The sequence below is a fragment of the Streptomyces blattellae genome (assembly GCF_009709555.1).
GTDB classification, from domain to species: Bacteria; Actinomycetota; Actinomycetes; order Streptomycetales; family Streptomycetaceae; genus Streptomyces; species Streptomyces blattellae.
In genome coordinates this window covers 1-163945 of record NZ_WJBG01000197.1, presented here as the reverse complement: position 1 = coordinate 163945, position 163945 = coordinate 1, and the positions used below count along the sequence as shown (strand labels likewise).

General features: G+C 69.5%; 152 protein-coding genes, 4 tRNA genes, 3 pseudogenes and 1 riboswitch. Of the genes and pseudogenes, 120 read left to right on the top strand and 39 right to left on the bottom strand.

What is annotated here, in order from left to right:
* Window positions 1-102: 102 nt before the first annotated feature.
* The 8 genes from GFH49_RS27100 (at window position 103) to GFH49_RS27065 (ending at window position 8494) form a co-directional block, all read left to right on the top strand.
* Complete coding sequence (locus GFH49_RS27100; protein WP_230396514.1) at window positions 103-831, top strand: NADH-quinone oxidoreductase subunit J family protein; 729 nt, start codon at window positions 103-105, stop codon at window positions 829-831.
* On the top strand, window positions 831-1220 hold the full coding sequence (nuoK, locus tag GFH49_RS27095) for an NADH-quinone oxidoreductase subunit NuoK (protein WP_155058682.1): 390 nt from the start codon (window positions 831-833) through the stop codon (window positions 1218-1220). The genes GFH49_RS27100 and nuoK overlap by 1 nt, the downstream gene beginning before the upstream one ends.
* The gene (locus tag GFH49_RS27090; protein ID WP_155058681.1) at window positions 1217-3211 is read left to right on the top strand and encodes an NADH-quinone oxidoreductase subunit 5 family protein; all 1995 of its coding nucleotides are present in this window, start codon (window positions 1217-1219) and stop codon (window positions 3209-3211) included. The genes nuoK and GFH49_RS27090 overlap by 4 nt, the downstream gene beginning before the upstream one ends.
* A gap of 6 nt (window positions 3212-3217) precedes the next feature.
* Window positions 3218-4846 carry a complex I subunit 4 family protein gene (locus tag GFH49_RS27085; protein ID WP_155058680.1) on the top strand — a complete coding sequence of 543 codons (1629 nt, stop codon included), beginning with the start codon at window positions 3218-3220 and terminating at the stop codon, window positions 4844-4846.
* Complete coding sequence (locus tag GFH49_RS27080) at window positions 4843-6366, top strand: NADH-quinone oxidoreductase subunit N (RefSeq protein WP_155058679.1); 1524 nt, start codon at window positions 4843-4845, stop codon at window positions 6364-6366. The genes GFH49_RS27085 and GFH49_RS27080 overlap by 4 nt, the downstream gene beginning before the upstream one ends.
* A gap of 194 nt (window positions 6367-6560) precedes the next feature.
* Window positions 6561-7424: a zinc metalloprotease HtpX gene (htpX, locus tag GFH49_RS27075; RefSeq protein WP_155058678.1), complete on the top strand. Its 864-nt coding sequence runs from the start codon at window positions 6561-6563 to the stop codon at window positions 7422-7424.
* Window positions 7421-7816: a YccF domain-containing protein gene (locus GFH49_RS27070; protein WP_155058677.1), complete on the top strand. Its 396-nt coding sequence runs from the start codon at window positions 7421-7423 to the stop codon at window positions 7814-7816. The genes htpX and GFH49_RS27070 overlap by 4 nt, the downstream gene beginning before the upstream one ends.
* Before the next feature lie 117 nt (window positions 7817-7933).
* Window positions 7934-8494 (top strand): SMI1/KNR4 family protein, encoded by a 561-nt coding sequence (locus tag GFH49_RS27065; RefSeq protein ID WP_155058676.1) that lies wholly within the window; start codon window positions 7934-7936, stop codon window positions 8492-8494.
* A gap of 154 nt (window positions 8495-8648) precedes the next feature.
* Here GFH49_RS27065 and GFH49_RS27060 read toward each other — a convergent pair whose 3' ends face one another.
* On the bottom strand, window positions 8649-9899 hold the full coding sequence (locus GFH49_RS27060) for an APC family permease (RefSeq protein ID WP_155058675.1): 1251 nt from the start codon (window positions 9897-9899) through the stop codon (window positions 8649-8651).
* Between the two features lie 159 nt (window positions 9900-10058).
* Between GFH49_RS27060 and GFH49_RS27055 the strand changes: the two genes are divergently transcribed.
* The gene (locus GFH49_RS27055; RefSeq protein ID WP_155058674.1) at window positions 10059-10325 is read left to right on the top strand and encodes a GlsB/YeaQ/YmgE family stress response membrane protein; all 267 of its coding nucleotides are present in this window, start codon (window positions 10059-10061) and stop codon (window positions 10323-10325) included.
* 83 nt (window positions 10326-10408) lie between these two features.
* On the opposite strand, the gene GFH49_RS27050 is transcribed toward GFH49_RS27055, so the two are convergent.
* Window positions 10409-10897, bottom strand: a complete 489-nt coding sequence (locus GFH49_RS27050) for a YajQ family cyclic di-GMP-binding protein (RefSeq protein WP_155058673.1) — start codon at window positions 10895-10897, stop codon at window positions 10409-10411.
* Between the two features lie 231 nt (window positions 10898-11128).
* Between GFH49_RS27050 and GFH49_RS27045 the strand changes: the two genes are divergently transcribed.
* Both GFH49_RS27045 and GFH49_RS40445 read left to right on the top strand, forming a co-directional pair.
* Window positions 11129-11210 (top strand) — tRNA-Tyr (locus GFH49_RS27045).
* A gap of 88 nt (window positions 11211-11298) precedes the next feature.
* Window positions 11299-11511 carry a hypothetical protein gene (locus tag GFH49_RS40445; RefSeq protein ID WP_155058672.1) on the top strand — a complete coding sequence of 71 codons (213 nt, stop codon included), beginning with the start codon at window positions 11299-11301 and terminating at the stop codon, window positions 11509-11511.
* Window positions 11512-11546: 35 nt separating this feature from the next.
* Here the strand turns inward: GFH49_RS40445 and GFH49_RS27035 are convergent, their stop codons facing one another.
* Both GFH49_RS27035 and GFH49_RS27030 read right to left on the bottom strand, forming a co-directional pair.
* A complete protein-coding gene (locus GFH49_RS27035) occupies window positions 11547-12203 on the bottom strand; it encodes an NAD(P)H-binding protein (protein WP_155058671.1) in 657 nt (218 codons plus the stop codon).
* 413 nt (window positions 12204-12616) lie between these two features.
* Entirely contained in the window at window positions 12617-13930 is a 1314-nt protein-coding gene (locus GFH49_RS27030) for an amidohydrolase family protein (RefSeq protein WP_155058670.1), read from the bottom strand.
* Between the two features lie 243 nt (window positions 13931-14173).
* On the opposite strand from GFH49_RS27030, the gene GFH49_RS27025 reads away from it, so the two are divergent.
* The 8 genes from GFH49_RS27025 to GFH49_RS26990 all read left to right on the top strand — a co-directional run bounded on the left by GFH49_RS27025 (window position 14174) and on the right by GFH49_RS26990 (window position 19695).
* Window positions 14174-14246: transfer RNA gene (locus tag GFH49_RS27025), tRNA-Thr, on the top strand.
* 46 nt (window positions 14247-14292) lie between these two features.
* Window positions 14293-14365, top strand: a tRNA-Met gene (locus GFH49_RS27020).
* Between the two features lie 88 nt (window positions 14366-14453).
* A complete protein-coding gene (gene rpmG, locus GFH49_RS27015; RefSeq protein WP_003948671.1) occupies window positions 14454-14618 on the top strand; it encodes a 50S ribosomal protein L33 in 165 nt (54 codons plus the stop codon).
* A 253-nt stretch (window positions 14619-14871) separates the two neighbouring features.
* Window positions 14872-15324 (top strand): MaoC family dehydratase N-terminal domain-containing protein, encoded by a 453-nt coding sequence (locus tag GFH49_RS27010; RefSeq protein ID WP_155058669.1) that lies wholly within the window; start codon window positions 14872-14874, stop codon window positions 15322-15324.
* A 4-nt stretch (window positions 15325-15328) separates the two neighbouring features.
* On the top strand, window positions 15329-15757 hold the full coding sequence (locus GFH49_RS27005; protein WP_155058668.1) for a MaoC family dehydratase: 429 nt from the start codon (window positions 15329-15331) through the stop codon (window positions 15755-15757).
* Between the two features lie 120 nt (window positions 15758-15877).
* Window positions 15878-16453 (top strand): TetR/AcrR family transcriptional regulator, encoded by a 576-nt coding sequence (locus GFH49_RS27000; RefSeq protein WP_155058667.1) that lies wholly within the window; start codon window positions 15878-15880, stop codon window positions 16451-16453.
* Window positions 16454-16549: 96 nt separating this feature from the next.
* Window positions 16550-17995 carry an MFS transporter gene (locus tag GFH49_RS26995; protein WP_155058666.1) on the top strand — a complete coding sequence of 482 codons (1446 nt, stop codon included), beginning with the start codon at window positions 16550-16552 and terminating at the stop codon, window positions 17993-17995.
* A gap of 644 nt (window positions 17996-18639) precedes the next feature.
* Window positions 18640-19695 carry a UDP-N-acetylmuramate dehydrogenase gene (locus tag GFH49_RS26990; protein ID WP_155058665.1) on the top strand — a complete coding sequence of 352 codons (1056 nt, stop codon included), beginning with the start codon at window positions 18640-18642 and terminating at the stop codon, window positions 19693-19695.
* 178 nt (window positions 19696-19873) lie between these two features.
* Here the strand turns inward: GFH49_RS26990 and GFH49_RS26985 are convergent, their stop codons facing one another.
* Both GFH49_RS26985 and GFH49_RS26980 read right to left on the bottom strand, forming a co-directional pair.
* Entirely contained in the window at window positions 19874-20938 is a 1065-nt protein-coding gene (locus GFH49_RS26985) for an adenosine deaminase (protein ID WP_155058664.1), read from the bottom strand.
* A 150-nt stretch (window positions 20939-21088) separates the two neighbouring features.
* A complete protein-coding gene (locus GFH49_RS26980; RefSeq protein WP_155058663.1) occupies window positions 21089-22315 on the bottom strand; it encodes a pyridoxal phosphate-dependent aminotransferase in 1227 nt (408 codons plus the stop codon).
* Window positions 22316-22585: 270 nt separating this feature from the next.
* Between GFH49_RS26980 and GFH49_RS26975 the strand changes: the two genes are divergently transcribed.
* The 47 genes from GFH49_RS26975 to truA all read left to right on the top strand — a co-directional run bounded on the left by GFH49_RS26975 (window position 22586) and on the right by truA (window position 60749).
* Window positions 22586-22658, top strand: a tRNA-Trp gene (locus GFH49_RS26975).
* Window positions 22659-22766: 108 nt separating this feature from the next.
* Window positions 22767-23048, top strand: a complete 282-nt coding sequence (gene secE, locus GFH49_RS26970) for a preprotein translocase subunit SecE (protein ID WP_155058662.1) — start codon at window positions 22767-22769, stop codon at window positions 23046-23048.
* 77 nt (window positions 23049-23125) lie between these two features.
* Entirely contained in the window at window positions 23126-23932 is an 807-nt protein-coding gene (gene nusG, locus GFH49_RS26965) for a transcription termination/antitermination protein NusG (protein ID WP_155058661.1), read from the top strand.
* Between the two features lie 153 nt (window positions 23933-24085).
* Complete coding sequence (gene rplK, locus GFH49_RS26960; RefSeq protein ID WP_155058660.1) at window positions 24086-24520, top strand: 50S ribosomal protein L11; 435 nt, start codon at window positions 24086-24088, stop codon at window positions 24518-24520.
* A gap of 78 nt (window positions 24521-24598) precedes the next feature.
* Complete coding sequence (gene rplA / locus GFH49_RS26955; protein WP_155058659.1) at window positions 24599-25324, top strand: 50S ribosomal protein L1; 726 nt, start codon at window positions 24599-24601, stop codon at window positions 25322-25324.
* Between the two features lie 230 nt (window positions 25325-25554).
* Window positions 25555-26409 (top strand): SCO4651 family lipoprotein, encoded by an 855-nt coding sequence (locus GFH49_RS26950; RefSeq protein WP_155058658.1) that lies wholly within the window; start codon window positions 25555-25557, stop codon window positions 26407-26409.
* 303 nt (window positions 26410-26712) lie between these two features.
* A complete protein-coding gene (gene rplJ / locus GFH49_RS26945; RefSeq protein ID WP_132890220.1) occupies window positions 26713-27243 on the top strand; it encodes a 50S ribosomal protein L10 in 531 nt (176 codons plus the stop codon).
* 122 nt (window positions 27244-27365) lie between these two features.
* The gene (gene rplL, locus GFH49_RS26940) at window positions 27366-27752 is read left to right on the top strand and encodes a 50S ribosomal protein L7/L12 (protein ID WP_155058657.1); all 387 of its coding nucleotides are present in this window, start codon (window positions 27366-27368) and stop codon (window positions 27750-27752) included.
* 608 nt (window positions 27753-28360) lie between these two features.
* Window positions 28361-31846: a DNA-directed RNA polymerase subunit beta gene (rpoB, locus tag GFH49_RS26935; RefSeq protein WP_155058656.1), complete on the top strand. Its 3486-nt coding sequence runs from the start codon at window positions 28361-28363 to the stop codon at window positions 31844-31846.
* 94 nt (window positions 31847-31940) lie between these two features.
* Entirely contained in the window at window positions 31941-35840 is a 3900-nt protein-coding gene (locus GFH49_RS26930; protein ID WP_155058655.1) for a DNA-directed RNA polymerase subunit beta', read from the top strand.
* Between the two features lie 162 nt (window positions 35841-36002).
* Window positions 36003-36620: a DUF1707 and DUF4190 domain-containing protein gene (locus GFH49_RS26925; protein ID WP_196218140.1), complete on the top strand. Its 618-nt coding sequence runs from the start codon at window positions 36003-36005 to the stop codon at window positions 36618-36620.
* A gap of 352 nt (window positions 36621-36972) precedes the next feature.
* A complete protein-coding gene (rpsL, locus tag GFH49_RS26920; protein ID WP_003948652.1) occupies window positions 36973-37344 on the top strand; it encodes a 30S ribosomal protein S12 in 372 nt (123 codons plus the stop codon).
* A gap of 2 nt (window positions 37345-37346) precedes the next feature.
* Window positions 37347-37817, top strand: coding sequence for a 30S ribosomal protein S7 (gene rpsG / locus GFH49_RS26915; RefSeq protein WP_003974303.1), 471 nt, complete (start codon window positions 37347-37349; stop codon window positions 37815-37817).
* A gap of 39 nt (window positions 37818-37856) precedes the next feature.
* The gene (gene fusA, locus GFH49_RS26910; RefSeq protein WP_155058654.1) at window positions 37857-39983 is read left to right on the top strand and encodes an elongation factor G; all 2127 of its coding nucleotides are present in this window, start codon (window positions 37857-37859) and stop codon (window positions 39981-39983) included.
* Window positions 39984-40138: 155 nt separating this feature from the next.
* Window positions 40139-41332: an elongation factor Tu gene (gene tuf, locus GFH49_RS26905; protein ID WP_155058653.1), complete on the top strand. Its 1194-nt coding sequence runs from the start codon at window positions 40139-40141 to the stop codon at window positions 41330-41332.
* A 268-nt stretch (window positions 41333-41600) separates the two neighbouring features.
* Window positions 41601-42779: an acyltransferase family protein gene (locus GFH49_RS26900; RefSeq protein WP_155058688.1), complete on the top strand. Its 1179-nt coding sequence runs from the start codon at window positions 41601-41603 to the stop codon at window positions 42777-42779.
* A 390-nt stretch (window positions 42780-43169) separates the two neighbouring features.
* Complete coding sequence (rpsJ, locus tag GFH49_RS26895) at window positions 43170-43478, top strand: 30S ribosomal protein S10 (RefSeq protein ID WP_003948644.1); 309 nt, start codon at window positions 43170-43172, stop codon at window positions 43476-43478.
* A 17-nt stretch (window positions 43479-43495) separates the two neighbouring features.
* Window positions 43496-44140: a 50S ribosomal protein L3 gene (gene rplC / locus GFH49_RS26890; RefSeq protein WP_155058652.1), complete on the top strand. Its 645-nt coding sequence runs from the start codon at window positions 43496-43498 to the stop codon at window positions 44138-44140.
* Between the two features lie 7 nt (window positions 44141-44147).
* Complete coding sequence (gene rplD / locus GFH49_RS26885) at window positions 44148-44804, top strand: 50S ribosomal protein L4 (protein WP_155058651.1); 657 nt, start codon at window positions 44148-44150, stop codon at window positions 44802-44804.
* Window positions 44804-45223, top strand: a complete 420-nt coding sequence (gene rplW / locus GFH49_RS26880) for a 50S ribosomal protein L23 (RefSeq protein ID WP_155058650.1) — start codon at window positions 44804-44806, stop codon at window positions 45221-45223. Before rplD ends, rplW begins: the two co-directional genes overlap by 1 nt.
* A 49-nt stretch (window positions 45224-45272) precedes the next feature.
* Entirely contained in the window at window positions 45273-46109 is an 837-nt protein-coding gene (gene rplB, locus GFH49_RS26875) for a 50S ribosomal protein L2 (RefSeq protein ID WP_055614926.1), read from the top strand.
* 12 nt (window positions 46110-46121) lie between these two features.
* Entirely contained in the window at window positions 46122-46403 is a 282-nt protein-coding gene (rpsS, locus tag GFH49_RS26870) for a 30S ribosomal protein S19 (RefSeq protein ID WP_003992359.1), read from the top strand.
* Between the two features lie 41 nt (window positions 46404-46444).
* Window positions 46445-46792 carry a 50S ribosomal protein L22 gene (gene rplV, locus GFH49_RS26865; RefSeq protein ID WP_155058649.1) on the top strand — a complete coding sequence of 116 codons (348 nt, stop codon included), beginning with the start codon at window positions 46445-46447 and terminating at the stop codon, window positions 46790-46792.
* On the top strand, window positions 46792-47634 hold the full coding sequence (rpsC, locus tag GFH49_RS26860) for a 30S ribosomal protein S3 (protein ID WP_155058648.1): 843 nt from the start codon (window positions 46792-46794) through the stop codon (window positions 47632-47634). Before rplV ends, rpsC begins: the two co-directional genes overlap by 1 nt.
* A gap of 5 nt (window positions 47635-47639) precedes the next feature.
* Window positions 47640-48059 carry a 50S ribosomal protein L16 gene (rplP, locus tag GFH49_RS26855; RefSeq protein ID WP_155058647.1) on the top strand — a complete coding sequence of 140 codons (420 nt, stop codon included), beginning with the start codon at window positions 47640-47642 and terminating at the stop codon, window positions 48057-48059.
* Entirely contained in the window at window positions 48059-48283 is a 225-nt protein-coding gene (rpmC, locus tag GFH49_RS26850) for a 50S ribosomal protein L29 (protein ID WP_059079052.1), read from the top strand. Before rplP ends, rpmC begins: the two co-directional genes overlap by 1 nt.
* On the top strand, window positions 48283-48570 hold the full coding sequence (gene rpsQ, locus GFH49_RS26845; RefSeq protein ID WP_003992363.1) for a 30S ribosomal protein S17: 288 nt from the start codon (window positions 48283-48285) through the stop codon (window positions 48568-48570). Before rpmC ends, rpsQ begins: the two co-directional genes overlap by 1 nt.
* Before the next feature lie 183 nt (window positions 48571-48753).
* A complete protein-coding gene (gene rplN, locus GFH49_RS26840) occupies window positions 48754-49122 on the top strand; it encodes a 50S ribosomal protein L14 (protein WP_003998823.1) in 369 nt (122 codons plus the stop codon).
* Window positions 49123-49124: 2 nt separating this feature from the next.
* On the top strand, window positions 49125-49448 hold the full coding sequence (gene rplX / locus GFH49_RS26835) for a 50S ribosomal protein L24 (RefSeq protein ID WP_155058646.1): 324 nt from the start codon (window positions 49125-49127) through the stop codon (window positions 49446-49448).
* Window positions 49448-50005, top strand: coding sequence for a 50S ribosomal protein L5 (rplE, locus tag GFH49_RS26830; RefSeq protein WP_007494758.1), 558 nt, complete (start codon window positions 49448-49450; stop codon window positions 50003-50005). The genes rplX and rplE overlap by 1 nt, the downstream gene beginning before the upstream one ends.
* A gap of 5 nt (window positions 50006-50010) precedes the next feature.
* Complete coding sequence (locus tag GFH49_RS26825; RefSeq protein WP_003948630.1) at window positions 50011-50196, top strand: type Z 30S ribosomal protein S14; 186 nt, start codon at window positions 50011-50013, stop codon at window positions 50194-50196.
* 237 nt (window positions 50197-50433) lie between these two features.
* Entirely contained in the window at window positions 50434-50832 is a 399-nt protein-coding gene (gene rpsH / locus GFH49_RS26820) for a 30S ribosomal protein S8 (protein ID WP_015658459.1), read from the top strand.
* A 24-nt stretch (window positions 50833-50856) separates the two neighbouring features.
* Window positions 50857-51396: a 50S ribosomal protein L6 gene (rplF, locus tag GFH49_RS26815; protein ID WP_155058645.1), complete on the top strand. Its 540-nt coding sequence runs from the start codon at window positions 50857-50859 to the stop codon at window positions 51394-51396.
* Window positions 51397-51399: 3 nt separating this feature from the next.
* Entirely contained in the window at window positions 51400-51783 is a 384-nt protein-coding gene (rplR, locus tag GFH49_RS26810) for a 50S ribosomal protein L18 (protein ID WP_155058644.1), read from the top strand.
* A gap of 40 nt (window positions 51784-51823) precedes the next feature.
* Window positions 51824-52432 (top strand): 30S ribosomal protein S5, encoded by a 609-nt coding sequence (gene rpsE, locus GFH49_RS26805; protein WP_030671799.1) that lies wholly within the window; start codon window positions 51824-51826, stop codon window positions 52430-52432.
* Entirely contained in the window at window positions 52432-52614 is a 183-nt protein-coding gene (rpmD, locus tag GFH49_RS26800; protein WP_119102573.1) for a 50S ribosomal protein L30, read from the top strand. The genes rpsE and rpmD overlap by 1 nt, the downstream gene beginning before the upstream one ends.
* Window positions 52615-52616: 2 nt before the next feature.
* A complete protein-coding gene (gene rplO, locus GFH49_RS26795; RefSeq protein WP_014674382.1) occupies window positions 52617-53072 on the top strand; it encodes a 50S ribosomal protein L15 in 456 nt (151 codons plus the stop codon).
* 242 nt (window positions 53073-53314) lie between these two features.
* Window positions 53315-54628, top strand: a complete 1314-nt coding sequence (gene secY, locus GFH49_RS26790; protein ID WP_155058643.1) for a preprotein translocase subunit SecY — start codon at window positions 53315-53317, stop codon at window positions 54626-54628.
* The gene (locus GFH49_RS26785; RefSeq protein ID WP_155058642.1) at window positions 54628-55290 is read left to right on the top strand and encodes an adenylate kinase; all 663 of its coding nucleotides are present in this window, start codon (window positions 54628-54630) and stop codon (window positions 55288-55290) included. Before secY ends, GFH49_RS26785 begins: the two co-directional genes overlap by 1 nt.
* 132 nt (window positions 55291-55422) lie before the next feature.
* Window positions 55423-56259 carry a type I methionyl aminopeptidase gene (map, locus tag GFH49_RS26780; RefSeq protein WP_155058641.1) on the top strand — a complete coding sequence of 279 codons (837 nt, stop codon included), beginning with the start codon at window positions 55423-55425 and terminating at the stop codon, window positions 56257-56259.
* A gap of 165 nt (window positions 56260-56424) precedes the next feature.
* Window positions 56425-56646: a translation initiation factor IF-1 gene (infA, locus tag GFH49_RS26775; protein WP_003948620.1), complete on the top strand. Its 222-nt coding sequence runs from the start codon at window positions 56425-56427 to the stop codon at window positions 56644-56646.
* 29 nt (window positions 56647-56675) lie between these two features.
* Window positions 56676-56789 (top strand): 50S ribosomal protein L36, encoded by a 114-nt coding sequence (gene rpmJ, locus GFH49_RS26770; protein ID WP_003998809.1) that lies wholly within the window; start codon window positions 56676-56678, stop codon window positions 56787-56789.
* A 207-nt stretch (window positions 56790-56996) separates the two neighbouring features.
* A complete protein-coding gene (gene rpsM / locus GFH49_RS26765) occupies window positions 56997-57377 on the top strand; it encodes a 30S ribosomal protein S13 (protein WP_155058640.1) in 381 nt (126 codons plus the stop codon).
* A 69-nt stretch (window positions 57378-57446) separates the two neighbouring features.
* Window positions 57447-57851, top strand: coding sequence for a 30S ribosomal protein S11 (gene rpsK / locus GFH49_RS26760; RefSeq protein ID WP_003956432.1), 405 nt, complete (start codon window positions 57447-57449; stop codon window positions 57849-57851).
* A gap of 157 nt (window positions 57852-58008) precedes the next feature.
* Window positions 58009-59031: a DNA-directed RNA polymerase subunit alpha gene (locus GFH49_RS26755; RefSeq protein WP_003966937.1), complete on the top strand. Its 1023-nt coding sequence runs from the start codon at window positions 58009-58011 to the stop codon at window positions 59029-59031.
* Between the two features lie 189 nt (window positions 59032-59220).
* The gene (rplQ, locus tag GFH49_RS26750) at window positions 59221-59745 is read left to right on the top strand and encodes a 50S ribosomal protein L17 (RefSeq protein WP_155058639.1); all 525 of its coding nucleotides are present in this window, start codon (window positions 59221-59223) and stop codon (window positions 59743-59745) included.
* A gap of 143 nt (window positions 59746-59888) precedes the next feature.
* Window positions 59889-60749: a tRNA pseudouridine(38-40) synthase TruA gene (truA, locus tag GFH49_RS26745; protein WP_155058638.1), complete on the top strand. Its 861-nt coding sequence runs from the start codon at window positions 59889-59891 to the stop codon at window positions 60747-60749.
* A 5-nt stretch (window positions 60750-60754) separates the two neighbouring features.
* Here the strand turns inward: truA and GFH49_RS26740 are convergent, their stop codons facing one another.
* The 6 genes from GFH49_RS26740 to GFH49_RS26715 form a co-directional block, all read right to left on the bottom strand.
* The gene (locus tag GFH49_RS26740) at window positions 60755-62779 is read right to left on the bottom strand and encodes an acyltransferase family protein (RefSeq protein WP_230396511.1); all 2025 of its coding nucleotides are present in this window, start codon (window positions 62777-62779) and stop codon (window positions 60755-60757) included.
* A gap of 35 nt (window positions 62780-62814) precedes the next feature.
* Window positions 62815-63912 carry a mannose-1-phosphate guanylyltransferase gene (gene manB, locus GFH49_RS26735; protein WP_155058636.1) on the bottom strand — a complete coding sequence of 366 codons (1098 nt, stop codon included), beginning with the start codon at window positions 63910-63912 and terminating at the stop codon, window positions 62815-62817.
* A 15-nt stretch (window positions 63913-63927) separates the two neighbouring features.
* Window positions 63928-65151: a glycoside hydrolase family 113 gene (locus GFH49_RS26730; RefSeq protein ID WP_155058635.1), complete on the bottom strand. Its 1224-nt coding sequence runs from the start codon at window positions 65149-65151 to the stop codon at window positions 63928-63930.
* 21 nt (window positions 65152-65172) lie between these two features.
* Window positions 65173-66624, bottom strand: coding sequence for a glycosyltransferase family 2 protein (locus GFH49_RS26725; protein WP_230396510.1), 1452 nt, complete (start codon window positions 66622-66624; stop codon window positions 65173-65175).
* 250 nt (window positions 66625-66874) lie between these two features.
* Window positions 66875-68218, bottom strand: coding sequence for a glycoside hydrolase family 26 protein (locus GFH49_RS26720; protein ID WP_230396515.1), 1344 nt, complete (start codon window positions 68216-68218; stop codon window positions 66875-66877).
* 98 nt (window positions 68219-68316) lie between these two features.
* A complete protein-coding gene (locus tag GFH49_RS26715) occupies window positions 68317-69207 on the bottom strand; it encodes a hypothetical protein (RefSeq protein ID WP_155058633.1) in 891 nt (296 codons plus the stop codon).
* 291 nt (window positions 69208-69498) lie between these two features.
* Here GFH49_RS26715 and rplM point away from each other — a divergent pair, with 291 nt between their 5' ends.
* The 3 genes from rplM to glmM all read left to right on the top strand — a co-directional run bounded on the left by rplM (window position 69499) and on the right by glmM (window position 72088).
* Window positions 69499-69942 (top strand): 50S ribosomal protein L13, encoded by a 444-nt coding sequence (gene rplM / locus GFH49_RS26710; RefSeq protein ID WP_155058632.1) that lies wholly within the window; start codon window positions 69499-69501, stop codon window positions 69940-69942.
* 41 nt (window positions 69943-69983) lie between these two features.
* On the top strand, window positions 69984-70505 hold the full coding sequence (gene rpsI, locus GFH49_RS26705; protein ID WP_155058631.1) for a 30S ribosomal protein S9: 522 nt from the start codon (window positions 69984-69986) through the stop codon (window positions 70503-70505).
* A 224-nt stretch (window positions 70506-70729) separates the two neighbouring features.
* Window positions 70730-72088, top strand: coding sequence for a phosphoglucosamine mutase (gene glmM, locus GFH49_RS26700; RefSeq protein ID WP_155058630.1), 1359 nt, complete (start codon window positions 70730-70732; stop codon window positions 72086-72088).
* Between the two features lie 32 nt (window positions 72089-72120).
* Here glmM and GFH49_RS26695 read toward each other — a convergent pair whose 3' ends face one another.
* Window positions 72121-73071, bottom strand: coding sequence for a TIGR00271 membrane domain-containing protein (locus GFH49_RS26695; RefSeq protein ID WP_155058629.1), 951 nt, complete (start codon window positions 73069-73071; stop codon window positions 72121-72123).
* Between the two features lie 16 nt (window positions 73072-73087).
* The gene (gene coaA / locus GFH49_RS26690; protein WP_196218139.1) at window positions 73088-74065 is read right to left on the bottom strand and encodes a type I pantothenate kinase; all 978 of its coding nucleotides are present in this window, start codon (window positions 74063-74065) and stop codon (window positions 73088-73090) included.
* Between the two features lie 205 nt (window positions 74066-74270).
* Here coaA and GFH49_RS26685 point away from each other — a divergent pair, with 205 nt between their 5' ends.
* The 3 genes from GFH49_RS26685 (at window position 74271) to glmS (ending at window position 78040) form a co-directional block, all read left to right on the top strand.
* Window positions 74271-75299, top strand: a complete 1029-nt coding sequence (locus tag GFH49_RS26685) for an efflux ABC transporter ATPase subunit, DrrA-related (protein WP_155058627.1) — start codon at window positions 74271-74273, stop codon at window positions 75297-75299.
* A complete protein-coding gene (locus tag GFH49_RS26680) occupies window positions 75296-76105 on the top strand; it encodes an ABC transporter permease (protein ID WP_155058626.1) in 810 nt (269 codons plus the stop codon). The genes GFH49_RS26685 and GFH49_RS26680 overlap by 4 nt, the downstream gene beginning before the upstream one ends.
* Window positions 76106-76192: 87 nt before the next feature.
* Entirely contained in the window at window positions 76193-78040 is a 1848-nt protein-coding gene (gene glmS / locus GFH49_RS26675; protein ID WP_155058625.1) for a glutamine--fructose-6-phosphate transaminase (isomerizing), read from the top strand.
* On the opposite strand, the gene GFH49_RS26670 is transcribed toward glmS, so the two are convergent.
* Together GFH49_RS26670 and GFH49_RS26665 are read right to left on the bottom strand one after the other, a co-directional pair.
* Window positions 78001-78222: a DUF397 domain-containing protein gene (locus tag GFH49_RS26670; RefSeq protein WP_155058624.1), complete on the bottom strand. Its 222-nt coding sequence runs from the start codon at window positions 78220-78222 to the stop codon at window positions 78001-78003. The genes glmS and GFH49_RS26670 overlap by 40 nt on opposite strands.
* 7 nt (window positions 78223-78229) lie before the next feature.
* Window positions 78230-78940 (bottom strand): DUF5753 domain-containing protein, encoded by a 711-nt coding sequence (locus GFH49_RS26665; protein WP_155058686.1) that lies wholly within the window; start codon window positions 78938-78940, stop codon window positions 78230-78232.
* Between the two features lie 66 nt (window positions 78941-79006).
* Between GFH49_RS26665 and GFH49_RS41050 the strand changes: the two genes are divergently transcribed.
* The 9 genes from GFH49_RS41050 to GFH49_RS26620 all read left to right on the top strand — a co-directional run bounded on the left by GFH49_RS41050 (window position 79007) and on the right by GFH49_RS26620 (window position 86669).
* Window positions 79007-79141 carry a hypothetical protein gene (locus GFH49_RS41050; RefSeq protein WP_268867526.1) on the top strand — a complete coding sequence of 45 codons (135 nt, stop codon included), beginning with the start codon at window positions 79007-79009 and terminating at the stop codon, window positions 79139-79141.
* Between the two features lie 21 nt (window positions 79142-79162).
* The gene (locus GFH49_RS26655) at window positions 79163-79534 is read left to right on the top strand and encodes a holo-ACP synthase (protein ID WP_155058623.1); all 372 of its coding nucleotides are present in this window, start codon (window positions 79163-79165) and stop codon (window positions 79532-79534) included.
* Between the two features lie 99 nt (window positions 79535-79633).
* Window positions 79634-81064, top strand: coding sequence for an NAD(P)H-hydrate dehydratase (locus GFH49_RS26650; protein ID WP_155058622.1), 1431 nt, complete (start codon window positions 79634-79636; stop codon window positions 81062-81064).
* A gap of 146 nt (window positions 81065-81210) precedes the next feature.
* Window positions 81211-82035, top strand: a complete 825-nt coding sequence (locus GFH49_RS26645; protein ID WP_155058621.1) for a L,D-transpeptidase family protein — start codon at window positions 81211-81213, stop codon at window positions 82033-82035.
* Between the two features lie 166 nt (window positions 82036-82201).
* Window positions 82202-82849, top strand: coding sequence for a M23 family metallopeptidase (locus tag GFH49_RS26640; protein WP_155058620.1), 648 nt, complete (start codon window positions 82202-82204; stop codon window positions 82847-82849).
* A gap of 479 nt (window positions 82850-83328) precedes the next feature.
* On the top strand, window positions 83329-84504 hold the full coding sequence (gene alr / locus GFH49_RS26635) for an alanine racemase (protein ID WP_155058619.1): 1176 nt from the start codon (window positions 83329-83331) through the stop codon (window positions 84502-84504).
* A gap of 130 nt (window positions 84505-84634) precedes the next feature.
* A complete protein-coding gene (locus GFH49_RS26630; RefSeq protein WP_155058618.1) occupies window positions 84635-85879 on the top strand; it encodes an alpha/beta fold hydrolase in 1245 nt (414 codons plus the stop codon).
* Window positions 85851-86357, top strand: a complete 507-nt coding sequence (gene tsaE / locus GFH49_RS26625; RefSeq protein ID WP_155058617.1) for a tRNA (adenosine(37)-N6)-threonylcarbamoyltransferase complex ATPase subunit type 1 TsaE — start codon at window positions 85851-85853, stop codon at window positions 86355-86357. The genes GFH49_RS26630 and tsaE overlap by 29 nt, the downstream gene beginning before the upstream one ends.
* A 129-nt stretch (window positions 86358-86486) precedes the next feature.
* Window positions 86487-86669, top strand: a complete 183-nt coding sequence (locus GFH49_RS26620; protein WP_155058616.1) for a hypothetical protein — start codon at window positions 86487-86489, stop codon at window positions 86667-86669.
* Window positions 86670-86721: 52 nt separating this feature from the next.
* Here GFH49_RS26620 and GFH49_RS26615 read toward each other — a convergent pair whose 3' ends face one another.
* Window positions 86722-87276, bottom strand: coding sequence for a hypothetical protein (locus tag GFH49_RS26615; protein WP_155058615.1), 555 nt, complete (start codon window positions 87274-87276; stop codon window positions 86722-86724).
* 822 nt (window positions 87277-88098) lie between these two features.
* Between GFH49_RS26615 and tsaB the strand changes: the two genes are divergently transcribed.
* From tsaB to GFH49_RS26595, 4 genes are read left to right on the top strand one after another with little or no spacing between them, the layout of a single operon-like run.
* Window positions 88099-88752 (top strand): tRNA (adenosine(37)-N6)-threonylcarbamoyltransferase complex dimerization subunit type 1 TsaB, encoded by a 654-nt coding sequence (tsaB, locus tag GFH49_RS26610; protein WP_155058614.1) that lies wholly within the window; start codon window positions 88099-88101, stop codon window positions 88750-88752.
* Window positions 88753-88769: 17 nt separating this feature from the next.
* On the top strand, window positions 88770-89279 hold the full coding sequence (gene rimI, locus GFH49_RS26605; protein ID WP_155058684.1) for a ribosomal protein S18-alanine N-acetyltransferase: 510 nt from the start codon (window positions 88770-88772) through the stop codon (window positions 89277-89279).
* A complete protein-coding gene (gene tsaD, locus GFH49_RS26600; protein ID WP_155058613.1) occupies window positions 89272-90357 on the top strand; it encodes a tRNA (adenosine(37)-N6)-threonylcarbamoyltransferase complex transferase subunit TsaD in 1086 nt (361 codons plus the stop codon). Before rimI ends, tsaD begins: the two co-directional genes overlap by 8 nt.
* A complete protein-coding gene (locus GFH49_RS26595; protein WP_155058612.1) occupies window positions 90354-90617 on the top strand; it encodes a hypothetical protein in 264 nt (87 codons plus the stop codon). Before tsaD ends, GFH49_RS26595 begins: the two co-directional genes overlap by 4 nt.
* 49 nt (window positions 90618-90666) lie before the next feature.
* On the opposite strand, the gene GFH49_RS26585 is transcribed toward GFH49_RS26595, so the two are convergent.
* Window positions 90667-93099: a glycoside hydrolase family 3 N-terminal domain-containing protein gene (locus GFH49_RS26585; RefSeq protein WP_230396509.1), complete on the bottom strand. Its 2433-nt coding sequence runs from the start codon at window positions 93097-93099 to the stop codon at window positions 90667-90669.
* A 147-nt stretch (window positions 93100-93246) separates the two neighbouring features.
* Here GFH49_RS26585 and GFH49_RS26580 point away from each other — a divergent pair, with 147 nt between their 5' ends.
* Window positions 93247-94314: a LacI family DNA-binding transcriptional regulator gene (locus GFH49_RS26580; RefSeq protein WP_155058611.1), complete on the top strand. Its 1068-nt coding sequence runs from the start codon at window positions 93247-93249 to the stop codon at window positions 94312-94314.
* 162 nt (window positions 94315-94476) lie between these two features.
* The gene (locus GFH49_RS26575) at window positions 94477-95568 is read left to right on the top strand and encodes an LCP family protein (protein ID WP_196218138.1); all 1092 of its coding nucleotides are present in this window, start codon (window positions 94477-94479) and stop codon (window positions 95566-95568) included.
* Between the two features lie 66 nt (window positions 95569-95634).
* Here GFH49_RS26575 and GFH49_RS26570 read toward each other — a convergent pair whose 3' ends face one another.
* Window positions 95635-96825 carry a THUMP-like domain-containing protein gene (locus GFH49_RS26570; RefSeq protein WP_230396508.1) on the bottom strand — a complete coding sequence of 397 codons (1191 nt, stop codon included), beginning with the start codon at window positions 96823-96825 and terminating at the stop codon, window positions 95635-95637.
* 90 nt (window positions 96826-96915) lie between these two features.
* Between GFH49_RS26570 and GFH49_RS26565 the strand changes: the two genes are divergently transcribed.
* From GFH49_RS26565 to groL, 4 genes are all read left to right on the top strand, one after another.
* Window positions 96916-97827 (top strand): polysaccharide deacetylase family protein, encoded by a 912-nt coding sequence (locus tag GFH49_RS26565; protein WP_155058609.1) that lies wholly within the window; start codon window positions 96916-96918, stop codon window positions 97825-97827.
* Window positions 97824-98531, top strand: coding sequence for a polysaccharide deacetylase family protein (locus tag GFH49_RS26560; RefSeq protein ID WP_155058608.1), 708 nt, complete (start codon window positions 97824-97826; stop codon window positions 98529-98531). The genes GFH49_RS26565 and GFH49_RS26560 overlap by 4 nt, the downstream gene beginning before the upstream one ends.
* 359 nt (window positions 98532-98890) lie before the next feature.
* Window positions 98891-99199, top strand: coding sequence for a co-chaperone GroES (gene groES / locus GFH49_RS26555; protein WP_055493212.1), 309 nt, complete (start codon window positions 98891-98893; stop codon window positions 99197-99199).
* A 112-nt stretch (window positions 99200-99311) separates the two neighbouring features.
* The gene (gene groL / locus GFH49_RS26550) at window positions 99312-100943 is read left to right on the top strand and encodes a chaperonin GroEL (RefSeq protein ID WP_155058607.1); all 1632 of its coding nucleotides are present in this window, start codon (window positions 99312-99314) and stop codon (window positions 100941-100943) included.
* Between the two features lie 70 nt (window positions 100944-101013).
* Here the strand turns inward: groL and GFH49_RS26545 are convergent, their stop codons facing one another.
* From GFH49_RS26545 to GFH49_RS26535, 3 genes are all read right to left on the bottom strand, one after another.
* On the bottom strand, window positions 101014-101721 hold the full coding sequence (locus GFH49_RS26545; RefSeq protein WP_155058606.1) for an ester cyclase: 708 nt from the start codon (window positions 101719-101721) through the stop codon (window positions 101014-101016).
* Window positions 101722-102025: 304 nt separating this feature from the next.
* Window positions 102026-102799, bottom strand: coding sequence for an SDR family NAD(P)-dependent oxidoreductase (locus GFH49_RS26540; protein WP_155058605.1), 774 nt, complete (start codon window positions 102797-102799; stop codon window positions 102026-102028).
* Between the two features lie 97 nt (window positions 102800-102896).
* Entirely contained in the window at window positions 102897-103583 is a 687-nt protein-coding gene (locus tag GFH49_RS26535; protein ID WP_155058604.1) for an MOSC domain-containing protein, read from the bottom strand.
* Between the two features lie 81 nt (window positions 103584-103664).
* On the opposite strand from GFH49_RS26535, the gene GFH49_RS26530 reads away from it, so the two are divergent.
* On the top strand, window positions 103665-104561 hold the full coding sequence (locus GFH49_RS26530; protein WP_155058603.1) for a LysR family transcriptional regulator: 897 nt from the start codon (window positions 103665-103667) through the stop codon (window positions 104559-104561).
* A 106-nt stretch (window positions 104562-104667) separates the two neighbouring features.
* Here the strand turns inward: GFH49_RS26530 and GFH49_RS26525 are convergent, their stop codons facing one another.
* Window positions 104668-104997, bottom strand: coding sequence for a WhiB family transcriptional regulator (locus GFH49_RS26525; RefSeq protein WP_155058602.1), 330 nt, complete (start codon window positions 104995-104997; stop codon window positions 104668-104670).
* Between the two features lie 379 nt (window positions 104998-105376).
* On the opposite strand from GFH49_RS26525, the gene GFH49_RS26520 reads away from it, so the two are divergent.
* The 4 genes from GFH49_RS26520 (at window position 105377) to GFH49_RS26505 (ending at window position 109808) form a co-directional block, all read left to right on the top strand.
* Window positions 105377-105988, top strand: a complete 612-nt coding sequence (locus GFH49_RS26520; RefSeq protein ID WP_003948568.1) for a response regulator transcription factor — start codon at window positions 105377-105379, stop codon at window positions 105986-105988.
* Window positions 105989-106312: 324 nt separating this feature from the next.
* Window positions 106313-106900 (top strand): sigma-70 family RNA polymerase sigma factor, encoded by a 588-nt coding sequence (locus GFH49_RS26515; RefSeq protein ID WP_155058601.1) that lies wholly within the window; start codon window positions 106313-106315, stop codon window positions 106898-106900.
* Between the two features lie 163 nt (window positions 106901-107063).
* Complete coding sequence (gene guaB, locus GFH49_RS26510; protein ID WP_155058600.1) at window positions 107064-108566, top strand: IMP dehydrogenase; 1503 nt, start codon at window positions 107064-107066, stop codon at window positions 108564-108566.
* Between the two features lie 117 nt (window positions 108567-108683).
* Window positions 108684-109808, top strand: a complete 1125-nt coding sequence (locus GFH49_RS26505; RefSeq protein WP_155058599.1) for a GuaB3 family IMP dehydrogenase-related protein — start codon at window positions 108684-108686, stop codon at window positions 109806-109808.
* Between the two features lie 626 nt (window positions 109809-110434).
* On the opposite strand, the gene GFH49_RS26500 is transcribed toward GFH49_RS26505, so the two are convergent.
* Entirely contained in the window at window positions 110435-111643 is a 1209-nt protein-coding gene (locus GFH49_RS26500) for a nucleotide sugar dehydrogenase (RefSeq protein WP_155058598.1), read from the bottom strand.
* 281 nt (window positions 111644-111924) lie between these two features.
* Here GFH49_RS26500 and GFH49_RS26495 point away from each other — a divergent pair, with 281 nt between their 5' ends.
* Complete coding sequence (locus tag GFH49_RS26495) at window positions 111925-113628, top strand: glycerol-3-phosphate dehydrogenase/oxidase (RefSeq protein ID WP_155058597.1); 1704 nt, start codon at window positions 111925-111927, stop codon at window positions 113626-113628.
* Between the two features lie 67 nt (window positions 113629-113695).
* Here GFH49_RS26495 and GFH49_RS26490 read toward each other — a convergent pair whose 3' ends face one another.
* The gene (locus GFH49_RS26490; protein ID WP_155058596.1) at window positions 113696-114739 is read right to left on the bottom strand and encodes a serine hydrolase domain-containing protein; all 1044 of its coding nucleotides are present in this window, start codon (window positions 114737-114739) and stop codon (window positions 113696-113698) included.
* 170 nt (window positions 114740-114909) lie between these two features.
* On the opposite strand from GFH49_RS26490, the gene GFH49_RS26485 reads away from it, so the two are divergent.
* The 9 genes and pseudogenes from GFH49_RS26485 to GFH49_RS26445 all read left to right on the top strand — a co-directional run bounded on the left by GFH49_RS26485 (window position 114910) and on the right by GFH49_RS26445 (window position 128144).
* On the top strand, window positions 114910-117060 hold the full coding sequence (locus tag GFH49_RS26485) for a serine/threonine-protein kinase (protein ID WP_155058595.1): 2151 nt from the start codon (window positions 114910-114912) through the stop codon (window positions 117058-117060).
* A gap of 153 nt (window positions 117061-117213) precedes the next feature.
* Window positions 117214-120279, top strand: coding sequence for a serine/threonine kinase C-terminal domain-containing protein (locus tag GFH49_RS26480; protein ID WP_155058594.1), 3066 nt, complete (start codon window positions 117214-117216; stop codon window positions 120277-120279).
* Window positions 120280-120457: 178 nt separating this feature from the next.
* Window positions 120458-122212 carry a serine/threonine-protein kinase gene (locus GFH49_RS26475; protein ID WP_155058593.1) on the top strand — a complete coding sequence of 585 codons (1755 nt, stop codon included), beginning with the start codon at window positions 120458-120460 and terminating at the stop codon, window positions 122210-122212.
* Window positions 122213-122320: 108 nt separating this feature from the next.
* Entirely contained in the window at window positions 122321-123748 is a 1428-nt protein-coding gene (locus GFH49_RS26470) for a serine/threonine-protein kinase (protein WP_230396507.1), read from the top strand.
* Between the two features lie 124 nt (window positions 123749-123872).
* Window positions 123873-124052 (top strand): annotated as a pseudogene (locus GFH49_RS41045) (helix-turn-helix domain-containing protein); the annotation flags it as partial.
* Window positions 123998-124342, top strand: a pseudogene (locus GFH49_RS26460) (RNA-guided endonuclease InsQ/TnpB family protein); the annotation flags it as partial. The pseudogenes GFH49_RS41045 and GFH49_RS26460, both read left to right, overlap by 55 nt.
* Window positions 124343-124406: 64 nt before the next feature.
* The gene (locus tag GFH49_RS26455; RefSeq protein WP_155058591.1) at window positions 124407-124553 is read left to right on the top strand and encodes a hypothetical protein; all 147 of its coding nucleotides are present in this window, start codon (window positions 124407-124409) and stop codon (window positions 124551-124553) included.
* 137 nt (window positions 124554-124690) lie between these two features.
* Entirely contained in the window at window positions 124691-126304 is a 1614-nt protein-coding gene (locus GFH49_RS26450; RefSeq protein ID WP_155058590.1) for a succinic semialdehyde dehydrogenase, read from the top strand.
* A 55-nt stretch (window positions 126305-126359) separates the two neighbouring features.
* A complete protein-coding gene (locus GFH49_RS26445; RefSeq protein WP_155058589.1) occupies window positions 126360-128144 on the top strand; it encodes a GMC oxidoreductase in 1785 nt (594 codons plus the stop codon).
* A gap of 133 nt (window positions 128145-128277) precedes the next feature.
* On the opposite strand, the gene GFH49_RS26440 is transcribed toward GFH49_RS26445, so the two are convergent.
* Together GFH49_RS26440 and GFH49_RS26435 are read right to left on the bottom strand one after the other, a co-directional pair.
* Window positions 128278-129303, bottom strand: a complete 1026-nt coding sequence (locus GFH49_RS26440) for a cell wall protein (protein WP_155058588.1) — start codon at window positions 129301-129303, stop codon at window positions 128278-128280.
* 819 nt (window positions 129304-130122) lie between these two features.
* A complete protein-coding gene (locus GFH49_RS26435) occupies window positions 130123-130410 on the bottom strand; it encodes a chorismate mutase (RefSeq protein ID WP_155058587.1) in 288 nt (95 codons plus the stop codon).
* Window positions 130411-130726: 316 nt separating this feature from the next.
* Here GFH49_RS26435 and guaA point away from each other — a divergent pair, with 316 nt between their 5' ends.
* Window positions 130727-132307, top strand: coding sequence for a glutamine-hydrolyzing GMP synthase (guaA, locus tag GFH49_RS26430; protein WP_155058586.1), 1581 nt, complete (start codon window positions 130727-130729; stop codon window positions 132305-132307).
* A gap of 148 nt (window positions 132308-132455) precedes the next feature.
* Here guaA and GFH49_RS26425 read toward each other — a convergent pair whose 3' ends face one another.
* Window positions 132456-132929, bottom strand: coding sequence for a pyridoxamine 5'-phosphate oxidase family protein (locus GFH49_RS26425; protein ID WP_155058585.1), 474 nt, complete (start codon window positions 132927-132929; stop codon window positions 132456-132458).
* Window positions 132930-133083: 154 nt separating this feature from the next.
* On the opposite strand from GFH49_RS26425, the gene GFH49_RS26420 reads away from it, so the two are divergent.
* Window positions 133084-133878, top strand: coding sequence for a class II aldolase/adducin family protein (locus GFH49_RS26420; protein ID WP_155058584.1), 795 nt, complete (start codon window positions 133084-133086; stop codon window positions 133876-133878).
* A 34-nt stretch (window positions 133879-133912) separates the two neighbouring features.
* Here the strand turns inward: GFH49_RS26420 and GFH49_RS26415 are convergent, their stop codons facing one another.
* On the bottom strand, window positions 133913-134797 hold the full coding sequence (locus GFH49_RS26415) for a DUF4429 domain-containing protein (RefSeq protein WP_155058583.1): 885 nt from the start codon (window positions 134795-134797) through the stop codon (window positions 133913-133915).
* A 311-nt stretch (window positions 134798-135108) separates the two neighbouring features.
* Between GFH49_RS26415 and GFH49_RS26410 the strand changes: the two genes are divergently transcribed.
* Both GFH49_RS26410 and GFH49_RS26405 read left to right on the top strand, forming a co-directional pair.
* On the top strand, window positions 135109-136404 hold the full coding sequence (locus GFH49_RS26410; protein WP_155058582.1) for a hypothetical protein: 1296 nt from the start codon (window positions 135109-135111) through the stop codon (window positions 136402-136404).
* A gap of 118 nt (window positions 136405-136522) precedes the next feature.
* Entirely contained in the window at window positions 136523-137053 is a 531-nt protein-coding gene (locus GFH49_RS26405; protein WP_155058581.1) for a DoxX family protein, read from the top strand.
* A gap of 4 nt (window positions 137054-137057) precedes the next feature.
* Here GFH49_RS26405 and GFH49_RS26400 read toward each other — a convergent pair whose 3' ends face one another.
* Window positions 137058-137330, bottom strand: a complete 273-nt coding sequence (locus GFH49_RS26400) for a hypothetical protein (protein WP_230396506.1) — start codon at window positions 137328-137330, stop codon at window positions 137058-137060.
* A pseudogene (locus GFH49_RS26395) lies at window positions 137317-138822 on the bottom strand (PspC domain-containing protein); the annotation flags it as partial. The gene GFH49_RS26400 and the pseudogene GFH49_RS26395, both read right to left, overlap by 14 nt.
* Window positions 138823-139355: 533 nt before the next feature.
* Here GFH49_RS26395 and GFH49_RS26390 point away from each other — a divergent pair.
* Both GFH49_RS26390 and GFH49_RS26385 read left to right on the top strand, forming a co-directional pair.
* On the top strand, window positions 139356-140648 hold the full coding sequence (locus GFH49_RS26390; RefSeq protein ID WP_155058579.1) for an ATP-binding protein: 1293 nt from the start codon (window positions 139356-139358) through the stop codon (window positions 140646-140648).
* Window positions 140645-141382, top strand: coding sequence for a LuxR C-terminal-related transcriptional regulator (locus tag GFH49_RS26385; protein WP_155058578.1), 738 nt, complete (start codon window positions 140645-140647; stop codon window positions 141380-141382). Before GFH49_RS26390 ends, GFH49_RS26385 begins: the two co-directional genes overlap by 4 nt.
* Window positions 141383-141459: 77 nt before the next feature.
* Here GFH49_RS26385 and GFH49_RS26380 read toward each other — a convergent pair whose 3' ends face one another.
* The 4 genes from GFH49_RS26380 to GFH49_RS26365 all read right to left on the bottom strand — a co-directional run bounded on the left by GFH49_RS26380 (window position 141460) and on the right by GFH49_RS26365 (window position 146009).
* On the bottom strand, window positions 141460-142092 hold the full coding sequence (locus tag GFH49_RS26380) for a hypothetical protein (RefSeq protein ID WP_155058577.1): 633 nt from the start codon (window positions 142090-142092) through the stop codon (window positions 141460-141462).
* A 103-nt stretch (window positions 142093-142195) separates the two neighbouring features.
* Window positions 142196-143248 carry a C40 family peptidase gene (locus tag GFH49_RS26375; protein ID WP_155058576.1) on the bottom strand — a complete coding sequence of 351 codons (1053 nt, stop codon included), beginning with the start codon at window positions 143246-143248 and terminating at the stop codon, window positions 142196-142198.
* Between the two features lie 442 nt (window positions 143249-143690).
* Window positions 143691-144692 (bottom strand): tellurite resistance/C4-dicarboxylate transporter family protein, encoded by a 1002-nt coding sequence (locus GFH49_RS26370; protein WP_155058575.1) that lies wholly within the window; start codon window positions 144690-144692, stop codon window positions 143691-143693.
* A gap of 156 nt (window positions 144693-144848) precedes the next feature.
* On the bottom strand, window positions 144849-146009 hold the full coding sequence (locus GFH49_RS26365) for a C40 family peptidase (protein WP_155058574.1): 1161 nt from the start codon (window positions 146007-146009) through the stop codon (window positions 144849-144851).
* Window positions 146010-146017: 8 nt separating this feature from the next.
* Window positions 146018-146188, bottom strand: a riboswitch (cyclic di-AMP (ydaO/yuaA leader).
* 600 nt (window positions 146189-146788) lie between these two features.
* Here GFH49_RS26365 and GFH49_RS26360 point away from each other — a divergent pair.
* Window positions 146789-147250 (top strand): hypothetical protein, encoded by a 462-nt coding sequence (locus GFH49_RS26360; RefSeq protein ID WP_155058573.1) that lies wholly within the window; start codon window positions 146789-146791, stop codon window positions 147248-147250.
* Entirely contained in the window at window positions 147234-149750 is a 2517-nt protein-coding gene (gene pcrA, locus GFH49_RS26355) for a DNA helicase PcrA (protein ID WP_155058572.1), read from the top strand. Before GFH49_RS26360 ends, pcrA begins: the two co-directional genes overlap by 17 nt.
* A gap of 84 nt (window positions 149751-149834) precedes the next feature.
* Here the strand turns inward: pcrA and GFH49_RS26350 are convergent, their stop codons facing one another.
* Both GFH49_RS26350 and GFH49_RS26345 read right to left on the bottom strand, forming a co-directional pair.
* On the bottom strand, window positions 149835-151364 hold the full coding sequence (locus GFH49_RS26350) for a M23 family metallopeptidase (protein WP_230396505.1): 1530 nt from the start codon (window positions 151362-151364) through the stop codon (window positions 149835-149837).
* Window positions 151365-151561: 197 nt separating this feature from the next.
* Entirely contained in the window at window positions 151562-152425 is an 864-nt protein-coding gene (locus GFH49_RS26345) for an esterase/lipase family protein (protein WP_155058570.1), read from the bottom strand.
* Between the two features lie 650 nt (window positions 152426-153075).
* On the opposite strand from GFH49_RS26345, the gene icmB reads away from it, so the two are divergent.
* Complete coding sequence (gene icmB, locus GFH49_RS26340) at window positions 153076-153492, top strand: coenzyme B12-dependent isobutyryl CoA mutase small subunit (protein ID WP_155058569.1); 417 nt, start codon at window positions 153076-153078, stop codon at window positions 153490-153492.
* A 187-nt stretch (window positions 153493-153679) separates the two neighbouring features.
* Here icmB and GFH49_RS26335 read toward each other — a convergent pair whose 3' ends face one another.
* Together GFH49_RS26335 and GFH49_RS26330 are read right to left on the bottom strand one after the other, a co-directional pair.
* Window positions 153680-155335, bottom strand: coding sequence for a DUF5691 domain-containing protein (locus GFH49_RS26335; protein ID WP_155058568.1), 1656 nt, complete (start codon window positions 155333-155335; stop codon window positions 153680-153682).
* 91 nt (window positions 155336-155426) lie between these two features.
* Complete coding sequence (locus GFH49_RS26330; RefSeq protein WP_155058567.1) at window positions 155427-156782, bottom strand: SWIM zinc finger family protein; 1356 nt, start codon at window positions 156780-156782, stop codon at window positions 155427-155429.
* Window positions 156783-156915: 133 nt separating this feature from the next.
* On the opposite strand from GFH49_RS26330, the gene GFH49_RS26325 reads away from it, so the two are divergent.
* The 5 genes from GFH49_RS26325 to GFH49_RS26305 all read left to right on the top strand — a co-directional run.
* On the top strand, window positions 156916-158079 hold the full coding sequence (locus tag GFH49_RS26325) for an ATP-binding protein (protein ID WP_155058566.1): 1164 nt from the start codon (window positions 156916-156918) through the stop codon (window positions 158077-158079).
* Window positions 158058-160472, top strand: a complete 2415-nt coding sequence (locus GFH49_RS26320) for a DUF5682 family protein (protein WP_155058565.1) — start codon at window positions 158058-158060, stop codon at window positions 160470-160472. The genes GFH49_RS26325 and GFH49_RS26320 overlap by 22 nt, the downstream gene beginning before the upstream one ends.
* 448 nt (window positions 160473-160920) lie before the next feature.
* Complete coding sequence (locus GFH49_RS26315) at window positions 160921-162084, top strand: VWA domain-containing protein (RefSeq protein WP_155058564.1); 1164 nt, start codon at window positions 160921-160923, stop codon at window positions 162082-162084.
* A gap of 711 nt (window positions 162085-162795) precedes the next feature.
* Window positions 162796-163443, top strand: coding sequence for a hypothetical protein (locus tag GFH49_RS26310; protein ID WP_155058563.1), 648 nt, complete (start codon window positions 162796-162798; stop codon window positions 163441-163443).
* A gap of 168 nt (window positions 163444-163611) precedes the next feature.
* A partial coding sequence (locus tag GFH49_RS26305) for a hypothetical protein (RefSeq protein WP_155058562.1) occupies window positions 163612-163945 on the top strand: 334 nt, incomplete at its 3' end.

The following is a 163945-nucleotide window of genomic DNA, read 5'->3' as shown; positions in this document are numbered from 1 at the left end:
CACCGACCCGCAGGTCAGGCCATCGGATCCGCAGGCTAAGCCCACCGACCCGGGGGCCGCCGACCCGCAGACCAAGCCCACCGACCCACAAGGAGGCGAGTCGTGATCCTCGCCTCAGCTGCCGCGTCGGCGCACACCACGAACACCGTCGCCGCCGACACGCACGGCTTCCTCTCCCCGACCGGCGTCGAGATCGCCTTCCTCCTCGTCGGTGTGGTCACCTTCGGCGCCGCTCTGGTCACCGTCACCACCCGGCAACTGGTGCACGCCGCCCTGTGGCTGGTGGTGACCCTCGGTGGCCTCGCCGTCGAATACCTCCTGCTCACCGCCGAGTTCATCGCCTGGGTCCAGGTCCTCATCTACGTCGGCTCCGTCGTCGTCCTCCTTCTGTTCGGTCTGATGCTCACCAGGGCCCCCATCGGCCGCTCCCCGGACGCCGACTCCGGCAACCGCTGGGCCGCCCTCACCGTCGCCGTCGCCGCGGCGGCCGCCCTGGTCTGGGTCGTGGTCGACGCCTTCCGCACGACCTGGATCGACCTGGACGGCCCGGCCGCCGGCTCCACGGAGGCCACCGGAGCGAGCCTCTTCCAGAACTGGGTCCTCCCCTTCGAGGCCCTCTCCGTCCTCCTCCTCGCCGCCCTGGTCGGCGCGATCGTCCTCTCCCGCAAGGCCAAGGCGGACGCGGTGACCGGCGCGAAGACCCCGAACGCCTCGAAGACCCCGAGCGCCAAGGGAGCCGACCCAAGCGGGGGGACCCACAGCGGCACCGGTGCCGCCGGCGGCAGTGGAGCCGGCAACACGGACGGCTCCGACAAGGAAGGTGTCAGCTGATGCACCTCGCCTACCCCGCCGTACTCTCCGCTCTCCTCTTCTGCACCGGCCTGTACGGCGTCCTCGCCCGCCGCAACGCGATCCTGGTCCTGATGTCCGTCGAGCTGATGCTCAACGCCGTCAACCTCAATCTCGTCGCCTTCGACGTCTGGCTCAGCAGGACCGCCGAGGAGACCCTGCACTCCGGCCAGGCGCTGACCCTGTTCACCATCGCCATCGCCGCCGCCGAGATCGGCATCGGCCTGGCGATCGTCCTCGCCGTCCACCGCAACCGCGGCACCGCGGACATCGACAAGCTCCGCGACACCGCCGAGGGCCACGAGCCCGAGGGCCCCGAGACCGGTGGCCCGGCAGCTGGCGCGGCCGAGAAGGCTGAGGCCACCGCGTGACCACGACCACCCTCGCCGTCCTCGTCCCTCTCCTTCCCTTCCTGGGCGCGGCCGCCGGCCTGCTCCTCGGCCGCACCGCCCCCGGCTTCGTCCGCCCGCTCGCCGTCCTGCCGGCCCTCACCTCCCTCGTCCTGGCTGTGCTGGTCGCCGTGCGCCAGGGCGGTGACGAGGCCGTGAACGCGGCCACCGAACTCACCCCCACGGGCTCGATCCCGATCGAACTCGCCCTGCACATCGACGGCTTCGCCGCCCTCGTCGCCGTGCTGGTCGCCTTTGTCGCCTCCTGCGTGCAGATCTACTCGACGGGTTACCTGCGCGACGACCCGCGCTACCCCTCGTACGCCGCCCTCGTCTCCCTCTTCACCTCCGCGATGCTCCTCGTCGTCTACTCCGGCGACCTGATGGTGTTGCTGGTCGGCTGGGAGATCATGGGCATCTGCTCGTACTTCCTGGTCGGCCACTACTGGGAGACCCCGGAGGCCCGCGCCGCCTCCCTCAAGGCCTTCCTGGTGACCAAGCTCGGTGACGTCCCCTTCCTGATCGGCCTGTTCGCTCTGGCCACCGACGCCGGGTCGTTCCGGATCACCAAGGTCCTCGGTGCCGTGTCGACCGGCGCGCTCGACCATCCGACCCTGATCGCCCTGCTGCTCCTCGCCGGCGTCGCGGGCAAGTCGGCGCAGTTCCCACTGCACACCTGGCTCCCTGACGCGATGGCCGGCCCGACACCCGTCTCCGCGCTGATCCACGCCGCGACGATGGTCGCCGCCGGTGTCTACTTCATCGCCCGTCTCCTCCCTGTCTTCGAGGCCTCGCAGGCCGCGATGGTCGTCCTCGCCGTCATGGCCGCCGTCACGATGGCCGGCTCGGCGCTCGCCGCGCTCGCCCAGGACGACATCAAGCGCGTTTTCGCCTACTCGACGATCGGTCAGCTCGGCTACATGACCGGCGCCCTCGCCGTCGGCGACCGCGGAGCCGCCGTCTTCCACCTCCTCACGCACGGCGCCTTCAAGGCGCTGCTGTTCCTCGCGGCCGGCGTGATCATCCACGCCGCCGGTACCAACTCGCTCGCCGCCATGTCCCGTATGCGAGACCTGCGCGACCGCGTCCCGGACGCCTACTGGACGATGACCGTGGCCCTCCTCGCGCTCGCCGCGATCCCGCCCTTCAGCGGCTTCTTCTCCAAGGAGTCCGTCCTCGGCGCCGCGGAGCACATCACGACCGGCCACGCCGAGGGCGTCCCCGCCGCCGCGGGCTGGATCATCCTCGTCGCCGGCCTGCTGACGGCCCTGCTCACCGCCGCGTACGCGACGCGCCTGTGGCTGCTCGCCTTCCGCGGCCGGGGCGCCGAGGCCCCGGACCACGGCAGGCAGCCGCTCACCATGACCGTGGTGCTGTGGGTGCTCGCCGCCCCGTCACTCGCCATCGGCGGGCTGGCGTACCAGTCGCTGCCCGGCTGGTTCGGCGGCGACGACCTGACGCCGACCCTCACCACGTCCATCCTCGGCACGGGCCTCGCCGTCGTCGGCGGACTTGCCACCTACGGAGCCTGGCAGCGCACCACCGCACTGGCGGCGCGCGCCCCGCTCGGCGCGGTCGCGGCCCACCCCGAAGGCGACGCAGGACTGGTCGAGGCCGAGGCCATCGCAAGCCACGAGCCCGCCTACGGAGACGTGGCCTACGCGCCCGACCCCGCCGACCCCGGCCGCCTCCTGCTCGGGCCGCTCCACCGCCACGCGGCCGTCGGCTTCCACCTCGACGCCGTGTACTCGGCACTCTTCGTCCGCCCGGTCCGAGCCGGAGCCACCCTTGTCCGGTTCCTGGACCGTGAGGTCGTCGAGACCTACGTACGCGGTGCCGGCATCCTGCCCCGCTGGCTCGGTGCCGCCGTGCGACGGGCCCAGACCGGCAATGTGCAGACCTATGTGAGCGCGCTGCTCGCCGGCACCGTCGTCCTCGCGGTCGCCGCCGTCCTCGTCGCCACGGGAGCGTGAGCAGGCGTGATCGATATCAACGAGTCCGTGATGCAGTTCCTTCTGGCATTCGTCGTCGTCGGCCCGCTCCTCGGCGCGGCCGCCGCTCTCCTGCCCGCCCGCCCGTCACCCGACCACCACCCCTCAACGAGCCGCTTCGCGGCGCCCCTTCTCGTCACCGGGCTGAAGGGGAAGTCACCCGAGCAGGCCGTGCTGCGGCACGGTGTCACCGTGACCGGCGCCGTCCTCATCGCCGCGATCGTCCTCGCGCTCGGCTTCGACCACGACCAGCCGTCGAAGATGCAGGCGACGACCGACATCAGCTGGATCCCCGCACTCGACGTACGGATCCACCTCGGCATCGACGGCATTTCCCTCCCCCTTCTGGTTCTGACCGCGCTACTGACCTTCCTCTGCGCGCTCTACTCCTACTTCAAGATGCCTTCCGGGCCGACCCCGAAGGCGTTCGTCGCACTGCTGCTCGTCCTTGAGTCCGGCACCCTCGCGACCTTCGCCGTCCTCGATCTGCTGCTGTTCTTCCTCGCGTTCGAGATGGTGCTCATCCCGATGTACTTCCTCATCGCCCGCTGGGGCGGAGAGGGCCGGACCCAGGCGGCCTGGCGGTTCATCCTGTACACGCTGCTCGGATCCGTGGTCATGCTGCTCGGCCTGCTCCTGATCGGAATCGAAGCGGGCACATTCGACATGATGGCACTCGCCACTGACAACGGCCGGTCGCTGACCACATCCGTGCAGGTCATCGCCGTTTTGTCGATCGGGATCGGGCTCGCGGTCAAGACACCGATGTGGCCGCTGCACAGCTGGCTGCCGGACGCCCACACCGCCGCCCCGACCGTCGGCTCGGTCCTGCTGGCAGGCGTCCTACTGAAGATGGGTACGTACGGGTTCGTTCGAATTCTTCTGCCGATCACCCCTGACGGCTTCCGCACGTTCGCGCCGTACCTCGCCGCGTTCGCCGTCGTCGGGATCATCTACGGATCCCTGGCCTGCCTCGCCCTCGCCAAGCAGGGCGCGAAGGGCGATCTGAAACGCCTCATCGCCTACTCCTCCGTCGGCCACATGGGCTTCGTCCTGCTCGGCATCGCCACGATGACCCCGACCGGCGTGAACGGCGCCCTGTTCGCCAACATCGCCCACGGCCTGATCACCGGCCTCCTCTTCTTCCTGGTCGGCGCGCTGAAGGACCGCACGGGCACGACCGACCTCGACACCCTCGCCGAGAAGACCGGCGCCGCCCTCTACGCCAAGACGCCCCGCCTCGGCGGCCTGCTCGCCTTCGGCGCGGTCGCCTCGCTCGGGCTGCCGGGCCTCGCCGGATTCTGGGGCGAGATGCTCGCGCTGTTCGGCGCGTTCGACCCCGCCGACGACCTCAGCCGCCCCGCCTTCCTCACCTTCATGTCGATCGCCGCGTTCGGCACCCTGCTGACGGCCGCCTACCTGCTCGTCGTGGTCCGCCGCGTCTGCATGGGCGCGGTCCCGCAGGCGGCGCCGAAGCTCGCCGACGTCCAGAGCTATGAGTTCGCGGCCTGGACCCCGCTCGTCGCCCTCACCGTCGTCGCCGGGCTGTGGCCGAAGGCCCTCCTCGGCCTCACCGACCCGGCCGTGCAGCAGCTCCTCGCAGGAGGCACCCGATGAGCTCCCCGGCCCAGTCGTCGGCCGAGTCCCTCGTCCAGTCCGTCGACTGGCTCGCCATCGCGCCGCCCACCATCGCGGCAGTCGTCGGACTCGTCGTCCTCGTAGCCGACTTGTTCCTGGCCGATTCCCGCAAGGCACTGCTCGGGTGGGCGTCGGTCGCGGGCCTCGCCGCCTCGACCGCCCTGCTGCTGCCCCTCCTGGACGGCGACCGCAGCACCTTCTGCCTGACCGGTGCCCCGGACGTCTGCAGCTATACGGCCGACCGCTTCACCCTCGTCATCCAGTTCCTGGTCCTCGGCGGCGCCCTCCTGGCCGCCCTGCTGTCGGTGACCGCCCTGAAAGACGCCAACAAGGGACTCCCCGAAGGGGAGTTCTGGTTCCTGCTTCTCTCCTCCGCCGCCGGTGCCGCCCTGCTTCCCGCCTCCCGCGACCTGGCCACCCTCATCGTCGCCCTGGAAGTCGCCTCGCTGCCCGCCTTCGCCCTCGTCGGCCTCCGCCACGGCGACCGGAAGTCCTCCGAGGCGGCCCTGAAGTTCTTCCTGTCCTCGGTGACCGCGACCGCGGTCAGCCTCATGGGCATCAGCTTCGTGTACGCCTCAACCGGCACCCTCTACCTCACTCAGATCGCCGACCGCATCCAGGACGTCGACGGACAGTTCCACACCCTCGCCCAGACCGGCGTCGTCCTCACCCTCGTCGGCTTCGCCTTCAAGACCGCCGCCGTGCCCTTCCACTTCTGGGTGCCCGACACCTACATCGGAGCGCCCCTGCCGGTCGCCGCCTATCTGTCGGTCGTCGGCAAGGCCGTGGGCTTCTCGGGCCTGATCCTCGTCACGGTCATCGCACTGCCGTCGTACGCCGATGTCTGGGGTCCGGCCCTCGCCGCACTGGCCGCCCTGACCATGACCGTCGGCAACGTCGGCGCCCTGCGCCAGCAAGGCACGCGCGCGTACAGCGCCGTACGACTGCTCGCCTGGTCGTCCGTCGGCCAGGCCGGCTATCTGCTGGTGCCGATCGCCGCCGCCGCGTACTCCGACGACGCCGAGAAATCCATCGGCTCCACCGTCGCCTACGCCCTCATGTACGCCGCCGTGAACCTCGGAGCCTTCGCGGTGGCCGCACTGGTGGGCCGTACAAGATCCCTCAACCGCATCACCGACTACCGCGGCCTGTACGCGAAGAACCCCCTCTCCGCCCTCCTTCTGGCCTTCTTCCTGCTCTGCCTCGCCGGACTGCCCCCGGGCATCATCGGCCTCTTCGCCAAGGTCACCGTCTTCTCCGCGGCCGTCGACGCGGGCCTCGGCTGGCTCGCCGTGGTGATGGCCGTCAACGTCGTGATCGCGCTGTTCTACTACCTCCAGTGGACGACCCTGCTCTTCCGCGCTCCAGAGGGTGAGGCCGTCGAGCACCGGGTGCCGGCCCCCGTCACCGCAGCGATCACCATCACCGCGGTACTCGGCATCGCCCTCTCCGGGGCGCCCCAGCTGGTCCTGCGCTTCAGTGACACCGGCCTCTTCTGAGCGCAGGGAACTCACAGCGCAGGGCACCTCACCCGGACGGCCCACGCCCGCCGCCGCACGCACAAGGGAACTAGTCACCCTCGCCTGGCGTTGACCAGTACGGGAGGGTCCACTGGACGTGACACCACGGCACCAGTGGCATCGGATATCGACAAGCAAAGGGTTCCCCTGCCGCACCACTTGGAGGGCGTACCGTGCACCGCCGGCACAACGGGCTCAGAACCGCAGTACTCCTCGGGGGACTGTCGGCAATCATCATCGTCATCGGCAGCTTCTTCGGCCGTATGGGGCTCGTCGTCGCTGTCCTGATCGCTCTGGGAACCAACGCGTACGCGTACTGGAACAGCGACAAGCTCGCGCTACGCGCGATGCGCGCCCGCCCGGTGAGCGAGTTCGAAGCCCCCGCCCTGTACCGCATGGTCCGCGACCTCTCCACCCGGGCCCGCCAGCCCATGCCCCGGCTGTACATCTCCCCGACGGAGGCGCCCAACGCCTTCGCGACCGGCCGCAACCCGCGCAACGCGGCAGTGTGCTGCACCGAAGGCATCCTGCGCATCCTCGACGAGCGCGAACTGCGCGGCGTCATCGGCCACGAACTGAGCCATGTCTACAACCGCGACATCCTGATCTCGTCGGTCGCCGGCGCACTCGCCTCGGTGATCATGTTTCTGGTCAACTTCGCCTGGCTCATCCCGATCGGCCGCTCCGACGATGACGACGGCCCCGGCATCCTCGGCATGCTGCTGATCATGATCCTGGGGCCACTCGCCGCCACCCTCATCCAACTGGCCATCAGCCGCTCCAGGGAGTACGAGGCGGATGCGTCCGGCGCTCAGCTCGCCGGCGATCCCCTGGCCCTCGCCAGCGCCCTGCGCAAGCTTGAGACGGGCACCAAGCAGCTCCCGCTTCCGCCCGAGCCCAGGATCGAGACGGCGAGCCATATGATGATCGCGAACCCCTTCCGCCCCGGTCAGGGATTCTCCAAGATGTTCTCGACACATCCGCCGATGGCGGAACGCATCGCCCGGCTCGAAAAGATGGCAGGTCGATCGCAGTGAAGACAATCCTCAACGTCATCTGGCTCGTCCTGAGCGGTCTCTGGCTGTTCCTCGGCTACCTGCTCGCTGGCGTGCTGCTGTGCATCACGATCATCGGCATCCCGTTCGGCATCGCCGCGTTCCGTATCGGTGTCTACGCCCTGTGGCCCTTCGGGTACACCACGGTCGAGCGTCGCGACGCCGGTGCCCCCTCTTGCGTCGGCAACGTCCTGTGGCTGGTCCTCGCGGGCTGGTGGCTCGCCCTGGCCCACATCGTCACCGGCCTCGCCCTGTGCATCACGATCATCGGCATCCCGTTCGGCATCGCCAACTTCAAGCTCATCCCGGTGTCGCTGCTCCCGCTGGGCCGCGAGATCGTGCCGACGGACCAGCCGTTCTCGTCGCGTTGGTAGAGCACAGGCGGCAGTTGCCGGCTGCCATCCGGACCGCGGCCGACCGCCTGTTTTCCACAACCCTGCGGTTGTCCACAGCCTGGCCCGATTGTCAGTGGCGGCTTGCATCATGAACCCATGACCGAGATCGAGCAGTTGCTGACACGGGTGGCGGCCAAGGCACGCAACACCCGCCCGTGGGGCTGGATTTCACTCCCAGAGCCCGTGGACACGGCCACCCTTTCCCGCGCCGAGGCCGCCCTGGGCTTCTCCCTGCCCCCGCTGCTCGCCGAGCTCTACCTGCGGATAGGAGACGGCGGATTCGGCCCGGAGTACGGCCTGTTACCCCTCCTCGACCACCCTCCCGCCGGTGAGCCCGCCGCCGTCGAGCAGTACCTCGCCAACCGTGCTGCCGGCCGCAAGGATCTCAACTGGCCGTGGCCCGAAGGCGTCCTGCCGATATCCCACTGGGGCTGTGCGATGTACGCGTGCGTGGACTGCCGCGCCCCGGAAGCCACCGTCCTGCTCTTCGAGCCGAACGCCGACGACTGCGACCACGCCTGGTACGTGGACGCCCCCAGCCTCACGGGCTGGCTGCACGCCTGGGTGGAGGGCACGGGTTGGTACGCCGATATGCACGAAGAGCTGGAACTCGCTCCTTGGACCGACTTCCACATACGCACGGCACCTATGCCGTAACCCGACTGGCAAGACCGGGGTAGCGCCGCGCACGTACCTCCGGCCACCTGAAACCGCGCATGTACCCCTGGTCACCCAGGACCGCGCATGTACCCCAGTCACCCTGGACCGCGTAGGAACCGCGTAGGAACCTCCGTTCATCGAGACCGCGCACCTACCGCCCGGTCACCACCCACCGCCGCCGCACGCCATACGCCGCCACACCCACCGCCAGCACACCCGCACCCGCGACCACCGAAGCCACAGGCAACGCGAACGCCAGCACCACACACCCGAGCAGCCCGACCGCCGGTACCACCCGGGCCAAGGGAGCCGATGCAAGCGTCCAGGCCGAGGCGTTGGCCACCGCGTAGTAGACCAGCACACCGAAGGAGGAGAACCCGATAGCGCCGCGTACGTCCACCGTGGCGGCCAGGACCGCGACCACCGCGCCCACAGCAAGCTCCGCCCGGTGCGGTACATGGAAGCGTGGATGGACGGCTGCCAGCGCGCCGGGCAGATGCCGGTCCCGTGCCATCGCGAGCGTCGTACGCGAGACACCGAGGATCAGGGCGAGCAGCGAACCCAGCGCAGCCACGGCCGCACCCACCCGCACCAATGGCACCAGCCCTGAAACCCCCGCCGCCCGCACCGCGTCGGCCAGCGGCGCGTCGGCGTCGCCCAGACCGCCCGCTCCCAACACGGAAAGGACAGCCACCGCCACGCACACGTACACCACCAGCGCGATGCCCAGAGCCAGCGGGATGGCACGGGGGATGGTGCGCGCGGGATCCCGTACCTCCTCACCGAGGGTCGCGATCCGTGCGTACCCGGCGAACGCGAAGAACAGCAGACCGGCCGCCTGAAGCACCCCGCCCAGGCCACCGGAGGCCCCGATGTCCAGCCGCCCGGCGTCGGAGTCCCCGGACCCCAGGCACACGACCACCACGGAAGCGAGGACAGCCAGCACGACGGCCACGATCACCCGGGTCAGCCAGGCGGACTTCTGGACGCCGCCATAGTTCACCGCGGTCAGCGCGACCACGGCCGCGACCGCCACGGCGTGTGCCTGCTCCGGCCAGGCGTACGCGCCTACGGTGAGTGCCATCGCCGCACAGGACGCCGTCTTCCCGACCACGAACGACCAGCCCGCGAGATAACCCCAGAACTCCCCGAGCCGCTCGCGCCCGTACACATACGTGCCGCCCGAGGCGGGATACAGCGCGGCGAGCCGCGCCGACGACATGGCATTGCAGTAGGCGACCACGGCGGCGACGGCGAGCCCGAGCAGCAGCCCGGACCCGGCGGCGCGAGCGGCGGGCGCCAAGGCGGCGAAGATCCCGGCCCCGACCATCGAGCCCAGGCCGATGATCACGGCGTCTCCGACACCCAAGGTGCGCCGCAGTTCAGAGCCGGAAGGTGTCATGCACCGCACCCTACTGATCAGTGCAACCGCCGGGTGCCGTGGTGACGTCCTCCCAACCAACAAGGCGCGAACACACGCGCGAGCACAGCCGGCCCGTCGGGACCGAAGTCACAGTGCAGAGACAGTGCGGGCACAGGATGAAGGGGCAGGTTCACGGTTATGACCATCGTTGGCTGGATCATCCTGGGACTGCTGGCCGGAGCCGTCGCCAAGGTCCTGCTGCCGGGCCGTGACCCGGGCGGCTTCATCGGTACGACCGTGATCGGCATCGCGGGCGCGTTCCTCGGCGGCTGGATATCGGGCCGCTGGCTGGACCACCCCATCACCAAGGAGTTCTATGACAGCGCCACCTGGGCCGCCGCCATCGGCGGCTCCCTGGTCCTGCTGATCGCCTACCGGCTCCTGTTCGGCCACTCGCGCGACTGAGCGCATCCCACCGCAGCCAGCAGGTGAGAAGGGTGGGCACCGTTCGGTGCCCACCCTTCCTCGTGTCGCGTCGCAGGCGCCGCTTACCGGTAGTTCACGAACTGCAGCGCGAAGTCGAAGTCCTTGCCCTTCAGCAGAGCGATGACGGTCTGCAGGTCATCACGGCTCTTCGAGCTGACCCGCAGTTCCTCGCCCTGCACCTGGGCCTTCACGCCCTTCGGGCCCTCGTCGCGAATGATCTTCGCCACCTTCTTCGCGTTCTCCTGGGAGATGCCCTCCTGGATCGACGCGAACAGCTTGTACTCCTTGCCGGACAGCTGAGGCTCGCCTGCGTCCAGGGCCTTCAGTGAGATCCCACGCTTGATCAGCTTGGACTGGAAGACGTCGAGGACAGCCTTCACCCGGTCCTCGGAGTTCGCCTCCATCAAGATCTTGTCACCGGACCACGAGATCGAGGCACCCACGCCCTTGAAGTCGTAGCGCTGCGAGATCTCCTTGGAGGCCTGGTTGAGGGCGTTGTCGACCTCCTGCCGCTCGACCTTCGAGACGATGTCGAAACTGGAGTCGGCCATGTCCTGTGGCTCCTTGTATCGGGGTGCGTATGGTGCGTATCGGGTGCGTATCGGCGCATGTGAGGCGGCCGCCGAGCCCGGCGTAGTCCCGGGCGCATCCGCATAAGCCTAGCCACCCTCCGTCCCCCGAGCGCCGATCAATCGGGTGGCGAAGCACCCCTGTCCATCGGGTATTGTTTACGTCGTTGCCAGCGAGCACCGCCGAAAAGCGGTTCGATCGGCAGCGACCCCGGCGGTGTGCCCGAGCGGCCAAAGGGAGCAGACTGTAAATCTGCCGGCTCAGCCTTCCCAGGTTCGAATCCTGGCGCCGCCACACTTGAAGAGACCCCCTCCGAACTGCGGAAACGTAGACGGAGGGGTCTCTTCGTTGTCGGGGGCCGTTCCCAGGGCACATTGGCCCCATGTCCACTCCTCGCAGGCGCTGTCCCGAATGCCGGCGTGAGATCGCTGTCGTTGCGGGGCGGTTCGGGCGGCATGATCCGCCGGGGGCGCGGGAGAGCGGGGAGTTGGTGTCCTGTGCCGGCTCACGCAGATACGCGGAACTCGGGGCGACCCAGCCGTCGTTGGATGGGTACGTCGTCCCCGAGTTTCCCGGGCAACTGCCGCTCTTCTGAAGGGAGCGGGCCCACACCGAGCCCGCATCCGCCCCCTAGTTCCCCGCCACCGACTTCACCGCGACGGCCACCGGCGCCGACCCGCTGACCAGTTCCAGGGTCAGGCCCGACGTCGCCGGAGTGTCCACGAGTTCCGCCAGTACGGCGGCCACGTCGTCGCGCGGGATCGAGCCGCGGCCCGTGTGGGCCTCCAGGCGCACGCGACCGGTACCGGCGTCGTTCGTGAGCATGCCAGGGCGGAGGATCGTCCAGTCGAGGGCATCGAGGCTCTGGACGTGCGCGTCGGCCTCGCCCTTCGCGCGCAGATACACGTCGAAGACCTCGCTCCCTTCATGCGCAGGGTTCGCGCCCATCGACGACACGACCACATGGCGTCGTACGCCCGCCCGGACCGCCGCGTCCGCGAACAGGATCGCCGCGTCCCGGTCCACCGTGTCTTTGCGCGCCGCCCCGCTGCCAGGCCCCGCGCCGGCCGCGAAGACCGCCGCATCCGCGCCCTGGAGATGCGCCGCGACCTCCTCGACCGAGGCCGACTCCAAATCCAGCAGGATCGGTTCGGCGCCGGCTTCCCTCAGATCGTCGCCGTGTTCGGCGTGGCGGATGATCCCCGCCGTCTCGTCTCCGCGCGTGGCAAGCAGTCGCTCCAGCCGCACCGCGATCTGACCATGACCCCCAGCGATGACAATGCGCATGCTTCCGACCGTACGCCCGGCCAGCCGCCCCCGCCGCACGACTTCAGCCACGCCCGCCCCACGGCACGCGCTCCAGCATTGTGCGCCGTGCGATCCCGCACTCCCGCACTCCCGTACCCGTACCCCTCGCACCCGTACCCCCCGCACCCGTACCCACGGCGCTCGCAACACGATCACGCGCCCCGCAACAGAGCGCACGCACCACCCGCGCACGCCCAATCCCGACCCAATCCCGACCTCGACTCCGCCCCGCACACGCCAAGTCTCATCACCCCGAAAGTCCCATCACCTCGGCCCCAGACGCTGGCACCCCCACCCCACACGCCAGTCCCACAGCCACACCCGCGCCCCACCACCTCAAGCCCACACCGGCGCCAGCATCCGCATCCGCATCCGCCCCCACCACCCAACCCTCACGACAACTCCCCGCGCCCCTGGCGAGGCAACCCCAGCTCCACCGCCACCGCCGAGTTGCAGTACTCCCGTACCGCGCTCGTCCGTGCGACCACGCGCCCCCGGTGCACCACGATCCGGCTGTACGCCAGCGACAGCGCCGCCGCCAGTCCGTCGCCGCGCACCGCGAGCAGTTCGGCGGGGAATCCCGCCTCCACGCGGACCTCGGGCAGACCGAGGACCGCGCGTGCGGTCGTGCTCACCGCGTCGTAGGCGTCCTCAGGCCGCAGCCCGTAGCGAGAGGCCAGCAGATACGCGGCCTCCAGGGGGTCGCCGCGGCCGACCGGGTTGGAAATGTCACGGAGTGAGCCGCTGCCCGCGGACACCCGCACGCCGGCCGAGCGCAGCAGTCGTACCGGAGCGGTGCCGCGGCGGTCCACGCCCCCGCAGCTGCCCTGGGGCAAACACACCACCGTCACCCCGGCCGCGGCGAGCTGGTCGGCGGTACGGGAGGCCACCTCGGAGGGCAGTCGGCCGAGGCCCCCGCACGGGCCGAGCGTGACGCCGGGGCGCAGCCCGCCGGCCATGGTCGCGAGGCGGGCCAGACGGGCCGGGTCGGTAGCGTCCGTGTGCAGGTCGACGGGGCAGCCGTGTTCGGAGGCGACCTCCAGGACGGCCTCGACGTAGCCCGTCGGATCGGGGTCCAGATCCGGACAGCCGCCCACCACGGAGGCGCCCATCTTCGCCGCGTCCCGGAGTATCGCGAGGCCGTCCGCCCCGGCCCGCCCGGTCAGCACACGCGGCATGGCCACCGTCATCAACTCGGTGAGCCCGCGCAGCGAACGCCGGGCCTGCAGTACGGCGGCCAGCGCGCCCAGCCCTTGGACGTCACCCACGCGCACGTGCGCGCGCAGTGCGGTCGCGCCGTGGCCGAGCTGCAGCAGGGCGGCCTCGGTCGCCCGGCGCTGGACGTCCTGGGGGTCGTATGAGACCGGACCGCCGTCGTCCGCCGACAGTGCGGTGTCGGCGTGGGCGTGGGGCTCGGCCGGAGCAGGCAGCAGCAGATAGCCACCGAGGTCCACACGGGCGCCCGGGCCGGGCGATCCGTCCGCCGTAAGGCTCCCGGCGGTACCGACCGCCTCGATGCGCTCGCCGCCCAGCCGTACGTCCACGGTCCTGCCGTCGGTGAGTCGCGCTCCGCACAGCAGCAGGGAGGCCGGTTCGGTCTGCCCAGATGAGCCCGGGGAGGACGAGAAGCCCGACGAGCCCGAAGAGGACGACGAGCCCGAAGAGGACGACGACGAAGGGGGCGGCTGCGGCTGACTGTCGGGCATCGCGCTCCAGTGGCTCGGGGACTGCGCGGAGGACGCAAGATCACACAGAGTGAGTCGAGCCTAGGGTGGCGATCCGTGCACGACGTGCAGGAGCGCAATAGTCGTACCGGCGTGGTTCGCCGAACGGGAGAGGCGCGCGGGGATGCTTCCCGCGCGCGTGGCGGACCTGCGTTCGGGGCGGGACGGGAGCCGCGAAACGGATTTGGGTGAACGGCGGCCGAGCGTGTAATGTCTTCATCGCTCGCCCCAATAGCTCAGTCGGTAGAGCGTCTCCATGGTAAGGAGAAGGTCTACGGTTCGATTCCGTATTGGGGCTCTGGTGTGGGAGGTTCCCGCCTCAAGGTGGGAACCGATCGCATCACAGCGGTGTAGCTCAGTCGGTAGAGCAAGCGGCTCATAATCGCTGTGTCACCGGTTCAAGTCCGGTCACCGCTACTGACAGTAGCCGATTGTGGGGTCGGTCCTTCGATCGGCTACTCTTCTATGCGTTAATCATCCCATCCGTTCGTCAAGGAGCACTCACGTGGCTGCCACCGACGTCCGCCCGAAGATCACGCTGGCCTGCGTGGAGTGCAAGGAGCGGAACTACATCACCAAGAAGAACCGGCGTAACAACCCGGACCGTCTTGAGATGAAGAAGCACTGCCCGCGTTGCAACGCGCACACCGCGCACCGCGAGACGCGATAAATCAGGCTCGTACGACGAGGCCGTCCCCACACCGGGGGCGGCCTCGCGTCGTTCCACCAACCGGAACCGACCGGTAACCGTTCGGACCGGTAACCGTTCGGACCGGTAACCGTTCGGACCCGTAACTGTTCGGAGCGGTAACCGCTCGGACCAGCGGCCGCTCGGACCGGTAACCGTTGAGGCCGACGGCCGCTCGGGCCGGCAGCAACGGCAGGCAGCAGGACCAGCTGAACTATCAGGAGGTGCCTAGTCCATGGCGCTCGACCAGTCCTTCGTGGGGCGGACCTACCCGCCCACCGACCGCTATGAGGTGGGCCGGGAGAAGATCCGCGAGTTCGCGGAGGCCGTGGGGGACACCAACCCGGCGTACACGGACCCGGAGGCCGCCAAGGCACTCGGTCACCCCGATGTGATCGCCCCGCCGACCTTCGTCTTCTCGATCACCTTCAAGGCCGCGGGACAGGTCACTGCCGACCCCCAACTGGGCCTGGACTACAGCCGGGTGGTGCACGGCGACCAGAAGTTCTCCTACGTCCGCCCGGTGCGCGCCGGTGACCGGCTCACGGTCACCTCCACCATCGAGGCGATCAAGTCCATGGCCGGCAACGACATCCTGGACATCCGCGGCGAGGTCCACGACGAGGCGGGCGAGCACGTCGTCACCGCCTGGACCAAGCTCGTGGCGCGTGCCGCAGAGGAGGGCTGAGGGGATGTCCGCGAAGATCTCGTACGACGACGTCGAGGTCGGCACCGAGTTGCCGGCCCAGTCCTTTCCCGTGACCCGCGCCACCCTCGTTCGGTACGCGGGCGCCTCCGGGGACTTCAACCCGATCCACTGGAACGAGAAGTTCGCCAAGGAGGTCGGACTGCCGGATGTCATCGCGCACGGCATGTTCACCATGGCCGAGGCGATCCGCGTGGTCACCGACTGGACCGGCGACCCGTCCGCGGTCGTCGAGTACGGCGTCCGCTTCACCCGGCCCGTAGTCGTCCCGAACGACGACCAGGGCGCCATGATCGAGGTCGCCGGCAAGGTCGCGGCCAAGCTCGACGACAACACGGTCCGCGTCGACCTGACGGTCACGAGCGCGGGGCAGAAGGTGCTGGGGATGTCACGAGCGGTCGTGCGGCTGGCCTGAGAATGTTCAGCGAGGGTCATCGGGTAAGGGGCGTTCGCCATGGCGGGCGCCCCTTACTCATCTGCCCGTACCGGTCGGCCCTGCTTGACTTAGTTAGTGATTGAGTACTAACTTAGCCACATGGTCAGGATGAGCGCGGAAGAGAGGCGTGAGAGCGTCATCAGGGCAGCGATCGCCGAGTTCGCGCAGCGCGGCTACTACGGCACTTCCACCGAGGCGATCGCCAAGCGGGTCGGTGTCTCACAGCCGTATCTCTTCCGGCTCTTCCCGGGCAAGAAGGCGATCTTCCTCGCCGCGGCGGAGCGTTGTATGCAGGACATGCGCCGCTTCTTCGAGGAGACCTCCAAAGGGCTGGAGGGTGAGGAGGCCCTGCATGCCATGGGGGACGCCTACGTGCGACTGATCGCCGAGCAGCCCGAGCGACTGCTGATGCAGTTGCAGGTCTATGTCGCGGTCGCCGCCGCCGAGGATGCCGGGGATCACGAGTTCGGCGAGATGGTGCGCAAGGGCTGGCTGGAACTCTGGGACGCCGTGCATCTGCCACTGGGTGCCGACGTCAACGAGACGACAACCTTCATGGCGTACGGAATGCTCATCAACACCCTGTCGGCCATGGGGTTCCCCGCCGGCCACCGGATCTGGGACGGCCTGTACCCCTCGGCGCAGCAGCCCTCGTCGGATGCGGAAGACGGGTAAGCGGCCGGTCGCATTCCATCGACGTGCCCTGACCCCTGGCCGCAGAAATTAGTAATCAATAACTAATCATCAGCCGTCATCACCTCTGGGGGAGCGATGTCACAGCAGACCGCACAGCACGCACCGCGCGGGGGAGCAGTCTGGGCCCTCGTCATCACCAGCGTCGCCGGATTCATGGCGTCCCTGGACAACCTCGTCGTCACCACCGCGCTGCCCTCCATCCGCGAGGATCTCGGCGGAGCGCTGGACGACCTGGAATGGACCGTGAGCGCCTACACGCTCACCTTCGCCGTGCTGCTGATGTTCGGGGCGGCACTCGGCGACCGCTTCGGCCGTCGACGGCTCTTCATAGTCGGCCTCGCGATCTTCACCGGCGCGTCCGCAGCCGCGGCCGTCGCCCCCGGCATCGACAGCCTCATCGCCGCCCGCGCGGTACAGGGTGTCGGCGCGGCGATCATGATGCCGCTGACGCTGACCCTGCTGACGGCGGCCGTGCCGGCGGCCAGGCGCGGTATGGCGTACGGCATCTGGGGCGCCGTCAACGGACTCGCCGTCGCCTCCGGGCCGCTGATCGGCGGCAGCCTCACCGAGCACATCTCCTGGCAGTGGATCTTCTGGCTGAACGTTCCGCTCGGCCTGGCCCTGCTGCCGCTCGCCCGCCTCCGCCTCGCCGAGTCCCACGGCACCGGCTCCCCGCTCGACGTCCCCGGCACCCTGCTCGCCAGCGGCGGCCTCTTCGGGATCGTCTACGGCCTGGTCCGCGGCCCCGCCGACGGCTGGACCGCCCCCCTGGTCCTGACCGGCCTGTTCGCCGGATCCGCCCTGCTGATCGGCTTCATCCTCTACAGCGCCCGCGCCAAGAACCCCATGCTCCCCATGCGGTTGTTCCGCTCCCGGGCCTTCTCCGGGATCAACGCCGCGAGCCTGCTGATGTTCCTGGGCATGTTCGGTTCGATCTTCCTGCTCAGCCAGTACATGCAGGGCGTGCTCGGCTACTCGCCCACCGAGGCCGGCCTGCGCATGCTGCCCTGGACCGGCATGCCGATGCTCGTCGCGCCGGTCGCCGGCATCCTCTCCGACCGTATCGGCGGCCGCCCTGTCGTAGCCACCGGCCTCTTCCTCCAGGCGATCGGCCTCGGCTACATGGCCTCCGTGGTCACCGCCGACGCCTCATACGGCGTCCAGCTGCCCGCACTGATCATCAGCGGCGTGGGGATGGGCCTGTACTTCGCCCCCGCCGCCAACCTCGTGATGTCCAGCGTCCGGCACAGCGAGCAGGGCATCGCCTCCGGCGCCAACAACGCCCTGCGCGAGGTCGGCGGCGCGCTGGGCATCGCCATCATGGCGTCGATCTTCTCGGCCCAGGGTGGCTACGAGACCGCCCAGACCTTCGTCGACGGTCTGCGGCCCGCCCTGGTCACCGGCTCCGCGGTGGTCGCTCTGGCCGGAGTCGCGGCCCTGCTGATCCCGACAAGGCACGCCGCGCGGGCCGAGGAGGAGGAGCAGGAATCGGCGCCGGTCCTGGAACCGGCCGCGGGCTGACTCCAGGGCGTACGGCTCCGCCCACCAGGGTGGGGCCGTACGCGCCGTCGCCCACGGGCGGCCGGACGTACGCCCCGTGGGCGACGGCGCGGTGGCTGGGGCGGGGTGGGTCGCGCAGCCCGGCGCTGACGGGGCGCCGCCTGCGCCCACCCGTGCCACCCCAGGCGGCACGACTGCCCGCAACTGGGCGGATACGGCTGGACGGGGTGCCACGCACCGACGCACCCGCAGCCGCCCGAGCGCCCGAGCGCCCGAGCGCCCGAACGGCCGACCCTACGTGCCGTGTAGGCGCCCACACACCCGCGGTCGCTACGCGGGCAGTCGGTCGGCCCGGCGTGCCTGTAGGCGCCACCGCGCACCCGTGGTCGCGAACGGCGGGACGAGGGCGTGGTGGGGGTGTCCGCCCGCAGCGTTTGTCGCGTCAACGCGGGCAGGACGCAACCGACCGAGCCGCGACGTTCCGAGGACGGACACCCTCGCCGCGGCCCCGCCCTCGCTGCGGCCCCGCCCTTGCCGCGGCCCCGCCCCCACCACGAACCCAAGGCGCTACGCGCACCCCCGCCAACCTCACCCCCGCCAACCTCACCCCCGCCGGGAGGCATCGCCACCGAAACCCCCACCCACCGTCTCGTACTCTTGAGCCCGTGCAGGAACTCCACGACGCCCCCCTCGCCCCCCTGACCACCTTCCGGCTGGGCGGCCCCGCCACCCGCCTGGTCACCGCGACGACCGACGCCGAGGTCGTCGCCGTCGTACGGGAAGCCGACGACAAGGGAACCCCCCTCCTGCTCATCGGCGGCGGATCGAACCTGGTCATCGGCGACAAGGGCTTCGACGGCACGGCCCTGCGCATCGCCACACAAGGCTTCGAACTGACCGGCACCACACTCGAACTGGCCGCCGGCGAGGTATGGACCGACGCCGTCACCCGCACCGTAGAAGCCGGACTGGCCGGCATCGAGTGCCTGGTCGGCATCCCCGGCTCGGCAGGCGCGACCCCGATCCAGAACGTCGGCGCGTACGGCCAGGAGGTCTCCTCGACGATCACCGAGGTCGTCGCCTACGACAGGCAGACCCGCGAGACGGTCACCCTCACCAACCCCGACTGCGCATTCTCGTACCGCCACAGCCGCTTCAAGGCCGACCCCGAGCGCCATGTCGTCCTGCGCGTCCGCTACCGGCTGGAGGACGCCGAGGGCCGCTCCGCCCCCATCAGGTACGCCGAGACCGCCCGCGCCCTCGGCGTCGCCCCCGGCGACCGCGTGCCCCTCGACGCCGCCCGCGAGACCGTACTCAAGCTCCGCACCGGCAAGGGCATGGTCCTGGACCCCGACGACCACGACACCTGGTCGGCCGGCTCCTTCTTCACCAACCCGATCCTCACCGACGCGGACTTCGCCGAGTTCCACGCGCGCGTGCACGACCGGCTCGGCGACGGAGTGGAGCCCCCCGCGTACCCCGCAGGCGAGGGCCACACCAAAACCTCCGCCGCCTGGCTGATCGACCAGGCCGGCTTCACCAAGGGCTACGGCACCGGCCCCGCCCGCATCTCCACGAAGCACACCCTCGCCCTCACCAACCGGGGCGAGGCGACCACGGAGGACCTCCTCGCGCTGGCCCGCGAGGTCGTCGCAGGCGTCCGCGAGACGTTCGGCATCACGCTGGTCAACGAACCGGTGACGGTGGGCGTCAGCGTGTAGCCAGCCCTGACCAGCAGGCCGGCCCCTGGCTGGCGCCCAGCGCGCCTTCGCCTACGACGCGACGCCGGAAGGCGTACGGTCACCCTGGCCACGTCGGTCACCCTGGCCACGTCGGTCACCCTGGCCACCTCCGCCCGGCAGCTCGCCCACACGCTCCTGGCCGCCGTCACCGCACGAGCTACGCCGTCAGCCAGTCGTCCACGCCCGACAGCAGCTTGCGCCGCACGTCCTCCGGTGCCGCCGACGCCCGTACCGACTGGCGGGCCAGTTCCGCCAACTCGGTGTCCGTGAAGGCGTGGTGGCGGCGGGCCAGCTCGTACTGGGCGGCCAGCCTGGAGCCGAAGAGGAGCGGGTCGTCGGCGCCCAGCGCCATCGGGACACCCGCCTCGAACAGCGTCCGCAGCGGGACGTCCTCCGGCTGCTCGTAGACGCCGAGAGCCACGTTCGACGCCGGGCACACCTCGCAGGTCACCCCCCGGTCGGCCAGCCGCTTCAGCAGCCGCGGGTCCTCCGCCGCCCGTACGCCGTGCCCGATCCGGTTCGCGTGCAGGTCGTCCAGGCAGTCACGCACCGACGCCGGGCCGGTCAGCTCGCCGCCGTGCGGAGCCGACAGCAGGCCACCCTCGCGCGCGATGTAGAAGGCGCGGTCGAAGTCCCGCGCCATGCCCCGCCGTTCGTCGTTCGACAACCCGAAGCCGACCACCCCGCGGTCCGCGTACCGCACCGCCAGCCGGGCCAGCGTGCGGGCGTCCAGCGGATGCTTCATCCGGTTCGCGGCGACCAGCACCCGGATCCCGAGGCCGGTCTCCCGCATCGCCGACTCCACCGCGTCCAGGATGATCTCCAGCGCCGGGATGAGACCGCCCAGCCGAGGGGCGTACGACGTCGGGTCGACCTGTATCTCCAGCCACCCCGAGCCGTCCTTGACGTCCTCCTCCGCGGCCTCCCGCACCAGCCGCTGGATGTCCTCCGGCTGCTGCAGACACGAGCGGGCGGCGTCGTACAGCCGCTGGAAACGGAACCAGCCCCGCTCGTCCGTCGCCCGAAGTCTCGGAGGCTCTCCGCTCGTCAGCGCCTCGGTCAGCGCCTCGGGCAGCCGCACGCCGTACTTGTCGGCCAGCTCCAGCAGGGTGGTGGGCCGCATCGAGCCGGTGAAGTGCAGATGCAGATGTGCTTTCGGCAGCTCAGAGACATCACGTACACACGGGGGGTTCGGGGGGTGTCCCCCTGAAGAGCTCAGCATCTGAGGATCCTGCCGTACGTTCGTGCCGTCCCGGTAGCGCTTTCCCCGTTAGTGGTCTTGCTCGCACAAACGAGCTGGCACAAACGAGCTGGCACAAACGAATGGGGCACACACCGAACTCGGTGCGTGCCCCAGCCCCACGAGGAACCGTCAGCCGCGGGCCTCCGCCAGCAGCTTCTGGATCCGCGAGACGCCCTCGACGAGATCCTCGTCACCCAGGGCGTACGACAGCCGCAGATAGCCCGGAGTGCCGAACGCCTCGCCGGGTACGACCGCGACCTCGGCCTCTTCCAGGATCAGCGCGGCCAGCTCGACCGAGTCCTTCGGGCGCTTGCCGCGGATCTCCTTGCCGAGCAGAGCCTTCACCGACGGGTACGCGTAGAAGGCGCCCTCCGGCTCAGGGCACACCACGCCGTCGATCTCGTTGAGCATCCGTACGATCGTCCTGCGGCGCCGGTCGAAGGCCTCGCGCATCTTCGCGACCGCGTCCAGGTCGCCGGAGACCGCGGCCAGCGCCGCCACCTGGGCGACGTTCGACACGTTCGACGTGGCGTGCGACTGGAGGTTCGTCGCGGCCTTCACCACGTCCTTCGGGCCGATGATCCAGCCGACCCGCCAGCCGGTCATGGCGTACGTCTTGGCGACCCCGTTGACCACGATGCACTTGTCGCGCAGCTCGGGCAGCAGCGCGGGCAGGGACACGGACGCCGCGTCGCCGTACACCAGGTGCTCGTAGATCTCGTCCGTCATCACCCACAGGCCGTGCTCCGCGGCCCAGCGGCCGATCGCCTCGGTGTCCTGCTCGCTGTAGACCGCGCCGGTCGGGTTCGACGGGGAGACGAAGAGGACGACCTTCGTCTTCTCGGTGCGTGCCGCCTCCAGCTGCTCCACGCTCACCCGGTAGCCGGTCGTCTCGTCCGCGACGACGTCCACCGGCACACCGCCGGCCAGCCGGATCGACTCCGGGTACGTGGTCCAGTACGGCGCCGGGACGATGACCTCGTCACCCGGGTCGAGGATCGCGGCGAAGGCCTCGTAGATCGCCTGCTTGCCGCCGTTGGTGACGAGGATCTGCGACGGGTCGACCTCGTAGCCCGAGTCGCGCAGCGTCTTCGCGGCGATCGCGGCCTTCAGCTCGGGCAGACCGCCCGCCGGTGTGTAGCGGTGGTACTTCGGGTTCTTGCAGGCCTCGATCGCGGCTTCGACGATGTAGTCCGGGGTCGGGAAGTCGGGCTCGCCCGCGCCGAAGCCGATCACCGGTCGCCCGGCGGCCTTGAGGGCCTTGGCCTTGGCGTCCACGGCGAGGGTGGCGGACTCGGAGATCGCGCCGACTCGGGCGGAGACCCGGCGCTCGGTGGGAGGGGTTGCAGGGCTCATGGGCCCATCGTTTCAGACCGGAAACCTGCCCGGCACGCGGGTTTCACGGACTGAACAACACCGGGCCAGTCGCTGAACAAGCGTCCGGTGACGGCCCGCGGCCAGGGTGATCTCCCGCCGGCCGTCACCGACAAAGGCCCTACGGGCGCTTTCTGTTCGACGCCTGGCCGCAGAACACGTACACTCTCACCTCGTTGGCCTCACACGGGCCGCACTCATCCGGTGCACACCGAGCATCCGGGCGGATGCGGTACGTTTGGGGAGAACCAAAGGGTCGTAGCTCAATTGGTAGAGCACTGGTCTCCAAAACCAGCGGTTGGGGGTTCAAGTCCCTCCGGCCCTGCTACACACTCCTTCGCCAGGAAGTGTGCGCATGTACGTACAGCAGCAATGCGCCGTGCGGCTCAGACCGGGCGCGGCACGGCCACGACCCGGAATCAGGTGAGGACGAATGACGGACGCCGTGGGCTCCATCGACACGCCTGATGCCCAGGACGAGGCGCCGAAGGAGCAGGGCCGCAAGGGCGGCAAGCGCGCCAAGAAGGGCCCGCTGAAGCGGCTCGCGCTCTTCTACCGCCAGATCGTCGCGGAACTCCGCAAGGTCGTCTGGCCCTCGCGCAACCAGCTGACGACGTACACGACCGTTGTGATCATCTTCGTCGTCATCATGATCGGTCTGGTGACTGTGATTGACTTCGGACTCGACAGGGCCGCCAAGTACGTCTTCGGCTGAGCCGAATGCGAAGGGCGCCGTACCCGGCGCCCCTATTCGCGTGTTCCACCCCATGTATCCAGGAAGAAGCAGCCACCGTGTCTGACCCGAACGTGAACGACGCCATCGAGCCGGTCGAGTCCGTGGAAGACGAGCTCGAGATCGTCGAGGGTGCCGACGACGACCTGGACGAGGTCGAGGCTGCCGACGCCGCCGTACACGTCGACGACGAGCCGGAGGCCGAGGCCGAGGCTGAGGCGACCGAGGAAGAGGAGCCGGCCGAACCGGTCGACCCCGTCGCCGCCCTGCGCGAGGAACTGCGCACGCTGCCCGGCGAGTGGTACGTCATCCACACCTACGCCGGCTACGAGAACCGCGTGAAGACCAACCTGGAGCAGCGCGCCGTCTCGCTGAACGTCGAGGACTACATCTTCCAGGCCGAGGTGCCGCAGGAAGAGGTCGTCCAGATCAAGAACGGCGACCGCAAGACGATCAAGCAGAACAAGCTTCCGGGCTACGTCCTCGTCCGCATGGACCTGACGAACGAGTCCTGGGGTGTCGTCCGCAACACCCCCGGCGTCACCGGCTTCGTGGGCAACGCCTACGACCCGTACCCGCTGACCCTGGACGAGATCGTCAAGATGCTCGCCCCGGAGGCCGAGGAGAAGGCCGCCCGCGAGGCCGCCGAGGCCGAGGGCAAGCCGGCTCCGGCCCGCAAGGTCGAGGTCCAGGTGCTGGACTTCGAGGTCGGCGACTCGGTCACCGTCACCGACGGCCCGTTCGCCACACTGCAGGCCACCATCAACGAGATCAACGCCGACTCGAAGAAGGTCAAGGGTCTGGTGGAGATCTTCGGCCGCGAGACGCCGGTTGAGCTGTCCTTCGACCAGATCCAGAAGAACTGACGCCTTCGGCGACACAAGCCACCGGCCGGGTCAGGCGGGCTGTTCCAGCCTGTCTGACCTGCCCGGTTTTTGGCCGCGCAATGCTACCCGTTAAGGTTGTGCGGTTGCCTTCGGGCACTAGGAAATCGACAAGGAAGCGGGAGAGGACCCGGAATGCCTCCCAAGAAGAAGAAGGTCACGGGGCTTATCAAGCTCCAGATCCAGGCCGGTGCCGCCAACCCGGCGCCGCCGGTCGGCCCCGCGCTGGGTCAGCACGGCGTGAACATCATGGAGTTCTGCAAGGCCTACAACGCCGCGACCGAGTCGCAGCGTGGCTGGGTCATCCCGGTGGAGATCACGGTCTACGAGGACCGCTCCTTCACCTTCGTGACCAAGACCCCGCCGGCCGCCAAGATGATCCTCAAGGCCGCGGGCGTGGAGAAGGGCTCCGGCGAGCCGCACAAGACCAAGGTCGCCAAGATCACCGAGGCGCAGGTCCGCGAGATCGCCACCACGAAGATGCCCGACCTCAACGCCAACGACATCGACGCCGCCGCGAAGATCATCGCCGGTACCGCCCGTTCCATGGGCATCACGGTCGAGGGCTGAGCCCCAACCCCATGAGCAACCCGTGGTAGGGCCTGCTCGGCCCGGACCACGACTCCTAAGAACACCCCAGGAGCAGTAGTGAGCAAGCGCAGCAAGTCTCTCCGCGCTGCGGACGCCAAGATCGACCGGGAGAAGCTGTACGCCCCGCTTGAGGCCGTCCGTCTCGCCAAGGAGACCTCCACGACCAAGTTCGACGGCACCGTCGAGGTCGCCTTCCGTCTGGGTGTCGACCCGCGCAAGGCCGACCAGATGGTCCGTGGCACCGTGAACCTCCCGCACGGCACAGGTAAGACCGCCCGGGTCCTGGTCTTCGCGACCGGTGACCGTGCCGAGGCCGCGCGTGCCGCGGGCGCCGACATCGTCGGCGCCGACGAGCTGATCGACGAGGTGTCGAAGGGCCGTCTGGACTTCGACGCCGTCGTCGCCACCCCCGACCTCATGGGCAAGGTCGGCCGCCTCGGCCGGGTCCTCGGCCCGCGTGGTCTGATGCCGAACCCGAAGACCGGCACCGTGACCCCGGACGTGACCAAGGCCGTGACCGAGATCAAGGGCGGCAAGATCGAGTTCCGCGTCGACAAGCACTCGAACCTGCACTTCATCATCGGCAAGGCGTCCTTCGACGACACCAAGCTGGTGGAGAACTACGGCGCCGCGCTGGAGGAGATCCTCCGTCTGAAGCCGTCCGCCGCCAAGGGCCGCTACATCAAGAAGGCCGCCATCACCACCACGATGGGCCCCGGCATCCCGGTCGACCCGAACCGCACCCGCAACCTCCTCGTCGAGGAGGACCCGGCCGCGGTCTGAGACACCGGCAGGTCCACGGGCCCCGCACCTTCCGAGGTGCGGGGCCCGTCCCTTTTCTGCCGCCCCTTGGGTCAGCGTGCGAGCAGGCTGTGAGCAGTGCCAGGTAACTGCTGAAGACACAGGGCGCCAGCGTCTCCTGAACCCCAGGGAAATCATCGGCCTCCTCCGGCTCGCTGGGATACCCTCGCCAGGTTGCTGTGAATCGGCCATGTGTTCCTTGGGGGGAATCAATGAAGACTGCAGTACGCCGTTCCGTACGACACCGGGCCACGGGCGCCGGACTTGCCGCACTGCTGCTCGCGGGAGGTGCCGTCGGTTGCGGTACCGAGCAGTCGCCGGCCATGACACCCGCGGCGGCCGTCGCCAAGGCCGCCGACAAGACGGACGAGATCACCTCCCTGAGCTACCGGATGCGCGGCGAGATGCCGGGCGACGGCCGCATCGAGGCCGAGGCCGCGATGCGGATGGAGCCGATGGCGATGAGCATGAAGATTCGGATGCCCGACGACCCCGAGATCGACGGCGCGGTCGAGATGCGCCTCATCGGCAAGTCGCTGTACCTCGGCGGCGAGGCGACCGCCGCGGAGATGGACGGCAAGAGCTGGATGAAGCTCGACGCCTCCGAGCTGGGCGGCGCCGAACAGGACCTGGGAGCCGACACGGCCGGTATCGCCCAGGCCGACCGGAACCCGGCCGCCGAGTCCGCCTTCCTCACGGGCGCCGACGACGTCACCGAGCTCGGCACCGAGACGATCGACGGCGTGAAGACCACCCACTACAAGGGCACGATCACCCTCGACGGCATGCGGGACAGCCTCAAGGACGAGGACAAGGAGACCCGCGAACGGCGTGAGAAGAGCCTTGAGCAGTACGAGGACATGGGCGTCGACAAGCTCACCATGGACATGTGGGTCGACGGCGAGGACCACACCAAGCAGTTCCGTATGCGCGGTGACGCCGACAAGGGCACCCTCGACATGACCGTCACCTTCTCCGACCTCAACGAGCCGGTCACCGTCCAGGCCCCGCCCGCCGAGGACACCATGGACCTCGCCGAGATGATGAAGGAACTCGGCGAGGCCTGAGCGCCGTAGGACCGACGAGCCCTGAGCGTTGTACGACCGGATTTGCCTGGCAGCGATCCGGTCCCGTACTCTCCTACAGAAGCCAAAGACCGCTGGTCGTTGCCGTGCGCTCGCGAGAGGGTGCGGTGGCCGAAGGATCCGCTGAACGCGGACGACCCGCGCAGGTGACTGTGGAAGTGCTCCCGACCACGTGCATTGCGTATGTGATCGGTCGAGCTACGCCCCGTGCGCCTGCGCCGGGGCGTTTCGTTTCCCCAGCCCCTTCCGAGCGGTCCTCATCACCCGGAAGGAGGCCGACGCTCTATGGCAAGGCCCGACAAGGCTGCCGCGGTGGCCGAGCTGACGGAGCAGTTCCGCAGCTCGAACGCCGCCGTGCTGACCGAGTACCGGGGTCTCACCGTGGCGCAGCTCAAGAACCTGCGCCGTTCGCTCGGTGAGAACGCCCAGTACGCCGTGGTGAAGAACACGCTGACCAAGATTGCGGCCAACGAGGCCGGGATCACGACGCTCGACGACCTGTTCAACGGTCCGACGGCGGTCGCCTTCGTCACCGGTGACCCGGTGGAGTCGGCGAAGGGTCTTCGTGACTTCGCCAAGGACAACCCGAACCTCGTCATCAAGGGCGGTGTCCTTGACGGCAAGGCGTTGTCCGCCGACGAGATCAAGAAGCTTGCGGACCTTGAGTCCCGCGAGGTTCTGCTCGCCAAGCTGGCGGGCGCCCTGAAGGGCAAGCAGACGCAGGCTGCTCAGGTCTTCCAGGCGCTCCCGTCGAAGCTCGTCCGCACCGTGGACGCGCTGCGCGCCAAGCAGGACGAGCAGGGCGGTGCCGAGTAATTCGGCTCGCGAAATGACCGCCGCCTGAGGCTTCCGGTCTTCAGGCAGAGGTCGTAGCGGGCCGAACGTACGCCCGCCAGACATGTACATCCGGCACCAGCCGAATTAGTGGAAGGAAAGCCATCGTGGCTCTCACCCAGGACGAACTGCTCGCCGAGTTCGAGAACATGACCCTGATCCAGCTCTCCGAGTTCGTGAAGGCGTTCGAGGAGAAGTTCGACGTCACCGCTGCCGCCGCCGCGGTCGCCGTGGCCGCTCCGGGTGCCCCGGGCGCCGCTGCCCCGCAGGAGGAGGAGAAGGACGAGTTCGACGTCATCCTCACCGGCGCCGGCGACAAGAAGATCCAGGTCATCAAGGTCGTGCGTGAGCTGACCTCGCTCGGCCTGAAGGAGGCCAAGGACCTGGTGGACGGCGCCCCGAAGCCCGTCCTCGAGAAGGTTGCCAAGGACGCCGCCGAGAAGGCCGCCGAGTCCCTCAAGGGCGCCGGCGCCTCCGTCGAGGTCAAGTAAGACCTTCAAGGGTCCCTGCACGGACTCTTGCGAGCTGATACAGCCGTAGGGCTGTAACGCGAGCGCACCGAAGAGCGATCATCCATCCGGGTGGTCGCTCTTCGGCGTTCTGGGCGCCTGGTGGTGGCGGCCTTGCACGGGCGGGTGCGCGGAGTATGGTGATCTTCGTCGTGTCTCCGGGCACCTCCGAAGCCGGCTGCAAGTGACGATGGCAGCACCCGGTTTGGGCAAGGGGGGCCTTGACGAACCGCACGCAGCGCGCAATTCTCAGGACGCGTCGTCACAACGATCCGTATCCGAGGCATGGATCGTCGACGAAGAGGGCAGTATCAACGTGCATTGAGGGCATGGGCTTGCGCAGGTGTCGAGAACAACGAGGGTCTCGAAAAACCCGCACTGGACATCAGTGTGCCAACTGGCTACACTGACCCTTTGCGCTGCCTGTTAGCTGTCCCCTGCCCGTCACCAGGGGCATGCCCTCGCTTGAGCACCGACGATCAGAACGTCCCTGACCTGGCCTTTTGGTCCAACCAGGGAGTCCTGTCTCTGTGTGCAGGAGGGGGACCGGTACGCGCGTAGTGAGTCCGAGCCCTCGGAAGGACCCCCTCTTGGCCGCCTCGCGCACTGCCTCGACCGCGAATACGAACAACGGCGCCAGCACCGCCCCGCTGCGCATCTCCTTTGCAAAGATCAAGGAGCCCCTCGAGGTTCCCAACCTGCTCGCGCTGCAGACCGAGAGCTTCGACTGGCTGCTCGGCAACACCGCCTGGCAGAGTCGGGTCGAGGCGGCTCTGGAGTCCGGTCAGGACGTCCCCACCAAGTCCGGTCTGGAGGAGATCTTCGAGGAGATCTCCCCGATCGAGGACTTCTCCGGGTCGATGTCGCTGACCTTCCGCGACCACCGTTTCGAGCCCCCGAAGAACTCCATCGACGAGTGCAAGGAGCGCGACTTCACGTACGCCGCTCCCCTCTTCGTCACGGCTGAGTTCACCAACAACGAGACCGGCGAGATCAAGTCCCAGACCGTCTTCATGGGCGACTTCCCGCTCATGACGAACAAGGGCACCTTCGTCATCAACGGCACCGAACGTGTCGTGGTGTCCCAGCTGGTCCGCTCGCCCGGTGTCTACTTCGACTCCTCCATCGACAAGACGTCCGACAAGGACATCTTCTCGGCCAAGATCATCCCGTCCCGGGGTGCCTGGCTGGAGATGGAGATCGACAAGCGCGACATGGTCGGTGTCCGCATCGACCGCAAGCGCAAGCAGTCCGTCACCGTGCTCCTGAAGGCTCTCGGCTGGACCACCGAGCAGATCCTGGAGGAGTTCGGCGAGTACGAGTCCATGCGTGCCACCCTGGAGAAGGACCACACCCAGGGCCAGGACGACGCGCTGCTGGACATCTACCGCAAGCTGCGCCCGGGCGAGCCCCCCACGCGTGAGGCCGCCCAGACGCTTCTGGAGAACCTCTACTTCAACCCGAAGCGCTACGACCTCGCCAAGGTCGGCCGCTACAAGGTCAACAAGAAGCTCGGTGCGGACGAGCCGCTGGACGCCGGTGTGCTCACCACCGACGACGTCATCGCCACCATCAAGTACCTGGTGCGGCTGCACGCCGGCGAGACCGAGACGGTCAGCGAGTCGGGCCGCGAGATCATCGTCGAGACCGACGACATCGACCACTTCGGCAACCGTCGTATCCGCAGCGTCGGCGAGCTGATCCAGAACCAGGTCCGTACGGGTCTCGCCCGTATGGAGCGCGTCGTGCGTGAGCGCATGACCACTCAGGACGTCGAGGCGATCACGCCGCAGACCCTGATCAACATCCGGCCGGTCGTCGCCTCCATCAAGGAGTTCTTCGGCACCAGCCAGCTGTCGCAGTTCATGGACCAGAACAACCCGCTGTCGGGGCTGACGCACAAGCGTCGTCTCAACGCCCTCGGCCCGGGTGGTCTCTCCCGTGAGCGGGCCGGCTTCGAGGTCCGTGACGTGCACCCCTCGCACTACGGCCGTATGTGCCCGATCGAGACGCCGGAAGGCCCGAACATCGGTCTGATCGGCTCGCTGGCCTCCTACGGCCGGGTCAACGCGTTCGGGTTCATCGAGACGCCGTACCGCAAGGTGGTCGACGGTGTCGTCACCGACGAGGTCGACTACCTGACCGCCGACGAGGAGGACAGGTTCGTCATCGCGCAGGCCAACGCGCCGCTGAATGACGAGTTCCAGTTCGTTGAGGCCCGCGTGCTGGTCCGCCGCCGTGGCGGCGAGGTCGACTACGTGGCCGGTGACGACGTCGACTACATGGATGTCTCGCCGCGCCAGATGGTGTCGGTCGCGACCGCCATGATCCCGTTCCTTGAGCACGACGACGCCAACCGTGCCCTCATGGGCGCGAACATGATGCGCCAGGCCGTGCCGCTGATCAAGTCCGAGGCCCCGCTCGTCGGCACCGGCATGGAGTACCGCTCCGCCGTCGACGCCGGCGACGTGGTCAAGGCCGAGAAGGAGGGTGTGGTCCAGGAAGTCTCCGCGGACTACATCACCACCGCCAACGACGACGGCACGTACATCACCTACCGGCTGGCCAAGTTCTCCCGCTCCAACCAGGGCACCTCGGTCAACCAGAAGGTCATCGTCGCCGAGGGCGACCGCGTCATCACGGGCCAGGTGCTCGCCGACGGCCCGGCCACCCAGCACGGTGAGATGGCGCTCGGCAAGAACCTGCTCGTCGCGTTCATGCCGTGGGAGGGTCACAACTACGAGGACGCGATCATCCTGTCGCAGCGCCTCGTGCAGGACGACGTCCTCTCCTCGATCCACATCGAGGAGCACGAGGTCGACGCCCGTGACACCAAGCTCGGCCCCGAGGAGATCACCCGGGACATCCCGAACGTCTCCGAAGAGGTCCTCGCCGACCTCGACGAGCGCGGCATCATCCGGATCGGTGCCGAGGTCATCGCCGGTGACATCCTCGTCGGCAAGGTGACCCCGAAGGGTGAGACCGAGCTGACGCCGGAGGAGCGCCTGCTGCGCGCGATCTTCGGTGAGAAGGCCCGTGAGGTCCGTGACACCTCGCTGAAGGTGCCGCACGGCGAGACCGGCAAGGTCATCGGCGTCCGCGTCTTCGACCGCGAGGAGGGCGACGAGCTTCCCCCCGGTGTGAACCAGCTGGTGCGCGTGTACGTGGCGCAGAAGCGCAAGATCACCGACGGTGACAAGCTCGCCGGGCGCCACGGCAACAAGGGCGTCATCTCCAAGATCCTGCCGATCGAGGACATGCCGTTCCTGGAGGACGGCACCCCGGTCGACATCATCCTCAACCCGCTGGGTGTGCCGTCCCGAATGAACCCGGGACAGGTCCTGGAGATCCACCTCGGCTGGCTCGCCAGCCGCGGCTGGGACGTCTCCGGCCTCGCGGACGAGTGGGCGCAGCGCCTCCAGGCGATCGGCGCCGACCAGGTCGACCCGGGCACGAACGTCGCGACCCCCGTCTTCGACGGTGCGCGCGAGGACGAGCTCGCGGGTCTGCTGCAGCACACCATCCCGAACCGCGACGGCGAGCGCATGGTGCTCCCGACCGGTAAGGCGCGGCTGTTCGACGGCCGTAGCGGTGAGCCGTTCCCGGACCCGATCTCGGTCGGCTACATGTACATCCTGAAGCTGCACCACCTGGTCGACGACAAGCTGCACGCCCGCTCGACCGGCCCGTACTCGATGATCACCCAGCAGCCGCTGGGTGGTAAGGCCCAGTTCGGTGGCCAGCGCTTCGGCGAGATGGAGGTGTGGGCGCTGGAGGCATACGGCGCCGCGTACGCCCTCCAGGAGCTGCTGACCATCAAGTCCGACGACGTCACCGGCCGCGTGAAGGTCTACGAGGCCATCGTCAAGGGCGAGAACATCCCTGAGCCCGGCATCCCCGAGTCCTTCAAGGTGCTCATCAAGGAGATGCAGTCTCTCTGCCTGAATGTGGAGGTGCTGTCCAGCGACGGTATGTCCATCGAGATGCGTGACACCGACGAGGATGTCTTCCGCGCTGCGGAGGAGCTCGGCATCGACCTGTCCCGGCGTGAGCCGAGCAGCGTCGAAGAGGTCTGACGGGAGTCCGGAGACCTGCAGCCCGCAGGTCTCCGGCCCCTGGACCCCCGTATCAGACCCCAAGACTTACGACCCTGAGAGGGATTGACGCATAGTGCTCGACGTCAACTTCTTCGACGAGCTCCGGATCGGCCTGGCCACCGCTGACGACATCCGTCAGTGGAGCCACGGCGAGGTCAAGAAGCCCGAGACCATCAACTACCGCACCCTCAAGCCCGAAAAGGACGGACTCTTCTGCGAGAAGATCTTCGGTCCGACCCGGGACTGGGAGTGCTACTGCGGCAAGTACAAGCGTGTCCGCTTCAAGGGCATCATCTGTGAGCGCTGTGGCGTCGAGGTGACTCGCGCCAAGGTGCGCCGTGAGCGGATGGGCCACATCGAGCTGGCCGCTCCCGTCACCCACATCTGGTACTTCAAGGGTGTCCCGAGCCGTCTGGGCTACCTGCTGGACCTGGCGCCCAAGGACCTTGAGAAGGTCATCTACTTCGCGGCGTACATGATCACGTACGTCGACGAGGAGCGCCGTACCCGCGACCTGCCCTCCCTGGAGGCGCATGTCTCCGTCGAGCGGCAGCAGGTCGAGAACCGCCGGGACGCCGACCTGGAGGCCCGCGCCAAGAAGCTTGAGGCCGACCTGGCCGAGCTGGAGGCCGAGGGTGCCAAGGCCGACGTGCGCCGCAAGGTGCGCGAGGGTGCCGAGCGGGAGATGAAGCAGCTGCGCGACCGTGCGCAGCGCGAGATCGACCGGCTCGACGAGGTGTGGACCCGGTTCAAGAACCTCAAGGTCCAGGACCTGGAGGGCGACGAACTGCTCTACCGCGAGCTGCGGGACCGCTTCGGTACGTACTTCGACGGTTCGATGGGTGCCGCGGCGCTGCAGAAGCGCCTGGAGTCCTTCGACCTCGACGAGGAGGCCGAGCGTCTCCGCGAGATCATCCGCACCGGCAAGGGCCAGAAGAAGACCCGTGCGCTCAAGCGGCTGAAGGTCGTGTCCGCGTTCCTGCAGACCTCCAACAGCCCCAAGGGCATGGTCCTCGACTGCGTCCCGGTCATCCCGCCGGACCTCCGCCCGATGGTGCAGCTGGACGGTGGCCGCTTCGCGACCTCCGACCTGAACGACCTGTACCGCCGTGTGATCAACCGGAACAATCGGCTGAAGAGGCTCCTGGACCTCGGTGCCCCGGAGATCATCGTCAACAACGAGAAGCGCATGCTTCAGGAGGCTGTTGACGCCCTCTTCGACAACGGCCGCCGTGGCCGTCCGGTCACCGGCCCGGGCAACCGCCCGCTGAAGTCCCTCAGCGACATGCTGAAGGGCAAGCAGGGCCGCTTCCGCCAGAACCTGCTCGGCAAGCGTGTGGACTACTCCGCGCGTTCCGTGATCGTCGTCGGTCCGCAGCTGAAGCTGCACCAGTGCGGTCTGCCGAAGGCGATGGCGCTGGAGCTGTTCAAGCCGTTCGTGATGAAGCGGCTCGTGGACCTCAACCACGCGCAGAACATCAAGAGCGCCAAGCGCATGGTGGAGCGCGGCCGCACGGTCGTGTACGACGTCCTCGAAGAGGTCATCGCCGAGCACCCGGTGCTGCTGAACCGTGCGCCCACCCTGCACCGCCTCGGCATCCAGGCCTTCGAGCCGCAGCTGGTCGAGGGCAAGGCCATCCAGATCCACCCGCTCGTCTGCACCGCGTTCAATGCGGACTTCGACGGTGACCAGATGGCCGTGCACCTTCCGTTGTCCGCGGAGGCGCAGGCCGAGGCCCGCATCCTGATGCTGTCCTCGAACAACATCCTCAAGCCCGCGGACGGCCGTCCGGTGACGATGCCGACCCAGGACATGGTCCTCGGTCTGTTCTTCCTCACCACGGACAGCGAGATGCGGGACGTCAAGGGCGAGGGCCGGTCCTTCGGTTCGGCGGCCGAGGCGATCATGGCGTTCGACGCGGGCGAGCTGTCGCTCCAGTCGAAGGTCGACATCCGCTTCCCCGTCGGCACCATCCCGCCGCGCGGCTGGACCCCGCCGGTGAGGGAAGAGGGCGAGCCGGAGTGGCAGCAGGGTGACAGCTTCCGTCTGAAGACCACGCTCGGCCGTGCGCTCTTCAACGAGCTGCTGCCCGAGGACTACCCGTTCGTCGACTACGAGGTCGGCAAGAAGCAGCTCTCCGAGATCGTCAACGACCTCGCCGAGCGCTACCCCAAGGTCATCGTGGCGGCGACGCTCGACAACCTGAAGGCGGCCGGCTTCTACTGGGCGACCCGCTCCGGCGTCACCGTGGCCATCTCCGACGTCGTCGTTCCCGAGGCGAAGAAGGAGATCGTCCGCGGTTACGAGGCGCAGGACGAGAAGGTCCAGAAGCAGTACGAGCGCGGTCTGATCACCAAGGACGAGCGCACCCAGGAACTCATCGCGATCTGGACCAAGGCGACCAACGAGGTCGCCGAGGCCATGAACGAGAACTTCCCGAAGACCAACCCGATCTTCATGATGGTGAACTCGGGTGCACGAGGCAACATGATGCAGATGCGTCAGATCGCCGGTATGCGTGGTCTGGTGTCGAACGCCAAGAACGAGACGATTCCGCGTCCGATCAAGGCCTCGTTCCGTGAGGGCCTGTCCGTGCTGGAGTACTTCATCTCCACGCACGGTGCCCGTAAGGGTCTGGCCGACACCGCCCTGCGTACCGCCGACTCGGGCTACCTGACCCGTCGTCTGGTGGACGTCTCGCAGGACGTGATCATCCGCGAGGAGGACTGCGGTACCGAGCGCGGTCTGAAGCTGAAGATCGCCGACCGGGGCGCGGACGGCGTGCTGCGCAAGGCGGACGACGTCGAGACCAGCGTCTACGCCCGCATGCTCGCCGAGGACGTCGTCGTCGACGGCAAGGTGATCGCGCCGGCCAACGTGGACCTCGGCGATGTGCTCATCGACCAGCTGGTGCACCACGGCATTGAGCAGGTGAAGACCCGTTCGATCCTGACCTGCGAGTCCCAGGTCGGCACCTGCGCCATGTGCTACGGCCGTTCGCTGGCCACCGGCAAGCTGGTCGACATCGGTGAGGCGGTCGGCATCATCGCCGCCCAGTCCATCGGTGAGCCCGGTACCCAGCTGACGATGCGTACCTTCCACACCGGTGGTGTGGCCGGTGACGACATCACCCAGGGTCTGCCCCGTGTCGTCGAGCTCTTCGAGGCCCGTACGCCCAAGGGTGTCGCCCCGATCTCCGAGGCGAGCGGCCGCGTTCGCATCGAGGAGACGGAGAAGACCAAGAAGCTCGTCATCACCCCGGACGACGGCAGCGACGAGACGGCGTACCCGATCTCGAAGCGTGCCCGTCTCCTGGTCAGCGAGGGCGAGCACGTCGAGGTGGGCCAGAAGCTCACCGTGGGTGCCACCAACCCGCACGACGTGCTGCGCATCCTGGGCCAGCGTGCCGTCCAGGTCCACCTGGTCGGCGAGGTCCAGAAGGTCTACAACTCGCAGGGTGTGTCGATCCACGACAAGCACATCGAGATCATCATCCGGCAGATGCTCCGCCGCGTGACGATCATCGAGTCCGGTGACGCCGAGCTGCTGCCCGGTGAGCTGGTCGAGCGCTCGAAGTTCGAGACCGAGAACCGTCGTGTGGTCCAGGAGGGCGGCCACCCGGCCTCCGGTCGTCCGCAGCTGATGGGTATCACCAAGGCCTCGCTGGCGACGGAATCCTGGCTGTCGGCCGCCTCCTTCCAGGAGACGACCCGAGTTCTGACGGACGCGGCGATCAACGCCAAGTCCGACAGCCTCATCGGCCTCAAGGAGAACGTCATCATCGGTAAGCTCATCCCGGCCGGTACGGGCCTGTCCCGCTACCGCAACATCCGGGTCGAGCCGACCGAGGAGGCCAAGGCCGCGATGTACTCGGCCGTCGGCTACGACGACATCGACTACTCGCCGTTCGGCACCGGCTCCGGCCAGGCCGTTCCGCTGGAGGACTACGACTACGGTCCGTACAACCAGTAAGCGGGTCGCTTGAACTGAGCGAGTCGCTTGAACTGAAGGGCGGTCACCTCTCGGGGTGGCCGCCCTTCGGTAATTCAGGAACTTCTCAGGGTCGTCCCTAGTGCCGGAGATGCCGGTTTCGGCGCATGATGGAGGCACCCGACCGTACGGGGGAGGTACTCCATGACGCACCCGTCGTGGCAGCCGTGGCAGGGGAACGGCACGCCGCAGCCGTGGCAGGGGCAGGGGGGCCCTGCCCACCAGCAGGGCGTTCCGCCGGTGTGGGCGGGTGGTGGCGTGCCGCAGCCGTGGGGCGGGCAGGGCGGTCCGTCCATGCTCGCGTCGCACGCCGACCGGGAGCGGACCGTGGATGTGCTCAGAGCGGGGTATGGGGAAGGGCGGCTGGAGCACCCCGAGTTCGAGAAGCGGGTCGAGCGGGCCTACGCGGCCCGTACGGTGGGTGAGCTGGCGCTGCTCGTCGCCGACCTGCCGCAGGGGCCGGTCCCGCAGCAGGCGCCCGTCATGAACGTGCCGTGGACGTTTCAGCCGGCCCGGCGGCAGACGAACGGCAAGGCGGTGGGCTCCGCGGTGTGCGGTGCCATGTGTCTGATGACGTTCGGGCTGACCGGCGTCCCCGCCGTGGTCCTGGGCCACGCCGCCCGTGCCGAGATCCGCCGGACCGGGGAGGCGGGCGACGCGTTCGCGCTCACGGGGCTGGTGATCGGCTGGCTGTCCACGGCGGGATGGGCGCTCATGCTGATGGCGATGATCGTGGCCGCGGCCGCGTCCGGGTCCGGGTGACACGCGCGGACCCGCGGCTCGAAGATCATGTGATGCGGCTCTGACGTGCCCGGATCGTCGATTCGAAGATCGTCAGCCGCATAGGGGCTTGACATGCTCCGTGCGGCGATCTGGCCCAGGCCCATTTGTTTTGACCGCAGCGTATGAGGTAGGTACGCTCAGACCTTGTGCCTGGGGTGTGCCCTGGCTCTTGTGCGTGCCTTCAACCGCGCTGGAGTCCGAGACGGCCACCGTAATCTGCGCCTCTTTCTGCCTTGCGGCGGGAGTCCGCGGGATTCGACACACCCGACCGCGTGGGTCGGCGACGTTCCAGGTTAGCTGTACCCATCGGCACACAGAAACCGGAGAAGTAGTGCCTACGATCCAGCAGCTGGTCCGTAAGGGCCGGCAGGACAAGGTCGAGAAGAACAAGACGCCCGCACTGGAGGGTTCCCCTCAGCGTCGCGGTGTCTGCACGCGTGTGTTCACGACCACCCCGAAGAAGCCGAACTCGGCCCTGCGTAAGGTCGCGCGTGTGCGTCTGACCAGCGGGATCGAGGTCACCGCTTACATTCCGGGTGAGGGACACAACCTGCAGGAGCACTCCATCGTGCTCGTGCGTGGTGGCCGTGTGAAGGACCTGCCGGGTGTTCGCTACAAGATCATCCGCGGTTCCCTTGACACCCAGGGTGTGAAGAACCGCAAGCAGGCCCGCAGCCGCTACGGCGCCAAGAAGGAGAAGTAAGAATGCCTCGTAAGGGCCCCGCCCCGAAGCGCCCGGTCATCATCGACCCGGTCTACGGTTCTCCTCTTGTCACCTCCCTGATCAACAAGGTGCTGCTGAACGGCAAGCGCTCCACTGCTGAGCGCATCGTTTACGGCGCCATGGAGGGCCTGCGCGAGAAGACCGGCAACGACCCGGTCATCACCCTCAAGCGCGCCCTTGAGAACATCAAGCCGACCCTTGAGGTCAAGTCCCGCCGTGTCGGTGGTGCGACGTACCAGGTTCCGATCGAGGTCAAGCCCGGTCGTGCCAACACGCTCGCGCTGCGCTGGCTGGTCGGTTACTCCCGCGCCCGTCGCGAGAAGACCATGACCGAGCGTCTGCTCAACGAGCTTCTCGACGCCTCCAACGGCCTGGGTGCCGCTGTGAAGAAGCGCGAGGACACGCACAAGATGGCCGAGTCCAACAAGGCCTTCGCGCACTACCGCTGGTAGTCGCAGACCCCATCGAGACCGAGAGAAGACTGAAGCCTTATGGCTACCACTTCGCTTGACCTGGCCAGGGTCCGCAACATCGGGATCATGGCCCACATCGACGCGGGCAAGACGACCACCACCGAGCGGATCCTGTTCTACACCGGCGTTTCGTACAAGATCGGTGAGGTCCACGACGGCGCTGCCACCATGGACTGGATGGAGCAGGAGCAGGAGCGTGGCATCACGATCACCTCTGCTGCCACCACCTGTCACTGGCCGCTGGAAGACGTCGACCACACCATCAACATCATCGACACCCCGGGCCACGTCGACTTCACCGTCGAGGTGGAGCGCTCCCTGCGCGTGCTCGACGGTGCCGTGACGGTGTTCGACGGCGTCGCCGGCGTTGAGCCCCAGTCCGAGACGGTGTGGCGTCAGGCGGACCGCTACGGCGTTCCGCGCATCTGCTTCGTCAACAAGCTCGACCGCACGGGCGCCGAGTTCCACCGCTGCGTGGACATGATCTCGGACCGCCTGGGCGCGCAGCCGATCGTCATGCAGCTCCCGATCGGTGCCGAGGCCGACTTCAAGGGCGTCGTGGACCTGGTCCAGATGAAGGCGTTCGTGTGGTCCGCCGAGGCGACCAAGGGCGAGATGTACGACGTCGTCGACATCCCGGACACGCACGCCGAGGCTGCCGAGGAGTACCGCGGCAAGCTGCTTGAGGCCGTGGCCGAGAACGACGAAGAGATCATGGAGCTGTACCTGGAGGGCCAGGAGCCGTCCGTGGAGCAGCTGTACGCCGCGATCCGCCGTATCACCATCGCGTCCGGCAAGTCTCAGGACACCACGGTCACCCCGGTGTTCTGCGGCACCGCGTTCAAGAACAAGGGTGTCCAGCCCCTGCTCGACGCGGTCGTGCGTTACCTCCCCTCCCCCCTGGACGTCGAGGCCATCGAGGGCCACGACGTGAAGGACCCGGAGACGGTCGTCAAGCGCAAGCCGACCGACGAGGAGCCGCTGTCCGCGCTGGCGTTCAAGATCATGAGCGACCCGCACCTCGGCAAGCTCACCTTCGTCCGGGTCTACTCGGGCCGCCTGGAGTCCGGCACCTCGGTGCTGAACTCCGTCAAGGGCAAGAAGGAGCGCATCGGCAAGATCTACCGCATGCACGCGAACAAGCGTGAGGAGATCGACTCGGTGGGCGCCGGCGACATCATCGCCGTCATGGGTCTGAAGCAGACCACGACCGGTGAGACGCTGTGCGACGACAAGCAGCCGGTGATCCTGGAGTCCATGGACTTCCCGGCGCCGGTCATCCAGGTCGCCATCGAGCCCAAGTCGAAGGGCGACCAGGAGAAGCTGGGCGTCGCGATCCAGCGCCTGGCCGAGGAGGACCCGTCCTTCCAGGTCCACTCGGACGAGGAGACCGGCCAGACCATCATCGGCGGTATGGGCGAACTGCACCTGGAGGTGCTGGTCGACCGTATGCGCCGTGAGTTCAAGGTCGAGGCCAACGTCGGCAAGCCGCAGGTCGCGTACCGCGAGACGATCCGCAAGGCCGTCGAGCGCGTGGACTACACGCACAAGAAGCAGACCGGTGGTACCGGTCAGTTCGCCAAGGTGCAGATCGCGATCGAGCCCATCGAGGGCGGCGACGCGTCGTACGAGTTCGTGAACAAGGTGACCGGTGGTCGTATCCCGAAGGAGTACATCCCTTCGGTCGACGCCGGTGCGCAGGAGGCCATGCAGTTCGGCATCCTCGCCGGGTACGAGATGACGGGCGTCCGCGTCACGCTCATCGACGGCGCCTACCACGAGGTCGACTCCTCCGAACTCGCCTTCAAGATCGCCGGTTCGCAGGCCTTCAAGGAGGCCGCGCGCAAGGCCAGCCCCGTGCTGCTTGAGCCGATGATGGCCGTCGAGGTCACCACGCCCGAGGACTACATGGGTGAGGTCATCGGCGACATCAACTCCCGCCGTGGCCAGATCCAGGCCATGGAGGAGCGGGCCGGTGCCCGCGTCGTGAAGGGTCTCGTGCCCCTCTCGGAGATGTTCGGCTACGTCGGAGACCTCCGCAGCAAGACGTCGGGTCGCGCAAGCTACTCGATGCAGTTCGACTCCTACGCCGAGGTTCCGCGGAACGTCGCCGAGGAGATCATCGCGAAGGCCAAGGGCGAGTAACGCACCGCGTTCACACGCTCTAGGCTTGACTCCGGAGCCTTAGGGGGCATTCCGCCGCAATCGTGGTGAGAATGCCCCGGGCCCGGGCTTTCCAGCAAAGATCACCTGGCGCCGATGAAGCAAGGCGTTCAGAACCACTCCACAGGAGGACCCCAGTGGCGAAGGCGAAGTTCGAGCGGACTAAGCCGCACGTCAACATCGGCACCATCGGTCACATCGACCACGGTAAGACGACCCTCACGGCCGCCATTACCAAGGTGCTGCACGACGCGTACCCGGACCTGAACGAGGCCTCGGCCTTCGACCAGATCGACAAGGCTCCTGAGGAGCGCCAGCGCGGTATCACCATCTCCATCGCGCACGTCGAGTACCAGACGGAGACGCGTCACTACGCCCACGTCGACTGCCCCGGTCACGCGGACTACATCAAGAACATGATCACCGGTGCTGCCCAGATGGACGGCGCCATCCTCGTGGTCGCCGCCACCGACGGCCCGATGCCGCAGACCAAGGAGCACGTGCTCCTGGCCCGCCAGGTCGGCGTTCCGTACATCGTCGTCGCCCTGAACAAGGCCGACATGGTGGACGACGAGGAGATCCTTGAGCTCGTCGAGCTTGAGGTCCGTGAGCTGCTCTCCGAGTACGAGTTCCCGGGCGACGACCTGCCGGTCGTCAAGGTCTCGGCGCTCAAGGCCCTTGAGGGCGACAAGGAGTGGGGCCAGTCGGTCCTCAACCTGATGCAGGCCGTGGACGAGAACATCCCGCAGCCCGAGCGTGACGTCGACAAGCCGTTCCTCATGCCGATCGAGGACGTCTTCACGATCACCGGTCGCGGTACGGTCGTCACCGGCCGTATCGAGCGTGGTGTCCTGAAGGTCAACGAGACCGTCGACATCGTGGGCATCAAGCAGGAGAAGACCACCACCACGGTCACCGGCATCGAGATGTTCCGCAAGCTGCTCGACGAGGGCCAGGCCGGTGAGAACGTCGGTCTGCTGCTCCGCGGCATCAAGCGCGAGGACGTCGAGCGCGGCCAGGTCATCATCAAGCCGGGCTCGGTCACCCCGCACACCGAGTTCGAGGCGCAGGCCTACATCCTGTCCAAGGACGAGGGTGGCCGCCACACGCCGTTCTTCAACAACTACCGCCCGCAGTTCTACTTCCGTACGACGGACGTGACCGGCGTGGTGACCCTCCCCGAGGGCACCGAGATGGTCATGCCGGGTGACAACACCGAGATGAAGGTGGAGCTCATCCAGCCCGTCGCCATGGAGGAGGGCCTGAAGTTCGCCATCCGTGAGGGTGGCCGGACCGTGGGCGCCGGCCAGGTCACCAAGATCAACAAGTGATCTGACCCGGTAGGCCTCTGAAGGGGCCCGCACGACTTCGGTCGTGCGGGCCCCTTTTGCATTCGAACAATTCCGATGGCTGTGCTGTTGCCAGATGAAACCTGGTCGAACGTTGTGAGGTGGATTGGCGAGAGTTCCGGCAATTTTGAAACGCCTGGGCGAGCAATGTCCTTTTCTGCTTCGGTGGGGCGGAACGTAGAGCCGTAGCGTGAATGGTCGTCCGTGGCCGACGGGCCCCGAGCAACTACCCAGGATGGCTAGGTCTTTGATGCAGGGTGTGCGCAGCCGATTGTCGGTACCGATGCCGGCCGTGGTGGCCGAGCGCCCACCACCAGCGACCACCGTGCCGAACCCGGCCCGGACCACCCGCGCCGTGCGGCAGCGCCCTCGGCTCTACGTCCTCGACGGCATCCGCCTGCTCGCCGCCCTGATGGTGGTGGTGCACCACTTCGTCGGCACGAGCCGGGTCGACCGGCCGGACAACGTGATCTGGGACCGCCCGGTGTCGGAGATCATGCCGACGGTGTTCCGCGTCGCGTCCTTCGGCTGGATCGGCGTCGAGATCTTCTTCGTGATCAGCGGCTTCGTGATCTGCATGTCGTGCTGGGGCCGTACCCCGAAGGACTTCTTCGTGTCCCGGGTGATCCGTCTCTACCCGGCCTACTGGTTCGCGGTCCTCTTCACGACCGCCGTGCTGGTGCTCATGCCCGGGGTGTGGGAGCGGCTGTCGATGCGGAAGGTGCTGTTCAACCTGACGATGCTGCAAGCGGGTTCGGGCGTGCCGCACGTCGACGGCGTGTACTGGACCCTCTGGTCGGAGCTGCGGTTCTATCTGCTGTTCCTCATCGTCGTCGCCATGGGACTGACGTACCGCCGGGTCGTCATCTTCTGCTGCGTCTGGGGCGCGGCCGCGATGCTCGCCCCCATCTCCCAGTTCCCGCTCCTCGTCCTGGTCGCAGATCCGAGCGCCGCCTGGTACTTCATCGCCGGCCTCGCCCTCTACCTCATGCACCGCTTCGGCCAGGACCTGCTCCTGTGGGGCATCCTCGCGATGGCCTGGCTCATGGGCCAGCTGGAGCTGGGGGAGCGCGTGGGGCACGAGGGCGTGAGCAGCTGGCGCGGCGCGGTGGTCGTCTTCACCGCCTTCATGCTGTTCATGGTCGCCCTCGCCCTCGGCCACACCGACCGCATCCAGTGGAAGTGGCTGGCGACGGCGGGCTGCCTGACCTATCCGCTCTACCTCGTGCACTACGTCGCCGGTACGGTCCTCATCAGCCGCCTGCACGACACGATGGACCCCCGGCTGCTGGTGGCCTGCCTCATCGCCGGGTTCATGGTGCTGAGCTGGCTGGTGCACCGGTTCGTGGAACGCCCGGCGGCACGGGCCCTGAAGAAGGGCCTTGACTCGTCCTTCGTACGGCTGCGGGGCTTCCAGCGCGCGGCCTGACGCGGCGTCGGTGTTTGACCTGCGCCACGCTCGGGGTATTCTCTCCGGCTCGATTGGCCAGCGCCCTGCCCCATATGGCAGACTGTCCGAGTTGCTCGGTCGAGTGTTGATGCTGCGCGCCTCCCGCCGGGAGGACCGGAAGCGAGTCCCACAGTACTCGTCGCCCTAACTGCCGTAAGGCAGCGCTGGGGCGGACGTACGGGAATCTTTCGGGAAGCAAGGTGCGGCACCGACCAGGCACCCGGTGATTCTCTTTCTCAGGCAAGGGATGTTCGAACAAGGGACATCTGTGTCAGCGAAAGCGCGACACGCCCGACCGCGTGGGTCGGAGCGGGACGTCAGGAACACCGGGTTCCAGAGCGTTACGAGACAAAGGACTACTGAGTAGCCATGGCGGGACAGAAGATCCGCATCCGGCTCAAGGCCTACGACCACGAGGTCATCGACTCCTCGGCGAAGAAGATCGTCGAGACGGTGACCCGCACTGGTGCGTCGGTCGCGGGCCCGGTGCCGCTGCCCACTGAGAAGAACGTGTACTGCGTCATCAAGTCGCCGCACAAGTACAAGGACTCGCGCGAGCACTTCGAGATGCGCACGCACAAGCGCCTGATCGACATTCTCGACCCCACCCCCAAGACCGTTGACTCTCTGATGCGACTCGACCTCCCGGCCGGTGTCGACATCGAGATCAAGCTCTGAGGGTCGGTGAGCTGAGAATGACCAAGCAGATCAAGGGCATCCTGGGCGAGAAGCTCGGCATGACGCAGGTGTGGGACGAGAACAACCGTGTTGTTCCGGTCACCGTCGTCAAGGCCGGCCCGAACGTCGTGACCCAGGTCCGTACGAACGACAGTGACGGCTACGAGTCGGTCCAGATCGCCTTCGGCGAGATCGACCCGCGCAAGGTGAACAAGCCCCTCAAGGGCCACTTCGCCAAGGCCGACGTCACCCCGCGCCGCCACCTCGTCGAGATCCGCACCGCGGACGCCGCCGAGTACACCCTGGGCCAGGAGATCACCGCCGAGGTGTTCGAGGCCGGCGTGAAGGTCGACGTCACCGGCAAGAGCAAGGGCAAGGGCTTCGCCGGTGTCATGAAGCGTCACAACTTCAAGGGCCTCGGCGCCGGACACGGCACCCAGCGCAAGCACCGCTCTCCCGGTTCCATCGGTGGCTGCGCCACCCCGGGCCGTGTGTTCAAGGGCCTCCGCATGGCGGGTCGCATGGGCAACGAGCGGGTCACCACCCAGAACCTGACCGTCCACGCCGTTGACGCGGAGAAGGGTCTGCTGCTCATCAAGGGCGCTGTCCCCGGTCCGAACGGCGGCCTCGTCCTGGTCCGCACCGCGGCCAAGGGGGCCTGAGGTACCGATGAGCACTGTTGACATCCTTTCGCCTGCCGGCGAGAAGACCGGAAGCGTCGAACTCCCCGCGGAGATCTTCGGCGTGGAGAAGGTCAGCATCCCGCTGATCCACCAGGTCGTCGTCGCGCAGAACGCGGCTGCCCGTCAGGGCACGCACAAGACCAAGACCCGTGGCGAAGTCCGTGGTGGTGGCAAGAAGCCTTACCGCCAGAAGGGCACCGGCCGCGCCCGTCAGGGCTCGACCCGCGCGCCGCAGTTCGCCGGTGGTGGCGTCGTGCACGGTCCCGTGCCGCGTGACTACTCGCAGCGGACCCCGAAGAAGATGAAGGCCGCGGCCCTGCGCCACGCCCTCACCGACCGGGCCCGCAACAACCGCATCCACGTCGTCTCCGGCGTCATCGAGGGCGAGAGCCCGTCGACGAAGGCCGCGAAGACGCTCCTCGGCAAGATCAGCGAGCGCAAGAACCTGCTGCTCGTCATCGAGCGCGCCGACGAGGCCGCGTGGCTGTCCGCCCGCAACCTGCCCCAGGTGCACATCCTGGAGCCGGGCCAGCTGAACACGTACGACGTGATCGTCTCGGACGACGTGGTCTTCACCCAGGCCGCTCTCGAGTCCTTCGTCGCCGGCCCGAAGGCCAACGACACCGAAGGGACTGAGGTCTGATGGCCGTCCGTCACCCGAGCATTGCCTCCAAGGCGGCCAAGGCCGCCAAGGCCGCGCGCGTCGCCAAGGCGCGTCGCCACGCCACCGAGGGCAAGAACACCGTCGTCACCCCGGCGAGCAAGGCGTACACGGACCCCCGTGACATCCTGCTGAAGCCGGTCGTGTCCGAGAAGAGCTACGCGCTCATCGACGAGAACAAGTACACGTTCCTGGTCGACCCGAGTGCCAACAAGACCCAGATCAAGCAGGCCGTCCAGGCGGTCTTCGACGTCAAGGTCACCGGGGTCAACACGCTCAACCGCGCCGGCAAGCGCAAGCGGACCCGCACCGGCTTCGGCCAGCGTGCGGCCACCAAGCGCGCGATCGTGACCCTCGCTGAGGGCGACCGTATCGACATCTTCGGCGGTCCGACCGCGTAAGCGGTCGGAGCGTCCAGATAATCGGGAAACTTCCGAGGACTGAGAGACAATGGGAATCCGCAAGTACAAGCCGACTACGCCGGGCCGTCGTGGTTCCAGCGTTGCCGACTTCGTCGAGGTCACGCGGTCCACGCCGGAGAAGTCGTTGGTCCGCCCCCTGCACAGCAAGGGTGGCCGTAACAACTCCGGTCGTGTGACCGTCCGCCACCAGGGTGGTGGCCACAAGCGCGCCTACCGCGTGATCGACTTCCGTCGTCACGACAAGGACGGCGTGCCGGCGAAGGTCGCGCACATCGAGTACGACCCCAACCGCACCGCGCGCATCGCGCTGCTGCACTACGCGGACGGCGAGAAGCGCTACATCCTCGCCCCGCGCAACCTGTCGCAGGGCGACCGGGTCGAGAACGGCCCCGGTGCCGACATCAAGCCGGGCAACAACCTGGCGCTGCGCAACATCCCGGTCGGTACCACGATCCACGCGATCGAGCTCCGTCCGGGCGGCGGCGCCAAGTTCGCCCGCTCCGCCGGTGCCTCCGTGCAGCTGCTCGCGAAGGAGGGCCAGATGGCCCACCTCCGTATGCCGTCCGGTGAGATCCGCCTGGTCGACGTGCGCTGCCGCGCCACCGTCGGCGAGGTCGGCAACGCCGAGCAGTCCAACATCAACTGGGGCAAGGCCGGCCGCAAGCGCTGGCTGGGCGTCCGCCCGACCGTTCGCGGTGTGGCGATGAACCCGGTTGACCACCCGCACGGTGGTGGTGAGGGCAAGACCTCCGGTGGTCGCCACCCGGTCAGCCCCTGGGGTCAGAAGGAAGGACGTACTCGTTCGCCCAAGAAGGCGTCGAACAAGTACATCGTCCGCCGCCGCAAGACGAACAAGAAGCGCTAGGAGCGGGTTTAGATGCCGCGCAGTCTTAAGAAGGGGCCCTTCGTCGACGACCACCTGATCAAGAAGGTGGACGCCCAGAACGAAGCCGGCACCAAGAACGTCATCAAGACCTGGTCCCGTCGCTCCATGATCGTGCCGGCCATGCTCGGCCACACGCTCGCGGTGCACAACGGCAAGACCCACATCCCGGTGTTCGTCACCGAGTCGATGGTCGGCCACAAGCTCGGCGAGTTCTCGCCGACGCGTACCTTCCGGGGTCACGTCAAGGACGACCGGAAGTCGAAGCGCCGCTAACGCGGATCGCATTCAGACAAAGAAACCTGAAAGGGACAACCATGGAAGCCAGGGCCCAGGCGCGGTACATCCGCGTCACGCCCATGAAGGCCCGCCGTGTGGTGGACCTCATCCGTGGCATGGACGCCACGGAGGCCCAGGCGGTCCTGCGATTCGCTCCGCAGGCCGCCTCCGAGCCGGTCGGCAAGGTGCTCGACAGCGCCATTGCCAACGCCGCGCACAACTACGACCACACCGACGCCGACAGCCTCTTCATCTCCGAGGCGTACGTCGACGAGGGCCCGACCCTGAAGCGGTTCCGTCCGCGCGCCCAGGGCCGTGCCTACCGGATCCGCAAGCGGACCAGCCACATCACCGTGGTCGTCAGCAGCAAGGAAGGAACCCGGTAATGGGCCAGAAGGTAAACCCGCACGGGTTCCGGCTCGGCGTTACGACCGACTTCAAGTCGCGCTGGTACGCCGACAAGCTGTACAAGGACTACGTCAAGGAAGACGTCGCCATCCGTCGGATGATGACGTCCGGCATGGAGCGTGCCGGCATCTCGAAGGTGGAGATCGAGCGCACCCGTGACCGCGTGCGGGTGGACATCCACACCGCTCGCCCGGGCATTGTCATCGGCCGCCGCGGCGCCGAGGCCGACCGTATCCGCGGCGACCTGGAGAAGCTGACCGGCAAGCAGGTCCAGCTGAACATCCTTGAGGTCAAGAACCCGGAGACGGACGCTCAGCTCGTGGCCCAGGCCGTCGCCGAGCAGCTGTCCTCCCGTGTCTCCTTCCGCCGTGCCATGCGCAAGAGCATGCAGTCGGCGATGAAGGCGGGCGCCAAGGGCATCAAGATCCAGTGCGGTGGCCGCCTCGGCGGCGCCGAGATGTCCCGCTCGGAGTTCTACCGCGAGGGCCGTGTGCCCCTGCACACGCTCCGCGCGAACGTGGACTACGGCTTCTTCGAGGCCAAGACGACCTTCGGCCGTATCGGTGTGAAGGTCTGGATCTACAAGGGTGACGTCAAGAACATCGCCGAGGTCCGCGCTGAGAACGCTGCCGCCCGTGCGGGTAACCGCCCGGCCCGCGGTGGCGGCTCCGACCGCCCGGCCCGTGGTGGCCGCGGTGGCGAGCGGCGCGGTCGCAAGCCGCAGCAGGCTGCCGGCGCCGAGGCCCCCAAGGCCGAGGCTCCCGCTGCCGCCGCTCCGGCTGAGGCTGCGTCCTCTTCTACCGGCGGAACGGAGGCCTGACCGACATGCTGATCCCCCGTAGGGTCAAGCACCGCAAGCAGCACCACCCGAAGCGCTCTGGTATGTCCAAGGGTGGAACGCAGGTTGCGTTCGGCGAATACGGCATCCAGGCGATGACCCCGGCGTACGTCACGAACCGTCAGATCGAAGCGGCTCGTATCGCCATGACCCGTCACATCAAGCGTGGCGGCAAGGTCTGGATCAACATTTACCCGGACCGCCCCCTGACGAAGAAGCCCGCCGAGACCCGCATGGGTTCGGGTAAGGGCTCTCCCGAGTGGTGGGTGGCCAACGTCAAGCCCGGACGTGTGATGTTCGAGCTGTCGTACCCCAACGAGAAGATCGCGCGTGAGGCCCTGACCCGTGCGGCTCACAAGCTGCCGATGAAGTGCAAGATCGTCAAGCGCGAGGCAGGTGAAGCGTGATGTCGGCCGGTACCAAGGCGTCCGAGCTGCGCGAGCTGGGCAACGAGGAGCTCCTCAACAAGCTCCGCGAGGCCAAGGAAGAGCTGTTCAACCTCCGCTTCCAGGCGGCGACCGGGCAGCTCGAGAACCACGGCCGTCTCAAGGCGGTCCGCAAGGACATCGCGCGGATCTACACCCTGATGCGCGAGCGTGAGCTGGGCATCGAAACGGTGGAGAACGCCTGATGAGTGAGAGCAACGTGACTGAGCAGACCGCAGAGGCGCGCGGCTTCCGCAAGACCCGCGAGGGTCTCGTCGTCAGCGACAAGATGGACAAGACCGTCGTCGTCGCCGTCGAGGACCGCGTGAAGCACGCGCTGTACGGCAAGGTCATCCGCCGTACGAACAAGCTCAAGGCGCACGACGAGCAGAACGCCGCGGGCGTCGGCGACCGAGTCCTCCTCATGGAGACCCGGCCGCTGTCCGCGACGAAGCGCTGGCGCGTCGTCGAGATCCTCGAGAAGGCGAAGTAACAAGCGGGGGCTTCAGGCCCCCGCTGACCCCCGCCGGGGCTCCGCCCCGGACCCCGGCGTGGGTTTCCGCCTGAAGAGGCGCAAGTAATTCCTGCGGGAGCTACCCGCAGGACGGTTCCGCCAGGCTCGCAGGTTCGTCCCGTAGGGGCCCTGCGGGAACCGGCAGACAAACAGGAGATAGACGTGATCCAGCAGGAGTCGCGACTGCGTGTCGCCGACAACACTGGTGCGAAGGAGATCCTTTGCATCCGTGTGCTCGGTGGCTCCGGTCGCCGCTACGCGGGCATCGGTGACGTCATCGTCGCCACCGTCAAGGACGCGATCCCCGGTGGCAACGTGAAGAAGGGTGACGTCGTCAAGGCGGTCATCGTTCGCACCGTCAAGGAGCGCCGCCGTCCGGACGGCTCGTACATCCGCTTCGACGAGAACGCCGCCGTCATTCTGAAGAACGACGGCGACCCTCGCGGCACCCGTATCTTCGGCCCGGTCGGCCGTGAGCTGCGCGAGAAGAAGTTCATGAAGATCATCTCCCTCGCGCCGGAGGTGCTGTAAGCATGAAGATCAAGAAGGGCGACCTGGTCCAGGTCATCACCGGCAAGGACAAGGGCAAGCAGGGCAAGGTCATCGCGGCCTACCCCCGCGAGGACCGTGTCCTGGTCGAGGGTGTCAACCGGGTCAAGAAGCACACCAAGGCCGGTCCGACCGCTCGCGGTTCGCAGGCCGGCGGCATCGTCACGACCGAGGCGCCGATCCACGTCTCCAACGTCCAGCTGGTCGTTGAGCAGGACGGTCAGAAGGTCGTCACGCGTGTCGGTTACCGCTTCGACGACGAAGGCAACAAGATCCGCGTTGCCAAGCGGACGGGTGAGGACATCTGATGGCTACCACCACCACTCCGCGTCTGAAGACGAAGTACCGCGAGGAGATCGCGGGCAAGCTGCGTGACGAGTTCAAGTACGAGAACGTCATGCAGATCCCCGGCCTCGTCAAGATCGTGGTCAACATGGGTGTGGGCGACGCCGCCCGCGACTCCAAGCTGATCGAGGGCGCCATCCGCGACCTCACCACGATCACCGGTCAGAAGCCGGCCGTCACCAAGGCCCGCAAGTCCATCGCGCAGTTCAAGCTGCGTGAGGGTCAGCCGATCGGTGCCCACGTCACGCTCCGTGGCGACCGCATGTGGGAGTTCCTGGACCGCACCCTGTCGCTCGCGCTGCCGCGCATCCGCGACTTCCGTGGTCTGTCCCCCAAGCAGTTCGACGGCCGTGGCAATTACACCTTCGGTCTCACCGAGCAGGTCATGTTCCACGAGATCGACCAGGACAAGATCGACCGCGTCCGGGGTATGGACATCACCGTGGTGACCACGGCGACCAACGACGCTGAGGGCCGCGCGCTCCTTCGTCACCTCGGCTTCCCCTTCAAGGAGGCGTGAGCGAGATGGCGAAGAAGGCTCTGATTGCCAAGGCTGCTCGCAAGCCCAAGTTCGGTGTGCGTGGCTACACCCGCTGCCAGCGCTGCGGCCGTCCGCACTCCGTGTACCGCAAGTTCGGCCTGTGCCGCGTGTGCCTTCGTGAGATGGCTCACCGTGGCGAGCTGCCGGGCGTGACCAAGAGCTCCTGGTAATCCCGTATTTCGGGATTCCAGAGGCTCTCGGTAAGTAAAGGGCAGTGTCAGGGGCCCACCTCTCCATGGCTTAGGCTTGGAGGGTTGGGCGCCTGACGCCCGTACGCCCGCGGGCAGCTGCCCGCTAACGTTTGCTTACTACGCCGTAGGTCCACCGCGCCGCACCCGTCCCGTCTCGGATCGGGGAGAGGGATGGCGCACCAGGAAACCCCGGCGAGAGAGGCCGAAGGCCAATTCATGACCATGACTGATCCGATCGCAGACATGCTTACGCGTCTGCGGAACGCGAACTCGGCGTACCACGACACCGTGGCGATGCCGCACTCGAAGATCAAGTCGCACATCGCGGAGATCCTCCAGCAGGAGGGCTTCATCACGGGCTGGAAGGTCGAGGACGCCGAGGTCGGCAAGAACCTCGTCCTGGAGCTGAAGTTCGGCCCCAACCGTGAGCGCTCCATCGCGGGCATCAAGCGGATCTCCAAGCCCGGTCTCCGGGTTTACGCGAAGTCCACCAACCTGCCGAAGGTGCTCGGCGGCCTCGGCGTGGCGATCATCTCCACGTCCCACGGGCTCCTCACCGACAAGCAGGCCGGCAAGAAGGGCGTAGGCGGAGAAGTCCTCGCCTACGTCTGGTAACGGAAGGGAACGGAGGAAACAGCTATGTCGCGCATCGGCAAGCTCCCCATCGCGGTTCCCGCCGGCGTGGACGTCACCATCGACGGCCGCACGGTGTCGGTCAAGGGCCCCAAGGGTTCGCTGTCCCACACCATCGCGGCGCCGATCGAGATCGCCAAGGGTGAGGACGGCGTCCTGAGCGTCACCCGCCCCAACGACGAGCGTCAGAACAAGGCCCTGCACGGCCTGTCCCGCACGCTGGTGGCGAACATGATCACCGGCGTGACCCAGGGTTACGTGAAGAAGCTCGAAATCAGCGGTGTCGGTTACCGAGTGACCGCCAAGGGTTCGAACCTGGAGTTCGCTCTGGGCTACAGCCACCCGATCACCGTCGAGGCCCCCGAGGGCATCACCTTCAAGGTGGAGAACCCGACCCGCTTCTCGGTCGAGGGCATCGACAAGCAGAAGGTCGGCGAGGTTGCGGCCAACATCCGCAAGCTGCGCAAGCCCGACCCGTACAAGGCCAAGGGCGTCAAGTACGAGGGCGAAGTCATCCGCCGCAAGGTCGGAAAGGCGGGTAAGTAAGCCATGGCATACGGGCAGAAGATCCTCAAGGGCGACGCCTACAAGCGCGCCGCGATCAAGCGCCGTCACATCCGGATCCGCAAGAAGGTCTCGGGTACCGCGGAGCGTCCCCGTCTGGTCGTGACCCGCTCCAACCGCCACATCGTGGCGCAGGTGATCGACGACCTGAAGGGCCACACCCTGGCGTCGGCGTCCACCCTGGACACCTCGATCCGTGGCGCCGAGGGCGACAAGTCGGCGCAGGCCAAGCAGGTCGGCGCCCTGGTCGCCGAGCGCGCCAGGGCCGCCGGTGTCGAGGCCGTCGTATTCGACCGTGGTGGTAACCAGTACGCCGGGCGCATCGCCGCTCTGGCGGACGCCGCCCGCGAGGCCGGGCTCAAGTTCTGAGCCGGTTCCGACCAAGCGGAAACAGAGAGAGGTAATTCCAATGGCTGGACCCCAGCGCCGCGGTGGCGGTGCCGGTGGCGGCGAGCGGCGGGACCGGAAGGGCCGTGACGGCGGTGCGGCTGCCGCCGAGAAGACCGCGTACGTTGAGCGCGTCGTCGCGATCAACCGCGTCGCCAAGGTTGTGAAGGGTGGTCGTCGCTTCAGCTTCACCGCGCTGGTCGTGGTGGGCGACGGTGACGGCACCGTGGGTGTCGGTTACGGCAAGGCCAAGGAGGTGCCGGCCGCCATCGCCAAGGGCGTTGAGGAGGCCAAGAAGCACTTCTTCAAGGTCCCCCGGATCCAGGGCACCATCCCGCACCCGATCACGGGTGAGAAGGCTGCCGGCGTCGTGCTGCTCAAGCCCGCGTCGCCCGGTACCGGCGTTATCGCCGGTGGTCCGGTGCGTGCCGTGCTTGAGTGCGCCGGTATCCACGACGTGCTGTCGAAGTCGCTCGGCTCGTCCAACGCGATCAACATCGTGCACGCGACCGTGGAGGCCCTGAAGGGTCTGCAGCGTCCCGAGGAGATCGCGGCCCGCCGTGGTCTGCCGCTTGAGGACGTCGCTCCCGCGGCTCTGCTGCGTGCGCGTGCCGGGGCTGGTGCTGCGTAATGGCTCAGCTCAAGATCACGCAGACGAAGTCGTACATCGGCAGCAAGCAGAACCACCGTGACACCCTGCGTTCGCTTGGCCTGAAGCGGGTCAACGACGTGGTCGTCAAGGAGGACCGCCCCGAGTTCCGCGGCATGGTGCACACCGTCCGCCACCTCGTGACGGTCGAGGAGGTCGACTGATCATGGCGGAGCAGAACCCGCTGAAGATCCACAACCTCCGTCCCGCCCCGGGCGCCAAGACCGCCAAGACCCGTGTGGGTCGTGGTGAGGCGTCGAAGGGTAAGACGGCCGGTCGTGGTACCAAGGGCACCAAGGCCCGCTACCAGGTTCCGGAGCGCTTCGAGGGCGGGCAGATGCCCCTCCACATGCGTCTGCCGAAGCTGAAGGGCTTCAAGAACCCGTTCAAGACCGAGTACCAGGTCGTGAACCTCGACAAGCTGGCCGCGCTCTATCCCGAGGGTGGCGAGGTCACCGTCGAGGGTCTGGTGGCCAAGGGTGCCGTTCGCAAGAACAGCCTCGTCAAGGTCCTCGGCCAGGGCGAGATCTCCGTGGCGCTGCAGGTGACGGTCGACGCCGTCTCCGGCTCCGCCAAGGAGAAGATCACCGCCGCCGGCGGTACCGTCACCGAGCTCGTCTGAACATCTCAGGCGTCTTGATGACTTGAGCGATCCCGACCGGGGATACCCACAAATGGGGTATCCCCGGTTGGTCGTTCCAAGGGCGGCGGTCCCGCGGGTAAGGTGGCCTGCACTGCCAACTTTTACTGAGCGCGCCACGTGGGGCACTCAGCGCGGCAGTTGACCGTTACGTATGTCGTTATCCATCGGATTCTCACAATCGTCACCCTTGACGCAGAAGCGCGGGGGTCGCAGGAGGCACCGTGCTCACCGCGTTCGCCCGGGCGTTCAGGACGCCCGACCTGCGCAAGAAGCTGCTCTTCACGCTCGGCATCATCGTGATCTACCGGATCGGTACGCACATCCCGATCCCGGGTGTCGACTACCGCAACGTCCAGACCTGTCTCGACCAGGCCTCCGCCAACCAAGGGCTGTTCGGTCTGGTCAACATGTTCAGCGGCGGCGCGCTGCTGCAGATCACGATCTTCGCGCTCGGCATCATGCCGTACATCACCGCGAGCATCATCCTGCAGCTGCTGACGGTGGTGATCCCGCGGCTTGAGGCCCTGAAGAAGGAGGGCTCGGCCGGCACAGCGAAGATCACGCAGTACACCCGCTACCTGACCGTGGCGCTGGCCATCCTGCAGGGGACCGGCCTGGTGGCCACCGCCCGCACCGGCGCGCTCTTCCAGGGCTGTTCCGTGGCTTCCGACATCGTTCCGGACCAGTCGATCTTCGTGACCGTCACCATGGTCGTCACCATGACCGCCGGTACGGCCGTCGTGATGTGGCTCGGTGAGCTGGTCACCGACCGCGGCATCGGCAACGGCATGTCGATCCTGATGTTCATCTCGATCGCCGCGACCTTCCCGTCCGCGCTGTGGACCATCAAGACGCAGGGCACGCTGGCCGACGGCTGGATCGAGTTCGGCACCGTCGTCCTCGTCGGCCTGTTCATGGTCGGCCTGGTGGTCTTCGTCGAGCAGGCGCAGCGTCGTATCCCCGTGCAGTACGCGAAGCGGATGATCGGCCGCCGGTCCTACGGCGGTACCTCCACGTACATTCCACTCAAGGTGAACCAGGCGGGTGTGATTCCCGTCATCTTCGCCTCGTCGCTGCTCTACATCCCGGCACTGATCGCACAGTTCTCAGGCGGTAATTCCAGCTGGAAAACGTGGATCGAGTCACACCTGGTCCGGGGTGACCACCCGATTTACATCACTCTGTACTTCTTGCTCATCGTGTTCTTCGCGTTCTTCTACGTGGCCATCTCCTTCAACCCCGAAGAAGTAGCCGACAACATGAAGAAGTATGGTGGCTTCATCCCGGGCATCCGGGCTGGCCGACCGACCGCTGAGTACCTGTCGTACGTGCTCAACCGAATCACCTGGCCGGGTTCGCTGTACCTGGGTCTGATCGCTCTCGTTCCGACAATGGCGTTGGCTGGTTTCGGGGCAAACCAGAACTTCCCCTTCGGCGGCACCAGCATCCTGATCATCGTGGGTGTCGGTCTTGAGACGGTGAAGCAGATCGAGAGCCAGCTCCAGCAGCGCAATTACGAAGGGTTCCTCCGCTGATGCGAATCGTCCTCGTCGGGCCGCCGGGCGCCGGTAAGGGTACGCAGGCCACGCGCCTAGCCGAGAAGCTGCGCATCCCGCACATCTCCACGGGCGACCTGTTCCGCGCGAACATCAGCCAGCAGACGGAACTCGGCAAACTCGCGAAGTCCTACATGGACGCCGGCAACCTGGTCCCGGACGAGGTCACCATCGCGATGGCCAAGGACCGCATGGAGCAGCCCGACGCGGAGAACGGCTTCCTGCTCGACGGCTTCCCGCGCAATGTCTCGCAGGCCGAGGCGCTGGACGAGGTGCTGGAGACCGAGGACGTCAAGCTGGACGCGGTCCTCGATCTTGAGGCCCCCGAGGAAGAGGTCGTCAAGCGGATCGCCGGCCGACGGGTCTGCCGCAAGGACTCTTCGCACGTCTTCCACGTGACGAACAGCTCGCCGAAGAAGGAGGGCGTCTGCGACGTCTGCGGCGGTGAGCTGTACCAGCGCGACGACGACTCCGAGGAGACCGTCCGCAAGCGGCTGGAGGTCTACCACACGCAGACCGAGCCGATCATCGACTACTACAAGACGCAGGGCCTGGTCGTGACGATCAACGCGATGGGCCCGGTGGACGAGGTCACGGGTCGCGCGTTGGAGGCGCTGAAGCGCGAGAGCGCCGAGAAGTAGTCCTTCGTACGGTGACGTAGCCGCGGTTCCCTGTCAGGGGGCCGCGGCTACTGCGTGAGAGCGGACACAGGCCGCGCACGTATGGTTGTGGAAGCAGCCCCCTCCCTCCGTTCCAGAAAGGCCCCCGCCGCCATGGTCCAGATCAAGTCCCCTGAGCAGATCGCCAGGATGCGTGAGGCGGGGCTGGTCGTTGCCGCCATCCACGCGGCGACGCGCGAGGCGGCCGTGCCGGGTGCCTCCACCAAGGACCTGGACGAGGTCGCGCGGAAGGTGATCGCCGAGCACGGGGCCAAGTCGAACTTCCTCGGGTACGGCGGCTTCCCGGCCACCATCTGCACGTCCGTGAACGAGGTCGTGGTCCATGGCATCCCGTCCGACGAGGTCGTCCTCAAGGACGGCGACGTCATCTCCGTCGACGCCGGTGCGATCATCGACGGCTGGCACGGGGACGCGGCCTACACCGCCTTCGTGGGCTCCGGTCATGCTCCGGAGCTGATCGAGCTCTCCCGGGTGACGGAGGAGTCGATGTGGGCGGGCATCGCGGCGATGAAGCAGGGGCATCGCCTCGTGGACGTCTCCCGTGCCATCGAGACGTACATCCGCCGCCAGCCGAAGCCCGGCGGCGGGCGCTACGGGATCATCGAGGACTACGGCGGCCACGGCATCGGCACGGAGATGCACATGGATCCCCATCTGCTGAACTACGTCGAGAAGCGGCGCGGCAAGGGGCCGAAGCTGGTGCCCGGGTTCTGCCTCGCCATCGAGCCGATGGTGTCGCTGGGTACGCCGAAGACCGAGGTGCTCTCGGACGACTGGACGGTCGTCACCACGGACGGCACGTGGTCGTCGCACTGGGAGCACTCCGTCGCGCTGACCGAGCAGGGGCCGCTGGTGCTCACGTCTCCCGACGGGGGTCGGGCGAAGCTGGCGGAGCTCGGGATCGTTGCCGCGCCGGATCCGCTGGCCTGAGCGCGTACCTCCCCGGTGCTTATTGATCTGCCTGTTGGGGCAGACTCTCTCGATTCGTCTTTCCGGGTGCGCTGACGTAGACTGACTCGTCGGCTCTTGTGTACCCGCATGTCTGCATGCGCTCGCACAGGGGTCGATCAAGGTAGTCGATTCGAAGGGCGAAGCGTGGCCAAGAAGCAAGGTGCCATCGAGATCGAGGGCACTGTCGTCGAGTCTCTGCCGAACGCGATGTTCAAGGTCGAGCTCCAGAACGGCCACCAGGTCCTGGCACACATCAGCGGCAAGATGCGTATGCACTACATCCGTATCCTCCCTGACGACCGGGTCGTGGTGGAGCTGTCTCCGTACGACCTGACGCGTGGCCGGATCGTCTACCGCTACAAGTAGATCCCTCTGACTCGGAGAACCTCAGTCCCATGAAGGTCAAGCCGAGCGTCAAGAAGATCTGCGACAAGTGCAGGGTGATCCGCCGTCACGGTCGGGTCATGGTCATCTGCGAGAACCCGCGCCACAAGCAGCGCCAGGGCTAGTCGCAAACAGGCCTCACCCTCTGCCTTCGCAGAGACTTCGCGCGACGCGAGCTGATTATGTAAATACGCGGAACCCGGACACCTCGTGTCCGACACCCTCGGTTCGGAGGCCGGGGACCCAGTTCGTACCTACTCTTTGAAGAGAAGAGGCCGGCGGCTGGGAGTCGGTTCTGCGGAAGACCTCCGAACGACAACTGGAGCCATTGAATGGCACGCGTTTCCGGTGTTGACATCCCGCGCGACAAGCGCGTGGAGGTCGCCCTCACCTACGTGTTCGGCATCGGCCGGACCCTTTCCCAGCAGACGCTGGCGGAGACGGGCATCGACCCGAACGTCCGTGTTCGCGACCTCTCCGAGGAGCAGCTCGTCGCGATCCGCGAGTACGTGGACAACAACATCAAGACCGAGGGTGACCTCCGTCGTGAGATCCAGGCCGACATTCGCCGCAAGGTGGAGATCGGCTGCTACCAGGGTCTCCGTCACCGTCGTGGCCTGCCCGTCCGCGGTCAGCGCACCAGCACGAACGCTCGTACCCGCAAGGGCCCGCGTCGCGCCATCGCCGGTAAGAAGAAGCCGGGCAAGAAGTAGTCCGCAGCGGACCACGCTTCATCAGCGGTCTTCGCTGTAGGACCGACCACCTCCCCGTAGGAGTAACAGATGCCCCCCAAGGGTCGTCAGGGCGCTGCCAAGAAGGTGCGCCGCAAGGAAAAGAAGAACGTCGCTCACGGCCACGCGCACATCAAGAGCACGTTCAACAACACGATCGTCTCCATCACGGACCCGTCCGGCAACGTGATCTCCTGGGCCTCCGCCGGCCACGTCGGCTTCAAGGGCTCCCGGAAGTCCACGCCGTTCGCCGCGCAGATGGCCGCCGAGTCGGCTGCCCGCCGCGCCCAGGAGCACGGCATGCGCAAGGTCGACGTGTTCGTCAAGGGCCCGGGTTCCGGTCGTGAGACCGCCATCCGCTCGCTCCAGGCGACCGGTCTTGAGGTCGGCTCCATCCAGGACGTCACCCCGACCCCGCACAACGGCTGCCGTCCGCCGAAGCGCCGTCGCGTCTGACGTACGGCGGCTGCTTCGAGCAGGCTCGGGTTCGGGCGGTACGGCTCTCCAAGGGCCGTATCGCCCTTACCCTTGCAGTACCCGCACTTTTCACCGGGTGCGGTTTCCGTCGGACGTCAAATAGCGGGCGTCCACGAAAGAAGGATCTGATCCACACATGCTGATCGCTCAGCGTCCCTCGTTGACCGAAGAGGTCGTCGACGAATTCCGCTCCCGGTTCGTGATCGAGCCGCTGGAGCCGGGCTTCGGCTACACCCTCGGCAACTCTCTCCGCCGTACCCTCCTGTCCTCGATCCCCGGCGCGGCTGTCACGTCGATCCGGATCGACGGCGTGCTGCACGAGTTCACCACCGTGCCGGGCGTCAAGGAGGACGTCACCGACCTGATCCTCAACATCAAGCAGCTGGTCGTGAGCAGTGAGCACGACGAGCCTGTGGTGATGTACCTGCGCAAGCAGGGTCCGGGTCTGGTCACCGCCGCCGACATCGCGCCGCCGGCCGGTGTCGAGGTGCACAACCCCGACCTCGTCCTCGCCACGCTCAACGGCAAGGGCAAGCTGGAGATGGAGCTGACGGTCGAGCGTGGCCGCGGTTACGTCTCCGCCGTGCAGAACAAGCAGGTGGGCCAGGAGATCGGCCGTATTCCGGTCGACTCCATCTACTCGCCGGTTCTGAAGGTCACGTACAAGGTCGAGGCCACGCGTGTCGAGCAGCGCACCGACTTCGACAAGCTGATCGTCGACGTCGAGACCAAGCAGGCGATGCGTCCGCGTGACGCGATGGCTTCCGCCGGTAAGACGCTGGTCGAGCTGTTCGGTCTCGCCCGCGAGCTGAACATCGACGCCGAGGGCATCGACATGGGTCCGTCCCCGACGGACGCCGCCCTTGCCGCCGATCTGGCGCTGCCGATCGAGGAGCTTGAGCTCACCGTTCGGTCGTACAACTGCCTCAAGCGTGAGGGCATCCACTCCGTGGGTGAGCTGGTCGCGCGCTCCGAGGCGGACCTCCTCGACATTCGTAACTTCGGTGCGAAGTCGATCGACGAGGTCAAGGCGAAGCTGGCCGGCATGGGGCTCGCGCTCAAGGACAGCCCGCCTGGATTCGACCCGACGGCTGCGGCTGACGCCTTCGGGGCCGATGACGACGCCGACGCCGGGTTCGTCGAGACCGAGCAGTACTGATCGGTACTGATCGGTTTCGTCTGCGGGTGCGCTGTGACTTGTCGCGCCCGCGCGGCGGAGCCGCATGATGTAGTGGCCCCGCGCCCCTTCCAGGCCCCTTCGGGGCCTGGATCTCCGACAGGCGACCGCCTGCTCGGATACTGACCCCGGTACCTGACACGGCCGGGGCAGACACACAGGAGAAGAACAATGCCGAAGCCCGCCAAGGGTGCCCGTCTGGGCGGCAGCGCCGCGCACGAGAAGCTGCTTCTCGCGAACCTCGCGAAGTCGCTGTTCGAGCACGGCCGTATCACCACCACCGAGGCGAAGGCCCGCCGCCTGCGGCCGTACGCCGAGCGTCTGGTCACCAAGGCGAAGAAGGGCGACCTTCACAACCGCCGTCAGGTGCTCCAGGTCATCACGGACAAGAGCGTCGTCCACACGCTCTTCACCGAGATCGGCCCGCGGTACGAGAACCGTCCGGGTGGCTACACCCGTATCACCAAGATCGGTAACCGCCGTGGCGACAACGCGCCCATGGCTGTCATCGAGCTGGTCGAGGCGCTGACGGTCGCGCAGGAGGCCACCGGTGAGGCCGAGGCCGCCACCAAGCGTGCGGTCAAGGAGGCCGAGGAGGCCAAGGCGGAGGAGACCAAGGTCGACGTGACCAAGGCCGAGGACGCCGAGGTCGAGGACGCCGCTGAGGCTCCCGCCGAGGAGGCCAAGGACGCGTAAGCGTCTGCGGGGACTGTGCGTCCGGCGTCTGCGGGTTCGTCATGGCTGGTCGCGCAGTTCCCCGCGCCCCTTTGGGGGCGCGTCAGTGGGCCCGTTCCTTTCGAGGAGCGGGCCCGCTCTTGTGTTCCTGAGAGGATCTCCACGTGAGTGATGAAGTGGCACCCGGTTACGTCCGTGTCCGTCTGGACCTTTCCTACGACGGCACCGAGTTCTCCGGCTGGGCCAAGCAGGCCGCGGGGCGGCGGACCGTGCAGGCGGAGATCGAGGACGCCCTGCGGACGGTGACGCGCTCGAAGGGGGACCTGTACGAGCTGACCGTGGCCGGGCGGACCGATGCCGGGGTGCATGCGCGGGGGCAGGTCGCGCATGTGGACCTGCCGCGGGAGGTGTGGGGCGAGCACCACGGGAAGCTGCTCAAGCGGCTGGCCGGGAGGCTGCCGAAGGACGTGCGGGTGTGGGCGCTCAGGGAGGCGCCCACGGGGTTCAACGCGCGGTTCGCGGCTGTGTGGCGGCGGTACGCCTACCGGGTCACCGACAATCCCGGCGGTGTCGATCCGCTGCTGCGGAACCATGTGCTGTGGCACGACTGGCCCCTTGACGTCGACGCCATGAACGAGGCGGCTCGGCGGCTGCTCGGGGAGCACGACTTCGCCGCCTACTGCAAGAAGCATGAGGGCGCCACGACCATTCGTACGCTGCAGGAGCTGAGCCTCGTCCGGGGTGATGACGGGATCATCACGGCCACCGTGCGCGCGGACGCCTTCTGCCACAACATGGTGCGGTCGCTCATCGGCGCCCTGCTGTTCGTGGGGGACGGGCACCGGGCGCCCGACTGGCCGGGGAAGGTCCTCGCCGCCGGGGTGCGTGACTCCGCCGTGCATGTCGTACGGCCGCATGGGCTGACGCTGGAGGAAGTCGGTTACCCCGCCGACGAGTTGCTGGCCGCGCGGAACAAGGAGGCGCGGAACAGGCGGACGTTGCCGTCGGCGGGGTGCTGCGGGTAGCGGGGTCAGCCGGCCAGGATCTCCTCGAAGGCCGGCTGGAGGAACGACGTCAGTGATCGTGCGTAGCTGCCCGTCATATGGCTGTAGTCCCAATAGACCACGTGTCCGCCGATCACGGCCGGGCAGTAGCCGTCCGCACAGAACGCGGGGATCGTGTCGATGACCTTGAAGCCGTTGTCCTCGGCCACCTCGCGTTCCATCAGCCGGAATTCGGCGCGGTCGACGACGTTCTCGGCCTTCGGGCTGCAGTTGGAGAGCTTGTCCGAGTTCTCCGCCAGGCAGTCCGGGACGTTGAAGTTCGGATACGGCGTGTCCGTGAGATAGACCAGCTCCGCGCCCGTCGCCTTCAGCGTCTTGAAGGTCTCACTGGCGCCTTCGCGTGTGGTGGTCTCCTGGACGCGGTTGGTCACGACGATCACGTCCGGGTCGATCTCGCCGATCTTGTCGAGGGCGGTCTTCCGCCAGCTCGTGCACTCGGTGTACTCGCGCCCGAGGTCCTCACGGGTGATCTTGTAGACCTCGGGGCTGCAGCCGCTCTTGATCACCGTGATGACCTTGACGTGCAGCTTGAGGCCGAGTTCGTTGAAGGCGTTGCCCCACTGATAGGCGTGCGAGTCGCCCATCAGCACCATGGTCCGGTCGGCCTCCTTGTCGCCCATGACGCACTCGTCGCGCAGGGAGTAGCCGGTGATCAACAGGTCGTCGATGCAGCCGTAGTCGCCCCGGTCGTCCGGCGCGCTCAGCAGTGCCTTCTCGCTGATTTCAGGGCTGCTCATCGTGCTCACGGCCTGCTTCACCGACTCGGTGCCGCCGAAGCCCGCGGCGGCGGCGCTGCCGGAGGTCGCGAGCGAGAGGTTGAGCGGCACCTGCAGGGCAAGCGTCGTGGCGACGGCGGCGGTGGCCGTCAGCGTGCCGCCGGTGAGGATGCCACGCCAGGGGCTGAGGACGAGCTTCACGTTGTCCCTGAAGCGCTTCTCGACGATGTAGTGCATGGCGATCGCCAGGAAGAAGGAGAGGAACGCCACCCGGAACCGGTCCGAGTACGTGAATTCCCGGTCGAGGACGTGCGGCCAGAGGATCAGGACGGGCCAGTGCCACAGGTACCAGCCGTAGCTGACGTTTCCGATGAAGTTGAAGACGGGGTTGTCCAGGATTTTCTCGGCACCCAGCCGGGGGTTGGCGCATCCGCCGGCGATGATCATCGTGGCGCCGAGCACCGGACCGGCCACCGCGTACCCCGGCAGTGGGGTCTCGTCCGTGATGAGCATCGAGGTGACGAGGAGGGTGCCGAGGCCGAGCCAGGAAACGACGCCGGCCAGCCCCCTGGGCATGCGGGAAACGAACCTCGCGCTGAGGGCGAGCAAAACGCCGAAGGTGATTTCCCAGATGCGGGTGTGGGTGCTGAAGTAGGCGAGGGGCTGGTTGGTCTCGGTCAGCGTGTAGCCCAGGTAGAACGATCCGCCCACCACGGCCATCAGGAACACGGCCACCAGGAAGCGGTTGCGGAAGATGAGGCGGCTGATCCAGGCCACCGCGACGAGGGCGACCGGGGCGACGACGTAGAACTGCTCCTCGATGCCCAGCGACCAGAAGTGCTGGTACGGGGACTGGCTGCCGTCGTTCGCGAAGTAGTCGGTGCCGTTCTCGGCGAGGCGCCAGTTGATGACGCTCAGCGAGGCGGCGAACCCGTCGGACATGTAGTCACGGAAGACGAACGGGCTTGCGTAGATCCATGACAGGACGGCGGTGGCGATGATGGTGATCGCGGCGCCCGGGGCGAGCCTGCGGAAGCGGCGGGCCCAGAACTTGCTCAGGGACACCTTGCCGGTCTTGTCGATCTCGGCGAGGAGCTGGCTGCCGATGAGGAAGCCGCTGAGCACGAAGCTGACGTCCACGCCGCCGTGGATGTCGAGGATGCCGACGTGCATGCTGACCACCATCATGATGGCCACGGCGCGCAGTCCCTGAATGTCCGGCCGGTACTTGCGAAGACGCTCCGTCTGCGCGGCCGTTGAACGATGGCGGGTCACGGTTCTCCAGTAACTGTCCGGGCTGGCCGGCGACTTCAGTGGACCGTCGGGCAGGCGACAGCTGTACCGCTGACGCGCACCCCTTGGGCGGGAATGCGGATGCCGCACGACAGCCGCAGCTGGGCGGGCAGCTCGTTCTGGGCGCCGACGTGCGCGTGGCAGCCGACGACGGCCTCGCGGAGGAACGATTCGCTGCCGATGGAGGAGTCGTGGTCCACCACGGACTCATGGATCTGGGCGCCCTCGGCGACGCGGACGTTTCCGCCGATGATGGAGCGGTCGACGATCACGCGCGGGCCGATGACGGCGTGCGGACCGATCGTCGAGCCGCCCGTGACGCGGGCGGTCGGGTCGACGGCGGCCGTGGGATGGATCAGGGCCTCGCCCGACCGCGCCACGAGCGGAGAGGTCGCCCGGCCGGTGACCAGGTCGGCCGAGCCGTGGACGAAGGCCAGCGGAGTGCCGAGGTCCCGCCAGTAGTCGTCGGTGGTGTGGCCGTACACGCGCCGCCCCTCGGCGACGAGTCCGGGGAAGGTCTCCTGCTCGACCGAGACCTCTCGGCCGGTAGGGATGGAGTCCAGCACCGACCGGCGGAAGACATAGCAGCCGGCGTTGATCTGGTCGGTGACGCACTCCTCCTGGGTCTTGGGCTTCTCAAGGAAGGACAGGACCCGTCCGGACTCGTCGGTGGGCACCAGGCCGAAGGCGCGCGGGTCCGAGACACGGGTGAGATGCAGCGTCACGTCCGCTTCCCGCGCCGTGTGCCGCTCCAGGACGTCCCGCAGGTCGAGGCCGGACAGGATGTCGCCGTTGAGGATCAGGACAGGGGCGTCCACCGGACCGCGCAGCAGGCGGGCCGCGTTGCGGATGGCGCCACCCGTGCCGAGCGGGACGGTCTCGACGGCGTAGGAGATCTTCAGTTCCTGGGAGAAATCCTTGAACTCCTCCTCGAAGAGGCTGGCGAGATACGAGGTGGCGAACACCACGTGCTCGACGCCCGCGTCCATCAGCTTGGCGATCTGGTGCCGGATGAAGGACGAGCCCGCGACGTTGAGCAGCGGCTTCGGGGTGTGGTTCGTCAGGGGGCGCAGGCGGGTTCCCTTGCCGCCCACCAAAATGATGGCTTCTTGCATGATGGCCTCGCTCGGTCAGCTGGCGGTGTCGATACCGGGGCCTGCGTAGTCAGAGGTGAAGCAGGACTTGATGGCCTTCTCGGTGAGGGGGCGTCCGGCGAAGTCGAGCCGGGAGGCGACCTTGTCGTCGGGCTTGGAGTTGGGGTCGTCGTCGAAGTAGATCGACCACCAATAGACGCCGCTCATCTGCCGTTCCTGGACGACCTGGCAGACGGCCTCGTACCAGTTGGCCTGCACCTGGGGGTTGACGGCGCGCTTGGTGTAGAAGTCGCCGGGCGCTTGGTAGGCGCCGTTCATCGCGCCGATGCCGGCCTCGGCGATGGTGATGTTGGGCAGCGGACCGGTGGCCTTCTTGTCCAGCCAGTCGTTCCAGCCGTCCACCAGCGTCTCGACGGGCGCGGTGTCCGCCACTTCCACGGGGAAGTAGGCGTCGATGCCGAGATGGCTGACCGGCATGTTGATGCGGCCGGAGACGTAGTTGTCCCAGTTGGCGTCGTAGGCGACCTCGCCGGAGAAGGTCTGCTCGGCGGAGGCGACCAGGTCGTCCCAGCGAGTGTCGCCCTCCATGGAGTTCAGCTCGGTGCCGATGACGAAGGTCGCGGCCTGCTCGCCGTCCGCCGCCTTCAGATACGGCGTCAGGAACTTCTCGTACGAGGCGAACCAGGCGTCGCGGTCGGTGGGGTCGATGTTTCCGCGCCAGTCGCCGTTGTCCACATCGAGGGACGTCTCGTCCATCAGCGGCCGTACGGTCGTGCGCAGCCCGGCCTCGTGGAAGATCCGCAGGACCCGGGCGAGCCGCTCGGGGGTGGGCGTCTTGCCGCCCCCGCTGATCTCCGTGGAGTCGCGGTCGCCGGTGAAGAAGGGGAAGCTCACGCTGACGGAGTTGGCGTGCAGGCCGACGAGATAGTCGGAGTGCAGTCTGGCCTGCTTCTCGACGTAGTCGAGTGAATGGTCGGGGTTGTCCTCCCAGTAGAGCTGGACGCCCCACTGCGGCATGCCCTCCTTCCACTCCTTGTCCACCTTGGCGACTTCCGTCGTGGCCGGGGCCGACGCACCCGCGGCGGTGCCGTTCGAGGACTTCGGCTTTCCGGTGTCCTCGCCATTCAGCACCACCTCGGGCAGGACTGAGCCGGACTCCCAGCGCAGCGGGTGGTCACCGGCGACGAAGGGGACCGCGACCACGAACGAGATGACGGTTACGGGCAGCACGGCAAGCAAAGGCAAGCGGGCGCGCTTCATGAGGTGTCGGTCTCTTCCGGGTCAGGCGGGCTTGGCGATGACGACGAACTTGTTCTCCTCGCGGCGGATGAACTTCCACAGGCCCTTGATGCCGCCGATCCCCTCGATGAGGGAGAACATCGGCAGCATGAGGATCACCGCGAAGGGCTCCCACCACTTGCGCCTGCCGTTCGCGGAGGCGATCGCGTTGAGCCGCAGCCCTTCCCAGTACGCCCAGATCACATAGGCGAAGCTGATCGACCACAGCACGACGACCGACTGGGTCACGGGCGAGGTGTTCATGTCGCCGATGAACCAGCCCAGGAAGAGCACCGTGCCGACATGCTGCAGCGGGCCGAGGATCCAGCTCGTCACGCAGATGGTCAGGAACCAGCGGTAGCGCAGCGGCACCTTGCGGTTGAAGCAGAGGGCGACCAGGCCCCAGGCCCAGCGCTCGCGCTGCTTGATGAAGTCCTTGGAGTTGGCCGGTGAGGCGCCGTAGCAGCGGCCGTTGAACCAGTCGCTGCGGCCCGGGTAGATACGGCAGAAGGTCAGGGCCAGCCGGGCGTCCTCGACGATCTCCTTGGGCCCGAAGTCCCAGCCGATCTCGGCCTCGATGGAGGCACGGAGGACGAGGAGCTCGCCGTGCACGCCGGCAGCCGGTGTGCCGAGTCCCGTGAAGGCGCGGAACCGCGCGATGTCGTCCGCCGGGCGGATGGCGTCGGCGAACCACGTGAACATGCTGACCGCGTTCTCGCGCGGGTAGGTCAGGATGCCCTGCGCCATGTGCTTGACCTCTTCCGGGGTCGCGCGCCGCTGGCGGTTGATGAACTGGGCGAGGGACGCGGCGGTGTCGGGACCCACGCCGGTGTCGTCGTCCATGTGCAGCACCCAGACGTTCTCCAGCGCCTCGCCCTCCTCGATGCGCAGCTCGTGGGCATAGTTGTTGGCGCGGGCCTTGAACCGGGTGCCGTTCTTGGTCTGGTAGGCCTTCGGGACGGTGACCACCCGGATCAGGGGGTTGCTCGCCGCCAGTGCGTCGATCCGTTCCGCGGCTTCGCAGCCCTCCTCGGTGAGGACGTCCACCCGCATGTACGGGAACCACTCGGGGAGGTGTTCCACATAGGACAGGACGGAACGTTCCAGCGCCGGGTAGGTGTCATGCCGGCCGATGGTGGGCACGAGCGTGATCAGGAAATCCTGCTCCACGAGGGCCGGCGGGGTCATCAGATGGGCCTTGCGGAGCCGGCGGCGGATCAGGACGAAGCCCTGGATGGACACGAGTACACCCGGGACGGGCAGGGCCCAGGCGACTGTTATCAGCCAGGCCAACGGTGAGTCGGAGGGTGTGTACGACCAGAGACTGAACAGCAGCAGTCCCACCAGCGGTATGAGGAACGGCAGGATCCCCGGCCGCCACGCCGCGGTGCGCTTGGCCAGTTTCTGATTGTGCCGCGAATGCGGCACACCCCCGTCGACCAGTGTCGATGCCATGACGACTGCGGAACTCCCGTGAGATCGGTATGCGTTGAGGCAGCGACAGATCTCAGCCATGGCACGCCCATGCGCACCACGACGCCTTCACTCTGGGATCCCCACCCTCAACGCCCTCTTTGGCGTATTCCGGCCGATCGTCGCTCGGATGCCCCCCAGGCGCCCAAACCACCGGCCGAACAGGAGAACGATACTTGCACACGTGGCTGGTTTTTGGCGCCGTTGTGAGGAAGATGTGTTTAAAAGTTAATCAAGCCAAGTCTTGCGCCGTGATCACACGCGAGGAGAGGTACGTCCGTTTCACGTCGTCTGTGGTGTTCTTCTCCCGCGGCTCGGAAACGTTGTCGTACGACAGCGCCTGCCCCCACACCGTCCACAGCACCCACGGCGTTCTGACCAGGGTCTTGGGCTGTGCGGCGTTGAGCGGGACATGGAAGGACTCGGAGACGATCCGGGGCCTTTGGTACTCCTCCAGGCCGCGGTACCACACCTCGGTCCAGGGTTCGCCGCCGAACGGCTCGACCGGGGTGTCGCTGTAGTCGTCGACTCCGACGACGTCGACATAGCGTCCGCCCGGGTAGTACGCCCCGGGCTCTTGGCCGTAGGAGCCGTCCCAGGAGTTCGGTGCCCATACGAAGATCAGGTTGTGCAGGCCGCGGCGGTGCACGAGGTAGTCGTATGTGACATGCCACAGTTTCCGGAAGGCCGCCGGATCCTGTCCCGCCCACCAGAAACCACGGCCCGGCGCGGTGTTCATCTCGTGGTACGGCCGCAGCAGCACGGGTACGCCCTGGTCGGCGAGGTAGCCCAGGTGGTCCGCGAGATAGGCGAGGTCCCGCAGCAGGGCCCGGTGCTCGGCGGTGCCCCGGCTCACCACCCGGGCGAACCAGCGCGGGTCCCGCGCGCCGGGTGAGTTGCGGTGCAGGGTCTGCGGGAAGCCCTTGACGGGGCTGCCCGGGTACGGCTGGTGGAAGGAGAACCCGACCAGGCCCGCCGGGGCGCCGCCGTTGTGCGGCAGGGACACCTCGGCCCCGGACACGCACTCCCGGTGCGTGCCCGAGGGGCGGTACGAGCCGTCGGCCGCCCTGGGCAGCCCCGCCCACACGCCGACGGCGAGGTCCACGGCGTCCTCGACATACCCCCAGTGGCGGCGGCAGCCCGGCCAGTCGCCGGAGTAGGAACGGGACTGGCCCACCGCCCAGCCGGGCTGGCCGTAGCCGGGACCCAGGTCCAGTTCCACGAAGCCGGGCAGCCGGCCGGTGATGTCGCGGGCCTTGCCGTAGTAGTAGCCCGGCGGTTTGGTGCCCTCGTAGTCGCCGTACCGGGCGTTGTACCGCTCGTTGTGCAGCTCCACGTGCTGGCCGATCACCGTGCGGCTCGGGCGGCCGCGGCGGGCGGCGTTCTCCAGGTTCGCGAGCATCGCGTACACCCGGCGTGCCTCGGGCGTCGCCTCCGTGTCACGGTCCCGCAGATCGGTCGGCACCGCCCGCGGCCCGGCCGCGTCCTCCTCCTGGTCGGGCCAGGCCCACACCCCCAGCGGGGCCAGCACCGCGGCACCCGCCGCGGCCCCGGCCAGCCGGATCCGGCCTCGCATCCGCACGGCCCCCCGCCCCCTCCCCACACGACGTGCGGTGATTGTCCCCCGGCGCGGGGTGCGCCGACGGGGCGGGGTGCCGGGCCAGCCGTCAGCCGTTACTCGTTCGCCGCCGCCGACGCCTGGGCCTCGCCGCGCCGGCGGATCTGCCGGAACGTGAACTCCTGGAGGTCGTCGCCCGTGCTGAAGACCTCGGTGCTCTTGTCCGTGACGTCCTCGCCGTTGGTGAAGCCGGCGACGGTGAAGTAGGCGTAACGGCCATAGGAGTTGGTGGTCGTGCGGCAGGTGGCGGCGTTGCAGAAGGCATTGACGCCGCCGCCGGACAGGGATGCGACGATGCTCCTGCTGTCGGCCTGTCCCTTGGCCTTCGTCGCCTGTGCCTCGGTGTCGAAGACGGCCACGCCGACCGTCACGGCGACGCCGCCCCTGGTGTAGGTGACGCGCAGAAGGCGGGTGCAGTCGTTGTCGGTGAGGACCTTGCCGAGGGTGCCCTCCGCGTTGGCGGCCGAAGCGCAGTTCTTCGTGTCGGCCGTCGGTCCCTTCTTGTACAAGGTCTCGCCCATGGTCAGCTGCGTGCCCGGGAAGAGGATCTCCGGGCTGAGCGGAGCCTTGTCCTTCTCCGCGCTGGCCACGAAGTCCTTCGGGTCCAGCGGTGGCGGCGCGCTGGTCGGCGCGAAGGACGGGTCCGCCCTGCCGGACGCACTCGGGATGTCGGCGGTCGACGGCAGCTGGGAGGACGGGTTGCCGGACGCCTCGCTGTCGCCGTTCGCCGACACCACGGCCACGGCGACGGCGGCGCCGATCGCGACGGTGGCCAGCGCGCCGCCGCCGACGAACAGCAGTCGGCGGCGTTTGTTTCGGGCCTCCGACGCTTCGGCGAGGGCGGCCCAGTCCGGGGTCTGGCCGTCGCCGCTGCTCCACGGCTGCTGCTGCGAATTCGGTTTCCAGGGGTCCCACTGGGACTGAGGCCCCCCCTGCCCAAAGCTCATGGGCCGCATCTTAGACGGGGCACCTAGCCGTGTGTCGTCCCGTCTCACAGGTCACGGTGGCATCGGCGACCCGAGGCTGTTTTGACCCGTCCAGGGCGCCGCAGGTAGGCTTGCGGTTCGTTATGTGTATTGGCTTGCTCATTCTCACGTGAGGGGCCCTTACACCGGTCCACCGGGCCGATGACCAGCGACCAGCACGCGGTTTGCGTCACCGCAGTGCGGTCAGGGCTGTCGTGATCGTCTTCGGTGACCTGTCAGGACCACTCACTGAAGAAGCGAAGGCTACGAACCGTGCGTACGTACAGCCCCAAGCCCGGCGATGTCACCCGCCAGTGGCACGTCATCGACGCTCAGGACGTCGTCCTGGGCCGTCTGGCCTCCACTGCGGCGTCCATCCTGCGCGGCAAGCACAAGCCGATCTACGCGCCCCACGTCGACACCGGTGACTTCGTCATCATCATCAACGCCGACAAGGTGCACCTGTCCGGCAACAAGCGGACCCAGAAGATGGCGTACCGCCACTCCGGCTACCCGGGTGGTCTGCGCTCCGTCCGTTACGACGAGCTCCTCGACAAGAACCCCGAGAAGGCCATCGAGAAGGCCGTCAAGGGCATGCTCCCCAAGAACACCCTGGGCCGTCAGATGCTCACGAAGCTGAAGGTCTACTCGGGCGAGAACCACCCGCACGCTGCCCAGCAGCCGGTTCCGTTCGAGATCACCCAGGTCGCGCAGTAAGTCCGGCCACCCCTAAGACTGAAGAGAATCTGAGGAGAATCGTGGCCGAGACCACCGTCGAGACGCCCGTCGAGGGCGAAGAGATCGTCGACATCGAGAGCTACACCACCGAGTCCGAGGTCCCCGTCGAGGGCGAGTACACCTCGGAGTCGCTGGCGTCCCGCTTCGGCGACCCCCAGCCGGCCGCCGGCCTGGGCCGCCGCAAGAACGCCATCGCCCGCGTCCGGATCGTCCCGGGCACCGGCAAGTGGAAGATCAACGGTCGCACCCTTGAGGACTACTTCCCGAACAAGGTGCACCAGCAGGAAGTGAACGAGCCGTTCAAGGTCCTCGAACTTGAGGGCCGCTACGACGTCATCGCCCGCATCGCGGGTGGCGGCGTCTCCGGTCAGGCCGGCGCCCTGCGCCTCGGCGTGGCCCGTGCGCTGAACGAGGCCGACGTGGACAACAACCGCGGCGCCCTCAAGAAGGCCGGCTTCCTCCGCCGCGACGACCGTGCGGTGGAGCGCAAGAAGGCCGGTCTGAAGAAGGCCCGCAAGGCTCCGCAGTACAGCAAGCGCTAATCACAGCGGCGCCTGTTCGTACCCCGAACGCCCCGGCGGCACGCCACAGTGCCGTCGGGGCGTTCGTTTATCACAGCCAGAGGCGTATAACGGCACAAGACGCTCAAAGGCTGGCGTGATCGGATGCTTTCCAAACAGAGCTTTCATCAGATTCTTGGAGGGCTGCAAGATTCGGGTTTCAGGATGCGAGCCCCTTCCGGGATCTGTGAACGTATGGAGGACAAGTGGGACGACTCTTCGGCACGGACGGCGTGCGCGGCGTCGCCAACGCGGATCTGACGGCCGAGATGGCGCTCGGCCTCTCCGTCGCCGCGGCGCACGTACTGGCCGAGGCGGGCACGTTCGAGGGGCACCGGCCGACCGCCGTGGTCGGCCGTGACCCGCGCGCGTCCGGGGAGTTCCTGGAGGCCGCCGTGGTCGCGGGCCTGGCCAGCGCGGGTGTGGACGTCCTGCGCGTCGGGGTGCTGCCGACGCCCGCGGTCGCCCATCTCACCGGCGCGCTCGGCGCGGACCTCGGCGTGATGCTCTCCGCCAGCCACAACGCCATGCCCGACAACGGCATCAAGTTCTTCGCCCGCGGCGGCCACAAGCTCGCCGACGACCTGGAGGACCGTATCGAGGCGGTCTACGAGGAGCACCGGACGGGGGCTCCGTGGGACCGGCCCACGGGTGCGGGCGTCGGGCGGGTGAAGTCGTACGACGAGGGCTTCGACCAGTACGTCGCCCACCTGCTCTCCGTACTCCCGAACCGCCTCGACGGGCTGAAGATCGTCCTCGACGAGGCGCACGGCGCTGCGGCGCGGGTCTCGCCCGAGGCGTTCTCGCGGGCGGGCGCCGAGGTCGTCACGATCGGTGCCGAGCCGGACGGGCTCAACATCAACGCCGGTTGCGGCTCCACACATCTGGACCTGCTGAAGGCCGCCGTCGTCGAGCACGGCGCCCATCTCGGTATCGCCCACGACGGTGACGCCGACCGCTGCCTCGCCGTCGACCACACCGGTGCGGAGGTGGACGGCGACCAGATCCTGGCCGTACTCGCGCTGGCGATGCGGGAGCGTTCCGCGCTGCGTGCGGAGACGGTCGTGGCGACCGTGATGTCCAATCTCGGGTTCAAACTGGCCCTGGAGCGTGCGGGGCTGACGCTCATTCAGACCGCCGTCGGTGACCGGTACGTCCTGGAGGAGATGAAGGAGCACGACTACGCCCTCGGTGGCGAGCAGTCCGGGCACGTCATCATCCTCGACCACGCGACGACCGGTGACGGCACGCTGACCGGGCTGCTGCTGGCGGCGAGGGTCGCGGAGACCGGCCGTACGCTGCGGGATCTCGCCTCTGTGATGGAGCGGTTGCCTCAGGTGCTCATCAATGTGCCGGATGTCGACAGGTCCCGGGTCGGGAACTCGGCCGAGCTTGCCGTTGCCGTCGCTGAGGCCGAGCGGGAACTCGGGTCCACCGGGCGGGTGTTGCTGCGGCCGTCGGGGACCGAGCCGTTGGTCCGGGTGATGGTGGAGGCGGCGGACATCGAGCAGGCTCGGTCCGTTGCCGGCCGGCTTGCGGACGCTGTGAAGTCGGCGCTCGGGTAGGGCCTGCGCAAGCAGCAAGTACGGCTGCTCCGTCAGACCGGCTTCTCCGCTTTGGCGGTACGTTCGCGCTGCGTGGCCCAGAGCCACTTCTGGGCCAGGAGTGTGAGCGTGCCGGCCAGGAGGATGCCGAGCAGGTTCAGGAGGAGTTGTTCGGTGGAACCCCACGTCTGCTCGGTGTCGCCGTAGCTCAGGGCCACCGCCGCGTTGGCCGCCGCGGGGACCGTCGTCACGGAGATGGCGACACCGACCAGGGCGCCCGACTTCGCGGAGGTCAGTGACAGGGTGCCCGCCATACCGGCGAGCACCGCCACGACGAACGAGAACCAGTCGGGGGCGTAGACGAAGCCCGTGTTGGGCCGGTCGGCGTCCAGCTTCTCCTGGGTGAACAGGCCCACCGAGTCCATGAACAGGCTGAAGCCGACGGTCACCGCCATCGCCACGGCGAAACCGGCGACCAGTGCGATCAGCGAGCGCAGCGCGAGGCGCGGATGCCGCTGGACGAGCGCCGTACTCAACCCGGCCAGCGGCCCGAACTCCGGGCCGACGGCCATCGCGCCCACGATCAGGATCGCGTTGTCGAGGACCACACCGCAGGCCGCGATCATCGTGGCGAGCGTGATGAAGGCGACGTACGTGATCGACAGGGTCGACTCCTCGTGCGTCGCTTCGGCGAGGTGCTCCCACAGCACCGCGTCCGCGGCCTCGCCGGGCGCCTCCTCCTCGGCCTTGTCGGCCCGTTCGGACAGGGACAGGTCGATGTTCTCGACGGCGATGGACCCGTGCTTGTCGAGATCCAACTCCTGCAGTCTGCTCAGGAGTTCGTCGCCCGCCTCGCGTGCGACGTCGCACAGCACCACGTCGCCCGCCGGGTTGCGGGCCGCGCCCGGCAGCACCACGAGGTGGGTGGTGCCGACCGTCGTCTCGATCAGGTGGACCACGGCGTCGGTCTGGTCGGACGGTGTGATCAGGCGGAGGTGCAGCATGGCGGCAGGGTAGCGGTCACAGCTTGCGCAGGCTGAGCCGCTGCACCTTGTGGTCGGGGCCCTTGCGGATGATCAGGGTGGCGCGGCCCCGGGTGGGGGCGACGTTCTCGACGAGGTTCGGCCGGTTGATCGTGCGCCAGGTGGTGCGGGCGTAGTCGAGGGCCGCCTCCTCGGAGACCTGGGTGTACTTGCGGAAGTACGAGGACGGGTCCTGGAAGGCGGTGTCGCGGAGTTTGCGGAACCGGTTCAGATACCAGCGCTCGATGTCCTCGGGGCGGGCGTCGACGTACACGCTGAAGTCGAAGTAGTCGGCGAGGCCGACGCGCGTGCGGCCGTCCTTGCCGGGGAGGGCGGGCTGGAGCACGTTCAGGCCCTCGACGATCAGGATGTCCGGGCGGCGGACCGTGAGCTTCCGGCCCGGGACGATGTCGTAGATGAGGTGGGAGTAGACGGGGGCCGTGACCTCGTCCTTGCCTGCCTTGATGTCGGCGACGAAGCGGGTGAGCGCGCGGCGGTCGTACGACTCGGGGAAACCTTTCCGCGACATCAGGCCGCGGGCCTGCAACTCCTTGGTGGGCAGGAGGAAGCCGTCCGTGGTGACCAGCTCCACGCGCGGGTGCTCGGGCCAGCGGGAGAGCAGGGCCTGGAGGAGACGGGCGACGGTGGACTTTCCTACGGCGACCGAGCCGGCGACGCCTATGACGAACGGGGTGCCGGACTGGGAGCCCCTCTCGCCGGTGTCACCGAGGAAGGTGTTCAGGGCGCCGCGGAGGCCGTCGGTGGCGCCGACGTAGAGGTTGAGGAGCCGGGACAGCGGGAGGTAGATGTCCCGCACCTCGTCGAGGTCGATGACATCGCCGAGGCCGCGCAGCTTCTCGACCTCCTCGGCGGTGAGGGGGAGCGGCGTCTTGTCGCGCAGCGCGCTCCACTCCGTGCGGCTGAGGTCGACGTAGGGAGTCGCCTCCGGCCTGTGCCGGTGGGCGCTCCGGGGCATCGGGGAGACCGGAGAGATCACAGTCCATTGTTACGGGCCTACGAACGGGCGGTGGGGTGGGATCCGTCACCCGCGTCCCGTTTCCGGGCGAACTCGGGCGAATCTGGACAAGGTGGGGGAATGTCAGTGGCGTGCGTCACAGTTGTGGGAAGGGTGGGCCCAGCCGGGGTCCACCAGGGCAGGCCCTGACTCCGAGGGGTGACGCATGACGTATGCGATTGAGGCGGAAGGCCTGGTCAAGCGGTTCAAGGAGACCGAGGCGCTGGCCGGGGTCGATCTGGGAGCCCGCAAGGGCTCGGTGCTCGGGCTGCTGGGTCCCAACGGCGCGGGGAAGACGACCGCGGTGCGGATCTTCGCGACGCTGCTTCGGCCCGACGGAGGCAGGGCGCACGTGGCCGGTCACGACGTGGTCCGGGACGCCGGGGTCGTCCGTGCCCTCGTCGGGCTGACCGGGCAGTACGCGGCGGTGGACGAGAACCTGACGGGCACGGAGAATCTGCTGCTCATCGGCCGGCTGCTCGGTCTGCCGCGGCGCGAGGCCAAGGCGAGGGCGGGTGAGCTGCTGGAACGCTTTCAGCTGACGGACGCGGCCGGGCGGGCCGCGAAGACCTTCTCGGGCGGCATGCGCAGGCGTCTGGACCTCGCGGCCAGCCTGGTGGGCCGGCCCAGCATCCTCTTCCTCGACGAACCGACCACCGGCCTCGATCCGCACAGCCGCGGTGAACTCTGGAACCTGCTGCGGGGCCTGGTCGCGGACGGCGCGACCGCCCTGCTGACCACGCAGTATCTGAACGAGGCCGACGTGCTCGCCGACGACATCGTGGTGATCGACAAGGGCCGGGTGATCGCCGAGGGCACACCGGATCAGCTGAAGTCGCAGGTCGGCGGGCAGGTGCTGCAACTGAGGCCGGTGCTGGCGCGGGACCTCGCGCGGGCGCATCTCCTGGTCGCCCAGGCGGCCGGGCCGCAGACCCAGATCGAGGGGGAGACGGTCACGGCCCCCGTGAAGGACCCCCAGCTCATGCCGACCGTGGTGCGCACGCTCGACCGCGAGGGGATCGCGGTGGGCGAGCTGGCGCTGCGCCGCTCCTCGCTGGACGAGGTGTTCCTGGCCCTGACGGGCCACCGTGCTGAGCCGGGTGAGCCGGGTGAGCCGGAGAGCGACGGTGGTGCGGCCGTACGGGATTCCGACGGCTCCGACGCCGAGATGGAGAAGGCGGTGAGCCGCTCATGACCGCGACCACCGTCACCGCTCCGATCACGGCGTCGGGCCGCGTGCGCCCCCTGGCAGGACTGCGGCAGACCTTCACGATGGCCTGGCGCAGCCTGGTCGCGGTCAAGCACAACCCGCTCGAACTGGTCGACTACAGCATCACGCCGATCATGTTCGTGTTCCTCTTCACCTATGTGCTGGGCGGGCAGATGGCCGGATCGCCCGAGGCGTATCTGAAGTACGCGCTGCCCGGGATCATCGTGCAGAACACCCTGTTCATGACGATGTACACGGCGATGGCGCTCAACACGGACCTCACGAAGGGCGTCTTCGACCGCCTGCGCAGTCTGCCGATAGCCCGCTCCGCCCCGCTCATCGGGCGGATCACCGCGGACCTCGCCAAGCATGTCTGGGCGATGCTGCTGATGATCGGCCTCGGCCTGCTGCTCGGGTTCCGGGTCACCGGCGGATTCGACGGGTTCCTGCTCGGCATCGTGCTGGTGGTGGTGTTCGCCGCGGCCGTGTCCTGGAGCGCCGTGCTGATCGGGATGCTGGCCGGCGACGCGGAGAAGGTACAGGCGTTCGCCTTCACCCTGATCTTCCCGATCACCTTCACCAGCAGCGCGTTCGTCGTCGTCGACACCATGCCCGGCTGGCTCCAGGCCGTCAGCGACGTCAACCCGGTCACCCACCTCTCCGATGCGTTCCGGGGGCTGCTGCTGGGCGGGGCTGTGGCGGAGCCGGTGCTGTGGTCGCTGGTGTGGGCGGCGGGGATCGCGCTGGTGTTCTATCCGTTGGCCATGCGGGCCTATCGGGCGAAGACGTGAGAGGGCGGGGCGCAGGGGGGTGGGAATTTCCGAAATCGGGCACGCGGAGACCGTTTCGGGCGCGGAATCGGTCGTAGGCTGCCGCGTATGTGCGGAATCGTGGGATACGTGGGGTCGCAGTCGGCGCTTGATGTGGTGATGGCCGGGCTGAAGCGACTGGAGTACCGGGGATACGACTCGGCGGGCGTCGCGGTGCTCGCGGACGGCGGGATGGCCGCTGCGAAGAAGTCCGGGAAGCTGGTCAATCTGGAGAAGGAGCTGCAGGAGCGGCCGTTGCCGACCGGTTCGACGGGGATCGGGCATACGCGATGGGCCACGCACGGGGGGCCGACCGACGCGAACGCTCATCCACATCTCGACAACGCGGGCCGTGTCGCTGTCGTGCACAACGGGATCATCGAGAACTTCGCCCTGCTGCGCGCCGAGTTGGCCGAGCGCGGGCACGACCTCGCCTCCGAGACCGACACCGAGGTCGTGGCGCATCTGCTCGCCGAGGAGTTCTCCTCCTGCGCCGATCTCGCGGAGGCGATGCGGCTGGTGTGCCGGCGGCTGGAGGGGGCGTTCACGCTGGTCGCCGTGCATGCCGATGCGCCCGATGTGGTGGTGGGGGCGCGGCGGAACTCGCCGCTCGTGGTGGGCGTCGGGGAGGGTGAGGCCTTTCTCGCCTCGGACGTCGCCGCGTTCATCGCGCACACACGGTCGGCGATCGAGCTGGGGCAGGACCAGGTCGTCGAGCTGCGGCGGGACGGGGTGACGGTGACCGGCTTCGACGGTCGTCCGGCCGACGTGCGCTCGTACCACATCGACTGGGACGCCTCCGCCGCGGAAAAGGGCGGCTACGACTACTTCATGCTCAAGGAGATCGCCGAGCAGCCGAAGGCCGTCGCCGACACGCTGCTCGGGCGCATCGACGCCGCCGGCTCGCTGACGCTGGACGAGGTGCGGATCGCTCCGCAGGTGCTGCGGGAAGTCGACAAGGTCGTCATCGTGGCCTGCGGTACGGCCTTTCACGCCGGGCTCATCGCCAAGTACGCCATCGAGCACTGGACGCGGATTCCGTGCGAGGTGGAGCTGGCGAGCGAGTTCCGGTACCGGGATCCGATTCTCGACCCGCAGTCGCTCGTCATCGCGATCTCGCAGTCCGGCGAGACCATGGACACGCTGATGGCCCTGCGGCACGCCCGCGAGCAGGGGTCCAAAGTGCTGGCCATCTGCAACACGAACGGCTCCACCATTCCCCGTGAGTCCGACGCCGTGCTCTACACGCATGCCGGGCCGGAGGTCGCGGTCGCCTCGACCAAGGCGTTTCTGACGCAGCTGGTGGCCTGCTATCTCGTCGCCCTCTATCTGGGGCAGGTACGAGGGACCAAGTGGGGCGACGAGATCCGGGATGTGATCCTGGACCTGTCCGAGATCTCCGGTGCGGTGGAGCGGGTCCTGGAGACCATGGAGCCCGTACGGCAACTCGCGCGCACCCTCGCCGAGAAGGACACCGTGTTGTTCCTGGGGCGGCACGTGGGCTATCCGGTCGCCCTGGAAGGGGCGCTGAAGCTCAAGGAGCTTGCCTACATGCACGCCGAGGGCTTTGCGGCGGGGGAGTTGAAGCACGGGCCCATCGCCCTGATCGAGGCCGATGTGCCGGTGGTCGTCGTCGTGCCCTCGCCTCGGGGCCGGTCGGTCCTCCACGACAAGATCGTGTCCAACATCCAGGAGATCCGGGCGAGGGGGGCGCGGACCATCGTGATCGCGGAGGAGGGGGACGAGGCGGTGGTGCCGTACGCGGATCACCTGATCCGGATTCCGGCGACTCCGACCCTGCTTCAGCCGCTGGTGGCCACGGTCCCCCTTCAGGTGTTCGCGTGTGAGCTGGCCACCGCCCGGGGGAACGAGGTGGATCAGCCTCGGAACCTGGCGAAGTCGGTCACTGTGGAGTGAGCCGACTTCAGGGCGTCGAGGAAGGGGGCGAAGGCTCCGGCCGGGAAGGTGAGGGTGGCCATGGCCGGGGCCTTTGAGTCGCGGATCGCTATGTAAGTAGGGGAGTTGGCGATCTCTACGCACTCGTTGCCGTCGCCCTCACCCGAGTAGGACGACTTCCGCCAGTTGTTGGAGGTGGTCATGGATGCCTCATAGCTCTTTCGCCAGCTTGTGGATGAAGCCACGCGACGGTTCAGGTTTGAGTGATACAGCCTCTACCTTACGGAAACGCGTTCGATAAACGTTGAGCTGAGCCTCGGGGTCGATAAGGACTGAGCCATGGGGTGCGTCGCGCACCACGGTGTCCAGCTTGGGTAGAGGGCCGCCCACGTAAGTCATCGTGCTGGAGGCTGTCGCGAAGCCGTCCAGGTCGAAGGGGATGACACGCACGGTGATGTGGTCTGCTTCGGAGAGTTCGAGGAGTCGGGTGAGTTGGGCCCTTGCGGCGGCCCGGTCGCTGACTCGGATCCGAAGTGCCGCCTCGTGGATCACCGCTTCGTACAGTGTGGTGAACTCCTGACGCGCCTTTCGGTGTTGGATGCGCAACTCGACTTCGTCACTGGTCAGTTCTGGCAACCTGGACGAGAAGACGGCACGCGAGTAGTCCTCCGTTTGCAGCAGGCCAGGCACGTACAGGATTGCCACGTGGCGCAGGAAGCGGGCGTGGTGCTCCAGCTCGGACAGGTCCAGGAAGGGTGTGGGCAGCAGACCCCGGTACTTCTCCCACCAGCCGCGTGTCCGGTCGGTGGCCATCGTGACCAGGGCTTCGATGAAGTCCTTGTCTGTGCAGGCGTAGTTGGAGGCGAGCCGACGCAGGCGCTTCTCGCTCACTCCGGTCAGGGCTGACTCGATCTGATTGATCTGCGTCGCGGGTACACCGAAGGCCTGGCCCGCGGGAGGGCCAAGGGGACCCTGGCGGTCCTGGAGATGCGAGGGCTCCCTGTCTCCGACGACGTCCGCGAGCGCATCACCGGCTGTACCGACCTCGACCGCCTCAATGACTGGCTCGACCGGGCCCGTACGGTCCCGCACACGGACGAGCTGTTCGAAGGCCTGGGTTGATCCGCCCCGTAGAGTGCCCGGATGAGCATCATCGGGGTCGGTATCGATGTCGCCGAGATCGATCGGTTCGAGGTTTCGCTCAAGCGGACGCCGGGGCTGGCTGAACGGCTGTTTCTGGAGAGTGAGTTGCTGCTGCCCAGTGGGGAACGCCGGGGGGTCGCCTCGCTGGCGGCGCGGTTCGCGGCGAAGGAGGCGGTGGCCAAGGCGTTGGGGGCGCCGGCGGGGCTGCTGTGGACCGATGCCGAGGTCTTCGTCGAGGACAGCGGGCAGCCGCGGCTGCGGGTGACGGGGACGGTCGCGGCGCGGGCGGAGGAGCTGGGGGTGCGGTCCTGGCATGTGTCGCTGAGCCATGACGCGGGGGTGGCCTCCGCGGTGGTCGTGGCTGAGGCGTAGCCGGCGAAGGTGGAGCGGGCGAAGGTGTGGCGGGCGAAGGTGTGGCGGCGAAGGCGTAGCGACCTGAAGTAGGGGCCGTTTCGAGAGAGACTCGGTTCCATGCGTACTGCGTACAGCGTGGAGACGGTCAGGGGCGCCGAGCGGGAGCTGATGGCACGGCTGCCGGAGGGCGCGTTGATGCAGCGGGCCGCGGCCGGACTGGCCGCCGCCTGCGGGCAGTTGATGGGGCGGGTGTACGGCAGCCGGGTGGTGCTGCTGGTCGGCAGCGGGGACAACGGCGGCGACGCGCTGTACGCGGGGGCGCGGCTGGCACGGCGTGGCGCGGGGGTCGCGGCGGTGCTGCTGTCGCCCGAGCGGGCGCACGCCGGGGGGCTCGCGGCACTGCGCCGCGCGGGTGGCCGGGCCGTGCGCCCGGGTGACGCCGAGGAGTTGATCGCGGCGGCCGATCTCGTCGTCGACGGCATCGTCGGGATCGGTGGGAAGGGCGGTCTGCGGGAAGCGGCGGTGGCGTTGGCTTCGGTGGTCGCGGATGCGCGGGCTGCCGTCGTCGCCGTCGATCTGCCCAGTGGCGTCGACGCCGACACCGGTGAGGTGCGGGGCGCGGCCATCCGCGCCGATCTGACCGTGACGTTCGGGACGCACAAGCCGGGGTTGCTGATCGATCCGGCGCGGGAGTACGCCGGGTCGGTGCGGCTGGTCGACATCGGTCTGGAACTGCCGGTCGAGGCCGAGTTGGAGGCCTTGCAGCACGCCGATGTGGCGGCGCTGCTGCCGGTGCCGGCGGGGGGGAGCGACAAGTACCGGCGGGGTGTCGTCGGGATCGCCGCCGGGTCCGCGCGGTATCCGGGGGCGGCGGTGCTGGCGGTGGCGGGGGCGTTGCGGGGCGGCGCCGGGGCGGTGCGGTACGTCGGTCCTGCCGCGGATGCCGTGATCTCCCGTTTCCCCGAGACGCTGGTGTCCGACAAGGGGCCCAGGCGGGCGGGGCGGGTGCAGTCGTGGGTCGTGGGACCCGGCGCGGGCGACGACGCGTCGGCTGTGGGGGAGGTGCTGGGGGCGGATGTGCCGGTGCTGGTGGACGCGGACGGGTTGCGGCTCGCGGACCCGGATGCCGTACGCCGTCGTACCGCGCCGACGCTGATGACTCCCCATGCCGGGGAAGCCGCCGCGCTGCTGGGGGTTTCGCGGGAGGAGGTCGAGGGGGCCCGGCTGTTCTTCGCACGGGAGCTGGCGGGGCGGTATGCGGCGACGGTGCTGCTGAAGGGGTCGACGACGCTGGTTGCGGATGCCGGGGGTGGAGCGGTGCGGGTGAATCCGACGGGGACGGCCTGGCTGGCCACGGCCGGGAGCGGGGACGTGTTGTCGGGGCTGGCGGGGTCCTTGCTGGCGGCGGGGCTTTCAGCCGTCGACGCGGGGAGTGCGGCGGCGTATCTGCATGGGCTGGCGGGGCGGTTCGCGGCGGACGGGGCGCCGGTGGGGGCGCATGACGTCGCCGAGGCGATTCCGGGGGCGTGGAGGGATGTACGGGGGTGAGGGGGCGTGGGCTGTTTGACGCCCGGCGTCGGGGCGGGGGCGGGTGCGCACTGCCCGCAGCCTGAGCTGAGCTTGCAGGATGCGTACGGGTGATGTCGTCCGCGCGGCTCCCCGGGGTGGTTGGGGCGGCGCGCTTATCTGAGCGCATGATCAGTGGACGATTTGTGCGTCGGAGTGTCGCGGTTCTGCTGGCCGTTGTCACCGTGATTCCTGTGGGGAGCGCAGCTGCCGAACCCGGGCCCCCTGGTGCCGGCGTGGAAGGGGAGTTGCTGCCGGGGGAGAGGGCGACCGGCGAGGAATTGGAAGCCGTCGAGCGGGAACTCAGGGACGCGGCCGACAGGACGTTCGCGTTCCTTGAGGATATTCCGGTCGACGACGACCTCGCGCCGGACAGCTGCCCCGACAACACCGGGCCTTATCAGCGGCAGGTCGAGCGGTCGCTGAAGTTGAAGGTGGACGGGAAGCCGTCGGAGAAGGACTGCGAGGCGATCCGGGCGTTCCAGGAGAAGCAGGGGATCGAGGTCGACGGATACGCCGGTCCCCTTACATGGGCGTGGACGCAGGTCGCCGCCGCGAAGCAGAACCCCAATGCCGCGAAGAAGTGCCCGGTAAGGGCGTATCGCGTCGCCTGTGTCGATCTCAGTCGGCAGCTGACCTGGGTGCAGAAGGGGAAGAAGGTGGTGTTCGGGCCGGTGCCGATGCGCAGTGGACGGGCCGGGCACCGGACCCGCGCCGGGTGGCACGCGATCTACTGGCGGCACAAGAACCACTACTCGTCGCTCTACAAGTCCCCTATGCCGTACGCCCAGTTCTTCAGTGGCGGACAGGCGTTCCACGCCGTCCACGGCACCATCTTCACCACCGTCGGCTCCAGGGGCTGCGTCAGCATGCGCCACGGCGACGCCCGCAAGCTGTGGGGCCTGCTGAAGAAGGGCGACCGGGTGTACGTGTGGGGACGCAGGCCGATCTGAGCGCGCAGCGACGGCCGTAACTCGTGTGCGCGCGTTGTGATTGCGGCCGTCGCCCGCAAACGGTAGGGCGGGATATTGGCGCTTCCTAGGTGAAGAAACCACCGAAGGGAGCAATCCCGGTCGGCCGAGTGTGCGGAGCAGAAAAGGGGGGTGGTTCGCTGGCGGCATGAGTGAATCAGACATACGTGATGCTACTCGGCGTGAAGTGCTGGGAGGGGCGGCCGTAGTTCTGGGGGGCGCCGTCCTCGGGAAGCGTGCGAGCGATGCTGATTCGGGCGACTGGGGTGAGGAACCGGCCGGGAGTTGTGGCATCGAGTACGACGAGGAATTCGAGGCCCTGCTCGCGGCCGTGGAGGAACCCGAGGACTGGGCGGACCCGGACGACGACGACATGTACCGCGCCCCCAAGAAGTGGCGCCGTCCGATACGGCGGCGGGTCACGGTCACGGCGCGTTACGGGATGCGGGGGAATTGGCAGGTCGGGTACCACACCGGAATCGACCTCGCCGTACCGAAGGGAACCCCGGTCTATTCGGTTGGCCCCGGCGTCGTGGTGCTGGCCCGGTGGTCGGGGTCGTACGGCAAGGCCGTGACGGTGAAGATGAGCGACTCCCGGTACGTCGTCTACGCCCATCTCTCCCGTATCTCCGTGGCGCGGGGCGCCAGGGTCCGGCCCGGCACGCGGCTGGGCAGCAGCGGCAGCACCGGCCGTGCCACCGGCCCGCACCTGCATTTCGAGGTGCGCGCCCTCCGCAAGTACGGCTCCGACATCGACCCGGTGAAGTATCTGGCCCGGCACGGACTGCGCCTCTGAACCCGCGCACCGCCGCGGCGGCGACACGCGGCCGGGCGACACGGCGCCGGGTCCCGTCGGCGCGGCAAGGCGGATGACGGTCGGCGTGGATGGCGGATGGCCGCCGGACGGCGCGGGGCAGGCGATGGTCGGTGTGGATGGCTGCGGGGTGCGGGCCCCTCCGGACCAGCGCGCCTCATGCGGACCGGCGCGGTCGGGGTTCCCGCGCACCCCTCGGCGGATGCTGTCGGCGAAGTCGGTCGGTGCTGAGTCGGTGCCCGCCACCTGGTGTCTGAACCTGGTGTCTGAGTCTCAGCGACGCGCCCAGCTGTCCGGCGTGCGCGGCGTGTCGCGGTGTGATCGCGGTGTGATCGCGGCGTGTCGCTGAGACTGAGCACACACGCTCGGTTCCCGCTTCGTCCGAGCGGGACGCCGATCGTCGTGGCCACCGGCGGGCGCAGAACGGGACGCTCAGACCCCTCTGAGACACTGGGGGCGCCATGACTGAGAACGCACCACCGCCGACCGCCCCGCTGCGTGCCCGCGCCGAGATCGACCTGGCCGCGCTGCGGGCCAATGTGCGGGCCCTGCGCGCCCTCGCACCGGGTGCGGAACTGATGGCCGTGGTGAAGTCCGACGCCTACGGGCATGGCGCGCTGCCGTGCGCCCGCGCCGCGGTCGAGGCGGGGGCGACCTGGCTGGGAACCGCCACTCCCGAGGAGGCCCTCGCGCTGCGGGCCGCCGGTCTCCCGGGGCGGATCATGTGCTGGCTGTGGACCCCCGGCGGACCCTGGCGCGAGGCCATCGAAGCCGACCTCGACGTGTCCGTCAGCGGTATGTGGGCTCTGGACGAGGTGACCTCGGCCGCCCGGCAGACGAGAACCGGGACGCCCGCCCGTGTCCAGCTCAAAGCCGACACCGGCCTCGGGCGAGGCGGCTGCCAGCCCGGCGACGACTGGGCCGAGCTGGTCGACGCCGCCCTGCGCGCCGAGTGGGAGGGGCTGATCCGGATCACCGGGCTCTGGTCGCACTTCGCCTGCGCCGACGAGCCCGGACATCCCTCCATCGAGGCCCAGCTCACCCGCTTCCGGGAGATGCTGTCGTACGCCGAAAACCTGGGCGTACGGCCCGAGGTGCGGCACATCGCCAACTCTCCGGCCACCCTCACGCTGCCCGAGAGCCACTTCGACCTGGTCCGCGCCGGGATCGCCGTCTACGGCATCTCGCCCAGCCCGGAGATCGGCGGCCCCGCCGACTTCGGGCTGCGGCCGGTGATGACGCTGTCGGCGTCGGTCGCGCTGGTGAAGCACGTTCCGGGAGGGCACGGCGTCAGTTACGGGCACCACTACACCACCCCCGGTGAAACGACCCTCGGCCTGGTGCCCGTGGGGTACGCGGACGGCATCCCGCGGCACGCCTCCGGGACCGGGCCGGTCATGATCGGCGGCAAATGGCGTACGGTCGCGGGGCGGGTCGCGATGGACCAGTTCGTCGTGGACCTGGGCGGAGACGAGCCCGCAACCGGGACCGAGGCGGTCCTGTTCGGGCCCGGCGACCGCGGCGAGCCCACCGCCGAGGACTGGGCGCAGGCCGCGGGCACCATCGCCTACGAAATCGTCACCCGCATCGGAACGCGGGTTCCCCGCGTCTATGTGAATGAGGGCCAAGCGGGGTAGGCGCCAGGAGGCGTTCACCACTGTCAGCTGTCAGCTGTCAGCTGTCAGCTGTCAGCTGTCAGGAGTCAGGAGTCAGCTGTCAGCAACAGCCCGTCCGGCGACCAAGTAGTACGGCGAAGAGGAGCGATTCGTGAGCGAGAGCAGTGCGGAGGCCGTAGCGAACGCCGCCTCGGCGGCCGTCGCCTCCGCCACGGGGGCGGCCGGAAACTGGCGCCGGGTGACCGGTATCGCGGGCGCCGCGATCGGCGTGGTCGCGGCGGGTGCGGCGGCCGGCGTCGCCATAGAACGCATGACGGTCGGGCGCGGGATGCGGCAGAAGGCCCGCCTCGCACTGGACTCGGCGGGACCGTACGGCGCGCTGCGCGGCACGCCCGGCAAGGCGTACGCCGACGACGGCACCGAGCTGTACTACGAGGTCGACGACGTCGAACCCGAGGAAGGGCTCACTCCGCGGCGCCGGCGGCTGTTCGGCCGTAAGGCCCCCGCCCCCGTCACCGTCGTCTTCAGCCACGGCTACTGCCTCAGCCAGGACTCCTGGCACTTCCAGCGCGCGGCGCTGCGGGGCGTCGTACGGACGGTGCACTGGGACCAGCGCAGCCATGGCCGGTCCGCGCGCGGGGCGTCCCAGGTGGAGGACGGCATTCCGGTCACCATCGACCAGCTGGGCCGCGATCTGCGGGCCGTGATCGACGCGGCCGTGCCCGAGGGGCCGATCGTGCTGGTCGGGCACTCCATGGGCGGGATGACCGTCATGGCGCTCGCCGCCCAGTTCCCGGAACTGGTCCGCGAGCGGGTCACCGCGGTCGCGCTGGTCGGTACGTCGTCGGGGAAGCTCGGCGAGGTCAACTTCGGGCTGCCGGTCGCGGGCGTCAACGCCGTACGCCGGGTGCTCCCCGGAGTGCTGAAGGCGCTGGGGCAGCAGGCCGCGCTGGTGGAGCGGGGACGGCGGGCCACCGCCGATCTGTTCACCGGGGTCATCAAGCGGTACTCGTTCGCGTCCCGGGACATCGATCCGGCGGTCGCGCGGTTCGCGGAACGGATGATCGAGGGCACGCCGATCGACGTGGTCGCCGAGTTCTACCCGGCCTTCGGGGACCACGACAAGACCGAGGCGCTCGCGCTCTTCGCGGATCTGCCGGTGCTGGTGCTGGCCGGGGTCAAGGACCTCGTCACGCCCAGCGAGCACAGCGAGGCCATCGCCGACCTGTTGCCCGGCGCCGAATTGGTTCTCGTCCCGGACGCCGGGCACCTGGTGATGCTGGAGCACCCGGAAGTGGTCACGGACCGTCTCGCCGACCTGCTCACCCGCGCGGGTGCCGTGCCGGCAGGCGCTACCGTGAGTGGCTATGGAAGCAGCACCGCACAACCCGGCTGAGACCGAGCTGATCGTCCAGTCCACCGACCAGATGAAGGAACTCGGCCGCCGCCTCGCCAAGCTGCTGCGCGCCGGTGACCTCGTGATGCTCAGCGGGGAACTCGGCGCGGGCAAGACGACGCTGACCCGGGGGCTGGGCGAGGGGCTCGGGGTCCGGGGTGCCGTCGCCTCGCCGACCTTTGTGATCGCCCGGGTGCACCCCTCGCTGGGGGGAGGGCCGCCGCTGGTCCACGTCGACGCGTACCGCCTCGGTGGCGGCCTCGACGAGATGGAGGACCTCGACCTGGATGTCTCGCTGCCCGAGTCGGTGATCGTCGTGGAGTGGGGCGAGGGCAAGGTCGAGGAACTGACTGACGACCGGCTCCAGGTCGTCATCCACCGGGCCGTCGGCGACACGACCGACGAGGTGCGGCATGTGACGCTGACCGGGCTGGGGGAGCGCTGGGCGAACGCGGACCTCGGCGTGCTGTCCGCGTGAGCGTCGGTGAACGTTCCGACAAGACGTCGGCAAGATATTGCTTTCGAGGTCTTGCGCGTGGTCACATGGTACCCAGTCCGTAGTTAGGTCTACCTAACTAACTCCGCCCCCGTCCCTCAGGAGGCGTCCATGCCGGCTTCGGAACACAGCGCGGAGAACGACCGCCACGAGGCTCGTCCGCAGCAGCCGTACGATGCGGTGCCCGGGCTGTCCATGCGTGATCTGCTGGCGTCGTGTGCCGCCGCGAACGTGATTTCCACGCCGCCGCGGGCGCCGGAGCGGTATGAGACGGAAGGCCGTAGGGCCGCCTAGTCATCTCCGGCCGTTGGCGGCCTCATGGGGGCGCTCCACCGCCCAGCCGTCTCTAGCGGATCACGACCACCTTCTGGCCGATCGTCGCGAACTGCCACATCGCGTCGCCGTCGGCGCGGGACTCGCGGATGCCGCCCGTCTTCACCGTCGGATCGAGGACCGGGGCCGAGCCGTCCACGGCCGCGCTGAAGCCGATGGCGACGCCGTCGATGCTGGTGAAGCGGACGACGTGTTCGATGGTGGCGCCGTCGGAACCGGTGGCGGTGTTGGAGCGGGATGTGACGAAGTAGGTGCCCGGCGGTGGGTCGACCGTGCTCGGGTTGACCTTGAAGGTGCGCTGGACCTTGTTGCCCGGGATGACGAGCCACACGCGGTCGTCGTCCACCGAGTACACGACCCGTTCACCTGTGCCGGAGCCGGTGGGCAGCGCGCCGGGGTGCCGCTTGTCCCGCGGCGCCTTCGAGGGGGCCGCCGCGGACGGCCCGCCCGCCTGGGGCCGGGCCAGGTCGGCCGGGACGGTCGCGGACGCCTGGTAGGCGAGGAAGCCGACGGTCGCGACCGCCGCGGCGGTCAGCACGGCCACGAATCCGGCGCTGCTGCTTGGCACGGTCGCCCACCTCTTCGTCGTACGTCACGCTTCGTTGCGACGACCACGGTTCTTGTTTCACAGGCCGCTGCCGACCGGTGAGGATCGGTCTTCGTCGGACAAAGCGATGTTAACCACGCCGCTGCGCCCCTCCGGGCCGCTAGCGGCGGGACGCCTTGCACCTCCACCCTGAAGGGTGAGCATCGGTCAAGTGTTCGACAGTAGCGGGTGAGTGCACGACCGGGGCGCTTGTGCCGTGCCCGTGCCCGTGCCCGTGCCGTGCCCGTGCCCGTGCCCGTGCCGTGCCCGTGCCCGTGCCGTGCCCGTGCCCGTGCCGTGCCCGGGGCTGGTGTCGGACGTTCCGTCTGCCGCGCGACGCCAAGCCCGCACGTCGGCGGCGTCGCCGAACCGCCCGCGCCCGCATGGCTCCTCCCGCCCTGCGTGCGGATTCCCGCCTTGCGCGCGGACTCCTGCCTTGCGTGCGGACTCCTGCCTTGCGCGCGAACTCCCGCCCTGCGAGCGGACTCCCTCGCCCGTGCGAACCGGCTTCGCCCGGCTCGCGCGGGCGCGCAGTTGTCGAGCGTCGAGGGCCGCTCCGGCGTCTTGTGATCGCGTGCACCAGAACGCCGGACAGACCGCGCGGATGGGGGGATGGGGGGATGGGGGGATGGCCGGTATTGGTCCGGTCCGGGGGGGCGCCGGTGCCGTATGGGCCCGGTGGCTCCGGCGTGGGCGCGTGCACGCGCTGGCGCGCACGTCTCGCCGTCGGGACGCGTGCGGCCCGCCCTCCGGGCGGACGGCGGGACGTCCGACACCGGCGCCGGAGAGCCGTAGGCTGTTTGCGTGCTCTTGCTCGCTCTGGATACCGCCACCCCCGCCGTCACCGTCGCGCTGCACGACGGGACGGACGTCGTCGCCTCGTCGAGTCAGATTGACGCGCGCCGGCACGGAGAGTTGTTGCTGCCGGCTGTCGACCGTGTGCTGACCGAGGCGGGGCTGAGGCTCGATGCCGTCACGGGGATCGTCGTAGGGATCGGTCCGGGTCCGTACACCGGGCTGCGGGTCGGTCTGATGACCGCGGACACGTTCGGGCTCGCGCTCGGCGTCCCCGTGCACGGGCTGTGCACGCTCGACGGCCTCGCGTACGCGTCCGACATGGGGAGTCCCTTCGTCGTCGCCACCGACGCCCGGCGCAAAGAGGTCTACTGGGCGCGGTACGCCGACTCGCGTACGCGTGTCACCGAGCCCGCCGTGGACCGGCCCGCCGACATCGCCGACCGGGTGGCCGGGCTGCCCGCCGTCGGCGCGGGCGCGCTGCTGTACCCGGACACCTTCCCCAGCGTGCACGAGCCCGAGCACGTGTCGGCCGCGGCGCTCGCGAGCCTCGCCGCCGAGAGGCTGGCGGCCGGCGAGGAGCTCCCCGCGCCGCGGCCGCTGTACCTGCGCCGTCCGGACGCCCAGGTCCCCAAGAACTACAAGGTGGTCACCCCCAAGTGACAGCGGTGCTGCGCGAGATGCGCTGGTGGGACATCGATCCGGTGCTTGAGCTGGAGAAGGACCTCTTCCCCGAGGACGCCTGGTCGCGGGGCATGTTCTGGTCCGAGCTGGCTCACGCGCGCGGTCCTGAGGCGACCCGGCGGTATGTCGTCGCCGTCGACGGGGACCGGCTCGTCGGGTACGCGGGCCTCGCCGCGTCCGGAGACATCGCCGACATCCAGACCGTCGCCGTGGCCCGAGGCCAGTGGGGCACCGGCCTCGGCGGGCGGTTGCTCACGGAGCTGCTGCGGGCGGCCACCGCCTTCGAGTGCGGCGAAGTGATGCTGGAGTGCCGGATCGACAACGTCCGCGCCCAGAAGCTGTACGAGCGCTACGGCTTCGAGGCCATCGGCTTCCGGCGCGGCTACTACCAGCCGGGGAACGTGGACGCCCTCGTGATGCGACTGACCATGGAATCCGACAGCGGCTCCGCCGCGGGTTCCGCCCCCGAACAAGGAACCGAACAAGGAACCGAGATCAATGGCTGACGAACCTCTGGTCCTGGGGATCGAGACCTCCTGCGACGAGACCGGCGTCGGCATCGTCCGCGGCTCGACCCTGCTGGCGGACGCCGTCGCGTCCAGCGTCGACGAGCACGCCCGTTTCGGCGGGGTGGTGCCGGAGGTCGCGTCCCGGGCGCATCTGGAGGCGATGGTCCCGACCATCGACCGTGCGCTGAAGGAAGCGGGGGTGAGCGCCGGGGACCTGGACGGGATCGCCGTGACCGCCGGTCCAGGACTCGCGGGCGCCCTGCTGGTCGGCGTCTCGGCGGCGAAGGCGTACGCCTACGCGCTGGGCAAGCCGCTGTACGGCGTGAACCACCTCGCCTCGCACATCTGCGTCGACCAGCTGGAGCACGGCGCGCTGCCCGAGCCGACGATGGCGCTGCTGGTGTCCGGCGGGCACTCGTCCCTGCTGCTGTCCTCCGACATCACCTCCGACGTACGGCCGCTTGGCGCGACCATCGACGACGCGGCCGGCGAGGCCTTCGACAAGATCGCGCGGGTGCTGAACCTCGGCTTCCCGGGCGGTCCGGTCATCGACCGGTACGCGAAGGAGGGCGACCCGCGGGCCATCGCCTTCCCGCGCGGTCTGACCGGGCCCCGCGATCCGGCGTACGACTTCTCCTTCTCCGGACTGAAGACGGCCGTGGCCCGCTGGATCGAGGCCAAGCGGGCGGCGGGGGAGGAGGTGCCGGTACGCGATGTGGCGGCGTCCTTCCAGGAGGCGGTCGTGGACGTGCTGACCCGCAAGGCCGTACGCGCCTGCAAGGACGAGGGCGTCGGGCATCTGATGATCGGCGGTGGCGTGGCGGCCAACTCCCGTCTGCGGCACCTCGCCCAGCATCGGTGCGAGGCGGCCGGGATCGAACTCCGGGTGCCCCGGCCCAAGTTGTGCACCGACAACGGCGCGATGGTCGCGGCGCTCGGTGCGGAGATGGTGGCGCGGGGGCGGGCGGCGTCCAGTTGGGACCTGTCGGCGGACTCCTCGCTGCCGGTGACCGACCCGCATGTGCCGGGGCACGACCACGTCCACGAGGTCAGCAAGGACAACCTCTACTCATGAGGGTGGCGTTGATGTGGGAGGCGCGGGCGGCCGAAGGGCGGGGTGAGGAGTTGCTGGCCTGGGTGCGCGGGCAGCGGCTCGCTGCGGAGCCCCTGCGCCGGGAGACCCTCCGCGCGCCGCAGGACCGGGTGCTGGTCGTCACGTGGTGGGAGGGCGCGTACGACGAAGAGGTACCCGAACTGCCGGAGCCGCCCGGTGAGTTGGTCACCCGGGCGGTGCATCGGTGGCGGTTCGAGTCCCTCGACGTCCGGACCGGCTGACCCAGAGACCGAGCACCAGTACGGTGACGACCCTCGGGAGGGGTCCCGGTCACCCCGGTGTCGACACCTCCGTCTCGCAGCGCAGCCGCCGGTCCGGCCCCAGCTCCCTCACGGGTCCGGTGAGTTCCACCCGCGCGGTGTGCCGTACGTCCGTGCTGGACGCCGCCAGCCGCAGTTCCAGGGCGCCCGGTTCGACCACCCTTCGGCCCAAGCGGTCGGTGAAGGCGGACAGGTCCGCGTGGAAGCGGAACGTCACGCGCGCCGTGTCTCCCGGCTCCAGCTCCACCCGCCGGTAACCGATCAGCCGGACGTCCGGGCGGGTCACCGACGCCACCGGGTCGTGCAGGTACAGCTGGACCACCTCGGCGCCCGCGCGGTCGCCCGTGTTGCGGACGACGAGCGAGATGTCGTACGAACCGTCCGTGTCGATCGAATCATCCGTGCCGTACGAACCGTCCGTGCCGTACGAACCGTCCGTGCCGTACGAACCGTCCGTGCCGTACGAACCGTCCGTGCCGATCGAACCGTCCGTGCCGATCGAACCGTCCGTGTCGATGGCCGGTCGCGTGCCCTCGAAGGACTCCCAGGCGAACGTGGTGTACGAGTGGCCGTGTCCGAAGGCGTACAGCGGGGTCGGATCCAGGTTGCTGACCCGGCCCGCCAGGCCCAGCGGCGGCTGGAGGTAGGTCCAGGGCTGTCCGCCGGGCAAGCGCGGGACGCTCACCGGGAGGCGGCCGGAGGGGTTGACGCGGCCCGACAGTACTCCCGCCACCGCCGGGCCGCCCTCCTCCCCCGGGAAGAACGCCTGGACCGTGGCGCCCAGCCGCCCGTGCCAGCGGCCGAGCGCGTACGGCCGTCCGGTCAGGAGCACGAGCACGACCGGGACGCCGGTCGCGATCAGCCGGTCCAGCAACTCGCCCTGCACGCCCGGGAGTCGCAGGTCAGTGACATCGCAGCCCTCGCCCGACGTGCCCCGCCCGAACAGGCCCGCCCGGTCGCCCAGCACCGCCACGCACACATCCGCCTCGGACGCCCGTGCCACCGCCTCCTCGAAGCCCGAGGTGTCCGGGTCCGAGGTGTCGCAGCCCTCGGCGAACGTCACCTTGGCGTCGGGGAGTTCGTCGCGCAGGGCTTGCAGGAGCGGTGAGACCTCGATGCCCATGGGGACTTCGGGGTGGTGGGTGAGGACGTGGGACGGGAAGGAGTAGCAGCCGAGCATCGCCAGCGCGTCCGCCGCCCGCGGGCCCACGACCGCGATCCGGGCGTCCGGGGCCAGCGGCAGCACGCCGTCCGGGTTGTCCAGCAGGACCACGGACTCCTCGGCCAGCCGGCGGGCGAGGGCGCGGTTGGCCGTCGAGTCGAGGTCGATGGGGCCCTTCGGCTTCGGGTCCCAGTCGGCGTCCAGGAGGCCGAGTTCACACTTCTGGAGCAGGACCCGGCGGGCGGCCCGTTCCACCAGTTCCTCCGGGACGCGGCCCTCCCGCACCGCCTCAAGGAGCGGGCGGCCGTAGCACTTCACCGTCGGCAGTTCCACGTCGATGCCCGCGGCGAGCGCCGTGTGCGCCGCCTCGGCGGGGGAGCCGGCGACGCGGTGCAGGTTCTGCAGGAAGCCGATGCCGAAGTAGTCGGAGACGACCGTGCCGGTGAACCCCCAGTCCCGGCGCAGGAGTTCGGTCAGCAGGGCCGGGTCGGCGGAGGCCGGGACGCCGTCCGTCTCGTTGTAGGCCGCCATCACCGAGCGGGCCCCGCCCTCGCGCAGCGCCAGCTCGAAGGGCGGCAGGATGATGTCCGAGACCTCCCGGACGCCCGCCCGCACGGGGGCCTGGTTCCGGGCGCCCGCGGAGGACGCGTACCCGGCGAAGTGCTTGAGCGTGGCGATGACCCCGGCCGACTCCAGGCCCCGTACGTAGGCGGCGCCGACCGTGCCGACCAGGTAGGGGTCCTCGCCGATCGTCTCCTCGACCCGGCCCCAGCGTGGATCCCGTACGACGTCCAGGACGGGCGCGAGGCCCTGGTGGACGCCGGCCGCGCGCAGGTCGCGGCCGATATGGCGGGCCATCTCCTCGACCAGGGGCGGGTCGAAGGCGGCGCCCCAGGCGAGGGGGACCGGATAGGCCGTGGCGCCCCAGGCCGTGAAGCCGGCGAGGCACTCCTCGTGGGCCACGGCCGGGATGCCGAAGCGGCCCGAGGCGGCGATACGGCGCTGGGCGCGGGCCAGCGCCTGCGCGCCCAGCGCCGGGTCCACGGGGGCGGTGCCGTAGGAGCGGGTGAGCTGGCCCAGGCCGTGGGTGATCAGCTCGTCCCACGCGTAGTCGACGGTCATGTCGTGCTGGTGCGGGGCGACTCCGTCGCCGTCCGTGGCGGCGCCCACCCACACGCCGTACAGCTGGGCGGTCTTCTCCTCCAGGGTCATCCGGGCGAGGAGGTCGTCGACGCGGGCGGCGGCGGGCAGGGCGGGGTCACGCCAGGGGGCGGTGGTCATGAAACTCCTGTCGGGTGATCCAGTCGGATGTTCCAGGGGTGGGCTGGGCTCGCTGGCGAATGTTTCGATATCTGATTCGAATGTTCCGGGACGCTATGGCGCTCGGAAGGGTTCGTCAAGAGGGGGTGCAGGGATACGATCGCCGCCATGACACCCTCCGAGCCCGCTCAAACCCGGACGGCAGGACGCTCGACGCAGACCGCGACGCTCGCCGAGATCGCCCGCGAGGCCGGCGTCTCCGCGCCGACTGTTTCGAAGGTCCTCAACGGCCGCGCCGATGTCGCCCCGGCGACCCGGACCCGTGTCGAGGAGCTGCTGCGCGCCCACGGCTACCGGCGCCGCCGCGCCGAGGCGAGCCGCTCCCCCCTGATCGACCTCGTCTTCCACGAGCTGGAGAGCGCGTGGGCGATGGAGGTCATCCGGGGCGTGGAGAACGTGGCGCGGGACGCCGGGCTGAGCGTGGTGCTGAGCGAGAGCGCCGGCCGGCTCACCCCCGGCCGCACCTGGGCCGACCAGGTCGCCGCCCGTCGCCCGCACGGCGTGATCCTCGTGCTGTCCGGGCTCGACGAGTCCCAGCGTGCCCTGCTGACCAGCCGTTCCATCCCGTTCGTGGTGATGGACCCGGCGGGTGACCCGGGCGCCGACGTGCCGTCCATCGGTGCCACCAACTGGCAGGGCGGGCTCGCCGCGACGCGCCACCTCGTCGAGCTGGGGCACACCCGGATCGGCGCGATCACCGGGCCGTCCCGGATGATGTGCAGCCGCGCCCGGGTGGACGGCTACCGGGCGGCGCTGGAGACCGCCGGGCTGCCGGTCGACCCCGAGCTGATCAAGAACGGCGACTTCCACCACGAGACGGGCTACCGGCGCGGACTGGAACTGCTGCGCGCCCCCGGCCGGCCCACCGCGGTCTTCGCCGGCAACGACCTGCAGGCGCTCGGCCTGTACGAGGCGGCGCGCGAGCTGGGGCTGCGCATCCCGGAGGACCTGAGCGTCGTCGGCTTCGACGATCTGCCGGTCGCCCGCTGGGTGGGGCCGCCGCTGACGACCGTACGGCAGCCGCTGACCGAGATGGCCGAGGCGGCGGCCAAGCTCGTCCTCGATCTCGCGCGCGAGGATGGGACACCGACGGCGACGCGGGTGGAGCTGGCGACGAGCCTGGTGGTGCGCAGCAGTACGAGCGCTCCGCAGCCCCTTCCGAAGCCAGTCGGCTGATCAGCCGAAACTTTCGGAGTCGTTACCCTGCGCTGAAGCAGAGCTGAGAAGTCTTAGATCAGGGCGGAGAAGTCTGAGATCAGGGCTGAGAAGTCTTAGATTTTGCGCAGAAACCCCGTACAGGGCTGTCCGCTCGTAACAATTCGGACTTACGTTCCTGCTGTGACTGCTGAAGACGAGCACGGGGACGACAACGGGGGAGAGGGCGAGCACGGGGACGGCAAAGGGGGAACCGACGGCCACATACGCCGGCGGCCCGGTGTCCTGAAGGTCGTGGGCTTCACCCTGGCCGGTCTGCTGACGCTGGGCGTCGCGGGGGCGGGCTGGGTCTACTGGCATCTCAACGCCAACATCACGAGCGTCGACATCAACAGCGCGCTCGGCGACGACCGCCCGGCCAAGTCCATGACCACGCCCTCGGGTTCGCCGTCCGCGTCCCCGGTGCCCACCGAGGCCCTGAACATCCTCGTCCTGGGCTCGGACTCGCGTGAGGGGAAGGAGAACCAGAAGCTCGGTGGCGGTGACAGCGGCGGCGCCCGCTCCGACACCGCGATGGTCGTCCACCTCGACGCCGGCCGTACCGAGGCCACCGTGGTCAGCATCCCGCGCGACACACTCGTCACCCGGCCGTCCTGCCCGCTGGCGGACGGGGAGTCGACGGAGGTGGCGTACAACGTGATGTTCAACAGCGCCTACTCGGTGGGCGGCCCGGCCTGCGCCGTCAAGACCGTCGAGACGATGACGAACGTCCGCATGGACCACTACATCGAGATCGACTTCTCCGGCTTCGCCGACCTGGTGGACGCGCTCGGCGGGGTCACCGTCACCACGGACGAGGACATCGACGACGAGGACAGCCATCTGACGCTTGAGGCCGGCACCCACCACCTCGACGGCGAGCAGGCGCTGGCCCTCGCCCGCACCCGGCACGGCATCGGCGACGGCAGCGACCTGGGGCGCATAGAACTCCAGCACGAACTCGTGCGGGGCCTACTGGAACAGGTCTCCTCCACGAACCTGCTGACCAACCCCGCCCGGCTCTACTCGGTCGCCGACACGCTGACCGGCAGCCTCACCACGGACACCGGTCTGGACTCCCTGAGCGAGCTGATAGGCCTGGGCCAGAGCCTGCAGGGCCTCTCGGTGGACGACATGACGACGCTGACCATGCCCGTGGTCCCCGCGCCGTGGGACCGCAACCGGGTGGTGGCCGACGAGCCGGAGGCGAGGGAGCTGTGGGCGTCGCTGCGGTGAGGGGAATTCCCTCTCGCCACCGTGGCCCGGACCGGTCCGCCGGCGCCGACCCGCACCCGGAGCCGCTCAAGACGGTCCACCGGCAGTAGCCGACCGCTGCGCGGGGGCGCCGACGAGCATGGTCGGCGCTCCCGCGACCCGGGTGAGGAACACCGTCGCCGAGTAGGGCCCCTGCGGCTTGACCTTCCTGCGCAACTCCTCCGGCTCCACCGCCGACCCCCGCTTCTTCACGGTCAGTGTCCCGATCTCCCGCTCCCGGAGCAGCGCCTTCAACTTCTTGACATTGAAGGGGAGTTGATCGGTGATCTCGTACGACGACGCATACGGCGTCGGCCGCAGCTCGTCCGCGGTGATGTACGCGATGGTCTCGTCGATCAGCCCGCCGTCGACCGACTCGGCCACCTCGGCGACCAGATGGGCCCGGATGACGGCGCCGTCGGGCTCGTACAAGTACCGCCCCACAGGCCGGACTCGGGGATCTGGCAGTCCTCTTCCCAGGAGGGTCCGCGGCCCGGGCAGCAGGGTCGCACGCACCGCTCCCGGCTCGGTGCCGAACCACAGCACCGCCTCCTTCACCTCCCCGCCGTCGGAGATCCACTCGGCCTCGGCCTCGGAGGGGACGGCTTCGTGGGGGATTCCGGGCGCGATCTTCAGGGCGGCGCGGGGGGCGTGCAGGGCCGCCCGCACCGCCCATGACAGGGGCGGTGAGTAGGCCTCGGGATCGAAGATCCGGCCCCGCCCACCGCGCCGTGCGGGATCGACGAACACGGCGTCATACGGAGCCGTATCCACCTCCGTCACATCCGCTTCCCGCACCTCGATCAGCCCGGCGAGCCCCAGCGCATCCGCGTTCGCGCGCGCCGCCGCCGCCGTCAGCGGGTCCCGGTCCACGGCGAGGACGCGGATCCCCGCCCGCGCGAGCGCGATGGCGTCCCCGCCGATGCCGCAGCACAGGTCGGCGACGGAGGTCACGCCCAGCTCCGTCATCCTCGCCGCCCGGTACGCCGCCACGCTCGCCCGGGTCGACTGCTCGACCCCGTTCGGCGTGAAGAACATCCGCTCGGCGTCCGCGGCCCCGAACTTCGCCACCGCCCGCTGCCGCAGCCGCGCCTGCCCGAGCGCCGCCGACACCAGCTCGGCGGGGTGCTCGCGGCGCAGCCGGGTGGCGACGGCGAGTTCCTGCGCGGGGTCGGTACCGCGGACCTCGTCGAGGAGGGCGCGGCCTTCGGGGGTGAGGAGGGGGGCGAGGTCGGTCACCGGTTCATTGTGGGCCAGTCGGTGGATGGTGCATGTGCGGCGGCGGTGTCGGCCGGGGTTCGGGACGGGCGCCTGCGAGGATCCGGCCCCATGCGAGTAGTCGTACAAAATGATAAATACGGCGCATATCGGAAGCAGCGGATCCGTACCGCGATCGCCGTGCTCGCCGCCGCGGCCATCGCCTCGGGCTGCGCGGAAGGCGTCCCCCTGGCACGGCCCGCGGCGGACCGGCCGCTGCGCGACGCGCCCGGCGCCAAGGCCCCTGACAAGCAGGCCGCGCAGCAGGCCCGCCTCGCGGTGGCGAAGCGCTGGGGCCTGTCGAAGGTCCCCCTGACGGCTCCGCCGCCCCCGGCCGTGAAACCGGAGATCAAGACCCGCGCGGGTTTCGAGGTGGACGGCCATGAGGACGAAGGTCTCCCGCCGGTCTTCACCACGATCCCCACCCGGCAGAAGATCGTCTTCCTCACCATCGACGACGGCGCCGAGAAGGACCCGGCCTTCCTGCGCATGATGCGCGAACTGCGGGTCCCGTACACCGCGTTCCTCAGCGACTACCTGGTGAAGGAGGACTACGGCTACTTCGAGCGCATGCAGCGGGCGGGCGTGACCCTGAACAACCACACCCTCCACCACCCCTACCTGCCGGGCCTGTCGTACTACCGCCAGAAGCACGAGATCTGCGGCATGCAGAACGTGATCGAGAAGCGCTACGGCACCCGCCCGACCCTCTTCCGCCCGCCCTTCGGCAACTACAACGCGGATACCCTGCACGCCGCGAAGGCCTGCGGCATCAAGTACGCGCCCCTGTGGAACGAGGAGGTCTTCGCCGACCACTGGGAGTACCGCGAGTGGGACCGTGACCTCCACCCCGGCGACATCGTTCTCAGCCACTTCCGCGGTAAGGACGACTGGAAGGGCACGATGCCGGACATGGTCCGACGGTTCCTGGAGAAGGTCACGGCGAAGGGGTACGCCGTGGCGCGGCTGGAGGACTACCTGTGAGGCTGCGCGCGGCCGGGGCGCTGGCACTGACCGCCGCGCTGCTCACCGGCTGCGCCCAGTCCGTCGACCCCGCCGACCCCGCCGAAGGGCCCGGCAAGAGGGCGGCCGGACGGGTGAGCCCGCACGGCCCGGAGACGGACCAGGGGCTGGTGCCCGTGGTGGACCGGGTCCGTACCGAGGACAAGGTCGTCTTCCTGACCTACGACGACGGCGCGGAGAAGGACCCCCGCTTCGTCGGCATGGTCCGCGAACGGCGGCTCCCCGTCAGCATGTTCCTCACGGACAGCGTCGTGGGCCCGGGCTACGGCCACTTCGCGCGCCTGCAGTCGGTCGGCGCGAGCATCCAGAACCACACCCTCGACCACACCGCCCTGCCCGGCCTGCCCTACGCCGGCCAGCGCGCCGAGATCTGCGGCCAGCAGGACAAACTCAAGTCCCGCTTCGGCATCCGCCCCCGCCTCTTCCGCCCACCCCACGGCCGCTACGACACGACGACCCGGCGCGCGGCAGCCGACTGCGGCCTCTCGGCGATCGTCCTGTGGACCTCCGCCGACACCGACGACACCCCCCTCCAACCCGGCGACATCATCCTCATCGGCCCGGACGACCCGACCGGCCCACCCCTGTGGGAACGAACGGAACGGGTACTGCGGCGGGTGGAGGGGGCGGGGCTGAGGGTGGGGCGGCTGGAGGATTACGTGTAGGGATTACCTCTCCCGGGGGCGTGCGCTTCTCGATGCGATGCCGGGCCAGGCAATCTCAGTCCGTCCGGTGTTTGAGGACGAGGCCGTTCAGGCCGACAGCGGGGTCTGGGGGCGCAGCCCTCAGGGAGCCCAGCCCCGGGTTCCAGGCAACGAACGTCCACAGAAACCCGGCGCCACGCCGGAGGCATTGGCACTCCGCTTGACCGAGTGCTAACCCCGGTCATAGTCTCAGGTCTGGCACTCGGCAGACGAGAGTGCCAACAAGCGACGGGCAGGTCCGGCACCCGCGACGACGGATCGACCTGGTCGCCACCTCAGACAGTTAACCCCGTGAGATCTCCGAAGGGGGAGGTCGGATCGTGACGACCGCCAGCTCCAAGGTTGCCATCAAGCCGCTCGAGGACCGCATCGTGGTCCAGCCGCTGGACGCCGAGCAGACCACGGCCTCTGGCCTGGTCATTCCGGACACTGCCAAGGAGAAGCCCCAGGAGGGCGTCGTCCTGGCCGTGGGCCCGGGCCGCTTCGAGAACGGCGAGCGCCTGCCGCTCGACGTCAAGACCGGCGACATCGTGCTGTACAGCAAGTACGGCGGCACCGAGGTGAAGTACAACGGCGAGGAGTACCTCGTCCTCTCGGCTCGCGACGTGCTCGCGATCATCGAGAAGTAAGTCACCCGAAGCATTTCCAGCTGCGCCCCTGGCCCCCGCGACCAATCAAGAAGCCGGGCGCCCGGGGCGCAGTCTGCATTCACCCGAGATTTCCGAGAGGGCTCCCGCTGCCATGGCGAAGATCCTGAAGTTCGACGAGGACGCCCGTCGCGCCCTCGAGCGCGGCGTCAACAAGCTTGCCGACACGGTCAAGGTGACGATCGGCCCCAAGGGCCGCAACGTCGTCATCGACAAGAAGTTCGGCGCCCCCACCATCACCAACGACGGTGTCACGATCGCCCGCGAGGTCGAGATCGAGGACCCGTACGAGAACCTCGGCGCGCAGCTGGTGAAGGAGGTGGCGACCAAGACCAACGACATCGCTGGTGACGGCACCACCACCGCCACCGTGCTGGCCCAGGCGCTGGTCCGCGAGGGCCTGAAGAACGTCGCCGCCGGTGCCTCCCCGGCCGCTCTGAAGAAGGGCATCGACGCCGCCGTCGCCGCGGTCTCCGAGGAACTCCTCGCGACCGCCCGCCCGATCGACGAGAAGTCCGACATCGCCGCCGTCGCCGCGCTGTCCGCCCAGGACCAGCAGGTCGGCGAGCTGATCGCCGAGGCGATGGACAAGGTCGGCAAGGACGGTGTCATCACCGTCGAGGAGTCCAACACCTTCGGTCTGGAGCTGGACTTCACCGAGGGCATGGCTTTCGACAAGGGTTACCTGTCGCCGTACATGGTGTCCGACCAGGAGCGTATGGAGGCCGTCCTCGACGACCCGTACATCCTGATCCACCAGGGCAAGATCTCGTCCATCCAGGACCTGCTGCCGCTGCTGGAGAAGGTCATCCAGTCCAACTCCTCCAAGCCGCTGCTGATCATCGCCGAGGACGTGGAGGGCGAGGCCCTCTCCACCCTCGTCGTGAACAAGATCCGCGGCACCTTCAACGCGGTGGCCGTCAAGGCCCCCGGCTTCGGCGACCGCCGCAAGGCGATGCTCCAGGACATGGCCGTCCTCACCGGCGCCACCGTCATCTCCGAGGAGGTCGGCCTCAAGCTCGACCAGGTCGGTCTGGACATCCTCGGCACCGCCCGCCGGGTCACCGTCACCAAGGACGACACCACGCTCGTCGACGGCGCCGGCAAGAAGGAAGACGTCCAGGGCCGCGTCGCGCAGATCAAGGCCGAGATCGAGTCCACCGACTCCGACTGGGACCGCGAGAAGCTCCAGGAGCGCCTCGCGAAGCTGGCCGGCGGCGTGTGCGTGATCAAGGTCGGCGCCGCCACCGAGGTGGAGCTGAAGGAGAAGAAGCACCGTCTGGAGGACGCCATCTCCGCGACCCGCGCCGCGGTCGAGGAGGGCATCGTCTCCGGTGGTGGCTCCGCGCTCGTCCACGCCGCCAAGGTCCTTGAGGGCAACCTCGACAAGGCCGGCGACGAGGCCACCGGTGTCGCCGTCGTCCGCCGCGCGGTCGTCGAGCCGCTGCGCTGGATCGCCGAGAACGCCGGCCTGGAGGGCTACGTCATCACCTCCAAGGTCGCCGAGCTGGACAAGGGCCAGGGCTTCAACGCCGCCACCGGCGAGTACGGCGACCTGGTCAAGGCCGGCGTCATCGACCCGGTGAAGGTCACCCGCTCCGCCCTGGAGAACGCCGCCTCCATCGCCTCCCTGCTCCTCACGACCGAGACCCTGGTCGTCGAGAAGAAGGAAGAGGAGGAGCCGGCCGCCGCCGCGGGCGGTCACGGCCACGGCCACGCCCACTGACGTACGTCAGCACCGAGGCCCGGCACCCCCTGGGGGTGCCGGGCCTTCGCGTTGCCCTACTTGGCTTGGGTCACTGCTCCAGCGCGTCCAGCGCGCCCAGCTGCTCCATCAGCCCCAGCCGGTCGTACTGCCACCAGCCCTCGGCGATCTTCCCGTCCCCAGTGCACCGGTGGATGGTCGTCCCGGTCATGGACACCCGCTTCCCGGTGGCCGCGATCCCGAGGAACTCGCCCTTGTGCAGGGCGTTCCAGGTCCAGCGGGTGCACACCCGGTCGCCCTGGGCCAGCTGGTCCTCGACCGTGAACGAGAAGTCGAAGCCGCCCCGCCACACCTCGACCTCGCGCCGGAAGGCGTCGAGCCCGATGGCGTCCTGCGGGTTGCCGGGATCGTGGTCGTGATAGTCCTCGATGAGTACATCGTTGAACGTGGGCGCATCGCCCGTCCCCGGCAGCGCGGCGAAGAACCGCCGCGCGGTCGCCTCGTACAACTGCTCGTCCCGCACCACGTCCAGATCCGTGAACGTGGGCATCTCGTCGCAGAGGGCCACCATGTCCCGGAAGATCTTGTCGGTCTCCGGCAGATTCGAGTTCCGCATCGCCTCCTCGTACGACGGGAACTCCACGATCTCGATGAAGTGCGACGCGTCGGACCGATCCTTGCCGATCACATTGTGCGTCGCGGTCCGCTTCCCCTTGGTCTGCTCGACCCATGTGTCCATCAGCCGGTTCATCTCGTCGAACCGGCTCGTCCTGCAGTCGATGAGCTGTACGAACGTCATGTCGCCGCCTCCGTCCCCCGAGGGTCCGGTCGAACAGCTCCATTCTCCTCCCACAGCCCGGACCCGCGACCCGCGCCCGCGGCGCCCTACGACCGCGGCCCTGTGACCCGCGGCGCCCTGTGACTCTGCGGTCCTGCGACCGTGAGCCTGTGGCTCCGAGGTCCTGTGACTCTGCGGTCCTGCGACCGCGAGCCTGTGGCTCCGAGATCCTGCGGCCCCGCGGCCCCGCGGCCCCGCGGCCCCGCGGCCCCGCGGCCCCGCGGCCCCGCGGCCCCGTGACCCTGCGACCGCGACCCCGCGCGCCCTACTGCGGCCCGTACTTGCGCCCCGTCGTCGAGGTGAACCTGCCGAGCATCCCGCGCGGCACCACCTTCGCCATGCCCATCATCACCTTGTACCGGGGGTCCGGAATCGACAGGGTCTTGCCGCGCGTCAGGTCCGCAAGGGCCGCCGCGACCAGCTTGTCGGCGTCCAGCCACATCCAGCCGGGGATGTTGTCCGTGCCCATCCCGGCCCGCTGGTGGAACTCCGTCCGGACGAAGCCGGGAGCCAGCGCCATCAGCCGCACCCCGCTGCCCGCCAGATCACGCGCCGCGCCCTGCGTGAACTGCACGACCCACGCCTTGGACGCCCCGTACGTACCGCGCGGCACGAAGGCGGCGACCGAGGCGACGTTGATGACGCCGCCCCGCCCGCGCTCCCGCATCGCCTCCGTCGCGGCGGAGGTCAGCCGCAGCACGGCCTCGCAGTGGACCTTGAGCATCCTCAGCTCGTCGGCCATGGGCACGTCGAGATAGCGGCCCTTGTTGGCGAAGCCCGCGTTGTTGATCAGCAGGTCGACGGGGTTTCTGCGGTCGGCGACGCGGGCGGCCACCGCCTCGATGCCGGTGTCCTCGGCGAGATCGGCCGCCAGCACCTCCGCCTCGATGCCGTGCCGGTCGTGCAGTTCGGTCGCCTGCTCCGCGAGCCGCTTGGTGTCCCGCGCGACCAGGACGAGGTTGTGCCCGTCGGCCGCCAGCCGCCGCGCGAACGCGGCACCGATGCCCGAGGTGGATCCGGTGATGAGAGCCGTTGTCATGGCGCAAGGTTAAACACCCGGAGGCTGTCCGTCCGCTCTCTGCACATGCCCTCCCCGTGGGTGAAGCCCAGGGGCATGACCGGCCCGTGAGAGCACGTCAGGCCCCTTGCTCCTCTTGCTTCTCCTGCTCCTCCGCGTACTTCCGCGCCGCCGCCAGCGCCTCCGGGTGCAGTGCTTCACCGGCCGCGAGCAGCCGGGGCAGCAGCGCCCGCTGGGTGGTCACCGCACGGAACTGCAGGGCGACGGTCACCCCGTGACCGGGCCGGTGCACGACCTCGATCGGATCGCCCGCGCGGATCTCGCCGGGCTCGATCACACGCAGATACGCGCCGGGCGCCCCCTTCGCCGTGAAGCGCTTCACCCACCGCTCCTCACCCACATGGGCCTGGAAGGTGCTGCACGGTATCCGCCCACTGGTGATCTCCAGCACCACCCCGGACCCGATGCGCCAGCGCTCGCCGATCAGCGCCCCGGACACGTCCAGACCCGCCGTCGTGAGGTTCTCGCCGAACATGCCGTTCGCCAGCGGTCGCCCCAACTCCCGTTCCCAGTCGTCGAGATCCTCGCGCGCCATCGCGTACACCGCCTGGTCGTCGCCGCCGTGGTGCCGCGTGTGGCACACCGCGTCCCCGGCCACCCCGCTCGCCCCGACACCCTTGGGCCCGGGCGCCGCCACCCGCACCGGCCCGACCACCGGCCGCTTGTCGATGCCGGTCACACCGTCCGGCTGGTCCGTGTACGGCACGGACTTCGGGCGGCCCAGATTGACAGACAGAAGCTTCATGAGCGGCACGCTAGGCGACCGGGCCCCAAAGTGTCGACGGGGTATTCGGCGCCGTATCCAAGGAGCGCTTATGCTCAAGGGATGATCGAGGCCCGTCATCTCCGCGTTCTGCGCGCCGTGGCCGCCACCGGTTCCTTCTCCGCGGCAGGCCGTGAACTGGGCTGCACCCAGCCCGCCGTCAGCCAGCAGATGAAGGCCCTGGAGGCGTCGGTCGGCACCCCCCTGCTGATCCGCACCGGCCGCGAGATGCGGCTGACCCAGGCCGGCGAGGCCCTGGTCCGGCACGCCTCCGGCATCCTCGCCGGGCTCACCGCCGCCGAGGAGGAGGTCGCCGCGATCGCGGGCCTGCGCGCGGGCCGCGTCCGCCTGGTCTCCTTCCCCAGCGGCAGCTCCACCCTCGTCCCCACGGCCCTCGCCGCCCTGCGTGCCGCCCACCCCGGCACCCGCGTCTCCCTGGAGGAGGCCGAGCCGCCGCGCTCCGTCGAGATGCTGCGCGAGGGCGACTGCGACGTGGCCCTCGCCTTCCGTTACGGGGGAGCGGCGGGCGCCGAGGAGTGGCACGACCTCGTCGTACGGCCGCTGCTGCGCGACCGGCTCGTCGCGCTGGTGCCGGAGCGCCACCGGCTCGGGCGCGCGGACTCCGTCGCCCTCGGCGAACTCGCCGCCGAGCCCTGGATCGCGGGCTGCCCGCGCTGCCGCGGCCAGTTGGTCGAGGTATGCGCGGACGCGGGCTTCACGCCCCGCATCGACTTCGCCACCGACGACTATCCGGCGGTCGTCGGCCTGGTGGGCGCGGGCCTGGGCGTCGCCGTCCTGCCCCAGCTCGCCATCGAGTCCGTACGGCCCCGAGGCGCGCGCACGGTGACGCTGGAACCGGCGGTGCGGCGGGAGATCGTCGCGCTCACACTGCCCGACCTGGCGCAGGTGCCGGCGGTGGCGGCGACGCTGGAGCAGCTGGCGCGGGCGGCCGAAAGGTAGGGGCACGCGCGCGCGTGCCCCTTTGTGCGGGCTGTGTCTGTGCAGACTGCGTCTGTGCAGGCTGTTTCTGTGTGGAAAGTGTGCAGAAACGTTCCTTCAGGTGTGGTCAGTTGCTCGACGCGACGTGCTCGCCGGCCGGTGATGCCGATACCAGCCGATTGCGCGCCCGCCCCATGAGCTCTTCGCGCTCGTCCTCGGTCAGGCCGCCCCAGACGCCGTACGGCTCGCGCACCGCCAGTGCGTGCGCCGCGCACTGCGCGCGGACCGGGCACCTCATGCAGACCTCCTTGGCCGAGTTCTCGCGAGCACTCCGCGCCGCACCGCGCTCGCCCTCCGGATGAAAGAAGAGCGAGCTGTCCACCCCGCGGCAGGCAGCCAGCAGCTGCCAGTCCCACAGGTCCGCGTTCGGTCCGGGAAGGCGGGAGAAATCTGCCATTACGTGACCCCTTGTAGCCGTTCTGAGCGGATACGGTGTTCACGACCGTACATCTACGATCTAAGGAGATGAAAATATGACTCATTGCGAATCTAGCCTCAGAATCCACTTGATGGGAAGAAATGGGTCTAAATGGGTCATGGTTGTGATGAAACGTTGAGGGTCTGTCGCGCCTGTCTGCACCGTGTCCGCCCCCTCACGTAGAGTGCCGAAGACGACGCACGGCCCCGTAACTCTTTCGAGTGACCGTCGTTGAGAGTGCGGAGGCGGTTGAACCAACAGCGCTCGGGCAGGCGTCCGAGACGGTCGACCGCACAGGTGACGATTTCGTACCAGCCTGGAGGCTCAAGGTGACGTGCATCAGCTGCGGAGGACGGCCATGACATCCGTCCTCGTCTGCGACGACTCCCCGCTTGCCCGAGAGGCGCTCCGCCGCGCGGTCGCGACCGTGCCCGGCGTCGAGCGCGTGACGACCGCGGCCAACGGCGAGGAAGTCCTCCGCCGCTGGGGCGCCGACCGCTCGGACCTGATTCTGATGGACGTACGCATGCCCGGTCTGGGCGGCGTCGAGACCGTCCGGCGGCTGCTGTCCGCCGACCCCGGTGCGCGCATCATCATGCTCACCGTCGCCGAGGACCTGGACGGCGTGGCCCTCGCGGTCGCCGCCGGTGCCCGGGGGTATCTCCACAAGGACGCCTCCCGTGCCGAGCTGCGCGCGACGGTCACGCAGGCGCTCGCCGACCCGACCTGGCGGCTGGCTCCCCGCCGCCTGCGCTCGGCCGAGATGGGAGCGGCGCCGACGCTCACAGCGCGTGAGATCCAGGTGCTGGAAGGTATGAGCCATGGTCGTTCCAACGCCGAGATCGGCCGCGAGCTGTTCCTCTCCGAGGACACCGTGAAGACACACGCCCGGCGGCTGTTCAAGAAGCTCGGTGCTTCGGACCGCGCGCACGCGGTGGCGCTCGGGTTCCGCTGGGGCCTGGTTCGTTAAAGAGCTCGGTCACACAGGCTGTCGCTCGGGTGCGGGTCGTTTTGCAGCTGATCGCTCCCACGCGACGGTAGTCGCATATGGATGCAGCCCCGCGCCCCTTTGGGGCGCGGCTGCGATGCCTGTTCAAGCGGTCCTGTCGGTGGCCGCTGCTTGTTTCGCCGCGGATGCCGCATCCTTGGAGGTGTGGAGTCTCTCGGGGACGAGTCGGTCGAGCGGAAGGGGAGGGCGCAGGGGATGAGTTCCGGCGCACCTGCTCATAACGCTTCGGTGCACAACAACGGACGCGGTGCCACGGACCGGACGGCCGCAAGGCACCATGGACCGATGCGCGATGACGAGGCATCCCGTGCTCATGGGGCGATCGGAGCGCTCGTTCATCGCGCGGTCGACGGGGACGAGCAGGCGACGCACGACCTGCTCGCCCATGTCCACCCACTGGCGCTGCGGTACTGCCGCACCCGTCTGTCCCGGCTGCCGGGGGACGCGCGGCACTTCGTGGAGGACCTGGCCCAGGAGGTCTGCGTCGCCGTCCTCCTCGCCCTCCCGCGCTACAAGGACACCGGCCGCCCCTTCGAGGCCTTCGTCTTCGCGATCGCCGCGCACAAGGTCGCGGACCTGCAGCGGGCGGCCATGCGGCACCCCGGATCGACGGCGGTCCCGTCGGACGAGATGCCGGAGCGGCCCGACGACTCACTGGGCCCTGAGGAGCGGGCGCTGCTGAGCAGCGACGCCGAATGGGCGAAGAAACTGCTGGCCAACCTCCCGGAGAACCAGCGGGAGCTGCTGCTGCTGCGCATCGCCGTGGGCTTGACCGCGGAGGAGACGGGTCAGATGTTGGGAATGTCACCCGGTGCGGTCCGCGTGGCGCAGCACCGGGCGCTGAGCAGGCTGAGGGCGCTCGCCGAGCAGTAGGGGCCCTTCTTGCCCTTCTGGCTCGGCCTTCGGTGAGCAGGCGGGCCTGTCTCTCCGTACGAACATACGAAGCCGGTGGTCATCCAGAACCGTGGAATTGAGGACCTTCGCTTCCCGTTAGCATGGACATCCGCACCGATCAAGGCCATTTGGGGAAGGTGTCATGACTGCAAACGTCGACGGAGTGCCCGGTAAATTCGCGACACTCGGGCTGACCTACGACGACGTGCTGCTGCTGCCGGGCGCATCCGAGGTGCTGCCGGGCGCGGTCGACACCTCGTCCCGCATCTCCCGCAACGTCCGGGTCAACATCCCGCTGCTCTCGGCTGCGATGGACAAGGTGACCGAGTCCCGCATGGCGATCGCCATGGCCCGGCTGGGCGGCGTCGGCGTGCTGCACCGCAACCTCTCCGTCGAGGACCAGGTCAACCAGGTCGACCTCGTCAAGCGGTCCGAGTCCGGCATGGTCACCGATCCGATCACGGTGCACCCGGAGGCGACGCTCGCCGACGCGGACGCCCTGTGCGCCAAGTTCCGCATCAGCGGTGTGCCCGTCACCGACCCGGCCGGCAAGCTGCTCGGCATCGTGACCAACCGCGACATGGCCTTCGAGTCCGACCGCAGCCGTCAGGTGCGCGAGGTCATGACGCCGATGCCGCTGGTCACCGGCAAGGTCGGCATCTCCGGCGTGGACGCCATGGAGCTGCTGCGCCGCCACAAGATCGAGAAGCTTCCGCTGGTCGACGACGCGGGTGTGCTCAAGGGCCTCATCACGGTCAAGGACTTCGTCAAGGCCGAGAAGTACCCGAACGCCGCCAAGGACGCCGAGGGCCGGCTGCTCGTCGGTGCCGCCGTGGGCGCCAGCCCCGAGGCCCTGGAGCGCGCCCAGGCGCTCGCCGAGGCCGGGGTGGACTTCCTGGTCGTCGACACCTCGCACGGCCACAACAGCAACGCCCTCAGCTGGATGTCGAAGATCAAGTCGAGTGTCTCCGTGGACGTGATCGGCGGCAACGTCGCCACCCGTGACGGCGCCCAGGCGCTGATCGACGCTGGTGTCGACGGGATCAAGGTAGGTGTGGGCCCCGGTTCGATCTGCACCACGCGCGTGGTCGCCGGTATCGGTGTCCCGCAGGTCACCGCCATCTACGAGGCCTCCCTCGCCGCCCGCCCGGCCGGTATCCCGCTGATCGGCGACGGCGGCCTGCAGTACTCCGGCGACATCGGCAAGGCGCTGGCCGCCGGTGCCGACACGGTGATGCTGGGCAGCCTCCTCGCCGGTTGTGAGGAGTCCCCGGGCGAGCTGCTCTTCATCAACGGCAAGCAGTTCAAGTCGTACCGCGGCATGGGCTCGCTCGGCGCCATGCAGTCCCGCGGCCAGGCGAGGTCGTACTCGAAGGACCGCTACTTCCAGGCCGAGGTCGCCTCCGACGACAAGCTCGTGCCCGAGGGCGTCGAGGGCCAGGTGCCCTACCGCGGCCCGCTGGCCAACGTGCTGCACCAGCTCGTCGGCGGTCTGCGCCAGACCATGGGCTATGTGGGCGCGGCCACCATCGAGGAGATGGAGTCCAAGGGCCGCTTCGTGCGGATCACCTCCGCGGGCCTCAAGGAGAGCCACCCGCACGACATCCAGATGACGGTCGAGGCGCCGAACTACAGCACCAAGTGACGGGCACGCGCGCGTAGAGCACGTCGAAGGGCGGCCCCGGGACCTCCGGGGCCGCCCTTGTCGTACCCGTCGGCGATACTGGAAGACGCTGAAACGCATCAGGGAAAGGCCACACACGTGACTGAGATCGAGATCGGGCGCGGCAAGCGCGGCCGCAGGGCGTACGCCTTCGACGACATCGCCGTCGTCCCCAGCCGTCGTACGCGCGACCCGAAGGAGGTCTCGATCGCCTGGCAGATCGACGCCTACCGCTTCGAGCTGCCCTTCCTGGCCGCCCCCATGGACTCGGTCGTCTCCCCGGCCACCGCGATCCGCATCGGCGAGCTCGGCGGCCTCGGCGTGCTCAACCTCGAAGGGCTGTGGACGCGGTACGAGGACCCGCAGCCGCTGCTCGACGAGATCGTCGGCCTGCCCGTCGAGGCGGCCACCCGCCGCCTCCAGGAGATCTACGCCGCTCCCATCAAGGAGGAGCTGATCGGCCTGCGCATCAAGGAGGTGCGCGACTCGGGCGTGGTCACCGCGGCCGCGCTCTCCCCGCAGCGCACGGCCCAGTTCTCCAAGGCCGTCGTGGACGCGGGCGTGGACATCTTCGTCATCCGCGGTACGACGGTCTCGGCGGAGCACGTCTCCGGTTCGCACGAGCCGCTCAACCTGAAGCAGTTCATCTACGAGCTCGACGTCCCGGTCATCGTCGGCGGCTGCGCCACCTACACCGCGGCCCTGCACCTGATGCGCACGGGCGCGGCGGGCGTACTCGTCGGCTTCGGCGGTGGCGCGGCGCACACCACGCGCAACGTGCTGGGCATCCAGGTGCCCATGGCCACGGCGGTGGCGGACGTGGCGGCGGCTCGCCGCGACTACATGGACGAGTCCGGCGGGCGGTACGTCCACGTCATCGCTGACGGTGGCGTCGGCTGGTCCGGCGACCTGCCCAAGGCGATCGCGTGCGGCGCGGACGCGGTGATGGTGGGCTCGCCGCTCGCCCGCGCCACGGATGCGCCGGGCAAGGGGCACCACTGGGGCATGGAGGCGGTCAACGAGGAGCTGCCGCGCGGGAAGAAGGTCGACCTGGGGACGGTGGGCACGCTTGAGGAGGTGCTGACGGGTCCGTCGCACACTCCGGACGGCTCGATGAACTTCTTCGGTGCGCTGCGGCGGGCGATGGCCACGACCGGGTACAGCGAGCTGAAGGAGTTTCAGCGGGTCGAGGTCACGGTGGCTGACTCGCAGCACAAGCGGTAGCCGTTACGCCGTTCCGTCGGCGTCAGGGAAGGGCCGGTCACTCCGGGATGGGTGACCGGCCCTTTCGCATGCCCAAGTGGGGCTGGGTGGGCGGGCGTTGTGTGGGAGGGGGCGCGTGGTTGCGTTTGGGGTGAATGTGGGCTGAATGGGCGAGGGGGGGGCGGTAGCGTCGGTGATCGGCGACCCGTTCTCTGGGGCGCCCCCTTCCAAGGAGATGTTCCGGACCCCGGCCCTCGGGGCCCGGCCCGCGCTCCAGACGGACCGCCTACCGGGTCTATGGGCGGCATCGTGGAAGGGGGCGTGCCCATGGGCCGTCACCGCAAGCCCACCCGCTGGGATCGACTTCGGCTTCGGCTGGTGAAGTTCCGGAGGAGGTGTGTCTTGTGGTACTTCGGAAAGTGAGCGGCCGCCCCCAAGAGGACTAGGGGCGGACACCCGATCATTTTTCAGGAGCCTGCCACAGTGCCCGCTGTGGTGGGCTCCACCTGTTCGTACGGTACCGGACCCGCTGTCGAGCGGGTCCGGTACCGGAGATGGTGCATCTTGCGGTACTACGTCCGTAGGCTAGCGGCGACGAGCATCCCCCGCCACCAGCCCTGGAAGCTTGCGCACCCACGCGCCCCCTGTCACAACCGATGCGCGGCCCCCGTAGGCGTAGCCCCCCGCGTATCCAGCAACAGCTGCGCCTTCACCGACAGCCCTTGCAGGTCATACGTCCGGTGCTGCTGGAGCAAGATCGTCAAGTCGGCCTCCGCGGCGGCCTCGTACAGGGAGTCCGCGCGCGGGACCGGACGGTCCAGGACGTTCCAGGACGGGATGTACGGGTCGTGGTAGCTGATGGAGGCGCCGAGTTCCATGAGGCGGATGGCGATCTCCTGGGCGGGGGTGGACTGCTGGTCGGCGAGGTCGGGTTTGTAGGTGACGCCGAGGAGGAGGACGCGGGCGCCGCGGGCCGACATGCCGTGCTCGTTGAGGAGTTTGGCGGCGCGCTGGATGACGTAGCGGGGCATCTGGTTGTTGACCTGCTGGGCGAGTTCGACCATGCGCAGGGTGCGGCCCGCGCGGCCGGTGAGGTCCTGGGGGACGGAGTGGCCGCCGACGCCGGGGCCGGGCCGGAAGGTCTGGAAGCCGAAGGGCTTGGTCTCCGCGCAGCGGATGACGTCCCAGAGGTCGACGCCCAAGTCGTGGCAGAGGACGGCCATTTCGTTGACGAGGGCGATGTTGACGTGGCGGAAGTTGGTCTCCAGGAGCTGCACGGTCTCGGCTTCGCGGGGTCCACGCGCGCGTACCACCTTGTCGGTGAGGCGGCCGTAGAAGGCGGCGGCCGACTCGGTGCAGGCGGGGGTGAGTCCGCCGATCACCTTGGGGGTGTTGGCCGGGGTGAAGTCCCGGTTGCCGGGATCGACGCGGCTGGGGGAGTAGGCCAGGTGGAAGTCGCGGCCCGCGCGCAGGCCCGAGCCTTCTTCGAGGAGCGGGCGGAGGAATTCCTCGGTGGTGCCCGGGTGTACGGGGGATTCGAGGATCACCGTGGTGTGCGGGCGCAGCCGCTCGGCCAGAGTGCGCGCGGCGGCCTCCACCTGGCCGAGGTCGAGCCCGCCGTCCGCGCCCCGTGGGGTGGGGGCGCAGATGACGGCGGTGCGTACCCGTCCCAGTTCTGCCGGGTTGGTGGTCGGCCGGAAGCCCCCCGAGAGCATCCGGCGCAGTTCGGCGGGGCTGAGGGAGCCGGGCTCGGGCCCTGTCTTGTACCCGATCGTGGCGACGCCGGCGGCGACGGCGGCCTGGGCCAGGGGCAGGCCGTACGGGCCGAGACCGATGACGGCGAGATCTGCGGGCATGGCGTGGGCCGTCCTTCCCAATAGCCGAAGCGGGACAGGTGCGCAAGCCCTGTGGACAGAGTGAGCGAGCGCAATGTGAGACTAGGAGTAAATATGACCGATATACGGCATTGATTTTCCTGTGTCGTTTTGTGTCTTCTGGCGGGTCGGTGAAAGTTGTCCACAGGTCGGCGGCTGGGCGGTGGCTGGAGTCGGGCAAGACGGTCAGAATTTGGGCATGAGGGAGAGGACGGGGTTCACCCGGCGAGTGGGGCCGGCGCGACCGACAGCGGGAGGCAGCGGTGAGGACAGCGACACTGGGGCCGGTGCAGCGCGCCGAGTCCCTGGCAGCAATGGCCGAGCACGAGCTGGACCTGCTGGTGGTGGGTGGCGGCGTCGTCGGCGCCGGCACGGCCCTGGACGCGGCGACACGTGGCCTGTCCACGGGGCTCGTCGAGGCGCGTGACTGGGCGTCGGGCACGTCGAGCAGGTCCAGCAAGCTGATCCATGGCGGCCTGCGCTATCTGGAGATGCTCGACTTCGCCCTCGTCCGGGAGGCGCTGAAGGAGCGCGGGCTGCTGCTGGGGCGGCTGGCCCCGCACCTCGTGAAGCCGGTGCCGTTCCTGTACCCGCTGCGGTACCAGGGCTGGGAGCGCCTGTACGCAGGCTTGGGCGTCGCGCTGTACGACGCCATGTCGATGGCCCGGCACGGCCGGGGCCTGGCAATGCACCGCCATCTGAGCCGCCGTCACGCCCTGCGCGTCGCGCCCGCCCTGAAACGGGAGGCGCTGGTCGGCGCGTTGCAGTACTACGACGCGCAGATGGACGACGCCCGCTTCGTGGCGACCCTGGTGCGCACGGCTGCGGCGTATGGGGCGAAGACCGCCAACCGCGCGCGCGTGACCGGCTTCCTGCGCGAGGGCGAACGGGTCGTCGGGGCCCGCGTGCAGGACGTGGAAGCGGGCGGGGAGTACGAGATCCGCGCCAAGCAGATCGTCAACGCCACGGGCGTGTGGACCGACGACACGCAGGCGATGGTGGGGGAGCGGGGGCAGTTCCACGTCCGTGCGTCCAAAGGCATCCACCTGGTCGTGCCCAAGGACCGCATCCACTCGTCGACCGGCCTGATCCTGCGCACCGAGAAGTCCGTGCTGTTCGTGATCCCCTGGGGCCGGCACTGGATCGTCGGCACGACCGACACCGACTGGGACCTCGACAAGGCCCACCCGGCCGCCTCCAGCGCCGACATCGACTATCTGCTGGAGCGTGTGAACTCCGTGCTCGCGGTGCCGCTCACGCGCGACGACGTCGAGGGTGTGTACGCGGGGCTGCGCCCGCTGCTGGCCGGCGAGTCGGACGCCACGAGCAAGCTGTCCCGCGAGCACACCGTGGCGCACCCGGTGCCGGGGCTGGTGGTCGTGGCGGGCGGCAAGTACACCACGTACCGCGTGATGGCCAAGGACGCGGTGGACGAGGCGGTGCACGGCCTCGACATGCGGGTCGCCGAGTGCGTCACCGAGGACGTCCCGCTGATCGGCGCCGAGGGCTACCCGGCGCTGTGGAACGCGCGAGCGCGGATCGCCGCCCGCACAGGGCTCCATGTGGTGCGCGTGGAACACCTGTTGAACCGGTACGGCTCGATGGCGGAGGAGGTCCTCGAACTCGTCACCGCCGACCCGTCGCTGGGCGAGCCCATGCAGGCCGCCGACGACTATCTGCGCGCCGAGGTCGTGTACGCCGCCTCGCACGAGGGTGCACGGCACCTGGACGACGTGCTGACCCGGCGGACCCGCATCTCGATCGAGACCTTCGACCGGGGGACGCGCAGTGCCCGCGAGGCCGCCGAGCTGGTGGCGCCCGTTCTCGGCTGGGACAAGGACCATATCGAGCGCGAGATCGAGCACTACGAGAAGCGGGTGCAGGCGGAGCGGGAGTCGCAGCGCCAGCCGGACGACCTGACGGCGGATGCGGCGCGGCTGGGGGCGCCGGACATCGTGCCGCTGTAGGCCTTCTCGTCTCATATCACCCGAATGGGTGAGGCGCTTCGGGATCTTTGCTCGGATCCCGGCCGTTTCAAGAAGTGCGAGGGCAGAACTCGGCGGCGAGCAGGGCCGGTTCGATGTCGGGATCGGCCACCGCGTCCGTGTTGACCCGGAAGGTGAGGACACGGCGGCCGTCGACGGTCGCTGCGCTGCGCACGTAGCTGCCGGAGATCCGCCCGTTGTGCCCCCACACCGTGGTTCCGCACGGCAGCTTCACCGGAAACAGCCCCATGCCGTACGAGCCATGTGCGGTACGGGTGTCGAGCATCTCGCGCAGCCAGCGTGAGGGGAGCAACTCGCCGCCGAGCAGGGCGGAGTAGAAGCGGTCCAGATCGGCGAGTGTCGTCACCAGCTCGCCCGCGGCCCCGGCCACCCGCGGGTCGAGTTCGGTGACGTCGGAGCCGTCGGCCGCGTAGGCACGCCCGTGCGGTGCGGGCAGCGATGCGGTGGACCCGGGAAAGGAGGTTCCGGTCAGACCCAGCGGAGCGATGATGCGGCGTTCGGCCTCGGTGGCGTAGGAGTCGCCGGTGACCTGCTCGATGACCAGGCCGAGCAGGACGTAGTTGGTGTTGGAGTAGGAGAAGCGGCCGGGGTCGGCCGGAGGGTGGGTGAGTGCGATGCGTACGGCCTGAAGCGAGGTCAGGGGGACGGTACCGCCGGTGTCCGCGGTGAAGTCGTACAGGCCGCTGGTGTGGGTGAGCAGGGAACGAAGGGTCAGCGTGCGGCCGTCGTTTCCCGCTCCATGGACCAGACCCGGCAGGTGCTCGGCCACCGTGTCGGACAGGGAGAGCCGGTGTTCGGCCGCCAGTTGCAGCACCACCGTGGCGATGAAGGTCTTGGTGATGCTGCCGGCCCGGAAGCGGTCGGCGCGGGCGATTCCCTGGCCGGCGTGGGCGTAGCGGGTGCCGGTCTCCTCACGGGCGAGCAGGGCCGCGGCGGGTGCCTCACCCCGGGTGACCAGCAGCGGAAGGATCACATCCGTGAGCGGTTCGGGGTATGCCTGGGAGCCGGTCGAGGCAAGGGCGAGGAGAGCCAGGGACACAGGAACGGCCAGTAGTGTCCGTAGCGGTGGCATCGTGGGTCCTCCCTTGTCGTGGCCCATCATCCAGCCCCTTGGAACACGTGGGTCACGGAGGTTCCGGGTGCGGGAAGCCCGTGGCGGGGCCAGGGGCACCCTGGGCGTCGGGCACTTGCCGGGTGAGAGACAATGGAGGCTCTGTCAGGGCGGGTTGCTTGAGGGGACGCATGTCGGAGGCGGAGCGGGCGGGGACATCCCGTCAGGACAAGAGCGCACGTCTCCTCGCCGGGCGGTACCGGCTGGGAGATGTGCTCGGCCGCGGCGGCATGGGCACGGTGTGGCGTGCCGAGGACGAAACCCTGGGCCGGACGGTCGCCGTCAAGGAGCTCAGGTTTCCGTCCGACATCGACGAGGACGAGAAACGGCGGCTGATCACGCGCACATTGCGTGAGGCCAAGGCGATCGCGCGGATCCGCAACAACAGCGCGGTGACGGTCTTCGACGTGGTCGACGAGGACGACCGGCCGTGGATCGTGATGGAGCTGGTCGAGGGCAAGTCGCTCGCCGAGGTCATCCGGGAGGACGGCCTGCTGGAGCCACGGCGCGCGGCCGAGGTGGGTCTCGCGGTCCTCGATGTGCTGCGGTCGGCTCACCGCGAGGGCATCCTGCACCGCGACGTGAAGCCGTCGAACGTCCTGCTGGAGTCCGACAGCGACCGGGTCGTGCTCACCGACTTCGGTATCGCGCAGGTCGAGGGCGATCCGTCCATCACGTCGACCGGCATGCTTGTCGGTGCGCCCTCCTACATCTCCCCGGAGCGGGCCCGCGGGCACAAGCCGGGACCGGCGGCCGACCTGTGGTCGCTCGGCGGGTTGCTGTACGCGTCGGTCGAGGGCACCCCGCCGTATGACAAGGGGTCCGCGATCGCGACCCTCACCGCGGTGATGACCGAGCCGCTGGAGGAGCCGAAGAACGCGGGACCGCTCAAGGACGTCATCTACGGCCTGCTCACCAAGGATCCGGCCCAGCGACTGGACGACGCCGGCGCGCGCGTCATGCTCAACGCGGTGATCCACGCGCCCGAGCCGAAGGTGGCCGAGCCGGAGCCGCCGGCGGACGCGACGAAGGTCGTGCCGCTGCCGGCACAGCCGGACGAGCCGAAGGGCAAGGCGAAGGACAAGCCGAAGGGCAAGGCAGCCAAGGCGGGTTCGGCGAACGCGGATGCGGAGGAGGGTGGGCGGCTGCGCGGGACCCTGGGCTCCGGGCGGAAGGCCGCCGGATCGGCCGGGCCGGCGTCGGCGGCGGCCGCGGCCACCGCTCGTCCCAAGTCCGGCAGTGGTACGGCGGTTTCTGAATCCGGTTCGGAATCCGAGGGTGTGCCTGGGACATCGTCAGCGCAGTCGGGTACGGCGTCGGCCTCGGGCGGGTCGTCCGGGGTGTCAGGGACGTCCGGATCCTCGTCCGGTTCCTCGTCCGGTTCCTCGTCCGGGGATCGTGGCTCGAAGGGGGCGAACGCGGCTTCGGGCGGGCGGAGTTCGGGGTGGCCCGTAATGCCGCCGCCGGACCTGCCGCCGCGGCCTGCGCCTCGGGCGCCGCTCACCGATGTGGTACCGAAGCGGACGCTGGTGATCATCGCGGTGGTCGTGGTGCTCGCGGTGCTCGGCGCGGTGCTGACGTTCACGCTCGGCGGGGAGGGAGACGGTTCGGAGGGCTCGGCGAGTGGCGACGGCAAGGCCTCGGTCTCGCCTTCGGCGAGCGCGAGCGTCTCGACCAAGGAAGACGTGGGCGGGGGCACGCGTACGGACGAAGCGGCGACGGAGTCCGCGGCGACGGAGTCCGCGGGGGCGGGGTCGACGGCGGGTTCGGGGTCCGGTTCGGGGTCCGGAAGTACGCCGAGTGCCAGTGCGAGTGCGTCCGGTGGCAGTGGCGCCGGGGCCGGCGGTGTGGCCGGAGTGGCGTCGACGCACCAGGGCGGCACGTATGCGATCGGGCTGCCCACGGGGTGGACGTTCCAGGGCACGGGGGCTTCGGGCGACCGGTTCACCGGGCCCGACGGGCAAAAGCTGCTGGTCGCCTGGACGTCCACGCCCAAGGACGACCCGGTGGCGGACTGGAAGAACCAGGAGCAGAGCATGTCGCGTGCCCAGTACCAGAGGATCCGCATAGAGGCGGTGGACTACCGGGGCTGGAATACGGCCGACTGGGAGTTCACCTATGTGGAGAGCGGGATAAAGTACCGGACCGTCGACCGGGGGTTCGTCGTCGACGATGACCAGGGGTACGCGCTGATGTACACCGCGAAAGCCGCGAACTGGGACAGTGAGCTGCGTAAGGACACCTGGCAGACGCTGGCGAAGAGTTTCGAACCCAAGTCGTGAGGTGACTGGCCGGAGTAACAGGGCATGAGATCTGGGCATCACCTCATTGCGGGTTGCCTCCGGCACGTATCGTGAGTGGTTGCGAACCGTACGCATCCAGAACGAGCCGCAAGGCGAACGGATTTGACCAACCGGGCGGCCGGGGGAGGCAACGTGGACGACTATGCGGGTCGGGTACTCGCCGACCGCTACCGCCTGCCGCTGCCGCCGTCCGACGAGTACGAACTCACCGAGACCCGGGCCTTTGACACCTACAGCGGGCAGGAAGTCCTGGTCAGGCAGGTGCCGTTGCCGGAGATCGTCGAGGCGGAGGTGCTCGACGCGGAAGGGCTGCCGGACGGGTTCACAGCCCGGGACCGTGGGGCGAGGGAGCGCGGTGCGCGGCGGCCCCCGGCGCGTGCGGCCACGCGGCGGCCCACCGATCCGGCGGTGCGGCGTGCGGTGGAGGCCGCACAGGCCGCCGCCCGAATTCCCGATCACCCCCGGCTCGACCAGGTCTTCGACGTGTTCGCGGAGGGCGGTTCGCTGTGGATCGTCAGCGAACTGGTGGCCGCACGGCCGCTGGCGGCCCTCCTCGCCGAGAAGCCGCTGACGCCGTACCGGGCGGCCGAGGTCGCCTCCGACGTCCTGATGGCCCTGCGCGTCCTGCATGCCCACGGCTGGGTCCACCGCAACATCACCGCCCGCACGGTCCTCGTCTGCGATGACGGTCGCGTCATGCTGACCGGCCTCGCGGTCGGGGCGGCGGAGGAGGCCCTGTGCGGCTACGACCCGGTGCCGGCGGAGGACGGCGACACGGGTGGCGGTCCGGGCGCAGGCGCGGGGGAGAGCGGCGCTCCGGGGTTCGGTGACGGGCGCGGGGGTGGCGGGTCCGGTGGGTCTGTGGGCTTCGGTGGTGCAGGTGGTGCAGGTGGTGCAGGTGGTGCAGGTGGTGCAGGTGGTGCAGGTGGTGGTGCAGGTGGTGGTGCTGGTGGTGCCCATGGTGGTGGTGGTGCGCATGGTGCCGGGGGCTCTGGCGGTGCGGATGGCTCCGCGGGCTTCTGTGGTGCCGGTGGACCTGGTGCTTCCGGTGGGTTCGGGGGCGTCGGCGCTCCACTGAGCCCTGGTGCCTTCGGCGGACCCGGCGGCAGCGGTGGTGGATCCGCGCCCGTCGAAGTCGATCCCGAGGCTGCGCGGAGGGCCGCGATCGAGGCTCGGGCGGCCGGGGGACTGCCGGCCGTCGGGGCGGAAGCGGCGAACAAGACGGGCCCGTCGAGCGCCCTTGCCCGCAGGGCCCCCGAGGCCGGCGGTGACGTCCGGGCCGCGCGCGCCGGGGCGATCGCCGCGTATCGAGCGGGCGCCCGGGCCGCGGCCCGCGTCCAGGAAGCGCAGCAGAGCAGCCGGGCCGCGCTCCCCGGGGCACGCCCCTCCCCCGAGGGCACCCCGCACGAACCGGCCGAGGGTTCGGCACAGCGACCGTACGCCTCGGAGAGCGGGGCCCCTCGGCCGCCGTATGCCGAAGGCGGCGCTCATCGCCCGCCGTACGCCGACGGAATCGGCGCCCATCAGCAGCCGTACGCCCTCGAAGGCGACGCGCCCCGGCCCCCGTCCCCCTCCGAAACCGGTACCGACCCGTCGTCGTACCCCTCCGGCCGCGGCGTCGGAAACTCCCCGAGTTCCCTTGGCAACGGCGACGCGCCGGCGGTTCGGGGCGGGGCGCCGGGGCAGATCGCCGACCCGTACGGAGTGGCCGGAGGCTCCTGGCACGGCGCGGTGCCTCGTGGTACGCGGACGGGGGGCACTGGGCAAGGCGGCAGTGATCAAGGGGACCGTACGGCGCTTCCTCCCGGAGGGAACGCCCCCGTCCCCATGGCTGGTGCCGCTGCCCCCGTCCCGGGCGCCGACCTCCGTCCCGACGCCTCTCCGACCCCGCCCCCCAGTCGCTGGGACGACCTCGTCGCCGGGGCGCCGGCGCGGCGGGGGCCGACCACCGCGCTGGCCGCCGAGCGGGCGCGGCAGGCGCGGATGGCTGTGGTGGGCCCGGTGACCGAGCGCTGGGCGCCGGAGCAGGCGGGGCCGGTGCACGAGAACTGGCAGTTGGCGGCGCCGATCGGGCCGGCCACCGATCTGTGGGCGCTGGGAGCGTTGCTGTTCCGGTCCGTGCAGGGGCATGCGCCGTATCCGGAGGAGTCGACGGCCGATCTGGTGCAGATGGTGTGCGCCGAGCCGCCCGCCTTCGCGGAGGAGTGCGGTCCACTGCGGCCGGTCGTCGAGTCGTTGCTGCGTCAGGACCCCACCGAGCGGCTTGAGTTCGAGGAGTTGCGGGGCTGGCTGCGTTCGCTGGTGCGGTCGGCGCCCGAGCCGGAAGCCGGGGCGCATGTCGTCGCCGCGCCGCCCGTCGACGCGAGCCGGCTGCCGATCGTACGGCGCAGGGGCGAGCTGGTGCGCAGGCGGCGTGCCGGGCTGCCCGCGACGAGTGCGCACGGACGGCACAAGCGGGCGCGGCAGGAGGGCAGTTCGCCGCGAAGCCTGGGCCGTACGTTATTGCTGCTGGTGTTGCTGGTCATGGCCGCGGGGATCGCGTACGCCGTGCTGTTCCTGCCCAGGTCCGACAGCACCGGCGCCGAGGACACCGACCGGACCGGGGCCGCCGGTGAGGTGAGCCCGGAACCCGCACAGTCGCCCGAGGCCAGCAGTGAGCCGCGGCCCGACCAGACCTCGCCGGGCACGGACGGCACCTCGGAGTCGGCGGGTTCCGACGAGACGCAGACCACGGCGCCCGATCTCCCCGACGGCTTCGCGCTGCGCGCGGACCAGGAGGGCTTCGCCGTCGCCGTCGCCAACGGCTGGGACCGGACCGGGAAGAACGGGCGCGGGCAGGTCGTCTACTCGCAGGGCGACTTCGAGCTCATCGTCGTACCGGGACGGGACACCGCGGACGAGTACGGCAGCGATCCGATGGTGTATCAGCGGGAGGACGAGCCCGAGCTGCAGCCGTATCGCGACTCCAGCTGGGCCACCTCCACCGGCCTGAAGACGATTCAGGTGGGCCAGCAGACCATGGCCGAGGGGCAGTTCACCTGGACCGACGCCGACGACCGCGAGCTGTTCGTGCGCAACCTCGCGATCCTGATCGACGGGCGCTACCACGTGCTGCAACTGCGCGGCCCGGAGGCCGAGCGGGACGAGGTGACGCGGCTGTATGAGCAGGCGGCGGCGACGTACCGGTTCACGGGCTGACGGCTCGGTGCGCGGGCTGTACCGCGCCTGACACCCCTGCCTGCCGTACAGGTTCACTCCCGCGCCCGGAAGCGACAACCGTCACAGTGCCGTCTCCGTGGCACCCCCGCGGTTCCCTGCGGCCGGGCCGGTCCTTAGTCTGACCCTGTCAAAACCATTGCGGGGCAACGTGAATCAGATGCAGGGCCGGCTCCTCGCGGGCCGCTACCGGCTCGCCGATTCCATCGGCAGCGGCGGCATGGGCCGCGTGTGGCGCGCGCATGACGAGGTACTGCACCGAACCGTCGCGATCAAGGAACTGACCGCCGCGCTCTATGTCTCCGAGGCCGAGCAGGAGACACTCCTCGCCCGTACCCGGGCGGAGGCGCGTGCGGCCGCGCGGATCAACCACTCCGCCGTCGTCACCGTGCACGACGTGCTGGAGCACGACGGCCGGCCGTGGATCGTGATGGAACTGGTCGAGGGCCACTCGCTCGCCGACGCGGTGACGGAACAGGGGCGGGTCGCGCCGGCGGAGGCGGCCCGCATCGGACTGTGGGTGCTGCGCGCGCTGCGTGCCGCGCACTCCGCTGGAGTCCTGCACCGCGATGTGAAGCCCGGCAACGTCCTTCTCGCGCACGACGGGCGTGTGCTCCTCACGGACTTCGGCATCGCCCAGATCGAGGGCGACACCACGATCACCCGGACCGGAGAGGTCGTCGGCTCGGTCGACTACCTGGCCCCGGAGCGCATCCGCGGCCATGATCCCGGGCCGTCCTGCGACCTGTGGGCGCTGGGCGCCACGCTGTACACGGCGGTGGAGGGCAGGTCGCCGTTCCGCCGCACCTCGCCGCTGACCACCATGCAGGCGGTCGTCGAGGAGGAGCCCGCCGAACTGCGGCACGCCGGCCCGCTCGGCGACGTCATCACCGCCCTGCTGCACAAGGATCCGGCCGTACGGCCCGACGTGGAGGCCGCCGAGCTGATGCTCGCGGAGGCGGCGGAGGGGCGGCGGCCCAGCGGGGCGCAGGTGTATGTGCCGACGCAACATGGAGCTGCGCAACATGGCGCCGCGCACCATGAGACGGGCGCCGTACCTGTGTCGCCGGGACCACTCGGGTTTCAGGGGCCGGATGCGGCCACGCCGTACCCGCTCGTCACGGGACCGACGACGATCGCGCCGCCGACCGCTTCCGGTTCACCGACCGCCTCCGGTTCACCGACCGCCTCCGGTTCACCGACCGCCTCCGGTTCACCGGTCTCCGCGCGGTCCCAGGGGCGACGACGTCTGCGTACGCTCGCCCTGGTCGTCGTGGTCGCCGCGCTGGTCGGTGGCGGTGCGGCCGTGGCGTTCCAGGCGTGGGACGAGGGGCGGCAGACGGACGGCACATCGGCGTCTGCGGATCCCACTACCCCCACCCCAACCTCCACCTCCTCTCCGTCGACAAGTCCCACGGAGACCGGCGGCTCCCTCCCCGACGGCTGGGAGGCCGTCAACGACCCGGTCGGCTTCGGCCTCTCCCTCCCCGAGGGCTGGAAACGCTCGGTCTTCAGCGACAAGGACGGGCTCACGCAGATCGACTACAGCCCCGACGGCGGCACGCACCTCATACGTATCGCCGTCGACAGGGCACCGGACTTCGACGACCCCGTCGCGCACCAGACCGAACTCGAACTCCAGGTCTCGCAGCGGCTGGTCGACTACGAGCTGCTGACGCTGAGGGAGGACAACTACCGCGACCGGCCGGCGTCGCTGTGGGAGTACACCTGGACCGCGCTGGCGAAGGACGCGGCCTATCCGGGGCCGTATCGCGCGATCGACGAGGCGTACGTCGCCCGGGACGGCACCGAGTACGCCATCTACATGGCGTCACCCGCGGAGGACTGGCCGACCACGCGTGAGCAGTTCACGTCGGTGCTGAGGAGCTGGCGGGAGCCGACGAGTACGTCCTGAAGGAGCTGGCGGGAGCCGACGAGTACGTCCTGAACTTTCAGCCACCGCGTGCGACTTGGCCGATCGGCGCTCCGGAGGGGATCCGTCCGGTGCGGCATGATGGGGCGCATGGGGACCCAGGGGGAGCAGGGGGACGGCCGTGGGGGCGACTCCCGTGTGATCGCGGGTCGTTACCTGCTTGAGGCGCGGCTGGGCCGTGGCGGCATGGGTGCCGTATGGCGGGCGACCGACCGGCTCCTCGGCCGGCAGGTGGCGGTGAAGGAACTGCTCCTCGACGACACCCTCTCCGCGGACGAGGTCCGGCAGCAGGCCGACCGCACCCTGCGCGAGGCCCGCGCGGTGGCCCAGCTCAGCCACCCGCACATCATCGTCGTCCACGATGTCGTCGAGCACGACGAACGCCCGTACCTCGTCATGGAGTTGATCGACGGCGGCTCCCTCGCCGAGCGCGTCTCCACATATGGCCCGCTCGACGCACGCGAGGCCGCCCGGATCGGCATCGCCCTGCTCGGCGCCCTGCGTACCGCGCACGCGGCCGGCGTCCTGCACCGCGACCTCAAGCCCGCCAACGTCCTGCTGGAGCCCGCCACCGGCCGCGTCGTCCTCACCGACTTCGGCATCGCCCGGCTCACGGGCGCCCCCACGCTCACCGAGAGCGGCACCTTCGTCGGTTCCCCCGAGTACACCGCGCCCGAGCGCATGACCGGCGCCCGGACCGGACCCGAGTCCGACCTGTGGTCGCTGGGCGCGCTGCTGTGCGCGGCCCTGAGCGGCGAATCGCCGTTCCGGCGCGACTCGTTGGGCGGCGTCGTGCACGCCGTGATCGCCGACGACATACGTCCGCCCGTCCAGGCGGAGCCGCTTCTGCCCGTCGTACGAGGGCTGCTGAACCGTGATCCGGACCAGCGGCTGGACGCGGTGCGGGCCGAGCGGATGCTGCGGGACTTCCTCGACATGGGGCGACTGCCGCCGCAGGCGGTGCCGTTCCGGTGGCGGCGCTTGCTGGTGACCGCGCTGCTGGTCGCCGCTGTGGCGGTGGCGGGGGTGTCGGCGGGGGCGCTGCTCAGGAACGGCGGGGGCGGTGCGCCGGGTCCGGAAAAATCCGTGTCGGCGCCATCGGGGTACCTGGTCGTCGAGGACCCGGCGGGGTTCTCGCTGGCCGTGCCGGAGGGGTTCACGCGTCGCGCTCAGGGGGTGTACGAGTCGCGTGGAGAAACCTTCCGCCTGAGCATCCGGACCACCGCACCCGAGCCCGGCGGTCCCCTGGACGCGATGCGGCGAGCGCACGCGAAGGGACCGGACACCCACGCGGGGTACCGCGACGGCCGGATCACCGCCACCACCCACCACGGACATCCCGCCGCCCGCCGGGAGTTCACCTGGGATGCGGAAGAAGGCATGGCGAAGCGCGCGTACGAGGTGTGGTGGCAGGAGGACGGCCGGTTGTACGAGCTTCAGATGTCGGCGCCGGTGGGGAAGGCGCGGCAGGGGCGCGCGTATTTCGACGTAGCCCTCGACACGTTCACGGGGGTGTAGAACGGAAGAAGCAGACGAAAACGGCCCTTCAGGCCGGAGGTGAAGCGGATCTCGTGGTGGCGGCGCGGAGTGTCGCGGAGTTGCTCCGGCGGAGCCGGGCTGGGCTGGGCAGTGCGCGCTTTACCCGAATGCCGGTCAGCGCACCGCGCGGGCCAGGGCGTTCGGGTGCGCCCGGGTGGTGTTCAATGACGCGGTCCGTGCCCGCGAGGACGCCCGCCGGACCGGGCAGTCGTTCCCGACGGCCGGTCACAGGAACTGTCCCGCAAGCGGAAGGGATCGAAGAACTGCGGCAAGGCCCGCCTGAAGGTCGCCCGTGCCCACGCCAAAGCTGCTGACGCGGGCCGCGAGTTCCACCACCAGCTTTCCACGAGGCTGATCTCCGAGAGCCAAGGGATCGCGGTGGAGGACCTGTCGGTTGCGGGACCGGCCCGCACGCGCCTGGCCAAGTCCGTGCACGACGCCGGATGGTCGTCGTTCGTCGGCATGCTGGAGTACAAAGCGGAACGGTACGGCCGCACCCTGGTCAAGGTCGGCCGCTTCGAGCCGACCTCCCAGACCTGCTCCACCTGCGGCCTCAAGGACGGACCCGAACCCCGGCAGGAAGCCACGGATTCCCGACCGAACCCCGTGCCGCATAGCGGCACAGCAACAACGCCGCATGTACGAACTGCGCGTGGACATGCCGAAGGGGACGGCGTACGAGAAGCAGGGGACGGCGGACGAGAAGCAGGGCACGGCGTACGAGAAGCAGGGCACGGCGGCGTTCAAGGGCGCCCGTGACCGTCCTGAGATCGGGCTGAGCTGAACCGCGGCTGATCGTCTCCGCTCAACACCCTGATCAGCGGGTTTGTTGCCAGTGATCGCTGGCGCCGTGTGAGTAGTCGGTGAATCCCTATTACCGCCGGGTACACAAAGCCTCCGCCGCGGCATACCCTGCGGCTCATGACGGACTCGCAGGCCCCGGAGAAGACCGGCACCAACCCGCTCGCCCCCGCCCCCGCGGGCGCCCGTACCGCCGCCGACGTGGTCACCCCCGAGCTGATCGCGCAGCTCACCAAGGGCGTGGCCGGATCCGGCCGGACCGCCAACCACACGCCGTTCACCGGCGAGAAGCTGGCCGACCTGCCCGAGTCCACACCCGAGGACGTGCGGCAGGCCTTCGAGGCGGCCCGCAAGGCCCAGTCCGTCTGGGCGCAGGTTCCGCTGCGGCAGCGTGCCGCCGTCCTGCTCCGCTTCCACGACCTGGTGCTCGCCCGCCAGGCCGAGGTCCTCGACCTCATCCAGCTGGAGACCGGCAAGGCGCGGCTGCACGCCCACGAGGAGGTACAGGCCGTAGCCGTCGCGGCCCGCCACTACGGCCGCAGGGCCGCCGCGTATCTACGGCCCAAGCGGCACGCCGGCGCCATGCCCACGCTCACCCGCGTCACCGAACTGCGCCACCCGCGGGGCGTCGTCGGCCAGATCGCCCCCTGGAACTACCCCCTCGAACTCTCCGTCGGCGACGCGCTCCCCGCCTTCGTCGCGGGCAACGCGGTCGTCATGAAGCCGGACACGGAGACGAGCCTGACCGCGCTGTGGGCCCGGGACCTGCTGATCGAGGCCGGACTGCCCGCCGACGTCTTCCAGGTCGTCCTCGGTGAAGGACACGTCGTCGGCCCGGAAGTCGTCAAGCATGCCGACTACGTCTCCTTCACCGGCTCCACCCGCACCGGCCGTGAGGTCGCCCAGGGCGCCGCCGCCCGCCTGATCGGCGTCTCCCTCGAACTCGGCGGCAAGAACGCGATGCTGGTCCTCGACGACGCCGACATCGACAAGGCGGCGGCGGGCGCGGTCCGCGCCTGCTTCTCCTCCGCCGGCCAACTCTGCGTCTCGATCGAGCGGTTGTACGTCCATGAGTCGATCGCCGGCACCTTCCTGGAGCGGTTCGCCGCCCGCACCAAGGCGATGCGGCTCGGCACGTCCCTCGCCTACGGCGCCGACATGGGATCGCTGGTCGGCGAGCGCCAGCTGGAGACCGTCACCCGCCATGTCGACCAGGCCGTCGCCAAGGGCGCGAAGGTCGTCGCGGGCGGCGTCGCCCGCCCCGACATCGGCCCGTACTTCTACGAGCCCACCATCCTCGACGGCGTCACGGAACCCATGTCGGTCTGCGCGGAGGAGACCTTCGGGCCGGTCGTCTCCGTCTACCGCTTCAGGACCGAGGACGAGGCCGTCGAACTCGCCAACTCCACGCCGTACGGCCTGAACTCCTCCGTCTGGACGGCGAACGGCAGCCGCGGTCGCGCAGTCGCCGCCCGTCTGCGCACCGGCACCGTCAACGTCAACGAGGGCTACGCCCCCGCCTACGGCAGCGTCCAGTCCCCGATGGGCGGCATGAAGGACTCCGGCCTGGGCCGCCGACACGGCTCCGAGGGCATCCTCAAGTACACGGAGGCCCAGACGGTGGCCCAGCAGCGGCTGCTGCCGATGGCCCCCTCGCTGGGAATGGACGACGAGAGGTACGCGCAGTTCATGAGCCGCAGCCTCCGGCTCATGAAGGCGTTCCGCTTCCGCTAGAACTCACCGGTTCCCACCACCGGTTCCCACCACCCGTTCTCAATGAGGAGAACACGTGCCCCAGGACGCATACGCATACGACTACGACGTCATCGTCGTCGGCTCCGGCTTCGGCGGTTCCGTCACCGCCCTCCGCCTCACCGAGAAGGGCTACCGCGTAGGCGTCCTGGAAGCCGGCCGCCGCTTCACCCGCGAGACCCTGCCCAGGAACTCCTGGGACCTGAAGAACTACCTCTGGGCCCCCAGACTCGGCATGTACGGCATCCAGCGCATCCACCTGCTGGGCAACGTCATGGTGCTCGCCGGCGCAGGAGTGGGCGGCGGCTCGCTCAACTACGCCAACACCCTCTACGTACCGCCGAAGCCGTTCTTCGAGGACCCCCAGTGGCGTGACATCACCGACTGGCAGGCGGAGCTGCAGCCGTACTACGACCAGGCCCAGCGCATGCTCGGCGTACGGCTCAACCCGACCATGACCCCCTCCGACGTGCATCTGAAGGCCGCCGCCGAGCGGATGGGCGTCGGCGACACCTTCCACCTCGCACCGGTCGGCGTGTTCTTCGGGGACGGCAAGGACGCCGACGGGAGCACGAAGGCGGCGCCGGGCGAGCAGAGCGGCGACCCGTACTTCGGCGGCGCGGGCCCCATGCGCAAGGCCTGCACCGAGTGCGGGGAGTGCATGACGGGCTGCCGCCACGGCGCCAAGAACACCCTCAACGAGAACTACCTCTACCTCGCCGAGAAGGCGGGCGCGGCCGTGCACCCCATGACGACGGTCGTGTCGGTCACCGACGACTCGCAGGGCGGCTACGCGGTGGCCACGCTGCCGACCGACGACAAGAAGAAGGGCGAAAGCCGCACCTTCAAGGCCCGCCGGGTCGTCCTCGCCGCCGGTACCTACGGCACCCAGACCCTGCTGCACCGCATGAAGGCGACCGGGCGACTCCCGTACATCTCCGGCAGGCTGGGCGAACTGACCCGCACCAACTCCGAGGCGCTGGTCGGCGCGCAGACCGACAACCGGCGCTACCGCAAGGTCACCGGCGAGCGGAAGGTCGACTTCACCCGCGGAGTCGCCATCACGTCGTCGATCCACCCGGACGCCAACACCCATATCGAGCCGGTCCGCTACGGCAAGGGCTCCAACTCGATGGGCGGCCTGTCCATCCTCCAGGTCCCGTACACGGACGGCGCGTCACGCGTCGCGGCCTGGCTGAAGAGCTCCGCCCGGCACCCGCTCCTCGTCCTGCGCTCCCTCTCCAACCGCCGCTGGTCGGAGCGGACCATCATCGGCCTGGTGATGCAGTCGCTGGACAACTCCCTGACGACGTATCTGAAACCGGACGGCGTCGGCAAGGGTCTGCTGACCGCACGGCAGGGCCATGGCGCCCCCAATCCCAAGCAGATCAGGGCGGCCTCTCAGGCGGCGTCGACGATCGCGGAGTCGATCAACGGTTTCGCGGGCTCCAACGTCGGCGAGCTGATGGGCACCCCGCTGACCGCCCACTTCCTCGGCGGCTGCCCGATCGGCGACTCGCCCGAGACCGGCGTGATCGACCCGTACCACCGTCTGTACGGCCATCCCGGCATCTCCGTCGTCGACGGCGCCGCGGTCTCCGCCAACCTGGGCGTGAACCCCTCCCTCACCATCACCGCCCAGGCCGAGCGGGCGATGTCGTACTGGCCGAACAAGGGCGAGGCGGACCAGCGTCCCGCGCAGGGCCTGCCGTACGAGCGGCTGAAGCCGGTCGAACCCAAGTCGCCGGTGGTCCCGGCGGACGCGTTCGGCGCGCTGAAGCTGCCGCTCTTGGGGATACCGGCGGTGCCCCCGAAGAAGTGACCGCCGGCACATGAGAAGTCGGCAACAAGAAGGACCTGCGCCCCCCTCCGAGCGCAGGTCCGTCCTGTTCTTGCGTCAAGCTCTGCTTGCCTCTGCTTGCCTCTGCTTGCTCTGCATACTTCTGCTTACGCGATCACGCGTTGCCGCCCGTGGCCTTCCGGCGGCGCATCGCGAAGACCGTGCCCGCGCCGGCGACGATGGCGACGCCGCTGACCAGGCCGATGGCCGGCAGCGCGGAGCTGGCGCCGGTGTCGGCGAGGTTGCCGGTCGGCAGGTCGTCGAGGCTGCCCTGCGGCTTCTTCACCGAGTCCTTGTCGCCGTTGTCGCTCGGCGTGGCGGTGCCCGGGTCCGGGTTCGTGGAGCCGGCCTTCAGGACCTCGAAGTCGTACTGGGCCCAGCCCTCGGCGATGCAGTCCTGGCCGTCGACGCTGTCGAGGTAGGCACCGGAGCCGAAGGAGTAGGCGTCACCGGCGGGGGCCTTGGCGTCGATGCTGACGCGCAGGTCGACCGTCTGGCTGGCCTTCGACTTCAGCGTGTCGACGCCGAAGAAGTAGTCGCCGGCCCACTCGGCGTTCCCGATCCGCTCCCAGGAGCCGGACTCGGGGTTCTTGAACTCCAGGTCGACGTACGGGCTCAGGTACTTCGACTCGTCGAGCTCGTAGTTCTCGATCTCGGCGTAGAAGGCGACGTCCTCGACGTCCGTGCCGGACTCGTTGGTGACGATCAGCTTGAAGGCGTGGTACCCGTCACCCGCGACGATCTTGCCCGGCAGGCCCTTGATGTCGGCGGACACCTTGGCGTCGCTGAAGTCCTCGTCGAGGTCCTCGCAGTACGGGACGTACGGGTCCTCGCTCGGCTCGGCCGGCTCCGAGGGCTCGGGCTCGCCCGACTCGCTCTCGGAGGCGGAGGGCGTGGCGCTCCCGCTCGGCGCCGAGGACGTCGGGGCGCCGCTGGTCGGCGCGGTGTCCGTCGGCAGCGCGGTGTCGGTCGGTGTCGCCGTGGCCGTGTCGCTCGGCGTCCCGGAGGGCGTCTCGCTGACGGACTCGGAGGGAGACGGAGAAGCCGAATCCTCCGCGAACGCGGCGGGCGCGGACAGCAGTGCGAGCGGCGCTATCGCAGCCGTCACGGCCGCGGCCGCCATGGCACGGCGAAGCTTCATGCAGACCTCGGGTGATCCGGGCGCACTGCTGGTGGCAGTGTGCGGTGGGCGAAGGGCCTCGCGCTGTACGGCACACGTGTGGCCCTTGGTACGGCTGGTTTGATCCACGAGCCCTGTGAAAGGTTGTCCTCCATTTCACAGAATTCTTATGTGGCCTGGGTCACACAGGTGAGACGGGCGGATGGGCCGGACGGCTGGGAGGGCGGATGCACCATGCGGAAGGGCCCTGCTGCACCACGCAGAAGGGCCCCGCGGGTGTGAGCCGCGGGGCCCTTCTTTGGTCAGCACCGACGTCAGGGCAGCGCCGGTGCTTGGGGAGCGGCGCCGGGGGGTTGCGCCGCTTGTCTGGTATGCGGGGTCGGCGACCCGGCGCGCAAGGGGGCGCACGGGTGGTCTCGACCTTTGGCAGTGAGCCAGCACGAAGAAATGCAGTTGTTTACGGCGGAACTTTGGGGCTTGCTACGCATCGTGCTGGATGGGCGGGACCTCCGCAACCTTTTGACCCATCCTTGTACGTTTCCCTGGCCCCGTCCGGGGCGCCCCTGGGGTTTTCCCGCCGGCCGGCCCCGGGCGTCCCCGGAGCCGGCCGTTCACTTGGGTGACCGGGCTGCTGTCCCCTGCCGTCCGGTTCACCTGCCTGGAGCGAGGTCCCACGACGCACGGCACGATCCGTGCGCCTCATCGCTCCAGTGAGCCACGCGTGGTTCTTCGGGCCCGCCCCTGGCTGGCACGGACACCGGGACCAACGAACCCTTTCGCGCGCCGGTCACGCGCCGTACGGGTGAGAGGAATGCGCACGTCTGTGCCGGGAACGCGGATTCAGATCTTGCCGCGGCACAGCTCCAACAGGGTCATCGCCAGCGTGGTGCCCGGCTTTCCCAGCGCCTCCCGGTAGTGGGCGAGGACCTCCATCTCGCGGGAGAGGTTCACGCGCCGGCCGCCGGAGGCGATCCGGGCCTCCTGGGCGACGGCGGACACCGCCATCCGTTCCTGGATCAGGCCGATGATCCGGTCGTCGAGCGCGTCGATACGCGCACGGGCGCCGGTGATCGTCTCGGCGGCCTCGGGGGTGTGCGCGCCGGTCTTCTCCGCTGCGGTGGAGGTCATCTCGGGGCTCCTTGAGTGGGGGTTGAGTGGGGATGCCCCGGATCGGCACGACCCGGAAACGTCAGGCGCCCCGGGCCTTGTCGGCCCGGGGCGCCTGGGAAGTCGCTTGTCAGTAGCTCAAGCGGCACGACCATGGCAGCCGGCGGGCCGGGTGCCATAGGTAAAGACGAAGGTCGTCATGTGCGTGAGCATGGGGTCAGTATGGCGTGGCCGTCGGTGACGGCCAACCTGGTTCGCATCCTGAGACGGGAGGGGCGCACGTCCACCCCGTTAGAATCGGTGGCACAGCCCCTGTCAAGCCGCCGGAAGGCAACCCGTGTCATCAGCGACCCCTGCTGCCGCCGCCCCCGACACCGTCCTGGTCGTCGACTTCGGCGCGCAGTACGCCCAGCTCATCGCCCGTCGCGTCCGCGAGGCCCGGGTCTACAGCGAGATCGTGCCGAGCACCATGCCGGTGGCGGAGATGCTTGCCAAGAACCCGGCGGCGATCATCCTCTCCGGCGGCCCGTCGTCGGTCTACCAGGAGGGCGCCCCGACCGTCGACCGCTCCCTCTTCGAGGCCGGGGTCCCCGTCTTCGGCATGTGCTACGGCTTCCAGCTGATGGCGACCTCGCTCGGCGGCACGGTCGACAACACCGGAGCGCGCGAGTACGGCCGTACGGACCTGCACGTCAGCAAGTCCGGCTCCACCCTCTTCGAGGGCACCCCCGCCGAGCAGCCCGTCTGGATGTCGCACGGCGACGCCTGCTCCGCCGCCCCCGAGGGCTTCAGCGTGACGGCCTCCACGGACGTCGTCCCGGTCGCCGCCTTCGAGAACGACGAGAAGAAGCTGTACGGCGTCCAGTACCACCCGGAGGTCATGCACTCCACGCACGGGCAGCAGGTGCTGGAACACTTCCTGTACCGGGGCGCCGGGCTGACCCCGACCTGGACCACCGGCAATGTGATCGAGGAGCAGGTCGCCGCGATCCGTGAGCAGGTCGGCGACAAGCGTGCCATCTGCGGGCTGTCCGGCGGTGTGGACTCCGCCGTCGCCGCCGCCCTGGTCCAGAAGGCCATCGGCTCCCAGCTGACCTGCGTGTACGTCGACCACGGCCTGATGCGCAAGGGCGAGACCGAGCAGGTCGAGAAGGACTTCGTGGCCGCGACCGGCGTACAGCTGAAGGTCGTGGACGCTCAGGAGCGGTTCCTGAAGGCGCTCGCCGGGGTGAGCGACCCGGAGGAGAAGCGGAAGATCATCGGCCGCGAGTTCATCCGGGTCTTCGAGCAGGCCCAGGCCGAGATCATCGCGGACGAGGGTCCGGCGGTGGAGTTCCTCGTCCAGGGCACCCTGTACCCCGACGTGGTCGAGTCCGGTGGCGGCACCGGCACCGCCAACATCAAGTCCCACCACAACGTGGGCGGGCTGCCGGAGGACCTTGAGTTCCGGCTGATCGAGCCGCTGCGCAAGCTGTTCAAGGACGAGGTCCGGATGGTCGGCCAGGAGCTGGGCCTGCCGGACGAGATCGTCCAGCGTCAGCCGTTCCCCGGTCCGGGGCTGGGTATCCGGATCGTCGGCGAGGTGACGAGGGACCGGCTCGACCTGCTGCGCGAGGCCGACGCCATCGCCCGCGAGGAGCTGACCGCGGCCGGCCTCGACCGCGACATCTGGCAGTGCCCGGTCGTCCTGCTCGCGGACGTCCGCAGCGTGGGTGTGCAGGGTGACGGGCGGACCTACGGCCACCCGATCGTGCTGCGTCCGGTGTCCAGCGAGGACGCGATGACGGCCGACTGGTCGCGACTGCCGTACGACGTGCTCGCGAAGATCTCGACGCGGATCACGAACGAGGTCGCGGACGTCAACCGGGTGGTGCTCGATGTGACGTCGAAGCCGCCGGGGACGATCGAGTGGGAGTGACCCGCCGGGGTCTTCAGGGGCAGGTGCGCTGTGCAGGGGGCAGTTGCGCTTGTCCCAGGGGGTCAGGCGCGTTGTGCAGGGGGCAGTTGCGCTTGTCCCAGGGAGTCAGGCGCGTTGTGCAGGGGGCAGTTGCGCTTGTCTCAGGGGGTCAGGTGCGCTTGATGACGCGCACCGGCTCGCCGGGCTTCCAGACCTGGACGACGAGGTACTTGTCGTCCTCGACGTAGGTCCGTACGACCTCCGTCAGCTCGGTGCGGAAGAGGTGGAACGGCTCCGGCGGTTCCACCTCTTCGCCGTATCCGGCCTTGGTCTCCGGGTCGGTGACCTCGATCGCCCGTCCGCTGATGCGCACATCGCCGCCGCCCATGGACTGACCTTCGCCCGGGTTCGCCTGGAGCGCGAAACGCGGGTCGCGGCGCAGGTCGAGGGCCTTCAGGGAGTCCGGCATCATGCCGAGCCAGAGCTCGCCGTTCAGGAAGCGGGCCTCCAGGCCGCTGGTGCGGGGGGAGCCGTCCGCGCGGAGGGTGGCGAGGACGTGGTGGGTGAAGGCGGCGAAGCGTTCCTCGACGCGTCTGGCGAGGCCGGGTTCGGTGGTGGTGAAGGCTGCCCAGTTCGTTGTCATACGGCTTCCTGTCATACGCCGAGTGTGCTGTCGAAACCCGACACCTTCTGTCCGATTTCGCTTGCACGCTCCTTCTTTACACAACATCTCTGTTCTCCTGCGCTGACCGACGGTAACTTCCGCCCCGTAAAGGAACCCAGTGCAGGAGGAACCTATGCACGGGCCCACACCGCCCACGCCGCTGCCCACCGACCGGCTGCAGTTCGCCATGCCGCCGATGCACGATTCGGTCGACGACGAGCGCCGGCATCGCAAGGAGCGGCTCGCGGGCGCGCTGCGGATCTTCGGGCGGCTCGGCTTCGAAGACGGCGTCTCGGGGCACATCACCGCGCGCGATCCGGAATACAGCAACTGCTTCTGGGTCAATCCGTTCGGGATGCCGTTCAAGCACGTCACCGTGAGCGACCTGGTGCTTGCCAACGCCGACGGGCAGGTGATCCAGGGCCGCTATCACATCAACCAGGCCGCGTTCACCGTGCACTCCCAGGTACACGCGGCCCGGCCCGATGTCGTCGCGGTCGCCCACTGCCACTCGGTGTACGGGCGGGCGCTGTCGGCCCTCGGTGATCTGCTGGACCCGATCACACAGGAGAGCTGCGCCTTCTACGAGGACCACGCCGTCTACGACGCCTACACCGGGGTCGCCGTGGACGCGGAGCAGGGCCGCCGGATCGCCGGCGCGCTCGCCTCGCGCAAGGCACTGGTCCTGCGCAATCACGGGCTGCTGACGGTGGGGGACTCGGTCGACGCGGCGGCCTGGTGGTTCCTGTCCATGGAACGGTCCTGCCAGGTGCAGCTGACGGCGAGGGCGGCCGGGCGTCCGATCCTCATCGACCACAAGGCCGCGGTCGCCACGCGGGAGCAGCTGGGCGGGGATCTGGTGGCGTGGATCAACTACCAGCCGCTGTGGCAGGACGTCAGTCGCAGTGAGCCGGACCTGCTGTCGTAGGGAGTGTGGAGGGGGCGGCGTAGTGGGAGGCGGCTCAAAAGCCTCGTAGCACCGCCGCCTTGGTCATCGCGAACTCCTCGTCCGTGAGGACGCCGTCGCGGTGCAGTTCGCCCAGTTCCCGCAGCCGTTGCAGGAGTACGTCATGGTGGTCGGCCTGCGGCGGCACGGCGGCCGTGAGCTGGCGGCGGTCGGCGTAGTCGCTCCCCGTGCGGGCCGACGGGTGCGGCAGCCTCGCGGTGACCGCGGTGGCGACCAGGGCCGTGAGCAGGTCGCGGCGGGCGCTGCCCCACAGGTCCAGGGCGTACGGGTCCTTCTCCGGCGGCAGTTTGGAGAACGCCGCCTCGCGGGTCACGAAGCGCAGGAATCCGTCCTCGTAACCGGAGTTCGGCAGCCACTCGACCTGCACGAGGTCGCCGATGTGGATGATCCGCGGGCCCGTCGCCCGTTTGACGCGGTCGGAGGTGTCGGACCAGTCGATCCGCACCTGCGTGCCGTCGAAGGAGACCGTGCCGTCGGAGGAACGGACCGAGACCGGGACCGGCGGGCCGGGCAGCAGATAGGTCTTGGTCGGGCCCCCTGGGACCTGGTCCAGGAGCAGCGCGCGGCGGATCTCATCGGCCACGTACTCGGCGACTCCGGAGCGGTCGATGTCCACGACCAGCCGGTACGGGTCCGCCGCGTCGGGCAGCCGGCCGCCCGTCGCCTGGAGGAGGGGATCGGCGCCCTCTCGCAGCCGCATCCGGAGCCGGCCGCGCTTGCGTTCGGGCTCGAAGACGATGCCGGCGACAGCCTCCAGCGGCACGACGATCTCTCCGTACGTCTGCCGGAACAGCGACACGGAGCGGTGCAGGCCCGGCGTGATTCTGACCGTGGTGCCGTCGAAGGCCCAGGTCCCGTCGCGCTGGATGATCTCGGCCATAGGGAAATTCTCGCAGCAGGGTCAACACGGCGGGCCGCCCGGTCACCCGTGGTGACCTGACCTGCCGGATACGGGGTGGGTGAGGTAGGGCACAATTCGCTGTCGTCGCAGGGGAGTTGCGGGCCAGGACAGGGCCTCGTTCGCCGAATGCGTGTGCGGTTGTGGCGTGCACGGGTGGGGCCCGGCGCGGCACGTGAGACGTGGGCCATGGGTCGTGGTTCGCGGGTCGTGGTTCGCGGGTCGCGGGTCGCGGGTCGTGGGTCGTGGGTCGGGTCGTGGGTCGTGAGTTCGTACGGATCTGAGGAGGATGCGTGGCGGTGCAGGAGGCGAGGCAGGGTGGGGGCGCCGACTCGGCTGGGCCGGAGGGAGCGCACCGGGGTGGCTGCACCTGCGGGGACTGTCCGCACGGGGCCCGCGCGGGGCATCGGCGGGCGGTCGCCGCATTCCTGCTGAAACGGGACGAGTTCGCAGCCGGACACGGGCTGCCCGCCGCCGTCGCCCACTCCGCCTCAGCCTCCCGCCAGTGGGTCTCCGAGGAGCTGGCCCAGTCCGCCGAACTCGTCGCCGAACGCGGCCGCGCCGAGGGCGAGGCCTGGCTCACCCGGCTGTGGTGGCGTACGGCCCGTGCGGTGTGGGCGCTGGCCGTGCTGGTGTTGCTCGTCCAGGCGCTCACCGCGATCGGTGCGGGCTGGACGAACGCACGGACCGCCGGGTTGCTCGCCGCGCTGGTCGTGGCCGGTGCGCTGACGGCGGCCTCCTGGTTCCACCGGGCGCGCGGCGGTGCGCTCGCGCCGGTCATCGGTGAGGACAACCGGCTGTCCACGTCGCGTGCGGTGGCCGGGGCCTGGGTGCTGTTCGTGGCGTACGCCGTACTGGTGCTGGCCGGCCGTCTGGCGGCGGCCTCCGGGCACGGGGAGCGTGACGCGCTGATCGCCGGGCTCGAACTCGCCCGGGGTGCGGGGGTCGTGACCGTGCTCGCCGTGGTGTGCGGGATCGCGGTGCTGGTACGGCGGGTTGTCGGGATGCGGGTGCTGGGGCAGCGGCTGCAGAAGGTGCGGGCGGACCGGCCGCGGGCTGCCGATCTGCTGACGGACGACTCGGGGCGTGGATCGTTCGCCGACCTTCAGTACGTCGTGATCAGCGGGGTCGCGTTGCTGTTCGCGGCGGTACGGCTGGCGCGGCGGCCGGATCAGCTGCCCGATCTGCCATGGGGGCTGGCGGTGGTGGTGCTGGTCTCGGCGGCGACGTACGTGGCCGGGAAGTATGCGGAAGGGGGACGGCCGGTGATTCTGTCGGTCGTGCGGTCCCGGGAGGCCGGCGATCTGGACGCGCCCATCCGCACCGGCGACGACATCGAGATCCGGGGCGCCGGATTCGTGCCGCCGGGGGCGCAGCGTGCCGACCGGTTGTCGCGGATGGTCGTCCGCATCGGCGCGGTCCATGTCCATGTGCCGCTGGTGCCGGTGACCGGCGGGTTCAGCAACCCCACCGACGCGGTGCTGACGGTGCCGGTGCCGGCGGATGTGGAGCCGGGGCGGGCGGACGTGCAGGTCGTGACGGCTGCGGGAGTCGAGACGAACCGGTACGCGATCGATGTGACGGACTGACACGGAATCTGGACCAAGCCGAAAAAACTGGCCTCGACGAGGTTGAGCGGCGCTGCCTCTTCGTGCGTATCGTCTTTTGAGGGGTCACGTCACAGCGGGCGAGAGGCGGCTACGAACGATGACTCACCGCATTCGCACGGACACGCACTCCCCCTATCTCGACGGCGGCCGCGACTGGCGGGAACTCGCCACCCGCTACGCCCTGCTCCCGCTCCGTGTCTTCCTCGGCGTCACCTTCATCTATGCGGGCCTGGACAAACTCACCGACAGCGCCTTCATGAAGGACTCGGGATCCGGGTCCATCGGCGATCTGATGCGCACGGTCCGTGACTCCTCGGCGATCCCGTGGCTGGTCGACCAGGCGCTGAAGAACCCCGTCGGCTTCGGTTACGCCATCGCCTTCGGCGAGCTGGCCGTCGGTATCGGGACACTGATCGGCCTGCTCGCCCGCATCGCCGCGCTGGGCGGCGCGCTCATCTCCCTCAGCCTGTGGCTGACCGTGAGCTGGGCCACCGAGCCGTACTACTACGGCAACGATCTCGCCTACCTGATGGCCTGGCTGCCCCTCGTCCTCGCGGGCACGCCCTTCCTGTCTTTGGACGCCGTGCTCCGGGGCCGACGACGGCAGCGGGCGGGGGCATATCAGTAACGCGTCAGCTGGGTGCCTCCAGCCGGCTCTCCGTCGGACCGGGTGCGGCGGGCGCGGCAGGTGAGCCGGGCGTGCCGGTTCGGCGTCTGCGGCGGCGTATGACTCGGGTCAGAACACCCACCGTGGCTGCCAGGCAGAGGCCGATCACGACGAGCGGTATCACCGCGAACCACGGAGTCTCCCAGGCGCCGCCCGCGTCGCCGGCGTAGGTGATGCCCGCGAGGGTCAGGAACGCGCCGGCGACCAGCCGGCCCGGCTGGAACTCATGACGCAGCACGGCTCACCTCCGCCTGGCCCACGCCGACCCGGAGATCGAGGTCGAGTGTGCCGGTGCTCCTGGCGCCCGAAAGCGGTACGAGGATCAGTTCCCTGTGCTGGCCCGGTTGCACGTCCACGTCCCCCTGCTCGTCGCCCGGCAACTGGATGTCGCCCACGCCCACGTCGATGGTCACCTTCACGGTCACGTCCTTCGGCACGATCACCTTCAGCCGGCCCAGGCCGACGTCGGCGCCCGTGTCGACCGTTCGGCCCTTGGTGAGCGGCACTTCGGTCAGGTCGAGCGTGCCGACGCCTGTGCCCAGCTCGTACTGCTGCTGTATGTCCGCCACTGCGGTGGGGCGCCATGTCTCATGCATCCACTGCGTGCTGATGTCCTTCGGTATGGCGGCCGACGCGGCGAGCAGGCCCGCCGTGATGACCGCGAGGAAGATCGAGCCGGCTCCCGTGCGGCCCAGGAACGCGCTGACGGCTATGCCCAGGCCGAGGACTATGAGTGCGCAGGCGAGTCCGGTCTGGAGGCTGGTGCCGAGCGGGTGTTCTTCCCAGGTCAGACCGGTGCCCAGGCCCCCTGCGAGGAGGGCGAGGAGGAAGACCCAGCCGCCGATCCAGCGGGGTCCGCGCGGACGCGGTGCCTGGACGGGCGTGCGGCGGCGTATGTCGGCGGGGCTGTTGCCCCAAGGGCCGAGGCCGATGTTGACGGCTGCCGCGATGTCGCGGGCGCGGGAGTCCCGCGGGCCCCAGAGATAGCCTGTCCCGCCCTCGTGGGTGCCGTCCTTGACGATGGGGTCGCGCCACCAGGAGGCGTAGGCGGTGGGGATCGGCGGTGCCTGGGCCTCCGGCGGGGCGGCCGCGACCGGCGGGGCGGCCAGCAGGTCGGGGTCGGGGGTGCCGCGTTTCCGGGACCAGTAGGCGGCGCCCGCGAGGAGCAGGGAGACCGTCACGGCGAAGGTCAGCACTCCGCCGTTGTTCAGCAGGGTCAGGAACACCCCGCACCCCACCAGTGCGAACAGCACGCCCGTCAGAGCCTGACCGTCGACCCGTCCGGTCAGCAGCTTGCGCACCTCGTTCTGCTCCTCGTCCTCATACGGGACGAAGAGCCACGCGAAACCGTAGAAGAGGAGCCCGAGACCACCGGTCGCGGACAGCACCGCCAGCGTGATCCGAAAGATCACCGGATCCATGTCAAACTGCCGCCCGAGCCCAGCACACACTCCGGCCAACACCTTGTGCGCCCGATCCCGCCGGAACCGGTGGGCCGGGCCGGGTAGATCGGCCGACTGCGCGGATACGTCGGCTGTTTGGCCGGGTGCGTCGGTCGGTGGGCGGGGTGCGTTGACCGGCTGGTCGGGGGTGCCGGCGGGTGGACGGGGGGTATCGGCCTGCTGGCCGGGCGCGTTGGCCGTAGTCGTCGCTGCCTCATCGCTCGGTCCGGCTGCGGCGGTCGGCCCGCTCGCTCCCGGAGCTGACCTGTCGCTTGCGGCCGTGGTGGCTGACCCAGCGGCTTCTGTCGCGGTGGCTGAGTCGTCGGTGTGCTCTGTGGCGCCCGGCCTGGAGGATCCGGTTGCGGAGGCCGGCCCGCTGGCCCGGGGGGCGTCGGTCGGCCGGTCGGCCCCGGCTGCGGTGTCCGTTCCTTCGGCTCCGGCCCGGCCGGTCGAGCCGTTCGCATCGGATGTCGTGGTCGGGCTGGACGTCGCCGTGCCCCCTTTCTCGTGCGCGCGAGGCTCCTTTCCCTCGGTGCCGGGCGGGTCCGTGGTGGGGGCGGCGTCCTGGGGCCCGGTGCCCGGGGTGGGGCGTGGGCCGGAGCCGGGTCCCGGACCCGTCGCGGCGTGCTGGTGATCTGTCATGTGTCCATGGTGACGGCCGCAGTGCCGTGGCGGGAGTCGGAACAACCCTGGCCGGACCCTGATATCGGCCCTGAGCCGGGGACGGGGAAGTGTTCGACGGGGGTGGGGTTCGAAGATCAGGGGAGTCTCGGGGGTCGACCCTGATGCCTCGGCCGTCCGGGCGTGTGAACATCGATGGCATGCCGGAAGCCGCAGCAGCGCCACTCGTCGAACCGCGGCCGCCGCGCAAGCTCTACCGCAGCAGTGACGGACGCTGGTTGGGTGGCGTGGCGCGGGGGCTCGCCGGGCATCTCGGGCTGCCGGTGATCTGGGTGCGGCTCGTCTTCGTCGGCCTGTTCATGGCGGACGGGCTGGGTGCTCTGCTGTATGCCGCGTTCTGGTTCTTCGTGCCGCTCGGCGTCGGCGGGGTCGAGGCACAGCGGCCCCCCTCCCTCGTCGGCACCGAGACCTCCCCGGACGGCCGCCGCAGACTGGTCGCCCGCAAGCCGGACAAGGGGCAGATCGTCGCCCTGCTGCTCATGGTCGTCGTGGCGATGGTCTTCGTCGGCAGTGTGAATCTGGGCAATGGCGCTCAGGCGTATCTGCTGCCGGCCGTGCTCGTCGGTGGCGGCGTCGCCCTCGTCTGGCGTCAGGCGGACAACGCGCGCCGGGCCCGCTGGGTCGAGGTCGGCCGCCGCAAGCGCACGGTGACCCTGCTGCGGGCCGTCGCCGGCGTGCTGCTGGTCACCACGGGCGTCTCCGGCATTTTCGTCCTGCAAGGTTCCGCCGCCCACCTCGGCTCGGTCCTGCAGGCGGCGCTCGCGGTCCTCGTCGGGATAACGCTCCTCGCGGGCCCCTATCTCGTGCGTATGACCCAGGACCTGTCCGAGGAGCGCCTGATGCGGATCCGCGCCCAGGAGCGCGCCGAAGTCGCCGCGCACGTGCACGACTCGGTGCTGCACACCCTGACCTTGATCCAGCGCAACGCGGAGAGCGCGAGCGAGGTACGCCGTCTCGCCCGCGCCCAGGAGCGCGACCTGCGCACCTGGCTCTACAAACCCGAGGGCACCGGCAAGGACGAGGCCGACGAACCCACCACCCTCGCCGACGCCGTACGGCGAAACGCGGCCGAGATCGAGGACAAGCACGGCGTCCCCATAGAGGTCGTCGTGGTCGGTGACTGCCCGCTCGACGAGAGAACCGGCGCGCAAATGCAGGCCGCACGCGAGGCGATGGTGAACGCCGCCAAGTACGGTGGCGAGGGCGGCGCCGTCCAGGTCTATGCCGAGGTGGAGGGGAAGACGGTCTTCGTGTCCGTCCGGGACCGCGGACCGGGCTTCGATCTCGACTCGATACCCGCCGACCGTATGGGTGTCAGAGAATCGATCATCGGCCGCATGGAGCGCAACGGCGGTTCGGTGCGGCTGCGTGCGGTGCCGGACGGCGGCACGGAGGTCGAGCTGGAGATGGAGAGGGCGGAGAAGACGACATGAGCGACCCGACCGAGACGAACGGTACGGCGGGAGCGGCGGAGTCGGCCGAGTCCACCCAGGCAGGCGGCGGCGAGCGCCGGGTCCGCGTGGTTCTCGTCGACGACCACCGCATGTTCCGTACGGGCGTACAGGCCGAGATCGGACAGACCGAGCAGACCGGCGTCGAAGTCGTCGGCGAGGCCGCGGACGTCGACCAGGCGGTCACGGTCATCACCGCGACCCGCCCCGAGGTCGTCCTCCTCGATGTGCATCTTCCCGGGGGCGGCGGGGTCGAAGTGCTGCGCCGCTGCGCCCCGTTGATGGGGGACACCGAGCAGCCCGTCCGCTTCCTCGCCCTGTCCGTCTCGGATGCGGCGGAGGACGTGATCGGCGTGATCCGGGGCGGCGCGCGGGGCTACGTGACGAAGACGATCACCGGCACGGACCTGGTCGCCTCCATCTTCCGTGTGCAGGAGGGCGACGCGGTCTTCTCGCCGAGGCTCGCCGGGTTCGTGCTGGACGCCTTCGCCTCGACGGACGCCCCTCCCGTGGACGAGGACCTGGATCGCCTCACGCAACGGGAGCGGGAGGTCCTTCGGCTGATCGCCCGTGGGTATGCCTACAAGGAGATCGCCAAGCAGCTGTTCATCTCCGTGAAGACGGTCGAGTCCCATGTCTCGGCGGTGCTGAGGAAGCTCCAGCTGTCCAACCGGCACGAGCTGACCCGGTGGGCGACGGCACGGCGACTGGTCTGAGGACGGACGGTCTGAGGACGGACGGTCTGAGGACGGACGGGACGGTACGACCGCGGCGGCTCGGCGGCCCGTGGCGCTCAGCGGGCACCAGGCCGTGGCGCCGGGCCCAGTGCCCGCACCGCCCAGCGGTAGTGCCGTACCGCCTTGACGACGCCTATGAGACCGGTCAGCCAAAGGATCGTGCCGATGCCCATGTCGAGGGCGACATCGCTGTGGCGTGCCCGGTCCGGATCCGCGCCGATCACCGAGGCGAACGATACCCACAGGCCGGTCACGCAGAGCACGACGGAGGAGAGAAACCAGAAGAGGCTGAGGCCTGGGGAGCGGAGACCGGCGTCGGTCGCCGGGTCGCTGTCCAACTCAAGCCAGGCATCGAGGAGTTGCCGTATGAGATGGTCGCGGCGGATGGCGTGGCCCAGGGTGATGACGGACGGGGACAGGGCCGCGAGGCCGAGCAGGGTGAAGACGGGCCCGAGGAGGAAGCGAAGCGGATCACGCTCCTCGAACTGCTGCAACGGGACCACCAGCAGCGCCCACCCGATGATCGCGGAGAGCGCCAGCAGCCACAGCAGCAGCACTCGCTGGAGCCCGATACTGCACCGGTGCAGCTCCTGCAACACGCGCCCCCGGTCCGCCAGCAGGGCCGCCCGGTCCGGCCACATCCTGCTGTGCGGCGGTGGGGGAGGCGGCGGCAGTGAGGAGCGCGGCATCGGCACCTTCTCGGGGGCACGGGACGTCGTACGAAAACGTTTCGCAGACGCTACCGTGCCGATGTGGGCATGCCACGCCCAATCCTGTGCCCGACGAAGACCTTCACGCCACCCGCGTCGCCCCCGCGAACGGCATCTCGTCGACGGGCGCCAGCCGTACCGGCGCCGAGGGGTTCGGGGCGTGGATCATCCGGCCGTTGCCGACGTAGAGGCCGACATGACTGATGCCGGAGTAGAAGAACACCAGGTCGCCCGGGAGGAGTTCGGCGCGGGTGACGCGGCGGCCGGCGTCGATCTGGGCGTAGGTCGTGCGGGGCAGGGAGATGCCCGCGGAGCGGTACGCGGCCTGTATGAGGCCGGAGCAGTCGAAGGCGTCGGGGCCGGTCGCGCCCCACACATAGGGGCTGCCGAGCTTCTGGTAGGCGTACGAAACGGCTGCTGCCGCACGGGAATTGGGCGCCTTCACCGGTCCCGTCACCGACTCCGTCAGGGCGTCTCGCGCACCCGTGCCTGCGGCGCGGCCGTCCTCGCCTAGCCGGGCACGCTCCTCGGCCGTCAGCCGGGACAGCAGCCGCCGGGCCGCGTCCAGCTTGCCGGTGACCGTCTTCTTGTGGCGCTTCAGCTCGGCCTGCCGGGACGACAGCGAGGTCAGCTCGATGTGCGCGGCGCCGCGCAGCTGCTCGATCTCGCGCAGCTCCTTGCGTACGCGGGCGACGGACGTGGCCTGACGGCTGCCCGCGCGTTCGGCGAACTCGGCGCCCTGGAGGTAGCCGTCCGGGTTGGCGGAGAGGGCTAGCCGCAGCGCGGGGTCGAGGCCGCCGTCGCGGTACTGTGCCGCCGCCATCGAACCCAGCGCTTCTCGCTCGGAGTTGAGGTCGTCCGTCTTGCGTGCCGCCTCGTCCCGCAGATCCCGCAGGCGCTGCTCGGCCGCCTGAGCCCTTTCCTTCGCGCCGTTGTACTTCTCGGTGGCGACCTCCGCCTCCTGATACAGCTTGTCCACCTTCGCCTTGACCTGCGCGGGCGTCAGCTCCGGCTCCGCATGCCCGGTCCCGTCCAGACCGGTCGCGGTCGCGGCGCCGGCGAGGGCGATCGTGGCGGCCGTACGGACCGAGGTGCCGCCGGTCGAACGCTGTCGGGGCTTGCGGTGCGCTGCCACGTGGACCTGCACGTCCTTTCGTAGGGCCGCCGGTGCGTGGGGGCGTCGGCGGCTCTGAGTCCGGCGGCGGCCGCACAGGGGAGCGGACCGCCGCCGGACCTTCTCGGCGGGGTGATCGACTGCCGCCCCTGGCCCGGGCGGCGGTGGGGAGCCGGTCACCTGGGGGAGGACGCTAAACCCGGGTGTGTCGGGCTGGTAACGCATTGCGCGGAACTGTCGCGAGCGGACCGCGCGGTGACCGTATGTGACCGTGATCCCGTTTCGGGGCCGCCGCCTTCACGCAGTGTGGTGACCGAACTGAGGATTCCGGGACCCCGGGGGGTGACGGGCTGCTATGGAGCGCATATATGCACCGTCCGTACGCCGGGCGAGCTGGTGGCATGCGAGACCGGTGAAGAAGCCCTTGTCCGGCGTGGTCGGACTGCTGACCACGGCGAACGTCTCATCGCGGTGCTGTGGACCTGACGTCCTGAGGTGCGGCGGCGGATGTGACGGCGGCTCGCGCGGTCGCGATCATGCCGGCGGTGACCGCGAGCCAGGCGGCCACCGCGATCCACAGCAGCACTTCACCCAGCCTCTCCAGCCATGGCACATCGAGTGCGGAGGACACGGAGAGTGCCGCCGCCGCCGTCATCCCCATCGGGTAGACGGTCGCCCAGCGCCGCGCGTCGTAGCGCAGCCGGGGGCGGGCGAACTCGGCGACGAGCAGGACGGCGTACCAGGCCAGGCCGAGCACGAACACCGCAGCGGTCATGAAGCGCAGGACGCCGTCGTTGTCGTCGTTCCAGAGGTACAGGGCCGGGCTGTCGGCGGCGACGATTTCCGACCCGGCGAGCGCCGAGAGGGCGAGCGCGCCGCCCGCGACCCAGTGGTCGCCGGCGCCGCCGGCCACCTGCCGCAGATCGAAGCAGGCCAGCGCGACGCAGTACAGCACAAGCCCCAGCCAGAACAGCACCATCGCCGTGCGCGCGAGCCAGGCCGCCTGCTCGGCCGCGGCCAGCGTGGCGCCGAGCATCGCGAGTCCCTGCGTGGCCACACAGCCGAGGAACACCGCGCCCGGCATACGCCGCCGCCAGTGCCGTACGACCGTGATGATCAGCCCCGGCCACAGCACGGCGGCCAGCGCGAGCAGCGCCTCGGCGAGCGGCTGCCAGTCCAGGGCCGAGAAGCGCGTACCGAGGACCGTCGTGGCCGCCACGGCGGTGAGCGCGCCCGGTGTCGCCGTCTCCGCGACCTCCTTCTCCCGCTGCCGCAGCAGCCGTACGACGAAGTCCGCGGCCAGCCCCAGCCAGGCCGCGCAGGCCACCGCCAGGGCGATGCGGGACAGGACCTCGTACCCCGCCAGATGCAGACCGACCGACACGATGCCGGTCGCGATCACGGCGGCACCGGCCGCCGGCGAGCGCTGTGCCCACCAGGCGCGGAGGGGAGAGGAACGGGGCATGGCCCCGATGCTAGGGAGCCGCACGCGCCTCGGGAGTGGGGCACGCGCGCGTGCGTGCGGAAAACCGCGCGAGCGCAGGACAGGGGCGCACGCTACGGCGATGCACCCCTACGGTGCACACCCCGCGCCGCGCCCCTGAGCCGCGTCTCCGCCCGCTCAGGCCGGCCGTACCACGCTGTGGATCGACGACTCACCGTCGTAGTAGATCGACTCCTCACGCACATAGGCCCCCGGCTTCGGTGCGTGGATCATCATGCCGTTGCCGATGTAGATGCCGACGTGGCTGATGTCGTCGTAGAAGAAGACCAGGTCGCCGGGTTGGGCGGCGGAGAGGGAGACGGTCGTGCCGGCGTTCACCTGGTCCCAGGTGGTGCGCGGGAGGGAGATGCCGGCGGCGTTCCAGGCGGCCTGGGTGAGGCCGGAGCAGTCGTAGGAGTCGGGGCCGGTGGCGCCCCAGACGTACGGCTTGCCGATCGCGGAGCGGGCGAAGGCGAGGACCTTCTCGGCCTTCGCGGCGTACGAGGAGTCGGTCACGGAGGTGTCGGAGGTCTCCGACGTGCCGGTGCCGCTCTCCTGCTGCTGCGCCGCCTCCTGGGCCGCCGCCTCCGCCGCGGCCTGCTGCCTGGCGAGTTCCGCGGCCTTGCGCTCGGCCTCCTCCTGCTTCTGCCTCTCGATCTCCGCGAGCCGCGCCTCCTCCTCGGCGGTCAGCTGCGACAGCAGCTCGCGTGCGTCGGCCAGCTTCTGCTGGACGGTCGTCTTGGCCGTCTTCAGGTCGTCCTGCGACTCGGTGAGCGTCTCCAGGCTCGCGGTGGCTTCCCGGCGCTTCTCCATCGTCGCGGACTGCTGCGTGACGAAGTCGTCGACCGCATCCTTCTGACGGGCCGTCATCCGGCTCATCAGCCGGGTCTGGTCGAAGTAGTCCTGCGGGGTGTCCGCGAGCAGGAAGGTCGCGGTGTCGGGGGCGGAGGCGCCGGTGCGGTACTGGGCCGCGGCGTAGGAACCCAGTTCCTCGCGCGCCTCGTTGAGCTTCTGCGTGCGCTGGGCGACGTCGTCGAGGAGGGTGTCGACGCGCTTGCGCTGCTTGGTGGTCTTCTCTTTCGCCGAGTTGTACTTCTCGGTCGCCGACTCGGCCTGGCGGTAGAGGTCGTCGACCTTCTTCTCGACCTCTTCGAGACTCGGCTTCTCGTCGGCCGGGGGAGCTGCGTTGGCCGTCTGGGACAGCAGGGCCACGGAGGTGAGGGCCGCCGTGGCGAGGGCGGGGGTCCGTATGCCTGCGACGCGCGAACCCGAAGGACGCGACTTGCGGTGCGACGCCAAGGGAGGCGACTCCTTCCATCTTCCGCCTACCGAGTTAGCTGTCGGGTTCGGGCGGGTGGTTCGGAAGGGTTGCCCTACGACCGTTTCCCGAAGGGAATTCCGGTCGATTCACCCCAAGTTCGGTGGGTCCCCGGCTCCGGTCCGCCCTGGGGGCGTGCCGGACTCGGCGGAGGCTGCGCGGCCCGGCGACGTTCGCCGGTGGGGGTCGTGCGGCTTGGACGAACGCTAGCCAACTCGTGTGGCCCTTGTGAAGGTTGATGGGTGAAATGCCCGATACATTTTCGTGACCTTAGCCCAGGGCCTCGCTCGTCGTGGTCAATGCGGACGGGTCTGCGGAGAGTGCTCGTATTTTGTCCGGAGTGACGGCGTCGTCCGCATCCTTCGGGGTATTGACGCGCAACCCCTCCCTGAGGGGAGAGGATTCTGGCCTTCCGATCCGGAGTCTGCCTCCGCCGGAACCGGGCTTTCACCGCACTCCGCGCCGTGCGGGATGGACACGCGGTGTCCGGCTCCGCCGGACAGAAGACCGCGACGCTTCGCGTCGCCACGATCAGATTCGCTTCACCACCGGGGCAAACCCCGGCGCACTGCGCATGAATCCCGGTGGCTTCCAGCCGGCCGCGGTCGGGAGCCGTGGCGGCTGCGAGGGGGCGCGGCCATGAGGAAACGCGCCGCACCACGCCGACGGCGACGACCTGATCGAGGCCTCGCCGTCCGTCAAGGCGTATTCCTTCACCGTCTTCCCCGATCATGACGAGAACCGGTCCGTCCCGGCCTCCATGGCGCCCGGCCCCGACGGCAGGCTGCACGTCGGTGCGCTCCACGGCGGGACCGAGAAGCCCACCGCGCGCGTGTGGCCGGTCGACCCCCGGACCGGCAAGATCCTCGGCTGGAAGTCCGGCTTCGGCTCCATCACCGGCTTCGCGGTCAACCACCGGGGCGACCTGTACGTCAGCCAGCTCTTCGCAGGCGTCGTCACCGAGGTCTCGCACGGCAAGCGCACGAACGCGGAGGTGACCGGGACGGAACGGATCCGGGACAGGAGAAGGCGCCGGGCGGCCAGGTCCGGAAGATCCTCGGCCCCTGAGAGCTCGGCCCCTGAGAGCTCGGCCCCTGAGAGGTGGCAGCGGCTCGCATATTCCGAGACCGTCGGCGTTCCGGAATTCGGAGATGTTCCCAGGGCGGCGGCGGGCTGTCAGTGGGGAGCCCTAGACTCGGAGAGCGATGAGCAGCCTCTTTGACGACAGCTTCCTGGCGGACCTCCAGGCCCCGCGGGGCCACGCGGAGGAACCCCCGCCACCACCCGAGGACGATCATGTGCCGGAGCAGGTTCCGGACGATCTGTTCGGCGGGAAGTTCGACGCGCCGCCGGACCGGGACGCCTACTACCGGGACGGCGCTCCCCGCCCGGCGGTGGACCCGGCGCTGCTGCTGGAGGGGCTGAACGAGAACCAGAGAGCGGCCGTCGTGCACTCCGGCTCCCCGCTGCTCATCGTGGCCGGCGCCGGCTCCGGCAAGACGCGTGTGCTCACGCACCGCATCGCCTACCTGCTCGGCGAGCGCAAGGTGCACCCGGGCCAGATCCTCGCGATCACCTTCACCAACAAGGCCGCCGGCGAGATGAAGGAGCGCGTCGAGCAGCTCGTCGGCCCACGCGCGAACGCGATGTGGGTGATGACCTTCCACAGCGCGTGCGTGCGCATCCTGCGCCGCGAGTCGAGGAAACTCGGCTTCACCTCGTCCTTCTCGATCTACGACGCCGCCGACTCCAAGCGCCTGATGGCCCTGGTCTGCCGCGACCTGGACCTCGACCCCAAGCGCTACCCGCCCAAGTCCTTCAGCGCCAAGGTCAGCAACCTGAAGAACGAGCTGATCGACGAGGAGGACTTCGCCGCCCAGGCCACTGCGGGGACCTCCCAGACGGAGTCCGGGGGAGGCTTCGAGAAGACCCTCGCCCAGGCGTACGTGATGTACCAGTCGCGCCTGCGCGAGGCCAACGCCCTCGACTTCGACGACCTGATCATGACGACGGTCAACCTGCTGCGCGCCTTCCCGGACGTCGCCGAGCACTACCGCCGCCGCTTCCGGCACGTCCTGGTCGACGAGTACCAGGACACCAACCACGCGCAGTACGCCCTGGTGCGCGAACTCGTCGGCACCGGCGACCGTGCCGCCGAGGACGTCGACGTACCGCCCAGCGAGCACGACCTGCTCCCCGCCGAGCTGTGTGTCGTGGGCGACGCCGACCAGTCGATCTACGCCTTCCGCGGCGCGACCATCCGCAACATCCTCCAGTTCGAGGAGGACTACCCGGACGCGACGACGATCCTGCTGGAGCAGAACTACCGCTCCACTCAGACGATCCTCACCGCCGCCAACGCCGTCATCGAGCGCAACGAGTCCCGCCGCCCCAAGAACCTGTGGACCAACGCGGGCGCGGGCGCGCGCATCACCGGCTATGTCGCCGACACCGAGCACGACGAGGCGCAGTTCGTCGCCGAGGAGATAGACCGCCTCACGGACGCCGGCGAGGCGAAGGCCGGTGACGTCGCGGTCTTCTACCGTACGAACGCCCAGTCCCGTGTCTTCGAAGAGATCTTCATCCGCGTCGGCCTGCCTTACAAGGTCGTCGGCGGCGTCCGCTTCTACGAGCGCAAGGAGGTCCGGGATGTCCTGGCCTACCTGCGCGTGCTCGCCAACCCGGAGGACTCGGTCCCGCTGCGCCGCATCCTCAACGTGCCCAAGCGCGGCATCGGCGACCGCGCCGAAGCGATGATCGACGCCCTCTCCCAGCGCGAGAAGATCAGCTTCCCGCAGGCACTGCGGCGCGTAGACGAGGCGTACGGCATGGCCGCGCGCTCGACGAACGCGGTCAAGCGGTTCAACGTGCTCATGGAGGAGCTCCGTACGATCGTCGAGTCGGGCGCGGGCCCTGCGACGGTCCTTGAGGCCGTCCTCGAACGCACCGGCTACCTCGCCGAGTTGCAGGCCTCCACCGACCCGCAGGACGAGACCCGGATCGAGAACCTCCAGGAACTCGCGGCCGTGGCCCTGGAGTTCGAGCAGGCACGCGGGGAGGGCGAGTCGGTGGCGCTCTCCGACTTCCTGGAGCAGGTGGCGCTGGTCGCCGACTCCGACCAGATCCCCGACGAGGACGAGGAGGGCGCGGGCGTCATCACCCTGATGACCCTGCACACCGCCAAGGGCCTCGAATTCCCGGTCGTGTTCCTGACCGGCATGGAGGACGGCGTCTTCCCGCACATGCGCGCCCTCGGCCAGACCAAGGAGCTGGAGGAGGAGCGGCGCCTGGCGTACGTCGGCATCACGCGCGCGCGTGAGCGCCTGTATCTGACCCGGTCCGCCATGCGGAGCGCGTGGGGGCAGCCGTCGTACAACCCGCCCTCGCGTTTCCTGGCGGAGATCCCGGACCAGCACGTGGACTGGAAGCGCACCGGTCCCTCCGCGGCTCCGGCGGGCCCGGTGTCGGGCGTCGCCGCCTCGCTGTCCTCGTCCCGCTCCCGCTCGTCGGCATCGGGCGCCTCCGGCTTCGCCACGCGACGCACCGCGGAGAAGCCGGTGGTCGCGCTGGCGGTCGGCGACCGGGTCACCCACGACCAGTTCGGTCTCGGCACGGTGACGGCGGTCAAGGGCACCGGCGGCAACGCGGAGGCGACGATCGACTTCGGCGACACCAAGCCGAAGCGGCTGCTGCTGCGGTACGCGCCGGTGGAGAAGCTCTGACGGCCCTAAGCGGAAAACTGCCGGACGATACCCGTCAGGCCCGGGGCCCTCGCTGAACCGCGGGGGCCCGCAGGCACGTTCCGGCTACGTCGGATCCAGCCCGTGGCTGCGCAACCACGACAGCGGGTCTATGGCGGAGCCACCGGCCGGCCGCACCTCGAAGTGCAGGTGCGGACCGGTCGAGTTGCCGGAGTTGCCGGAGTACGCGATCGCGTCGCCGGCCTTCACGGTCGTACCGGAGGAGACCTGGTAGCTGGAGAGGTGGCAGTACCACGTCTCCGTGCCGTCCTTGTCGGTCACGATCATCATGTTGCCGTAGGAGCTGTTCCACTCCGTACGGACGGTGCCGTCGGTCGCGGCCATCACCGTCGTGCCGTACGAGACCGGGAAGTCGATGCCGGTGTGGACGGACATCCAGTTGATGCCGGACTGGCCGAAGTAGGCGCTGAGCCCGTGCTGGGCGACCGGCAGGGCGTACTTCGGACGCAGCCGCTCCTTGCGGGCGGCCTCGGCCGCCGCCTTCTTCTTCTCGGCCTCCTGCTGGGCCTTGAGGTCGATGCGCTCCTGCGTACGGCTGGCGCGGTCGGCGAAGTCGTCGGCACCGGCCGACAGGCTCTTGAGCTGGGTGTCCAGTTTGTTGTTCGCGTCGGACGGCTTGACGGCCTGCGCGTCCGACGCGGTCGTCGACGTGTCGCCGCCGTCGTCGGTCAGTGTGCCCACGGACGCGGCGGCGATTCCCGCGACACCCATCACACACGCCGACGGCACGGCGACCGTCAGCAGCGCGGAGCGCTTGGCGGGTGTACGGCGACGGGAGCGGGCGGCGCCGCGAGCGGCCGCGCGTGAGCCGGGCGCGGGGGACGGCGAGACGGCCTCTTCCTGGCCGTCGAGCAGTGGCGTTACGGCGGGCGGTTCGCCGGTGGAGCCGGGAGAGGCGGCGAGGCCCGTGTGGTCCGACCCGTCCTCGCCCTGGGCGGCTTCGTCGTACGAGACGTGCTCGAACGCCGCCGTGGCCTGCTGGTCGAAGGACTCGGCCTGCTGCTCGTACTCGTCGGCCGGGTGCGGGGTGCCGTCCGAGTTCCACTGCGTGGCGTCGTACGCCCCGGTGTCGAAGGCCTGCGTGCCCCATTCCCAGTGCTGGGTCTGGTCCGCCGCGCCGGAGTGCTCAGGCTGGTCGGGCTGCAGCCAAGTACCCGAATCCCACTGGCCGGTGGCCTCCGGGCCGGTGGCCTGCGGCGGGATGACGGAGAGCGGCTGGTAGTCGTTGGTCCAGGCGGTGGTGTCATACGCGCCGGTGTCGTAGGCGGCGTGGTGCTGGGCCGCGTACGCGTCGTAGTTCAGCGTCTGGTGACCGCCCGTCGACCACTGCGAGCCGTCGTACGAGCCCGTGTTCTCGCCGGGCATGCTGCCGAACAGCGGGTCGGTGTCGAAGCTCGTGGTGGAGTGGGCGCCGGTGTCCGTGCCAGCGGGAAAACCGTTGGCCGCGTAGGGGTCGTAGGTGGTGAAGTCACCGTAGTGGGCTTCCTGCCCGCCGTACGGCGCGTAGTGCGCCGAGGCGGCATCGGAAGCCGGAGCCGGGGAGGTCATGGTCCCCGACGGGTGACGTTCGTTCACCAACTTCTCTCTCGCCTCGACAACAGGGGCTGCCAGAGCAGTGCGGCGACTGTACCCGGCAGTACGCGGGCGCGACAATCTTCGGCAGGTTTCGCGCCTGAAGGAAACGGGCATTCGGCCGTGTTTTGGGGGACGGCGGGCGCGGGTTTGGCCTTGCGTTCGAAGAGTGTTCGAGGTCCGTGCGGGGCAAGCGACCGTCACGCCACGGTCAGTCCGCCGGCCCGGGCGGCGGCTTCTCCTTCTGTCCGGGCGGTGTCGAGGGCCTGCCGTATACCGGCGGCGACAGCGGGGTGTACGGGCAGGGCGAGGTGTCCGACGCCGCTCACCCGCACGTTGTGCGCCTGCAGGTCGGGGTGGTCGATGCAGGCGGCCTCCAGCGGCTCCATCAGGTGGTCCAGGTCGCTCCAGAAACTCACGAAGTGCGTACGGCAGCCGGGGGCCGGCCGGGACAATTCCTCCAGGACGTCCGAGCCCGGGCGCATCTGGCGGACGATCGGGTGGGCGTTCATCAGCGGTGCCACCCGGGTGCCGGAGTGCGGAGTGCCCAGCGTCACCAGCGTCTTGACCCGGACGTCGCCACCCAGCCGCTGCACGTAATAGCGGGCGATCAGTCCGCCGAGGCTGTGGCCGACGATGTCGACCTGCTTGCTGCCCGTGCGCTCGCAGATCTCCTCTATGTGCCGGGCCAGCAGTTCGGCAGCGGTGCGTATGTCGCAGGTCAGCGGAGAGTAGTTGAGCGACTCGACCTGATGCCTGCCGTGCTGGGCGAGATTGCGGCGTAGCAGGACGAAGACCGAGCGGTTGTCGATGAAGCCGTGCAGCAGGACGACCGGGGGTCTGGCCTCCGTCGGCAGCTGTGCGGTGTCCGGCGAGGGAAGCGCGGGACCCGGGCCGCGGCGCTCCTGGGTGATGCCGGAGGGGTAGAGGAGGAGGTGCCCCGCGAGGATCGCGAGGTCCAGGGCGGTCGCCTTCAGCAGGGCCATGGACAGCCCCGCCAGTCTGCTGGGGAGCAGGCGCTGGCAGAGGGGGAGAAAGGGCACTGCCGCCCTGGTGACCTTCATGGCCGACCTCCTGTCGGCACACGGAAGGACAGCTCTGTCCCCCGTGTGCCCTCGCGGGAAGCCGGGCCGAGTGCGGCCGACGGTGCGCCGACGGGGCGCGTGGGGCGGGTGCGGTCGGTGGCCTGAGGTGCGTCTGTGGTGCAAGCCGCGCCAGTGGTGCCGATGACGTGACGAGATCCCCTGCCGGCGTGGCGACGAGGCTCCCCGCTGTCGTGCCGTACCTGTCCTACGTGCCCTGCGTGCCACCGTCGGTGCGCCGCACCACCACGGCGCGCGGCCTGCGGCGCGGCGGTGCGGCGACCTCGTTGCGGCTCCCTGTGCGCTTGTTCCCTCCACGGCCCTTGTGCCGCAGGGGCCTGCGGCACTCGGGAGGCCGCAGAGACATGGAACGGTGCGCGGCTAACGTGTCCCATCGTGTGGTTTCCCCTTCCGTGCGCACCGCGAAACTGCCAGGTTGCGGGATGCTGGAGATAACGGTCGTTCACTTCTCCGGCCGGTGCGCTGTGAGATGTCCGGGCCATGGCGGCGTACCCGGCGCGTACGGGGTGCGGCGGCCGGCTCGCGGCACGGCATGCGTGGTTCGCACGGCACGGGCTGCGTGTGGGGTACGTATCGGTACGGACGCATGTAGTCGCTTCATGGAGGCAGTGATGGGTGTGGCAGCCGGTCCGATTCGCGTGGTGGTGGCCAAACCGGGGCTCGACGGTCACGATCGCGGGGCCAAGGTGATCGCGCGGGCGCTGCGCGACGCCGGTATGGAGGTCATCTACACCGGGCTCCACCAGACCCCGGAACAGATCGTCGACACGGCGATCCAGGAGGACGCCGACGCGATCGGCCTGTCCATCCTCTCGGGTGCGCACAACACCCTCTTCGCGGCCGTGATCGATCTCCTGAAGGAGCGTGACGCCGAGGACATCCTGGTCTTCGGAGGCGGCATCATTCCCGAGGCGGACATCGCTCCGCTGAAGGAGAGGGGTGTTGCGGAGATCTTCACGCCCGGGGCGACGACGGCTTCGATCGTGGACTGGGTCAGGGAGAACGTGGTGCAGCCGGCCGGAGCGTAGGCGCTCCGCTGGGCGGGGTGCGATGTGCCGGTGGTTCGGTGCGGCGCCGTCGTGGCTGGTCGCTCCCCCGAATTCTCGGCTTCGCTCGAACCCGGGGGACCTCCATCGCGGCGGAGCCGCATGACCAGATGCAGCAGCGCGCCTCTTTGGAGCGCTGTCGAACCGTCGGCGACTCCACACGACCTGCTTACAGCGTCCCCAACTCCTCCGCCATGGCCGCCCGCAGGCCCAACGTCGTGACCAGGCGCTGAAACGCCTCCGCCCAGTACCCCCCGGCTCCAGGAGAGGCGTCTTCCGGCTCGTCCGGCACGGCCACCAGCCCGTCCAGCCGGCCCGCCTCCCCGGGGTCCAGGCAGCGCTCGGCCAGCCCCATCACCCCACTGAAACTCCATGGGTAACTCCCTGCGTCCCGCGCGATGTTGAGTGCGTCCACCACGGCCCGCCCAAGTGGTGCGGCCCACGGCACGGCGCACACGCCGAGCAGCTGAAACGCCTCGGACAGCCCGTGCGCGGCGATGAAGCCGGCCACCCACTCGGCCCGTTCGGCGGAGCCCAGCGTGCCGAGCAGCTTCGCCCGCTCCGCCAGCGATACCGCTCCCGGGCCGCCGGCTTCCGATGCCGACGGAGTGCCGAGGAGCGTCCGCGCCCACTCCGCGTCCCGCTGGCGCACGGCGGCTCGGCACCACGCCGCGTGCAGCTCGCCCTGCCAGTCGTCCGCGACCGGCAGTGCCACGATCTCCTGCGGAGTGCGTCCGCCGAGCCGGCCGGGCCAGGTCCCCAGCGGCGCCGCCTCCACCAACTGGCCGAACCACCACGACCGCTCACCCCGACCCGCCGGAGCCTTGGTCACGACGCCGTCCCGCTCCATGCCGGGGTCGCACTCGCGCGGCGCTTCAACGGCGATCGTCGGTGTCTCCCGCATTTGGTCGACGGTCACGCACGCCCCGGCCCGGACCGCCATCCGTCCGGCCAGTGCGGAGCCCGGCAACGCCGACAGCAACTCCGCCGCCGTCGCCCGTACGTTGCGGCTCCGGTCGGCCAGGGCCTGCTCCAGGAACGGCTCGTCGTCCGGTCCCAGTCCCGTCCGCAACGAGTCGAGGAACATCAGACGGTCCTCCGCCCGCTCCGTCGGCCATGTGATCGCGAGCAGTTCGCGTGCGGCGGAGGGCACGCGGGCGCGGATCGCCGCGAGCAGGGCGACCCGCTCGGCGAACAGCCCCTCCTGCCACAGCTGTCGCACCTTCTCCGTGTCCCCGGTGTCCGGCAGCGCCGCGCCCCCGCCGGGCGTGGCACGCAGGGCGAACCGCCAGTCAGGGTTGAGCCGGGCGAGCCACACCGCCCGTGGACCCGCGAACGTCAGCGCGGCCGGCCGTAGATCCGTACGGCCGCGGGCCGCGTCCAGCAGCGCGGGCAGCACCTGCGGGGGTGCCGCGAAGCCGCGGGTGTTGGCCGTCGCCAGCCACTGGGGCAGCAGCTCCATGAGATCCGGGGCCGTGCCTCTGCTGCGCCCGGCGCCCGCGCCGGGACGGTCGGCCAGAAGCATCGCGAGTCTGCGGGCCGCCGCGGCGGGCAGGGCCGGGCGCGGGTCCTCGGGTGCCGGTTCCGGACGCTCGGCCGCCCGCGCGGGTCGCAGCCCGGCCCGCCGTCGTACGGTCTCCACGGCCGCCGCGTCCAACAGTGCCCCCGGGGCATCCGGGCCCGGAGCGCAACCTGGCGGAGTGCGCCGGTCCGTCCCGAGCAGGGCGGCGGTGACGAGTTCCTCCCAGGCGGCCGACGCCGGCGCGTCGGCAGAAGCGGACAGGCCCGGTGCGGACGGATCCACGGGAGCGGAGGTCCTGTTCATGCGCTTCCCTTCCGTTGGGCGCCGTTGGGTGCGTGGGGTGGTTGAGGGTTTGTCGACGTCGGGTGTCCGGTGGGGCAGGACACATGCAGGCTCAGCACAGCGTCACCGCCTCGCCCGTCCCCTCCGGCCAGGCGGTCAGCGGGTTGAAGCCGCGGTGGCCGCACTCGCCGAAGACCTTGACCGGGGCGCCGCCGGACAGGGCGACGAGTCGCCACAGGCCGGGGCGGGAGCGGGCCGATGGTGTCAGCGGCAGGGCCGTCGCCCCGCCGGCGTCCGCCAGCTGCCAGGAGTCGCCGTCCGGGGTCGGTATGACGTGGTCCAGCGTGACCGGGACCGACTCCAGCCAGGGGTCGTCCCGCAGGGCATCGCCGTAACGGGCCGCAGCTTGGGCCGTCGTCACTCCTGGCGGACGTATCACCGCCGGAGCGGGCGGCGCGAACCGCTCACCCAGGGCAGCCCGCAGCTGCCCCGCTCCGGGGTACGCGGACACCTCGGCGTCCAGGACCAGCCCGACCGGCAGCGCCAGCTCGGGAGCGCGGCCCGCGGCGCCGTACGAGAGGAGCAGCGCCGTACGCTCCGAGTCGGCGCCGTGCAGCCAGATTCTGCGGGTCGTCAGCTTCGGATCGACCAGGTCGTACTGGGCGAGGATCAGCCAGCGGTCCCGGGCCGGCGGGCCGTCCGCCGATGCGGGCAGGCCGGTACGGGAACGGACCGTCGCCGCCAGTTCCTCGGGCAGCCGCGCACGGCGCAGCCAGCCCTGGTCGAGGAGATGGAGCAGCGCACACTCCTCCAGCAGGCGAACCGGCCAGCCGGGACCGGACGCCGGGATCGCCCCCAACTCCCGGACACGTGAGGCCAGTCCGGGTGCCTGGGCGTCGACCATGCGGGCCGCGGTCTCCTCCCACAGCCCGTACCCCGTCTGCTCCGCGCCCGCGAGGCCGCCGCGCAGCAGGTCCGCCAGTCGTTGCTCCAGCTCCGACGCCCCCGCGGTGACCCGCTCGGCGCGGCGCTCCGCCCGGCGCCTGGCCGCCTCCGGATCACCGGACCCGGACGCAGAAGCCGACGGCCGCGCCGCCCGCTTCTCCTCCGTGCGCCGGCGTCTGCCCGCGAGCCACTGCTCCGCCCAGTCCGGCGCCCGGCCCGGCGGCACCACGCCGTCCCCGCCCGCCCAGAGCAGCAGCAGCCCGAGCGCGTGCTTGCACGGGAACTTGCGGCTCGGACAGCTGCACTTGTACGCGGGGCCGGAGGCGTCCGCGATGTCGACGACCGTCTGATACGGCTTGCTGCCACTGCCCTTGCACAGCCCCCACACCGTCCCCTCGTCGGAACTGCCCGCCTCGGACCACGGCCCGGCCGCTCCGAGTTTGCTTCCCGCCTTGCGTGACGCGGCGTCAGGCGCAAGTGCAAGCACCTGATCCGCAGTCCAGCGCACCCCCTGCTGAGTCATGTCATCGAAGGTAGATCCCACCACTGACAATCGGTTCGGCGAGCGCGTTTGCCCAGGTCAGAACGGATTGTCAGTGGCGTGGTGCACGGTGGACACCAGATCCGAACCGGCCGAGCTGGAGGGGGCCTCAGCCATGTCTGTGACCGTGGAACCGTCGTCCGTCGAAGTGCGCGAGAACGCGCCCGCGCAAGAATCCGAGGCGCTGCGCCCGGACGCCGAGGAAACGCTGCGCCCGCACGCCGAGGACGCCTTCGCCACCGAACTCGCCGCGCTGGCCGCGCAGGACGACCGTCCGCGCCCGGCCCGCTGGAAGCTGTCGCCGTGGGCCGTGGCCACATACCTGCTCGGCGGCACCCTGCCGGACGGCACGGTGATCACACCGAAGTACGTCGGCCCGCGCCGCATCGTCGAGGTCGCCGTCACCACACTCGCCACCGACCGCGCCCTGCTGCTGCTCGGCGTTCCCGGTACAGCCAAGACCTGGGTGTCCGAGCATCTGGCCGCGGCGGTCAGCGGTGACTCGACCCTGCTCGTGCAGGGCACGGCGGGCACGCCGGAGGAGGCGATCCGATACGGGTGGAACTACGCGCAGTTGCTCGCGCACGGCCCGAGCCGCGACGCCCTCGTGCCCAGCCCCGTCATGCGGGCCATGGCCGAGGGGATGACGGCGCGCGTCGAGGAGCTGACCCGCATCCCGGCCGACGTGCAGGACACGCTGATCACCATCCTGTCGGAGAAGACGCTGCCGATACCGGAGCTGGGGCAGGAGGTGCAGGCGGTCCGAGGCTTCAACCTGATCGCCACGGCCAACGACCGCGACCGCGGCGTCAACGACCTGTCCAGCGCCCTGCGCCGCCGCTTCAACACGGTCGTGCTGCCGCTGCCGGAGAGTGTCGAGGCCGAGGTCGACATCGTCTCGCGCCGCGTGGACCAGATCGGCCGCTCCCTCGACCTGCCGTCCGTACCGGACGGCGTCGACGAGATCCGCCGCGTCGTGACCGTCTTCCGCGAGCTGCGCGACGGGATCACCTCCGACGGCCGTACGAAGGTGAAATCGCCCAGCGGCACGCTGTCCACCGCCGAGGCCATCTCCGTCGTCACCAACGGACTGGCCCTGGCAGCCCACTTCGGCGACGGCGTACTGCGGGCCGGCGATGTCGCCGCGGGCATCCTCGGTGCCGTCGTCCGTGACCCGGCGGCCGACCGGGTCATCTGGCAGGAGTACCTGGAGGCGGTCGTCCGCGAGCGCGACGGCTGGAAGGACTTCTACCGGGCATGCCGGGAGGTGAGCGCGTGAGCGACAAGGGCGGGGGTGCTGCCGCGGGGCCACTGCTTCTCGGCGTACGGCATCACGGGCCCGGCTCGGCGCGCGCCGTGCGGGCGGCGCTGGAAGCCGCCCGGCCACGGGTCGTGCTCATCGAGGGCCCGCCCGAGGCCGACGCGCTGATTCCGCTGGCCGCCGACGAGGAGATGCGGCCACCGGTCGCCCTCCTCGCCCACGCCGTGGACGAGCCCGGCCGCTCGGCGTTCTGGCCGCTGGCCGAGTTCTCCCCGGAGTGGGTCGCGATCCGCTGGGCCCTGGACCACGAAGTACCGGCCCGCTTCATCGACTTGCCGGCTACGCACACGTTGGTCTGGGAGCGGGACGCGGAGGCCGGGGGCGAGGGCGACGAGGAGGCCCCCGAGCAGGGGGAGCGGGGTCCCGGTACGGGGGAGGCGCCGGCCCGCAGCGCCGCCGACGTCCGTGTCGATCCGCTGGCGGTGCTCGCCGAAGCCGCCGGCTATGACGACCCCGAGCGGTGGTGGGAGGACGTCGTCGAGCACCGGGGCCTGGGGGACAGGGACGCGTTCGCGCCGTTCGTCGTGCTCGAAGAGGCGATGGGCGCGCTGCGGGAGGTGTACGGGACCGGGGGGCATGACCGGGATCTCGTGCGGGAGGCGCATATGCGACTCCAAGTGCGTGCGGCGCAGCGGGAGTTCGGGGACGAAGTGGCGGTGGTGTGCGGGGCCTGGCATGTCCCCGCGCTGCGGCGGAAGGCTGCCGTCTCCGCCGACCGGGCGCTGTTGAAGGGGCTGCCCAAGGCCAAGGTGGACATGACCTGGGTGCCGTGGACGTACCGCAGACTGTCGCGGATCAGCGGCTACGGCGCGGGCATCGACTCGCCCGGCTGGTATGGGCATCTGTTCGGCGCGTCGGACCGGCCGGTCGAGCGGTGGCTGACGAAGGTGGCGGTGCTGCTGCGCGCCGAGGACCGGATCGTCTCCTCGGCGCATGTCATCGAGGCGGTGCGGCTGGCGGAGACGCTCGCCGCGATGCGGGGCCGTCCGCTGCCCGGGCTGAGCGAGACGACCGACGCGGTACGGGCGGTGATGTGCGAGGGCTCGGACGTGCCGTTGGCGCTCGTGCACGACAGGCTGGCCGTGGGCGATGCGCTGGGGGAGGTACCGCAGTCGGCGCCCGCGGTGCCGTTGCAGCGGGACCTCGGCCGGTTGCAGCGTCGGCTGCGGCTCAAACCGGAGGCGTTGGAGCGGGAGTTGGAGCTCGACCTGCGCAAGGAGACCGACGCCGGGCGCAGCAGGCTGCTGCACCGGCTGCGGCTGCTGGGCGTCGAGTGGGGCGATCCGGCGGCGTCGCGGGGCAGTACGGGCACGTTCCGGGAGACCTGGCGGCTGCGGTGGGAGCCGGAGCTGTCCGTGCGGGTCGCGGAGGCCGGGGTCTGGGGGACGACCGTGCTCGCCGCCGCGACCGCCAAGGCGGAGACCGACGCCGTGGCCGCGCAGGGCCTCGCCGAGGTCACCGCGCTCGCCGAGCGCTGTCTGCTGGCCGAACTGCCGGGCGCGCTCCCCACGGTGATGCGGATCCTCGCCGACCGGGCCGCCCTCGACGCCGACGTGGGGCACCTCGCCCAGGCTCTGCCCGCCCTGGTCCGCTCCCTGCGGTACGGCGATGTGCGCGGCACGGACACCGGCGCCCTGGCAGGGGTCGCGGCGGGCCTCGCCGAGCGGATCTTCGTCGGTCTGCCCCCGGCGTGCGCCGCGCTCGACGCGGACGCCGCTGAGGAGATGCGGCGTCATGTGGACGCGGTGCACGGAGCGGTGGGGTTGCTGGGCGACACTCCCGCTCCGGGCCACGGTGACCTGCGGGATCGCTGGCGGTCGGTGCTGCGGGTGCTGTCGGGGCGGGACACCGTGCCCGGCGTCGTCCGGGGACGTGCGGTGCGGCTGCTGCTGGACGAGGGGGAGTTGGGGCAGGACGAGGCGGCGCGGCTCATGGGGCTCGTGCTGTCGCCGGGCACAGCACCGGCGGACGCGGCCGCGTGGATCGAGGGGTTCGTCGGCGGTGGGTCGGGCGGGGGGATGCTCCTCGTCCACGACGAGCGGCTGCTCGGGCTGGTCGACGCCTGGCTGACGGGGGTGCCGGCGGAGGCGTTCACGGACGTACTGCCGCTGCTGCGGCGGACGTTCTCGGCGTACGAGCCAGGGGTGCGGCGGACCCTCGGCGAACTGGTCCGGCGCGGACCGGGGACGCCGGGGAGCGCCGCGGCCGTCGGCTCCGGGATACCCGGGTTCGCACCCGACCTGGACATGGCGCGCGCGGACGCGGTGCTGCCGGTGGTGCGGCTGCTGCTGGGGCTGGACGGCGATCAACCGAGCGCCGAGGACAACGACCTTGTGGGGGTGGGCAGATGACGACCGACCGGTTGAGCGGGCCGACGGAACGGGCCGAAGCGGTGAACGCGGTCACGGGTGACGGGCACGTGCTCCTGGCGGCGGACGGCCCGACGACCACCGTGCGGGTGATGCCGCTCTGGGCGCGGCCGGTTACGGCGCTGCCTGTGGCGGGGCGGCCTGTGGCGAGGCGGGCTGTGGCGGGGCGGGCTGTGGCGGGGCGGCCTGTGGCGGGGCGGCCTGTGGCGGGGCTGCCTGTGGCGAGGCGGGCTGTGGCGGGGCGGCCTGTGGCGGGGCTGCCTGTGGAGGGGCGAGCTGTGGCGGCGCGGGCTGTGGCGGGGCTGCCTGCGACGGCTCGGCCTGCGACGGCTCGGCCTGTGGCGGGGCTGCTTGTGGTGGGGCTGCTTGTGGTGGGACGGCCGGGCACGGGGCTGCCTGCGATGGGGCGGACTGTCACGGGGGTGGGCTCATGACGGCCGAAGCGATCGACCCCGGACAGGAGCGGCTGCGGCGATGGCGGCTGGTGCTCGGTGGTGACGCGGCCGATGGCACCGGATGCACACTCGCCGGACAGGATGCCGCGATGGACGGAGCGCTCTCCGCGCTCTACGGGCAGGGGGACAAACCGCGGACCGGGCGGGACCGTTCGGCGGGGCTCGGGGCGTCGGCGCCGTCCGTGGCGCGCTGGCTCGGGGACATACGGACCTACTTCCCCTCCTCCGTCGTGCAGGTGATGCAGCGTGACGCCATCGACCGGCTCGGTCTCGCCACGCTGCTGCTGGAGCCGGAGATGCTGGAGGCGGTGGAGGCGGACGTGCATCTCGTCGGCACGCTGCTCTCGCTGAACAAGGCGATGCCGGAGACCACGAAGGAGACGGCACGGGCCGTTGTGCGCAAGGTCGTCGAGGATCTTGAGAAGCGGCTCGCCAGCCGCACCCGGGCCACGCTGACCGGCGCCCTCGACCGCAGCGCGCGCGTCAACCGGCCCCGCCACCACGACATCGACTGGAACCGTACGATCGCGGCCAACCTCAAGCACTACCTGCCGGAGTACCGGACGATCGTGCCCGAGCGGCTCATCGGGTACGGGCGAGCCTCCCAGTCGGTGAAGAAGGAGGTCATCCTCTGCATCGACCAGTCGGGATCGATGGCTGCCTCGGTCGTCTACGCGTCGGTGTTCGGGGCGGTGCTGGCGTCCATGCGGTCGATCAGCACGCGGCTCGTCGTCTTCGACACGGCCGTCGTCGACCTCACCGACCAGCTCGACGACCCGGTCGATGTGCTCTTCGGCACGCAACTCGGGGGCGGTACCGACATCAACCGGGCGCTGGCGTACTGCCAGTCGCAGATCACCCGGCCCGCGGAGACGGTGGTCGTGCTGATCAGCGACCTGTACGAGGGCGGCATACGGAACGAGATGCTCAAGCGGGTCGCGGCGATGAAGGCGTCGGGAGTGCAGTTCGTGACGCTTCTCGCGCTGTCGGACGAGGGGGCGCCCGCGTATGACCGGGAGCACGCGGCCGCACTCGCGGCGCTGGGCGCACCCGCCTTCGCCTGCACGCCCGATCTGTTCCCCGAGGTGATGGCCGCCGCGATCGAGAAGCGGCCGCTGCCTGTTCCGGACAGCGCATGACGACCGCTCAGGGAGGCGCGGGACGACGGGAGGAGGAGGGCGGGGAAGCCGGTTCGCTGACGATTTGTCGACCGACTTCGGCCAGCAAATGGGACATGTGTACCCATCGGTGCCGAGGGGGCTTGCGTAACCTCGGGAGGCGCGTGAAGGATCGAGGCCTTGTCAGTGGTGCGCCGCGCCCTGCTTGCCCGCATGCGTCGCGCCGACTTGGCGCTCGTTCCGCCGCACGGGAGGACCCACCCCCTCTTGACCTTCTCAGCAGCCCTGCCCAATGCCGCTCTGCGTGTCATGCGCACCGCGGCCGGGCGGCGTGCGCTGCAACTGGCGCTGCTGGTGTGTGGGTTGTTCGCGCTCGGGCTGCTTCAGGGGGAGCGGGCACACGCGGCGGACGGAGTGACGTCGGCGACCGCGGTTACCTCGGCTGCCTCGGCCGACGTCGTGCGGCCAGCGGAGCCGGGGGACCGGGGCCGGGCGGCGACGCGGGGCACGGTCAGGCGGTGGGTGAATCCGCCGGCCGGGCATGCGGACGTGCCGGCTGGTGCTGCAACCGAGGCCAGAACATCCGAGACGGACGCCTCCCAGACGGACGCCTCCGAGCCGGCCTCACCCGATGCCGGCTCCTCCGAAGTCACCGTTCCCCAGACCCCTCAGGCCGACAAGGCGCTCCCTCGCCCGCGTACTCCTCGATCCGCCGGTCGCATACTTCTGCCGGTGACCGAAGGTGTCGTCGGATCCGTCAACGAGCGGGGCGGGCGGCCGGTCGGTGGTCTGGTGGGGGAGGTGATCGGAGGGCTGGCTGAGGCGCAGCGGAGGACACCGCCGCTGTCGTTGCTGCCTTCGCTGCCTTCTCTGCCGTTGACGCCCGAGTCGCCGGTGCTGCCCGAATTGCCGGGCCGCCTCCTGCCTGCGCCGCCCGAACTGCCCCTTCCGCCGGTGCTTCCGGGGCAGACGCTTCCCGCGCCGGTCACAGCGACACCGCAGCCGGGCCCGGACACGGACGCAGGCGGCAAGGCGGAAGGCGACGGCGCCTCCGAGCAACGTACGGACGCGGTGGCGACTGTCGCGTACGGCCCGACGTACGTCGCCGACGTGAGATCGGCCGGCGGTGCGGCCCGCGTCGGCGGGCATCGCGTGCAGCCTACCGAGTACGCGCCCGACCAGCAGGCTCCCGGTGGTGATTCGGGGGGCGTGCTGGGCAACGGCTCGGCGGCCGACAACGGCTCCTCGCGGCACGGCGATGGGCATGCCGTCGCTCTGCTCCACCAGGCGCCGCTGAGGCTGCTGGCCGGCGCCGCCGCGCGTACCGACGCGGGCGAGACCCGGGACAGGCACGCGGACATTCCCGTCTCCCCGGCCTAGGGCAGGCCTCCCCGCCCCGCCATGGATCTGCCGCGCGGGGGCTGACCGGCTCTGCCCTCCTGTCCGGACACGTCTTCGATCTCCGGGCGGAAGCCGCCGAAGCCGTACCGGTAGCTGTCATCGCATCCGGATCCACATCCGCGTCCACCGGTTAGCTCTCCCCGGACCGTGCCGCACGGACGGAACAGCGGAACGGCGGAACAGCGGAACGGCGGACCGACGGACGCGACCGGGTGCGGCGGCGACGGCCATGTCCCCGGCCTCCCGAAGCCCCCGCTCGCCGAACACGCCCTGACCGGCGTCGAGGGCATCGCCTCATCGGCCACTCCGGCCCACATGCAGAACGTCCATGGCGGCATCCAGTACGGCAGCCCGTACAGCACCCGACCCCAAGGCCTCCACCGACGCCGCACGACCGCCCGCTCGGCGGAAGTGTCGTACCGGCCCGCCAGTGGCGCCGTGCGGCGGCCTGCTCGGCGGGAAGTGTCGTACGGCCCGTCAC

What these genes read in the sequence shown, in the direction of transcription:
- icmB (WP_155058569.1), top strand. Translation starts at nt 153,076, where the DNA reads ATGGGTGTGGCAGCCGGTCCGATTCGCGTGGTGGTGGCCAAACCGGGG.
- GFH49_RS26360 (WP_155058573.1), top strand. Translation starts at nt 146,789, where the DNA reads ATGGCGCCCGGCCCCGACGGCAGGCTGCACGTCGGTGCGCTCCACGGC.
- nuoK (WP_155058682.1), top strand. Translation starts at nt 831, where the DNA reads ATGCACCTCGCCTACCCCGCCGTACTCTCCGCTCTCCTCTTCTGCACC.
- rpmD (WP_119102573.1), top strand. Translation starts at nt 52,432, where the DNA reads ATGGCTCAGCTCAAGATCACGCAGACGAAGTCGTACATCGGCAGCAAG.
- GFH49_RS27050 (WP_155058673.1), bottom strand. Translation starts at nt 10,897, where the DNA reads ATGGCCGACTCCAGTTTCGACATCGTCTCGAAGGTCGAGCGGCAGGAG.
- rplR (WP_155058644.1), top strand. Translation starts at nt 51,400, where the DNA reads ATGGCATACGGGCAGAAGATCCTCAAGGGCGACGCCTACAAGCGCGCC.
- GFH49_RS27035 (WP_155058671.1), bottom strand. Translation starts at nt 12,203, where the DNA reads ATGCGCATTGTCATCGCTGGGGGTCATGGTCAGATCGCGGTGCGGCTG.
- GFH49_RS26425 (WP_155058585.1), bottom strand. Translation starts at nt 132,929, where the DNA reads ATGACAACGAACTGGGCAGCCTTCACCACCACCGAACCCGGCCTCGCC.
- GFH49_RS26950 (WP_155058658.1), top strand. Translation starts at nt 25,555, where the DNA reads ATGAAGACTGCAGTACGCCGTTCCGTACGACACCGGGCCACGGGCGCC.
- GFH49_RS26620 (WP_155058616.1), top strand. Translation starts at nt 86,487, where the DNA reads ATGCCGGCTTCGGAACACAGCGCGGAGAACGACCGCCACGAGGCTCGT.
- rpsQ (WP_003992363.1), top strand. Translation starts at nt 48,283, where the DNA reads ATGAGTGAGAGCAACGTGACTGAGCAGACCGCAGAGGCGCGCGGCTTC.
- GFH49_RS26565 (WP_155058609.1), top strand. Translation starts at nt 96,916, where the DNA reads ATGCGAGTAGTCGTACAAAATGATAAATACGGCGCATATCGGAAGCAG.
- GFH49_RS26440 (WP_155058588.1), bottom strand. Translation starts at nt 129,303, where the DNA reads ATGAAGCTTCGCCGTGCCATGGCGGCCGCGGCCGTGACGGCTGCGATA.
- rplD (WP_155058651.1), top strand. Translation starts at nt 44,148, where the DNA reads ATGAGCACTGTTGACATCCTTTCGCCTGCCGGCGAGAAGACCGGAAGC.
- fusA (WP_155058654.1), top strand. Translation starts at nt 37,857, where the DNA reads ATGGCTACCACTTCGCTTGACCTGGCCAGGGTCCGCAACATCGGGATC.
- coaA (WP_196218139.1), bottom strand. Translation starts at nt 74,065, where the DNA reads ATGCCCCGGAGCGCCCACCGGCACAGGCCGGAGGCGACTCCCTACGTC.
- GFH49_RS27000 (WP_155058667.1), top strand. Translation starts at nt 15,878, where the DNA reads ATGGTCAGGATGAGCGCGGAAGAGAGGCGTGAGAGCGTCATCAGGGCA.
- alr (WP_155058619.1), top strand. Translation starts at nt 83,329, where the DNA reads ATGACTGAGAACGCACCACCGCCGACCGCCCCGCTGCGTGCCCGCGCC.
- GFH49_RS26925 (WP_196218140.1), top strand. Translation starts at nt 36,003, where the DNA reads ATGACGCACCCGTCGTGGCAGCCGTGGCAGGGGAACGGCACGCCGCAG.
- GFH49_RS26325 (WP_155058566.1), top strand. Translation starts at nt 156,916, where the DNA reads ATGTCTGTGACCGTGGAACCGTCGTCCGTCGAAGTGCGCGAGAACGCG.
- rpsE (WP_030671799.1), top strand. Translation starts at nt 51,824, where the DNA reads ATGGCTGGACCCCAGCGCCGCGGTGGCGGTGCCGGTGGCGGCGAGCGG.
- rplW (WP_155058650.1), top strand. Translation starts at nt 44,804, where the DNA reads ATGGCCGTCCGTCACCCGAGCATTGCCTCCAAGGCGGCCAAGGCCGCC.
- GFH49_RS26980 (WP_155058663.1), bottom strand. Translation starts at nt 22,315, where the DNA reads ATGAGCCCTGCAACCCCTCCCACCGAGCGCCGGGTCTCCGCCCGAGTC.
- GFH49_RS26415 (WP_155058583.1), bottom strand. Translation starts at nt 134,797, where the DNA reads ATGGCCGAGATCATCCAGCGCGACGGGACCTGGGCCTTCGACGGCACC.
- GFH49_RS26650 (WP_155058622.1), top strand. Translation starts at nt 79,634, where the DNA reads ATGCGTACTGCGTACAGCGTGGAGACGGTCAGGGGCGCCGAGCGGGAG.
- secE (WP_155058662.1), top strand. Translation starts at nt 22,767, where the DNA reads ATGACGGACGCCGTGGGCTCCATCGACACGCCTGATGCCCAGGACGAG.
- GFH49_RS27030 (WP_155058670.1), bottom strand. Translation starts at nt 13,930, where the DNA reads ATGCCCGACAGTCAGCCGCAGCCGCCCCCTTCGTCGTCGTCCTCTTCG.
- GFH49_RS27010 (WP_155058669.1), top strand. Translation starts at nt 14,872, where the DNA reads ATGGCGCTCGACCAGTCCTTCGTGGGGCGGACCTACCCGCCCACCGAC.
- rpsH (WP_015658459.1), top strand. Translation starts at nt 50,434, where the DNA reads ATGACCATGACTGATCCGATCGCAGACATGCTTACGCGTCTGCGGAAC.
- rpsJ (WP_003948644.1), top strand. Translation starts at nt 43,170, where the DNA reads ATGGCGGGACAGAAGATCCGCATCCGGCTCAAGGCCTACGACCACGAG.
- tsaD (WP_155058613.1), top strand. Translation starts at nt 89,272, where the DNA reads ATGGCTGACGAACCTCTGGTCCTGGGGATCGAGACCTCCTGCGACGAG.
- GFH49_RS26655 (WP_155058623.1), top strand. Translation starts at nt 79,163, where the DNA reads ATGAGCATCATCGGGGTCGGTATCGATGTCGCCGAGATCGATCGGTTC.
- GFH49_RS26385 (WP_155058578.1), top strand. Translation starts at nt 140,645, where the DNA reads ATGAGCGACCCGACCGAGACGAACGGTACGGCGGGAGCGGCGGAGTCG.
- rplQ (WP_155058639.1), top strand. Translation starts at nt 59,221, where the DNA reads ATGCCGAAGCCCGCCAAGGGTGCCCGTCTGGGCGGCAGCGCCGCGCAC.
- GFH49_RS26475 (WP_155058593.1), top strand. Translation starts at nt 120,458, where the DNA reads ATGCAGGGCCGGCTCCTCGCGGGCCGCTACCGGCTCGCCGATTCCATC.
- groL (WP_155058607.1), top strand. Translation starts at nt 99,312, where the DNA reads ATGGCGAAGATCCTGAAGTTCGACGAGGACGCCCGTCGCGCCCTCGAG.
- GFH49_RS27055 (WP_155058674.1), top strand. Translation starts at nt 10,059, where the DNA reads ATGACCATCGTTGGCTGGATCATCCTGGGACTGCTGGCCGGAGCCGTC.
- GFH49_RS26645 (WP_155058621.1), top strand. Translation starts at nt 81,211, where the DNA reads ATGATCAGTGGACGATTTGTGCGTCGGAGTGTCGCGGTTCTGCTGGCC.
- GFH49_RS26995 (WP_155058666.1), top strand. Translation starts at nt 16,550, where the DNA reads ATGTCACAGCAGACCGCACAGCACGCACCGCGCGGGGGAGCAGTCTGG.
- GFH49_RS26755 (WP_003966937.1), top strand. Translation starts at nt 58,009, where the DNA reads ATGCTGATCGCTCAGCGTCCCTCGTTGACCGAAGAGGTCGTCGACGAA.
- GFH49_RS27080 (WP_155058679.1), top strand. Translation starts at nt 4,843, where the DNA reads ATGAGCTCCCCGGCCCAGTCGTCGGCCGAGTCCCTCGTCCAGTCCGTC.
- rpmJ (WP_003998809.1), top strand. Translation starts at nt 56,676, where the DNA reads ATGAAGGTCAAGCCGAGCGTCAAGAAGATCTGCGACAAGTGCAGGGTG.
- GFH49_RS26825 (WP_003948630.1), top strand. Translation starts at nt 50,011, where the DNA reads ATGGCGAAGAAGGCTCTGATTGCCAAGGCTGCTCGCAAGCCCAAGTTC.
- GFH49_RS26545 (WP_155058606.1), bottom strand. Translation starts at nt 101,721, where the DNA reads ATGACGTTCGTACAGCTCATCGACTGCAGGACGAGCCGGTTCGACGAG.
- GFH49_RS27065 (WP_155058676.1), top strand. Translation starts at nt 7,934, where the DNA reads ATGACCGAGATCGAGCAGTTGCTGACACGGGTGGCGGCCAAGGCACGC.
- GFH49_RS26715 (WP_155058633.1), bottom strand. Translation starts at nt 69,207, where the DNA reads ATGAGCTTTGGGCAGGGGGGGCCTCAGTCCCAGTGGGACCCCTGGAAA.
- GFH49_RS26640 (WP_155058620.1), top strand. Translation starts at nt 82,202, where the DNA reads ATGAGTGAATCAGACATACGTGATGCTACTCGGCGTGAAGTGCTGGGA.
- rplX (WP_155058646.1), top strand. Translation starts at nt 49,125, where the DNA reads ATGAAGATCAAGAAGGGCGACCTGGTCCAGGTCATCACCGGCAAGGAC.
- GFH49_RS26540 (WP_155058605.1), bottom strand. Translation starts at nt 102,799, where the DNA reads ATGACAACGGCTCTCATCACCGGATCCACCTCGGGCATCGGTGCCGCG.
- GFH49_RS26680 (WP_155058626.1), top strand. Translation starts at nt 75,296, where the DNA reads ATGACCGCGACCACCGTCACCGCTCCGATCACGGCGTCGGGCCGCGTG.
- GFH49_RS26470 (WP_230396507.1), top strand. Translation starts at nt 122,321, where the DNA reads ATGGGGACCCAGGGGGAGCAGGGGGACGGCCGTGGGGGCGACTCCCGT.
- GFH49_RS26380 (WP_155058577.1), bottom strand. Translation starts at nt 142,092, where the DNA reads ATGCCGCGCTCCTCACTGCCGCCGCCTCCCCCACCGCCGCACAGCAGG.
- GFH49_RS26500 (WP_155058598.1), bottom strand. Translation starts at nt 111,643, where the DNA reads ATGCCCGCAGATCTCGCCGTCATCGGTCTCGGCCCGTACGGCCTGCCC.
- glmS (WP_155058625.1), top strand. Translation starts at nt 76,193, where the DNA reads ATGTGCGGAATCGTGGGATACGTGGGGTCGCAGTCGGCGCTTGATGTG.
- GFH49_RS26725 (WP_230396510.1), bottom strand. Translation starts at nt 66,624, where the DNA reads ATGGCATCGACACTGGTCGACGGGGGTGTGCCGCATTCGCGGCACAAT.
- GFH49_RS26435 (WP_155058587.1), bottom strand. Translation starts at nt 130,410, where the DNA reads ATGACCTCCACCGCAGCGGAGAAGACCGGCGCGCACACCCCCGAGGCC.
- GFH49_RS27005 (WP_155058668.1), top strand. Translation starts at nt 15,329, where the DNA reads ATGTCCGCGAAGATCTCGTACGACGACGTCGAGGTCGGCACCGAGTTG.
- GFH49_RS40445 (WP_155058672.1), top strand. Translation starts at nt 11,299, where the DNA reads ATGTCCACTCCTCGCAGGCGCTGTCCCGAATGCCGGCGTGAGATCGCT.
- tsaE (WP_155058617.1), top strand. Translation starts at nt 85,851, where the DNA reads ATGGAAGCAGCACCGCACAACCCGGCTGAGACCGAGCTGATCGTCCAG.
- rpsK (WP_003956432.1), top strand. Translation starts at nt 57,447, where the DNA reads ATGCCCCCCAAGGGTCGTCAGGGCGCTGCCAAGAAGGTGCGCCGCAAG.
- rplC (WP_155058652.1), top strand. Translation starts at nt 43,496, where the DNA reads ATGACCAAGCAGATCAAGGGCATCCTGGGCGAGAAGCTCGGCATGACG.
- rpmC (WP_059079052.1), top strand. Translation starts at nt 48,059, where the DNA reads ATGTCGGCCGGTACCAAGGCGTCCGAGCTGCGCGAGCTGGGCAACGAG.
- GFH49_RS26670 (WP_155058624.1), bottom strand. Translation starts at nt 78,222, where the DNA reads ATGACCACCTCCAACAACTGGCGGAAGTCGTCCTACTCGGGTGAGGGC.
- GFH49_RS26720 (WP_230396515.1), bottom strand. Translation starts at nt 68,218, where the DNA reads ATGCGAGGCCGGATCCGGCTGGCCGGGGCCGCGGCGGGTGCCGCGGTG.
- rplE (WP_007494758.1), top strand. Translation starts at nt 49,448, where the DNA reads ATGGCTACCACCACCACTCCGCGTCTGAAGACGAAGTACCGCGAGGAG.
- rplP (WP_155058647.1), top strand. Translation starts at nt 47,640, where the DNA reads ATGCTGATCCCCCGTAGGGTCAAGCACCGCAAGCAGCACCACCCGAAG.
- GFH49_RS26595 (WP_155058612.1), top strand. Translation starts at nt 90,354, where the DNA reads ATGAGGGTGGCGTTGATGTGGGAGGCGCGGGCGGCCGAAGGGCGGGGT.
- GFH49_RS26515 (WP_155058601.1), top strand. Translation starts at nt 106,313, where the DNA reads ATGCGCGATGACGAGGCATCCCGTGCTCATGGGGCGATCGGAGCGCTC.
- GFH49_RS26585 (WP_230396509.1), bottom strand. Translation starts at nt 93,099, where the DNA reads ATGACCACCGCCCCCTGGCGTGACCCCGCCCTGCCCGCCGCCGCCCGC.
- map (WP_155058641.1), top strand. Translation starts at nt 55,423, where the DNA reads ATGGTCCAGATCAAGTCCCCTGAGCAGATCGCCAGGATGCGTGAGGCG.
- GFH49_RS26985 (WP_155058664.1), bottom strand. Translation starts at nt 20,938, where the DNA reads ATGCTGAGCTCTTCAGGGGGACACCCCCCGAACCCCCCGTGTGTACGT.
- GFH49_RS41050 (WP_268867526.1), top strand. Translation starts at nt 79,007, where the DNA reads ATGCGAGGGCTCCCTGTCTCCGACGACGTCCGCGAGCGCATCACCGGC.
- rplV (WP_155058649.1), top strand. Translation starts at nt 46,445, where the DNA reads ATGGAAGCCAGGGCCCAGGCGCGGTACATCCGCGTCACGCCCATGAAG.
- GFH49_RS27060 (WP_155058675.1), bottom strand. Translation starts at nt 9,899, where the DNA reads ATGACACCTTCCGGCTCTGAACTGCGGCGCACCTTGGGTGTCGGAGAC.
- GFH49_RS26900 (WP_155058688.1), top strand. Translation starts at nt 41,601, where the DNA reads ATGCAGGGTGTGCGCAGCCGATTGTCGGTACCGATGCCGGCCGTGGTG.
- rplB (WP_055614926.1), top strand. Translation starts at nt 45,273, where the DNA reads ATGGGAATCCGCAAGTACAAGCCGACTACGCCGGGCCGTCGTGGTTCC.
- GFH49_RS26580 (WP_155058611.1), top strand. Translation starts at nt 93,247, where the DNA reads ATGACACCCTCCGAGCCCGCTCAAACCCGGACGGCAGGACGCTCGACG.
- GFH49_RS26405 (WP_155058581.1), top strand. Translation starts at nt 136,523, where the DNA reads ATGACTCACCGCATTCGCACGGACACGCACTCCCCCTATCTCGACGGC.
- GFH49_RS26530 (WP_155058603.1), top strand. Translation starts at nt 103,665, where the DNA reads ATGATCGAGGCCCGTCATCTCCGCGTTCTGCGCGCCGTGGCCGCCACC.
- GFH49_RS26345 (WP_155058570.1), bottom strand. Translation starts at nt 152,425, where the DNA reads ATGAAGGTCACCAGGGCGGCAGTGCCCTTTCTCCCCCTCTGCCAGCGC.
- GFH49_RS26730 (WP_155058635.1), bottom strand. Translation starts at nt 65,151, where the DNA reads ATGAAGCGCGCCCGCTTGCCTTTGCTTGCCGTGCTGCCCGTAACCGTC.
- guaB (WP_155058600.1), top strand. Translation starts at nt 107,064, where the DNA reads ATGACTGCAAACGTCGACGGAGTGCCCGGTAAATTCGCGACACTCGGG.
- rpsG (WP_003974303.1), top strand. Translation starts at nt 37,347, where the DNA reads ATGCCTCGTAAGGGCCCCGCCCCGAAGCGCCCGGTCATCATCGACCCG.
- GFH49_RS26490 (WP_155058596.1), bottom strand. Translation starts at nt 114,739, where the DNA reads ATGCCACCGCTACGGACACTACTGGCCGTTCCTGTGTCCCTGGCTCTC.
- GFH49_RS26455 (WP_155058591.1), top strand. Translation starts at nt 124,407, where the DNA reads ATGTACGAACTGCGCGTGGACATGCCGAAGGGGACGGCGTACGAGAAG.
- GFH49_RS26390 (WP_155058579.1), top strand. Translation starts at nt 139,356, where the DNA reads ATGCCGGAAGCCGCAGCAGCGCCACTCGTCGAACCGCGGCCGCCGCGC.
- rplJ (WP_132890220.1), top strand. Translation starts at nt 26,713, where the DNA reads ATGGCAAGGCCCGACAAGGCTGCCGCGGTGGCCGAGCTGACGGAGCAG.
- GFH49_RS26320 (WP_155058565.1), top strand. Translation starts at nt 158,058, where the DNA reads ATGCCGGGAGGTGAGCGCGTGAGCGACAAGGGCGGGGGTGCTGCCGCG.
- GFH49_RS26525 (WP_155058602.1), bottom strand. Translation starts at nt 104,997, where the DNA reads ATGGCAGATTTCTCCCGCCTTCCCGGACCGAACGCGGACCTGTGGGAC.
- GFH49_RS26330 (WP_155058567.1), bottom strand. Translation starts at nt 156,782, where the DNA reads ATGACTCAGCAGGGGGTGCGCTGGACTGCGGATCAGGTGCTTGCACTT.
- GFH49_RS26450 (WP_155058590.1), top strand. Translation starts at nt 124,691, where the DNA reads ATGACGGACTCGCAGGCCCCGGAGAAGACCGGCACCAACCCGCTCGCC.
- GFH49_RS26485 (WP_155058595.1), top strand. Translation starts at nt 114,910, where the DNA reads ATGTCGGAGGCGGAGCGGGCGGGGACATCCCGTCAGGACAAGAGCGCA.
- GFH49_RS26335 (WP_155058568.1), bottom strand. Translation starts at nt 155,335, where the DNA reads ATGAACAGGACCTCCGCTCCCGTGGATCCGTCCGCACCGGGCCTGTCC.
- rpsS (WP_003992359.1), top strand. Translation starts at nt 46,122, where the DNA reads ATGCCGCGCAGTCTTAAGAAGGGGCCCTTCGTCGACGACCACCTGATC.
- GFH49_RS26520 (WP_003948568.1), top strand. Translation starts at nt 105,377, where the DNA reads ATGACATCCGTCCTCGTCTGCGACGACTCCCCGCTTGCCCGAGAGGCG.
- rplK (WP_155058660.1), top strand. Translation starts at nt 24,086, where the DNA reads ATGCCTCCCAAGAAGAAGAAGGTCACGGGGCTTATCAAGCTCCAGATC.
- GFH49_RS26420 (WP_155058584.1), top strand. Translation starts at nt 133,084, where the DNA reads ATGCACGGGCCCACACCGCCCACGCCGCTGCCCACCGACCGGCTGCAG.
- rpsC (WP_155058648.1), top strand. Translation starts at nt 46,792, where the DNA reads ATGGGCCAGAAGGTAAACCCGCACGGGTTCCGGCTCGGCGTTACGACC.
- rplO (WP_014674382.1), top strand. Translation starts at nt 52,617, where the DNA reads ATGGCGGAGCAGAACCCGCTGAAGATCCACAACCTCCGTCCCGCCCCG.
- GFH49_RS26685 (WP_155058627.1), top strand. Translation starts at nt 74,271, where the DNA reads ATGACGTATGCGATTGAGGCGGAAGGCCTGGTCAAGCGGTTCAAGGAG.
- pcrA (WP_155058572.1), top strand. Translation starts at nt 147,234, where the DNA reads ATGAGCAGCCTCTTTGACGACAGCTTCCTGGCGGACCTCCAGGCCCCG.
- GFH49_RS26370 (WP_155058575.1), bottom strand. Translation starts at nt 144,692, where the DNA reads ATGCCCCGTTCCTCTCCCCTCCGCGCCTGGTGGGCACAGCGCTCGCCG.
- rimI (WP_155058684.1), top strand. Translation starts at nt 88,770, where the DNA reads ATGCGCTGGTGGGACATCGATCCGGTGCTTGAGCTGGAGAAGGACCTC.
- GFH49_RS26695 (WP_155058629.1), bottom strand. Translation starts at nt 73,071, where the DNA reads ATGCTGCACCTCCGCCTGATCACACCGTCCGACCAGACCGACGCCGTG.
- GFH49_RS26785 (WP_155058642.1), top strand. Translation starts at nt 54,628, where the DNA reads ATGCGAATCGTCCTCGTCGGGCCGCCGGGCGCCGGTAAGGGTACGCAG.
- rplF (WP_155058645.1), top strand. Translation starts at nt 50,857, where the DNA reads ATGTCGCGCATCGGCAAGCTCCCCATCGCGGTTCCCGCCGGCGTGGAC.
- manB (WP_155058636.1), bottom strand. Translation starts at nt 63,912, where the DNA reads ATGCAAGAAGCCATCATTTTGGTGGGCGGCAAGGGAACCCGCCTGCGC.
- GFH49_RS26315 (WP_155058564.1), top strand. Translation starts at nt 160,921, where the DNA reads ATGACGGCCGAAGCGATCGACCCCGGACAGGAGCGGCTGCGGCGATGG.
- GFH49_RS26535 (WP_155058604.1), bottom strand. Translation starts at nt 103,583, where the DNA reads ATGAAGCTTCTGTCTGTCAATCTGGGCCGCCCGAAGTCCGTGCCGTAC.
- rpsM (WP_155058640.1), top strand. Translation starts at nt 56,997, where the DNA reads ATGGCACGCGTTTCCGGTGTTGACATCCCGCGCGACAAGCGCGTGGAG.